Source organism: Maribellus mangrovi (assembly GCF_037646455.1).
Classification (GTDB): domain Bacteria; phylum Bacteroidota; class Bacteroidia; order Bacteroidales; family Prolixibacteraceae; genus Draconibacterium; species Draconibacterium mangrovi_A.
Genome location: NZ_JBBIXN010000001.1, coordinates 1,411,382 through 1,642,067, shown reverse-complemented (window position 1 = coordinate 1,642,067; position 230,686 = coordinate 1,411,382). Strand labels below are relative to the sequence as shown.

Below are 230,686 nucleotides of genomic sequence, written 5' to 3'. Positions count from 1 at the left end.
AGCCGGTCTGTGACAAATTTTCCAGTGGATTTTCGTTGAATTGATCCGGCAGTAAAATAGGCCGAAATCATAAAAAACATCCCCATAAAAAAGGCCTGGTTGGTTATATTGAACATGGCCTGAAAAAGTAGTGCCGGCATTTCAGCACTCGATTCGTTATAGTACCAGTCACCCGGGGCACCGTAGGTAATATTCAAATGAAGTAAAACCACTAAACTTATCAGGAAAATACGGAGATTGTCGATGTAATACAGGCGTGCCTTAGTCATGGCAAAGCTTTAAGAATGAGTGTTAAAGGTAGCAAAAAAGGTCAATTGATATATCACAACTTACTTATACTCTAACTTAGTTTGAGTTAATCTTTTCAAGTTCATTGTTAATCTGTTGCAACAAGGGGATCAGGCGATCATTTACACGGTTCATTCTTCGGTTAAGCGAGTAAGCATAAGTCAACTCCTGGTTGGCAAGACTCAGAAATTCGTCTGAATTTATTTTTTGAAGGGCGCGTTCATAGTCTTTTTTATCGGGTTGATAATACTCTTGTGGATTATAGGGGATCAATGAATTTACAAAAGTAGCGTATTCGCTTCTGAGGTTATTCATGTATGTAATCGAAGTACTGATCGAGGTGTAATACTGTATGATGTGCAGTTGCAAGTCTTTATTTCGGATGAGTTTAAGATTTCCCGTGCTGATGATGTCCTGGTAGGTACTCGATTCTTCAAAAACGGCTGCGCGACTCAACTTTCCGCCTTTTCCTATATCGACAAAAAAAGCTGCAGTGTCCTGTATTTCTTTGCCATACTTGATGTATTCTCTTGCCAGTTCCAGACCGGCAACTTTATCCGGGTAATCGCGTGTCCAGTAGACATTAAGAAACACAGAATCGCGTTTCATTTCTTCCAGAAAATTTTCGAGGTATTCCCGCTCTTTATTTTGATCGATACGGTTGGAGTTCCAATTGTTGATTTGCAGCGCAATCAGTATCCCGATCACCACCAACAGAATTTCGCCAACGGCATAGCGCAGGTACTTCGCCACCCGGTTTTCGGCAGCCAGTTTGTAGCGCATTTTTGAGAAGAAACGAAGCATATTCTACCTGTTTCGGTAATGCTCGAACCAACTTAAAATGGAAGCCACTTTATACGCCATACCACTTGGTTTGCTGGTAATACCATGCGAAGCGCCCGGAATACGAACCATAGCCGTTTCCACTTCCTGCAGCTTCAGGGCCATATAATATTGCTCCGATTCGGGCATCGGTGTACGGTGATCTTCTTCGCCGGTAAGCACCATGGTTGGCGTTTTTACGTTTCCCACCAGCGACAGCGGCGAAAGTCGGAAATACTCATCGGGAATTTCCCAGGGTTTGCCGCCGAAAACATACTTGGTCGCCCAAATGGCCAGGTCGGCATACAAAGCTTCACTTGCCCAATTGATAACGGGTTTGGCCGAAACCGCAGCCCTAAAACGATCGGTTTTACCAACAATCCAGGCGGTAAGAACTCCACCGCCGCTACCTCCGGTTACAAAGAGGTTATCGGTATCGATGTAACCACGGTTAATCACGGTATCAACTCCCGACATCAAATCGTCGTAATCGTTGCCCGGATAATTGTGATGAATGGCATTGCCAAACGCTTCACCATACCCGGTGCTTCCGCGCGGATTGGAATATAGCACTACATAACCGTCGGCAGCGAACAATTGTATTTCGGCAGTAAAAGAGCTGCCATACATCGCCCATGGGCCACCGTGAATTTCGAGAATCAGCGGGTATTTTTTATTTGGATCGAAATCGGGAGGGGTTACAATCCAGCCCTGAATTTTCTGACCATCGAACGACGATTCCCACCAGATCTCTTCCACGTTGCCAATTTCGCGGAAGGCAAAAAGGTCGTCATTCAAACGGGTTAAGCGCTGTGTCTTCCCGTTTGCATAAACACCCAGATCAGCTGGATGATTTACCGAACCGATTGTGTACGCAAAACTTCCGTTGTTTGAAACGCTGAAATTACCAGCATTATAAGGGCGTCCCAGCGAAAGTCCGCCGATGCCCTCCACGAATGTTTCAACTTTACCGGAAAGACTTACAGACGACATCTTGTTATCGCCCTGATCGCCATAAAGAAAATACAAACCTTTGCTATCGCTTTTCCAGATCACATTGCTGACGTCGCGATCGAGATAGGCAGTAAGGAGTTTTGGATCCGAACCATCTGTATTCATTACATAAAGTGCCCGAACCTGGTAGCCTTGGAAACGATCATCAAATCCGGTGTAAGCAATTTTTTCCCCATCGGGAGAAACGGCCGATAAATCATCGGGCCCAAAACGATCGGTGAGTGCAGTAATTTCGCCGGTTTCGAGGCTAAGGCTGTATACTTCTGAATTGTATGGAACCAACTCGTGATCGTCGTGAAGGTTGGCTGTAAAATACAATTTTTTCCCGTCGGCCGCCCAAGCCGGAGAGCTATGATCGTGTGCCGAAGTTGTCCACTGGCGCGGAGTACCACCGTCCATTCCAATGGTGAAAATCTGGCGGTTGCCGGGTTTCAAAAAACCGCGGCCATCGGCTTTGTAATTCATTTCGTCGATGTACACCGGTGGCTCGGCCCATTTGGCGCCTTCAGGCTTAGCCGGAAGATCGAGCAAGGATTTCTTTTTCGAAGGCACAAACATGGTAAATGCCAGTTGACTATCGTCGTGCGACCACTCAAATTGCCCCGGTGTTTGACTGGTGTTGGTGAGTGCCACCATTTGTCGCGTATCGAGGTACATTACATACAGTTTCATTTTATCGTCTTGCCGGTTGGAGAGGAAAGCTACTTTGCTTCCATCGTGCGACCACTGCGGACTGACATCATTTTGGTTTCCCTGTGTTAGAGGGCGCGGATTACTACCGTCGGAATTCACGATCCAAAGGTTGGCGTATTTCCTGTCGGTCATAATGTCCATAAACACACGTTGGTAAATGATCTTGCTACCGTCGGGTGAAATTTGCGCGTCGGCAACCATTTCCATATCGAAAATGTCGTTGATCTGCAGCGGGCTTTTCAAGTTGTTTTGTGCTTGTGCTGCGGTGAATACAGCAACAAAAAGCAGGGCAAAAACAAAAAACAATGTAGATTTTTTCATGTGGTGATATTTTATAAATTTTGTTCTGAATAACTATTCTTTTATTTCTAAGTAAAGATCGATGGAGTAAATCAACTGAGATGATTCTTCAAACATCGCTTCTGCCCAGTTTGTTTTCGGTGGCCAGTTTGTAGCGCATTTTTGAGAAGAATTCGGAACATAGGCTATGGTAATATTTCGTTTGTATTTTCAGTTATTCATTGATGTAATTTTCCAATGATTTTTTCATTTTCTCTGACTCGTTTATTATAAATTCAATACGATATCGAGCACTTTTGTAGGTATTTGAGTACAACTTAATGCCATTAAGAAAGTCTTGATTATGAAAGGGATCTTTGATTTCTACCCATTTAATAATCGACGCTTCTCCGTTTGGATTCACCTCAACACCGGTAAGCCAAAATTTATCCAGAAGTTTTTTAGCTTCATTACTTGGTTGCTTGTATTCACTTTCAATCATCAGATTTATTCTCGGATACAGAAAATCATATAATCGTGCAAGACCTTCGCGAACAGAATCATCTGTTATCTTATCCAGTCCTACAGATTTTAAGGACTCGTACACACCGGAATCATAGCCAAATCTTATTCCCATAGAAAGGTAGGGCAGGTATTTCTGAAGCGAATCCGCAGAACTCTCATTTTTGCCCATTAAACGATGCAGGTTTGAAACTCCGAATTCCATCGAATCAAGGCGACCTAATAACATGTGATATATTCCCAGGTCGTTATCGATGGTACGTACCAGATCAGTTAATATTTTTTGTTCATAAACCTGAATTTTTCGTCTTTCATTCCAATTGTTTATTTGCAAAGCAATCAGAATTCCGATTACCACCAGCAAAATTTCACCAATAGCATAACGAAGATATTTTCCCACCCGGTTTTCGGCAGCTAGTTTGTAACGCATTTTTGAGAAAAAACGGAGCATAATATGGAGTTAAGTTTCATTAGTAACCTATGCAAGCACTTTATTGTTCAGTAATGATCTAAATACCAGCGAGTAGAATAAATATCCCAACAAATGTTTCAACCATACAGGTTTTATATTGTGTTTTAATTCCTCTATTCTTCAAGTAACAAAAATCCGTTTCTTACAGGGAAATAGACCTTTTCGCAATTGTCTCCCAATTGAACATATTCCTTGTCATCGATAGAGATTATCCTTCGAGATTCAGGATTTAGGCCTATTCTTAAATTCTCATTATTCTCTCTGTTGATTTTATGCAATATTACTTCTCTGGACGATGGGTTATAAACAATAAATATGTTCCTGAAACCGATGAAATCAGGATCAACCTGATTTACTATATCACAATTATATTCCTTAAACGGGATCAATCCTCTGTCTATAAGAAAGGTACCAAAATCAACTTTGCTTTTCCCTTTTTGCTTTAGGTTCCATAATAGCACAAGAGATACATTTCTGATCGTTGAAGCACCATAGAAATTTTCATTCAACTGAAAGTTTAAATAGTGAATGACCTTATTTCTGAAAATTTGATTGTTTTGAATATAGTCTTCTCTTTTTGCATTTGAGATGCTATCGGAATCATAAAACCAGGGTAATTCATCCGAAAATTCTTTAAATCGTTGAAGACTCAGCTCTGTAGCTTTTGTCTCCCACGCCTGTCTCTGTACAATGTTCCTTTTTAGGTTTTTAGCAATAATAAGAGTGGATTTATCTTCTGGCAGTAGTCTCTTTTCTAGAGCTATAAACGCGTTTAAGTTCTCTGTCTGCAGATCTTGTACATAGGTGTCAAAAATTCCAAAATTACCATAGAAAGAACCAAAACCGTACTTTAGATCTCTCAATGTCTTTTGGGTTTCAAGTTCATTCAATACATCGCTTAATTCATAGCCTACATTTAATAAATAATTGGTTGATGAGATATTGTTTTCCAGCTCCAGTTCCAGTGCTCTCTTGGTGTCAGTAATGTCTTGTTGTATTTTCCTTCGTTCATTCCAGTTATTTACCTGCAACGCTATCAAAATTCCAAATACCACCAGCAAAATTTCGCCAATGGCATAACGCATGTATTTGACAACTTTGTTTTTGGCGGCCAGTTTGTAGCGCATTTTTGAGAAGAAACGTAGCATAAATTATTTTTTAATCGTGAATGAAAATTCAGGCAATGAGCATTAATAAAAACTGATTACACATATTTGGTTTCAATTTCCTCCATATCTTTTTTGTGCTTTTCAAAATTCATAAAACGCATCGTAACCAAAACAACAGCCATAAATAACAGATAGGTCATAAAAACAATTTGCCAGCTGAAATAGGTTTTTAATAGCCCCATTATGTAAGGACCAACTGAAAGACCGACATTGGCAATGGCCATGTAAAGCGTAAACTGGGTGGCTGCAATTCTTTTCCAGCTTAATTGCATAGCTATGGCGAATATGGAAATGGTTATAAACACGTCGAGGACATAAAAGGCGACAAAAAATCCGATCACAAAATAATTGTTGGTCCAGAATTGAGAAAGAAACGTCATCCCCAACAATAATGCGATTAGTGACGCGGCATAAATGGTCATCATACGTATTTTCCCAAATATGTCGATCATTGCCCCGCCAACAAACATACCCAGTACTCCTGCTACAAGCGCCGAAGAAGCAAAAACCCGGGAATAAAATGCATCCGTCCATCCCAGTTCCTGCACGGTAAACACCGGCAATATGGCATCAATAAGACCTCTTCCGACTGCCTGGCTAAATGCAGCAACTCCCATAATCAGGCTCATTGGTAATATAAAAGCCCTGAACAGGCTTTTAAAAATCACTCTCCAGCTGTGAAGTTGCATTTCCTGTGTTTTCGGAGAAGCTTTTCCCTGCGACCAGGGAAGACGTTTTTCACCCGGCCGTTCTTTCAGTAGTAACGGTAAGAGCATAATAGCCATCACAATTACGGCAAAGGCCATCATAGACAGGAGGTATCCGTAATGATTAATCAACCAGCTGGTAATGGCAACCGTTGCTGATGTTCCCAAAACTTTAGATCCCCACATTAAACCATTGGCCCGGGCTTGTTGGTCGACAGGAAGAATATCGATGGCCAGGCTGTCAACAGAAATGTCCTGAAAGATACTGGCAAGACTACTCATAAAACCCAAAAACATAAGGATGGAAAGGTGGCTCAATGGATCTTTGACGATGGCAAGTGTAATAAAATTGACCACCAGTCCTAACTGACCAAACAATATCCAGGGTTTACGCCGTCCCATGGGCAAAAAGGTAAACCGATCCATAAACGGTGCAACAACGATTTTGAAACTCCATGGAATAGCTATTATCGCCACAAAACTTCCAATCTCTGCAGGTGTTTTACCGTTCATGGCCATCCATGCCGGTAAGGCATACCACAATAATCCGTTTGGAATTCCCTGGGCAAAATACAGCGCTGAGAAAGTGAGGTAACGCAACAATGCATTTTCTGAAAGTGCCGGTACCTTCTCTTTTTTTGTTATTTCCATTCCCACGAAATTCATAGGCAAAAATTGTAGTTGTTATTTTGCTTCAGATTTTACGGTGATTTTCCCAATTCCTTATCGATCAACCGGAGGCAGTTTTCCATGCTTACCATAACTTCCTGAATCCGGTATTGTGCACCGCCAACATAAGTTGCTGTCTGAATCAGAAGTGGTTCATATTCCTCTCTGAGCCAGAACTCCTTATATTTTTCGGTTTTGTTTATTTTGATGTTATCCCCTTCTTTATGCGCTATCGGTGTAAAAAGCAGATTAAAATATTCCCGCTGTTTATCCCAGGTTTTATTGGGAATTTCCAAGGCAGAAGTAGTCCAGGGAAGATAAAAATCATAAAGCTGTACCAAAGCATTGCGTATTGAATCATTCGAGATCTTATCCATACCTGACGATTTTATGGCTTCATAAGGGCCGGAATTATAGTAGAATAAATACCCCCGGTCAAGGATGTTCATTTTACTGATTAAAGAATCGGGAACCGGTAAATTTTTCAGGTGTAAATCAAGTAAGACCGTGTTGAGCGAATCTGTTCTTGCTAATCGCTCGTTCACCAGGTAATCAAAAAAGTCCAGATCGTGAATCAATGCATTTCTGCTTTCGCTTAGCATTTTAATTTCGTACCGGTGTGCTTTCTGGTTTTCGTTCCAGTTGTTAATTTGCAGTGCTATTACTATTCCAATCACCACCAGTAAAATTTCGCCAATGGCGTAACGCAGATATTTTGCTGCCCGGTTTTCGGCAGCTAATTTGTAACGCATTTTTGAGAAGAATCGGAGCATAATATTTGAATTATTCAATTAAAAGATAACCGTCAATAACTGTTTGGTAGAATTGAGAATCCTGATTTTCATAAACCACTTCAACCAAATCTCCGCCGTTTGTTATGGGGGTATAAAAATCTCCCGGGTTCAATGTCCTGGGGTAATTCCGCCTAAAATCAATAATTCTGAAAACCGTTATAGTTTGATTTGTTGCATTATAGATTAGACTTCCGGTTCTGAACTGAACCTGCTGATCTGTCGTGAATCCGGTAGTATCACTTATATGATTGTAAGGTTTTAATCTTAACTGGTCAAATAAAGCATTTATGTCGGATTCCTTTTCACTTTTTTCAATTTGTTCCAGTTTTGCTAAAATACCTGCCGAAAGGCTTCGAAGAATAGTGACATTCCAAATGGTGTTGTTCAAATAATTATTCCTGAAAAAGGATAATTTATTCAAATAAACAGGGTCATTCAATAGATAATCAATATTGCTTTCAACGGCCAGAGAATCATTCCTGCTATACCAGGAAAAACGATCTGTTAACCAATCATTATAATTTATAACCGTTTCAAAGGATATACTGTAAGAATCTTGCCATCGGTCAAATTGGGCGCTCAAAAGTTTTAACTGAGGAACAATCGACATATATCTATTTGGAATGTGATTCTCGAAACTTAGTGCTGCCGACAGGTTGTCCTGAACCGGGTAAAAATAACGAGAATTGATAGCATTCCTGAAATCCGGGTTTTCCCGGTACATATCGCGCGTTATCTTGTTATTCAACGCCATCGTTATAATTGAATCTTTGTTGTACGCATCAATAATATCCGAATTGGCGAGATATATATTATAATTGAGGTCTTGTCTCAGGGCTTCCAGTGTCCTTTTAAATGCAACATGTTGTTTGCGCTCCTCGTTCCAGTTGTTTACCTGCAGCGCAATCAAAATCCCGATTACCACCAGCAAAATTTCACCAATGGCATAACTAAGGTACTTACCTACTCTATTTTCGGCAGCGAATTTGTAACGCATTTTTGAGAAGAAACGGAGCATAATTAATAATGGATTTTTAATCAGAATTCATTTGCATCAATTCGTGCAAGTGTTTTTGTTTTAGCGGTTCGCGGTATTTTTGAGCAAAAAGTGTATGGTAGCTGTGATTTTGCAGAAATTTTATCTGGAGACTGTTCCATTCAGTTCGTGTATTTAGCTTTCCGAGTGCTTTGAGTTCTTCAAACAGTCGTTCTCCCACCGGATAAAATTTATCTGTTCCCAGGTAATCAAGGTCAGAATCGGCAATAATGTTTTCGAGTTCATTAAGCGGGCGCTGAGGTATTTTGGTAGCCCGGATTATTGCCGAAATCCTGTCAATTTCCTGTGCTGTGTAATTCCATTTAGGCAGGATATTTTTTGCAAACTTTATGCTTCGTTCTTCGTGCTCTTCGTAGCCAAACATAAACCCGGTATCGTGTAAAAGCGCAGCGGTTCGCAACAGATAAGCATCGTAAGGAGTTATTTTCAGTCGTCGAATGTATTTATTGCAATTGTCTAAAACAGCGAGTGTATGCTGAACATTGTGGTAGCTGAGGTCGTCAGACAACTGCGAGCCGAGTTCTGAGACAATAAATTTCTTTAGTTTGGCTATGTTCATTTCGTCTTTTTTAAACGGTATCTTTGTGGTGTTTTAAATAACTTCCTTTTACTTCCTTTATACTCTGAACGAAGAAGAAAGCATGCGGATCCAATTTTGAGATACGCTGCTTAATTCGGTGAATTTCGAGCCTGGTTACTACGGTAACAACAATGTCGCAATCGTACTTAATATCAAAGGTTCCGGGAAGAAATCCCCGCTCTCCCTTGTAAACAGTTATTGCTTTGCCAAAATCATTTACAATGATCGATTTTACCTCCTGGTCGAGTTTTGATATTATGGTCAACGAGGTAAATTCTTCAATTCCGTCAACCACATAATCCGAGGTCTTCATGGCTATGTAGTATACCAGGATGGAGTACATGGCTGCCTCGCGGCCAAATTCGATAGCAGCCCCTAAAATCACCAGCGAGTTGAACAGCATGATGATCTCGCTGGTAGTGAACCCGACTTTCTTTTTGGTATAGTGGGCAATAATTTCAAGGCCGTCAACTACTCCGCCACCACGTATTACCAGGCCAACACCGAGCCCCATCAGGAATCCTCCAAATGACGCCATCAACAACTTATCCTCGGTAATAACTGGTACGCGAACAATCAACATCAGCCCGGCAGTAATCAGGATGGCAATCATCGATTGCACAGCGAAGGTCTTTCCAACAAGGCGGTAACCAATGTAAACAAAGGGAATATTGATTACGATCAGCCAGATACTGATATGAATGAGAAAAGCTTTTTCGAAGATTATGGATACGGCGGTTACACCTCCGTCAACAAATCCGTTAGGGATCAAAAAACCATCAAGAGCGATAACCGAGATGAGACTACCGAGTAAGGTGTATAAAATATATTGGAATGAAAAGATGGATCTCCAGTTGATTCGTTTTGAATTTTTCATATTGCGCTTCCTTCTTTTAGCAAATTCTATTCAATTACTTCATAGGTTATCATTGGCTTGGACTTGTTTTTCAGAAAGATCTCGCCGATTTTCCGGCACTTAAAAAACTCGTTGATTTTATTGTACGAAGTTTCGCTGATAACCACCTGCCCGGGCTCGGCGGCAGCTTGCAGGCGCTGAGCGGTGTTTACCACATCGCCGATAACGGTATAATCGAGACGACGCAAACTCGACGAACCGATGTTTCCCGATATCATTTCGCCACTGTTAATTCCGATGGACACATGAGGTTTGAAGGTGATTCTTTCGGATACTTCGGGCAATTCTGCAATTTTGGTTCGCGCTGCCAAACAGGCATCAATGGCCCTGTCGAGATGGTATTCGCCTTTAAAAACGGCCAGTATAGCATCGCCAATAAATTTATCGATCAATCCGCCCTGCTCGATAATGGCAGGCACCATCACATCGAAGTAGTTGTTCAGCAATTCTACCACGGTATCAGGTTTCTCGTTTTCGCTGATGGCCGTAAATCCGCAAATATCGATAAATGCTACCGTGGCCTCCACGGTTTCATTGGCAGTGAGGGAAACTTCAAACTCTCGCGAATCCATAAAATTCAGCACTGTTTCATCGACATACATTTTCAGGATGTTGTTTTCTTTTACTGCCCGAATGGTATCCCGCATCTGATTGACGTGCTTAATTGTTTTTTCGAGGGTGAGTTCCAGGTCTTTAAAATCGACGGGTTTGGTAATAAAATCGTAAGCTCCGCGGTTCATAGCAGTGCGTATGTTTTCCATGTCGCCGTAAGCCGAAATGATCACCGATTTCAGGATAGAATGTTGTTCGGTGAGTTTGGAAAGTAAAGTTAGGCCATCCATTTCTGGCATGTTAATATCACTCAATACCACATCAACATCGGTGTGTTCCTGCAGCCGTTCGAGGGCCTGAATCCCGTTTATGGCAAAAACAAACTCGTATTCCTGTGCCCTGATTTTCTTTCTGAATTTTTGTTTGACGAGAATCTCCAGGTCTGCTTCATCGTCAACTACCAGTATCTTAGTCATATTCGAGTGTTTTAATTTTTTCTTTAAGCTCCGTGAAATTGACGGGTTTGGTTAAGAAATCGTCGGCTCCGAGTTCCAGTGCCCGGTTGTAGTTTTCTTTGTCGCCATAAGCAGTAATCATCATAACAACCGGTGGTGGATTATGGTTTTTTTCTTTGATCTGTTCCAGCAGTTCCAGCCCGCTCATTCCGGGCATATTTATATCAGAGAGAATGAGTACCGCTCCGTGCATATATTTCTTCATGTATTCCAGTGCTTCTTCTCCTGAATAGGCGAATTCAAAGTCAATTTCACCTTTTTTTATCTCCCTTCTGAAACGTTGTTCGAACAAGGGGCGAATGTCTTTTTCGTCGTCAACTACTAAAATCTTCATGATGTTATGGGTATTTCAATTATAAATGTCGTTCCGTGGCCTTCTTTCGACTCCACTTTTAATGTGCCGTTGTGGCCTTTTGTAATAATATCATAGCTCATGCTCAATCCCAGCCCGGTACCCTGACCCGTGGGCTTGGTCGTAAAAAATGGCTGAAAAATCTTTTCTTTTATTTTGATGGGTATGCCACTTCCGTTGTCCTTTACCCTGATTTCTACCTCGTTTTTGATCTTTTTGGTACTAACACTTACCAGCGGCTTGAAATCTTTCGGCTGTTGTTTTTGTTGGTCAAGCACCGCATAAAAAGCATTGTTGATGAGGTTGAGCAATACCCGCCCGATGTCCTGTGGAACGACTTTTACATTCGGGAGCGACTCCTCTTTATCGAGTATGAAATCGGCATTAAACGATTTGTCCTTTGCACGGAATCCGTGATACGACAACCGCAAATATTCATCGGCCAGTGCGTTGATGTCGGTCGCTTCTTTCTGTCCGCTGTTTCCGCGGCTATGCAGCAGCATTCCTTTTACAATTGAATCGGCGCGTTTGCCGTGGTAGTTTATTTTACTTTCGTTCATGGCAATGTCGGCGGTCAGTTCGTTTATTTCCTCGGTATTGCCGTTTTTTATTTCCTCTTTTAATTCTTCAATCAGTTCACTATTCACTTCCGAGAAGTTATTGATGAAGTTTAGCGGATTCTGTATTTCATGTGCAATACCTGCGGTAAGCTCACCTAAACTTGCCATTTTTTCGGACTGGATAAGTTGTTTTTGCGTAGACTTTAATTGCTCAAGTGTAGATTGAATCTCGTTCTTTTGTTTACTTAATAATTTGTTTGCTTTTTGTTTATTTTTATTGTTGCGGTACAATACCAATGCTAGAAACAGAACGGAGAGGAGAGCGCCGGTAATACTGAAAATCCATAAGCGTTGGACTTTCGTCTGTTGTTCTTTTAAAGTACGCTCCTGTTCCAGTTGATCAATTTCTTGCTGGGTTTTATCAAGCGCTGAACTCATTAACGTTTCAAATACCCCCTGGCTCGATTCATTACTTTCCTCTTTATCAATCACCTCCTGGTATTTCTTCAGGTAATTATAGGCTGAGGTCATGTCTCCAATGGCTTCGTAAATTTTGGAGGTCGTAAGATTTATTTCCTTTCTGTAGTTATTATCCAAATTTACAAATTCTGAATAGGACATCGATTTTATTGCAAAACTTAGTGCCGTTTTATATTCACCCAAGTTATAATAACAAAGCGCCAGTTTCTGGTTAACCCATAACATTCCCCAGGTATTGTTGTAAGGGACATAAATGCTTAATGCCTTTTTGAATTTTGGGATGGCTCCCTCATAATTTTGTAAATCCATTGCGATGTTTGCCTCAAGCTCGTTTTTTTGGGCGAGCCGAACGAGGTAGGTGATACCGGTTGAATCCTGCAAAGCACTGTTAATATAACTAAGTGCTTTATCGTACTGTTTCACTGAATGTAAAGCCCAGATTGTACTCGCTTTTGCATCAATTGCTTCATCAAATCTTTTTAGCCGGGTTAATAAATCAATCAGTTTATCATTGTTTTCTACTTGTTTGGCATACAACTCCATGTTGCTGTATAAATTCCCCATTTCCCAATAAACATTTACCATCATATTCGAATCTTTAATTGACTCAAAATAGTTTAAGGAACTGAGGTAATGTTTTAGTGCCAGTTCATACTGTCCATTCACTCGGTAAGAATTTGCCATTTGAAAATTTAGGGGACCGATAGCACTTGTATTTTTAATACTGCTGATATAGTCCAACATATCATGGAGTATATTCGATTTCTCATTGTCATCGATAACGAGAAAGTTCAAAAAGTTATAATGTAAAATTACAAGGTAGGGATCACCCAGCTTTTTAAACAAAATCACACATTTGTTAAGCGGTTCTATGGCTTCGGCCATTCTTCCTGTTGCATAGTAACTATAAGCAAGCATGGCTGTGATACTTGCAAATATTTCTTTCTCTCCTGTGTCTTTGTATTTACTGCTAAGCGCTAAAAGTTTATTTGTAAGTACAGTATCCCAACGTGATATATATTCCTGGGGGGGTACTGGTTCTTCGTATGATTTATTGTTTCCAGGCGATGACATTAATTGTTTCGCTTTTTCGATATGATAGTTATACATATCACCGTTTCTGAAAAATGCTGCCAGGGTATAATGATAAAGAATTTCGCCTCCCTTAAAATTGAGTTGTCGGGCCAGATCGCGAGCTTCAATAGTTGCGTTAAAGCCTTCCGAGTAGTTCTGGTTGTAAAAATTAAGTCGGGCATATTCGTTTAGCCACCTAACTTTTTCCTCACTGTTATCGCTTTGGTCGATAAGTGTTCGAAGACTGTCAATTTTAGATGCTTCAATAAGCAGTGCTGCACCGGTCAGCTTATAACGATTAGCTATAACTTGTTCAGGGAGATAGCTCAGTGCCGATTTTTCAATGGTTGCAGCATCCAGAATTCCTTCATAAATATTAAAGGCATCTATCGCGCCCAGCCATGTTTGATCGGCACGATAACCACTTTTGGCCAGGTAGGCAACCTGTTCTCCAATATTTTCCAGACGATTCACCGGATACTGTTCATTGGTTTGTAAACCGACAAGCATTCCGTCTACGTAAAACCGGAGTTCTTTATCATTAAAAGTTGTTACAAGATAGTGGGGTAGTCCGTCGTTTAGAGGATTACAATTAACCGTGGTTTCAGTGTTCCAGGCAAAGGTGTCGTTTTTGCATGAGATAGCTGATCTTGACCTGGGATTTGCGCCATTTTGAACAGATTGAAAAATGTAATCACTCCCGAGTATTTCCTGTTCATTTCCAAAATAAGACACCATGGTGTTTTCACCATTATCCTTTCCGGCGACAATAAAAGCCTCCAAAGTTAGAGAATTGTAGCTGCTTAATTGGATTAATCCGGCCGGCAATTTTATGAACTGACCTTCTTCTGTGGTAACAAACTTTCCGTCTTCAATCTTCCCCCCTGTTATTATCCCATCAGCATTGCCAACAAGGTCTTTAGCTGTACCATCTTCAAAGGTGTACGAGTGTGTTAAAACCGGCAGTTGCGCTTGTAAATAGTTTGTTGTGAAGCAACAAAGTAATAGGGTAAAAACAAGAGTTCTGATGCGGAAGTCGGTAATCATAATTATTCTTTGTTAAGTGTTATAATGAAAGTTGTTCCGGTGGCCGGATCTGAAATTAATTTCAGTTCACCTCCGTGCGCTTTCACAATATCATAACTCAAACTCAATCCGAGTCCGGTTCCCTGTCCGGTTGGCTTTGTAGTATAAAAAGGTTGAAAAATCTTCTCTCTGACACTGTCGGGAATTCCGGGGCCGTTGTCGTTAACCCTGATTTCAATTCCATTTAAGGTCTTCGCTGTTTGTACAACAACTAAAGGTTTATAAGAGTTTTCGCTATGCTTAACTTTTTCATTCACAGCGAAAAATGCATTGTTTATCAGGTTAAGCAGAACTCGTCCGATATCCTGTGGCACAACTTCTATTTTCGGAAGATTTTCATCAGCTTCGAGTTTGAAATCGGCATTAAACGATTTGTCTTTTGCCCGGAATCCGTGGTACGACAAGCGTAAATATTCATCAGCAAGTGCGTTTATGTTGGTAAGTTCCTTTTGGCCTGTACTGCCACGGCTGTGAAGTAACATCCCTTTTACGATTGATTCGGCGCGTTTGCCGTGATGATTGATCTTCTCCAGGTTTTGCTTGATGTCGTTTGAAATTGTTTTTGCTTCTTCCACATCACCTTTGTCCAGTTCTTCGTTCATTTCATCAACAAGCTCATTGCTCACTTCCGAAAAATTATTTACAAAATTGAGCGGGTTCTGAATTTCGTGGGCGATTCCGGCTGTGAGTTCACCCAGTGAGGCCATTTTTTCGGATTGGATGAGTTGTTTCTGGGTGGCTTTCAGGTTTTTGTGGACAATTTCAAGGTTTTCGTACGCCGATTTCAGTTCGGCGGCCTTTTTTAATTCTACTTCTTTCCGGGCATTTTCTACTTTAAGTTCGCCTTCTCGTTTTTCCTGCTCGATGGCTTTGTCTGATAATTTCTGAACCTCAACTATCCGGTTCTCAAGATCGACTTTTGTTTTTGCCCTTTCACGAGCCAGATATATTAACATGGTTACTGGCAGACTAAAAATACCTGAAAAGATAATAATGATGCCAAAGAATTCTGAAATACTGGTGGAGAATATTGCTGTATAAGCAAATAGCATTATTGCTGAAGAGAAAATGGCTACACCGGTGCCGATAACCAAGGCATTTCGTTTTTTTTGAACGATCGCCCTTATAATCACTCTGAAACCTTCTATTATGAGAAGTAAAATAAAAGGAACAAGTAAATAGGCAAAATTAAATTTCGATCGCAATGGTGTTATACTAATTAAAGAAATTAATGTGCCAACAACTACAATTAGCCAATATTGCCGGGGCATTTTTTTGTAAAAAACCGTGTAAAGGAAAAAAACATAGCTTGCCATTAAAAGTGGGACAATCATAATAACAACAAGCTGCATCAAATAGGAAATAGTTGAAATTTGATGGCTAATGTTACCGTAAGCAAGAAATCCGAATATCAGTGTGGCTGAACCGGTATACAAGGCAAAGTAAAAATTCTCTTTCCCTTTAGAATAAAAGAAAAACATAAGCAGGTTTAGCAAGGTGAATGCCAAAAAGAAAACAGTGAAAGCTGTAAACAAAGACGTGTTTGAAATATTTTCTTCAATAGATGAATTAATAAGCTTATCCGTTTTACCAACCCTTAAGGTGAATCCGATAAATTTTGCAGCGTTGCCATATCTTTTGTAATCCTGCAGCGCTTTTTGATTGGAATAGCGAATGGCAATAACCTGGATGGATGAAGTGTCAAATTCAGCAATAAAAGGATTGCCATTTGGATTATAGAGTTTTTCATTTATTGAATCGGAACCGATTTGTCCAAAGCTTTGGATGAGTTTGCCATTCAGGTAAATTTGCGAAGCGGCTGTTTGCCTTATTGCTATAGCCACGGCTTTGTTATAAAGCGTAGAATCGATTCGAATTTTTTTGCGGAACCAACCGATTCCCTCCCATGATTTTCCGTTTATATTATCTACATTAAAATTGCTATTCACAAATGTCCAGGAGCTGTCATCGAAGTCTTTTGTCCTGCGATCCACGTCATCACCCGAATGATATTTCCAATCGTTAACCAACACAACTCCTAAATTCAGAGTGTCAAGTCTTGTTTGATTAAACCAACTATGTATTGAAATCAGGTCAGTTAACTGATTGCGAACAGCTATAACCTTTGCAGGAAGATAAGCTTGCGCTGATTTTTCAATGTTTGCTGCATCCAGTATTCCTTCATAAATATTAAAGGCATCGATAGCTCCAAGCCAGGTTTGATCGTTTTTATAACCGCTTTTGGCCAGGTAAGCCACCTGGTCTCCAATATTTGCCAGGAGGTTGTCTGGAAATTCCTCATTTGTTTGTGAGTCGACCAGAAGCCCATCCACATAAAGATTCAGCACTTTGTTGTCAAACGTTGTCACAATATGGTGTGGAAGTCCGTCATCTAATGGGTTGCATCTGGTGGAAGTTAATGTAGTCCAGGGTGTCGAAGGATTTTTACAGGAAATATCCGACCGGGTAAATCCTGTATTTATTGCGGATTGAAAAATATAATCAGTACCAAAACGTCCTTTCACGTTTCCAAAATAGGACAACACCGTGTTGTAAGCATTGCCCTTTCCTGCCTCGATATAGGCTTCCAACGAAAGGGAGGTGTATGAATTAATTTTTATCAGTTTGGCCGGAAGCTCAATGTATTGGCTGTCTTTTGTCGTGATATATTTGCCTTCCTCTATCTTTCCTCCTTTCAAAACTCCATCAGCATTCCCGACGACATCGTCAGGCGTGTTATCATCGAACGTGTAGGAATGTTTTAATACGGCTTTTTGGGCAAAGGTTGCCGGAGGAAGAATGCTACAAAGTAAAACAAAAAACAACAGGGTTTTAAAGTGTGAATAGGTGTGCATGATCATGTTGTTTTAAGAGTTATTATAAAATTGGTTCCGCTGTTTTCATTCGATTCAACGGATATGGTTCCTCCGTGTGCTTTCACAATATCATAGCTCAAACTCAATCCCAGCCCGGTACCTTGCCCTGTTGGTTTTGTGGTGAAAAAGGGCTGGAATATTTTTTCCTTTATATCTTCAGGGATACCGGGACCATTATCGGTCACTCGTATTTCTATCTTGTCTACTAATTTTTTTGTACTTATTGTAACCTCCGGCTTATAGTCTTTACTTCCCGCGTCGGGCTTCCTGTTTCGAGCTTCTGAAACCGCCTGAAATGCATTGTTGATCAGGTTAAGTAATACCCGGCCAATATCCTGAGGAACCACTTCAATTTTTGGAAGCGACTCATCAAGTTCCAGCTTATAATCGGAATTAAAAGATTTGTCTTTGGCCCGATAACCATGAAACGACAATCGTAAATACTCATCGGCCAACGCGTTAATATCCGTGATCTCTTTTTCGCCGCTACTTCCACGGCTGTGTTGAAGCATACTTTTTACAATCCCTTCGGCCCGTTTCCCGTGATGCAGGATCTTTTCGAGGTTCTGAATGACATCACCAATAATCTCATTTATTTCCTCGTTGTTGCCGTTTTCAATTTCCTCTTTCAATTCATCGAGCAATTCGGTACTTACTTCCGAAAAGTTGTTAACGAAGTTGAGCGGATTTTGAATCTCGTGGGCGATTCCGGCGGTCAACTCTCCGAGCGATGCCATTTTTTCGGACTGGACCAATTGCGATTGTGCTGCCTTTAATTCGCTTAAAGTGTTCTCGATTTTGTTTTTGGCTTCTTCCAGGTATTTAAAATCTTCGTATCTGGCAAAGGCAATGGAGAATACTTGAGCAAGCGTTTTAACCAGTTCAATATTATCATCGGATAGAGGAGAACCATCACCTACGTATAACATGCCCTGTTTGAAAGGAACAAAATGGAGATTTAAAGATTCAGGTGCATCCGAAGCGCCCTGGTATCTTTCGGCACTTTGTACCTGCCCGATATCCATCATCGATTTTGTCCATTCGATGAAGGCCTGACGGTTCCAGTGGGTATGAAAAATTCGTTTTTTTCGCCAGTGCTCAAGGGTGTTTTGGGTGAGCTCGTTGGCATCAAACGAAAGGTTTAAGGCAGCGAGAGCCTTGCCTTCAGGTGTCGATAAATACACTTTTACTTTCTGATCTTTCTCGTCGACAATAAAAACGCCACAACGGATAAACGGAACTTCAAGTGCCTGCAGTTCGCGCCAGATTACCGGGGTAATGCGGTTCAGGTCTTCAGAGGTACGCATACTTGCAATTTCACCACGAACACGATCCAATGATGCTTGTTTCTTCGATTCACGAGCCTGTAATTCTGCTTTTTGTAAATCAAGAAAACGGGTGTAAGCTTGTTCGAATACTTTTGCAACCCGAATTAAAATATCATTTTCTTCGTGACTTAATTTTTGACCATAATAGTTGTTGGTTGAAATGCTGGAATACTTATTTATAGCTGACGAACGATAATAATTTGGCCCATCAAGAATATATTTTTTTCGCTTTTCAGGGATGTCTTGCAAATCGGAATATTTAAAAGCATGTTTAAAATAGCTGTGCTTTTCTTCAAAAGTGAAGGAATCTGAAATGAAGGGAATCCCTTTCTCATACGCTTTCAATATTGAATCATTTACCGGATGTTGAAAATATGGAATGTGTATTAACCGGGTGTACGATTCATTTGCAATCCACAGTGAAACGACTTTTTTGTTTTTGATGTCAGTATGAATGTAGGTCGTGTCAGCATTTATATTCAGCAATTTTAACTGTTGGAATACCAGGCTCACTACTTTTGTCAGTTCATCGCTTTTGTGCATGGCCATACTTCGAGCTCTTACTCTTTCCAGCGCAGCTTCAATTTGTGCTTCGCGGGCTTGTTTTTCTGCTTTTTGCAAATCCTGGTACCTTCGGAAAGTGAGGGAAAATACTTTGGTAAAGCGAAGAAAAATATTCAGTTCTTCTTCCGTTAAAGGTTCTACAGAATAAGCAAACAACAGGCCTTCGTTAAAATTGAAGGTATTGAGAATCGAACAGTCGGGGTAGTTCTCTACCAAGGGAAAACGATAATCCGGAGCTTTTTTCAGAACTTCATAATATTTGGGCACTTCATCGCCTTTTAAAGCATAGGAATAATAATCCTTCTTGTTCTTCCAGCTTTCGAGTGCTCCTGCTAACATGGGATGAATTTCAAAATTCAGTTTCCCGCTGAGCACTTCTATTACCTGTTTGTTTTCGGGTGATAGAGGTGTTGACCATAATTCTCCTTCCGGAGGATTGTTAAAAATACAAATGCCGCATCTTTCCATAAGAATACCAAGCCGCGCAAGTTCATTAAATACAATAGCAACAGCATCTGAAATATCCTGGCTGCTTCGCATAGCCATGGCTTTGGCACGAATACGTTCCAGCGACATTTCGATTTCAGCTTCGCGGGCCTGTTTTTCGGCTTTTACAATATCGACATAGCGCCGGTAGGTATGAGAGAAAACATTTGTAAAGCGATAAAATATTTCCTTTTCTTCTTTAGTCAAATGTTTTTTTGTGAAAACGAAGATCTGACCTTCCTTGAAAAGAAAACCGTTAGCAACCTGAAAATCCGGATATTTCTCGATCGTGGGGAAACGGTAGTCCTTTTGTTTCTTTAGTAATTCATAGTATTTCTGCACCTCATTGCCGACCAATTCATAGTAAAAATATTCTTTCCCTGATTTCCACTGATCATATACTCCCTGCAATAAGGGATGGATTCTTGAATCTAATAATCCGGCAACGATCTGAACATCTTCCTGATCCTGCGCATCCAACGGAGTAGACCAGACTTCCATCAGAGGAGTTTCCTCGGAAATGAGCACAATTCCGTTTCTTTCCATTTCAATTCCCAATCGGCTTAGTTCCTTAAACACAATAGCAACCGCACCCGGAATATCGCTACTGTTCCGCATAGCCATGGCTTTGGCACGTACCCTTTCCAAAGACATTTCAATTTCTGCTTCGCGGGCTTGTTTTTCTGCTTTCTTCAGGTCCTGGAAACGAGTGTATGCCTGACCAAAAATTTTGGCAAACCTTCTTAGCAATGCATCTTCCTCATCAGTAAACGGAGTGCTAATGTTTTTGATAATTGATACCCATGAATCTTTTAAAAACACTGCCGACCAGGCATGACCCGGTTTGTCCAGCAAATACTTTTTCATTTCCTGTGGCGAGTCGACAAATTTGGGTTGCGTATAAGAATATTCTATCCAAGCATCCTTTTCTTTTTTTGTGAATATTTCCTTGTTAAGATTGGAACCTCCGTTTTTGTAGATATCAATTGCTGCTTCTATGCGATGAAAAAAAGGATGGTCAGTATGCGGAAAAGTAACTGAATCTAAAAAAGAATCTCCATCGAGATTCATATAAAACCACAAGTTCCAATCATCTCCCGGCTGCGGTAACCCATCACTGAAATTGGCAATTTCCAGGGGAATCCCAAGTTTTACCAACTGATCTGCCAATAATTTGAGGACGCCAAGCAAATCATCGTATTTTTGCATGGTAATTGTCCGGGCGCGAACTCGTTCGAGCGCTGCTTCTATTTCTGCTTCTCTTGCCTGTTCTTCTGCTTTTTGGAGATCGAGGATACGGGTGTAAGCCTGTTCAAATACTTTTGAGAAGCGCTTGAGGATATCGATTTCCTGATCGCTTAGTGTTTTGGCATGATGTATATGAATGCCTATCATCGAGTTTTTTTGAATGGCAAAAGCTTGGGTCAGATGAGTTTGTGCCAGTATCCATTCTTTGCGGTCCTGCGGAACGATTTTCAAATTAGTGTGTTTAAAGGCGTATTCGAACCAAATGTTTTTTTCTTTCCCGTATATATTTGAAACGAAATCCTTTTTATTATCCCAGGCATCATAGAAATCGTTGATTGACGGAGCGTCATAGTAAGGTAATCTGAATCGCGCTGGCTGTGTTGTTTTATCTTCCATCCAGAAGTCAAAACCCTTGAATTCTTTTATCCTTGTTGCAATAAAAGCAGCTCCGTCCATAGCAAAATCAAGTGCCTGTAATTGTTCGAATACAACGGAAACAACTTCATTTAACTCTTCACTTTTGCGCATGGCCATACTTCTCGACCGCACTCTTTCCCTGGCAGCTTCTATCTGCGCTTCGCGTGCTTGCGCTTCAGCCTTGCGCAGATCGAGGAAGCGGGTATAGGATTGCTCAAAAACTTTTCCGAATCGCCTTAAAATATCATTTTCTTCTTCTGAGAACTTTCTTCCATGATGGTTAATGATAAATATTGTGGTGTGATTTGAAACAATAGAGGATCGGGTGTAACCTCCCTGCCTCGATAGAATTTCCTTTTTGCGTTCAGGAGGAGCCTCAGTATAAGGTGGATGTTTGAAAAGGTGTTCGAAAAATTTCATCTTCTCTTCATACGGGAATTCCTCTGTAAAAAATCCCGGGCCCTTTTTTATTCCTTCTATAAGCCCTGAATAAATGGGCGGGGCATAAAAAGGGATGTGAACACGTTCAACATACTCTGCTGTGCCACCGGCTCCCCAGCAGTTAAGATCTGCTTTATTTTCTTTGTTGATGGCAATAAATGCGCCCCCGGTGATGGCAATATTCAAGCTTTTTAATTGCTGATGAACCGTATTAATCACGTCCTGCAATTCGGAAGTATGGTGCATGGCTAATGAGCGACTTCTAACCTTTTCCAGGGCGGCCTCAATTTCCAGTTCACGGTTTTGTTGTTCAATAGCATTTCTCTTTTTCTCCAGTTCTTCGATGGTTTCTTCAAGCAAAATGGCGGTGGTCCGTTTTACTTTTTCTGTTCGGTCAAGCTTAAACGAAGTGATTTCAAATTCTTTTTCAGCTGCTTTAACTGATTTTAAAAGAACATTCTTTTGGTCCTCCGATAAGCGATTATCCTGCTGAATTATTTCACGAATATTTTCAAGGTTATGGTTCATCTATTTTTCTTTTAACACTACACAGCACGCTGTTAAATTGTGCAAATCATTATTGCCATCGGTGGCCCTGGCAATTTCACCATTGCTAAAGAATCCGGCCATTGGAGCGTTCCAGACCTCGTAGATTCCTTTTATTTCATCATCTATCATGGGGCCAAGTGACATCTGACGCCCCGCGCAACTAAAAACGATCACAGCATCCGCCTCCGGGATTTCATTCTCCTTTAGTTCTTTCAGTCCGTCAACTACTTTTTCTATAACATCAAAATCCGGAGGAAGTGAGAACCTTACCTGAGAACCTTGTGGTACTTTTCCCCCACAATAGAAAGAGCCATCTTGCCAGTCGATTCTTAACCCTGGTCGCATTACCGGAGCGCCTTTTTCGCGCTGAAGCTGAAGTGGGAAATTTGCCGCAATAGCTGCCAACTCCTCTACTGAACCGGCACTACCAACTTTTAATTCGTCTAAACCGCCATATTTTCTTGTCAGGTCGAGTACCGGAATATCATCAACCATATAAACATGGTTTCCCTCGCTCTTTGTTACCGTTTTTGGTGTACCGACAGCTTTCCAGCCATGAGTTGCACGTCCTTTTATTTGAATTTTGTTCTCGTCGAGAACAAGAGTAAGTATCCCGTTATTGCTTGATCGCTTATTTGTGAAAACAAATTGATCGGTAAAGGAATAATTATCGCCTGCCATGCCGCCAAAAATGTTTGCCTCTTTACCTAACACATTTTCAAGTCCCGAAATAATTTCTTCGGCGTCGGTATTAAAATTACTTCCGGCTACCAGGAATGCCGGATTTTGAAACTTTTCGAGTGATTTATTTGCTATTGACTCCGCGACTTCACTATAATTTCCATGTTGAAATTCATCAAAAAACAGGGTAAAATATTGCGGATTGATATCCAACAAAATAATTGCAGTTGAGTCAGCGTCTCGCTCATCGTTTATAAACTCGCCATTTGTTGTTGCTCCAAATATTGAAATTCCATTAGCGTCCAGTAGTTCACAAATACTTTCCCTGTCCTGACTGATCGATGGGAAAACAATTGCCAGAGTTGGCTGAAAGTCATCTTTCGTACAATTCAGTAGTTCAACTTTAATCTCTTCCGATGATTTTCCTTTTATCGCTTTAGCTTTCATGATATTATATCTTTAAAAGACCAGTTCCATTTTGAAGGAAATAGTTATCATAATTTATTGGATTGTATTTTTCGGTCAACTACTATTTCTGTTAGTACTGTTGTCAGGTTTCATTTGCGTTTCAGCAATTTGTAATAAGTTAAGAAAAAAAGATATGTAAATCCGAATAATTAGCTGGCAGACACCAATCTCATCGGCATTTTCACTTTGGAGAAATCACGTAAAACTTAGTCAGGTATGTTCGCTGATTAGAATAACATACTAGTTGTCAAATAGTTTACCGGATGTGCGCATTTGTTTGAAATGGGGTACTCCTGTTCCATATTAATTTCGCAAGGTAAAATTTGGCGATAAAGACGAATGAATTTTTACCGGTTTTTAAAGTAGGATCTCGGTTCTACTTAATTTTTATGGTTAAATTTCAGGTAATGTTCTTTAAGGATATCCTCTCCAAAATCATTTCCTTTTTCCCTCCAGATAGAATGGATGTGGTTACCAACACCCTGAAATCCGATGTTATCGTACTCGATTAAAAACACCGGGCTGTTAATGACATAGTAGTGTGGTTTTTGGGCTACATAACTTCCTATCCATGCAAAGTAGATACTGTCTAAACTTGTATCATAAAATTTGTCGAGGTATTCATGTGCTTTTTTGTGCTCCAGGTTATGTACATACTCTTCGATAATGTATTTCAAGAACGTCTGCTGTTCAAGGTTCAGTTCACTGGCTTTTATTCCTTCGTAGGAGCTTAATCGTTGTGAACTGTTTGGGTTTGTAATGATGTCTCCGGGTACTTCCTTACTTAAAGTGGCAATCTCCTGTTGATGTTTTGTCAAGGAATTGATCAACAGGAAACCGTAATCTTCTTCTTTGCTAAGAACACGTAGCCCGGCATATTTGGTGGTGTGTACTTCGGCAGGGTCAGTACCGAGAAAAAATGGAGTAAGTGAAAAATTATCGCCAACCGCGGATAAATTAATGGAAATATGATGGCCTGCAAATTTAAATCCCCAGGGTTCTGTGTCAGCCGGATCGCCCCAAACAGCGATGTAATAATTGCCATAACCCCAGTTCAAGGCCCTGAGTTCATCAATCAGGTCATCACTTATTTCTTTCTTCTCATATGCAGTTTCGTACACCTCATTTAGGATATCATCCAGTTTCATGATGCTGGTTGTTTTTAAATAGCCCTGCGAGCTAAATAGCGTCGTTAGTAGCTGATGAAACTGAACCATACTTTCTTCCGAAAGATCACCGTACCGTATTCCCGGGCGTTTGGCCATACCGACCGGAAGGTTTGTCCATTTTGTTCGTAGCGAATCATCAAAACTGTAATTCACCTGTTTTTGCTGATTCGGACTTAAGGAGGCCATAAACGTTGTTACCTGTTCCGAAATTTTTGTGGCTGTTTGGCTCATTCCTTCCTGAACGACAAGCAGGAGAATCATCAAAAATAGTATTCTCATTTTTTCACAGTTATGTATTTTGTTCACTGCCCATATCCGGCATGTTTGGTTATAGCGGTATAGTATCAAATCAAGCAGGTCAATATAAAAAAGACCATATTATCTTCTTTATAACCTGATTGACACGATAAATGTTTAATAGGCTGAATTATAATCGGTTTCGGTGATGGGGAATCCGGGATATTTCTGAAATCAGAAATCCATTCAAATAAACCAATGGCTTAGTCTGTAACAACCATTTTTCCTCGAAATGTTTGTCCGTTGTTTGCTTGAAGTTTTAAAAAGTAAATACCGGATTTTAACTGGTCGCGATAAAAGAAGAAGGAATTATCACCGGCAGGGAAGAAGCCTTTAGGTTGTTTGGTCAATTGTTTCCCGCTAACGTCAAACACCGACAGTTCAAATTCCGAACTTTTGTTGCTGAAAAAATTTATTCGGGTGGAAAAAGAGACCGGATTAGGATAAATATCCAGCTGTTCATTTTGCAGAAAATGGCTTTCGGCAAGTGAATTCAGGGGCGAAAGGATAAGTTGAACCGTGGAGAGCGATTGTGGCGGTATATGAAAACTGGTGTCGTTCAGAAAAGCCGTAGTGCTAAAACTTTCTTCTTCCGAGGTAGTAAAAACATGGCTTTCATACACTGTTGTACCGGGCAACGAGAGTTGTACTTCCATTGATTCTGTCTCTGAACGGTTTATTAGTATAACCGTTGCTGAATCTTTAGCCGGACTTATGAATGCAGTGGATTTTAAAAAATAGCCGGTTCCGGAAGTCCCTATCCTTGTCCAGCCCGGATGAATATATGCTGAATAGTGTTTAAATACATAAAAATCTTTGTTTCGGTTGTAGCCTTTATCGTTCGTCCATTGCGACGGATCCCAGGGGAAATGCAGGTTAACAAGCCCGCTGCCGCTCCAGATCAGATCCCAGTACAGGAAGGCACTCACGCTTTCGGTGGCCAGCGACTGGAATATCATGCCCGCCAGCGGAAACCAGTCGGCACGAGAATATTCGGTTTGGAAATGAGGCACTTCAGGATGGAATTTCCCAAGCTTGGTGTAGGCGTCGGATGTAAACGGATCGTCAGCGACATTTCCGCCTTCGGCCCCGTGATACAGGTGGTGTGAAATGGCATGCAGTTTCGATAAGTCGAGAGCATTAATGTAGTTTTCTACCGCATTGTAACCAATACCGATACACTCGGGGCCAATAAATTTTGGTGCATTTTCGCGCACAGAAACACTGTCGTAAAACGCATCGAGCGCTTTATTGTAACCGGCAATTTTCTGGCTGTTGTTTTGCGTGGGTTGCAACAGGCAGCTTTCCCATGTTGCAGAAAAGTCGGGTTCGTTTTGAATACTGATGTAGCTGGGGAAAATACCTTTTGCATTGTAATCATCCAGCGATTTGTTCCACCAGCTGGCAAATCCTTCATAATCGAAACTAATACTGCTGCCGCTTCCGGTGTATTTCAGGGTTCCACCGTTGCTTCTGTCGTTATTACTTTTCAGGTAGGCAGGTGGTCCCCACGAGGTAACCAGCAGTTGAATGGGGTGCCCCAGCGAAACGTTTGCGGCATCAACAAATTCTTTTACCCGATCCACCATTCCGGCATCGTAGTCGTAGGCATTGCGCACCCTGAGAATATCGAGGCTCAATTCCTTAAAAATAACATCGTAAATTTCGGCTTTGTTGGGATGAGCTGTCAACCAGTTTTCGTAAAAAGAAAGCGAGGCTCCAAAACCGGTGATCTGCTGGTATTCCTCATCCGTATTTAATTGAATAAGCTGGCTATTGCTTTGTGCTTTCGATTGATAAACTGTGGCGAGTAAAACAAACAGGTTCAATAAAATGCTTTTGTAACGGTTCCTTTGGCTCATGGTCTGTTCTTATGGTTGATCCTTTAACTTTTGGTTTTCCTTTTATCGGAGTTATTTTCTTTTCAATTCAACAGTGTAGGTAATACTTCCATCGTCGCTGAACGGCAATCCTTTCATCACCAGTATTTGTTCCGAAAGTTCAATCTGAACATCTACCAGCGTTGGTTCATCTTTCCCGGGAACATCAAACTCGAGGTATAAAATGGTTTCAGCATCATTCAGGCTCCATTTTCCGGTTTCGTTAATTGGGGAGCAGCCTGTTGGTGTAAGAATCACTTCTCCATTTACAATCTCGATGTCGTAGGTAGCTTCGTAGGAAGTTATGGTAAAATTGCCGCGTGCAGTATAAGAAGCTTCCATTGAAACACAATCCATTTCTTCAGAAAGATCGGAATGTGCTGTTCCATCCATGTTTTCGTCAACCGGTTCGGAGGTAATAAAACTCAATGCTTCCCAATCACCCACCAACAGAGTTTCAGATTCCTCTTTCGAGCAGGATACTAAAATCACCAGCGTGGAGAAGAGCAACAGACGTAAAACTTTTTTCAGAATTGAAACATCCATAGTTTGTATTTGAAAGCTATAAATGTATAGAAATTCTATTTTATGGCAATGTTTATGGTGTTGCGGTTGCCAGTACATTAGAGATAATATTATTAGCCGTGCAAACGTTAAAATAACAGAATCTGCCTGACAGAAGACAGAGTTATAAAGTTTTGATTTTTCTGTTGTAAATTACACCATCTAAAAAACCTGAATAGAATGAAAACAAGAAATGTGAATTCGCTCAAAAAAATTACGCTACTTCTGGTTCTCTTTCTTATACTTGGTTTCGGAAGATCTTTGGCTCAGAAAGTGTATCCTATCACAAGCGGTGAAATGATCTTTTCGAATGGTACTGTGGAGTTTAGCGACGAATACCTGCAACAATTTCCCGGAGCAGAGGTTTCCGGAGTTCCTTTACGTTTTACCATGGCTGTTCATATTTCGCAGTACTGGCACGTTGATTTTAATGAAAACGTGGGTTTTTACACGGGATTGGGAGTGAAGAACGTGGGTTTGATTTCCGATGAGGTACTCCACAACGGGGCCATCAATGACTATCAAAACTATAAAATCATACGCCGTGTTTACACCGGAGGTATTCCGCTTGCCCTTAAACTGGGTGCTTTCGATAAAAACCTCTATATTTTTGGAGGTGGCGAAGTGGAATTTCCCATTCATTTTAAAGAGAAATACTGGGGCAGTCACGACCGCGAAGGTTCGAAAACCAAAACCAATAAATGGTTTGGCAGTCAAACGGAATCGATAATGCCTTCGGTGATTGCCGGAGTCCAGTTTCCCCGAGGAATCAATTTGAAATTTAAATATTACCTCAACGACTTTTTAAATCACGATTATTCCGACAACAATTTTGTTTCTGATTTACGTCGTTACAAATCTTCGCAGGTTTGGTACTTGTCGCTTTCGTGGCAGTTTAATACAGCCTATATTTTTAAGGGAGAAAATGCTGAAGTGTATTAATTACTCCGATTAAAAACGAATAAATATTGATTAGTCCTTTAAACGGGCCAGTTCAAAACTAGCCACGTAAAAATCCTTGTCTACCTCCACGCTGGTGATCTTTTTGTCCAGTTCAAGTTCTTTCCAGCGGCGCGAAGGCTCCAACCAGTGTATTTCGTTGTTGATGTGCACTTTTGTTTTCATTTTGAAATCGGGCACCACATTTCCCCAGCGGTAACGCATCTTACTATCAATCAGTGCGTATTCAAAAATCGGTATCCGGACATCGTACAGGTATTGCCTGAAAAAGCCATCCAAAGGGAGACCGGTGTGTTCGATCAGGTATTCCTCGATCTCTTTGGTTTTTACGGTTTGATGGTAGAAATCCCTGTTTAATCCACGAAGGATCGAACGCCATTTTTCATCGTCATCGACCATTTGCCGGAGGGTGTGCAGCATATTGGCTCCTTTGGGGTACATATCACCCGATCCGGAATAATTTACGCCATGGACGCCAACAATTGGTCGATCGTTGTTAATACTCAGCCGACTTCCGCGAATGTATTCACCACCGGCTTTTTTACCCCAGAAATACTCGACAAAGAGATTCTCGGAGTAATTGGTAAAGCTTTCGTGTATCCACATATCGGCCCCATCGAAGTAAGTGATGTTATTGGCGAACCACTCGTGCCCGGATTCGTGAATGATGATAAAATCGAATTTTTCACCCCATCCCGAATTGCTGATATCGCGACCGGTAAATCCGTTGCGGAAACCGTTGCCGTAAGTCACCGAGCTTTGGTGTTCCATTCCCGGATAAGGCACTTCCACCAGTTTGTAACCGTCTTCGTAGAAAGGATAAGGACCAAACCAGTATTCAAAAGCTTCCAGCATCATGGTTGCTTGTTTAAAATGTTCTTTGGCTTTTTCGAGGTTGTAGTCAATCACCCAGAAGTCGCAATCGAGGTCGCCTTTTTCTCCTTTAAAGGTTTCGTGCCAGTGTGCGTATTTCCCAATGTTAAAGTTCACTCCGTAATTATTGATCGGATTGGCCACAAACCAGTTGACAGTTTTAGTTCCATCGTTGTTTTTTTCTATGCTGCGCAGCCGGCCGTTGGAAACATCCATCAGATCATCGGGAAAAGTAACGCTGATAAGCATGCTGTCGGGTTCGTCGTATGGATGATCTTTGCAGGGCCACCATAAACTTGCGCCGGCGCCCTGGTTGGCATTCGCGATAAAAGGATTTCCTTTTGCATCTGTTTTCCAGGCAACACCCCCATCCCATGGCGGACGACGACTTACCTTGGGCTGCCCCGAAAATTCGACCAGTAGTTCGTTGGTATCACCTGGGTTTTGTTCTTGTTTCAGGGAGAGGTACCAAACATTACCATCGCGCCTGAAGTCGATCTCCTCACCGTTTTGGGTAACCTTACTAATTTTCATGGGAGTTTGAAGATCGATCTGCATCAATTGCTTTGGCGTGAGCACCTCGTAGCGGATGAGGTTGGTTCCCGAAACACTGCTGTCTTGCGGATCCACCTTCACGCTTAAATGATAATAGCTCAGGTCCCACCATTCCCGTTCGGGAGTAATGCTACCCCGCAAAGTATCCTGGCGTGTAAATGATGTTCTTTGAGCGATTGCACCTAATGCGAACAGCGTTAATAATAAAATTATCAGTTGGCTTTTTATCCGGACAGTTTTATACATAATATTACAGACGTATGGTAAGTCAACAAATTTAGCTTTTTTCTTTTAGGAAGGAATTGGTTTTAGAGGTTTTCAGACGATAGGCACAAATCTTAAAAACAAAATTGTTTAGAATCCGTTTAAATAATCCAATGGCTTTTCACTGAAGGAAACCATCTCTAATAATTTATTTATGCAAGCAGCCACAACCGAATCAGTTTCGGTACCCGATAAAAATCAATTTGAGCATATCCCGTTTTCTCAATTTGCAGACAACCTGAAAGAAAAGATGAAACAGGTTTTTCATGTACGGGCAGATATCGATCAACTCAGTTTAAAGCGGGGATTACCACCCTTTGTACTGCGTGAGATCATGTCGGTAAATCCGCTATCGGTAGGTATTCCAAAAGAATATGGTGGCCGCGGTGGCGTAATGAAAGAGAATATTGGACTGTTGGCAACGGCATCGTATGAATCGCTTGCACTTTCTTTAACCTTTGGCATTAATTCAGCACTGTTCTTGCAGCCCTTTGGCAAGTTTGGTCAGGACGAGGTAAAAGCCGGGGTTTTCAATCGTTTTTTAAACGAAAAAGCCATGGGCGGACTGATGATCACCGAACCGGATTATGGCAGCGATGCGCTGAACATGCAAACTTATTATACCGAAAAGGGATCGAAAATTCATTTACAAGGTAAAAAGCATTGGGCCGGATTAACTGGTTGGGCCGACTTTTGGTTACTTTCGGGAAGGCAAAAATCCAACTCGGATAAATTGATGCGCGATATCGATTTTTTTCTGTGCGATGTAAATGCACCCGGGCAAAATATTGTGGTAGAAGAGTTTTTTGAAAACCTCGGACTGTACGCTATTCCTTATGGCAGAAACCGAATTGATGTACAATTGCCTTTGGCTCATAAGTTGGTACCCCATACAACCGGCGTTAAAATGATGCTCGATTTGCTTCATCGCAGCCGGATGCAATTCCCGGGAATGGGTATGGGATTTATTCAGCGCATGCTGGATGAAGCATTGAACCACAGTAAAGAAAGAATGGTTGGAGGTAAAAGTCTTTTTCATTACGACCAGGTACAACACCGTTTGACGGATCTGCAGGCCTCGTACACAATATGCTCGGCCATGTGTGCCAACAGCAGCGAAAAAGCCGGCCTCGATGTGGATCTGTCTTCGGAAGGAATGGAGGCCAACGCAGTAAAAAGTGTCGTTACCGATTTAATGCAGGAAGCTGCACAATCGGCGGTTCAGTTGGTAGGCGCAAAAGCTTATAAACTCAACCACATTGCAGGGCGCGGTATAGCCGACAGCCGACCGTTTCAGATTTTTGAAGGATCAAACGACATCCTCTATGCACAAATTTCGGAGGCGCTCGTAAAGATGATGAAACGTGCCAAAGAACGTAACCTTTTTCAGTTTCTGAAAAGCTTTGACCTGACTGACAAGGCTGTTCACTTTGTAAAGAAACAGGTCGATTTTAACCTCGATCTTCAAATCCCGCAACGGAAACTTGTTGATATGGGTAAGATCATCGGTCGAGTAATTTCATTGAACCAGGTGCTTGATTTGGGAGACAAAGGATTTAAGAAAGAACTTATCGATGGCAGCGTCACATTTCTCCAGCAGGAGATTACGAAGCTAATGTCGTCCTTTACGTTTAAAAACAGTGAGAAGGTGGTTGATGATTATGAAGAGAACACTTCGTGGATGAATTTTGTTGCGGGGTAAAATCATAACAGATTATTACGTTTTTTAAATGTTTCATCCCTCCGGGACTAACATGTAATTTCTGATTTAAGATAATTAATCCCAAACAGGCAGCGCTATATTGCAATCCGTGCAACAATTCTGTAAACATTTTTACATTTGCGGCCTTTATATAACTTATGCGAATTTTTAAAGATTTAAGTCCACAGGAAAGCCTGACCTTAAAACTGCATTTGTTTTACAGCGGTATTGAAGGGATTGCTGCCGGAGCCCTGGTGCTCACGGAGTTTATTTTTATTAAGTCGCTAAAAGGAAGCAATGTACAGCTAGCCTTTCTGTTTCAGTTTAACATGGTAGTGTTTTTATTTGCGATGGTGGCCAACGAAATCCTGCGCCGCTATACCAACCGCAAAGTTTTGTTGCGCAGCATTGCCGTAGTTTCCAAACTGCCACTTGTAGGCCTGGCCTTTTTCCCCGATGTGAGCCACAATAAAGGACTTCCGCCTATTTACCACACATTTTTCCTGGGCATATTCCTGCTTTATTTTATGTCGAGGATTGTGGCTATTCCCTCGGTTAATCAATATTTAAAAGGAAATTACAGGCACGAAAATTTTGGAAGACTGTTTGGTTATTCGGTGACCCTGCAAAAAGTAACCATGTTGCTGTCCACTTTCATAGCTGGGTTATTGCTCGACTGGAATCCCAATTCTTACAAGATATTTTATCCCATTGTTGGGATTCTGGCCATTCTTTCCATTTTTCAGCTCACCAAAATAAAATTTGTTCAGAAAGAAGAAGTCATCGACACGCCATTGTGGAAAGCCCTGCAGCAGTCATTCCTTCGGATTTTCAACATTCTTAAACACAACAGGGCCTTCCGGCACCTCGAAATGGGTTTTATGCTGTATGGTTTTGCCTGGATGAGCACACACGCTGTGATCACCATTTTTTACGAGCGCGCTCTGCACCTGAATTATTCGAGTTTGGCCTTTTATAAAAATGCTTTTAATCTGGTTGCCATTGCCTTTTTGCCATTCTTCGGGCGCTTTATTGGCCAGCGCGATCCGCGTCGCTTTGCCATCATTACTTTTGGTTCGCTGATGCTGTTTATCCTGTTTACAGCATTAACCGAATACTACAATGGCTACACCGAAGTGTATGGTATAAAAATTTATCACATGCTGATGGTGGCCGTTTTCTTTAACGGTTTGTTTATGGGAAGTATGCCCATTTTGTGGGGCATTGGCAGCAGTTACTTTTGCCAGCCCGATGAAGCCGCCGATTACCAGAGTGTGCACCTGTTTTTAACCGGCTTGCGTGCCTTGATGGCTCCGGTTATTGGGATTAAGTTGTACGAATGGTCGGGTTTTAGCATCACCTATTCTACCGGAATCGTACTGTTGCTGTTTGCCATTTCGCTGATGATCTATTCCGAACGAAGGTTTCCGAAACCGACATAAGGTTATATGAACAATTTTGCCGAAATTCAGAAGTCCAGGGAGTTGAAGGATTAGTAAGCTTGCAACCTGATTTTCTTTCTGACCGATTAGTAGTAACTTTAAAGCAAACAAGCGACCCAATGAATAAATCATCTTTAAAATATAATCGAACGGTAAGCAGCATCGTTTTTTTGCTGGCAATAGTGGTTTCAGCATTTTGGGTATTTGGACGTTACTACGATTTTTACATGAGCGATTTTACAGGGGCGATTTTCGAATTGCTTTGGCTTCCCATGCTTGGCATGGTGTTTTTTATTCCCATATTTTCTGCCTTTTTTTGGGTGAAAGCAAAGTTCAGTTTAAAATCGCTTTACTTTTATACTTTGCTGCTTTGTCTTGCAACTATTGTATATATGTTTATGAGCGACCAGTCGGGCAATGCGATGTAAGCGGGAAGATCCGGAATCGCAGCTTATCATCTACTCAAAATTATCCTGATAAATTTTTGTGCATCTGTATTTTAAAAAACATGACATTTATGTTTTGAATATTCATTGTTCAGCTGTATGTTTATGTGCTGTTCTAATTATTAAATCTCGAAATTAAGTTGCGATGAAGAATCAAAAATCTGCCTTATCGGTCATTGTTGTCATTATGACCCTCGTTACCTCTGTTCAAACGTCAGCCCAGCAATGGATAAAAAGTATGCCCGGATATGAGCAATACCAGGAAAAAGCTCCACAAATCCGAAATTCGGTAGTCCCCGGTCGCATTTCTGCCGATTGGGCCGAGGATGGAAAATCCTTCACCTATAACCAGGATGGAAAACAATACCAATTCGATTTAAAAAAGAAAGTAGCAGAGGAGCTTGGCGATGCTCCGGAAGAAGAATCGATGATGGCACGTTACCGAAGGATGTATGCCGGTCGTCCGCAGCGGGGCCGTCAATATGCCGAAGAAACTTCGCCCGACAAATCATTAAAAGCCGTTTACCGAAGCGGGAATGTTTACATCAGCAAGGCCGACGGAAGCGACGAATACGCCGTTACCAAAGAAGGACCGATTGAGAAGCGTTTTACTTTTGGTACGGCTACCTGGGTTTACGGCGAGGAGCTCGATCAACTGCACGCCATGTGGTGGTCGCCCGACAACAGCAAGCTGGCTTTTTATCATTTCGACATGAGCAAGGTGCGCAATTATTACTTGCAGTACGAACAAACCGAGCTTTACGACTCGATGAATATTGAAGCCTATACCAAAGTTGGGGCGGTTAATCCGGTGGTCGATCTGATGATCTATGATCTCGCGACAAAGAAAACAATAACTGTTGATGTACGCGACGGACAGCCATTTGAAGATAATGTAGTTGGTCATTATGTGTATGGGATCGAGTGGGCCCCCGATGGAACCGAGCTTTTATTCCACCGCACCAACCGGAAGCAGGATATTATGGAATGGACAGCTGCTGATGCCGAAACCGGTAAATGCCGCGTGGTGGTTCGTGAAGAATGGCCGGCAAGTTTTACTGAGAATCACCCGTACATGCAGTACCTCGAAGATCAGCGGCGCTTTATCTGGGAAAGCGAACGAAACGGATTCAAGAACTATTATTTATACGATCTGAAAGCAGGTTTGGTCAATCCCATTACTTCACATGAGTTTGAAGTGGCCGGCGTGATTAAAATCGATGAGGCAAATAATCAGCTTTATTACTTGGCGCGCAGTGGCGATAACCATATGAAACTTCAGTTACATCGTGTTAAACTGGATGGTAAAGGTGATGTTCGCCTGACTGATCCGGCGTTTACACACAGTGTTTCGGTATCGCCCGATGGAAAGTACATTGTCGATATAGCGGAAACACACAACACACCGCCGTTTACTCAGTTGCTGAATGCTAAAGGCAAAGTTTTGGCTCAGCTGGCCGACAGCGACATAAGCAAATTTGAAGAGCTTAGCCTGAAAAAAACGGAGATCTACACCTTTACTTCTGCCGATGGCGAAACTGAACTGCACGGCATGATCCATTTCCCAAGCAATTTCGATCCGAATAAAAAATATCCGGTTATTCTGTCGAATTATGGCGGTCCGGCCACCAATGCTGTACGTGAGAATTTTGCTACTCCCAATTCACTTTGCGAATACGGTTTCCTGGTGGTGAATATCGACGGACGTAATGCCGGTTGGAAAGGCAAAAGAATGCTCGATAAACTGTATGGTCATTTAAGCATTGTTGAACAGGATGATTTTGCTGAAGGAATTAAAGCCCTTTACGATCGTCCCTATGTGAATAAGGATCGGGTAGGCGTGTTTGGCACTTCGTACGGAGGAACCACTGCAGCGGCCTGTATTTTGCGTCACCCTGAAGTTTTCCATGCAGCAGTGGCCAATTCAGGAGTTATGGATTGGCGTAACTACGATAACATTTACACCGAACGTTACATGAATTTGCTGGAGAATAATACGGAGGGTTACGAGGCGGCCAACCTCCGTAATTATGCCGAGAACCTTGAAGGCTTCCTGATGATCTACTACGGAACTACCGATAACAATGTGCATCCGTCGAACTCGCTGCAGCTGATACAGGCGCTGCAGAAAGCCGGTAAAAGCTTCGAGGTGCAGGTAGGTCCCGATCGTGGTCACACGGCTGTTAATCGCGACCGAATGATGGAGTTCTTTATTCAACATTTGGTGTTGGAGTAGCCATTACTCCGTTTTTAGGATTGGGTAAAAGTTAGTTTATTTGTTCTCACCAATAAAGACCTTCGGGGTATCTGAAACCTCGAAGGTCTGATACATAATTTTAAATAAGCATTAAGATGAGAAGCACATTCAAACTATTTCGGATTTCCCTCATATTGATCTTGTTTGCATTTAGTGCCTGTAATATCTTTTCTGACAAGGAAAGTACCACTTGCGACGACACAAAAATGGATGCGGAAGAACCAACGATATATTTAAAAGCCATTATCCCATTTACTCCTGCACTTTTGCAGAATTCTCCCGAAAAAGTTGTTATAACAGGTGATATCAGCAAAATTTTCTGCAGCGGTCAAGGAGGTGATGAGTACTCATATGATCCATATTTTATGGTCGACAGCACATCATTCGATCAAAACAAGGGAACTTTTGTTTTGCCACAGCCTTATCAGTTCGAATTTGAAAATACGCGCGACAGGCTTGTGATTAAGTTTCAGGCGGAGCTATATCTTGAAAATGGTGCACTTTATGAATCGGAAGAATTTACCGCTTACTATTTCTATGAAGATCTTATGTACAATGAAGACGACCAGCAATATTACCTGATCATTGAACCTAATTCGTTGAAGTGGTTCGAGGTAAACTGATCCTGGGTTTAAAAGTTAACCTTAAAACCTAAACTGATCGGTAGCGAATATTTTTATTACACTTTATCGTTTGTCTTTGCTCTGAATAACATTGATTCGAACACTGTTTTCATAATTCAGATCCCGTTTATTTCTTCTGCACGAATTCCGTATCAAATTGTTCATTCAGATATACCGGCTTTTCTCTTTTGCGGGCGCATTATCTTTCATAAGGGTTTAAAATTTTGTAACTTGATTAGTACTTATTACCCGGTTAAGCTGCATTTAGCCAGTTTATTGTTTCACCAAAAATTATTACCATGAAGAAATTTTCCTTACTACTCGTATTGTGCCTGGTAGTGGGTGCATTTTATGTAAATAACTTACAAGCGCAGGAAGCAGAAGATCCCGGTCTCATTTTTTTGATGGAAGAGTTTGTGGCTCCGGCCGATTTGGCTCAGTTCTGGGAAGTACAGCAGGAAGCCATTGATCTTTTTAATGAATTGGATCTTAATATGACGGTATGGGCTTATCAAACCAGCGAGAATTCGTTTTACTGGGCCATGCCAATTAAGAACTTTGCAGGCATCGACGAACTTTATGCCTCCATGATGAATGTGAGTCAGAAGATGAAAGAAAACGGATTCGACGGGGATGCCAAATTCCGCGATCTCTCTAACATCAGCCAGTCAGTAGTGATGTGGAACAAGGAATTGTCGTTCCATCCCGATGGCGACGGGCAGGATGAGGAAGGAAAAGGTTTCCACGAATGGAGCTTTATTTACCTTAAATCGGGACATGAAAAAGAAGCTGCTGAAGCCGCTAAAAAATACATCGAGTTTTACAAAAGCATTGGCACCGATTATTCCTGGGACATTTACCAGGTGGTTTTTGGCGAGCATACTCCTTGCTGGATACTCGAAGTTCAGGACGTTAGCGAGGCCGCTTTACGAGAGACGGAAGATGCAATGATGAAAGAATACCGGGATGATTTCAGAAAGCTGTGGCAGAATATGGTACAACATGTCCGAACCATCGAAACCAAAAAAGGCTGGTTCCTTCCGGGCTGGTCGATGCAAGCCGAATAGCTAACTTTCACGATCTATCAGCTGAAGGATTGTCTTTTCTTCGAGGAGTTTTAATTAATAGAGACATTAAGTCTTCACATCGGCCTTGGGAACTTTTTTTGGGGCGCGTTGTTGTTTTTGTATTGGTCAGATTGTCAGTGATATTGCTGCATGAATATCTGTCCGAACTTTCAGCAACGCCGAAACTAAAGCTAAGCTTATGCCTATTTACATGGATCGCCACGATGTTTCTGCCGAGGTAACTGCCGAAAATGTGGCGGAATTACATCAGCAGGATTTAAAAGTTCAACACAAATTTAATTGCCGGGGACTTACTTATTGGTTCGACGATGAACGAAAAACGGCGTTTTGTTTGATCGAAGCACCCAATGAGGAGAAGTTAAAGGAGATGCACGATCATGCGCATGGCGAAATTCCCCACCGGATCATCGAAGTGGACCCATCGATTGTTGAATCGTTTCTGGGCAGAATAGAGGATCCGGTAACAGCAAAAAATACCCGTTTGAATATCATCAACGATCCTGCATTCCGGATCATTATGGCCGTAGAGCCGGCTATACATTCATATAACGAATACAATAAACAGTCGCTTCAACAACACAACAATAACTACAAAAAGACTGTAAATAATATGGTTCAGCACTTTGGTGGAAGGGTGGTAAGCAACAGGGAGAATCGGTTCCTGGTATCGTTTACCTCAGTTACAAAGGCCGTGAAGTGTGCCAATCAGCTTCAGTCGGAAGTTGATGAAAAAGCAACGGGCGAACTGCCCGGGCTAAAAATCGGATTAAGTGCCGGAGTTCCTGTAACCGAAAAAAACTCGTTGTTTGAGGATACTGTAAAGCTGGCGGAAAGGATGTGTTTTCTGAGTTCCGGGATCAGCATCTCGGAAGAAGTGAACGATCTGTACCGAAGCGAGAATGTGCATCATACTTCTTTTGGCAACCGGATTTTTGTATTGTCCGAGGCTGATCAGCAGTTTTTAAGCCGCCTGGTGGAATTTACTGAAAACGCTTGGACGGATTCTGGCCTGAACGTTGAAGGTTTTGAGAGGCATTTGGCGTTAAGCAAATCAAAATTGTACCGGAAAATGACAGCGCTTATCGGGACTTCCCCAAATGGCTTTCTGATGCGCTATCGTATAAAACGTATCAGACAACAACTGCACAAGAAAAACAGTAACATTGCCGAAGTAGCCTATAACGGAGGATTTAACAGCCCTTCTTATTTTGCTAAATGTTTTAGTAAAGTCTATGGACTGACTCCTTCAGCCTATAAAAGTTTAATGGTGTAAAAGCACCTTTGATCCGGTTTGAACCAAATGTGGTATCCTTTGAACCAAAAGTGGGACTTGTTTCAAATGGAGTGCCGTAATTTTGAATAAAGCGCTGGTTTTATTGGTTTTGTCTTCATCGAATAAAAGGCCAAGATACCTGCATCAAACTGATATTCTTCAAATTAAAATACTGTAAAATGGAAACAACAAAAGAAGTTGAAAAAGCCACATTATTTGAACGTCTGGGCGGAACCATTGGAATAACTACCATTGTCGATGACGTTGTTCAAACGCACATGGAAAATCCTGCTATCAATGCACGTTTTATTCCTTATGGCGATGAACCTGAACGCCTGGCTGTGATCAAAAAACATACCGTTGATTTTTTTAGTGCCGGCAGCGGAGGAAATGTAGAGTACACAGGCAGGTCGATGGAAGAGACTCACACAGGGATGAACATCAGCCGCGAGGAGTACACGCATGTGGTCGACGATATTCTGCTGGTGCTCGATAAGCACGGAATGACCGAGGAAACCAAAAAGGATGTGCTGTTCATCCTTTGGTCGCTGCGAGATATGATCATTGCGAGGTAAGGACTTCCTGCTACAGCAAAAATTTTACTTTAATCCCGGAACTATTATAGACCTTCAAGGTTTCCAAAACCTTGAAGGTCTATCTCCAATTTTAAGGATTAAATCCTCAGTATATATGATCTAACCACCCGTGTCTACGGCCAAACCCTCCTTCCCGAGGAAGGAAACTTCGAGCTGCGATATTTCCTGTGTTGCGTAATATGGATTTATTAGCTAATTTTAATCGTATGAATGAGGTGGTTACAGTTCAGCGGGAAATATTTCAGGAAATAAAATCGAAATTACCGCCCAATGTATCCCTGGTATTCGAGATCACAGAAGTTCTTGGCCTTAGTCAGGATAGTGCCTATCGAAGAATACGGGGAGAAAAACCTTTATCCCTGGAGGAACTGTTCAAACTAAAAGATCATTTTAATATCTCCCTCGACCAGTTTGGTGTAGAAAATTCGGGTAGCGTAAATTTTAATTGTTCGGCTATCGGAGCCCAAACATTTAAGGTAGCCAACTGGCTGGAAAAAGTTTATGCCGATCTTGTTCTTATCAATACAATGGGGAAGAGTGAGATTTTATATGCCGCAAAAGATCCTCCCTTATTTCATTATTTTCAGTTGCCCGAAATCGCTGCTTTTAAAGTTTTTTTCTGGGAGAAAACACTGTTTCAGTTTCCTGAATACGAGGAAAAAATGTTCTCGTTTAATGAGATCTCTGATGACACCTTTCAAAAGGGCAGGAAGACACTTGCCATGGCGGCAAAAATACCTACCATCGAAATCTGGAATGAACAGACCTTTAAAATATTGCTGAGCCAGATCGAGTTTTACTGGGTGTCGGGCTTTTTTTCAAATAAGGATGATTTCTACAATTTACTGGATAAAACAGAAAAATGGATTCATCACATTCAAAAAGAAACCGAGTACGGTTTTAAGTACTTATACGGCACTGCGCCCGAGGGCGTAGAAAACAACTTTATATTGTATGTGAACGAGGTGGTGCTAAACGACAACACCATTCTTGTTCGAACCGACCGGGGATACAGTGCTTACCTCACTTTTAACGTACTCAGTTTGCTGCATACTACCAACCAGACTTTTTGCATGGAACTCGACAAGTATTTTAAAGGGATCCTGCGAAAATCGAACCGGATAAGTGTATCGGGGGCCAAAGAGCGTAACCGCTTTTTTAGCGAACAACTGCATGCCGTGCAAAAACTGCAACGACAGGTGGTTTGAATGCCGTATTTCACTTTACTTCAATAATTATTTTTATTGTTTTTGCACCGTACTTTAGTGCGGTGGCTTAAATCATTAACTATTCAATGATTTTCCGGAAATTTTGTATCCTACAAATTACAAGATTTCCGGAAAATCAAAATTCATAAGGATTATTCATTCATTGCCGCACTTAAGTACGGCGCAAAAACATTTCAATTTAGTAATTGTGTTCTTTAGTATAGCCGGACTCCTTTAGCTGGCCATGGTTGTGGCCACATTCAAGGCGCGAACAGGTGTTTCTTCGTTCGACAGGTATTCAATTTTATTCAATTGAGACAGCGATTCAAGAGCTATTCCTTTTACAAAACGGATTCCCATTTCAATAACGGTTTTGGTTTGTTCAATGTGAAACAAATGATCGGCTTTTTTAACAGTAGTAAAAATGGCTTTTTTGAAATAACCAGCCACCTCACGGCAATATTCAGGTTTTGTAAAATGGTCGTATTCACCGGTATAAACAAGGGTAGGTACACCTGCAGCTTTTTTCAGATCCAGTGCACCGTGGTGCAAGATCCGGCGGGTGTTTTCAGCCATATTTTTGGTGTCCGATTTTGAGATCCTTGACAGCGAGCATTCCATTACTCTTTTCACAAGCGATGATCTTTTTACATTTTTACATTCGTCGCAATTCAACAGCAGTTTTGTTGTTTCGCGGGCAAAAGCTTTCAGATCTCCTTTTTGTTCGTATTGATAAATCCGCTCCACATCTTTTACACGCTCTTCGGGCATTTCTTTCATTACACCGCCCATAATTAAGTGAGCCACCTTTTCGGGATATTTTGCGGCAAAATTAAATGCCGTTGGCGTGCCATAAGAAGCTGCAATAATATTGGCTTTTTGAATGCCAAGATGATTGAACATGTTGTTAATAGCTTCCACCAGGAAGTCGCCTCCAAACTGATAGGGAAGGAAATCTGATTTTCCACTACCCGGAAGATCGATCAGAACCACTGAAAAATCTTTCGACAATACTTTGGTAAAATTTTTCCACGAATCCATATTTTGGAAGGCGCCGCTCAGCAAAACCATCGGATCGTACTGCGAACCAGGATTTTCAATATATCTGCAGAAGTACTTAAATCCTTTTAATCTGAGTTTGATGTCTGAATTTTTCATGATTTCTAATTTTTATTTGTTACAGGTTTCATTGAATTTTCATTACAAAGTTAGGCCGTAAACAAGTCTCAAGACAACCAGTCTTTGCAAACCAAAGGCCTGTAATTATGGATATTGGCAAGGATATTATTCGATGATTTCGGGAATTATTGATTTCTGCAAAAAACGAGGATGTGTGTTCCTCCTGAAGTATTTTTTACTAATTATTCATTTTGGAATTGTACTGATTGGTGGGTTTTATCTACAAAAAAACTTTGAGGTTTTAACAAGCTCGAAATTCTCTTCTTTATTACAGAATCAGGGGGAAGTGGTTGATTTCCTTAATAACTCTTGTTGAGGAAGGATAAGTCTTTGATATTATAAAAAACCTTCGAGGCTAATATTAGCCTCGAAGGTTTCTTTCATTTTTATGCTACCATTTGTTTGTAGCGGAGCGTAATAAGAATATTCGTTAATATTTTTCAGGGGTAAACTTTTCTGATCCGGTATTCCAGAGTGCAAAGCTGAGAATATCTGCCAGTTCCTCAAAATTCCGGCTTTTGGTGTTATCAATACCGTGCCCGGCTTCATAATTCACCCTGAATATAACCGGATTATTGTCCTGGTTGATCTTTTGTAAACGCGCGGCAAATTTCGCCGGATTCCATACCGAAACCCGTGGATCGTTCATGCCGGCCGTAATTAAAGTTGGCGGGTAGTTCACACCTTCCTCCAAATGATGGTAAGCATCCATTTCAAGTAAGGCAAAAAACTCAGCAGAATCTTTCACGGTACCAAATTCAGGAATATTGGCAGGGCCACCTGGTTCCAGTTCAGTTCGTACAGCATTCATAACGCCAACTGCCGGAATTGCAGCAGCAAACAAGTCAGGGCGCTCCGTCATTGCACGGCCAATTAGTATACCTCCGGCACTACCTCCGTAAATTGCAATTTTTCCCGGAGTAGTGTATCCATTGTCGGCCATGTATTCGGCACAGGCTATAAAATCTTTCCAGGTGTTTGGCTTTGTGGCTTTAAAACCGGCTTTGTGCCATTTTTCGCCCAGTTCGCCACCACCACGAACGTGGGCCACCGCATAAATACCACCTTCGAGGCACCATAAATATCGGTTGGCACTAAAATATGGATTCATTGAAATGCCATAAGCACCATATCCAAACAATAGTAAACGGTTGCTTCCATCTTTCTTTATCCCTTCCTTGTAGACAATGGATAAAGGCACCTCCACGCCATCGTGCGATTTCACCATTACTTCTTCGACAACCAGGTCGTCGTATTCCGGAAATTCCGGTATATCAGATAAGGTTTCAAAAACAAACTCATCACCGGCCAGATCGTATTTGAATCGTTGACTGTTTCGGGACCATCCGGAAAGCGTTACCCAAACATCGCTGAATTCAACGCCTTTACTTGAGAGGCCAATAGTTCCTGCCACGAAGGGCAGCTTAAGTTCGCGACTTTGCCCCTTAAAAGATTTGAAGTACAACTTCTCCTGTACCCCGTTAAGTTTCTTTGTATAGTAAACACCGTCTTTTGTTAAGGTAAAACCCGATAAGGTCTGCTCCGGATCTTCCGGAATAAATGTTTCAGCCTTATCAATTTGCAGATCATTGAGCGGCATCCTCAACAGCTTGAAGTTTGGAGCACCTTTGGGTGTATACAGGTAAACATCGGTTTTGTTGGCAGCAAAGTTATACACTTCATCTTCGCGGTTGAGCAAGGGTTTCCAGTCGATCTTACCGGCAGTCACCTGTTTGCCGGGTGCATAGAACAGTTTCATCCGGTTGTCGACATTGGCCGCTACGGCATAAAGGAGCTTGCAATCCCGGTCGAAAGCGGCAATCGGAATATCCATCTGGCCAAGGCCTAAGTCCGGGTACAGTTCTTTCGAAAAGAAATCTTTATCTGTTGAAGCGTCGGTGTTCAGTTTGTGCTTACAGGTTTTTGCTTTTAGGTAGAAATTAAAATCCTGAACGTTTTCCGAACCTGTGCGAATGTACAGGAATTCCTGTTTCCCGGGCAGCCACGAGGTAAAGCCCAGCACCTGTTCCACACGGTCGGGTAAAATCTCTTTGTTTTGGATTTTCATGATCAACAAAGTGGCCATTTCTTTCCCGTTGGGTGTAATACCAAAAGCGAGGTATTCGCCGTCGAAAGTCGGGCTGATGTTGTTGATCACATATTTTACTGTAGAGTCGTTGCCAAAGGTTTCCGGATCGAAAAGCAAGGTCTCTTCGCCCTTTAAACCGTCGCGGAAAAACAGCTTGCCTGTATCGTCTTCAGGAGTTGTTTTTAGGTAAAAATACTTGTTATTGTCGGTAATTCTGAGACCGCCTACACTTACCGATCTTCTGCTGTCGAAATCATACATTTTGTCCAGCAACTCCTGCCGGGCATCGATACTACCCAGCACTGTTTTGGCATAGTCGCTTTGTGCTTTTAACCAATTCAGAACCGTGGAATCTTTCGTGTTCTCCATATACCGGTAGTCATCGGTCACCTGGGTGCCAAAGTAGGTATCGCTTACCGGTTTTTCAGGTGCCAGCGGTGGTTTTTCCACCGTTTGTTGTGGGGTGCATTGAAGAAGTAGTGCGGAGATTACCGCCAGGATTAAAAGTCGTGTCTTCATACTGTGAAATTTAGTTTGTTTTTAGTAAGGATATTCAATTTACGGAAAACGCCGGTCAAAGACAAGTTGCTTATTCCCGCAGTATTCTCGTTGCCAGGATCTTCTGTTTTTCACAAGGATTAACAGATCCTCAAGGTTTCATAAACCTCGAAGGTCTCTGTTTAAAAGGATATACGGGAATTCCAGACTTTCTCAATCACTGCCACCCAAAATTTATTCCTTAAATTTGAAGAATCAACAAAGGAGGCAATCCATGGAAGAAGAGAAAAAGAAGCCGGCAGAAAAGGAAAACACACCCAAAAAGAAGAAACAGGGCGACTGGCTCGATAAGGCTGAAGCAAAGATCGACGAAACCGCCGACAAGATTCACAAAAGCGAAGCCTACCGCAAAGCCGATAAAAAACTGGAGGAGGCCACCAAAAAGCTCTTCCGTAAAGCCGGGCGCTGGTGGGGTAAATTGTAATGAGGAAAACGCTACACTAGTGCATAAGCCTAAATAAGATTGCTTCGTCGTACCTCCTCGCAGTGACATCGCCATTTAAATTTATCCCGCCGAGGACCATAAGCAATTATGCCCGGATTGTCTTTGTCGTGGTCCGCGGCTAAACTTAACCAATATTCCTGGTCATTGCGAGTGTAGCGAAGCAATCCATTCTTAACCACGCGACGCATTCGCGCGGTAGCCAAGTCAGATGACGGAAGGTAAAGCAATCTTACCTTTTCTTTTCAGCATGTATATCAAACGAATTACTGCGAAGTTCTTAATGCCTCAATTTTTTGCATAACGACTTCTGCTTCGGCATATTTCTGATCCGACAGACGACGGTTGGTACGTGACAATACAAAAGCTTCTTCTGTCAATTTATCGTGCTTTTTGAGTAGCTTCTTTAGCGGGTCTTTTTTAAATAATCCAAACATATCTTAATTGTTTATATGGTTTTCTGTTCATGCTACCTTCCAGCTTTGGCTTTCCGGCAGGTAGTTATCAATTACGATCCCATCAGCTTTTAACATGTGCATCAGGTTGTAGAGGCCGAAAAAGGTCCGGTTCATATAAATAAAATGGCGCGATCCGCGGTTTCCATTCATATTCCGCAGTTCGGTATTTTTGCTGTAGGCCGTTCCCAGTTCACTGAGGCGCTTAAAAAATCCGGCATCGGAGAAATCAAAAGTTTCCGACTGAAAAGGACGGGTAAACAGATCGAGCAGGCGCTTAAACATATTGGTAAAAAACACCAGTTCCTCTTTACTGTCTTCGTTTCGAAGAATTTCCAGCTCGTAAAGTTTCGCAGTGAATATCTCCGGGTTATTCCGGTTTTCGGGAACTGCCAGTTCAAAATAAGGAGTGTAAAACGAATCGGGGATACTTTTTACACAGCCAAAGTCAAGTGCCACCAGTTCGTTGTTTTCCGACACCAGGAAATTTCCGGGGTGCGGATCGGCGTGGAATTTCCTTAACCTGTGGATCTGGAACATATAAAAGTCCCACAGCGCCTGCCCCAGTTTATTGGCCAGTGCTTTATCGGAATTCTGTGCAGCAAACTCCGAGAGGTGTTGCCCGTCGATCCAGTCCATGGTAATAAAGCGTTCCGACGACAGGTGCGGGTAATAATTCGGGAAACGTAAATTAGGAATATGACTGCATTGCCTTATGGTTTCAAGGCTTTGCTCCACCTCAAGCAGGTAGTTCGTTTCGTCGAGCAGCTTCTCTTCCACCTCTTTAAAATACACCTCCGAGCCTTTTCCGCGAATGTTAAACAGTTTCATCGCCATGGGTTTTACCATAGCCAGATCGCTGCTGATACTTTCCGAAACACCGGGGTACTGGATTTTAACCGCCAGGTCTTTCCCGTCTTTTCGGGCTTTGTGCACCTGCCCTATACTGGCACCATGCACGGCATTGGGATTAAAATCATCAAAAAGTTCGCCGGGCGTTTTGCCAAAATATTTTCGGAATGTTTTTACCACTAACGCAGCCGAAAGCGGCGGTACCGAGAACTGCGACAAAGAAAACTTTTCGATGTAGGCCTCGGGCATAATGTTTTTTTCCATGCTCAGCATCTGAGCTACTTTTAGTGCACTCCCCTTAAGATCTTTCAGTCCGTCGTATATATCCGAGGCATTCGACTGGTTGAGTTTCTCGCGTGCCGTTTCTTCGGTCGAACTCAGTTTATCGCCGTAATACTTCAGGTAGTTCATCCCCACTTTGGCGCCCGTTTGCACAATTTTCGTGGCCCGTTCAATTTTCGTAGTCGGTATATGATCGATGGTCTTCATCAGTTGCTCATTATTTTTTCGTGATACAGAAATTTACCCAAATCGAATACTGAGTTAAGCGTTGTTGCATCAAGCAGGGCAAAAGCCGTATTCACCGATTTCTCGATAAACACATCGGTTTTCTCCAGGTCGGGCGAAGTGTCTTCTATCCAAAACCGGAGCGTAAAAAGCAGTTGTGCCCAGGCCGATTCCTTCAGGCTGCGCGCTTTGAATTTTTCAATTTTTTCGTGCGGCAACTTTGGTGTTTCAATCTCCAGCCCGTCGATGTAGGCTGTAAAGGCCTTTTTAAGTTCCGACAACGAAGCCAACACTTTTAGCTTGTCTTTTTGGTCGTTAAGCGCCAAAAGCACATAGCTGCGGTTGGCTTTCAGCACCTCGAAAAAGGTATAGTAAAATGCAATTACCTTGTTCTTAGCGTCAAAGTCGTGGTACGCTTTGTTTTTGTCCAGCAGCTGCATGCTCTGGTCGAAGAAGGCTTTAAATACCGCTTTCTCCAGTGCTTCAAACGAGCCGAAATGCTTGTAGAATTCGGCCTCTTCCATTTCCAGTTCTTTAGCAAAGGCATAAACACTTGCCGGTCGCGATCCTGCTTTCAGCAAATGGTTCATGTATGCCGAAAGAATTTCTTCTGATGTTTTTTTGTTTTCCATACTGAAAAAACAACTTTTTTGTCTTTTTGTTTAACTATTGTCTGGTTATTCCTAAACAAAAGGACGCAATCCCTCATTGATCCATGCGAGGGGATTAGCACGGTAGCGTCGTTTGATGTGGCATTCAAAATAAAATTCAAACAATTATCCATCCTGACAGTTGGAATTAATAGAAACCAAAATTTTATTTATGAACTATTCAGTTAAAATCAAAGATGTTAAAACAACTAATGAACTGGAAGGAGTCTGGAGCAACGAAGATTTTAAAGAGTTGCTGGCACGATTTGAATACCCCGATGCAGCGCAGTTAAAAACCGCGGAATTGAAAGAATATCTTTTTCTGGCCATTTCCGACTTTGAACCCCATGAGGCAGCTGCCATTCTTCTCGATTACAAATGCTCCGACAAGTTAGCCGACGGACAGATCGATAATCTTTCGCACGAAATGCTGCGGACAAAAGTCTTTGAAAATTATTCCGAAATCGATCTTCACCACGATTTTTTCAACATTAACCAGTTGCTTTACAGTGCCTACAACGGAAAGTTTCCACAGGGTATGGTAAACCTTGTAGAACTGGAAATAAAGGGTGAAAACAACGCGGAGGAGATGACCAAAGAAACTGCACTGAAAGCACTGAGTTAAGGGCTTTCTGAAAACAATTTGATCAACCGCCTGCTTAGCGATCAAATTGAAGGACGCAAAGCTTTTCCCGAAGCTGAAGGAATAGTGTGGGAGTTACAGCACAAAGGAAACGATGTTTGTTCGTTAGCGATCTCAGAAAAATGGCTCACCAAAAACGAGTTTGAAAAACCGGAATACGAATGCACGATTCAGGTGTATCAAGAGCAGGAGGAAGGAGAGTAAAAACGTATTCCCTCTCTTATTGACGATAACACCTCTTATTGCGATCCGTCAACTTACGGAGAAGCAAGCTATTTCCCACCGTCGGAACCTCCCGAAATCAATGAGGAGGCGCAAGCACAGAACAACAGATTGCTTCGGTCGCACACTCCCTCGCAATGACAAAGTCACATAAGAACATAACGCCGCGGACCTAAAACACTTATGCCCGGATGGACTTTTTGCTGGTCCGCGGCTGAACCTGCCCAATACTTCAGGTCATTGCGAGTGTAACGAAGCAATCTAAAACCCATTACAATTAATCGGAAGCTGGAACATGAAATCCAAAATTCAATCGAAATAAAAACAAACCTTTTAACGTTCTCCACGTTCCAATATAAAAGAGCTTAAAACATTAATAATATGGAATTTACTGAAAAGATAAAGACAGAATTAGAAGGAAAAATTAAAAATCTGGAAAACCTTATTGCTGAAAAAGGAGTCGGTTCGAAACAGCTTAAAAAAGCAAGAAGAACGCAACGTAATATAAATTTGGCCATTGTTGTTGGAAGTTTAATTACCATTGCAGGAATTACCGCCTGGGCCGTGAGCAGCAGCTACCACGAAGATTAAGGATAAACTCTTGCTTCCCTTCCGCTGCCGCGCGAATCCCTTCGCGTGATTTTCTCGAAGTTGTGATGCCTGCAAATGCATGATTTAGAATGACCAGAATAACATTGTTTAGTACATCTTAGCTCCAATACTTAAACCTTCCTGGATTTAATTCGTTAAAAGGGTAACTATTAAATCATTCTAAAACAACATTTTGTGAACACCAAACTGACTATAAAAATGGTTCTGTTGTTTCTGTTCATTACGCTCAGCAGCAACAGTATTCTCTCGCAGGAGATGGGTACCGAATCGCAGGCAGCTATTCAGGTAAGCGAAAATGTTTCCATCGCATTTATGATTAGTGTGCTGGTGATGAAAATTACGGCTTTTATAATCGGGTACCTGGTTGTAAAACTGGGGCACGACACGCTTGTTAAAGGAATCACCGGGGAATTCGATTTTGGATTCGAAGGATCCGGAATTTCTACCAAACTTAAATCGGCCAGCCCCGGAACCTTTTTTGTGTTAATGGGAACTGCCATTATTATCTGGAGTATGGTGGCAGAAAAGCCTTTACGAATTAATACTACCCCGGCAACCGTGCAGGAAATTACCCAAACCGATACAACCACGGTAGAGGAGGTAAAGGATGATATTCCGGATTAAACATGAATGAACCAACCTAAAAAATACAGAAATGAAGTCGATATTAATCCTAACAATTCTGCTGCTTACACTAGGCAGTATGGCCCAAACAAGCGACCAGGAAAAAGCAGAAGAGCTGTACGCGCAGTATAAAACCATTTACCGAAACGACAATTCCACAAAATCGGAAATAAAGGAGGCTTTGCCCCTGTTGATCTCAGCGACCGAACTGATGCCCGGTATCTATAAATATTCCTATGCGCTGGCAGCCGGCTACAAGTATATAGGCGATTACACAAATGCCAGGGACTGGTATGCAAAGTCGAAAAGCAAAACCACCGATGCCGGACAAATAAAGCAACTCGACAATATGATCAGTTACTGCGATACAAAGATCAACGAGCAGAAATTGCAGGAAAGAATCAGACAGGGTGCCGGAATAAACATTGCGATGATTCTAAAAGAAGGCACCAACGAACTGGATGAAGAACTGGTCAATAACCTTCCGAAAGTACTTCCCCAGGTCAATATAAATAACCCGGCTGACGAATTAAGCACCTATATTTCAGGAAAAATCTCGGTGGAAGATTTCTACTCAGACGAAGAATTTTTAGTGGTTAGTTTAAGTACGCAACGGGGGGCCGAAGAACACTATCAAAAAGGAGTTAAACCCTTTGCCGGCTACTTTAAAAACAAATTCAACTTTGCCAAGCCACAACAATACCTTACTATTCTGTTAACCGAAAATCCGTTTGATTTAATTGAAGCTACCAACTCGCTTTACCCAACGGCGCATTTAAAAGCCTACGCTCCGTTTCTGGGGTATTACAACGAAAAAGACAACCTGATTGCGGCTACCGGCGGCAGACAGGGTTATGGTACGGTCCTGCACGAACTGATTCATGCCTACCTGCATTCCGATTATCCCGATTGCCCCATTTGGCTGAACGAAGGTCTGGCAACCCTGTACGAACGAACAGAGTGGAGAAACCATGAATTGAAAAGCATTCCCAACTGGCGTTTCGACCGTATGGACGCCGAAGATTTTGTGACCTTGAATCAACTGGTATCCGACATTAACGAACACAGGTATCATCTGGCACAAATCAGGATGCTTTTGCTGTATTTCGACAACCGGTCGGATATAAGTGAGTTCTACAGCTTTGCAAAATCATCGGGCGGATTTTTTACCTACGACGATCTGCTTGCCCGTTTTGATATTTCGGAAGAAAAATGGCAGGAGTTTATCAAAACTACCATCGATGAATACAAAACCGAATTGTATGCTGCCCGGGGAACACTCGGAAACCCATCGGAAGTTAAATACATTCAACAGGCGCTGAATGCATTGCTTCAGTCGGGCCTCGAGGTGGATGGGATCTGGGGACCGGGTTCTTCAGATGCACTGGTCGAATTTCAAAAAAAATACGGACTTGATCCCGATGGTGTTTATGGTCCCGGTACAAAAAAGGCGCTCGAAAAAGAATACGCGAAACTGAGTATGAATTAGTCCTTTGCCTTCCGGAAATTACAACCCTGTCCGCGTCCGTCAACTGACTGATTAGTAATCTAAATCTAAATAAATTCTAACTACAAAAGAGGAATGACAAGATTGCTTCGGTCGAAAACTTCCTCGCAATGACATTGCCATTTGAATTTAGCCCGTCGCGGACCGTAAACAGTTTATGACCGGATCGACTTTGTTATGGTCCGCGGCTAAACTTTACCAATAGCGGGTCATTGCGAGCGAAGTAAAGCAATCTATTTTCCACCGTCCGAACTTCTCGAGATTTATGAGGAGGCGCAAGCACAGAACAACAGATTGATTCGGTCTCCGTCAACTGACGGAGAAGCAATCCTTTCTTGACCCACACGAAGGGATTCCCGCGTTAGTGCGGGCGTAGTGAAGCAACCTCCGCCAACCCGGGAATAATATCCATCCGGCCGGCAAAGTTGCAAAATACGGTTCGTCGGGTAATTATATCAGTTCAAACTTAAAATGGTATCATTCAACGAATTTCATGTAACACGACTGAAAAACTTGTGTCAGTTTTAATACAGTGTAAGCGGGAAAAGGTCGATTAGCCACCGGCCCTTCCCGGAATGAAAACAGAAAACAATATTAACAGGAAGCAAAATGCGTCAGTGTTAGCTTCAAAAAACAAAAGTCATGAAAGCAAAATCAATTACCATGCTGTTATTAGCGCTTGTAATTACAGCCGGTGTTTATGCCACCGAAGTGTCAAAAATGAACGTGGTGGTGCTTAAACAAGCAACAATTTATGTCACAGCAGAAACCAGTGCACAAAGTCCCACAGAGATCACCTTGCGCGACACGCGGGGTGAAACCGTTTACTTCAGCAAAACGAAAGCTGCTCCTCAGTTCCGGTCGGTATTAAATTTACAGGACCTGGAAGACGGAACATATACCATCAGCTTACGAAGCGGAAAGGTAGTTACGAAACGCGAAATTACCGTTGCCAACGGTGCGGTAACGGTTAAACAACCGGTGGACGGTTTGGCGCCGTATTTTTCGTACAAAAACGACAAGGTGATTTTATCGTACCTGAATTCGAATCTTAGCGATGTTGCCTTACTGATCTACAACGGCAACAAACTGGTGTTTGATTCAAAACTGGGCAGCGATCTTACTATTCAGCGTAGTTTCGATCTGTCGAAATTAGTAAAGAACGATTTCGAATTTGTGCTTTACGCAGACAACCAGCGCTATAATTACCGGTGTTCACGGTAAATAAGCAATACGGTAACAACAGGCCTCTGCAGTTATGCAGGGGCTTTTTTGTTTATGACTTTCCTCTCGTTTCCTACGCTTAGTAATTATTAGGATTGCTTCGGTCGCACACTCCCTCGCAATGACAAACTCACATAGGAACATTATGCCGCGGACCGTAAACACTTTCGCCTGTATGGACTTTTTAGTGGTCCGCGGCTAATCCTCGTCTAATAGTCCGGGTCATTGCGATCCGGCAGTTGCCGTAGAAGCAATCTATTTCGCACCGTCGCGAACTTAACGACATCAATGAGGAGGCGCAAGCTCAAAACAACAGATTGTTTCGGTCGCACACTCCCTCGCAATGACTCAGCCACGTAATACGTTCAGCCGCGGACGACCGACTTATTCATCCCGGCATGATTCACTCCCGTCCGCGGCACTTTATTCATGAAAATACCTGTCATTGCGAGTGTAGCGAAGCAATCTCTGCCATGCATTTACACTAATACCTGCCATTACGATCCGTCAACTGACGGAAGGAGGAAGCAATCTCTCCCTGCTCCACAACATCTTGACTGCTGGTTCTATTTTCCATAATTTGCAAGGAATTAATAACCAAAAACACCGATTAGCCCATAAAGAACCTCATTCCAATTCAAGTTTAATAAAGACCCTAATTGCTCACATGTGCCCCCGGTGCATGTACACGCCTACCGAAACCTTTGGCGTGCATACAAAAAAAGGCCGCCCGCGCCGTAGGAAGCATAGCAGGCGACCCGTCAACAATCAAACTTTCATTTAACCATTAACATGTTAAAGTTATGAGTTTAACCGAATCTAAAAAAAGAGATTTTGTTTCTCAGTTAATTGTGATTTTAGAGCAAAACAGCCAGTTGCTCACCGACAAGGGATTCGATCCTGCTGCAAAGATCACACAGTTACAAACCGAACTCGAAGCAGCCGACGATGCCGAGGGTAAACAACTCGAGGCGATGGCCGCTGCCAAAGACGCGACTCAACTGGCCAACGACACGCTCGACACCGCGTACACCGATGGGTCGGCCACGGTCGACCTGATCGCCGGTTTGCTGGGAAAGAAGGACAACCTGGTTCTCGAGATTAAAAAGCTTCGGAAAACCGGGAAATCAAAATCGAGCCCTTCACCGGAAGAGCCGTAGCACAAAAAGATCCGCTTCAGCAACGAGGCGGATTTTTTTATTAGTGAGAATCAGCTTTCAACAGGTTGCGCATTGAAAGGTGTAAATCGAACTAATCCCGATCGTGTACGCATCGGGATGAATGAGTTTAATACATCCCGATACTTAAAAAGGTGCTGTTTGTTATTCGACACTTTGATAGCTGCCTGCAACTTACCTCACTTCCATTTCCGGCCTGTATCATTTTCCTGATCCGACGAATTGTGTATATTTTCTCTGGAACCGTTCTTATTCTTCCCGGAATTATCGTGCAGCAGCGTGGAATCATAGATATTCCAAAAGGAAGCAAAGTCATTCCATCGAGAATATCTATTATTCCAAAGGGAATCATCCTTCAGCAACGTGGAATTATCTTGCGGCAACGCAGAATCATAGAGATTCTCTTTGGAAGCAACATAATTCCATAGAGAATTACTATGATTCCTTAAGGAATTTCCTCTCGGCACGATGGAATTACGTCTATTCCCGGAGTTTGAAAAGTGCTGAAATCCTCTTGGGGTGGGGGATTGGAGATAAACTAAACTGAAAATCCAAATTTTGAACGATGTTCCCGAAGGTGTTTTTCCGATGGATGAAATTTACTGTTAGACGGGAGAAAGACATCTTTGTTTTCAAATTGTTTAATCCCTGTTTCCGGATTAAAGTCTTTTAATTTAGGATGAACTAAAATTTTGTACTTATCGGAAATGGCAATTAGACCACGGTCGAATGCGCGGTGAAATGTGGGCGAGAGGGCTAAACCATTTCTTATTGAATCGTTATAACTTTCGGCAAAAGGTGTAATGTGACAGGCATCCACAAGTGAACGGTTTTGGGCATCGGCTACCTTTAATCCTGTAACAGCACATTGATTATCGTATACCTCCAGAATGGCTTTTCGAAATACAGAACTTCTCATTACAACAAATTCATCCCGAATATCTTTGGGTTGATCATCAATAGTTTGTTTAACTGTTCGTGTGTAGTTTTGTTCGGGATCGTAAAGAATCTGTTTCTTAATTTTTGCAGAATAAGCTTCTTGTGTTGGGTATTGTGCTTGCAAACTAATGCCAAAATACATCTTAAGTATAGCAGCTTTTAACTCCTCTCTTTGTATCGGATCGGACAAGGCTATGTATAATTCACTTGAAAGCGTAGCTGCACATACTGTTTCAGTTAATGCCCTGTAACTTTTTATTGAATTACTATTTGTCGTTGGAATTTCTCTCCCGGGATAAGTAATTAGCTTCCAAAACTGACCTTTTTCGTTTTTAAGGTGAAAAAAAGGTAGTGCAAAAGTGGCCACATGAGGTGTTTTCACCAGCGCATCCCAATTGTCGAGAAAGTGCTGAACTAAATCGTCAGTAATCTCAATCCAATTTTCAAAAATCTCTCCTTCCTCGAACGAATCGATCACCGCCAATAAAAGAATTGGTTTATGGGGCGCTTTACCGTATGGTGTAACACCTTGCTTTAAGGTTAGGATATGTTGGAGATTGTCACTCATAAAACCTTAATTCCAATAGATTTCAGATACTCAAAAGTATCATTGTAAAACTCAGGAAGTCGAGTATGATCTTCTTCATCGCCTTCAGGTACAACAATTACCATTCCTTGACGAGCTCGTGTAAGTAATACCCGATAAGCATTTTTTAAATATAACTTCCGATCAGCTTTATTTATATTTTGCCACTTACTTCCTTTAAAGGATTTAAAATCCCAACCCTCCTCTGTATATCGAAAATCTCCATCCCACGCTACACAGGCCCAATCAAGTTCAAGCCCTTGCACATGGAACTCGGTTGCAACATCTTCTAAATAATAGGAAGACCTTATATCATCCTTCTCATCCAAAAACCAATGCACCGGATCAATCGGCGATTTTACATCTATACAATATGGTTTTAAACGTTGGGCTTGAGACGAAACTACAATTCCGTAGCGCTCTGAACCTCGCGCTTTATCTTTTAGCCATTGTTTCGCCTTTTTAAAGTTTCGTGTTAAAACAATTGGGTATTTTTTGTTTACCTCAGATAAGGTAGCTTGCGCCGCTCTTCTATCCAAATCCAAAATTTGCTTAACTAATAACGAAACATTCTCGGCGCGAAACGACCGCATAGAAACGGCTAGATGCAACGAATCAGAATGTGTTACGTTTGTTCGATGCTTAATCTGCTGAAGGATTTGTTCTGCGTTGTACTCACTGTCCGTCAATTTAGTTGACATGTAGATTTTCCAATCAGGGAATGAACGCTCTAAAGCTTCTATCCACTCAGAAATACCAGCTTCGCCTGTATTTATTTCTTGTCCGCCACCAACTAAACATACCACAACTCCCCAATCCGGATGTCGGTCGAGGCACGAGATAAGAAACTCGGGCTCAGATTTATTAAAATCTGGAACACCTTTCTTTTGTCTCATAAAGTTGGTGGTTTGCTCCAAAGTCCATGCACGCTGTGCTTCGTCGAACAAGGTAACGTGTTCAATTGGAGGATTACTGTCGCGTAATCCGTCATCTCTAAAATGATGTACATTTTGAATAAATGCTTGCACTTCGCTGTGAGCAACTTTTTTGGTCAGCTTCTCACCATTTGCTTTTGCTCTTTTTACTTTATCACGCGCTAAGGCTTCTTGAAGAATTTTAACCAGCGGTCCATTACCAGAAAGAAAAACACTATACAATTCGCTGTCTTTATCGAAATGAGTTGTTGCAATATTGAGCCCGACCAAAGTTTTTCCTGCACCGGGCACTCCGGTAACAAAACAAATTGCCTTTTCTGAATTGTCCCTCGACTTTTTTATAATCGCAGCAACTTCATCCGAAGTTTGACTCAAATTAATTGCACTGGCATCACTCCTTGAAATATCTTCAACTGAATGATTTGCGTATAGCGAAGTTGCAGCCTCAATAATTGTTGGCGTTGGTTGATAACGCCCTTGCTCCCAATCCTCAGTATTAAATTGTGCGTGCCCATCTAAAAACTGCAAAGCATGAGCGATGATACTGCCCAAACTTTCAGTATTTGACTTAACTGGATCAAAAAGATTATCATCTTGTTTTGATGTTGTCAAAACAAAATCAGAGTGCTTGGCTTTAGTTGCCAACAAAACTGGAATTATAACTTTATCATGACTTGTCTCGTGGAAGTTTTTCAAATCCAAAGCATAATCCCAAACTTGATCAATGGCGTGTAACGGATATTCTTTTTCACCAACTTTAAATTCTACAACAAATAGAATCGACTTGATAATCAGAAGGACATCAATACGTTTACCCATCCTTGGTATGGCATACTCAAAATAAATTGAGCCTGATTGCCCAACTAATAATTCTTGCAAATAGTCGAGTTGAAATTTCCATGCCTCCTTTTGGGGTTGTTCCGTAGCGAATTCATTATTATCTGCTAACTCACCCAATATCTGAGTATAGGATTTCTGCAAAAACGCTGTTATAGAATCTGAATAATATGCTCGGTTCATTAGATTATGTTGAAATCTCAACCATAAAGCTAATAGAAATGAACATAAAAATTAGCATTTGTAATGCAAAACTTTTTCTAAACAACATTTCAATTTTACGCCTTTCCCCTTAATGCGGCCAATATGCGTTGGGGTGTCATGGGTAAGGTATGCACCCGGGCGCCAAGCGCATCGAAAATGGCATTGGCCAGCGCAGCCCCCACGGTTGTTATGGCCGGCTCTCCGCAACCCTGGGGCGGGAGTTCAGGATTGTCGATTAGCACCGTTTCAATTTTTGGCACATCCGAAAACCGGGTGATCCGGTAAGCATCAAAGTTTTGGGTATGTATCGCTCCACCATTGAATTCGATCTCTTCCGACAGCGCAGCGCTGAGTCCCATCGTAATGCCACCTTCAATCTGTAATTTTGCCCCCTGCGGATTAATAATTTCACCCATGTCCTGCGCACACACCACACGTTGAACTTTTACCTTTCCGGTGGATTTATCTACCGCTACCTGTGCCATGGTGGCCACGTACGAATTCAGGTAATTGGTGCACGCTATTCCGTATCCCCTGCCGCTGGGACCCTTCTTAAATTCATGTCCGAATTTATCGCGTGCCGCCCGGAGCACACGAATCATACGCTGGTCGCTGAGGTTATTCAAACGAAAGTTCAGCGGATCGGTTCCTGCAGCCACTGCAAGCATATCGGTGAACGACTCCATGGCAAAAACGTTGGTGTTGCTTCCCGGCCCGCGCCATGCACCCGTTGCAAAGGGATGCACTCCGCCCGCACTGGCCGTTTTAACCCGGTAATGCGGGATGTTGTATATGGGTTCCGAACTTCGCGATCCGGTAAACAGGATATCGCATTCCCAAAAGGTAATACGGCCTTTGGCATTTAAACCCGATTTTAGCTGAACCACCGCCGCCGGACGAAAAGCATCGTAAAAAAACTCTTCTTTTCTGGTCCATGCCAGCTGTACGGGATGCCCCGAGATCTTCGATAATTTTACTGCCTCGGTGATTTGCCGGCCCGATTTTTTGCCGCCAAAACCACCGCCCACAAAAGGTGTGATCACCCGAACCTTCTCTTCCGGAATATCTATAGCTGCTGCTGCTGTTTGCCGCACACGAAAAGGTGCCTGTGTCGATGCCCAAACCGTAGTCAGCTCATCCTGAACATGCGCAAGCACGGTATAGGGTTCCATGGGTGCATGGGCAACATAGTGGTTATAAAATTCCGATTCGAGCTGCTGTTTTGCTGCCGACCTCCCATCGGAGAGCTTTCCGTCTTCCACATAAATGCGGCCATCGGGAGCTGCATTTTTCAAGGTATCGAAAATGGACCGGTTATCGACTTTTGGCTCGGGAAGTTCCCACTTCGCATCTACCAGGGCAATTGCTTTTTCTGCCAGCTCCGGATCGTTATGCAAAACAGCGATCAGTTCTTCTTCCTGGATCACCATTGCCCCGGCAATATCCTCGGCTTTGGAAACATCGGCAGAAACCAGTGTTGCATCGTGTACGGGTGGTCGAAGGACTTTTGCGTAGAGCATGTCGGGAAGTACAATGTCGCCGGCAAATTTTGCTTCACCTTTTACTTTGGGCCGGGCATCCATGCGCATCATCGGCTGACCGGAAACGGTATGCTCAGCGATGGGTTTTATGGGTACGTCGGGAATGAGCCGGTCGATCTGCTTTCCTTTTACCAGCCCGGCATAAGTGACTTTACGGGCCGGATTGGTTTTATCGCTTATGGTACCGTTCTTCACAACAAGACGGTCGGGAGAAAGATCGAACTTTTCTGCAGCCATTTGCAGCAATATGGCTCTTGCTTCGGCGCCTGCCCTCCGAAGGGGAGGACCATAATTTTTTGTACTGCGCGAACCGGTGGTACCACTGTCCCAGGGACAAAACAGGGTATCTCCCATCACCATGTCGATAGAATCCAATGCAACATCAAGCTCTTCGGCCAGCATTTGCGCCATAGAGGTAATGATCCCTTGTCCCATTTCAATTTTACTGCAATACACAGCCACCCGTCCGTTATCACCAATCTTCAGATAGGCATTAAAGTCAGAGGGGTAAGCTCTGCCGCGTTGCGGTACGGCTGTCATGGCCATTGCTCCTGTGGTATAGAACACAAAAAGGCCACTACCTGAGATCTTCAGAAAGTCGCGCCGCGAAAATTGCGTTCGCTGCGAAAGATTATCATCATCATCGATTCCGTGTAAGAATTGTTCTTTGCTCATAACTCAATCCCGGTTAGTTAGATAGCATTAAAGATACAAATATTTTGAGCTTGCTATTTTCACTTTATGGCCGATCGATTTGCAGAATCGGGGTGTTTTATTGTTTAAATCAGCATTGGAGGAAAGGGAAAGGTTTCAAGGCAAAAGTAAAAAGTTAAAAGGCAAAAGTTGGAGACTGTCATTGGTTATTTGTAAAAGGGGAGCCAAGGAGCAGGATTCAGTTTAAAGTCGAAAGTCGAAAGTTTAAAGTGTCAAGGCTGCGTCTGCTTCGCACAAAAAACTACGGATCGACTGCTAAAATCTTTTCAACTCACCCGACGCTGCCGGTCGTGCTCAGACAACAAAGATTTTTTACGCTGTCTTCTCTTGTTTTATGGCTCACCAGCCGAGGCCAGTCGGGCGCTCGTTCTCTCGCCCCTTCGTTGTTAATTTACCTTTAATCGGTTGGCATGCAACTAACACTGTCGCTTCTGCGTAAGTCTATGTGTTTAACCAAAAACTACTTACCATGAGAAAAAATATTTTGTTTATTGGTGTATGTATCCTTTTTACAGGATTGGTTGCCCTTACCGCAGGGGCACAGGAAGAACCCGCAATGCCCGAAAATTTCGTGGTGTTCGAAGAAATGGTTAGCCCGGCCGATATGCCGGCTTTCTATGAGGCCCAGGCAAAAGTAGTTGAACTCTGGAAAAAGCATGGAATGGATATTCCGGTGTACTGTTATTACACCGACGAAAGTGCCTACTACTGGGTGGTACCAATTAAAAACTTTGCCGCCATCGATGAACTCTTTAAGAAGTCGGGCGAGGTTTCGGCAAAGATGAAGGAGGATGGCTTTGACGGCACCAAGGCTTTTCGTGACCTGTCTACCGTGAATACGTCGGTTATTAATTGGAAGAAAGACCTTTCGTATCATCCCGAGGGACAAACCGGTGAGCAGACATTTAAGGGTTATGATGAATGGACCTTTATGTACCTGAGGCAAGGGCATGAGGAAGAACTTACCGAAGCGTTTAAAAAAATGATCGACTTCTACGACAGCATACCCGAAAGCCATGATTGGGATGTATATTCTATGACTTTTGGCTACGATACTCCCTGCTGGATTATTATGAGACAAGGCGAAAGCAGAGCCGCCATGCGCAAATTTGACGAAGAGTTAAACAAAAAATACCGCGAAAAATTAAATGAGATCTGGGCTGAAATTGGACCACACCTGAGGAAAATGAAAAAGATAAATGGCTGGTACTGGCGGGGTTGGTCTCAGCCCTGGGAAGCAGGGGAATAGAGTAGTAGCTGAAAAAGTCATTGGTCATTGGTCATTGGTCATCGGGGGATCTCGGTTTCACTTTGGTGTGTGGTATTCCCATGAAGCAATAATATCCTTTGAATGTTTGACAAGCTTGAAGCTTGCGGCTCGCAGCTTTCTCTGGTTTAAAGTTTAAAGTGTCAAGGAATAGTGCTTTGCTGAAAAAAATGGAGTACAAAACAAATCCCAACTTCCCGGCAGGCTAGTGGCTATCAGCTCGCGGCTCGCTGCTATAAAGCACCGGCATTTTCCCTTTCCATTGCTTCCAGGTGCTGTTATCGCAAATGAGCTCGGCCATAAAACGGGCAACGTTTATGCGGCTTACTTTTCCGGGATTAAAGAGTGCACTTCGGATGGGCGAAGGATGAATCTCGTAAGGGCTTACGCTGTCCTCATTGATGAGGCTGTCGGGGCGTACTGCTGTCCATTCAATAAGCGGGTTATTTTGCCCGATTTTGGTTCGAAGGAATTCGGCCGCAGCGATATTATCGGTATAGGGTGGCAGCAGCACACTTAAGAGTGCAACCACTATTTTTTCACCCGGGGCTATGCGTTCATTAAGATCGCGGTTCCTCATACCCGAGGTATTCATCAGCACATATTTCACGGGCTTTTTGGGCTGGTTGGTTTCAATGGCTGTACAAAGTCGGCGGGCAGCATCGGCTACCAGGCGGCGTGGTTTCCCGAACATGCCTTTGAAGGTCATGTTATGACCCAGGCACGAAGCCACGGCATCGCAGCCCTGAACGAGTTCGGCCATCTGTTTATCACTAAGGTCGAGCAAAGCTGCCTGAACTACCGTCAGGTTTTTATTATTGAGCAATTCACTGAGCTTTTCTGTCGATCGCACAACCACTGTTACTTTTTCTCCCCGATCGAGGAGGTCTTTTACCAGCAGCCGTCCCGTTGCGCCGGTGGCTCCCACAACTAAAATTTTCATGTATTTCTTGTTTAGCTGAAAAGATAAGACATTTTGGTGCTTGTGTGCAAATAAAAGTGGGCGTGAGAAGAAGATTGCTTCGTCGTTCCTCTTCGCAATGACAATCAATAATTCATGTAAGGCAGCGGACAATGATCATGTTCATCCCGCGTGGTTGTCTATTGTCCGCTGCCCCTCCTACTATACGATGTATGTCATTGCGAGCGTAGCGAAGCAATCTAATGGTAGCAGACATTGCTCGTTTCAAAACAGATTGCTTCAGTCATTCCATTCCTTCGCAATGACAATCGTTAATTAAAAGAATGCAGCGGACAAGCAGCATACTCATCCCTGCGTGATTTGCATCTGTCCGCTGACGGAGAAGCAATCTATTTTTTAATCATTAAATCTATCCATTCAGGATTTTGTCTATTTATAAGATCAATTTTTTTCTGACGAGAACCGGCCTTTAACTGTTTTTCACGCGCTATGGCATCATTGATATCCTGAAATAATTCGTAATAAACCAATTTGCTTACTTTATTTCGAAGTAAATGCATTTTTAAATACTCCATTTTTATGTTGTTGGATTCGCTCGGTGAGGTCACTCGTGACACCGATATAAAGAACAGTGTTTCCGGTGTTTGTCAAAATGTATATATAAGCTTCTCTTTTCATGATCGGGGAATTTCCGTTAAAGATATAAGAAGATTGCTTCGGTCGCAAACTCCCTCGCAATGACAGAATAAGAGGTAGTCGAATGGCAGCGGACAACAACAAAGTTAGTCCCCGCATGATTCATTCCTGTCCGCTGCCCGGTACACCCCAATGCCGCAGTCATTGCGAGCGTAGCGAAGCAATCTAATGGTAGCAGACATTGCTCGTTTCAAAACAGATTGCTTCAGTCATTCCATTCCTTCGCAATGACAATCATTAATTAAAAGAATGCAGCGGACAACAACAAAGTTAGTCCCCGCATGATTCATTCCTGTCCGCTGCCCGGTACACCCCAATGCCGCAGTCATTGCGAGCGTAGCGAAGCAATCTAATGGTAGCAGACATTGCTCGTTTCAAAACAGATTGCTTCAGTCATTCCATTCCTTCGCAATGACAATCATTAATTAAAAGAATGCAGCGGACAAGCAGCATACTCATTTGGCATGATTTACATCTGTCCGCTGCCCTTGATATCTATATAGTGTGTCATTGCGATCCGTCAACTGACGGGGAAGCAATCTCGGCATTACTTGTTCATCAACTACCCCACATTAATATTCTGCCGGCTCAGTCGTTTCCTTTTTAATAAATAAGCCAGGTTCATGACCATTGACAGGCCAAAGAGAATTCCAGTAATGAAAGCTACTGTAGCATTTACTCCAAGGGAAAAGTAATTGTATAAAAAACCGGCAAAAGCCAGTGCTAATGTTAGCTGTCCCGTTATTAAAATCTGGTTCTTATTCATTTTATGCTTCTTTTTCGGATGATCAGAAAGAGTATAATAACATTGACCAGACAGATTACAAGAAAGGCGTAACCCACATAATTTTTCCAGGTTCCTATATCTTCCGGTCGTATAAAGACGGTATTGAATAAACCTACTACAAGCGTAGTAGCAACAATGATAATCTGATTCGACAGGCGGTTCTTTTTCATCGCTTTAGTTGTTTGTAAATAGGTATGAAATATGTGATTTCATTACGAGGCGGGGGAGAAAGTTTTTAAAAGCTTGCTACGACTGCTTCCTGTAATGCCATAATATTCCGCGGTCGAAAGGTGTCCAAAGACATGCTAAGAGTCCGGCGCTTTTTAAACAGCTGTTGGTCCAGGTATTGCATGTATAAAACAGGTGGTAGTTTCCCCGCGCCTCGTAAAAGCGATCTGTAGGATTGTAATGCAGGTCATCGACCGGGATGAGGTGGTTCAGGCTGTCGCGCTGAAAAGCCGCATCGACAAAATCGACCATCTCAAGGTATTGCTCGCGGCTGATCAGCAGCTGTTTGCACAGCCGGCCTTCCGGTACTGAGGCATAAAAATCGATATGCATCAACGATGGACTTTTTAGCATCAGCGCCTTAAATGTGGTGGCAAATGTCAGATCCGACCATTCGGGCGTATGGTAATAAAAGTTTTTATCACCCCAGCCAAAACTGATGTATCGTACCCTGCCGGCGATGCGCTTGTCGATAGTGATCTCTTCCGACCAGTCTTTAATGGGATTTTCTACGGGCAGAACTACCTGGAGGTGCACTCCGTTGGAGCGGATATAAATTTCAATCCCCTCGCTGACTTGCGGCTTCTGGTTCACGGGAATAAGTGAAAGCATTACGGCAACAACCAGGTAAGTCATTACCGCTGACAAAAGTAATACCAGTGCCCGGATCAGAAAACGTAAAACTGCTTTCATTTTGCCTGCTTTTTTGGTGCATACGGGGATTTTGGGGAAAAGATTGGTGGAGAGTTGATTGGTTTTGGTTTGTGAATCCACCACCCCACGGCTCAAGCCGGACCCCTCCACGGGATGGAGGGGAAACTTTGTGCTGGGATTTTATCTTTTACGTCATAAAGTATATTGAAAAAAGAATTTCTCCTCCTGATCAGGAGTACGCTGATGCAGCTGTGCGGAATCGGTGGGAGGTGGTTGAAATTATTTATTATCCGTACAGCGAAGCTAAGCTATCCTTGAAACCCTATGACACTTGTTTCAGTAAAAAATAAAACAGTATTTACCCCGTCTCCAGGCACCTGATTAACCATCCCTGGCACAGAAAGAAGTTTTAAAAACAAAAAAGATCAGCCATGGAACTACTAAAAAACAACGTAAAAAAACGAATAGATTTCCTGGGAGAGGAGATCTCGGTACTGCTTAAAGACCATCCGGATTGCAGCATTGGCGAAATAAAACTCAAACAGGTACTTGGCGGTATGCGGGGACTGACAGCCCTGGTTTGCAACACCTCGTTTGTTGATCCTTACCAGGGACTGTTCATCAGCAATTATGCCATTCCGGAATTTGAGGACAAGTTGCCCGAAGAGATATTTTACCTGCTTTGTGCGGGTAAGTTCCCTGATGAATATGAACTTACAGAATTGAGGGAGGAACTTAGTGAACGTGCGGAATTGCCGGAATACATGTGGGCCTTTATCCGCAACCTGCCTTCCGGAATGCATCCCATGACCATGTTCAGCATGTGCATACTGGCCATGGAAGGGCTTTCGGTATTTAAACAGAAGTACGCAGCAGGAGAACTGGCAAAATCGGAATTCTGGGAATATATGCTTGAAGACGCGCTTAACCTGCTGGCCAAACTGCCAACAATAGCTGCGGCAATTTATCGCATTCATCTTCTGCATGAGGAGGCCATTGATTATAATCCCTCACTCGACCTTGGCGGTAACCTGGCGAATATGCTGGGTGTGAATCCCCGGATTTCGTGTGCCGAACTCATGCGCTTGTACCTGGTGCTGCACTGCGACCATGAAGGCGGAAATGTAAGTGCTTTTACTTCGAGGGTGGTGAATTCGGCGCTGTCGAACCTATACTATGCCACTTCGGCCGGACTGAATGGATTGGCGGGCCCCCTCCACGGACTGGCCAACCAGGTGTGTCTGAAGTTTATCCGTCGTATTCATGAATATTTTGGGGAGTCGCCTTCCACCAGTCAACTCAAGGAATTTGTTGAAGAGGAGCTAAGTGCCGGGCGTGTAATTCCGGGTTATGGGCATGCGGTGCTGCGTGTTACCGATCCGCGATTTACGGCTTTTATGGAATTTGGCAACAGGTATTGTCCGAATTCGCCCTACCTGCAAACCGTAAAAAAACTTTACTATGTAGTGCCTGACATTCTGAAAAGCTATAAAGGCGGAAAGGTTGCTAATCCTTATCCCAATGTGGATGCCATTTCGGGAACGCTGCTTTACCAGTACGGGCTTACGCATTTTGATTTCTATACGGTGATGTTTGGGATCTCGCGCACTTTCGGGTTCAGTGCACAAAGCATCATTGCGATGGGATTGAATCAACCCATAATCCGTCCCAAAAGCGTAACCAATAAGTGGTTGAAGGATCTTTTGGAAAAAGCGGATTCGTAATAAGAGGATTGCTTCGTTCCCGAGAAGTCGGGAAGGGCTGTTCCTTCTCGCAATTACGAGCGCAGCGAAGTAATCTAATTGGTTAACCACTGCTCGTTACGCAAATTAAGGAGAGAAGTGCGTCCTTACATAATTTGTTTTACTCCGGGGAACTGTTTTATCAGCCAGGCGTTAAAAAAACAAATAAATAAGACCAATGGAGCAAGTGCAAGGAATTTAGTCAATCCGGGAGCGTGCCAGTTCAAAAATATAAAGCTGATAAAGACTAGTAAAGGAGGATGTATGACGTAAACACCATAGGCAGCAGCGGATACTTTTTTTGCCAGGGATCCCTGTTTGTTAAGGTAAGTTTTAAAGATTCCGAGCAAAGCATAAATCATCGAAACAGCAACCAGCTGTTCCCAAATACAATAGGCGAAATTCTGCCAGTAAAATCCACCTAAAAACCTGGCTTCACCCATTTTAATTCCACCGCCGGCGATATACAACAAAGGAAAGCCAATGAGTATCAAAACCTGTGCAAAAGCAAACCACCGCCAGCTTATTTTGATTTTAATGTTTTCGAACCAATGATTTTGGTAAGCGATCATGCCAATTATAAACAGTGCGATGTACTGGATAAAAAAGGTGATGCGAAAATTAGTATAGGGTATGGTCCATCGCGCCGGAAGCCATATTCGCATGATAAACTGTAATAGCGCAATGATAAGCGCAAAAAGAAGAATTTTGCCTGTTCCGGGAAATTTTAGCTTTACGTTTATAATCAACTTTCGAACAAGAAAAAATAAAAAAGTAAAGATCAACAACGCTTCAACAAACCACATGGGGCCAAAATACCAGATCTCAGGGTTATAAGTATAGGCTAGCAGACGGGCATCCATTCCATAAATATATTTGTCACGTATAAAGCAAGTTAGAGGTCCCAGTAAAAAGTAAAAAGCGATAAGAGGAATTCCCAAACGAAGCAATCGTTGTTGAATGAAAAGCTTTGTGCCCTTTCTTGATAATGATGGAAGCAAGAAAAACGATGAGACCATAAAGAACATTCCCATAAAAAAAGTTTGGTTAGTGGCAATAAATATTGACATCGGAATAATTACAAAGGACTCTGGTGCAGATTCAACATAGTACCATTTCCCGGGAGCTCCATAGGTAGAAATAAGATGAAAAAGCACCACCAGGGCGGTAAGAAATACACGGATGTTATCGATATAATATATGCGGGCGGAGGGCATATTTAGGTTTTTCGTTGATGTACGTAAAGAGGGAATAAAAGTTTGATATGCTTGTTTCGAAGGGAGGTGTGATTTACTTCAGTTCGCTGCTTTTGATGTCCACTGCGCTTGTCAATTGCGATCCGTCAGCTGATGGAGAAGCAAACTGTTCGTTATTAGCTACTATGAATATAGAAAAGGTTAATTAACTCTTCCTCTAATCTTTTTTAATAATGCGTTTTGTAATTACCTGTTGATCTCCAATGTTTACTTTCATCAGGTAAACTCCCGGATTCATGGATGAGGGCAGATCGATGTGGGTATGATTTTTACCGCTGAACAGTACGCCGGCATCGACCTGGTGAACGGTTTGCCCCAGGTTGTTACATATCGTAAGTGATACTTCCTCACTGCTGCTGAGTGTAAGATCCACGTTCAAAAAGCTGGTGGCCGGGTTGGGATACATCAACAGCTTGGTTTCGTTATGAATGTCTTCTACCACCACATACACCGAAACTTTGGCCATTTCACCGTCGATCCAGTCCCAGCGTTGTTCGAGGTATTCTTTCATGCTGTTGACCTGCTTGTCGTACGTGTCGAGTAGTTCGTAACCGGGCAGCTCGCGCCAGATCCATTTCCCCAGGTTGGGCCATTTCTGAAAATTCCGGTTTACCGCTTCACTAAGGTTCGCAGCTATCGAATCGATGTAATGAAACATATTTTCGGTGCTCCACTCGTTTTGGCGCAGAGACTCCCAGCGTTTTTTCATCTGGTACTGAAAATAGGGCTCATGTATCATCATTTGATAAAAAGGAGGATCGGGATACTGGTCATAATCAATAATCCATCCCCACCAGCGTTCGCCGTCGCGGTAGGTAGAATTATGCATCGACTGGTCGAAATCCCAAACAGGACCGGCTTTTAGCACATCGTTTTTGTCTTTGTGGAAATAGCAGCTCCAGCCATAGCCATCGGGATTGCGTGCAGCTTCGACTACCAGCATATAATCCACAAAACTTTGTACATCGATCCATTTGCTGTACAATTCTCCGGGGTTATCGGTCGTAAATTGTTGCATGGCAGCACGAAAATCATCGTCGTATTTTTTGATGTAGGCCAGTTGTTCGGGCATGACATCGTCCATATCGGGATAACGCAGACGGCGTGCCAGCCCAAAATCATTATGTTGTCCGGCAATTTCATAAATGTATCCCCCGGTTAGTTCTTCTCCCGAAATGTCCTCGGGTTTTAACTTGGCAATATCGAGCCGGTTTTTAGTACGTTTGATTTTTTCAAGCAGAATATAAATGCCCTGGTATTCGCCATTCAGCACCACTTCTACATGTTTGGTGCCGCTTGACCAGTTGCCCGCCAGACGCGACATTTTGAGCGCCACCGGATCGCGCAAAAAGGTATGGTCGATGTACGAAGCACGCAGGATCCAGTCGTTCTCTTCGGGGAAACCAAGCAGTGCGACATCGTTGTTATCGCCGTTTTCTAGGCGTGTTTCAAATGTATAGGGCTTTTTCGGATACCCCATCGTTGAATTTCCTCTCAATTCGATACCAATGGTTCCGTAGTAGTGGTTAAAGAGATCGGTCGTGTAATTTCTCTTTCCCGGGCCATTATAGATGACGCCCAGTTGTACATTTCTTTTGGGTTCGTCGACAATGGTCTGCCCTTTGGTATCAATCACAAAAATGGGCAGGTTTGAACTGTAAAAAGGTATGGCTGTTTTCTGTTGGTCGGAAGATGAATTCCGAATCGATCCGGATGATTTGGTCGAATCATTAGTTTCCGGGATGATCTGATCGTTTCCTGTATAGCCATCGGGTAATGCCATGACAGGTGATACTATCAGAAAGCCCAGAAAGAGCAGCAGGCTATATCCTTGATTAAATCTCATTGGTCCGTTTTATACGGTGCAAATCTACTACTTTTCCGGAATTGTGCGAATCAAGATCTTTTTGAAATGATCAGAAGCTATTCCTCCATCAAAAAGGCCTTCAGGGCTTTCGTAGGTTTTCCATCGTCGCCCCAGGCGCTAAGCGGATAACGGCTCCAGCTGCGGGCGCCTTCCGGTTCCCAGTAAAAGACTCCTTTCCCCATTTCGTCCGGTACTTCTCTGACCTTTTTTTGAACGGCTACCAGCATGTTGTAAGTCTTTTGTACCATGCTATCGAATCCACCAACTTCAACGACCATTACTTCCTTTCCGTAACGCGATGCCATGTCTATGAGGTTGGCCCCCAAATCGTCGATGGATTCGGTGTAGTCGGGGCGTCCTTCGAGCCAGAAGGGATAATACGAAAGTCCGATCATATCATATTTTGCCCCGTTGGCTTTGGCAGCATCGAACCACCAGCGAAAGCGTTCGTTGTTGTTCCCCTGGTCGACGTGCAATATTACTTTCGACTCCGGACTCACCGCTTTTATGGCTTCGTAGCCTTTGTTGATGAGCTGTGCCAGTTGCGGCCAGTTGTCAGTGCTTCCTTCGGGATAGATCATTCCCCCGGGGATCTCATTGCCCACCTGCACCCATTCGGGGCTTACTCCGGCTTTCTTCAGTGCCGACATCACATCGTAAGTGTAATCGTAAAGATCAGTCAGCAGGGTAGGGAAATCGTGTCCAACCCAGGCTTTGGGTTTACGTTGTTTCCCGGGATCGGCCCAGCTGTCGCTGTAATGAAAATCAATCATCACGCTCATTCCCCATTTTTGAGCGCGGAGGGCCATAGCCACAGTTTCGTCTTTGCTGCAGTGTCCGCTGAACGGATTATCAGAAGGATCGACAAAGGTCCGCAGGCGAATGGCATTAATTCCGTGATCTTTCAGGATCTGAAAACAGTCTTCCTCTTCGCTATTCTCGTTATAGAAAATGTAGCCACCGGCTTCCATTTGCGGCAGCCAGCTGATATCGGCTCCCTTTGCAAAAGTAGTTTCATTATCGGAGGAAGCGTCTGGCTTACATCCTGCAAAAAGTAAGATTACTATCGAGATAAATAGCAGTGTGATTTTATTCATGGTTTTTAGTTTTTCAGACGACTTTAAAGATATAAAAAGATAGCTAGTTAAAGTACCAGCCCCTTGTTTTGATATAGCGACAAAATGCCGTAACTTTTAAATACCATTAAATCAAAAAATACTTCCAATGAAAAATCAGATTGAACAACACCTGTTCTTTTCACGTAATGATGTGGAAATAACTGAAACAGAGCTTGGATTGCAAATCAAGCTCCGAAGCTGCAAATCGTTAAACAAACCCGGAATGCCCGATTTTCCGGGAAAGATCATCAGGGTAGCTCTGCCTGAGAAAACAGAAGCCATTGCTGTTCACGAAGAAGTTCAACGCACCTCGAAAATAACGCAGGAATTCCAGGTGATGAGCAGTGTACAGGAAAAACATTTTGTGTATCTCGATGAAAACAACGAACCTGTTACAAGCGATAACAAATACAACATTCCCGACCGGGAATCGTATATTGAATTTCTTGAAAACGAACAACCAGTTGTGGAATTGGTATCCACCGAATGGATTGATGAGGTTCCTATGGCGGTGCTTCGTGTGGTGCCGGTTCGTTATGTAAAAAACGGCACTATGGACCTGATCGAGATCGTTAAAGTAAACATTGAGGTGAAGGCTGTAAAACATCCCAACCCGGTGCCGCTCAAGATCAGGAAAAAGCGTTTTCAGAATTTTAATAAAGTGCACCGGATGATCGCCAATCCTGACAAAATAGAAGGAGCAAAAGTAGAGTATGTAGCCGGCGACTTCCCTGAAGTGGAGCTGAAGTCAGGTGCCATTTCCGTTCCTGACGACGTGGATTACCTGATTGTAACCGACAATAAAAAGTGGAACGAAAACATTACCCCGGGAGCAGCTACCGGCGATATGGTAGCCGAGTTTCAGCGCGTGGCGACCTGGAAACAACAACGGGGACTGCGCACACATATTGCACTTATTCAGGATATCGTTGACGGGAAATACGGTAATTTCTCAGGCGGAGCACGTGATTTGCAGGAAGTGATCAGAAACTTTCTGAAATCTTTTTGTGCCGCCAAAGGTGTTGAGTGGTTGCTTATTGGTGGTGATGTGGGAGTGGTTCCGGTGCGCATTGCCTGCGGATCGGCACATGGTCGCATTTACAAAGGGAAAGCCGAAGATACCGAATCCGGCTCAACCGACGATGGTGTACTAAGTGGCGATAATACCATTGCCTGGAAAGGAAGCTTTTTGGGTATGCGGGTAAAACTCGATGACGGAGGTGTACCTGTTTACGGAAGAAACGGGCATATCCTTACCAATTTTGAAACCGGTCTGAAGATTCCTTTTGATTCAACCGGTGCATCGAGTTCGGGCTCCCTGGGATGGTACTTTACCACCGACGATAGCTTTGCCACCCACACGGCCACTAAAACCCAATGGATTCGTGTTAATGGTCCAAACAGCCAGATCAACAATACTATGGTTTGGTATACCCCCGACAATATGATCCCGACCGATCTCTACTACTCGAGCCTTTACAGCTCGCATTATGTATCGGGGAAAAAAGACTGGGATCACCTGAACAACGGCTTGTATGCCCAGCACAGTTACGACAAACCAAACATGGACGGTACTGATTTTGTGGCCGACATTGGACTCGGTCGAGCTCCGGTGCAAACGCAGGATGAAGCCCGAATATTTGTTGACAAGGTGATCGAATACGAACAATGGGATCTGCAACCGGATGTCAACTCCATCGATCGCTTTAAAAAGATGTTGTATGTTTCGGCCAACTGGGGGAAATACACGCGGATAAAACCGAATGCCGCGAATGCCAATCCACCGGCAAACTACGAATATTACTCCAATCCGGCCGGTGGTTATTCGTTGTTGAATGTCGTAAAAACACCACCCGATGTAGGATCAAAACTTATTTGTCACTACAACGATTCCTCCAGAATCGTGCTGAGTTTAAGTATTGATGCGGATGCATCTCACCCGGGATGGTATTATGCCAAATCCGATACCGATCTGTCGCCCAGTTTTACACAGATTCTCTGGATAAAAATCCCGGTCCCGACAACCTGGATCGTTGTTTACGGGGCAAATAATGCACAACTGACACCCATGTATTACGCGCTGGATAAAGCCGGACAAGACTCGTCGATGACCGAGCAGGAAACACTACGAAAATGGATGGAAAGCCATTTTTATCGCATTGATCAGATCCAGCGCTTGTATACCGATGAAACGGATCTTACACCGGCTGATTATGTAGCTGCATCGATACGTCATTTAACTTCTGAAAATCTGGAGACAGCGTTGAACATGGGACCACATTTTGTGAGCCTGTCGGGTCATGGAAACCGGGACTGGGTGGCTTATTTGAATACGGCGCTTATCAATTCAACGACGAACGGAAATAAGACTTCAATTATGATCGCGGATTCGTGTCTTACCAATAAATACGATTATGAGGATTCGGTGGGAGAGAATGCCTTAAAACACGAGAACGGCGGGGCAGTGGCTTATATTGGTAATTCCAGATACAGCTGGGTCGGATTGGGTGATGAATTCAGACTGGAGTTTTTTAAAACGATGCAAATGTCGCGACACCTGGCCGATTTGAATGATTCGAGGTGCAACTTTGCCAACCACAATGATATTTATAAACTCTGGGTGATCCTGGCACAAAACATGAACGGTGATCCGGAGATGCCGGTGTTCAGGGATTATGCCGATGCCATCCCTCGATATGTAGGAAATACCCGAACGCTGGAACTGCACCGAAAAACCTGTCAGTGGGTGGAAAAAATGGCCTATTCGAACATGGTGTATTTCGACAGTGTTGAAAACGGCTTGAGTGCAGGTCACGAGGGTTGTTATTATTGTTTACGCGAACATCACATCAGGTAAAAAGATGTCTTTTTTAATAGTTAGTTTGAGCAGAGAGTCTGAGGTATTTTGTACGCGGCTCTCTGCTTTTTTATAAGATTTTGATTTGTTAACGATGAGAACGAATTGGATTTATAAGTTCTATTTTGTAGGGTCACTCAATGAATAAATATCTCTTCGTCTGGCCAGTTTGAGTTGGTAAAATTAAGGAAAGTAGATTTAGTACAACCCCTTCAGCGAATTCTGGTTTGGTGTTTTAGGATAATATAATGGGCGCTGCCACCCCACCTCAGCGAGAAGGGGAATTGTTCGTAGTACTGTTTTATTCTTTATTCAAAAATATGTTGTGGAAAAAGAATTTTCTCCTCCTTGTCAACAGGAGCACGCCCCGAGTCTTCGGGGTGGGAGGTGGTGGCTCCGATAAATTACTCAGTTTTCTTTAACAATAATTTCTTCTATTTTCCCGGCAACGTCGAGGGTGGTGTTGAGGCCGGTGTCGTTAAAAAGAATGCTGCCGCTGCGTTTATCGCCTCGGGTGATGGCCAGTTCCGAAGTCATACTTTCGCTGATCCGTTAGAGGTCGCAGTCTCTTGTCGTGCACTTTTCAATTTAGCAGTTCAGCAATTTAGCGTTTTTTAGTTTTCAGTAACTCAGGTTGATCCGTAAGCCGGCCAGGAAGTGTTCGGAATCTTCGCCCTGCCAGGTTTTTATCCACTGCAAATGGGGCGAGATAAACACCCATTTATTAAGTTGGGTATTAAAATAAAATTCAACAAGTTGTTCGGGATGTTCATACGCGGTGCCTTGTGTTTCGGCGTAGGCCACTCCGACATTTAACTCGCGTTTAAATATGGTTTGCCGGAATCCAATACCCCCACTCCAGGCGTCTTTTATCCCCAGCCACTGTTTAAGTTCCTCGTCGTTAGCTCCGTAACGCCCGAAAATGGTAAAATGGTTGGCAATGAGTTGATCGAAGGAAATACCAAAACCCTGTCCGTTGCTGGCCAGTGGTTGTTCGAAGCCATAAATTCTGAGATTGGCTTCCCAACCCGTTTCGGGGAAAAGCCGGAGCCCGGTTTCAAGCAGCTTGAGGTGGTTTTTCATCAGGTTCTCTTCCTGCAGATCGGCCATAAACAGTCCGTACTGAATATAAAAACGCTTTACAAAAGTGGTTCGGAAACGGATACCCGGACTGTTGACTCCCACCGGTAAAACGGGGTTGTTGACAAAAACCCCACTGATAAACTGCGAAGTTTCGTCGTTGGCATGCAGGTTATTGTCGAAATAGTTGGTGGGATCCATTTTCCCAAAGGTAACAGTGAAGATATCCTGGAGTATTTTAAATTCCGTCCAGGCTTCCAGTACGGTAAGGTTTTTACCTTCACCATCGCCGCCACCTGCATCAGCATTTAAAACCGAAATGTTAGGGATCAGTGCATCGGGGCCTTTACCGCCTCCTGCTTCGAGGTCGAAAAACAGGAGGGTGGACTTTCCAAAACTCACAAAGGCAAAAATATCAAAGGACCCCACGCCTTTCCATATCGGATCGTTTTCGAGTGGAGCCTGCAGAGATGCTGTGGCTACTCCGCTGAACTGCAGTTTGCCGGGTTCTTCCAAAATGGCTTTTAGCAAATCATCCACCTGCTGGCGCCGTGAGCGTTTGGTTTCTGGGATCTGATCGAGTTCGCTTTCCTGGAAAAGCCCCAAAAAGTGGTCGACCAGGGTCGTATCTGAATCCGTGGTATCGCGCTGGAAGGTCGTTCCGGCGATTATTGTCGTCGATGCGAAAAATAGCAGAATAAAAAACAGCACGAAGAAATACGGGCGCATAGGCGGAATATTTTCTGATCAATAATTTAAGAAAATATTGCCGCAGTGCAAAACGAGAATATTTTCCCGTAAACGTTCGGTTTATAATTTTTGTATTATTTGATTACAAGCTAATAGTTTTGGTTATCAGATGATAAAGGAGGAGTTCGTTTTCAAATGCACTTAGCGAAACTGTTTCAGGAATCGAATGGTGTTGCCGATAAAAAAGCGTTGTACGATTTCTTCAGGAGTGATCTTACGATTTTCGGGAAGGACAAGCACCCGGTTATTCTTCAGGTAATTTCCGGCGATTTGCAGCAGGGGCTTTTGGAGTAAGGGGTAATATTCGGCTGTCCAGATACCGGGTAACGGATCGATCGTGCCATCGTAATCGCTCCCAATGGCGGCAATGTTCCACGCTGGCAGCTCATTTCTGTCAAGGAGTTCAGCCATGTGTTGTATTTGATGCCAGATGAGTTGCGCTGAGCGTTCAACATCGGTCGTTTTATTCAGCGAACGTAACTTTTTCTTCACCAGTTTTTTTTGAGCTATGCGGCGTGTATCGAACTGTATAGCAAACAATCCTCCTGAACGAGCAATATCCAAAACTTCTTCGTCAAAAAAGTTAATGTCGGAAGAATAATATGTCTTGGGGAATCGTGCTGTTTTGTCGCCTTTGAAATTCATTCCATTCAGGGCTCCATGACTAACCAGCGTGGGTATTTCACGCTTTTGATAGTCAGATTTTAACAGGTTGAAATATTCTTTTCGGCTTTTAATACTCATGTGTTTGATATCGATGTATACCGGTTTACCGTTTTGATCGGATAGCAAATGATCAAGCACTTTCTTGCCAAGCGAAGTAAATCCCTGGTTCAATCCGTTTTGTTGGTCAACAAATGCTTTTATGGGTTCAAGGCTACTGGCATGTCCACAAAGTTCATTGTTAAAATTGTGTGCAAATGTGATAAATACCGGAGGGTATTTCCATTGTTTTACCGTTTTAATATTTTGAACAATCTCTTCTGCATTAGCTGTTATTCCATATTCTTCAAGACCGGAATTAAAAACGTGAGCACCTTCAATACTTAAAAGAACGGCAGTTTTATTCTTTTCCTCGATTATTTTTTCAGTTGTAGCCCAATCGGATGCCAGTTGCCAGGTGTGTTGTTTTTCCCCAAAGGTATGTTCTTGCTGACTTTGAGTAAAGAAAGCATATTCCTTTTCGAGGTCTTCAAAATAATTGGTATGCTTTTGTAAATGTCGGATCCGTTGGTAGCCAATATCTGTAATAAGGTTCGAAAGAAATGCAGAGATAGATCCTTTGCCCGCACCGTTTATAAAGAATCCTTTTTCAAAAGGATAAAGTGATGCAAATACAATCCCGGCACCCCCTTTCCTGAGCGTTGTGAAATCGGCCTGAGAAAAGCGGGTGATCCCGGCCACAATGTTTAATAATTTGGTGAATGTCCCCGGTGGATTGTAGTACCACACATTGCATTTTTTATTTGGCTCGCACGAATCGTACGAATGACCGTAAGTTTTAAGATTGGGGTGACAATGAATATCGGCAAATAGTAGGTTGTTTTTCATGGTTCCATTTCAATTTCTTCGATAACATTTACCGTGTTATTCTGAATCAGCCGGTAGTGTTTAACAAGTGCTTCCTTTAATTGTAATGAGCGATAAGGGAGCTTATGGTCTCGCGCGAAGTTTTTGATAACCTCGGTAACTTCCGGAGCATAAACACTACTGATTCCCGGGAAAAGATGATGACAGACATGAAAATTAAAATTTCCCATCACCTGCCGGGTCAACCAGTTGTTCAAGCTTATATCGTTGGTACTTAAAAACTGATGACGAAACCAGCTGTTTTCCATGGTTCCTGACGAACCGGGAGTTGCAAATTCATTGTCGATATTAATATGCGGGGTGAGTAGTATGATCATCCCCAGTAAGCTTCCGCAAACGGTAAGCCAGAGAAAAGAGACCAATGCAAACGCAAAACTTACTCGTCCTATAAATACGGGGAGTCCGATCATTATTGTAAGGTAAAGAACTTTAAAAATGATCATTTTGGGGTATTCGATCAGCGGGATCTTCAACAGCTTTCTTACCACTCTTTTTTTGAAAAAGAAATCGCGGAAATCACGTACAAAGATCCAGTTTAGCAAAAACAAGGGATAAAGTAAAAAGACGTAATATTTCTGGTAACGTTGATATTTTTGGATCTTCTGGTGAGGGAAAACATTCACCGGCCCACTCTGTTCTACATCAGCATCCCAATCCATAATATTAGGATATTTGTGGTGAAAGAGCAGGTGTCTTTTTTGCCAGATGTAACTGTTGGCTCCAAGCAGATCGAAAATGTGATACACCAACCGGTTATGCTTCTTCCGGGTAAATAAATTGCCATGTGCGGCTTCATGAATTACATTCGAGAACAATAACACGGCAGTGATCCCCATAATTCCATACAACAAGAAAAATAATAGAGCTGAAGCTGAGAAAAATACAGCTATTATGTATAGGGATAAATAAAAGCCAAGGAGGATAAAGAGCTTTATTTTTAGCTGATTTATTCTGTTGTTGGGTAAGGACTGAAGTTTTGTGTTAACAAGCCGGTATAATTCCATCATGAGGAGTGTATCCTCTTTTTTCAATGCATAGTTTGGTGCTGACATATTGAAGTTCTAAAAATTGATAACCACAATAGTCATGGCGTGCATAAATATACTTGATTTTGTTTAATTTGGTTTCAGTTGGTCTTTCCGTTCAGCTTTAACTGCATAAATCCGGGCATATGAAAACAGCCACCTTTAACACACCGGAAGTTATCCCGGAGTAGGCAAAAGGTGGCCGTTACAGATCTATTCAGGATCAGCTTTAATCGTCGTCATCGTCGTCATCGTCATCGCCGTGTTTTTTCTTATTGTACCAATTCTTGTACCAGTCGTCCCAGTGTTTGTATTCAGCGCGACAGTCGCGTTTCAGGTTGCCAAAGATGGTGTAGTAAACCGAGCGGTTCACTTCCGATGAGATCAGGATCACACCGTCGGTAAGTTGGGCATTGTCGAGATCTTCCGAATCGACATCCAGCATCAATTCATCGAGGTAAAGCTGTATCTCCGAAACCACATCAACACCTTCTTCGGTAATTTCCACATCTTCTTTTTCGGTTTTAAAGCTCAGATCGTCCCAGACTTCAACTGCAATGGGCCAGTTCCCGGTGCCATTGCTGTAGGTTCCGGCCAGGTAAAATACGGGCTGATCGTGGGCATCATCTTTATCGCCGCTAACTTTTAGCTCAATCTCGTCGTAAATCCCGGGCGCAAGTACAAAGTTGCCAAGCGTGAGGTTGGTATCGAGCAAGTTCACCACTTCGGGACCGTACCATTTGTACTCCACTTCAATGGAATCACGACCGGTGGTCAGGCTTTTTAACTTGGCTTCGAATTTAATGCTCGACACGATCATTTGTGTCGTGTCCCACGTAATGGAGTCCATTGAAACTGCTGCCGATTTGGTTTTGCTCACCGGTAGTGTAAAGCTGGTGTTCAGTGCCTGAAGTTTTACCCCCAGTTCGGAGCTTTCATTGTTCTTGTCGTTTAAATCATCTTTCTGACAGGCCGTAAAAACGACAGCCAACGCTACAATAGCTAATGTCAGTAATTTTTTTCTTTTCATCATTCTCTCTATTTAATGGTTGTTAAAAAAATCTTCAACACGTTTCACGCAAAATTCTTTTTCGCGCTTAGAGAGATGCGTAAATGGCCTAATGTATAACAACATTAGATGAGGTGGCTTTGAAATTGAGGTTTTAAAGTATGCGGGTTACTTCGTAATAAACGTTAGTACAAAGATATTATTTTCTTTTGTTTAAGATTTGATCCAGCGAGAATTTCCCGCTTCCCGTGATCAGTAATACTACATATAGAACCAAGTACAGCAGTGCCATTTCTTTACGTCCGAAAGGATCGCCGCCGTGAGCAATAAAGGCAGCTACCGACATGGTAACAATAAGCGGAATTGCTGCCAGGCGGGTGCCGAGCCCCAATACAATTAAAATGGCACAAACAAATTCGGCAAATACAGCTAGCACCAGCGAAACTTCAGGACCAAGTCCCAGTGGATCGCCAAAACGCATTTCGCCCGAAAGTAAACGCTGCAGTTTTGGATAGCCGTGGGTGAGCATGAATCCACCCGCACTTAATCGAAGCAGCAGCAATCCGAAATGTGTTCCTGAAACAGGAATTTTTGTTTGAAATAATTTTCTCAAGGCAGACCAAATATACTTTTCATAATAACACAGAACTTTTCAATTTGTTAGTTTCTGTGAATTAAAAATGTACTCGCTAAAGGGAGTGAACAAATTATGTTTGCTACATAGTAGCTTCAACTAAAATTCATTTCCATTTAAAAATTATTAGTCCCGGCTCAACCGTTTGTCTCTGTGATTGTTGTATGTGTATATGAGTAAATAGTATTTTTCATTATTGGTATTTCCATGTGAAAGATAACAAACAAAAAATTTCAAAACCTAAAATGTATTAATATGAAAAAGAATATGGGAATAGCAGATCGCGCAGCAAGGATCGTAGTTGCTGTGGTTTTGGCCATACTTTATTTCACAGGTACGGTTAGCGGCACTTTGGGAATTGTTTTACTGGTTGTGGCAGCTGTATTTCTGCTGACCAGTATCTTCAGTTTTTGCCCGCTTTATCTTCCCCTGGGCTTAAAAACCACAGGCAAAAAATGATGGATTGATCAACTCCATTTAACCGCTTTTCTCATTCAGGTTGAACAGGTAAGCGCTGGGAACGTGTACTCTAAAATTTAAAATTATGAAGACAATTTTTACTTTTAAACGTGTTATTTTAATTGCGATCATGCTTTGGGCATTGAACGGTGTCAGGGAGGTACAGTCGCAAACAAAACACGTCGTCAATGTTTCCAACGATGTTTTTACGCCTCACGAACTAACGATTGAAGCCGGCGATATTGTGGAGTGGCAAAACACCCAGGGCTGGCACAATGTGAATGGGAATCAGCACACCTACCCGAATAATCCTGAATCGTTTGGTAATGAGCCGGGGAGTGGATGGACTTATTCCTTTGTTTTTAATACTGAAGGAACTTACAAATACCAGTGCGATCCGCATGTATCTCTAGGGATGGTCGGGCAGATTGTTGTTAATTCTGCAAATGGGAATACTCAACACGATCTTACGATCAGTTTCACAAATATGGAACCTCATAACGGACAAACACTTCGTTTATGGGTGAACGATCAATCCACCGGAAGCACATTGTTCAACACCGAAGTTACAGTTTCTCCTGAATTCGAGATAGTTGCCACAGAGCTTGAAGACGGAAAATCTTACAATATCGATTTTTATGCCGATCATAATTCAAACGGTATTTATGATCCACCGCCTGCCGATCATGCCTGGCGGCTGGAATTGAACAATGTAGTGAGTGATACGGTGCTTAATTTCGGGCACAATGTTGTTTTCACCGATATATTTGATGCCACAGATGTCGGAGCGATCAACGAACAGCAATTTTCGATCTATCCCAATCCGGCAACCACAAGTGTAAATTTGTTTTATCCCGGATTCTCCCGTGATGTTTCCATTCGCATATACGATCTTGCAGGGAAATTGCGCCAGGTGCGTTCAAAAACACGTAACGGAAGAATTGAACTCGATGTGTCAGAACTACCTCGGGGAATGTATTTTATTCAATTACAGGATGGTGAGGATGTGCAAACGCGCAAATTACTAAAAAGATAGTACGAAATGAAGAAAGCAATTTTGCTGATATTTTTTATGATGCTGTTTTCAGGAATACTGAAAGCACAGGAGGAAACAATAGAGAATGCCTTCCAGGGAACCAGGGTGGTGAACGGTCTGTCGACCAATCTGGCCAAAGATGGAGAATTGCATTTGTTAATTCAACACCGGTTTGGTGACATCAGTGGCGGTTTTTATGATCTATTCGGTCTCGATCTGGCTTCTATGCGTCTTGGATTTGAATACGGTTGGGGTAATAATTTTAATGTGGGAATTGGCCGCAGTACCTGGTTAAAAACTTACGATGCCTTTGCCAAATACAGTATTGTTCAGCAAAAAACCGATTTTCCTTTTTCGGCCGTATTTAGTGCCGGAGGATCACTGCCCATCATTCGCGACTATTTCCCCGAAGGCAATGATAAGTTTTCCGATAAATTTTCGTGGAATGCTCAACTTCACCTCTCTAAAACCATCGGAGTATTTGCACTGCATCTTTCACCAGGCTACCTGAAAACCGGTTACCTGAAAGATGTAGACGAGAACCTGTCGGTAGTTACTTTGGCATCGGCTGCCGCAGTTCGCATTTCAAAGAAAGTATCGGCCAACATCGAGTACCTGGTGCCTTTTAATGCTGACATTCCCGGCAATAATGCACTTTCGCTCGGCGTGGATATCGATACCGGGGGACACCTGTTTCAACTGGTATTGTCGAACAACAACCGCATGTTCGATCAGGCGGTGTACACCAACACCACCGGCAGCTGGGGCGATGGGCACCTGTATTTTGGCTTTAATCTGATTCGTAAATTTAAACTCAAATATGATCCATTATGGACCGAATAGATTTTTTAAGAAAACTTGCCGTAGGAGGTAGCTTTCTGCTGGCAGGACCGACTTTCATGGCTTCTTGTTCAAAAGACGGTGATACTACCGATCCTGATCCCGGGAATGGAAATGACATTACCATCGACCTCACCGATTCTTCATTCGATGACCTTGACACAGTAGGCGGTTATGTGTACTATGGCAGTATGATCATTTTCCGAACAGGTAACGATAGTTACAGGGCCTTGTCGAAAAAGTGTACACATCAGGGCTGCGATGTTACTTACGATCACTCCAGTGGAGATGTACCCTGTCCCTGTCATGGTTCGGTTTATAGCACATCTGGTGTTGTTACCAATGGCCCGGCAATGAGTAATCTGACAAGTTACTCGGTGGTAAAAAGTGGAAATACACTAACCATCAAATAGCGGGTATTTTTTGAAAATCAGAACGGGTAGTAAGCTACTTATTCATGCCAATGAGCATTCCACCAATGTAGGGAATTAGCCAGATCAGCCAAACCATCAGGCTGTATCGGTGAAATTTTTTACGGAGTTGCACTTTGTTTCGGCGTACAACATGGGTGGCCCAAATAGCATGTGCCAGCATCAACCAGAGTGCCAACTGGCCGGAGAGGGTATGCGAATCGAGCAGGCTAAAAGGATGTTTCGAAATAAAATGCATGGCAAGCGTACCGGTCACATCAAAAGTAAAACCGATCCAGAAGGTGAGGACGTGCCACGATTTCAGGTACGATGAAAGTCGTTCGGCCCAAACACCAAGCGTATAAAATACCAATGCGAGGGTGATGGTTACGGTTGAAAAAAGTAGCATTCCGGACATGATAAATTCATTTACGATCTGAAAATAATTACAACTTTTACAAAAATCAATTGTTGGAAATACTTAAACGCCGCAAAAATCCGATATCTGCAATATTTAAGCAGATTTCATTTCTTTGCGCAAAATTAAAACGATGCAGGAATTTACTAAGAACGATAAAATGGTGCATCTGGTACAGGCCAACCATAACCTGTTGCCGGTGATTCACCGCTTTGGTATACGACTGGGATTTGGGAATAGAACCGTTGAAGAACTTTGTTTGGCGTACGAAGTAAATTCCGATTTTTTTCTGGCCATTGTGAATACGTTTAACAACAAGAACTTTTTCCCAAAAGACCGTTTGCTTTCGTTTTCGCCCCTGCTTTTGGTGGATTACCTGAAAAAAACGCACCAGTATTACATCGATTATTCGTTGCCGAGAATAGAAAAACTCATCCACCGGCTTTTGTTAAGTACACCGAAACAGAACAGCGAAATGCAGATGATTGAGAAGTTCTATCTGTCGTATAAAAAGAAATTGATCGAGCATTTCGACGAAGAAGAGCAAGATGTTTTTCCGGTGGTTGAGAAACTGGTTCTGCATCCTGAAGAAGTAAAAAATACTAGCTTCGATTCCAATTTTGAAGAAGAGCATGAGCACGTTGATTTTGAGTTGGACGACCTTAAAAACATAATCCTGAAATATCTGGTTCCGGAATACGACGAATTGGTTTGCAACAAATTGATGGAAGAGATTTGCCACTTCGAGCGGGATATTCACGACCATTCCAGAATGGAAGATGCGATATTGATTCCGCAGGTAAAACAGCTCTTAAATGCCGTTGAATAATGGCTAAAGCTGTTGTAATAATTCATCCGTCGGAGATCGTTCGAAAAGGATTAGCGGCGATACTGGAAGATTTCCAGGGTATTCGCATTGCCTGTTTTTCGGATTTCTCGAAGCTGAATTTACAGGATTTTAAGGCCGTGAAGCAACTTATACTGTTTGTTCCTGCAAGTTGTAAATATGCACATGAGTTGCTTGGTGTCCGAACGACGGTAGGCAATCATGTACTGGTTGGAATTCTTGCCAACGAGAAAGTACAATACATTAAAAACACTTTCGATCATTTGGTTCCGCTTGATGTTCCTGCCCGGCAAATTCTTAAAATTGCGGAAGATCTTTTTGAAGGCGGAGAAAGTACGGACATTGAAGAACTCACGGTTCGCGAAAAAGAAGTGCTTCGCCTGATCGCGCTTGGAAATACCAACAAAGCCATTGCCGATGTGCTTTACATCAGTACGCACACTGTTATTTCTCATCGCAAGAACATCACCGAAAAGCTGGGCATTAAATCCATCCCGGGCCTTACAGTTTATGCCATTATTCAGAAAATCGTGGCCACTTCCGATATATCTCCCGATCAACTTTCCTGATTTTCTTTTCACAGTCGTTTTAAATATCCCAACATGTTGGGATAAATCTCATCTGTTTACAAAATAGCTTTGTCCCCTGAATTAATTACTGAAATCACTCAAAATGAAAAGATCAATTTTAATGTTGGTACTGTTATTTCTAAGTGCCCAAATATTTTCCCAAAATCAGCAAGATGAAACCGGCTCGATGAATGCCGCCGAAACATTGCTGAATTCTGATTCAAAATTATCGATAGGTGGCTATGCACAAATCGATTTTAACCAGCCAGTTGTCGATGGTCAGCGGCAAAATGCCAATCTCGATGTTCATCGACTGGTGTTACTTTTCGCCTATCGGTTTAGCGAGAAGACGAATTTTGTAACCGAAATCGAGCTGGAACATGTAAAGGAAGTTTATGTGGAGCAGGCATTTCTGAATCACGAATTTCTTCCGTGGCTAAATTTTCGCGGCGGTTTAATGCTGGTGCCCATGGGAATTATAAACGAATATCACGAGCCACCAACATTCAACGGTGTGGAGCGCCCCAACCTCGATAGTAAAATCGTTCCAACAACATGGCGCGAGATTGGTCTGGGATTTTCCGGGAGGTTTGACAAAGCTTCGCTTAAATACCAGGTTTATGTAATGAATGGTTTTAATGGCTACAATGGCGGAGGCACGTTTCGTGGGAGTGATGGTTTTAGAAAAGGCCGCCAGAAAGGAGCCGAGTCGTTTATGAGTTCACCAACACTGGCCACGAAATTCGACTATTACGGTATCCCGGGATTAAAATTGGGATTAAGCACTTATAACGGAAAATCGCAATCGAGCTTTTACGATGGATTGGAAGACAGCGATGATGCCGGTTTGGCGATTGCCGATTCATCGGTGGTAGGAATTTCAATGCTGGGGTTGGATGCCCGCTACCGTAACGGTGGATTTGAAGCCCGCGGACAGTTAAACTGGGCCGGAATTTCGAATACAGAAGAATATAATGGGCTAAGCGGCAGCGATTTGGGGAGTCAAATGCTGGGCTGGTACCTCGAAGCCGGATATAATGTGCTTCACGGTTCGCAAACTTCACAGCGGCTGGTACCATTTGTACGTTACGAGCAGTACAATACACATGCAAAAACATCAGGAAATCTCGCTGTAAACGATGCATACAACAGAACCGACGTAACTGTGGGGGCAGGTTGGTGGCTGGCAACCGGCGCCGTGCTGAAAGCCGACTATCAGTTCTTTTCGAATGCCGCCGACAACAACAGCGGACAATTTAACCTGGGAATAGGTATTTGGTTTTAAAGATCGATTATGGCAAGGATACTACTTTTAATCACATTGCTGTCAGTTTCGGAATTCACGCATTCTGTTCCGGATTTTTATGCTGAAAACAAAGCACTAAAGTTCCTCGAGAAAACGCTAAAAGTAAAGGAACTGGAACTCGGCGAACGTATTGATTTTACCGATCAACTGGATGAAGGACGAAAGGTAGTGGCTTATCCCTTTTCGTATCCCGGAAAGCCCGAAAAATATTTTGCGGTGTTTACCGAATCGAAAGGCCGATATGATATGTTTGATTACCTGCTGATCACTGATAAGGAAGGCGAGATTCAACAGGTTAAAGTATTGAGATATCGCTCGGAACATGGCGGGGAGATCGCTTCCAAAAAGTGGTTGTCGCAGTTTGAACACTACAAAGGCGGCGATCTGTATTACGAAGAAGAAATTTCGGCCATCTCAGGAGCAACTATTTCAGCCATGTCCATCACGCGTGATATTCCAAAGGTGGTCTATATAATTCAGGCTTATGCCGAAAATTAGAATTATTAGTTTTTACGGACGGTTGTAAAGTCCGACATAACGTTTTAGCATATACCGAAAAACCATGCCCGATATTGGAGCATGGTTTTTCTTTTTTAGGAGATGCATATTATGCTTTTCATAGTTTGATGAACTTTTTTGAGTCGGATATTCGATAAATTTTGTCCGACCGCTCCACAATTTTTGTGCACAATTTCCACATAAATCTGTGGAAATAAATTCCACTCAAAAAAATACGAGTGTCGTAGTATGCAGGAAAAGAGTGTGTTATGAATTTTTGTTGCCCGAAAACTCTTATGGCATATTATTCGAGTATTACATGATAAAACGTCGGATATTATGAAAGCACATGATTTAAAAGCGGAGATTAACAAGAGATTGAATGTGATTAACGGTAAAATTATCCGTTTGAAGAAACAGCTTGAGAATGAAGAGCAAAATACAGATCTGGAAGAAACAGTTGCCGATCTGGAAGTCATTCGCGACGATATCATTCATCAGTACAATGTGATCAACACACTGAAATTGAGTGCCGATGAGAAGCTGAAGGAGATGGAGAAAAAGATCTTTGCTTCCATTCAGTCGTTTGATAAAGCATTTAATGAAGCTGGTGGTTTGTTCAAATCCTCACGCCTGAAAGAACGACATCATTCAATCGATTTTAATAATCCGGGAAGAACGGAATGAGTGATGTAAGGTACCCTGGCACACATTTTTTAATTTTAAAACAGAGGAAACAGATATGAAACGGAGTTTGAATGAATTAATTGGCTATTCGATAAAAGCCAAAAACGGAGAAAAAGGGAAAGTTAAGAACTTTTTATTTGACGATAGAAGCTGGTCGGTTCGCTACCTGGAAGCTGAACTCGGAAACATCTTTTTTGGAAGAAGGGTGTTGATCCCACGTATTTTTCTGGGAGAACCCGATTGGGATAACAAGCATTTTCAGATACAACTTACGGTAGAGTCGATTAAAGAATCGCCGGACCTAAGTTTTGATTTACCTGTATCGAAAGAGTACGAAAAGCGCCTGGTCGACCACTACGAAATTCATCCTTATTGGATGGTGAACGCGGCGGCCTATGCCGGACAGGACTCAGTATTTTATCCCGGTCCTTTATTTCGTGCACCAAAAAAAGTAATCAAAGAAGAAGATATTGATACCAACCTGCGCAGCTTAACTGAGGTGCTGGGTTATAAAATCGATGCAGTCGACGATACCTTTGGTCAGGTTAGCGACTTAATTATTGATGATGAAGACTGGCAGATACTTCACGTGGTGATCGACACCAAAAACTGGGTGCCGTGGAGCCGAAAAGTAATGCTGCCCATTGAAATGATCGATGAAATTAGTTTTGTTGATCGGAAGGTAACCGTTGAGTTACCAAAAGAATCGATTAAAGATTCGCCGGAATTCGATGATGAAGAACCGGTGAATGCTGAATTCGAACATGTGCTGTACGACTATTACGGAAGAAAACAATAGACTTTGACCAATCGTTACAACAAAAAACGGAGCTAAATGCTCCGTTTTTTTTAGCTTATTTTTCCGTGGATTTGTTCACATTCCTGTTTAGTAAACTCTACTCCTGCGGAATAAGCTATTTTTCTTTTTTATGGCGTATTATTATCCAACAATCAGTCGCCCTTTCATACCGGCCTGATAGTGTGCCCTGAACGTACAGATATATTCGTAGGTTCCTTTCGTTTCCGGAACCGTTATGACAATGGAATCGGTTTCGCCGCCTCCCAACATATCGGTGTGTGCAATTATCTTACTTTCCAGGCTCGGATCGATATAATCGTTTTTGGCATGTTGCAAGCCTTTGGTCACAAAATTCAGGGCATCGGTACCTTGTTTCAGCAATACCCAGTTGTGTGCCATTTGACTCTTATCCATGTTACTCACCGTTTTTAAAGTGATCTTCAATTTTTCGCCCGGCGAAGCTTTAATGGTTTCAACTGTAAACCGAAGATTATCGTGACCTTCGATTTTAATTTCGCGTTGTGCCCATATGCTGATAGAAACCAGCATAAAAAGGAGGGTTAATCCAAATGCTTTAAATCGTTTCATGAGGTAATATTTTTAAGAAGTTTTACCAAAACCGGCAGATGGTTTTATGCCACCGTGATTTTGCTGATTACATCTTTCACACCTTTGGTGTGCAGTGCCTGTTCTTCAATCTCTTTTCGGATGGGATCGTTGGCAACACAGCCCGATAGGTAAACGTTTCCTTTGTCTACTTCGGCATCAATTTTTTGTGCATCAATCAGCGGGCTTTTTTCAAAAGCCGCCAGCAGTTCCTGCTCAATCGATTCATCCTTTGTTTCCAGCTCGGACCTTACCTGCAAGCGGTTGTCTACTTCGGTTACTCCTTTAGCCGAGCTTACTATTTTCTCGGCAGCAATACTTTCGCTCAGGTTCGAAACATGCCCCGACAGAATAACCTCTCCGTTATTTACATTTACCTGCACATTTAACGGATTGATGCTCTTTTGCCATTTGAAATACTGTTGAATATTTTCATTGATTTCCTGATCGGAAACAACAGGTTGATTGGGCTGAAAGTGTACCTGAAGTTCGTTAATAACAGTAAAATCCCTGGCAGTTTCTGTGGCATCGCGAAATGCTTCCACTTTTCCGCTGTAGGTCTGCACATGCCCCTGAAGCAGTACTTCATTTCCTTCTACATGTACATGAATGTTATTGATATTTACGGCATCGTTATTCGCAAGCCGGTCAATGATATTTTTCTTTACAATTTCTTCTGGTAATGGTTTCATAACTTTTCTATTTTTTGATTTAGTATTAACTGCTGCCATATTCATACCAAGCCCATTCATCTGAATGATAAATTTGGAGGCTTTTTCAAGTAATAGTAAATCAGTGTGTTATAAGGATAGGCTAATCGGACAAGTAGATAATTAGTTCAAAAATGTAGAAAGCATTCCGGTGAGTGTGGCATGTTTCTACACCGGTAGATTTGTACCCCGGATTTTACATGTTCCGGACATCGAGGAAGGAACCGCTATCGTAATTTTTTGCCTTTTCAATAGCCCGGACATTGGTTTCCGCCGCTTCATCGATGCCAGGCATTTTTCCCGATGCGCGTACTTCCTTTAATCGTGCTATGGTCGGATAATCTTTTTCTTTGGGCAGCGCCGCAACATATTCCTGCATGGCCGAATTGATCAATCCTGGAGCAAGCGCACAAAAATGCGTATTGGATTGCTCGTTTGCATACAGTTTAATCAACATGTTCAAAGTGGCTTTCGAGAGCGAGTAGGCGTTCCAGCCCTGCGATCCGCTAATGGAAGCTCCTGACGAAATAGCAACTACCTGCCCGATGTGCCGCAGTTCGGAGAAAAGTATGTCGATGATGATCTTATTCGACCATACATTTACATCCATTACTTTTTTTATCTCGTCGATTCCGGTGTCTTTCATTTCTTTTATTTCGTTCAGCATTCCGGCATTCAAAATCACCAGATCAATTGTTCCGACTTCCGAAAGAAATGCCGGCAGGTTTTTTCCAAGACTATTAAAATCAGAAATATCCTGTTGAAGAAATGAAAACCCGGCATTACGATTCAATTCATCGTTCGAACGTCGACTCAGGCCATATACATTATGGCCTTCTTTTAAATAATACTTTGCCAGACCATAACCAAGGCCTGAACTGGTACCTGTAATAAAAATGTTCATGTTTTTCTGTTTTGTGAAGCTGCAATTTAATTTTTTCGTTTCTAATTCGGAAAATATACCAGTGCCGGACTATGAATGGTTTTCAGGAACATGATTGTATCTGTTACTGCTTTTTTACTGTCGTTGTTATCGTTCACCATTATTAAAAGATCATGATTATTACGGTGAAAGTAGTTGTTAACTGTTGTAATAAAATCTTTGCCTTCGAGAATATTTGTTTTTACTGTAGAGTGTGGCAACACATATTCTTTGGCAACATCGCGCCAGGCAATGGCTTTTAGCTCCAACTCGGTATAATCATTCTGCGAAGCTACGCCTACAGCGTTAACCGTCATTCTAAAATGATCGAACAAGAACCTCAGTTTCTTCATGGAAATGTAATTGTTCCTGTCAATATTTAACGGCATCAGTGCATTTCCGATATCTGTAAACTTTTCACCGGGCGGCACAACAATTACAGGAACGCCGGCTTTTTTGATCAGACGCACAATTTCGGACGTATTCTCAAACATGTCTTCATCGGCTTCGGCATTAACAACCACCAAACAATCGGGATTAAGAGCGAAGCGATGTTCCAGTTCTTCTTCGAGACTGTTCTCTACGATCAACCGGTTAATTTTTAGTGGATAATTCAGGCGCGATCCTTCACTGCTAAGCAGCTTATCCATTTCGTTACTTACGCGATGCTTCTCGAGCTTTATGGTTTCGGCCTGTGTCAAAGTTTCTCCAGGGCTGATACTCTGAGAATCAGATACCGAGCTGTAAGTTCCCTGGTGGGTTCGAGGATCGATTACATGCAGTACATCTGCTTCCGATTCCAGTGCTACAGCTAATCTTAATCCGTAAGGAATAATGGTTTCTTTTGAATTGCTAATGTCGCTTAAAATTATTGTTTTCATGATGATTTGTTTTAACGTATTTGATAATAATCTAAAAGTATGGGGCAAGAGTTGTTCCATCATCACGAGTTGTACTTTAAAAAAGACTTGAATCATCTGTAATACTTAACTGACGCTGTTTCCAACGATTCTGAAAGAACGATTATTCCTTTTAATCGTGTAGAAATGGCAGGAAAAATTGAGAAAAGAATTCCACAAAAACAGTGCTTAATTCAAGAAATGATATTACATATCGAAGTAGGAGCAGGCTGATATTTAAAAAGGAATTTACTACGACTGATGGTAATTGTCGGTTTCAAGTGTGGAAATACAAATACTTTGTGAAGATATTCTACATTAATAGGTTTTAATCCTCAGGTATAAAATATTGTACTCGAATTAGTTGTGTTTTAATTTATTTCTGTCACTTAATTTTGATCTTATCAAATACATGCGAATAATTCCTGGTCTTCAAAAGAAGACATAAAGGTCTGAATATAAGATGAAGACAAGGATATTTATTTAACCGTAAAGGTTTTTATAAGGTGATCTTAAATCAACCACTTCTTGTGAGTTAATTCATTGATAATCCGTCAGTTCATTGTAAGAAAAATGATGCTGGCACGGTATTTTCATAGTATTTGGTACGAATTATTTTTGAATTTAGAACATAGAAAAGGAGAAGAAAATTATTATGAGATTTATTAGAAACAAAAATTTATTTAAATCATTTTTAATCACTTGTGCCCTTGTATTATCGGGAGCAGTATTTACTGTAAGTGCCCAGGACGAGACGTACATAAAAACGGGTAACGATATCGATAATATGATGGAACAGCATATGGATTACTATGAACAAATAAACGACATCATAGAGACATATCCTGCCTTTACCTACAATTATGGTATTAAGGATGGAAAAGTCACCGATGTTATTGTGAATGGTATTGATAACGAAATTGACCGAAAGCGACTTGAAGTTGTGTTGTTTGATTTGAACAGTAAACATAATATGCTAGATGCCAAATCCGATCGTATCGGAGTATTTTACTCGGTCGATGATTATCCTGAATATGCTGAAGGTGAACAAGCACTTGAGCAAGAGATATTAAGTCACCTTGAGTATCCGGAAGATGCTAAAAACTGGGGCGTTGAAGGAACGATTTATGTAAAAATTATTGTAAATGACGAAGGTAAAATTCCATTTGTAACCACTTCAACCAACATTGAAACTTCTGTTGACAGGTATTTGGATGACCTGAGGGAACAAGCCGTTTCGGCTGTGAAAGAAACTTCGGGCAACTGGGAACCTGCCGAAGTTGAAGGTGTTGAAGTAGCCTCACTGGCCGTTATTCCGGTTACTTTTGAACTTGAGACATACCCATATATCAACTAATGTGATAAATAGGATAAAATGATAATGAAACACCTGCTAAATATTTAGCAGGTGTTTTTTATGTTATTTGGTGATGGTGTTGCACATGGCTGACAGCCCGATGTAATTATTTTATAATGTTTATATCGTACTGCTTAATTTTATTGTACAGGGTTTTGCGATCGATATTTAAAAGTTTTGCTGCCTTCGATTTGTTGTAATTCGCTTCAATCAAGGCGTTAGAGATTACTTCTTTCTCCGTTCTCACTGTAGCTGCTTTCAGTTCAGTAGGATTTTCCTCTTCAAAGGCGTCATTACTTTCGTGGTCGATCGTGTTTGAGCGAACTATTTCCGGAAGACTTTCCCGTTCAATAAATTCAGATTTGCTTAATAACACCGCCCGGTTGATCACGTTCTGTAATTCGCGAATATTACCGGGCCAGCTGTATTTATTAATAAGTGTTTTTGCCCTTTCATCGAATCCTTTTACTTTTTTGTTGAAAGCCAGGTTGGCCCTTCGGATAAAAAAGTCGGCAAATTCCAACAGGTCTTCACCGCGCTCGCGAAGTGGTGGAAGGATGATCTTAAATCCGTTAAGCCGGTGATAAAGATCTTCGCGAAACTCATTTGCTTCCACTTGCTTAATCAAAGCTTCGTTTGATGCAGTTATGATGCGAACATCCACTTTTATCTTTTTATTATCGCCCACTTTCTGAATGTATCGCTCCTGTATGGCCCGTAACAGTTTCACCTGGTTGCTGTGCGAGAGGTTACCTACCTCGTCGAGAAAGAGTGTACCGCCGTTGGCCTGTACAAAATATCCGTCTTTGTCTTTTATCGCACCGGTAAAAGCCCCTTTTATATGGCCAAACAGTTCGCTGTTGGCCAGGTCTTTTGGTATGGCTCCGCAATCGACGGCTACAAAAGGTTTTTTGGCACGTTCGCTTGCAAAATGCAGTGCTTTGGCAATGTATTCCTTGCCGGTACCGGTTTCTCCTTCAATAAGAACAGTAACATTTGTGGGAGCCACTACGCTTACATAATTCATAACCTCTTCAATCGCCTCACATTTCCCGGTAACAAAATTTTTACGAAACGACTCTACATCTTCAGTACCACTTCTTGGAGTAAGCGCCCGTTTAATCGCTCCAACCAGTTCTTCCATGTGTACCGGTTTGGCAATGTAATCGGATGCACCCGATTTGATCATTTTTACTGCCTGCCGCACTTCGGCATATGCCGTAATGATTATGACGGGCATAAGTGGTTTTATCGATTTTATTTTTTGCAGAAATTCCAGCCCGTTGGTTCCTGGAATACGATATGTGGTAACGATAAGATCGAAACGTTCTGTTTCGATCAATTTGAGTCCTGATTTACCGGAGTTGGTTCCCTGCGCATCAAAATCAAAACTTTTCAGTTTTTCAACAATCTTTTCGCAGGTAAATGTATCAGGGTCTATCACAAGTATTTTTTTCATATACGGCCTTGGTTATTTTTTTAAAAGCAGCTTTAATAAAGCTTTTGCTGTCGTTCTATAAATTTACTACTATTTATATAAACAACAGCTCTTGTTTTAGTTCATTTATTTTATGTTGGAGAATAACTTCGGTCCGACAACAAATAAGTATATGATATCTAATAAAATGATATCCTGGTTATTAGAGATTTTGTTAACCACAATTGCGACTTTAATCCAATCAAACTTCGGATAAAGTGTTAGGACTGAATTTCCTATAGTAAATTGGCTTTTTAACGGAATAAAGAATTATATGCTTTCATCATTTTCATTCTACTCAAAACATGGGGTATTTAAATAAAACAAAGGCACATCGATTATGCCGTAATCGCTAATACTTGTGATAACATTCTAAAAACGAACTGTTTTTGATAAAAAAGTCTTAGGTAAATCTTCTGATCTTAATATACAGTCAACTCATCCTTCCCGGGCAATTCAGGAAATGTCGAATGCGGCTCAGCCTGGTACCAGAACACAACCGATGAAAGGTCTTCTCCCTGTAAAGGCAAGTACCTGCCATCTTCGCGCCAGCCCAGTGCCTGTATCGTGACTTTAAGGTTCTTTTCAAAACGGATCGGATCGGTAACATGCCATCGATAGAGCCCAAAACGCATTTGCGAATTCCACAGCTTGTCGGGAGTCAATGCATAAAAACCGGTGTAGGGTGTCGAAAAGTCCGTGTATTCATTGTCTTCCACAAAGCAGTACGCGCCACAAAAATAATCTTCGGTACCGGTGCCACAGATGGTTGGGAATTGCTCATCGTCGTCGATAAAGAATTTAATCTCGCCTTCACCCCACCAGCCGCTGTTGTTGGTGCCCCAATTCAGGTATGCTCCGACATACTGACCACGACCGTTAATGTTATCGATCATCACAAAATCTTCTTTGTAGGGGTGAGGATTGCTCCTGCGGAACTGAGAGTGAAAATAAGCTGCATCATCTTCTACATCCGTCAGGCAGTAGTCTATTTGAAAGAACAAGGTTACATCTTTTGGGCTTAGGTTCTCAACCGTTACTTTATAGCCTTTTCTGAAGGGCATTGTCCAATAAGAGTTAAAGCCGTTGTGCGGATTTACACAAACTGCCAGCGATGAGATCTGTTTCGATTTTCCCCAGCCTGAACAGAAGAAATCGCCCAGTGGAACTTCCACTGAAGGCTCATCTTCACCGTCCCAATACATACGAAGGATAAGGTTGCGCCAGTTTCCGGTTGGTGTCATCCAAATGTGCTGAATGGCTCCCTGACCTTGCACATCGGCAAGGGTAAAAGTCGATTCAGCTTTAATGCTTATTGCCGGACTTACTTTCCAGCCTTGCCCCAGATCGCGTGCCGCAGACTGATGTGTTCCTTCGGTGGCCATCCCGCCTTTTCCTTTTTCACCCGTAAAATTCTCGGCACTTATCGAGCGCGTTTTAGCTTTCGACATGCGATAAAGATTATTCATATTATTGCCGATACCGTCGTGCGATTGAGCCTGAGTTAACAGGGAAAAGCAAGCCAGAAGAATAACTGCAAAGACAGCGGTAAGATTTTTTTTCATCGTATTAGGTTTTATCGTTTATTGAATTATATCTTTTACACAGCGGAAACCGACCGTGGCATTTCGTTCAAAACCTTGTGAAACCCGCAATAACTTTTGCCGGTAAGTTAATAGTTGCGGTCCTCCCTGGACATACCACCAGCTGTCTTTGGCTTTAAAATAACTTCCGCCTTTCAGCATAATAAAAGTGTAGCTGCCGTTATCATAAACATCGTTGGTGAGTTGCCAAACCGATCCAACAAGATCCTGCAATCCCCAAGGATTGACTCCTTTCGGGTACTGGCCAACAGCTTCGTATTTTCCATTTCCCGGATTGCAGAATATGCTGTCCAATCCCTGCAGGTTTTCCACCGTGAGCGTGTTGGTTACAAATACCGATTCTTTCTGAATGGCGGTATCCTGTCCCCATGGCCATTCGCGGTCGGGATCAGCAGCCTGTGCAGCATACTGCCATTCCGTTTCTGTAGGTAGACGTTTTCCTGCCCAACGGGTGTAGGCCTGTGCATCTTCGTAGCTTATATAAATCACTGGTTTGTTTTCATCACCTTCCTTTATGTTTCCGTTTTTCCAGTGTTTCAGGAAATTCTCTGTATCGGCTGGTTTATAATTTGTTTCATCTAAAAAGGTTTTGAACTGAACGTTAGTCACCGGATAGATGTCCATCAAAAATGCATTTACCTGAAACGAATCATGATGCAATTTTTCAGGATATGGTATAAATGAATCACCGAGTTTTTCTTTCACGATGAAATTACCGGCCGGTATTTTTACCATGCCTTGAGGAATTGATCCCGTCTTTTCGGTTGGTTGAACAGCGCTGATCATTCGTGCAGAGGCTGCTGGAAACTCGATCACATTTTCATCGATCAGTTGGTCGTCATTGTCGAATAGCTGAATTACAAATTTCCCTTCCGAACGGCCAAATTCGTTTAATAAGCGAATGGTTTGTTGTTGTGTTGAATATTCTTTGAAAGTTCCCTGATATGAAGGTATGCCAGCCCAAATGCGAATAAATTTACCGGAGCCGGCACTAAAACGGAGTTCATCGGCAGGCAGGTTGAATGAAGTTTCCAGTTGCTTTTTAAAGCGGGCGACAACACCTACGGTTCCCTCATTGTTGGTTCCCAGCCATTTCTTTGAAAAGGCATCGAGGTCGGCTTTGATATAGTTTTTGCCCTCTACTTCCGTCAGAACGGCCTCTTGATGGTTCCAGAGATCTACAAAGTGAAAATCATCTTCCTGATTGACTTCAAAAAGCGGTTCGAAAACTCCTTCCGGTCGCAGATTATAAATTGTATAAATGGTTTTATCGTTGTGTGGCCATTTATTCACATAAACATTATCGGCTAAAGTTGACACCAATGGTGTGTAGTCAAATTCAGTAAAATTGAAAGCATTTTCTCTTTGGATCATCAGGATTCGGGCAAGGTATTCCCATTGTTCCTCCAACCAGTATGGACGACCCGGAGAATAAAGGTTGTTTTCGGTTCCGTATCCGTTAAACAGCGAAAGATTGTATTCCCGTTTTATGCGTTCTTTCCCAACTTCCACCACGCGAAATATGGCAAAATCGGGTTTGATCAGTTTATTCAGGTTGAGCATCGGGCAGTAATAAAGCGCATTATGTACACGCCCGCTGACTATGCCCTGCATATCTTTCGGAACGGCCATGCCTTCGCTATACATCACTACACCTTTTTTCCCCTTGTCGGCAGCATTTCGCAGTTGTTCGCTCGAGGCTCCTGAGCAATCCAGTACAACACCATCGGCATCAATTTCCTTTACCATCTGACTCATGCCTTCGTAAGGATCTTCATTTCGTGTTGAAGTATCCCACGGATTAAACGCGATGAAAAAATGTGAGTTGTTTTGGTGAGTTAGTGTGGCCAGACTCTTGAGTTTTTCGATTCCTCCTGGCATGGTGCGAAAAAGGTCCCACTGATTTCGCTGATCAAGACCCAGAGTTGGCCAGGTGGGCCACAGTCCAAAAATTTCAGCACCACCCAGTATTGTGTTATTCATCTCGATAAAATCAGGTAGCGTGTATTTTTCGGCTTCGGAATCGTAAAAATTATGATCCCAGGCCATCATCGCCTGATTGAGGTACGAATGTCTTATCCAGGCCAGGTCATTGCGTTCAAAAAGTGTGTTGTTAAAAGTTCCCGGTTCAACATCGTAAAGCATTCTGTCCTGAAACATCAGCCGAAGACCTTCCTGCCAGTCTCCTTCATACAGATCGGCATAAAAACTATAATCGACGCTGCCGTTCGGAAACAGAACGGTTTCAAACCTTCGCCTGCTGCCTTTCTCAATGCTTTCCCGGTCTCTTCGTGATAGGGCACATATTTTTCTGCCATCCTCCAGTACTCTTTCATTGTAGCCCAGTTCCCATGCATTGTCGGGGATGATCACATTTACCGGTTCATAGCCGGGTCGGAACAAATATGTTCGCGAAAGTCCGTGGTCGCCCTTTCCTGTAATGAACACCGACTTTTCATTCGGCCCAAACGGCAGAACATTGGTCAGCCACAGAGTGTCCTTACTGGTGTTTTGAAAAGTGATCGTTCCTATTACCCCGTACTCGTAATCAAGAAAATCTATTTGTGCAGCTACAGGAGAATCATCGGTTTGATTGTCTGCAAAATACAGATGTTTTTGGTCGAGTTGCCCCGGAAAACAGACTTCGTATGAAAAAATTGAGGTAGCTTCCTTTAAATAGATCGTGTTTCCATTCGAATCCGTAACTTGAATTAGTTGTTCGTTTTTATCGGTTTCAAAATTCAGTTTTTGCAGTTGCTGAGCATGTGTGAAATAGGGACTAAAAAGAATGAAAAATACAATTAGTGCAGAAATGAATTTGCTCACCTTGTTTAGTTTAAGTCAGTTTATATCAAAATCCGGAAAGAATCAGTTTTCACGATTCTTTATACTGTTAGCTGATAATATTTCTTAAAGCTAATTCTTCCTCTTTGTATTTTAAAATTATTTGACGGAATTATTGTTTCGAATGATCTTTTCTTCGGCTTGTTTTCTCAGTTTGCTAAAATCATGTTTTACAATCTTCTGACGAAAGTTTTGGGGAATGGCCAAGTTCCACTAAATTTATTGGATTCGAAGTCGTTCAAACAAAATCAACAGCCTGATAACCGTTATGAAATCAAAAATCTGTTTGCTACTTGCATTTATTATTTCCGGACTTGCTTCACCGGCCAAAGATTATAAAGCATCATTTTTTGGCATTGAATCCAACGGGACAACGCTGAATACGCGATCCATTCAAAAGGCCATTGACTACATTCACGATAACGGTGGGGGCCGGCTTGTCTTTTATGTCGGCAGGTACCTTACCGGAACCATTTATCTGAAATCGGATGTTACAATCCAACTGGAAGAAGGGGCCATTCTTGTCGGATCAACCAATCCATTTGATTACGATCGGCATGGCTACTGGACTTCACTGATCTTTGCTTTTGATGAACAAAATATTGGAATTACCGGAAAAGGAGTTATCGACGGGCAAGGATACAAAGTGGCCAACAAGATTCTGTCGATGGTACACCGCGGTGTTATCAAAGATCCCAACGATTTATTGTATGATCGTCCGAGAGAAGGAATACGCCCGCAGAACATCTATTTCAAAGGTTGCCGGAATGTGACGATCAGTGGGATTTTATTAAAAGATCCGGCCAGTTGGAACCAGCAGTACGATCAGTGTAAAAACGTTTTGATTGAAAACATTACAGTCGACAGCAAATCGTACTGGAACAACGACGGTGTTGATATCGTGGATTGCGACAGTGTTATTGTCCGAAATTCTTATTTCGATGCTGCCGATGACGGTATCTGCCTGAAGTCGCACAGTGCCGATCATGTTTGCCAAAATGTTTTTATTCACAATAATACTGTCAGGACTAGTGCCAACGGGATTAAGTTTGGCACCGCATCGAATGGCGGATTTAAAAATATCCGCATCATTAACAACACCGTTTTCGACACCTATCGTTCGGCAATTACTTTTGCAGCTGTCGACGGTGGTTTTGTTGAAAATATTGAAGTTGACAGTCTGAAATCGCTGCATACCGGAAATGTGATCTTTCTGCGCATTGGCGAACGAAAACCGGGGAAAAAGGGAAGGATGGAGAACATTAGTATTAAAAATGTATACGCCGAAGTTCCGGCCACCAAACCCGATGCAGGTTACAATTACGAAGGGCCGGTTGAAGACCTTCCCAGAAATATATCGCCGGCTGCGATCGTTGGAATGCCTGATGACGCGATCAAAAATGTACGACTGGAAAACATAGAAATTCATTATCCGGGCGGAGGAAATCCTTTGTATGCGAAAGTGGGCCTGGATGAACTGGATCAGGTTCCTGAACTGCCCGAAAAATATCCGGAGTTTTCGATGTTTAAAGAGTTACCGGCCTGGGGATTTTATATCCGACATGCAGAAGATATTAAATTCAAAAACGTTAAACTGATCTGCGAAAAAGAAGATTACAGAACTGCGATTGTGCTGGATGATGTGCAGGGTGCATTTTTTAAATCGCTGGATGTTGAGGAGCCGGGTACTGGAAAGCAAAAAGTCTTTTCATACAAATCGGGAAATGTTGTATTGGATGAGTAAGGATACTTAGTTACGGAATGGGCAATATGCTGTTAATCAGTTGAAATATTCCTGTTTTCAGACGGTATGTTATCTAAAAAGCAACATCGATAATAATTACTTGTTTTTATCTAATGCTGATTTTTCAATCCAGTGAGCCTGGTTCATTAAAGGATGGCGTAGTTCGATAGCTCCTTCTGCCGGGCATACCACCACGCAATTGCCACAGTACCAGCACTCGCCGGGATACAATACAAATGGTGCTTTTTTATCCTTTTCCATGCTGGGGATAAAAACGTCCACCTGGCAAATTTCAACGCATTTGTTACAGCCAATGCATTTTTCTTCATTAAAAATTATGGGCTTCGATGAAGGCATCCCGGGCAATATATTCAACTTATTATCGGCCATAACTTTATGATTTAATGTATTCTGAGTTTAATTTTTCGTAGTTCGCTTTTAAATCGCCGTAAAAATCAACAGGCAGTTCGCGGGTAACAATTTTGTTATCCTGCTGTTTCAAAACAATAAGTTTCCTGTCGGTTTCGGTTTCATTCTGATCACTGTCTCCGCGTTGAAAGCAGAACGGTTTAGAATTGGTTTTCCGGGCCAGGGAAGCCTGTAAAATTAAGCGGGCATTGGTTAAAATATCAAACACCTCAAGCAGCCGAACCAACTCATGCGGATTATAGGCAAAGGTTTGAGGTACTACTTTCTCTTCATATTCCTGGAGTCTTAACAAACCTGTTTTCAGTAAGTCGTCGTATTTTACTTCGCCGCAGTAATTCTGCATGGTTTTGGCAATTCCTTCATTCAGTTCTTTCCAGCCAATGGCAGTTTCAGGATCGTTGTGGATAGGAGCATACACCCGCTTTTTTTCGCCCTCAATCTGATTGCTATCAATTTCAACAAAAACATTATCCGAGGCAAAATCAGCTGCATGGCGGCCGGCATAAGAACCGGTGGCTGCAGCATGTCCGTAACAATTTGAAGCATAAAGTGCATCGCCGGCAACATACAAACCTTTGAGATTAGTCGATAGTTTCCAGTCGTTTAAAAATCCACCGGGCAAACCGAATAATTGCCTTTCCTGGGACAGAAAACTGGCAGAGGTCCAGCCAGTGCCGTAGCATTGCAGCACATGTTTTTCCGGATCGAACCCTGCTTTTTTATAGTTTTCGTAGATCGGGACTTTTGTCTTTCCTTCTTCGCCAACCATCATTCCCCAGATTACTTTTCGTTCCATTTCAGGCAGGTTCGACAAGTCGGCATAAAATGGTAGTTTATAACCTTCTTTTAAGAGCTGTGAAAAGGGGATGGTTTCCGGTCCGTCGATTTCATATTTCGGATAGTCGACCGAACCGCCTTTCAGGAAAAACTGCTGATTTTTTGCCGGAAGAAAACGTTCATCCACTGTTTTCAGCACTTCGCCATCGCGGTTGACATAGGGCACTTCTTTTCCGGTTGAATCGATCAGTGAAGCCCCATACCAGGTGTTGTGGTTATTACCTGCCCCGTACGGCGGATAACTCCGGCCAGCTGCAGAAAACTCGGCACCCACCGATTTTTCCATCATGGTAAATTCGGCTCCGGCGCGCCAACCCATGGCATGTCCGTCGCCAATACATTGTGTAGGGCGGAACTCGCATAAACCCGTATGCGCCGATGAAAAAAGCCAGATTCGTGCCGGCCGCGACATGCACATGATGCTTGCCTTTCCCTGAAAAATGTAAAACTTTCCGGTGCGCGTATGAATGCCTGTTGCGCCAATACACCGGCCTCCCTGTTTTCCGTTTTCTGTAAGTAAAGAAGTAACCATAACCCGGTCGATGATCTTCACACCAAGTTTTTTCAATTCGCGGTACATGGCAGGTTTAAAAGTAGTTCCCCAAACGCGCAGGGTAATTTTACTGCGGTAATCGTAGGCAAACATCAGCTTGGTTTCCTCGTCGCGAAAAGCAGCTCCCTTAAATTCATCATGGGTATCGCGGATTTTGCCCCCCATCTTTTCGATGTCGAGCAAGCGGTCGTAACCTTCCCTGCATTCGATATAATGCGAAATTCCGTTGTTGTAGCCTTCGTTGTCGTCGAGCATGGCCTGTGTAAGTTGCTCGGGTGTTACCTTTGAACATGGATTTGTAGCCGCAGATTCCCAATGGTCGCAACCCGATCCGCCGGCTCCGCTCATTTTTGTGGCCCCTTTTTCAACCAGCACCACTTTTTGTCCTTTTCGGGCAGCAGCAATGGCAGCCATGCAACCGGCAATTCCTCCGCCAAGAACCAGTACGTCAGCCCTTACAGTTTCTTCCTGATCGTATGCCAGAGGATATGGCCAAGTGAAATTTTGCATCGTTAATTATGTTTATCGGTTTTGCTCACTAAAATTAAAACAATTAGTGACGCTGAATATGCGAAAAATAATCCAAGGTCGGCATTCACCCAGTTCTGAAACGGCCCCGGAATTCCTGCAAGGAAGGAACCAACTCCGATAATGCCGCCGGTAAACATTGCAGCCACAGCACCTTTCCTTGTTGCGCCCTTCCAAAGAACTCCCGCAAGCAAAGGAATGAGGAGGCTGCCCATGTACGGATAGTTAAAAATGATAATGGCATCGAGAATATCGGTCACTTTAAACGAAAGTAGAACCCCGACAATTACACTTAATCCCACAGCCGCGCGTGAAATAATTTTTGATTTTGGCAGGTCGTCGAGGTTTTTATCGGGATGAAGAAAACGGTTGTACAAATCGCGCGAGAAAGTTGCGCCCATCGCCACCAGTAATCCCGAAGCACTCGACATGGCAGCACCCAGCATCGCGGCAATTACAACTCCTGCAAAAACCGGATTTAGTGATTTTATTACCATGACGGAGAAAACGCCTTCACCTGCCTCGGGTGCAAGGTAATGCCCGATTGCTCCTACTGACGAAGCCAAAGTTCCGATAATAATTACCACAATCCCGGCAATTATGCACCCCCATTTTGCGGTATGCGCGTCTTTTGCCGACTGGTAACGGATATACGCATCGTATGAAACAGAAATGGCGATTAAAAAAGGGACGACGAGATAAATAAATTTCTTTAATAATCCGGCAGGAATAAAAGGAGTTCCGTAAACAGTTTCAATGGAGATGCCCTGATTTTTTAACAGCAACGCTGAAGCAACAGCTAATACTGGAATACTGACAATGATCACAAAAGTATGAATGGAATCGGTGATGGCAACGCCCCACATTCCACCCAGGGTGCTGTAGATAAGAATTACTGCAGCGCAAATGATCACCCCGGTGTAAAAAGGTATTCCGAAACCTGAGAGGATACTTCCGCATGCCAGTAACTGCGCAATAAAAATTCCGAGCAGGCTTGGAACATTGCTTGCCCATGCCCAAATTCGAACCCATCGGTTAGGGCCATACCTCAGTTCATAAAAATCGAGGGGAACATAGCTGTCTTTTTTGCGGAGTTTGGCTGCAATAAACAGTCCGGCAATGATCAAACCACCACCACAACCCAGGGCGTACCACATACCCGGCCAGATTCCCATCGACTCACCGTTGGCTGAACCACCGAGAATAACGCCCGCTCCAATCTGAACTGCCGATAAAGTAGCTACCGTGAACAGAAGGTTGAGTTTCCGTCCGGCCACCAGAAAATCTGAGGCTTTTTTATTTTTTACGGAAGAATAGATTCCGACAGCTATCAGCACAAGGAAATAAATGCAGCAGATTATAATTACGGTTGTTGATTTATCCATGAGTGATAACTCTATTCAGAATCAGATGGATTTTATTGCTGAATTGTTAATGGTTGTACCCGACAGTTTTATCTGATAAGGCCACTGTTCCTCGGGTGATTTTTCTGCATCGCGTCTCCTGCGGAAAACAATCGGCCAGTGTTCGGTTGGTGCACCACTTACAACGAGCCACAGATATTCGGTATTTTCAGGTACTTTAAAAGAAGCCGTTCCTTCGGCATTATGGTAAACATCGCCATAAACGCGGCTGCCATCGTTTAAAGAAGCCAGAAATCCATACCTCCATCCGGCATTATCGGTTTTTACGGCACTGTAACCGTCTGATCCTGCAATTCCTTTAAAATTTAAAACAAGCTCAGTTCCCGGGGCAGGCACATTTAATCTTATACCGTTGTAGCCATAATTCTGCGGGCACTTTGTCGAATCAATCTGATACCAACCATCATTGGCAGCAACCATGGTTGTGGTGTGTTGGTTCGCGTATTGATGTGCTTCCTTTTCAACACGTTTTAAATCCCAGGTGATGAACCTCCGTGCCGCATCGAATATTTCATCGTTAAACTGTTCCTGACTTAGTGAATTAAGTCGTTTGTAGGTTGCAACCGGGTCTTCACCTTCCTGAGTAGAGCGGCTCAATTCTCCAAAGAATGTCTTCCCGTGTTTTTCCGACCAGTATTCCAGCACATAGGGTGAATGGTACATGTTTACAGGATGTAAAAACGCATAATGTGTCTGTTTCAAATAGTCAACGAGGTGGTAATTTTCGAAGGTCATCCACTCGGGATAAACCTGCCAAAGCATGTATTGTGCCGACATTTCCATAATGGGTCCCCTTGGGCCGACTCCACAATCGTTACGGCTCACGTACTGAAAACTGTGGGCCATCTCATGGGCCAGCGCACCGTAAGGTTGCTTATTAATCCTGACTGCCGGAGTCCACAGAATGCCAACTTTTTCTTCTGCGCCGCCACCAAATGCTGTGGCATTGTCGCCGCCAAAAACAAATATAAGCATCTTAAAACTGTCGATTAATGAGTTCCCTTTCTGCACCAGTTTTAATTCATCAACATAGTAATCATAAAAACGTTCGCATTCGATTAAAGCTGTTTCAGGGTCGAAACGCCGTGTTGTATCAGGATTAGCCATGGGATCATCGCCATATTCTTTGTGCCAGAATAAAGCCATATTATCCGATTGAATCATCCTCTGAAAACAAAACTCGCTTTCCGGATTATTGTAATCGTTGCTATCGGGTACCATTGACACCTCAGCAGGGAGGTACAGTTCCTTTTCTTTCAGATCTGCATTCTTTTTGCTAGTGCAGGACAAAAATAAAACAGAAATCAATAATACCGAGAATACAATCTTGTACTGTTTTTTCATAAAGACTTTTGGTTTTAGTATTTGTTTAAGCTACAGAATTTTTGGCTCATACAAATATGCCTGAAAAAAATGAAGAAGGAAATTAAATTTCGAGTAATATAGTTATGCCAACTAAATTATTGTATTTCCAAACTGTGTTCAATGGTTTGAATTTGTTGATGAGGTTTAGGCAGAATAGCGGTAGTAATAAAACTAAAATAATCAACAAATATCGGCTTGTTCTTCAAGTACACTTGAATTTTTCACTAATTAGATATTTCAGCGTTCGTATTTTGCCACACGGCACACTTTTTCGAACGACTTTTTGCTGTTTGTCACATTTTTTCGAAGGACTTTTGGTGCTGGTGAAAATAAAAAACCTGATACTCTTATCGAATATCAGGCTTTTGTTGTACCCGGGGCGGGAATCGAACCCGCACTCTGTTGCCAGAACTGGATTTTGAATCCAGCGCGTCTACCAATTCCGCCACCCGGGCAAAAACTAAAGGTTTTACGCGTCTACTCCCGAGTACTCGGGACCACCTCGCGCTTTTCCCTTTGCGAAAAATTGGTGTGCAAAACTAATTATTTAGCCCGAATCAGCAAAATATTATATCGAAATTTGTTTTTTACTGTCGATGTGTTTTACCACTTTACCATAAATAATAAGAGAAATGGCTGATACGGAGGCAATTCCTACAAAGTAGAACCAGATATAATGTGCATTTACCGAAGCAGCTTCCCATTCCGCACGCGTGTCGAACAAAATCGGATCGGGACAATATTTGGTAAGCAGCCAACCCGATAAGCCAAATCCAAGGATAGAGGAAAGAAAAGAGTGCAAATGGCTAAATCCGAGGTACAAGCCTTCTTCGCCTTGTGGTGCCTGTAATGAAAAGTACTCTAGGTAACGCGGAGAAATAAATGTTTCGGCCAATCCCTGGAAAACGATACCCACAATCATCATAAACGCTACAGGATGCAGTCCTAAAATAGGTTCGTTGCCCATTAAATGCCCCGAAGCCATACATAATGCTGAAACGGGCATAATAAACATACCAACGGTCATGGATAACAGCGATGTTTTATTGCGCATAAGTCTTGTTACAAAACCAACAGTAAGAAAAACCACCAGCGGATTTACATTGGCAAACCACGAAATGGCACTACCTTCGCCCGCAAGCCGCAAAACATATTTTGGCATAGTGGCGTACAATTGGTGCTGAACCATCCAAAAGCCGGTAATGATGATGATAAGAATAATTAAACGCGCATTGGATAAAACCTTGATGAGTGCATCAAATATCTGCGAGAAACTTTTTGATTCTTCCTGTGAACGACTTGCTTTATAAAATAAGGCCACTAAAATAACGGCCAAAAATGTAATTCCTGCGGCAAAATAGTTAAGCGTTACAAGCCCCTCGTTGCCCATCGCATCACGAAGCGGCTTTACTATTGTTTTCCCTGAGAAAGCACCAATGTTTACCATCATATAGAAAATGGAATAACCCTGGGCACGTGTTGCTTTTGTGGTTTCGCGGGCCACGGTCCCGGTAATACACGACTTGATAAACGATCCGCCAATCATAATCACAATCATAATCGGAACGATGATCCACTTCAGGTTGCTTTCGCGAAGCCCGCTAAACTGGGTTGTTTTGGTGTATTCCACCAGGCCTGACGATTCAAGCATCGTAGGCAACACACCCATCGACAGGTAGCCAATTGAAAGCAAAGAAAAAGCAATTAGCAAGGATTTTTTAAACCCAATTTTATCGGCAACTGCTCCGGCAAATGTTGGCAGAAAATATAGCCCTGCAGAAAACGATCCAGCCAGGATTGCTGCCTGAAAATCGTTAAATCCTAAAATACGCGACAAATACAGGGTGATTACAATAAATACTCCGTAATAAGCAGCGCGTTCCAACAATTCCACAGCATTGGCTACCCAAAATGCCTTTGGAAATTTTATTTTTTCTTTCTTGCTCATGGTTGATGAATGATATTAAAGAGCGCAAAAATAGCATCTTATGCATTTCCACAAAATGACTTTACAACACCAAACTTTTACATCGAAATTCTTTTTCCTAAATTAGTCATCGAGGAATGAACCGGTAGGAATGAACCAATTATCCGAAAAAGAACTTTTCAACCAATTTAAGAATGGAGACAATAATGCTTTTGAGCAACTGTTTCGTTATTACTACGAACCGCTTTGTATTTATGCCTCAAGGATACTTCAGGATAATGTGACTGCAGAAGAAGTGGTTCAGGACTTTTTTGTGAAATTTTGGGAACGACGTAATTCGCTTGTTGTAGAATCGTCGTTAAAAAACTACTTGTTTCGTTCGGTAAAAAACCGTTGTTTGAATCGTATCGAACATGAAAAAATAAAGATGCAGCATGCAAAGTATGTTATTGCCGAAGCCGAAACTCACGATTACAACGATCAGTTTTTGGAGGTCGATTTGAAAAAGGACATTGAAGAAAGCATTGCTTCTTTGCCCGAAAAACGCCGCGAGATTTTTCGACTGAGCCGCGAAGAAGGATTAAAATACCGCGAAATTGCAGAAAAATTAAATCTTTCGATAAAAACCGTTGAGGCTCAAATGGGGCTGGCAATCAAAACATTACGAGATAAATTAAAAAAATATAATTCCTTTCTTTTCTTTTTATTCTGCTTTCGTGTAAAAAAGCATTAGGGGTAAATTTTTTGTGCATTGTCATATTAACAGATGGGTAAAATGGAGAACATAGAGAATTCGAAGTGGGAATTGGTGGCCAAATCGCTGGCCGGCGAAACCAATGACCTCGAAAACAGCGATCTTAAAGTCTGGTTGGCTGAATCGGATGAAAATCAAAAAGCATTTGAGGAAAGCAAAAATACGCTGAATAAAACAGATGCTTATTACCGTTCGAAACAATTCAGTACCAATAAGGCCTGGGAAAAAGTACATGCACAAACAGCCCCGTCGCAAGACAAAATCGTTCAGTTTAAAAAGAAAAGAAAGGAGGCAATTTCACAGTTTTACAAATATGCTGCGATTATTGTTCTGGCAATTTTACTGGGGTCTGTTGGTTATTATATCGGTTTTATCAACCGGGGAACGGCAATTTACAGCGAGATTATTTCAGCAGAAAAGCAGGTGGTGCAGGAATATGTTCTGCCCGATGGTTCGGTGGTTGCACTTAACAGCAACTCAAAGCTTACATTTCCTAAAAAATTCAGGGGCGATGTACGCGAAGTGAGCATCGAGGGAGAAGCATTTTTTGATGTAGTACCCAATGCTGAAAAGCCATTTGTAATTAATGCCGGCGATGCACAGGTAAAAGTTTTAGGTACCTCTTTTAGCGTAAGTGCATATCCCGAAAACGAAACCGTTGAAGTAATTGTGAAAACCGGAAAAGTGCAGGTTGTCAGCAAAATCACGAATGAGAAAGCAAACAACAGGGAGGTATTTTTAACTCCCGGGGAAAAAGGAACATTGTTTACTGCAAATCAAATCCTTGAGAAGTCGGTGAACACGGATCCGAATTTCCTATCGTGGAAGACCCATGACCTCGTTTTTGACAAAGTCCCGCTTGGGGACGTGGTCCGGTGCCTCGAGAAAACGTATCACATCGAGATCCAATTGTCAGAACCAGAGCTAAGTGATCTACTTTACGATGGTCATTTCGACCAGAAACCCGCAGCCTTTGTATTGGATGTTATACGGCTTACATTCGATCTTGATCTGACGGGCGATAATGAACATTTTGTATTGGCGAGCCGTAAAAAACAGACAGTAAAACAATAAAGTTATGAAGACAACATGGATTAAAATAAAAAGCCTTGCCTGGCTCATGATTCTGGTACTTTTTCTTATCCCGGGAATGACCAGGGCACAGGACGAGAAGAGCCAGTCGCTCGATCAGAATATCAGTATTTATGCTGAAGATGAACCACTTTCGAGTGTTATTGAAAAGATTTGTAAATACCTCGATATCAATTACGAATACAATTCGCAGGAGCTTGCTGAAAAGAAAATCAGTTTGAATGTTTCGAACAAGCCCATTAAATATGTGCTTGATAAACTGATGAAAGATTTCTACCTGCTTTTCGAGATTGAAGATAACCTGCTTGTGGTGCGTGATTATGTGCCGCTCGATAAAAGTATGGAGCTCGACAGGAACACACAACAATTCTACTCGAACAACCGTGGTTTTATGTTCGACGATCCGCGCGATAAGCGACTCACCATCAAATTTAAGTCGGCGAGTAATCTGATCATTATCCCGGTGAACATTAATGATTCCGATACTTTGAATTTTATTCTTGATACCGGAGTGAGGTTCCCGATCATTACCGAGCTGCCTTTTGTTAACAAGCTGAATTTGAATTACATGATGCCCATAAAAGTAAAAGGGCTCGACGAGGGAGAAGGACTTACTGCCTACCGGTCGGGAAATAATATCTTGCATATTGATGGCATTACAGCCCGTAACCAGGAAGTGCAGATGATCATTGATGAAGATTTTCAAATCTCGCACATGCTTGGTATTCCGGTTCACGGCCTCATCGGGTTTAATCTTTTCAAGGATTACGTGGTTGAAATTGATTACGGCAGCGAAAAACTGACATTGTACAAACCTGAATATTACAAGTACCGCGATCGTAAAAACGACATTATAATGCCGCTGCATTTCGATGGCACAAAACCTTTTGTTCGCACATCAATTGTTACCGATTCGTTGCAGGAAGTACATGTAAAACTATTGGTTGATACCGGTGCCAGCGATCCGTTGTGGTTGTCTGAGAATTCGGATGAAAACATAAAAATTCCTGAAAAGCATGTTGAGACATTTCTGGGAAGAGGACTTAGCGGCGATTTGTACGGTGCCAAAGCACGAATTGATGCCATTTATGTAGGACCACTGTTGCTTACCCGGCCCATCGTGTCGTTTCCCGAATCGGAGTTGATCGACAGCCTGATTCGGTCGCACGACCGTAACGGTACAATCGGGGCAGAAATTTTACGCAGGTTTCATGTTACAGTCGATTACAGAAACAGCCGTTTGACTTTAAGGCCTACCCACCGTATAAAAGAAGATTTTAATTACAACATGAGTGGAATGGAAGTGATAAATCCGGTCCCAGGCCTGCCGGTGTTTACTATTACTGATATTACAAAAGATTCGCCCGCTTATTATGCCGGACTTCAGAAAGACGATCAGATACTATCAATCAACTGGAACAGCCATAAAAGTCTGGAATTGAATGATATCAACTTACTGCTTCAAAGCAAAGAAAACAAGAAAATCAGATTAAAAGTGTTGCGCGACGGCGAAGAAATAAAAACATCATTCGAGCTGAAAAAGATGTTTTAATGCATCGATATAAATTGTTCATATCAGTAACCATCCTGTTGTTATCTTTCATTGCGAAAGGCCAGCAACAGGATGGTTCTGTTTTTGAACGACGTGTAACCATCAAACAACACGACCAGGTATTGGAGTATATCCTGGAACAGATCAGCTGGCAGGCCGAAGTGTATTTTTCCTACGATGCCAAAGCGGTAAATACCGCCCGGAAAGTGTCAGTTGATGTGGTTAATAAGTCGCTTTACCACGTGCTTAACGAGCTTTTCGATGCGAAGGATTATATGCTTCGTGAGCGCGAAAATCAGATCATTATTCTGAAAAAACAGGATCGGAATGTTGTGCCTGTTGTTGTGAATGATACCGTTCCGGTAAAATATTTTTTCCTGAAAGGGAAGCTAATCGAAGGCCGGCGAGAACGACCAGTTCCCTACGCATCGGTGTCGTTATTTAATAAGCCCGTTGGCACCATATCGAATACCGATGGCGAATTTTTGCTTAAACTACATCCCGACAATATCCGCGACACAGTGGTGATTTCCTGCATGGGTTATGCACAAATTCTTGTTCCGGCTTATAAATTACTTGACGAGGATATTTTCGTTCTCGAACCCATCTCCATCCGCATAAAAGAAGTTCGCGTTACATCTATCACTCCCGATGATTTGCTAAAGAAGGTACGCCAAAACTTTGAAACAAATTACAGTGCCCAAAGCAAGTTAATGAAAGCATTTTACCGGGAGACTGTTCAGCAGGATGGTGCGTATATCAGTGTATCAGAGGCTGTGATTGACGTACTGAAATCGCCTTACTCCAATACCCTTCGCAACGATTTAGTGCGTCTGGTAAAAGGAAGGAAAAGCCCCGATGTACAACCTTTTCGCTGGTTGAATTTTAAAATGCAGGGCGGGCCTTTCACCATCGTAAAACTCGATGTGGTGAAAACCAATGAAAGCTTTATAAAAGAAAGTTTTCAAAACCAATACAAATACAGTATTGTAAGAGTTATCTGGTACAATGAGGAGCCTGTTTATGTGGTGCATTTCGAACCCATTTCTTCGCAGGTGTTTCCCGGTTTTATTGGTGAAATGTATGTGCATCGCGAAACTTTTGCCATTGTGCATGCCAATTTCCGTTTTAACCGGAGCAGCCTGAATGAAGCCACCAGCATCATGATTAAGAAAAAACCACGAGGCGTAAAAGCCCGGCCCACTTATGTTGAGTACACCGTAAATTATCAGCAATACCAGGGAAAGTGGCATTTGTCGACGGCCCAGGCAGCGGTAAGTTTTAAAGTAAGGAGCAAACGCGATAAACTGAATTCCGATTTCTACAGCGTTTCCGATCTGCTGATCACCGATATTCAACCAACAGCACTTAAACGCTTCCCCAACGAAGAACGCTTTAATCAGAATGATGTTTTTGTAGAACGAATTGGCAACTTCGACGAAAAGTTCTGGGAAAACTACAACATTATTAAACCTGATGAAGACCTGAGTAAAGCCTTCAAAAAATAATATCCTGAGTTTATTGGATTTATTTAAAATCAGGATGCCCTGAAAATTGCTTCTCAGAAAAAGAGTTGCTAATTTTAGCTTCTATTCTAAATCAACTAAAAATTCTAATATGAACAGGAAACTTCGAATGGGCATGGTAGGTGGTGGAACCGATGCATTTATTGGTGCTATACATCGACTGGCTGCCTTAATGGATAATCAGATTGAACTTGTTTGTGGATGTTTCAGCGTAAATCCTAAAATTTCAAAAGAATCAGGAAAACTTTATTTCCTTCCTGAGGAGCGGGTTTATGCTACGTACCAGGAAATGTTTGAAAAAGAGGCACAGCTTCCGGAAGGTGAGCGGATGGATTTTGTTTCCATTGTTACGCCAAACTTTGTACACTTCGATCCGGCGGTTATGGCTCTGGATCATGGATTTAATGTGGTCCTTGACAAACCCATCACTTTCACGCTTGATGAAGCGCTGAAGTTGAAAGAGAAGATCGACGAAACAGGATTAACATTTGCTCTGACGCATACCTATTCGGGATACCCGGCTGTAAAACAAGCGAAGCAAATGATCGCCGAAGGCCGTTTTGGAAAAATCAGAAAAATATTTGTGGAATATCCGCAGGGTTGGCTTTCTTCCAAACTCGAAGATACGGGGAATCCACAGGCGAGTTGGCGAACCGATCCCAAAAAATCGGGGAAAGCCGGATGCATGGGCGACATTGGTACACATGCGCATCATTTGACAGAATACATGACCGGATTAAAAGTAACAGAGATCTGTGCCACTCTGAATATTTTCGTACCAAATCGCTTACTTGACGATGATGGTGCTGCATTTATGCGTTTTGATAATGGTGCACAGGGTGTACTTATGGCTACTCAAATTGCGGCAGGAGAAGAAAATGCCATTCGTATTCGTGTTTACGGTGATAAAGGTGGCCTCGGCTGGGAACAGATGGAGCCTAATTCTTTAAAAATCAAATGGACCGACAAGCCCATGCAAGTTATGCGTGTGGGCACAAGTATGGACACAGCTATTGCGGCACACAATACACGCACTCCGGGTGGTCATCCCGAAGGTTATCTGGAAGCCTTTGCCAATATTTACCGGAATTTTTCACTTACCGTTCGGGCTAAAGCAAACGGCGAAGTACCTACTGATGAAATGCTCGATTTTCCCGGAGTAGAAGACGGAATACGCGGGATGCAGTTTATTGATACCGTTGTTAGTGCCGGATATAACGATGAGGTTAAATGGGTGAAATTCGGTGAAATTATCTAAACCAATAAAATTACTACTATGGCAAGACCAGTAACACTTTTTACCGGGCAGTGGGCCGATTTGCCGATCGAAACCATGTGCCAAAAAGCCAAAGAATTTGGTTACGAAGGGTTGGAACTCTGCACCTGGGGCGATCATATGGAAGTGACAAAAGCCGATCAGGACTATTGCGACAACCGAAAAGCTTTGCTAGATAAATACGGATTACAACTGCACACCATTTCCACACATTTAGACGGACAATGTGTTTGCGATCCCATCGATAAACGGCATAAAAGCATTGCCAGCCCACATGTTTGGGGCGACGGCGATCCTGAAGGTGTACGACTGCGCGCTGCCGAAGAAATGGTAAAAACGGCTGAAGTGGCCAAGCGACTGGGAGTAAATACCGTGGCCGGATTTACCGGAAGTCCGATCTGGCACCTCTTGTATTCATTCCCGCCGATAAGTGCCGAAATGATTGAAGAAGGCTATGCTGAATTTGCCCGTAGTTGGAAGCCAATTCTCGATGAATATCAGAGCCTGGGAATAAAGTTTGCCCTGGAGGCGCATCCAACTGAAATCGCTTTTGATATTCATACTGCGCACCTGGCTTTAAAAGCACTCGATCATCATCCGGCTTTTGGATTTAATTACGATCCCAGTCACTTTGGTTACCAGCATGTTGATTATGTGCGATTTATATACGAGTTTGCCGACCGGATTTTTCATGTGCACATGAAAGATGCTTACTGGAGTGATGTCCCGACCAGTGTTGGGGTATTTGGTGGTCATATGGAATTTGGTGATAACCGCCGATATTGGAATTTCAGAAGCCTTGGGCGCGGAAACATTAATTTTGAAAATATCATCCGTGCACTGAACGACATTGGTTACGGAGGTCCGCTTTCGGTGGAATGGGAAGACAGTGGAATGGATCGTGAACATGGAGCTACAGAAGCTTGTGCCTTTGTAAAAAAAGTCGATTTCGCACCTTCTGATTTTGCGTTCGACGATGCGATGCAGAAAGAGTAAATAAAATATAAACGTTTAGCGATCATAACCGATCGTCAACTCAATTAAAATGACAGATAGAAGAGAATTTATTAAAACAACAGCTATGGCCACTGCCGGAGTAACTATGGCTGCCGGAATGCCCATGGCCATGAATTCGTGCGCAGGCGCAAACGAAAAACTGGTGTGTGGTGTAATAGGCGTAAACGGAATGGGATTTGCCGATCTGAAAGCATTTTTAGGTCGGAAGAATACCGAATGTGCCGCACTGTGCGACGTGGATGAAAATGTATTAAACAAACGCATTGCCGACGTCGAGAAAATTCAGGGAACAAAACCTAAAGGCTTTAAGGATTTCAGGAAAATGCTGGAAGAGCCCGGAATTGATGTGATCATTATTGGAACACCCGATCACTGGCACACCATTCCTTTTGTTTATGCAGCACAAGAAGGCAAACACATTTATTGCGAGAAGCCGCTGGGTAACACCATCGAAGAAATAAATATTATGGAGCGCGCACAGCAGCGTTATGGAAATATTGTACAGGTAGGTCAGTGGCAACGCAGCGACAAACACTGGCTCGATGCAGTGGATTTTGTGTATTCGGGCAAACTCGGTCAAATACGTGCCGTTCGTACCTGGTCGTACCAGGGTTGGATGAAGTCGATTCCTGTAAAACCTGATGGACCTGTTCCCGAAGGAGTGGATTACGATTTTTGGTTGGGGCCGGCAAAAGCCAGACCTTTTAATCCCAATCGTTTTCACTTTAATTTTCGCTGGTTTTGGGATTATGCCGGCGGCCTGATGACCGACTGGGGCGTGCACATCATCGATTTTGGATTGTTTGGGATGAAGGCCAAAGCGCCTAAATCAGTGATGTCGATGGGTGGGAAATACGGTTACCCTGACGATGCTGCGGAAACGCCGGATACCATGCAGGCTTTGTTTGAATTTGATAATTATACAATGCTCTGGGACCACGCCACCGGAATTGACGGAGGATACTATGGCAGAAGTCACGGTGTTGGCTTTGTGGGCAATAACGGAACCTTGGTTGTGGATAGAGCTGGCTGGGAGGTCATTCCTGAAGGTGGTAACAATCCTAAAATGGATCGGGTTGAATTAAAGACCGGCGACGGACAGGGACTTAACAACCACATGGAAAACTTTGTGGATTGTATAAGGGACGGAAATACAAATACCAACTGCCATATTGGTATTGCTGCCAATACAGCCCGTGTGGCTCATCTTGGAAACATTGCGGTTAAAACCGGCGAACGTTTGTACTGGGATTCCGATAACAGTCGATTTATCGATAATGATAAAGCAAATGCTTTGCTTGTTCCAAGCTACCGTGCACCCTGGGAATTACCCAAAGTGTAGTTCACTTAAGGTTCAAAATATTGAAAGCAAGTTCGATCAAGAACCTGCTTTTTTGTTGAAATATTACAATCGAGAATATCTACTATTTAAATAGTAAAAATGCTTTTTACACTTATGAATAAAACCTTCAGTTTTTCTTATAAAATTGAAAACAAAGTAAAGTAATTTTTGAAGTTTCGGGTGAAAACTTAGACATTATTATATTTAACTACTAGTATTTATTATTCAGAATATGAATTAAATATAGCTACTATATAAATAGTATTGTTTTAGGTTTAACTTTCTGGATGAATCCTAAAATGAAACTTAACCAGCCACACTGTAAAGTGGTAAATTAAATTCAAATCGAGTTCCCTGATTCAGCTTGCTATACACATTGATGGTGGACTTATGCAGATCCAGAATTTTTTTCACGATTGCCAGTCCAAGTCCGGTGCTGTTTGCACCTTTGGTTTTTTTCCCTTTGTAGTAGCGGGTAAAAATATAAGGAAGGTCGTCTTCGGCAATTCCTTTTCCCGTATCGGCAATTTTAACCAGCACGGCTTCTTTTTGCAATTCCAGTTCAATCGTCACCACATCTCCCGGGTTGCAATATTTGATGGCATTGTCCAGAATGTTCTGGAAAACGCGGTCGGTCATTTGAATATCGGCGTAAACCAGCGGTAAACTTTTCGAATAAATGGTATTGATACTGATGTTTTTTTCGCGGGCAATGATCTGGAATTTGTCGGCAACATCCTGCACCAATTCTGCTACCTGAACCGGTTCAGGTTGGATCATTTGCGGATTGGTTTCCAGTTTCGACAGTTCAAAAAGGTCATTCACCAACTTGCTAAGGTTCACCGAATTCTGAAGAATGATCTCGAGGTATTTTATGCGCTCGGCTTCCGAAAGGTCTTTTTCTTTCAATAAAATGGTTTCGGCAAAACCCTGGATGGAAGCGACAGGACTTCTCAAATCGTGCGAAACGTTGGCGATCAGTTCTTTTCGCAATTCTTCCACGCTTTTTAACTGAATAATATTTTGTTGGATGGTTTCGGCCATGCTGTTAAATGTATCGGCAACATTCGCAAGTTCACCACCAGTTTTCATATTGATTCTGACGGAATGATCGCCACCCTTAAATCGCTGAAAGGCCGTAATGATCTTGTTCAGGTTTCGCGTGATCACATAAATGGCCAACAAACCTAATATTGAGGTAAGTAAAACTGCAATCAAAATGGTGCGTACCCCAATTTTCAGGATAAAACTGTTTTCGAGTGCCGCCATGGTTGATGTGTACTGATTACTGGCCAGAATGATGTACATGTAACCTTTCATTTGTTCATCTTCAACTATCTCGGCTGCTGAGAATATTTTTGGAGAGTCTGGATTTCTGGGATCATCTCCTTTAATGGCCTTATCGTTGCTTCGGTTAAGGAACCTTTTAATGGGCTCAAGCGTAACGGATTCGGTTTTAACATCCTGTTCAGGCACCACAAATTTCAGGATTTTTCCGGCGGGATCGAGCAGGTACACTTCTATGCTGGGGTGCACCGCCATCATGGAATGCATCAGAACCGAAATGGCCTCTTCATTCACCTGGCCGTCAATGAAGATTGGCGACACCTCTTTTATGGCACCGGCTGCAATTTCTCCGTTTATTTTTTGCTGTGCCTCGTCGTTGTAATCAGCTGAAAATATTACAGATATGTAAATGAAAATGATGGTAAGAACCACCGTGAATGCCAGGAATATTCCCGACACTTTCCAGTATAAACTGCTGAATATCTTATTCTTTCTCATAATTCGTCATTGAATTTATAACCTACTCCCCAGCTTGTTAAAATGTATTTGGGGTGATTGATGTCCGGTTCAATCTTCGAGCGCAACCGATTGATGTGTGAATTTACCGTGTGCTCGTAACCATTAAAATTATAGCCCCACACCTTGCTTAAAAGGTCGTTACGACTGTAAACTCTTCCCGGTTTTTGCGCCAAAAGGGCCAACAATTCAAATTCTTTCGGCGTAAGATCGAGTTTGTTGTTCTTCAGTGTAACTTTCCGTTTTACCATATCAATGTTCAGATCTTCGATCACTACCTGATCTCCGTTGTTGCTATCATCTTCTGTGCTTAATGAATTCAGCCTGCGTAGGATGGCTTTAACGCGGGCAATAAATTCGCGTACACTAAACGGTTTAGTAAGGTAATCGTCAGCGCCGGTTTCCAGTCCTAGCACTTTATCAATTTCCTCCGATTTGGCGGTTAACATCAAAATGTGCGTTTTCACTTTGTCGGCCCTCAGCAAACGACACACTTCCAGTCCGTCCATTCCGGGCAACATCAGGTCCAGAATGATCAAGCTGTAAACACCGCTACTTGCTTTTTGGTAGCCGTCGCGACCGTCTTCCGATACGTCAACATCCAGATTCAGGTCTTTCAGGTGGATGCTCACCAACTCTCTTATGTGTGGATCATCTTCGATCAACAAAACCTTATCCATTGAATATGAATTAATTATTATACAACAGTAACAACAAAGTATCACAAAAAGGTCACGAAGTGATTATTTTTCTGTAAAACAGGATTTATCTGCCGGAGGAAATCAAACAGAATATTTAGAAGAAATTGAAAGTAATGATCATAATTTTTAGCTAAAATCGGTGGAAAGTCGTTAATTTTATAAAACAATTAAACAGAAAATTGCAAAACCATGAATTCCCGAATTTTAATATTTTTCCTTGCGGCTCTTCTATTTTCATGTCAGAGAAAAGAAAGAGATACAATGCCGCTTCCCGAACATCCGCGCCCCAATTTTGAACGTTCTGTTTGGCAGAATTTGAATGGGATCTGGAATTTTATGCCCGATTCGGCCAATGTTGGTTTAAAGGAAAACTGGCAAACTGCTCCCGAAAGTTTCACCGACGAAATACTAGTTCCCTTTTCATGGGCGAGTTCAGCCAGCGGAATGCGCATGCCCGGCATAGATTATGGCTGGTATTCAAGAAAATTTAGTTTGAAAGATCCGGAGAAGTGGCAGGGAAAAGATATTTTCCTGAATTTTTGCGCCAGCGACTTTCATACCACAGTTTGGATAAACGGACAAAAAGTCGGCGATCATAAAGGAGGATATACGCCATTCGACTTTAACATTTCCAACTATTTGAGGGAGGGCGAAAATGAACTGGTGGTTCGGGTTGAAGATGAGGAGTTGGATAACCGCCCGTCGGGGAAACAATACTATGGAAATGCGAAAGGAATATGGCAAACGGTATATCTCGAGGCGCGCACAGAAACACACATCGAAGCCTTGTATTTCACTCCTGATATTGATGCGGAGGAAGTAGGTGTAAAAGTAGTATTGAATAGGGAACTGACGCAAAATACGGAGTTTTTCTTAACAGGTTCCGGTATTAATTTTCAGGCTGATTTGCCGGCCGGAAGCAAGGAAGCAGCATTTACAATTCCGATTGATAACATGAAGTTGTGGGACCTCGATCATCCTTTTTTGTACGAAGTGAAAGTAACATTAATGAATGGAACTCAGATTGATGAAGTAGCGTCATATTTTGGAATGCGGAAAATTTCGGCCATTAAAATTCCCGGTCAGGATTTTACCTATGTGGCTCTGAACAATAAACCCGTTTACCTACGTTTAACGCTCGATCAAAGTTATCATCCTGAAGGATTTTACACTTTCCCATCCGACGCGTTTATGAAGGAGGAAATTCAGCGGGCAAAAGATCTGGGATTGAACGGGATCCGCATTCATATAAAAGCAGAAATGCCACGAAAATTATATTGGGCCGATAAATTGGGATTGCTGGTGCAGGAAGATATTCCGAATTTCTGGGGTGAGCCCGACAGCACGGCAAAGGCAAACTGGCAGCAGGTGGCCAGCGAAGAAATAGCCCGCGATTACAACTCACCCTCCATTTTTTCATGGGTGTTGTTCAACGAAACCTGGGGTTTGTTTAGTAAGAATGAGGATGGCGATCGTGTTTATACTCCGGAAACGCAGGATTGGGTTCGTAGTTGGTATCACAAAGCCAAAGCTTTCGATCCTACGCGTTTGGTAGAAGACAATTCACCCTGTAATTGGGATCATGTGATCACCGACATCAATACCTGGCACCGTTATTCCCCGGCGCGTCACTGGGCAGGTTTTCTTGATAGGATTTGCGAAAATACTTATCCCGGTTCCGGTTTTAATTTTATTGGAGATAATGTTCAGGGGAATCAACCGATGTTTAATTCCGAATGTGGTGCGGTGTGGGGATATTCTGGAAGTACAGGCGATATCGATATTACCTGGGAATACCACATTATGATGAACGAATTCAGAAAACGCCCAAAAATTGCCGGATTTCTGTTTACTGAATTCCACGATGTGATTAACGAATGGAATGGTTATTATCGCTTCGATCGCAGCAAAAAAGAATTTGGGCTCGATAAACTTTGTCCGGGTATGTCGATGAAAGATTTTCACACTGATTTGTATGTGGTTCCGGGAAAGGATTTTTATCAAATTTATAAAGGAGGAGGTTCTGTTGAAATTCCACTGGGAATCGGGGCTGTTAGTTCGGATATTCCTGAGCAGTTAAAAATCAGGTACAAGTTTTATGGCTGGGATGCTTTAGGCGAAAAACGGGAAATTGTAAGCGGAGAAGTGGAGGCAAGTGCACGACCTTTTGAATTCGTAGAACTGGAACCTGTGAAGATCGATTTGCCGGACCTGGCACTGACCGGAATTTTTGCAACAGAGCTTCTTGATAATAATGGAAATGTACTTCAGCACAATTTTGTACCGTTTAAAGTTGAAGGCGAAAAACCCGGGCATGTGATTCTTTTAACAAAAGCTGCGAATGAGTTTAGCGATGCTTTGTGGTCGGTGAAATACATGGCTCGCCAAAACGATGCAAAAGTGTGGGGAATGGGCTCAGGGTTTTTTGAATACATTTTTGAGTTACCGGGAGATCTATCGGCAGAAGAGATAGCATCAATTGAATTGAGGGCTGAATTGGCTTCTCGTTATCCGCAGGAAAAATACCTGGAAGAAGGCGAGGGAGAGCGCATAGGTATGGAGATCGTTTCGGAAAAAGGAACAATTCCGGGATACGGCAAAAATAGTTATCCACAAACCGATCAGAAAATGCACGGATCGTTGGTAAAAATAGTGGCCAACGAACAGAAAATTGCTGAGGTTGAATTGTCCGACGATCCTGCCGATCATCGTGGCATTCTATCGTGGATGAACCAGGAACCCGGATGGGAATGGGGAAGCGATGACCACAGCAAACCTTGGTTACTCGACGAAGCCGGTTCGTATGGGTATGTTGTGGTAGCGAAATTCGACGAACCCCTAAAAGAACAGGTGCTGAATTCGGGTCAGGTTGTTATTCAATTTCATGTTGATGAGCAAACTCAAAACCGCGGTGGACTGTCGGTTTATGGTGCCGATTCGGGGCAATATCCAATGGATGTGAGTCTTATAATACGAAAAAAGGAACAGTATTAAATTGCTTTTTTCTGCACAATATTTTTACGATACTGACCAGGAGTAACTCCTTTGTATTCTTTAAATGCACGTGCAAACGAATTGCCGGTTCCAAAGCCAACTTCTTCGGCAATGTAATCGAGTGTGTACGATTTGTTCTCGGCCGAAGACAACAGTTTTTCGGCTTCACGTACCCGGTAATGATTAACAAATTCGTTGAAGTTCACCCCAAATTCAGCATTTATCAGCCGCGAAATATAGGTGCGGTTCGTTTGAAGTAAATCGCAAAGTATTGTAATCCGTAGATCAGAATGGGTATAAATTTTCTCCGTTTCGAATAGGTTCAGCAATTTCGTTTTTAATTTAACATCCTGGACACCATCAGTAGTCACGATATCACTTTCTTTCTCCTCCGTAGTTTCATCGAGGTTTTCGGTAACCACGTGTTGCTGGTTAGCATGAAATCCGATTAGAAAATAAATGGTGCTAAAAAGCAATGACGGAACAAGTAATGATACCGGTTTATGCGTGAAATAGCTGCGTCCTATCAATGAAAAAACAATACCGGCCATGGAAACAACCAGAATGATAATACTGATATTGCGCACCCAATTCATTTTTTTCCCTTCAGTATTTGAGAAAAATTCGTTGATACGTTTATTATGTTTGTTGGCCATGCGAATTCCTAAAAGCAGGTAAATAAATGCATGGGCGATAAAAATTATTCGGGCCAAGAGAAAAATTGCACCCTTAATTCCTACTACCGAGAATAAATCCAATTCCTTCAAATTCCGTGCTATCAATATTTCTTTAACGTAAATCACACGTTGGTCGGGGCTCATTACAAAGTTTAAAATCAAAGAAACAGAACCAATAATTGCTGCCGGCAGAAAATTCAACAAATACTTTTTGCGGTTGAACTCCTGTGTTGAAAGCACTAAAATATAGGCGAAAAAGAGTGGATACAATGTGAGAAGGCAATACAGGTACAGGCTGTCGACGAATGAATAGAGGTGGTAAAACTGATGAAAGTAAATGGCATGCGAGCAGTATAGGATGGATGCTGTAAGCATAAAATATCCCAATACTTTATTGGCAGGAATTGGTGAATTTCGTTTAAATAAAAATACCAGCGCCCACATTAATGTCACATAAATTGGTAACAATAAGGCTATTGACTTTACCATTATTTTAGAGTTGTTAGCGCCTTAAAATTACAAATTTTACTTTTGGTTGTTTCTGTTGCCGTTGTTTCCGAGCGGTTTTTTAACGTATGTTAGGAATGGACAAGGTAGAAATGTTGGTGGCTTTGTCGGTTGCCTTCTTGAATTGAGCGGCCGTTAATGCCTCAACAGAAACTGAAATGGATGCATTTTTCCCATGTGCACCAAACTGCAAAATTACATTGTAAGTGTCCTCTCCATTCTTTTCTTCGTGGAAAACTGCATTAAAATTTTCGCTTTTAATTCTTGACAAGCCGCTGAATTTAATGGCAAAATAACCTTCGTTGCCCTGGTAGTAGTAAGTTTTCTTTTTGGCATTGTAGCTGGCTTTGCTCAGGGTGCGGTGTTTGGGTTTGTCTTTTATGTATTTACCTTCCTGTTGCGGGAAAAGCACGGAGATCTTATAATTGCCTTCGTCGAGGTACTCGAAACTTACTTTCCCTTTGTCACCCGTAAGTTGATAAGCGATTAACTGCGATCCTTTCTCCAGGTAAATGCCGGTATTCTTGGCCGGTTTCCCACCAAAAAGCAAGATCAGCCCTGCAAGAAGAAAAAATAATAATCGCATGTTAATAAATTTGCTTAAAAAAAATGGCATCCCACTGAGATGCCATTCTTCCATTATCGTTTAAAATGCATCATCCAGCGTTCGGATCGTCAGCACTTCATTTAGCTTGTCTTCCGAAATACCTGTTTTCAGGTTTATAGTAATCTTTTCGTTGGGCAGTAAATCGAAATAATTGTCGGAGAAAAATCCTTCTTCATCGCCAATTTGCAGGTATACGTTCTTGGCCAGTTTATCGGTGCTCAAAGTAATGTCGAAGCCATTATTGCTTTTTGCAATGCTGTGCTCAACCATTGGCGTTTTTATTCTCAGATCTTTGAATGGAAGGAAATAGTAGTAGTTGTTTGAAATTACTTTTCCGTTTTCAACCAGTTCGGTTTTAAATACAGCATCGTTGATTTGGCGTCGGTATTTATAGCGGAATTCCCACTTGTTTACTTCATAGTAATCGTCGCTCGAGTTGGCGGGTATTTCTACCAGCGAAGCTTCTTCCCAAATCACATTTCCATCGAAATCTATAAGGCTAAGGCGCAAGTCTGCATTAATCGGCTCCAGACGGTCGTTAACAATGCCTACCTTAAATTTTAGATCATCTTCGTAAGGGCTGACCAAAACCGTGCTAAATCCTTTTTTAACGTAATACTGGAGCGCTTTCCATTTTTGGTAGTAATCGGTCGAACTCCACGATGCCACCGGCCAAACATCGTTGATTTGCCAGTATAAACTTCCCATGCAAAAAGGCATGGCACGGCGGTGTCCTTCCAGCCCGAATTTAATTCCGTCGGCCTGAAGTACGTGGTTAACATACAGGAAGGACTCAAAATCTTTCGGGTGGTTGTACTCTTTCAACATGTAATATTCGATGGTTTCGTTACCGATCGATGAACGTTGGTGCGATTTCATCACCTCCGAATAAATATCATAATCTTCGGGTTCGGCATATTGGCGAACGGTCGATATATCAGGGAAACTCTGGAATCCGTATTCGCTCATGAAACGCGCCAGGTGAGTGGCATAAGTACTAAAAGGTTCTTTGCCCCACCAAACACCCCAATAGTGTTCGTCGCCATTTATCAGGTCGGCTTGAACGCCAAGTCCCGACGAAGGGCTTGAGCCCCAGTAACTGCGTGAAGGATCGTATTCATCCACCACTTCGGGTAAGGTTTTATGGAAAATATCGACGTAAGCCTGCCAAACTTTTTCGGGTACATCATCGCCTTCTTGTTCTGCCAGTCCTTTCCAGCCCCAGGTGTTCCAGGCCGTAAGAATTTCATTGTTACCACACCACAATGCAATGCTTGGATGATTGCGCAAACGCTTTACATTATCAATGGCTTCGTGTCTGATGTTATCGAGGAACTCGGGATTATTGGGGAACATGGCGCAGGCAAACATAAAGTCCTGCCAAACCAGTATTCCGTTTTCATCGCACAAGTCGTAAAAAATGTCGTTTTCGTATATGCCACCGCCCCAAACACGAAGCATGTTGTTGTTCGAGTTCCTGGCCGTTTCAATCACCGTGCGGTAATTTTCATTGGTAACACGTGGCAGAAACATATCGTTAGGGATGTAGTTGGCTCCCTTCATAAACACCGGATGTCCGTTGAGTTTGAAATAGAACGAAGTGCCTTCGTCATCTTTATCGCGTACCAGTTCCAGCGTTCGAATTCCAATGCGGGTTTCTTCGGTCACTTTTCGCCCTTTTACATCAAGCACACCTGAAAGGTTATATAAATGGGCTTCTCCCAATCCGTTCGTCCACCACAATTGAGGATTGGCGATTTCGAAATCTACCGAATATTTGTTTACTCCGGGAGTAAGATTTACGGCGCTGGTTGCCAGTGTTTCTCCGTCGTTGTCGATTGAAATCGTGGCTTTTGTTTTTTTCACTGCATCTATTTCAAAAACGGCAGTAAATGTTACTTTATCATCCGAAACTTCGTGTTGAACAATCTGCAGGTTTTCGATGTTGGCTTCTTCCCATGCTTTTAGGATCACCGGTTTCCAAACACCGCTGGTTACGAGGCGCGGGCCCCAGTCCCAGCCATAATGATAACCCGCTTTCCGGGTATAAATACTAACTCGTTTGTTGCCCTCAACCTGTCCGCGTTCGGCCTGGTCGTTTTCGGCACCCGGGTAAACAAAACCATTGGCATCGTATTTTTTTAGTCCTTCTTTAATGGGTGAAAGGAATGTTATGTGAAGTTCGTTTTCTCCTGCTTTTAGCTTTTCTTTTACATCCACTTTCCATTCGCGGAACATGTTGTCGGACGACAGGATTGATACTCCATTTAATATTACATCGGCATAAGTGTCGAGGCCCTTAAAATCAAGGATTACGCGATCTTTATTTAAAAGTGATTTGTCTACTATGAATATAGTTTTATATTCCCAGTCTACCTTGTCGATCCATTGCTGATCCAGTTCATTCAGCCGATAAAAGGGATCTTCAATTTTACCGTTGGCCAGCAGATCGGTGTGAACGGTACCGGGTACGGTTGCAGGCATCCAATCCTCCTTGTCGGATTGTTTGAATGTCCAGTTCTCGTTTAATTTTATTTGTGTCATCAGGTTTGGGTCCTTGGGGCTTTGGTTACAGGCCGAAAAGAGGAGCATACCAATCAGGGCCATAAATGTAGTTCTCAACATCGAGTTCATGATTACTTTAAATTTAAGCGCGGATAAAGTTGAGAAATTCAACAGGATTTACCTAAAAATCCTGCTAAATTATGATACACAAAACATGCCGGCTGTTACAAAACAGTGGCATGTGTGCTGTTTTTCAACAAGAATTAACTGTCCTTTTTATTTGTGGTAGATATACTAAAAGGAACATAAAGCGGACAGAATTTAAACAAACCGGTGGCCAACGGAACAATACCGATCAGTCCCCACCAACTGTCGAAGATTACACCAAGAATGGCTATGATCAAACCTACAATTATTCGAAGCAAACGATCTACGGAACCTACATTGTATTTCATACTCTTAGAATTGTTTTATGTTATTAACTCTTGATTTCGTTTAAAGTTCATCAGCAAAAATGTCGCAGGCCGTTTTTACGAAAGCCGGGCACTTTTTATGAAAAACATCTTCTGCTGTTGCTCCTGCATGTCCTTCGGGTGTTGAAATATCGTAGCCTGTTAGCTCTTTGCAGATCAGTGATTGGTGTGCTGCCTTAAATTTTTCGTTGAACAGCTGTATTTTTTGTTTGGTTGCGGCTTTGGCTTCGGGATCGGCAGTGTCGTGTCCGTATTTTAATCCAATAACCATGTACGAACCTGTAACTGCTCCGCAAGTTTCGGCACAGGCCATGCCGCCACCAAAACCACTGGCTATGCGCAGGGCAGTTTTTTTATCAATTCCAAGTTCTTCTGCATGCAAACTGACAACGGTTTGTGCACAGTTGTATTGAGCCGGAAAATGATCGTCGACCAATATACTTTTGCTGTTCATTTTTCTTTTAAAGTTACCAATTTTAGCATAAAAAACCCGGCTATCAGATGATAAACCGGGCTCAATTAATTATTTTACGACATCTTGTTCATTTTCTGAAAGTAACGCGAATAAGCCGATCGAACTGACTCGCCAGAATAAAAATCACAATGATTTCGAAAACCAAAAGCACAATTCTTGAGTTGTTGCTACCTAAGAATTCAAACTCGAAAGAGGCAAACAAAGTTGTGGCAATCAATCCCAGCGCCAGTCCAACCAGAAAAAAGAACCACGACCAGCGAATGTTTTTCCATACCGATTTTTCGCTGGCTTGCTTTTCATGAATTGCATCAATTACATTTTCTTCAAAATCCGGAAGTTTGATCTCCAGTTTCGAATGCTGCATCCATTCTTTTAACTCTTTTTCTTCCATTTTAAATCAATGTTTTAGCTTCACCTTTTAACTTTTTTGTCAATTGCTTTTCCATGTTTTTTCGTGCCCTGTGCAGCGTAACTTTTACTTTCGATTCCGACCATCCCGTTATTTCGCAAATTTCGGCAATACTGTTCTCATTTAAATAAAACAGACGAAGAACCAGTGATTCGCCGGCAGCTAACCTGGTCAGGATTTCGTTAATGTGATATTCCCGCTCAAGTTCTTTCATTTGATCGATGGCCGATGGTTCGCTTACCGGATGTATGTGGTGCGAGTTGTCCAGATCCATACTTTGCTCCCCTTTTTTTCGGATCACCTTGATCGACTCATTAACAACAATGCGGTAAAACCAGGTGCTGAATTTTGAATTTCCTTTAAATTTTTTCAGGTTTTGAAAAGTTTTCATAAAGGCCTCCTGCACCACATCGGTGGCCACAAACTCGTTCTTTACCACCGACATCGACAAGGTAAACGCCATGTCCTTGTACTGACTGACAAAATACCTGAAAGCCTCAGTATCACCGTCTAATACCTTTTTAATATAAAGGTCGTCCATTAATTGCTATTTGTTTTTTGGCCGGTCTACAAGATAAGCTACAATTATGGAAATAGCAGTAAAAAGAAAAATAACTCCAAAAATTAATGGCTCTTCCTGTATTTCGCGTTTATCCAAACCAAACTCAACGGCACCAAATGCAATGAGCCATCCTAGCGCAAATCCGGTAAAAATGATTCCCAGTTTTAGCCAGGGGAAATAAAAACGGATTTCGCGCTTAGGCCGGACATAAATTTGCGATACGTCTTTATCGCGTTCAATCAAAGCCATTCGTTCCTTGTTTCTGGCTTTTAAGTAAAAGTACCAGCCTAAAAAGATTGCGGCAAAGAAAGCCGTCCACACAATCGTTAACATTACATCTTCCATATCGATTTATTTTTTAAAATTTCTCCTTTGATAGGGTAGACCAAAAAAAGGTTACAAATATTTTAGCAGAAAGCTATAAGTTCTGAGCTACGCCCCACGGGCATCAAGAATCCAGTATCAAATATCAAGTATCCAGAATCGAGCATCAGTAAAAAATAAACCCGATCTATCAGTCAGTTGACGGACAAACCGGGTTGTATCTATTCTATTTCGGTTGATCGCAGTTTTAGCTGCTTCAGTGGTGTTTATTCACCACGAACGGCAGCAACACCTGGAAGTGTTTTTCCTTCGAGGTATTCGAGCAGTGCACCACCGGCAGTTGAAATGTATGAAACCCCGGGAGCGATGCCAAACTGATTAACAGCTGCTACTGAGTCGCCACCACCTACCAGCGAGAAGGCACCTTTTTTAGTGGCTTCAACAATGGCTGCACCAATTGCTTTGGTTCCTTCGGCAAAAGTTGGCATTTCGAAAACACCAACAGGTCCGTTCCAAAGAATAGTACCCGAGTTCTCAATTACCTCCTTCATTTTGGTAATACTTTCAGGACCGGCGTCCAAACCTTGCCATCCGTCTTCGATTTCATTGGCCGCACAAATTTTTGTGTTGGCGTCGTTGCTGAAGTCGTCGGCAGCCAGTACATCGGTTGCAATGATCAGGTTAACACCCTTTTCTTTGGCCACTTTTTCAATATTTTTAGCTGTTTCAAGGTAATCGTCTTCGCAAATTGAGCTACCCACTTTACCGCCGTTGGCTTTAACAAAAGTGTAAGTCATTCCACCGCCTAAAATCAGGTTATCCACCTTGCTCAGGAGGTTTTCAATAATCGTGATCTTCGAGCTTACTTTGGCTCCACCCATAATGGCAGTCAGCGGGCGTTTTGGTTCTTTTACAACTTTATCAAGGCTTTCTACTTCACTTTCGATCAGGTAACCAAACATTTTATCGTTCGGGAAAAATTTAGCGATAACAGCGGTTGAGGCGTGTGCACGGTGAGCCGTACCAAAAGCATCGTTCACCCAACAGTCGCCGTTTTCGGCCAGTTTCTTAGCAAACTCTTCATCGCCGGCAGTTTCTTCTTTGTAAAAACGAAGGTTTTCAAGAATCAACACTTCGCCGGGTTTAATGTCGTCGGCCATGGCTTTTACTTCGTCGCCAATGCAATCAGGAGCAATTTTTACGGTTGCTCCACCCAGCAATTCCGACAAGTGGTTTACCAATGGTTTCAGCGAGAATTTTTCTTCCGGACCATTTTTCGGACGTCCAAGGTGCGACATGATGATCGGCGAACCTCCGCCTTCTATAATTTTTTTAATGGTTGGAAGCGCGGCGCGCATGCGGGTATCATCGGTAATCTCGAAATTTTCGTTCAAAGGCACGTTAAAGTCAACACGGATAAGTGCTTTTTTGCCCTTAAAATCGTAGCTGCTAATTGTTTGCATGTTATTGTATTTTTTAGATTATCAGAAAATCATTCAAAGATAAGAATTAATGCAACGCCATAACAGGGCTCTTTTCAGGGCTTCATGAATTTAATGTTAGGGTAAAGTAGCATTGGATGGTTGAGGATTCGAATATCAGAAGGATTGAATTGTTGAACTGCTAAATTGTTGAAAACAGCCGTGAGCTGTGAGATACAAGCTGCGAGCTTTTCGTCCTCCATGTTTTAGTAGCAGTGGTTCATAACGACAGATTACTTCGCTTCGCGCGTAATTGTGAGGGAGTTTGCGACCGAAGCAATCTCTCAGAGTGACTAGTGCCTAATGCCCACTACCCTGCTCTTATTCATCAGGTGACTCCCAGTTTCAACACATAGTCATCAGATGAATGGTAAATGACCAGTGCCCAATGCACAATCTCCCTCAACAAAACAGATTTATCCATCCTTCCTCTTTCGGAACGACATAAAGTGCTATTTTTGGCTTTATGTTTTTCAAAGATGTAGTCGGACAAGCCGATATAAAGAAGCGCCTCATTCGCTCGGTGCAGGAACAACGTATCAGTCATGCGCAATTGTTTGCCGGACAGCCCGGAACAGGAAAACTGGCTATGGCACTGGCTTATGCACAGTATGTTTCGTGCCGTAATCGCAGCGAAGAAGATTCGTGTGGCGAATGTCCGTCGTGCCACAAGTATAAGAAACTGGCGCACCCCGACCTGCATTTTGTTTTTCCGGTGTTCAACGCTAAACATCTGAAAAATCCGGTAAGCGACGATTTCCTGCCGCAATGGCGCGAAAGAGTGCTCGAATCTCCGTATTTCGAACTCAGCGACTGGCTCAGTCACATCGATGCGGGCAATGCCCAGGGATTGATTTACGAACGCGAAAGCGAGACTATCTTACGAAAACTCAACCTAAAATCTTTTGAGTCGGAATTTAAGGTGATGATCATTTGGTTGCCCGAGAAAATGCACCTCGCTTGTTCGAATAAACTCCTTAAAATGATTGAGGAACCGCCAAGTAAAACACTATTTATACTGATCAGCGAAAACGAAGAAGGCGTGATCGGGACGATCCGTTCTCGGGCGCAACTGGTAAAATTCCCGTTTATCGACAATGCTTCGCTGAGTGCTGCTTTGGCTAAAATTGAAAGTATCGATCCCGAAATTATTCCTGACGCAGTGCATTTGGCAAACGGAAGTTACAACAGGGCAATGGAATACATTACTCCCGGCGACGATGAGCAGTTTTATTTTCAAAAATTCCAGGAAATGATGCGTTATGCCTATGCCCGGCAGGTACGCGAATTAATCGATTGGGCCGATGAAATGGCAAAAATCGGGCGCGATAAACAAAAAGCTTATTTTGCAGCGGCACTTCGACTGGTTCGCGAATATTTCATCTCGAACATGAAACGCAGCGAACTGGTGTACATGAACCGCGACGAAAAAGAATGGGGCAAAAAATTCGCTCCTTTTATTAACGAACGCAACATTGTGCCTTTTGCCAACGAGTTCGAGCTGGGCATCAAACACATCAGTATGAACGGTAATCCGCGAATTGTGTTTTTGGATACTGCACTAAGAATGGTAAGGTTGATTAAACGATAAAATGTTATTTTTAAACGGTTAGGAATTTTAAAATACAACTACGTTGATGGTCGCGCCAAAGGTGCTAAAGCAACAACACAGGGCACCGCCCTGTGTATATGAATGAACTAACTCATCGCTCTGAAAGAGCGAAAGCATTCAATCCCAAACATATCTTTCATCGTACTCAATCTTATACTTTTTTAAAAAGGCGCGAAATTCATCTTCAAATGTCTTCGCATTATGGTGTTCGGCTTGTTTAAGTATATATTCTTTGACAATATCGATCTCTGATGGATTAACAGAGAAAATACCGTAACCATTTTGCCAGTAAAAATTATGGTATTTATTATCAACGGTTTTAATCCATTTCGATGATTCCTTTTTTAACTTTTCGAGCAGAGTTGACTGTGTTGTACCCCGGGCCAGCGTACATAGTATATGCACATAATTTTTAAATCCTCCTACCTGGACCGGAGAACAATCAAGCCCTTTACAAATACCACCGAGATAATTAAAAAGACGTTGTTCAATTGCGGAATCGATGAGGTTCTGTCGGTTTTTGGTGCTGAATGTAATGTGGGTGTAAACTTTCGATAGTGATTGAGGCATAACTGTGTTTTTATGTGGTTATTCTTTTGCCCCTTCAGGGCGATGATCAATTCTACTTTTCTTTCACAGGGCGTTGCCCTTTGCTAATGCTTTTAGCCCCTTGGGCTATTTCTTACAATGATAGCCTCAATTTAGCAATTATTTTTGATGTGTGTTTTATGTACAAAAAAGTTGCGTTTGCAAGTCTTTGTTAGCAGGTATTTTAAAATCCAACTGCTAAAAAAAATCACCAACGGTGCGTAAGCAACAACACAGGGCACCGCCCTGTGTTTCTGGCAAAGTTCACTCATCGCTCTGAAAGAGCGAAAGCTAAAAAAGGTACTGATTACTAACCAGCATCAACGAGGGATTAGTTTTTTCTGCTTCTTAATACTCCTATCATTTGTCCAACGCCTATACCAAAATAGCTTCTATGTTTATTTAGCTGTACCATAGGCGAAATGCTTAACCCGTAAATAGTGGTAAAAGGAAATTCTAATTTCGGATTTATTATTAAGCTAAATGTATTTTGCCTTTCGTAATTCCAGGTATAATTCTCAGCTACAAATCCTGACTCTATTTTTTGCCAGTTTTCGGGTTCGTTTAGTACCGTGTAACCTAATCCGATTGACAAATTAACCCTTATCGTTCTACTTTCATTAAGGCTGTATATTTTCCCCAAAGCAAGTTGGTAATTTTCCATTTTATCGTGGGGATTGGTTGCTTCAAAAAGCAATGCATTGGCCAAACCTGAGGAATAGTCATCGGGTTGAGATTTTGGTTTTCTCGTATTGTAGATGTATCCAATTTTTACAGAATACTTTTCTTTGTATACATAGTTCAGATTAAAGTCGAGTCCAACATAGTTGCCTATATTCAACCCGTCGGAGTAGTATATAGCATGATCTTTTGAAAATTGAGCTTTAACAGTGTTAAAACTAAAAATCAATAGTACTATGAGTATTAAGCTTTTATTCATCAGTAATTATTGCGTCGCTTGAAAGTTCAGGGTTTACATCAAAATTAATGATTATACATCAAGTTTTAACTTTAAACCCAGGCCTATATAAACCCGTTCTAAACTGAAAATGGGATTTAAGCGAAGCTCCGGTTCAAATACTAATTTCTCCGATAGTTTAAGGTCTTTTCCCAACTTAAACATGACGCCTAAATTATAATCTGGATCAATATCATAGTCATCAATTTCTACTTCATCTGGGGATGATTTATCTTTCCACCCCAGAAAAACCTCAAAAGTTGGCCCGGCAGAAACATTTACAATTCGCGATGAGAATTTATAGAGGACGGGGATTGACAAATGGCTTTCGCGAATATCAGCATCAAAGTAATGGCCAGCCATACTAAAAGACAGAGATTGGATGTAAGTCCGGTAATAAGCCCCGGCTTCTATTCCACTATGTTTGCCAAAAGTTCTTGCGATATTAAGTCCAACTCCCGGACGTAAATGATCTCTGTCAGCAACTTCATTCACAAAGTCAATCCCTAAATAGGTTTTATTTTGGGCACTAATTGTACTTACTGATGTGAATAAAATAATAATGAGACCTACGATTCTAAAATGGTGATTTTTTAGGTTTTTCATGCTAATTGGGTTTTATGTTTTGTTCAATTGCTTTGCAATTACTATGCCATTATGATAAATTTAAAACCACGCTTCCGCAAGTACCTTACGCGTGGTTTTATTTTTTTATTAGCCTATTGTTAGCCACGCGATACAATCGCGCGGCATTTCTATTCATCGGCGAGTGCAGCCTCTATTACTAGCTCAAAATTTAAGTCAAAATTCATTGGTGCATTTCGGGTGGTTCCTTCTACGGTAACTGTAATTTGTTTTTCCTCCATCAATACATCTCCAAAAGCGGCATATCCGAATCCCAAATCCGGATTGGATGTTGAAGTAAAGTAAAGTGAATCAGGCGTATTAATGCCCACTGTACTTTCCCCTATTGAAATTGACAGATAATTTACCGTATCTCCTTCAGCAAAACCAGCTATTTTGGCCGAAGACCCTCTACTGAAGATATTTAAAATATCATCTAGTTGGTCTTTCAGGTCATCATTATCGCTAAGATAATAAGTTTCCGAAGCTGTAAATGCATAATCCGTTCTCCCCGACTCGTGCTCTGTTGCCGATGCTTCGCTTACTTCAATTGGTACCGTAAGCGGAAGACTGGTTTCAATTACAACGGGGTCGTCATTATCACACGAAAAAAGGAAAAGACTAAAGATTAAAAGTAAAATGGAATTCTGTTTCATGATTAAAATGTTTAAAGTTTTCGAAGACAATTATATGAACATTCGTATTAATAAAATATTGGATTTAGGTCAATTAACAATTTTTGATTCTACTTAACTTAATTAGTGTTAATTAATACAATGGTATTAATTCAAAGCCGTACCATGTACAATCGAACGGTGAGGGGAGCCGATTACAAATCGGCACCAGCGTGGGTATAAAAGACCTGCGATTAAGTACTGAAGTTTGTTTAAGTTATTCATGTTTTTGTATTTAAATTGAAGAACAACATAACTGGTCTTCTGTTAACAATTGATCTGTAAATTATTTATAGGCAAACCTAATAGTGATTAATCCAACTACCAAGCCATTTTAAGTTGTATAAAGGTTTTTTGGCAAGGGTGTTTTTGTTAAACACCAATATGCCAGTTAAATAACAAAATTGAAATAGAGCCTGCATAAAGGTTTTTTTTTACGAATGGATTTGGTTTAAGCTGAAGCCGTATGCGATTTTTGAAGCTACTGTAGTAGAAATTCGCGGATATTCCCGAATTGTTTTATCGCCAGTTTTTTTCGTATCGAACTTTTTTTGGCCTGAACGGTGCTTACGCTGTAGTTTAAAATAATAGCAATTTCGGTATTGCTAAAATCGACAAATATTAAACAGCAAACACGAAACTCGGAATCGTCAAGTTGCGGAAACCTGTTTTTTAGTTGCGCTAAAAATCCATTGCTTGTAGTATTTAGTGCATCGTAAATAATATTCCAGTCCAGTTCTTTTTGTCCGTAAACCACATCGTTAAATTTGCGCAGCAAGTTCTTTCCTGTTCGTTTTTCATCTTCTTTCAGATAGCCCTCCAGCAAGGCTGCTTTCTTTAAAATATCGAAATGCCGGATTAACACATTGCGGTACGAATTTTCTTTTTCGTTAAAACTCCGCGCCATTTCCTGCATCCGATAAATCTTTCGTTCGGCATCCTTTAGTTTTCGTTCTTTCAGCACCGATCGTCGTAACACAAGAAGAATAAGTAGTGCCAACACCAAAAGCAGGGTTAACGACAGCAACAAAATGCGTTGTTTGTCGATTAAAAGTTGCTTGTTCTGGTTTTCAATCAGTTGGAAATTGTATTTTGCTTCAATGTCGAGTACTGCACCACTTTTATTATCACTAATAATTTCTATAATATGGTCATTATAGAGTTTGTATTTATCAAGAGCCTCTTTGTAGTTTCCCCGGTTTTCTTCTATTGTGGACCACCTACTATAAATACTTGCCGCAGTATAATTATCTGGCTCCTTGGGTAAATAGTTTACTGCTTTTTGTAAATAAACAATAGCCGAATCGTTTTTTCCTTCTTGTTGGTAAATACTAGCAAAGTTAATAGCTAATTTTGCGCTATAAATAGAATCAGGAGAGGACTTTAGAGCTCTATTTAAATGTGTTTTTGATAGATCCCAGTTTTCTATTTCACGGTAGGCAACTCCCATGCTCATATTGATTGAAGCTTGTAGGTTTTCATATCCATATTTGTCCGTTAGTTTTAGTCCTGTATTGTAAAAATATAAAGCACTATCCACTTTCTCTTCGACCAGATAACAGTTTCCAAGCATGTTACACACGCTAATTTCATTCTTATAATTTTCTGCTTTATGAAAATAATCTTTAGCTTGTTTATAGTAAGGAATTGCTTTTTCTTTAAAAAATTGGTTTTTATAAATATATGCGATAGCACTTTGATTCAAACCTTTTAGATTAAAGTTATCGCTTTGTTCCAAAAACTGATTGGTATCGAAAAACTGTTCTAATGCTTTTTCATAATTCTTTTGCTCCTCGAATACTCTACCGGAATAGTAGGTTGCCAGTGCCGCTTTTTCAATGTTGTTTTTATCGGCATAATAATCGCGAATTTTAAAAACCAACGAATCGGCGGTAATATCCTGGTCGCTTTTGTATTTGGCCTGTATTTGCACCAGGAAATAGTGGTAATACAACGATTTTCGCAGCGATTGCGGATTGGCAATTTCGTTAAGTAGTACTAAGGCACTGTCGGGCTGAGTTTCTAACAAGGCTTCGGCACGTTCAAGAATCGGCTCTACCTTTTGCGCCTGAAACCGACAGGAAACACCAAGAAACAGAAAACCGGTAACTATTAAAATTAATGCTAGTCCTTTAGTCATGTGATTAAGGTTTTGCTCCAAATATAGAAAACACTTGGTTTTTGAGACAACAAAATTCGAATTTCCCGTTTTCTTTTTTTATATTATAATCCAAAATTGTGCAAAAATACACTTCGTAAATGTAAAATGGCAATGTGTGCGATAATTTGTTTTGAGTCTGTTTAATTTCCACACTTGTTAGATTGAGTCTAAAAAATGACACTTTCCCCGTTAAATTCCTATTATTCATTATTTTTGTCAGTTCAGGAGTACCCTGGATAGAACAAAATCAATAACTTCGAACAACTATGCCGGAAGTTAATACCATTGAAAGAGGAATCTGTAAATCGAACAAAACCTGTTGTGGAAAGCTGGAAGTAACCGACTGGCTGGCCGATATAAAATCGGCTGTTCCGCAGGACGATCTGGTCGAGATCAGGTTTAAAAATACGCGCAAAGATTATTTTAAAAACGTCAACAATTTGAGCTTGAAAGTTGGCGATCTGGTAGCTGTTGAAGGAAATCCGGGGCACGATATCGGGATTGTTTCGCTGATGGGCGAGCTGGTGCACGAGCAAATGAACCGTCACCGGGTTACTTTGAACAACAACGGCGAATACCGCAAAATTTACCGCCATGCCAAACCGGTAGATCTCGACAAATGGAAGGAAGCCATCTCGCTCGAGCATCAAACCATGATCCGGTCGCGGCAGATTGTAAAGGACCTGCAACTGGACATGAAAATTGGCGATGTGGAATACCAGGGCGATAAAACAAAGGCCATTTTCTATTACATTGCCGACGGGCGTGTCGATTTCCGTCAGTTGATAAAAGTGCTGGCCGAAAACTTCCGCATCCGTATCGAGATGAAACAGATCGGTGCGCGTCAGGAAGCAGGACGGATCGGAGGAATTGGTCCGTGTGGCCGGGAGTTGTGTTGCTCCACCTGGATGGCCAATTTTGTATCGGTAAGTACCAGTGCGGCACGTTGCCAGGAAATTTCGCTCAACCCTCAGAAACTGGCCGGGCAGTGCGGAAAACTAAAATGTTGCCTCAACTTCGAAGTGGATTCCTACCTTGATGCGCAAAGAGATTTTCCACCTACTAATATTCCGCTCGAGACAGAAAATGCCAGCTATTCGTACCTGAAAGCCGATATTTTTTCAGGAACCTATTGGTACGCTCAGCATGGAAATGGTCCTAGTAACCTTGTTCCGGTTCATGTTAAACGCGTGAAAGAAGTGCAGCGTTTGAACCGAAGAGGCAAAAAACCTGAAAAGCTGGTGGTAGAAAAATACGATACCGGGGTTAAAGAAGTGGATACTTTTCATAATGTGGTGGGGCAGGAAGATCTGACTCGTTTTGATCGGCCACAGCGGAATAAGCGCAAGAAAAGCCGAAATAAAAAACGGCATCCCAACCCCAATCAGCGGCAGGGACAAAATCGTTCTTCGGGTAACCGAAATCAAAGATCGCGCTCCAATAACCGAAATTCAGATAACAGATAGTTCAGCAACCATGAAAAAATTTCTGCAGTTAGCAATGTTGATCATCGTTGTGGGATTTACGCTGTCGTGCAGCCCAAACCTGGTTTTTGAGCAATACAAAACCATCGAGGATAAAAGCTGGAATAAAGATTCGACAATGGTATTTACTGTTCCTGTCAGCGATACCACTGCTAATCACAACTTTTACATCAACGTTCGTAACGACATTAAATACCAATACAGTAACCTGTGGTTGTTTATAACCATTGTACAACCCGACGGTGAAAGTATGGAAGACAAGTTTGAAATTGCCCTGGCCGATCCATCCGGGAAGTGGCTGGGCGAAGGACTGGGGGGACTAAAAACAAGAGAAGCCATTTACCGGCGAAATGTATTTTTCCCCATGTCGGGCGATTATAAAATAAAAATTCAGCAAGGGATGCGCAAGGATATCCTGAAAGGCATCAGCGATGTTGGAATCAGAATTGAAAGAGTAGAATAAAGTGGGCAAGGGAAAGCTGGAGAAATTCAACGAAATGAAGGGCTTCGATCATGTGATCCAGGCGCCTTATCATTCCATCGAAAAGGACGATTTTCATTTAAAAAATAAGTGGGTACAGGAGTTTTTCAAAAACGCCAATCCGCTGATATTGGAGCTGGGCTGCGGCAAAGGTGAATACACAGTGGAGCTTGCCGCAAAAAATCCGGATGTCAATTACATTGGTGTGGATATTAAAGGAGCACGTTTGTGGAAAGGTGCTAAACTGGCTTTGCAACGCGGCCTGAAAAATGTGGCGTTTCTACGCACTAACATCGAAATTATCGGGCAGTTTTTTGGCGAGAACGAAGTCAGCGAGATCTGGTTGACTTTTCCCGATCCGCAAATGAAAAAGACCCGTAAGCGACTCACTTCAACCGTTTTTTTGAACAAATACCGAAACTTTCTAAAGCCCGACGGTCTGATCCACCTGAAATGCGACAGTAATTTTCAATACACCTATACCCGGGCTTTGGCGCTTTTAAATCAGTTTGAAATTGTAGCCGATACCGATAATGTTTACGATTGGGAGCATTTAAACGACACACTCCGCATCCGCACGTTTTACGAAAAGCAATGGCTGGATCGCGGAATCACCATCAAATACATTGCCTTCAAACTCCATGATGGCGAGTATCAGGAGCCGAATATCGAAATCGAAAAAGATGAGTACCGCAGTTTTGGGCGAAGTGCACGAGAGTAAAGAGTACGGTATAAAATTCGAATATTCCTATATTCTAACATTCAAATAATCCAGAAGTGTCTGATTTCTTCAACAGAGTCTACGAAGTAGTAAAACAAATCCCGCAGGGGCGAGTAACATCCTATGGTGTCATTGCTAAATACCTGGGAACCGGTGGTTCGGCACGTATGGTAGGCTGGGCCATGAATGCCAGCCATTCACACCCCGATTTTATTCCGGCACATCGTGTGGTTAACCGCAACGGAATGCTTACGGGCAAACATCATTTCGACAGTCCCAACATTATGCAGGAGTTGCTTGAGGCCGAAGGACTGCAAATCGAGGAAGATAAAATTCTGAATTTCAGGGAAAGATTTTGGGATCCGGCGAAGGAGCTCGATTTGTGAAAAATGCATCCTGAAATCGTTTCTTAATTTTCTACCTTTGATCGCTAAATACGAATATGCCAAAAATATTATCCATCGAAGAACTGTTGCCGCTGACCGACTCCATCAAATTAATTGATGTAAGATCGCCTGCGGAATATGAACTGGCGCATATTCCGGGAGCAGTGAATATTCCTATTTTCGATAATGCTGAGCGCCGGGAAGTGGGGATTAAATACAAAGTTGGGGGGCGGGATAATGCCGTATTACTCGGATTAGATTTTGTTGGCCCTAAAATGTCGGATTTTGTTCGGCAGGCCCGGCAACTTGCGCGAAACAAACAGGTGATGGTTCATTGCTGGCGTGGAGGAATGCGTTCGGCGAGCATGGCTTGGTTATTCGAAACCGCCGGACTTGAAGTTTTTGTGCTGAAAGGAGGTTATAAAGCTTATCGGCAATACATCAGGAAACAGTTTTCGAGGCCGGCAGAAATCTTGGTTTTAGGCGGTTATACAGGCAGTGGAAAGACTGAGATCCTGCAGACTCTGAAAGCCAGTGGAGAACAGTTTTTGGATATCGAAGGAATTGCTCATCACCGCGGATCGGCTTTTGGTACGCTCGGACAAGAAGCACAACCCAGCAACGAACAATTCGAAAATAACCTGGCTGATGCATGGCGAAAATTCGATCATAACAAAAAAATCTGGGTGGAAGACGAAAGCCGCCAGCTTGGGAAGTGCGGAATTCCTGATCCCCTTTTTCAGCAAATGAGGCAGGCTCCACTTATAAAAATCAATATTCCAAAACCAATACGGGAGCAACGACTGGTAAAAGAATATGGTACTTTTGATAAAGCACTTTTGAAAGAACAGATCGAAAAAATTAAAAAACGACTTGGAGGTAAAAATACCAGTGAAGCACTTTCTGCAATTGACGAGGGAGATATTTTAAGAGCGGCATCGCTCTCACTCGCATACTACGACAAGGCGTATGATTTTGGAATGTCGAAACGCGATCAAAAGAAAGTGATCACCCTTGATCTGGAAAAGGACGATCCGGCTGAAAATGCAGAGAAAATAAAGGACTTTTTAATTAAAAACTAAACTGCTGTGGAACCCATTTATCTTGATTACAATGCTACCACTCCGGTTGCAAAGGAAGTGGCCGATGCCATGCGGCCGTACCTCGATACATTTTTTGGAAATCCATCGAGCGTTCATAGTTATGGTGTTAAAACAAAAATGGCGGTTGAAAAAGCTCGCGGGCAAATTTCGGATTTGATTGGCTGCGATCCGTCGGAAATTGTTTTTACAAGTGGCGGTACCGAATCGAATAACTACGCGCTTAAGGGTATTGCTTTTGTCAACAAACACCGCGGCAATCATATTATTACTTCGGCCATCGAACATCCGGCGGTTTTTGAAGTCTGTCGTTATCTTGAAAAAAACGGGTTTGAGATCACCACTGTTCCGGTGGATGAAAATGGCGTGATTCAACTTGAAGCGTTGAAAAATGCCATTCGGAGTGAAACCATTTTAATCACCGTGATGCATGCCAACAACGAGGTTGGAACGATTCAACCCATTCAAGAGATTGCCGAAATCGCTCACCGGAATCACTTGTTTTTTCATACCGATGCCGCACAGTCGATCGGAAAAGTGCCGGTAAATGTAAAAGAGCTGGATGTTGATTTATTGAGTATTGCGGGGCACAAATTGTATGCGCCAAAAGGAATCGGAGCACTTTACGTGCGCAGTGGAGTTCATCTCGAGAAACTGATCCATGGGGCTGATCACGAACAAAATCTGCGGGCCGGAACAGAAAATGTACTCGAAATTGTTGGCCTGGGAGCAGCGGCTCAACTGGCAAAAGAGAACCTGGAAGAGAATACAGATCACTATAAACAGACGCGGGATTATTTGGAGAGGCTGCTGAAGGAATCACTGCCAACGATCAAAGTAAACGGGCATCCGGAAAAACGTTTGCCCAATACGGCAAGCATTTCGTTTCCGAAAGTAGAAGCCAACACGCTTATCGACCGGCTTGATGGAGTAGCTGCTTCGGCCGGAGCTGCCTGCCATGCCGAAAGTGTTGATGTTTCGGCAGTCCTCGAAGCCATGCACATTCCGCTTGATATTGCGATGGGAACCATCCGATTTTCAACCGGACGGGAAACGACCATGCAGGATATTAAAAAGGCAGCCGATGAGATTGTGGCCACTGTAAGACAACTTTTGCCAAAAGACGGGGAGACAGGAGCTGCAGAAATAACTTCTAAAAAAGAGATTAAACTCACGCATTACACGCACGGATTGGGTTGTGCCTGTAAAATTCAGCCGGCTAAACTCGAGGCTGTTCTGAAGAAACTCACACCGATTGTAAACGAGAATGTTCTGGTTGGCACTGAAACTGCTGATGACGCTGCGGTATATTTACTCCGCGAGGATTTGGCGCTGGTGCAAACACTCGATTTTTTTACTCCAATTGTCGACGATCCCTACCAGTTTGGAGCAGTTGCGGCAGCAAATGCACTCAGCGATATTTATGCGATGGGCGCCGAACCCTTGTTTGCCTTGAATATTGTCGGTTTCCCGGAAGAAGCTTTGCCCATGGAAGTGCTGGAGCAAATTCTGAAAGGAGCCCAGGATAAAGCAGCTGAAGCCGGAATTCCGGTGTTGGGGGGCCATACAATTGAAGATCCGGAGCCCAAATTCGGGATGGTGGTGAGTGGCAGTGTTCATCCCCAAAAGATTATTAAAAATACAGGCGCTCTGCCCGCCGATCAACTGGTATTAACCAAACCACTTGGTACGGGAATCCTCTCCACGGCCATCAAACGTGGCATGGTGGATGATCAGTTACGTGATCGGGTTACACAACAAATGGCGCAGCTCAATAAAACGGCTGCCGAAGTAATGCAAAAATATAAGGTGAACGCCTGCACCGACGTTACAGGTTTTGGCTTAATTGGTCACCTGAAAGAAATGACAAGCAGCTCGGAATGTGATGCTATGATTGAATACCAGAAAATTCCGTTTTTGCCCGAAGTGAAAAACCTGGCAACTGCCGGCGTTATTCCGGGAGGATCGTATAACAACCTTGATTTTGTCAGTAATTTTGTTGATTTTGGCACCTTGCCACGCACCGATCAATTATTGTTGTGCGATGCCCAAACTTCGGGAGGATTGCTAATTGCCCTGCCTGCGAAAGAAGCTCAGAATTTGGTTAACGACCTGCACGAAGCCGGAATTAATGAAGCCCATATAATTGGAGAGATGACTTCGAAAGGGGAAGGAATGATACAAATCAAGTAATTCCTCCATATTGAACAAATGCTAATCAAATTTAAAGTTTAATACTAAAACGTCTGCTTTTTTATTCCTAAACAATTACCTTTGCCAACCGTTAGTTTAGCATGAATTTAAAACAGATAGCATTATGGCTGAAATACCAAGAAAATTAATAGTCCCCAAAAATATTACTGATGCACTTCGGACCGTGAAATACCCGGGTAGCAGCGAAGATGTTGTTTCGCTTGACATGCCGCAGGAGATTCGCATTGCAGGGCAGCGGATAAGTTTTTCGCTGGTTTTCCAGAAAAGCGACGATCCGAATATTGAAACGCTGGTTTTGGAGTGCGAGAAAGCCATTAAAAAATATGTTGGCGAAGAAGTGGAGATTGAAGACAACATTTCGGTGAAATACATTCACGATATGGAACGTCCTATTCTGCCCAATGTAAAGAACATTGTCGCCGTTGCATCGGGTAAAGGCGGTGTTGGTAAATCAACGGTTGCTGTAAATCTTGCCGTTGCACTGGCTAAATCGGGTGCCAAAGTAGGTTTGCTCGACGCTGATATTTTCGGCCCCTCCATCCCAAAAATGTTTGGAGCCGAAAACGAACGTCCTGTAGGAATTAAACTGGATGGCCGTGAGATGATTAATCCGCTGGAAAAATACGGAGTGAAGTTTCTGTCGGTTGGTTTTTTTGTGGATAGCGACAGTGCCATCATCTGGCGTGGCCCGATGGCATCGAATGCCTTGAAACAGCTGATTAGCGAAGGAAACTGGGGCGATCTGGATTACCTGTTAATCGACCTGCCTCCGGGTACCAGCGACATACATCTTACTTTGGTGCAATCGGTTCCGGTAACCGGTGCTGTAATTGTTTCAACACCACAGGATGTGGCACTGGCCGATGTTGTGCGTGGTGCCAGCATGTTCCAGAGTAAATCGATCGATGTGCCTGTACTCGGACTGGTTGAAAATATGGCCTGGTTTACCCCGGCCGAATTGCCCGATAATAAGTATTACATTTTTGGAAAAGACGGTGGTAAAAAGCTGTCCGAGAAACTGGGATTAAACTTCCTGGGCCAGATACCGATTGTTCAGAGCATTCGGGAAGGCGGAGATGAAGGAACTCCGGTGGCTCAGAATGCCGATTCCATTACCGGGCAGGCATTTGCCGAAATTGCTGAAAATGTAAAGCATCGTGTTCACATCAGAAACATTCAAAAAGCACCAACAAAAAAGGTAAAAATCGAACGAAAATAGGAGGACTTTTTTTACTCGTATCAGCCTATTTCCTGTGAATCCCCAACTCAGTGCGACAATGATGTATTGTCGCGTACAAATTTTCTTATTTTTGCAGCGTTTGTAATCAGAATAAATGTTTGTAAACAACAATATTCTGTGCATATCTGAGTTTATTCTTAGAGTAAATAAAATACCTGTTTGAAGAGACTTTTTCTACATACCACTATATTTATTTTTTTGGTTGCTGTTTTTGCGGGCTGTTCTACGGAAAAAAACACACGTGCATCGCGCACTTTTCATAACGTAACATCGAAATACAACATTTATTTCAATGCCAAAGAAAGTGTGAAAGCCGGTCTTGCCAGTGTTGATGAACGCATCGAAAACGATTATACGCACATTCTGCCCATTTATAAGGAAAGCGATCCGTCGGCGGTAAGGATGGTAAAATCGGATATGGATTACGCGGTGGCAAAATGTTCAAAGCTGATAGAGATCCACTCCATTACCAAAAAGCCCAAACGGAAAAAGCGACGTACCCGTAAATACCAGGAATTTGCCAGTCAGGAGGAATTTAATAAATGGATCGACGACAGCTACCTGTTGATGGGGAAAGCGTATTTCTATCAGCAAAATTACTATGCTGCCATCGACAATTTTTCCTATGTGGTGCGTAAATATCCACAGGAAGAAACAGCCAGCGAGGCACAGGTTTTTCTGATCCGTGCTTACACCGAACTTGAGCGATATATAGAGGCAAATGAGGTCATTCAGGCTGTTCAGACTTACGAAGATTTTCCGAAAAAATACGAGCGCGAACTGGCATTGGCAACAGCCAATTATTACATGAAACAGGAGGAGTATGGTAACGCTATTAAAATGCTTGATATTGCTATACAAAAAACCTTTTGGCGGAAAGACAAAGCACGCTATCAATATATTATCGCCCAGTTGTACAAGGAAATGGGAGAAAACGAAAAGGCACTGGAAGCCTTTAGAACTGTGGCACGAACAAGCCCGGATTATGCCATGGCGTTTAATGCCAAAATCAATTCGGCGGGCGTGTTTTCAGGTGAAGGAAATGCCGAAGATCTGCGTAAAGAGCTCAATAAAATGTTGCGCGACAAAAAGAACATCGACTTCAGGGACCAGATCTATTTTGCACTGGGTAACCTCGATTTAAGAGAAGGCGATCGCGAGGAAGCCAAGGAAGATTACAAAAAGTCGGTAGCAAGCAGTTTTAAAAACCAGTATCAACGTGCATTTTCAGCTATTACATTAGCCGATTTGTATTTTGAGGACCAGGAATACCGTGGCGCACAGAGTTACTACGACAGCGCCATGATCATTATTGACGATACCTATCCCGATTATAAAAATGTTGAGGCGCGATATACCAACCTTACACATTTGGTAGATAATCTCCTGATCGTTGAGCGTGAAGACAGTTTGCAGAAAGTGGCCCAAATGCCTGAAAAAGAACGTGAAGAACTGATTGCACGATTGATGCAGGAGGAACAGGAACGCCAGCGGAACATGGAAAACCTGGCCATGCAGGGAGCACGAAGTCAGGGTTATTACCGCTCGAACCGTTACCGCATGGGAATGGGATCTTCAGGCGGTGGAGGCTGGTATTTTTACAATCCGCAAACGGTGTCATACGGTAAGGTTTCGTTCCAGCAGCAATGGGGGCGGCGACAACTGGAAGACGATTGGCGACGATCGAATAAAAATACTGTTACCGAGTATAACGAAGAGGAACTGGTTCAAAACGAGGAGGAGGAACAACGCGTTGAAGACCCCTTGAAAAAGGAATTCTACACGCAGGATCTTCCGCTCACCGACTCTTTGATGGCGGTTTCGCACGAAAAGATACGGGATGCGCTGTACAACGCCGGCAAAATATTTAAATCGGAATTTGAAGATTACCAGCGATCGGCAGAATGTTTTGAGGACCTGAATAAACGCTATCCAAAAAATATTTACCTGCTGTCGGCTTACTTCGATCTTTACGATTTGTATGAACTGATGGGAGACAAGGAAAAAGCAAATTATTACCGAGACCTGCTCATTTCCGATTTCCCCGACAGTAAGTATGCACAATACCTGCTAAACCCGAATTTCTTTGTTGAAATGGAAGCTCGTTTGGATAGTTTGAACCGGCTATATCAGGAAACATTTGCCAGTTATAAGCATGGTCAGTACCGGAATGTGCTAAGCCTGGTTGATGAAATGAAAGCCATGAAACCGGATTCGGTAATTATTCCGAAAATCGATTTTATGCAGGCCATAGCACAGGGAACACAAACGGATGTTCATCAGTTTGAAGCCTTGTTAAAAGGCTACCTGCAGATTTATCCCGATAAGGAACCTTCGCCATTAGCCACTGAAATCCTAACTTTGATTGAGGACAGTACGCTGGCGGATTACCAGAAACTGGTGGAGATGGGTTATATCAACGAAGAGATCCAGAATGAAGAGCTGTTGGAAAGAAATGCCATCGACGATGAATTTGGCGGTAAGTTTACCTACGAAGAAGATCTGCTGCATTATTTTGTGATTGCCTATCCGCGCAAAGACGAGAAAAAAATTGATCTCAACCGTTTGAAGTTCGACATAGCCAATTATAACATCGACCACTACACCAAAGTGGATTACGACATCGAAACCGAAAACCTGAACGAAGAAATGGCTTTTGTTGTGGTCCGCTCTATGTCGAACAAGGAAAACGCACTGATTTACCACGGTTCAATTATTCGCCGTGCACCCGTATTTCAGGCGCTTAAAGATGTTCAATATTTAAATTTTGTAATCTCTTCAACCAATTATCGAACTGTAAAAACAGATGAATCGATAACCGATTACCTCAAGTTTTTTATAAAGAATTACAGCCGCTTTATCCGTTCGAACTTTACCGACGAAGGACCCGATATTTCACCTGAAGAATTGATGGCGCGTGCCGAAGCCGAGAACAATGCTTTAAAGGAAAAAGGAACTTTTGTTACTGTAACTACGGCTCAGCCAGGTACTTTTAATACGCAGGTGGATACCACACAAAATTTTGTGCTCGCTGTTCAAGATAAAGGCATGTCGTTGCGCCAGTTGCTGCGCGAGTTCGCCGATTTTAACCGCGACAATTTCAGGGCCTGGAACCTTGCACTTCAGTTAAAGCAGTCAGAAGAATACCAGCTGATGGTGGTTCAGGGAATTCCGGCACTGAACGAGTCGATGTCCTACTTCCGTCGCGTGGTAACTACACGTAGTTTGTTCGAATCGCTGGGGCAGGCCACTTATCGTAACTTTCTGATCACCGATGAGAACTTGCAAACATTGATCGATGAAGATAAGGTGGACGAATACATTACTTTCTTCCGGAAAAATTACATACAACGACCAACAAGCTCCAGCACAGGCACTTCGTCGGGAGCCATACAAACAAATACAACATCGACCACAGCGACTGCCGCAGGAACTCAAACTACTGCGGAGCCCGAAGAGTATAAGGGGCCTTATAATGAAAACATTGAAGGTGAACACAAAGTAGTGTTTGTTGTGCCAAAACAGGGCATCGTAAAAGCCGCTTTTATAAGTGGACTGGAAGCTTTCAATGAAGAGAACTTCCCGGGATCCGGATTCAATGTACGGGAGCAATCACTCGACGATTTCAGGAACCTGATCATCATTGAAGGAATTGCCGACCAGGAAACAGCACGTCAATACTTCAGCAATGTGGTTCGTAAGCGCGAGCTGTTCGATCCGCTGGGGACAGCTGAGTACAGGAATTTCCTCATTTCAAACGAGAACTTCAACATTTTCTATCAGCAAAAGAACATTGTTGAGTACATGGATTTCTATAAGAAAGTGTATTTAGGGAACTAGTCTCAGGCGATAAGCCGTGTGCTTTAAGCCGGCGGTTTGCAGCTTCATCTGGTTAAACTTTGTTAAACACACACTATTACGGCAGTATTTTTGTTTCTATCTTTGTTAGAAGGAACAAAACAGTTACAATGTAAACTTCCGAATAAATTGGAAGAAATCAGAAAACAAGAAAGACAAGCGAATGAACAAACCAGGTATACTTTGGGTAGATGACGAGATAGATCTGTTGCGTGCTCACATTATTTTTCTGCAAGAAAAAGGCTACAATGTGGAGACCGCCAATAATGGGGTGGATGCCGTTGAAAAGGTAGGCGAGAATTATTACGATATTATTTTTCTGGATGAAAATATGCCCGGTATCACGGGATTGGAAACACTGACCCGGATAAAAGCCATTTCACCCAACGTTCCGGTGGTGATGATTACCAAAAGCGAGGAAGAGAACATCATGGATGAGGCGGTTGGTGCAAAAATCGCCGATTACCTTATTAAACCGGTCAATCCGAAGCAGATTCTACTGACGCTGAAAAAGAACATCGATCAGAAACGATTGGTCACCGAACAAACCACTTCGAAATACCAGATGCAATTTGCACAAATAGGCTTGCAAATTAACGACCGGCTGAATTTCGACGAGTGGAAGGAAATCTATAAGAAATTGGTTTATTGGGAGTTGGAGTTGAGTGAATCGGAAGACTCAGCCATGGACCAGATTTTGGCCATGCAGAAAGAAGAAGCCAATAAAACCTTCTTCCGCTATGTGAAAGAGAATTACATCGACTGGTTTACCCGGGATAAAGAAGAGCGGCCAGTCCTGTCCACTGATATTTTTAAGCAGGTCGTTTTCCCGCAACTCGACCGCAAACAAAAAACGATGGTACTGGTCATCGATAACCTGCGTTACGACCAGTGGAGGATTTTTAGTCCGGTGATCAACGAATATTTCAGGACGCTGACTGAAGATATGTATTGCAGCATTTTGCCAACGGCTACCATGTATGCGCGTAACGCTATGTTTTCGGGATTAATGCCTTCGGAAATTGAGAAACTTTACCCCGGACTTTGGGAACACGACGATGGAGAAGGACATAAAAACCGTCACGAGGAGGAGTTGCTACAGAAACAGTTAGGGCGATATGGCCGAAAGGAAAGTCTTTATTTCGAGAAGGCAGCCGGTATCCGTAAAGAGCGCTGGGTGACTGATAACCTGAAAAGCATTTTGGATAACGATCTTTCGGTAATGGTGGTAAATTTTGTCGACATGATATCGCATGCCCGTACCGAAATGGATATGATCCGCGAGCTTGCCAATAACGAAAAAGCCTATCGTTCGCTTACTTTGAGTTGGTTTCGTAATTCGGCACTGCTGGAGCTACTGCGTTCGCTTTCAGAAAACGATGTGCATGTAATCGTAACTACCGACCACGGTGCTATTCGCGTAGATAACCCGGTAAAGGTGATCGGCGATCGCGAAACCAATACCAACCTACGCTACAAGTTGGGAAGGAACCTGAATTTTAAATCGAAAAATGTTTTTGAGATCCGTGACCCGCGAAAAGCTTACCTGCCTTCGCGAAACGTGAGTACCAGCTATATTTTTGCTCAAAGTACCGACTTCTTTGCCTATCCAAACAATTACAACTATTACGCGAATTACTACAAGGACACTTTCCAGCATGGCGGGATTTCTATGGAAGAAATGATGGTTCCGGTGGTGATCCTGGTTCCGAAAAAGTAAAATTTTAGATATGCGCTTTGTGGGTTAAAAGCAATGGAAGATCTTGATTGAAAAATATTGTTTATTGGCAATTGAGAAAACTTATTACCCCCTCTTCATCTGTGCATACAACTTATTGGCAAAAATAAAGTCTTCCAGTTTTTGACTGCCCGAGTTCAGGATGTCGTGTTTGGTGCCGGTCCATTCTTTTTCGCCTTTCGAAATAAACAGCACCGATTCGCCGATCTCGATCACCGAATTCATGTCGTGTGTATTGATAAGGGTGGTCATCTGGAATTCCTTCGTGAGGCTTTGTATCAGTTTATCGATAACTGTGGCGGTTTCAGGATCGAGGCCCGAGTTTGGTTCGTCGCAAAACAGGTATTTCGGATTCAACGCAATGGCGCGGGCAATGGCCACACGTTTTTGCATTCCTCCACTAATTTCGCTGGGCGAGAGTTTGAAAGCCTGCTTTTCGATGTTGACGTGTTCGAGGCAAAATTCCACTCGTTTTTGTTTTTCGGCATTGCTCATGTGTGTAAACATATCAAGCGGAAAACGTACATTTCCTTCCACATTAATGCTGTCGAACAGTGCCCCCCCCTGAAATACCATTCCCAGTTCACGGCGCAATGCTTTTCGTTCTTTATCGCTCATGGTTACCAGGTTACGGTCGTTAAACCAGATCTCACCTTCATCCACTTCAAAAAGTCCCAGTATCGATTTTAGCAAAACGGTTTTCCCCGAGCCGCTTCGCCCGATGATCAGGTTGGTTTTACCCTGTTCGAAGGTGATGGAAATGTCCTTTAGCACCGTATTCCCATCGAAGCTTTTGGTTAAATTCTTTACCGTGATCATGTCAGCAATAATCGGGTTAATATTAAATCGAAAAACAGGATGAGAATATTGGTGTTAACCACGGCTTTTGTACTGGCTTTACCTACTTCGAGGGCGCCACCCTGAACGTAGTAGCCAAAATAAGCTGGCACAGAAGACACCAGGAAACCAAAAACCAGGCACTTGATGATGGAGAAAGTTATGTAATACGGGACAAACAGCCACTGGATACCGTCAATGTATTCAGGAATGGTGATTACCCCCACTAGCGGACCGGTAACCAAACCTCCCAGCAAACCAAAGAATACGCTGATCATATAAAGGAACGGGAAAATAAAAACCACGGCCACTATTTTGGGTAGAATGAGGTAGCCGGCTGAATTTACCCCCATAATTTCGAGCGAGTCGATTTGTTCGGTAACACGCATGGTTCCGATTTCAGAGGTAATGTTTGATCCCACTTTACCGGCCATAATAAGTGCCAGCATGGTTGATGAAAATTCCAGGATAAGCGTATCGCGTGTACCCAAGCCAACCAGTTCGCTGGGGTAAAGCGGATTCTCCATGGCGTGTGCAAACTGAATGGTCATAATACCGCCAATAAAAATGGAGATTATCAGCACGATCCAAACAGAATTAACACCCAGGTTGTCAATTTCAAGGAACAACTGCCGAAAATACATCTTGTGTCTTTCGGGACGGGCAAACACTCTTTTGAGCATTGCAAAATACCTTCCAATGTGAAAAAAGAATCCCATTTTACTGACATTAAATTTGAACCTTCCGGCTAAAATTACAACTTAAAAAATGGATACAAAACTTTTAACTCCCCGATTCCGTTACTAAAGAACCAAATTTAATCGCCAGGATTGCTGATTCTCTTTTAATTTGGATATTTTTATAGGTAAACAAAAACAAGAAGGATATAAACGGAGGAAATCGAATATCACATTTCGGACAACACATTAATCCTTTAAAACAAACAGCTAACAATGAGCACTAATTTCTGTGTAATTATGGCAGGCGGCGTAGGAAGCCGGTTTTGGCCACTTAGTAGAACTGCCAAGCCCAAACAATTTTTAGATATCCTGGGAACAGGTAAAACATTTCTTCAGCAAACTTACGAGCGATTTTTAAAAGTAGTTCCGAACGAAAATTTCCTTGTGGTTACCAATGTTCGTTACAAGGACCTGGTGTTGGAACAACTTCCTGAATTGAAAGAACAACAGGTATTGCTCGAACCGCTTCGGAGAAACACGGCGCCCTGCCTGGCCTACGCACTTCATAAGATTAAAAAGAAAGAACAGAATTCAAAAGTGATCGTTACGCCTTCCGACCATTTGATTCTTGAACAGGAAAATTTTGTGCAACAGCTGAAAAATGGCTTATCATTCCTTGACAGTAACGAGTCGTTGCTTACGCTGGGAATAAAACCTGTACGGCCGGAAACCATGTACGGATACATCCAGGTAAACAGTAAAAAAGAGTTCAAAGATCTGGAGAACCTGTACCAGGTAAAAACATTTACCGAGAAACCGGATGTGGAAATGGCAAAAATTTTTATCGAAACCGGAGAATTTTACTGGAACTCCGGGATTTTCATTTCTACCTTGTCGTGTTTTATCGATGCCTTTGAAAAGCATTTACCCGATATGTTGCAAACTTTCAGTAAAGGTGAAAAGCTGCTCGATACCGACGATGAGGAAGCATTTATTAAAAAAGCGTACTCAGAATGCCAGGCAATATCGATTGATTATGGTATTATGGAAAAAGCAAAGAATGTTTGTGTGCTGACCGCTGAATTTGGTTGGTCCGACCTTGGAAGTTGGAATTCGCTTTACGAAAACAGGGAAAAAGATAAGAACGGAAATATTGTTGGTGGAGGACACGCCTTTATTTACGATTCGCAGAATTGCATTGTAGACATTTCGAAGGGTAAAGTTGCAGTAGTTCAGGGTTTGGATGGTTATATCGTGGCTGAATCAAACGATGTGTTAATGATCTGTCGCCGCGAGGATGAAGATCAGATCAAAAAATATGTGACCGATGTGAGAATTAAAAAAGGCGATTCACTGCTCTAAATTGCCAAATTGTGATGACAGAAAAATTATAAAATGAAAGGCAGCCCAAGCTGGCTGCCTTTCATTTTATTGTCAGAATACATGTATTATTCTTCTCTTTTCGCGGGAACTTCAGGCAGGTTGCCCGTCCACTTTTTAATCGTGTAATTAATCCGAATGGTGATCATGTACATCACCGGAGAAATCACCAGAGTGAGTACCGTTGCAAATGTCAGTCCGAATACTACGGTCCACGACATCGGTCCCCAGAAAGCTACACTTTCACCTCCAATTGTAATCTTTGGATCGAAATGCGTGTACAAAGAAAAGAAATCGAAGTTCAGCCCAATAGCCAGCGGCAATAAACCAAGCACCGTTGTAACCGCGGTTAAAAGTACAGGACGTAAACGAGTGCGACCGGCTTCAACCAAAGCATCGCGCTGTACATCTTTTGGCAGGAAGGCATTTTTGGGCAGTCCCAGTTGTTCGCGTTTGCGTTTCCTTGTGAGATCGATGTAGTCGATCAGAACGATACCATTGTTCACCACAATTCCAGCCAGTGAAATAATTCCAATACCCGTCATAATGATCACAAACTCCATTTTAAAAATACCCAGGCCGAGGAACACACCAATGGTACTGAATATTACCGTGGCAATAATAATGGCCGGTCGGATAAAGGAGTTAAACTGCGTTACCATTATGATCATAATGAGCGCAATGGCAATAAACAAGGCATAAACCAGGAATTCCATACTATCGGCCTGTTCCTGCTGCTCGCCGGTAAATTCATACGAGTATCCATAAGGCATATCGTATTCTTCAAGTAACTGGGCAATGCGGGAATTTATTTCGTTGGCATTAAATCCTTCGGTTACTTCCGAAGAGATCGTGATTGATCGTTTAAAATCGATACGGCTGATCTTGTCGTAAGTGGTGGCGTATTTAAAGCTGGCCACGGCTGAAATCGGAATGCTGTTATCATTCACTATAATCTTCTGGTTCATTAAGGTAGAAACGTCGTTTCGGTATTCTTCCGCCAGGCGTACAAAAATGTCGTATTCGTCTTCGCCGTCTTTAAATTTGCTGGCTTCGTAACCATAAAGTGCGTTTCTGAACGCCATTGCAATTTGCTGGGTCGACAGTTCGTACAAGCGGGCTTTTTCGCGATCCACCTCAATAAGCATTTCGGGCTGGTTAACGTTAATGTTCAGTTTCAGTTCATCTATACCCGGAATGTGATCGGCCTCGATTATTCGGATAAAATCGTCAGTAATTTTTATCAACTGATCGAATTCATCTCCCGAAACATCAATATTTATCGGAGCTCCGGTTGGAGGTCCTTGGTCGTCTTTGTCGACATAAATCTTTGCGCCCACAAAACCATCCAAGTTTTTCGTAATTTCCTGCATGATCCTGGAGGTGTTTATACCCTCGCGTTTTTTATACTCAACAAACGAAACCGAAGTGAGCGATTTATTCGGAGAAGTTTCGTTCTCAAACATTCCACCTTTTCCAACACCTACGTTGGTAGTTACCGATTTTACGATGTGTTTTACGGGTTCGATGGTCTCCTTAATGATCGATTCCACATCACGCGAAACTTCGTCGGTTCGTTCAATCGACGTTCCCAACGGCAATTCCATCGTCACATAGATGGTAGTTGGATCGGTCTCAGGAAAGAAAACCATTTTTGGATTTCCGCCAAAGTAGAAACCCATGGAGAATATCATTAACAGCACCGTGCCGATAAAATACACATAAGGCCAACGGCCGGTTAACGCATGGCGTAACTGGCGGGTGTACATATTTTCGAGCCACACCAGGAATTTGGTTTGGAACCAGCGTGCGAGCGGTCGAAGTGCGATTAAGTTCAGCACCATTACAATAGCTACGGTGGCCAGCAAGTTACCCAGTAAATATATTTTTAACAGGTAAAACGGTACGGCAAGCACCGCGAAAATTCCGGCATTTTTGAGTACTCGTTTTGACTTTATCCTCGTGTTGATATCGTCGATCTTCATGAATTTGGCAATAAAAGGGGGATTGAGCACCAAGGCCACAAACAGTGACGACGCCAAAACCACGATCAAAGTACGCGGAAGAATGGCCATAAATTCACCAACAACACCCTCCCAGGCCAGCAGTGGAAAAAAGGCTGCAAGTGTTGTTAATGTGGATGAAATAATGGGGAAAGCAATTTCGCTTACTCCGCGCTTTGTGGCCGACATTAATGAATATCCGTGACTGTAGAGCCGATATACATTTTCTACCACCACAATGGCATTATCAACCAACATACCAAGTGCCAGGATTAATCCGTAAAGTACCATCGAGTTCAGTGTAATTCCACTTTGCTGAAGGATAACAAAGGAAAGGAACATCGACAGAGGAATGGCCAGGCCGGCAAATAATGCGTTTCGGAAACCAAGGAAAAGGAACAGTACAAAAGTTACCAGGATCATCCCAAGAATGATACTGTTTTCGAGGTTTGAGATAGTATCCTCGATGTAGGTGGTCATGTCGTCCGTAACAATTACTTCCAGGTTTTTCGGAATCTGTCCGTTCTCCTTCATTTTTTCAATTCCCTTGAATACATTTTCGGAAGCAGATAGTATGTTTTCGCCCGATTTTTTAGTGACCGATAATGTAACTACCGGTTTGTCGTCGAGTCGGGCAATGGTTTGCTGCTCTTCGTATCCGTCGGTTACGGTTGCAATGTCGCGTATATAAACCGGTTTACCTTCATTTACCTTTATGATGGTATTGCGAATCTGGTCCATGGTCTTGTAATTCGCCTCAGTACGGATGGTACGGCGAATCTGGTCGGCCGTGAATTGTCCGGCCCCCATAGTAATGTTTTCCAGTTGAATCGCCAATGCCACATCTTCAAAGCTCAGATCAACAGCATCGAGTTTATAGGGATCTACATCGATCTGAATTTCGCGCTCCTCAACTCCGCGGATATTGGCTTCGGAAATCTCGCGATAACTCTCAAACTCATCCTGAAGATCCTCGGCAAACTTTTTAAGTTCGCGCATGCTGTATTCTCCCGAGATGTTTACGTTCATGATCGGGAATTCCGACAGATCGAAATCGGTGACATACGGATCATTCGGAAGATCGGTGGGCAATTCCGACTTTGCCTTGTCAACGCGGTCTTTGGTATCTTGCAGTGCCTGTTTTATAGAAACGTTGGTGTTGAATTCCACAAAAATGGTACTCACATCCTGATACGAAGCCGACGATACCTGCTTGACGCCTTTAAGTCCTTTTAATTCTTTTTCAATCGGACGCGTACACAGGTTCTCAATATCAATGGGCGAGTTACCCGGGTATAGTGTCTGAACAAAAATATACGGTACCACAATTTCAGGCATGGCTTCGCGCGGCATCTGGTTGTACGAGAAGATCCCGAAAAACACCACGAGCGCCGTGAAGATGTAGACCGTAGTTTTATTTTTTATAGCGAGATACGTAGGTTTGAATTTCCGCGTAATCTCCTTGTTATGTTTTTGTTTCTCTTGCTCCATTATTGAAACATTTTGGGAGTGATTAATTCAATTCAACAACAGTTCCGTTGCTCACCTGGTTATATCCTTCTGAAATCACCTGCACTCCGGCACTCAGTCCATCTACTACTTCGGTGAGGTTGTTGTTGTTAACCCCCGGCGTTACATAAACTTTCTTGGCTACTTTATTCCCATCCACATTGTCAACAATGTATGTGTAGTGTCCGGTAAAGTCTTCTTTGATGAAAAGGGTAGGCACCACAATAGCATTTTCGTTCACATAGTCGCGCAACTTAAGAATAGCAACCAGGTTGGGCTTGATGGTTTTATTCGGATTATCAAGGTTAATACGTACCCTGAAAGTACGGTTTCCAGGATCGATTATATTACCGATCTGGTCGATTTTAGCATCTACCTCTTCATTGATGGCCGGGAAGCGAACCTTAACTGCATCACCGGCATGGATATCCATGAGGTACGATTCCGATACATCGCCATAAATTTTAAGCTTGCTGATGTTGATGACCTTGGCAAAAGGAATTTGTGGACTTCCGATCTGCCCTTTTTCCTGGTAAAGGATGTCAACTACGCCATCGGCCGGCGATTTTATCTCGGCCAGTTCAATTTGAGTCTTTAAACTCTGAATCCTTTTTTCAAGGCTTTCTTTGTTGTTTTTAGCCTGAAGGTATTCCATCTCCGAACCGATATTCTGGTCCCAGAGGTTTTTCTGACGCTCGTAGTTGGTTTTGGCCAGTGTCAACTGTACTTCCAACTCGTCAACCGAGCGCTCTAACACATCGGTGTTCAGGCGGGCCATAAGCTGACCTTTTGATACCCGTTGACCTTCTGTAATCAGTACTTCTTTGATGATTCCCGAGGTTTCGGGGCTGACATCAACATCCTGATCGGCTTCCACTTTTGCAGTTACCTCGATAAAATGTTCGAATTTCTGAAAGCTGAGATCCTTCGCTTTAATTTCAACCACTTCGGTCGCCTGCGAAGCTTCCAGCTCTTTTTCAATAGTACTGATCTGCTGTTCGAGGGTGTGAACCTGCTGCTTCAGGTCCTGTAATTTCTGTCTTTTGGCATTATCGTCTTCCACCGTTGTATTGCTGCACGCCGATAAAAGAACTGCCGTTGTTAGTATGAATAAAATGCGTTTCATTGTATGTATTTTTTATTGTTTTCTGTTTTTAAAGGGCACCTGCTGCTTTTTTCAAATTCAGGTCGGCTTGCAGCAATTGCAGGGTAGAAGTTACCATGGCCTGAAAATTGGTGATGTACTGGCTTTCCTGTTGCGAAAGCTCGGCACTGCTGATCATTCCGTTATTAAATTTTATCTGTGATTTATCCAGAATGCTTCGTGCCAGATCGCGGTTTTCGCGGTCATTGAGGAAGCGTTCGCGTGCGGTTTCCAGTTCGGCTTTGGCTGTTAAATAATCTTTTTGAAGGGTAAGTTCAGTAAGTTTCTGTTCAGTTGCAGCTTTATCCATCTCAAGTTCAGCCTGTTGTACCCTCGAACGTTTCGTCCCCGAATTAAAAATGGGAATTGAAGCCTGGAATCCAACCAGTGAAGAGGGGAACCACTTTTCTTTGAATAGGTTGGCATTGTTGCCGTACGAAGTTTTTGTATAGCTGTAAAAACCATTCAAACTGGGTAAGTATGCTACTTTTTCAAGCTTCAGCAATTTCTCCGAAACCTCAAAATTAGAAGCTGCCAAACGATAATCGATGTGATTTAATAGATCGAGTTGAAGATTATTTTGCTCCTGGATTAGTGGTAAAACAAATGTCTCGATTTTGTCCTTAAGAATGATCTCTTCATTCATTTCGTAGCCCATCGTATATTTCAATACAATTCTTGCAATGGCCAGTTCGCGATCGGAACGGAGCATTTCGTTTTCAGCGTTTTTCAGCAAAATGCGCAACTGATCCACATCCTGCGATTCACGTAAGCCATTATCGAAATAAATTTTGGTTTCCTTGTACAACTTCTCTGTGTTGTCGTAATTCTCCTGCATCACTTCTTTGTAACGCTGGCTGATAAGTACTGCATAGTAGGCTTGAGAAACCGCATTCCGAATATCGATTTCTGTTTTTTCGTGAGCCTGTTTGGCCAAATTAACATACAGTTCGGCCGAAGTCACCCCAACAATCCACGATCCATCGAAGATTTGTTGCGAAACACTAAGCCCGAAATCGGAATTAAAATCCTGTCCAAATTTTACCGGAATATAGGTTCCGGGTTCTCCACCAAAAAATTCACCGGGGATCAAAGAAACCGGCAAGTTCAGGAACCAGTTGTAATTGGCCGATCCCGAGACCTGGGGTAATCCCGTTGAAATGGTTTCCCAAACCTGTTTTTGCGCGATGGTTATGTCTTGCCTCGTGTTGTGCAAAACGTATGAATTCTCCATTGCGTAGTTAATGGCTTCATCCAGGTTGAACGATGTTTGCTCTTCCTGTGCCTGTACGACGGCAGAAACCAAAAATACCGAAGCGATCAGTAATAAATATCTATTCAATTTTGCTTTCATGCTGAATTCAGTTTATCCGTTTTTTATAATATTCTATTCCTTGTGCTGTGCAAATGGCATGCATGTGATAATCGAGAATGACATCGAAAAATGCAAGAGAATTGATTTCGTAGTCCTCAAAAATACCGTAGTCCGGATTCAGCGTATAAAGTGTACGTCCCACTAAAAGTTTAGCAACTACCGTTGGTTCCAGATCGCTGCGATACAATCCTTCATTTATTCCCTTTTTCAGGTTTTCAAAAGTATTCTCGTAAATGCGTTTAAATTTGGTTTCACGCACTTTCTGGTAAAGGATCGGATAAGTTCTTTTCAACTCCATTTCAATGTTGTTGTTGTACATTTTCATAATGTAAGCCACCTTGTGGCGTATGTGGAACATATCGTCGATCGCATTTCCGGGATTTGGATTGTGGACGTTTAACTCCGGATCTTCCATAAAATAAGCAATCACCTGCGAAACCAGGTCTTGTTTATCGTTGAAGTATTGATAAAGCGTTTTCTTGGACACACCAAATTCAGTAGCAACGTCATCCATGGTTACATTTCTGATTCCGTGTTTGAGGTACATCAGCCCAACTTGCTTAATGATGTGTAGCTTCTTTTCTTCCATGGCCGCAAATGTAGCAAATAATACTCAGGAAACTTTATTCGTTTTAAAAGTTTACCTAATATTAACATATTGTTTCTTTTGTGTTTTCAGTATTTCTGATACACAATAATTGCAGCATAAAACTACGAGAACGAAAAAAGTTTCCGAGGTTATTATCGGTGAATGGAGAAATACTGTCTACGAATGCGTCGAATACGGAAGTGGAACACGACTTAACGATGCTCATAAATTGTTAAACTTACAATTTGCCGGCAAAAATGGCACTGGCATAAACAAGGTCTTCAGGAAAGGTGATCTTTATATTTTCGCGGTTTCCGGGTACATTATTAATTTTAAATCCCAGGTTTTCGAGTAAAGATGCATCGTCGGTGAACCATTCTGAGTAGGGCTGTTTATAGGCCTCCTTTATGTCTGAAACCTTGAAAGTCTGAGGTGTTTGTACCAAAACATATTTTGAACGGTCGACCGCCTTATTTTCTGTTTCGTCGGTGTAACGCACCGATTCGGAAACAGGAACAACAGGTAATGCATTGCCTTTATCCAAAGTTCCGTTAAGGCAGTTCTGCAAGGTTTTCTCCGATACCAGCGGGCGCACGCCATCGTGAATAAATACAATGCCATCTCCCAAAATCCGGTCCAATCCGTTTTTTACCGAATCGAAACGAACACTACCTCCATTAGCCAGTTTAAAAGGAATGGTGAAATTATGAGTTGTACAAAGTTTTTTCCAGTATTCAAACTGATTTTCGGGAAGAACAAGTATGAATTCGATGGAAGGATCGAAACGCACGAACGCTTCAAAAGTGTGCATCAAAATTGGCTTTCCGGCAATTTCGATAAACTGCTTGGGAAGTGTATTTTTCATTCGGTTTCCGCTTCCTCCGGCCACTATAAGAGCAAACTTTTTAAGCATGTCTGTGTTTATTTTGTAATTTCCGATCAGTAAAAATAGCTCAAAATATTTCGGATATGGATAAGGTGCTCGAATTTTTAAAAGAACTGGCGGCAAACAATAACCGCGAATGGTTTCAGGATAATAAAAAATGGTACAACGAAAGTCGTGAAAAAATGATTTTCTTGACTGATGTTCTCATTAACGAAATTGGAAAATTCGATCCTGCGGTGCGGGGAGTGTTGGCAAAAGATAGTATGTTCCGCATTTTTCGCGATGTCCGTTTTTCGAAGGATAAACGCCCGTATAAAACCAATTTTGGAAGCTTTATTTGCAAAGGTGGGCGAAAAAGCATGAATCCCGGCTATTATTTTCACCTCGAGCCCGGCGGTTGTTTTATTGGAGGCGGCATTTATATGCCACCGGCAGAATCTTTGCGTGCGATCCGGAATTTTATGGCGGAGCATGCTGACGAATATCGCAAGATAATCGAGGATCCCGAATTCAAAAAGGAGTTTCCGGAGATGTATGACGATAAACTCAAAACGGCTCCAAAAGGATTTCCAAAAGATCATGAGCATATTGATTTGCTGCGGTATAAATCGTTCATTTTTTCTAAAACCTTCAACGACAGTGTAGTAACGAGCGATAACTATGTGCAGGAAATGGTTTCGGCATTTCATCGTTTATATCCGGTTAACCGTTTTTTATACCAGGCAATGGACGCGTAATTCATTTAAAAAGAATATAAATTGAATATTTTGGGGGTTACTTTTATAGCTCCCGGCGAATCTATTTATATAGACCCTTATTTTTATCTTCCCGATTTCAATGAAATGCCCCGGAAGTCCTTTCCGGGGTTTTTATTTGGCAAAATTTGGGTGATGCAGACAAAACCGGAGCAATCATAGTTGATTGAAATGTTTCTTATGTTTTAAAGCACGCATATTCAGAAACATTCTACTTTTTTAGTTCGACAGATTAGTTCAATAAAAGATTATTTTAGCAGCGTTAAAACTTATTATATTGTTTAAATATTTTGGAATAAGCTTTTTGAGGCCTCATATGAGCTTTATTATTAGCGAGTTTCATTTTAAACCATTGCATTTAAATTTTAGAAAGATGAAAAGAATTCTACTACTGTTTTCATTTGTGACGCTTATAACTTCTTTAAGTGCACAAAACATTCAACTGCATTACGATTTAGGTGAAGGCCGCAAGTTTTTTACCTCAACCGTGGAAATGTTCCGCCCCGACAAATACGGATCTACTTTCTTTTTTATTGATATGGATTACAGTTCCGACGAGAGAAATGTAGATAATGGTATTTCGCTGGGCTACTGGGAAATTGCCCGTGCTTTTAAGTGGAACGAAACCCAGATGATTATGCCACGTGTGGAATACAATGGCGGAGTTTTTAAATTAGATGGTGATTTACCCTGGGTACCGATTGAGAACTGTTGGTTAGCAGGAGTTGAACATAGCTGGGCATCGGCCGATTTTTCGAAAATATTTACGCTGCAGGGTAACTACAAATACATCAAAGACAAGGAAGATGCTTCGTTTCAGATAACTGCAGTGTGGACCATTCAAATGCTGGAAAACAAACTGACCTTTACCGGTTTTGCCGATTTCTGGAAAGAAGAGATGAACTGGGGAACAAGTACTACCGACTTTCGTCTTTTAACCGAGCCTCAGCTTTGGTACAACTTTAATTCTCATTTTGCTGTGGGTAGCGAGGTTGAAATCGGAAGTAATTTTGTGGGTGATAAAGTAAATGTTTGCCCAACACTGGCTATAAAAGCAACATTTTAACCAAATAACCTAATGCTATGCTCGACAAGTATTTTGGAATTACCACACGAGGATCATCGTATCGGAAAGAGATAATTGGCGGTGCCACTACTTTTCTTACGATGGCTTACATCATTTTTGTAAACCCGAACATTCTGGGTGATGCAGGAATGAATAAAGATGCACTGATAACGGTTACTATTTTGGCTTCAGTAATCGGTACTGTTTTGGCCGGTGTTTGGGCCCGGGTACCTTATGCCATGGCTCCCGGAATGGGACTGAATGCCTTTTTTACATACACCCTTGTGTTAGGTGCCGGAGTCGACTGGCAGACGGCACTTGGAGTGGTGTTTATTTCAGGTGTTATATTTGTGATCCTTACTGTTACCGGTATCCGAACAAAAATTATTCATACAATTCCCTTAGCACTTCGTTTAGCTACCGGGGCCGGTATTGGTTTATTCATTTCGTTTATCGGATTTAAAGAAATGGGACTTGTGGTGGCTAATCCGGCGACGTTTGTTGGTTTGGGCACCTTTACACCAACTTTGCTGATCGGATTAGGAGGTTTGGTAATAACTGCTATTCTCGAGGTTAAAAAAGTAAAAGGAGGTATTTTTTACGGGATCATAATCACTACCATTATCGCCATTATTTTCGGGCAGGTAAAAGCGCCTCAAGTGTTGTTTTCAATGCCCCCGTCAATAAGTCCGCTGGCCTTTAAACTCGACATTATGTCGGCGCTGAGCTTTGGCTTGATCGGTGCGGTTTTCTCATTTATGTTTGTCGACTTGTTCGACTCGGTGGGAACCATTGTAGCCTGTTCGTACGAAGCCGGTTTTGTGGATAAAAACGGTAAAGTAGAACATGTCGACCGTATTCTGGAAGCTGACGCTGTGGCAACAGTTGCAGGTTCGTTGCTTGGAACCAGTACTACAACCACTTATATTGAATCGGCTTCGGGTATTGCTAACGGTGCAAAAACCGGATTTGCTTCAGTAATTACAGCTCTATTGTTTTTGCTTACCCTGTTCTTTGCTCCGGTAATCGGAATTGTCCCTGCTTATGCAACTGCCCCGGCTTTGGTTATTGTTGGAGTTTATATGTTCAAAAATATCGCACAGATAAAATTTACCGATTTTACCGAATCTATTCCGGCATTTCTTACTATTATTCTGATGCCGCTAACATACAGTATTTCAAACGGTTTGTCGTTTGGATTTATTGCCTTCGTTCTACTTAAAGCAGTTGCGGGTAAATTCGATGAAATCTCGTGGCTGATGTGGATCATCGCCGCATTGTCGGTACTAAATCTTTGGATAGGTGTCTAAGAAAATGAAGTTTGGGATACGATAGAGAAGAGGTACATTGTTGTACCTCTTTTTTTATTATTTTTGCCTGCAGAATGAGGCATTAGCTCAGTTGGTTTAGAGCATTACCTTGACAGGGTAGGGGTCACTGGTTCGAATCCAGTATGCCTCACAAAAAAGGGGGAGAACAGATTTAGTTTGTTCTCCCCTTTTAACTACCGCATGTAATTTATTACTCAAAATGGTTGGTGCTGTAATAAGCCATTTCCTGAACAATCTTTCCATCATCGTTGAAAGAATGTGACAGCATTAATGGCATTACTACTTTTTCCCCACTTTCTTCCCTGGTAAAGGAATATTCCCACCAGGAATAAACCACAAAACCGTTGTTGAGTTCGTAGAAAATGCAGTCGGGATAACCGATTTGTTTGAAATGAATGTCCTTCGCATTAGCAAAGTTGTCCTTCACATAACCCATTCTGGTTACAAGGTCTATCGATTCGTCCCAGCCATGGTCAAGGGCACTAAATTGGGCGCTCTCGTCATAGAACGATTTCATTTTTTCGAGGTCTTCGGCGGCGTATGCATTCACTAGTTTTCTCACCGTAGCAATATAGGGGTGGTTGATGTATACTTTCCCATTCTCGCGCGTGGTCTTAGCATCTCTAATGTCTTCAAAAACATTATTGTTAAAATACTGTATGATAAGTCCAATTTTACCTTCTTCATTAAAAGCATAAAGGTTGTGAATATGCAAGTCGAGATTAATTCCGGTTTCTTCATTAATACCGGTAAGCATCAACCAGTCTTGTACCCAAATATTCCCGTCACCATATTCTATGGCATCGGCATAAGCACCGGGAGCATCCTCAACCTTAAGGTTGACAAAGTTTGCTTTCCACCAACCCGAATTGTTTCCAAAATTCTCAGCGGTCGTTTGCCAGTCGTTACCATTTCTAACAACTGTAATAGAATCGGCGAAAAAGGTTTTTACCTTTTCTTTGTCACCATTTTTCACAGCTTCCCATAAAGCTTTTGTTTGGTCAATGGTTTCGTGCTCGCTGTACACCGTACCATTTTTCTTTTGAGCGAAAGATGTGATTACAAACAGGCATAAGAATAACAAAACAGCAAAATTTTTCATAATGAGATTTTTTAATTAATAATTCAGAAAAATTCCGGTTTTATCTCTTTCCTTAAACGGGTACTTCGATACAATTTACAAAATGCAAAAACAATATAAAAATTATCGATGATTATTTGTCTCTGAAAATCAATGTGATAGCTGAAGGGTAGGAGATTATTGATGTTTTATGTTGTCATAAAAGCTTGATTAGCAATTCAAAAAAAGATAAAAAGGTCGTAAAGGGTGATTACTCATAAAGATTCAATTTTTTTAAGTAAAGCGTTCATATGCTCAATTCTAAGGGGATAAATAGTAAGGTTGTTAGCTGTACGTTTTAAATTCCGACATTTTCAGTTAAATTTAAAACAGAAATAAATCGACTAAAACTATGTTACAGAAATCTCGAAGAAACTTTATCAGAACTACTGCTTTGGCAGGTACTGGTATGCTTTTGGCTCCGGACGGTATTGCAGCGGTAAGTTTGCAGAACCAAAACAGTTTAAAAGGAAAAAAAGTACTGTATGTTTATGGAGGTTGGGACGGGCACGAACCGAAACAATCGCTTGATGTTTTTGTACCGTGGCTAAAAGCAGAAGGTGCCGAAGTTACCGTTTCGGATACATTGGACAGCTACCTGGATGAAGACCTTATGAATTCATTGGATCTGGTGATTCAGATCTGGACGATGGGACAAATTACTAACGAGCAGGAAAAAGGCTTGCTGAAAGCGATTAAAAACGGGGTAGGTCTGGCAGGCTGGCACGGTGGAATTGGCGATTCGTTTCGGAATAACGTGGAATTCCAGTTTATGGTTGGCGGACAATGGGTGGCACATCCGGGAGGCGTGATTGATTACTCCGTTCAAATTACTGATAAAAAAGATCCGATAACAAAAGGATTGAACGACTTTAAGATGCACTCGGAACAGTACTACATGCACGTGGACCCGAACGTAAAAGTGCTGGCTACTACTAAGTTTTCTTCGGAACACGCTTCGTGGATCGACGAGTGTGTTATCCCGGTAGTTTGGAAAAAATACTATGGCAAAGGGCGTGTATTTTACTCATCACTCGGGCATGTGATGAAAGATTTTGAAGGCCCCGAAGTGCTGGAGATCATGCAACGGGGAATTGGCTGGGCAGCTGAAAGTAAATATGCCCCAAAAGAAAAGTGGGTAAGTCCGGTTTACGGTTAGGTTAAAAGCAAAAAGAACCGTTCCTTAAAACAGAACAGTTCTTTTTCAATATTAACAAATTAAATTTTATCCTTTTAACGCCTCGGCACCACCTACAATTTCAAGAATTTCGCCGGTAATCGCTGCCTGACGAGCCTTATTGTATTGCAAGGTAAGATCGCCGATTAACGATGTAGCATTATCGGTTGCCTGGTGCATTGCTGTCATTCGGGCGCCATGCTCGGCTGCGTTCGAATCGAGCAGTGCCTTGTAAAACTGAATTTTTAACGAACGTGGAATCAATTCCTTAATAATGTACTCTTTCGAAGGCTCGTAAATGAAGTCGAAGTTGGTGGCATCATCATCCTGTTCTTCCATTTCAACCGGCAAAAATTGCTCGGCAGTTTGAACCTGAACGGCTGCATTTTTAAACTGGTTGTAAACCAGTTCTATCCGGTCGTAATCTTTTGCCTCAAAGGCTTTCATGGTCCCTTCTGCAACTTTCGCCACATTATCGAAGGTCAATTCATCGAACAGCGAATTTTCGTTGGCTACTACTTTGTAACCTCGGTGTTTCAGGTAGCGCTCTCCTTGTTTCCCAACGCAAAGAAATTCGAGATTTCCGGTGCGTAATTGCTGTTCGTATTTTGTGTTGATCAACTCAATGGCTTTTTTTGAAATGTTGGCATTGAAGCCACCACACAAACCACGGTTCGAAGTTACCAGAATTACCAAAACCTTTTCGGGTGCCCGATTCTGTGTGTATACCGAGTCTTCCACATTTTCGAGGCTGGCACTCAGCGAAATCAGGATTTCGTGTAACTTTTCGGCATAAGGCCTGATCTGCAAAATAGCATCCTGCGCTTTTTTCAGCTTGGCCGCCGACACCATTTTCATGGCACTAGTAACCTGCCGTGTGGTTTTTACCGATGCAATTCGTGTTCGTATTTCCTTTAATCCAGCCATTTTTCCAGTGAATGTGTTATTGAGTAGTTTAGTAAATGAGGAATTCTCAATCACTCAGTTACTCATTCGCTCAACTACTTTTTGTATTTCTCAGCTGTTTCCGCTGCTACTTTTCGAATGGTATCTTCAATTTCCTGTGTCATTTTTCCTTCCCGAATTTCGTCGAGTACCGAACGGTGCGACATCTCCATGGTTTCAAGGAAATCCACCTCAAATTCTTTTACTTTTTCAATCGGAACCTGGCGCAGCAATTCTTTGGTACCGCAGTAAATAATGGCTACCTGTTGTTCAATTTTCATGGGCGAATACTGGCCCTGTTTCAGGATCTCAACGTTTTTACGTCCCTTGTCGAGAACACGCATTGTTGCAGCATCAAGATCGGAACCAAATTTCGAGAAAGCTTCCAGTTCGCGGAACTGAGCCTGGTCGAGTTTTAATGTACCCGCAATTTTTTTCATCGATTTGATCTGGGCACTACCCCCAACACGCGAAACCGAAATACCTACGTTAATTGCAGGACGGATACCCGAGTTGAACAGGTTCGACTCGAGGAAGATCTGTCCGTCTGTAATCGAAATTACGTTGGTAGGAATGTACGCAGAAACGTCTCCTGCCTGAGTTTCAATGATTGGAAGTGCAGTAAGTGAACCACCACCTTTTACTTTGTCTTTTAAACAGTCGGGAAGGTCGTTCATGTCTTTTGCAATTTCATCCGATTCGATGATTTTAGCCGCACGTTCCAACAAGCGCGAGTGCAGGTAGAACACGTCACCCGGATATGCTTCACGGCCCGGAGGACGACGCAGCAGCAGTGAAACTTCACGATACGAAACCGCTTGTTTCGAAAGGTCGTCGTAAATGATCAGTGCATCTCTACCGGTATCGCGGAAATATTCGCCAATGGCGGCACCTGCATAAGGTGCATAAAATTGCAATGCAGCCGGATCGGAAGCCGTTGCAGAAACGATAACCGTATAATCCATGGCACCGGCTTTTTCAAGAGTCGATGCAATGTTGGCCACTGTAGAACCTTTTTGTCCGACGGCGACATAAATACAGTATACCGGATTACCTTTTTCAAATCCTTCGCGCTGGTTGATAATGGTGTCGATCGCAACAGCCGTTTTTCCGGTCTGGCGGTCACCGATGATCAACTCACGCTGTCCTTTTCCAATCGGGATCATCGCGTCGATGGCTTTCAAACCTGTTTGCAGCGGCTGTTTTACCGGCTGACGGTAAATTACACCCGGCGCTTTACGTTCGAGTGGCATCTCAAACAATTCACCTTCGATGGTTCCTTTGCCATCAATCGACTCGCCAATAGTGTTGATAACCCGTCCGAGCAAATTTTCGCCTACGTTAATTGATGCAATGCGGCGTAAACGTTTTACAGTGTCGCCTTCCTTGATTTCTTCGGTAGGACCTAAAAGAACTGCTCCAACATTGTCTTCTTCGAGATTCAGAACAATACCTTTAATTCCGTTTTCGAATTCGATCATTTCATTGGCCTCAACATTCGAAAGACCGTAAATCCGAGCAATACCGTCACCAACTTGCAGTACGGTACCTACTTCTTCCAGTTCGGCTACCGACTTAAATCCTTCCAGTTGTTGCTTAAGAATTTCGGATACTTCAGCAGGTTTTATATTCGCCATGTTCTATCTTGTTTTAGCTTATTGAATACTTTTTAATTCGGTTTCTAACAGGCTTTGCTTCACTTTTTTCAATTGAGTGGCCACACTGGCATCGTATTGATTGTCGTCGAGGCGCAAAACCAGGCCTCCCAGAATCTCGGGTTTTATCTGTGCTGAAAGCTCTACTTCTGCTTTAAGCTCTTTGCCGAGCAATTCTTTGATTTTTTGTATGGTTGATTCGCTGATTTCTGATGCAGTGGTCAAAACGGCTGACTTGATGTTCTGATCTTTTCGCGTAAGATCGAGGAAATTTCTGCAGATTCCCGGAATGTACTCTTCGCGTTTATTTTGAACGATCAACACCAGGAAATTCAAGGTAGGCTTATCTATATTACCTTTGAAAATTTCTTTGATGAGTGCCGCTTTTTTCGATGTTTTTACAATCGGACTTTCCAGCAGTAAAATAAAATCACCGGAGGTTTTACAAACTTCCAAAACTGCCCCAATGTCTTTTTTTAAGTTATCGAGCAGCTTTTTTTCTTTTGCGGTTGAAAAGAACGCTTTGGCGTAACGAACACTTATTGCACTTTGATCCATACCGTTAATTCAGCTTAATATCGTCGATTAATCCATCCACCATTTTTTCCTGCTCTCCTTTTCCGGCCAGCTGTTTTTTGATCACTTTTTCGGCGATCATTACCGAAAGCTCGGCTACCTGTTTTTTTATGTCGTTGATGGCAGCTGTCTTTTCAGCTTCGATTTGCTGACGTGCCTGATCGATGGTTTTTTGTGCTTCCTGGCCTGCCTTTTCTTTGGCCTCAGAAACAATTTTCTCTTTCAGCTCTTTTGCATCCTTAAGAATCGCATCTTTTTCGAGGCGGGCTTCAGCGATAATTTTCTCGTTATCGGCTTTTAATCCGGCCACTTCTTTTTTTGCTTCTTCTGCTGAATTTAAGGCACTGGCAATCGATTCTTCACGTTCTTTTAAAGCGTTTAGAATAGGTTTCCAAGCGAACTTTTTCAGGATAAAAAGTACGATTGCAAAAATTATAAGCATCCAGAAAATCGTTCCCGGATTCGGCATTACTAATCCCATAGTTTCAAAATTTTAAAGACAACGGCGTCCCGGGCAATCCCCGGGACGGTTGCCAAAGTTTTTTGCTATACAAAAACGATTAGGATACAAACAATAACGGCAAAGAAGGCTACACCTTCAATCAAAGCTGCCGATACGATCATGTTTGATCTGATGTCACCGCTGGCTTCTGGCTGACGGGCGATAGCTTCCATGGCACTGGCACCGATTTTACCGATACCCATACCAGCTCCAATTGCTGCTAAACCTGCACCAATTGCTGCTCCCATTTTACCAACCGTAGCTCCGGCGGCCGCTTGTAGCAATACTGTTAAAATAGCTGATAACATAGCTGTTAATTTTAAATATTAATGATGATCTGAAGTCGCCATTCCAAAATAGAGTGCCGACAACAGGGTAAAAACATATGCTTGTATAAACGATACCAAAACATCGAGCAGCAAAATAAACACCGAAAATACGATGGATATCGGGCTGGCTCCCAGTCCAACAGCGGGCCCAAATAAAGTGCCGAAAACAAATACCAAACTGATAAATACCATTACGATGAGGTGACCTGCAAGCATGTTGGCAAAGAGTCGGACCATCAGTACAAATGGTTTGGTGATCACTCCTGATAATTCAACAATAGGCATCAGCGGAATTGGGAATTTCAGCCACCACGGTACATCCGGATTGTAAATTTCTTTCCAGTAATGCTTGTTCCCGTTGATGGTGGTGATGAAAAAGGTAAACAGTGCCAATACCATAGTTACCGCGATATTTCCGGTAACATTCGCTCCGAAAGGCGGAATGGGAATAAGTCCCATAAAGTTGTTGATCAGAATAAAAAAGAAAAGCGTCAGCAGGAAGGGCATAAACTTTTCGTATTTGTCTTCACCAATTGCGGGTTTCGCTACTTCATCGCGAATGAAAAGAATAATTGGTTCGAACAGGTTCTGTATGCCTGATGGAGCTTTGCCTTTGTTTTTTACTGCCGAACCGGCAACTGTAAATATCAGCCAAAACAAAATAATCACCGAAGCAATAACTCCGGCAATGGTTTTGGTGATGGATATGTCGATGGGTTTCCCAATTTCGTGACCGCCGGCATCAAGCTCAACGATTTTCCCTTTGAATTCTTCGCTATGCGAAATTTTAAATCCTTTGTAGGCATCGTGTCCGTGATGGAATTTCGAAGACATAAACACATGAAAAGCTTTCCCTTCGTGCCACTCGGGATAATTGCTGTAAAGAATTATCGGCAAAGGAATACTGATATGAGTTTCACCAAATGAAGTGATGTGCCAGTCGTAGGAATCAGAAACGTGTTCGATTACAAATTCTCCGGCATTAAATCCTTCTTCTTCGTGGTGTTCATCGCTTGCTGATGCATGTTCGGTCGAATGAGAATTTTCCTCTTCTTGACCGTGCTGTGCCTGCAGCGGACCCAAACTTAACATCGAAAAAACAAGAATTAAAAAAAATCCTTTGGTAAGCTTAAGCATGGTTTATTTTGATTAATGCTTTTGTTCTTTATTTATACTTAGGTAACAAACCAATTTCGGGCATAATTGTTCTTCGATTTGTTATCTTTTTTGATGATTTTGCATCACTCACAAATTTAAAAGAAATTTTCAACCGAAAATGGTAAAATCCATTTTTCAGGGAATTAATAATGTAGTTTTACCAACTGTTGTTCAACATTAAAACCACAAGAATTACTAGAAGATGGGATTATTTCTTTTTTGAATCCTTTTTTGAGATACGCGTCAGATTGCTCACTTCGAAAAATGTATAAACCAGGTACAGCGTCATCAGAACCACTACAAAGGGTACTGCATTTTCACGGTCGATGAGGATGTATACCACCGCAATTATGGAATACACCATTAATTTGATAAATGTGATGAGCATGTTGCTGCGGGCAAATTTCCCGATGTCTTTTTTGGCTACGCTTAATTGGTAGGCATGAATACCGGTGGTAGCAGCATAAAAGAATGCGAGCAGGAACGGAAAAACGGGTAAATAATATTCGGGTAAAAACATTGAAAACACCAGCCACCCGATCAGGGCGAGGGCAAGTGTCAATGCAGTTAATCTGGCAATAAAACTTTTCATTTTATCTGGCTTCGAGCTCCAAGCTTCAAGCTTCGAGCTTTTTTAAAATTTATTTCTTTTTAAGTAAACTTCGTGTTCCGTAAATTATAGCTGCGATCACGGAAAAAATGGCAAAACCAAGTGTAAATCCTTTGAAATCGTTTTTCATCCACTGGTCTATTTTGTAACCCAAAAAGGTAAATCCTCCTATTATGGCCATCATTTCGAAGCCAAGGCTGGAGTAACGAACAAAGTCATCGAACTTGTTTTTCGGTTTATTTTTTTGTTTCCGTTTCATGAACGGGTTTTGGTGCTCCCATGCTGCATGTTCCTGTAAATACTGCGCCCGGTTCAACAGCCAGTTTTCCGGCAACAATATCACCTTCAATTTTTGCTGTTGCTTTCATGTTTAGCAATTCGGCGGCAGTAACTTTACCATTTATAAATCCTGAAACCTCGATGCTGCTGGCCTGTACTTCGCCCTGAATTTTGCCACTGTTGCCAACCACGAGTTTTCCCTTGGTAGCCAGGTTTCCAACCATTTCGCCATCAATTCGAATGTCACCATTTGAAATGATATCGCCTTTAACTTTTGTCCCGTTGCCCAGAATGTTAATGTGCTGCGATGCGTCATCGCCATTAAATCTTGCTGTTTGTTTTGCCATGCCGTTGTGAATTAATCCAGTTTTATCCCAATTATCGTTTCCTCAAAACGCGTTTGAAGATACAATATTTTGGCACTCGTTCAAAAATTTAATGTACAAACCGGGGGAACAATTTATTTGACAACTATTTAGGATCGTAGGCCCATTTCAGGTAAGTGCTACCCCAGGTGAATCCGGCACCAAATGCTGCCAGAATAATGTTATCGCCTTTTTTTAGTTGCTTTTCGTAATCGTACAAACATAACGGGATGGTTGCAGCAGTTGTATTTCCGTAGTATTTGATGTTCACCATTACCTTGTCTTTACTCAGGTTCATGCGCTTTGCGGTGGCATCGATAATACGCAAATTCGCCTGATGAGGAACCAGCCACGAAATGTCATCGGCAGTTAGCTGGTTTTTTCCCATGATCTCGGCAGCTACATCGGCCATGCTCGAGACCGCTGCTTTAAACACTGCCTGACCTTCCTGGTAAAGAAAATGTTCTTTGTTGGCCACTGTTTCTTCGGTAGCAGGTTTTAACGAGCCACCGGCTTTTATGTGCAGGTGGTAACGCCCAAGTCCGTCGACACGATTGATATAGTCGATAACGCCAAGATCCTCGGTTGTGGGTTCAATCATAACTGCGGCAGCACCATCACCAAATAACGGACATGTAGTGCGGTCTTCGTAATTAATTATCGACGACATTTTTTCGGTAGCCACAATAACCACTTTTTTATAGCGGCCCGATTCAATGAACTGGGTAGCTGTAGAAAGTGCAAAAATAAAACCCGAGCAAGCAGCATTCAGGTCGAAGCTCCAGGCATTGTGGATGTTGGCTTTATGTGCAATAATATTGGCCGTGGCCGGTAAAACCATATCGGGGGTAATGGTGGCGCAAATCAGCATGTCGACCTCGTCGGGACTTGTTCCGGTCTTTTGCAACAGGTCCTGAACGGCCCAGGTTCCCATGTCGCTGCTCGCCTTTCCTTCTTCTTTTAAAATCCTGCGTTCTTTAATGCCAATGCGCTGCATGATCCACTCATCCGAGGTATCAACCATTGTACTTAATTCATCGTTTGTAAGTCGGTAATCGGGGAGATAGGCACCAACGCCGGTAATTGCTGCTCTTATATTTGCCATTGCATGCTAAAATCTACTTGTGTTTTTGTAAAATTCTGATTTTTTTAAAACGGTTGAATTTAGAAGCAATAAAAACGACGGACAAACTATTAAAGACTTTATTGGGTTTATATAAACAATATTTCAGGCTGAATGGTGAACAATTAATAAAGATGTTCGAAAAGTCTGATTTTAGAGTGGGGATTAACAGGCAAAAAAAATTCCATCTCCGAATTTTCGAAGATGGAATTTCGATCCGCCTGTTGCAGTCGGTTAAAGTGCATTAAATGTCTTATACGGCAATTTCTTTTTCAATTACCTGTTTTCCTCTGTAATAGCCACATTCAGGACATACTGTGTGGTATTTTACAGTGGTTCCGCAGTTTGAACAAGTTGCCAGAGTGGGAGCGACCGCTTTGTAGTGCGTACGTCTTTTATCCCTTCTCGATTTCGATGTTTTATGCTTTGGATGTGCCATTTTTATGTATTTTTTTAATTATTATTCTTTAAGTTTTTTAATGCCGCCCAGCGAGGATCAATATCATCTTCATTATCTGTTTCTTCTTCCTCGCCGTGGTGCGTATATTCATTTAATTTTTTAAGCATCTCCGGATCGCAGCTGTTTTCTTCGCTTTCATTCAGATGGACATGCCTGATCGGAATGCTTAACATGGTATATTCATAAATTACCTGCGCCAGGTTGATTGCATGCTCTTCGGGTAAAACCCAAATTACATTGTCACCTTCTTCAAACTCAGATTCTTCGCCAAACTTTACAAATTGCTCAGTTTCCAAATCAATAGCTTGTTGATAGGCTTCTAAACAGTTGTCGCAGGTAAGTTCTACCCAACCGGTAAAATGAAGAATCAGTTTTAAGAATGAACTTCGTTTTTCCAGTTGTACCTTAACGTTCACTGCACCAACTTCAACCAGACTTTCTTTATAATGTTCAAAGAACTTATCGTCTATTTCAAAATTGTAATCGTGAAGGCCTTCTTTAAGCCCTTTAAACTCAATGTTATATTTCGTTTTCCAGCCCACGACTCCAAAAAAGTGGATGCAAAAGTATAAATTTTTTATTAACACCTAAAAAAATCAAACAATTATTTTGATTTATAGGCCTGTGGATTAATATACTGCCAGCGCTGAAAAAGGTCTTTTTTCATTTTACTTTAAAGTTGGCATTTCATCGAGGGTAATTACTGCCTCGTTCGCCATTGCATTTTTCCACCAGTCGATGTTGGCATGTTGATGGTTTGTTTCTCCAAAAGCTGCTGACTCAGGATCGTTGGTCCTGTCGTAATCGTACCAGGGCATAAAATACGACCACTTCGCACCGGCTGTCCATTGTGCTGAAATAGTAGCCACACTGCCCATCTCGCTCAAGGTAACCATTTTGGTGGGATATTCCTGCTGGATGGATGTGAACTGATCGGCAATTGAAGCGGCATCAGTGTTGTTGTAAATGTCTCTTCCAACTATGTCAACATACCCATCGCCCGGATAAAAATCATCGTCCTTGGTTTGTGTTGTCCACACCCAAATCAGGTTGCTCAGCTCTCTTTCTTTGAAATAGTCGAAAGTATATCTCCATAATTTCTTAAAGGCTTCTGCTCCACTATTTCCCCACCAAAACCAGGCCGTTCCGTTCTGATATTCATAAATATTTCCTGCAGCCTCATGCAAGGGGCGCCAGATAACCGGAATATTTTTATCCTGAAGCAGTTTTAGGTAATCGGCCATTTCTTCCAGATCGGCTTTTACCACCTCGTTTTCCCAAGTGCCTTCAACAGTGGCGTTGGCTGCATTAAAGCTGGTCTCCGTGGTGTAAAAAGCGTATTCGCTTGATCCTTCCGTTTTCGGTACATTCCAGTGCCAGCTTGATGAAACCAATCCGTTATTGTTCCACCAGTCTTTTACAACTTTGGTAGAGGTGTAATCGATCCAGTTGGCCGGCGAATAATTTAAAAAGATGTAATCGAAAGTTGCCATTGCCGGATAATTTCCCGTGTGTTGTTTTACCCATTCCGCTTCATTGGTGTTCCAGCTTACATTTGCCATTGCCGAGGATACGATCTTCTCGCCGTAATTGTCGAGAAGAAAATTGTACACATTTTTAGCTTCTTTCGACGGATTTTCAGTAACCAATTCAGTGCTGATCTCAATCTTCGGAATAATCCGTGTTGAAAAACTGAGCGTAAATTCTTCGGCATAGTTTTGTGCCTCATCAAGCACCGACTTTTCGGATATGTTCACTACATAATCCGTTTGTTCCTTTAATTCAGTGTCGATCAGTAACTGATTGTCGGAAATGCTGGCCGATACTGTTTTATTATTTACTGTAATGTCAGCCCAATTTCCAAGTTTAAAGGGTTCGCTGTAATTAATCCTGATTTCGGTATCCAGAGGTACTTCGCTTGCTCCTTGTGCAGGTTGAACACTAATTATTGTTGGTGGAGTATGGTCTTCAATTTCAGGTTCTGAATTACTTGTGTTGCATGCCAAAAGTGCAATAACGATAAGAAGACTAAACATTGTTTTCATGTTTTGTTTATTCATATTCGAATGACCTGCCTTAAGGCGAGCGCAAGGAGAAAATAAAGGCTGTTTCAAAGAAAATGAAACAGCCTTTTAATTTCATTCGGAATTTATCAGTTAATAATAGTTATTTTGGTAATAATCCAGTCCTGCCCCTGAATAATAAGGCCATCATCCCATGGGGCATTATTCCGGATATTGTCTAAAACCGCTGAAGTGAGTACTAATTCTTGCTCGGTTACTGATTTGTCGTCGTAGGTGTTGGTTGTTATATAACCATCGCCACCGAGTTCGTCAAATGGAATTACAGCCCAGTTCCCGTTATTAATCTGGGCCTGTCCCCAATTCTCCGTTTGTTCAAAATAGATTTTCAAAATCGCTCCAGGATTTACTCCGTCGAAAGCAGAAATTGGAGCAATAGCGGCATCTCCCCAGTTAATGGCTTTGGGGCCTTCAAAAATAACGGTTTCACTGGCCGTTGTTGTAATTATGCTCACTTTCGCAATAATCCAGTCCTGGCCCTGTATAATAAGTCCGTCACCCCACGGAGAATTATTCAGGATATTATCCAGTACATCCTGCGTCAATACCAATTCCTGTTCTGTTACCGACTTATCGTTATAGGTATTGGTTGTGATGTACCCATCACCACCGAGTTCATCGAAAGGAATGACTGCCCAGTTACCGTTATTAAGTTGGGCTTGTCCCCAATTTTCGGTTTGTGAGAAGTAGATCTTCAATATCGAACCAACCGGTACATCCTGGAAAGCTGTAATGGGCACAATGGCCGGATCACCCCATCCGATCGCTTTCGGACCTTCATAAACAATCGTTTCTACAATTCCGCCGCCAAGAACATCTAATTCATAAGTGATTTCACCATTTGATGACATAAGTGTTAAATCAGTTGCCCCGGAAGAATTCTCAGGTATAAGTATATAACAGGTTGTCCCGTTCAGAATATATTGAACCGAAGCTCCGTTCACCATGATATCGGTTAATTTATCTTCGTTGGCGAGTTCTACTGAAAGTAATTCGCCCGCTTTAATGGTATCGTTCTCGCCCGGAAGAATGGGGATATAACAGAACAGCGGTTTGTCGACGATTAGCGAAGATACAACAGTTTCGCCATTAACCATGGTAAGAGTCAAATCTCCGGATTCGGCATCAACCGGTACTTCTAATGTAATACTTGTTTCCGACTCAGGAGATACATCTACGGTAACGTCGCCTGCAAAGGTTACAGAAACTACCAGATCAAGATCGGTACCTGTAATTGTAATCTCATTTCCTGCCGACACCGGATTTGGCGTTATTTCGGTTATAGTAGGTTTAATTATTGTAATCTCGCCACCTGAAACCGATTTATCGGCAGCAGTAGAAAATACAAGATCGCCGCTCACAGCCGCATCTGGAACCAGTACTTTCATTTCAGTTTCGGTGAGGTCGGTTATTGTACCACCGGCTCCACCGGCAAAGGTTACAGCGGTAACCAAATCAAGATCGGTACCTGTAACGGTAATTTCGCCGCCATTTTTAATGGTTGTTGGCGAAACATTTACTGTTGGAACCACCATAACCACATCTTCCGATGACTCAATGGCTACCATTGAAGCCGGGTAAACGGTCACTTTACCATCTTTTGTATCTGCAGGTACAGTTAGGGTAATACTGGTTTCCGACTGGCTGGCAAATTCGTTAATGATCTTGCCTCCTCCCAGATCTATTCTTTTAACCAGGTCAAGATCGGTTCCTGTAATTGTGAGGGTTGTACCTGCTTTAACCGGACTTGGAGAAACAGCTGTAAGTGTTGGTGTTACAACCGCGAGCTCGGTTTCGGAATAAACAACGATTGGGTCTTCAGCACCGTTTGAAACGGCAATTGTTCCGGTTTGAGCTTCCTCGGGTACGATCAGCTTAATTTCTTTACGGCTTTGTGCTGTAAAGCTGCTGTCGCCGACTGAAACCCGTTCGGTGAAAATTACCTCTTTTATGAGGTTCAGGTATTCACCTGTAATTGTTATCTCCTGTCCGGGTTTGATGGTACCCGGCGATAAATTATCAATGGATATGGGTTCAGAATAGGTAATCTGGGTTTTGGTTGTTATATCACCATCATCGGTTTTCAGTACAACCAATCCCGGTTCGGCGTTTTGCGGAACAATGAGTTTAATGCCTGTTTCGGTATGCTCTGTAAATTCCGAAGCAGGAATATCAATACCTTCTGGTAAAACTATTGAATTCACCTTCATTAAATTCTCCCCGATAAAACGGAGTTCTGCCCCGCGGGCGATGGGCATTGGTCCATAACTCATTAACGCAACTTCCGAAGTCATTTCATCGTCATCATCATTGCACGAGACGAACACTATCCCCGACATGCTACCGTACAGTAACGCCAGCAGAATAGCCAGATATCTAATATTTATTCTATTTTTTTTCATATCGTTGATTGCTTAGAATTTATTTGGGACAATTCTGAAATTGTCGAATGCGATATCACAATCCAGGTCACCGTTACCAAAGATTAAAACCCGGGTCCAGTAACCATTTGGATTAACTTGCATCGTTACACCTAAATCTTCGTACGATTTTACGATTTCAGCATAAGGGATGGAAACGGTTCTCCATTCTCCACCTGTATCATAAGGCGGATTCCAGAGGTAAGCATCGTTCACTTCTCCTTCGGAAAGTCCGAAATTCAGTCGGATTACATTATTGTTGTAAGGCTTGAGTGTATTGATCTCGAATTTCAGATTATAAAGATCGGGATGCAGAATGGCCTCGTCAGGTATGTTTTTGCTGATGTCGCCCATTGCACTGGCCGGTCCACCCGCAACTTCCGTCCATGCCCAACTGCTCACTACTTTTTGTACCCGAATGTAATTCCCGTTTATTTTTTCAGGATCGCCTTCTCCGGGATTTGTTATCACATACGATTCATTCCACCAGCCGGTAAATGGATCGCTGCTGATAACGATGTTACGGTTATCGCGGAACATAAATGTGGATTGTCCGCTTCCGAAATTTGATTTCACGGTAATTCGTCCGGGGGATGTTCCTTCCGGTACAATCACCTTAATGGCTTCGTCCTCAACCGAAACGACTTCTCCTTCCATATCTCCTGGGAAAATAACCTGCAGCGGCTCGTAGAAATAATTTCCGTGAATTTCGGCTATACCACCGGCATTTACATACTCGCAAGCCATTGAGGTAACACTTGGCTTATTAATCGACACCGAAAAGTCGTGTGTCAAACTACTTCCATTTTTGAAGAAAACAACCATTTGGTTGGTCACCTCTTCAGGAACTTCCGACGGAACGCGAACCAAAATAGAAGTATTGGTTACGTATGGAATTGTTATCGTGGCCGGCAGGTTGTTAAATTCAATTGCAACAGCTTCTTCCAGGTTTTCACCAATTACAGCAATTAACTGGCCTTGGCCGGCACTGACCAGCAGAGAATCGGAAGCTTCCGGATCTGTAATCCGGATATAGTCGATTCTGGGTGTTCCTGATGTTTCATCATCACTATCATTACAAGCACTGTACACCACAGTTAACGAAAATGCTACCAGTGCAATATATATGTATCGAAATTTAGTTTTCATCATTCTCAATTTAAATTTCAGTTACTACTGTAGTAATCAACAGGATCTTCGGATAAGCTCGGCATCCCGCCCAAATCAGCGGTTGGAATAGGCAGGTAAAAGTTACCTTCTGTCGCATTTATCGAGCGCTCGGTATGCCATGATGTTTTTACGAAAGTCCAGGAATTTGGATCCGGGAAAACATCAGGATAAATCGCAAACAAGCCACGGTCCTGATTATTCAGGATGCTTAATGCACGGGCTTTGTCGTAGTAGAAAATATTACTCAAATCGTACATGAACATGCTTTCCATAGCAAATTCAAGTGTTCTTTCTTTGAAGATGTCATCTGCAGTGAAGTAGGACCGATCACCGGTGCCTGCATCGTTTGCAAGATTATTCAAACCTGCTCTGCGACGGATGGTGTTTACATAATCCAGTGCGGTCGCATCAGATGACTGTTCATTATTTCCAAGCGTTGCTTCAGCATAAATCAGGTACAATTCTGCCAGACGCAGCATGTAGGTATTATTCGGGTAATGCTGCGAAGAAGCTTCACCACCAACATCAACTGCTTTTCCAACGATGTACTTCTTGGTACAGGCAAAACTGGCATCGCTCGTATTGTTCGGATAAATGCATTCCCGCTGTCCAACAGTTCCGTCGTCGGTAGTATAATCCTGTGTAATTTCAGGATAATGTGCACCGGGCAACATAAAAGTATTGTACAAACGGGTATCGAGAGTAGCTCCTTTTATGGTATCTCCTGTTGTTCCTATCGGATTAATACCCTCGTACTGAGAAATGACGTACCAGGATGCACCGTAAGCACCGCCCCAACCGTCTCCGTTACCAATGTCGGAACTGTAGGCCAGGTAAGCCGGAGCTGAGTTGCTCGGGCCCCATGCATTTGAATATACCCACTGCAGTTCGAACAGCGATTCATTATTATTGTCGTAAGGAAATAAGAATAATGATCTGTAATCTTCCATCAAGGATTTGCCGCTGTTCTCGATAACATGCTGCGCGTAATATTTGGCACTATCGAGGTACATTTGATTTCGTTCACCTCCAACGGCTTCGGCGCCGGCTCGCGATAGGTAAAAACGAGCCAGCATACCTTCGGCAGAATACCGGGTAATACGTCCGGTGGCATAAGGTTGATCAGGGAGGTCTTCTGCAATTGAACGCATTTCACTGGTCAGAAATCTCCAGATACTTGTTGCTGTATTTCGCCTGATATCCGTAGAGTTCATGATTTCGATGTTATCGGTAATAATTGGAACCGGACCCCACGCCAGAACCAGATTTCGATAGGCACAGGCTCTCATAAAACGAGCCTCTGCTATGGCCATTTTCTTAATGTCATCAGAAACGGCTTCTGTGGCGTAAGTATTAATGTTGCGAATGGCCAGGTTCGACTGCTGAACCACGGTAAAGAAAGCATTCCATCCTGCAATTACTTCAGAGTTATCGCCGTTGGCATTAAAGGCACCAAATTCACGACTATTCCAGGGGGCCATCATTATGCCGCTTCTTAAATCTCCAATGCTGTATGATGCTTTATCGTTATAGTCGAACCACATGCGACTGTATAATGGAGCAGTTGCTGCAAGCACTTCCTCGTTTGTCTTGTAAAAATCGACATCGGTAAGTGCATCTTCCGGAGGTCTCACCAAGTTATCTTCAGAACAATTGGTAAGCATAAACAGTCCGATGAGACCTATTATTAACCAGTTGTATTTATATATTTTCATAATTCTGTTTTATCAAAAGTTAACCATTAAATTGAACGTATAGGTAGGCGTTAAAGGATAACGGCCTGTATCGATACCTATGGCCTGATTGGCACTTGAGGCATTACTGCCAACATAAGATCCAACCTCCGGGTCGTAACCGGTGTAATTGGTTAAAGTGTAGAGATTCTGAGCGCTTACTGCCACTCGCAGGTTCTTCACATAGTTTATTTTGTTTAACAAAGTTTTTGGTACCGTATATCCCAGCGTGATGTTTTTAACTTTCAGGTACGAGCCATCTTCAACCCACCTGCTCGAAAAGCGTGTCCAGTTGTTGTTAGGTCCGTATGAGATACGCGGTAAATCGGTTTCAGCATTGCTTATATAAGCTGCACCATTTTCGTCGGTAACCAGTTTTGCGTAGTCGATGGCGTCCGTCATGAGGTTACGGCCAACATTTATCTGCGACGGATTGGAGTTGATCATACGCACATAATTGTAAATATCGTTCCCGTAATTGAATGTGAGTAAAATACTCAAATCAAATCCTTTGTAGGTGAAGTTGTTGGTAAAACCACCAAAGAACTTTGGCCAGGGATTACCGATGTATGTACGGTCGTTTACATCGATAACACCTTCGGCACCGCTGTCACCTTCAACATTCTGATATTTGACGTCACCAACCCAAACCCCATCTTCACCAACGGGTAATCTGCCGCCGTTGGCATCGGTTGGGATGGCGCTGTTGTTGATCTCATCTTCAGACTGGAAGATCCCGTCGTACAGGTAACCCATAAACATCCAGGGAGCTTCGCCAACGGCAGTGCGCTGTGTCCAGTTGTTCATCCACCACGAGGTACGATCGAAGAATCCGAGTTCGCTATTCAGTTCTTCAACCTCTGTATTCACACCCGAGATATTAAAGTTCATATCCCACCTGAAATTGTTTTTCTGAATGTTGGTCGAGTTCACGCTTACGGCCCAACCTTTATTGCTGATCTTGCCTGAGTTAACGGTAGGTGAACCGGCGCCGCCATTGCCCGAGCTACCCATAAATCCGGGTAAGCTGGCATCGAAGATCAGGTTGTTGGTTGTTTTTTCGTAAACATCAGCTTCAATCTGAATGCGGTTATCGAATAAGTGGATGTTGATACCAATGTTATTGGTTAAGGTTTCTTCCCATTGCAAATCGGGGTTGGCAATTTTACCCGGTGAAAAACCGGTTCCCCACTCGGTAGCTGTTGTTTGCAGCGGAGAATATATGCCGGCGCCCCATCCTGAATTACCGGTTAAACCGGTTTCGAAACGCAGTTTTAGCTCATTCATAAAGGAAACATCAAACCAGCTTTCGTTGCTGATTCTCCAGGCTGCCGAACCGGCAGGGAACACACCCCAGCGGTTGTTGGCTCCAAAGTTGGAAGAACCGTCAGCACGAACAGATCCCTGAACAAGATACCTTTCGTTGTAATTGTAGTTGATTCTGAAAAGGTAGGATTCCATGGCCCACGAACTACTTCCGCCACTGGCAACCGAGGTACTCTCATCACCGGCATTCAGGTCGAGGATGTCGTTGGTAAGAAAGCCTTCACGGTAACCGGTGTTTTGTTTCCAGGTACCTTCTTTGTATTCGTGCAATGCTGTGGCATCGATATAATGTTCTCCAAAATTATTATTGTATGACAGTTGTTGATCCCAGCTGTAAAAGGTGCTAACGCTGGTCATATCAGTAAAGCTTGCACGATCTCTTACATACCATCCAATTTGCATTTTTGGATTAAAATAGATGGCATTACGGGTATTGTAGCTGCCGTTCATCGAGGTGCGAAAAACAAGCCCGTCAACAATGTCAGCCTCAAGGTTAAACCCACCGTTTAGTTCGCGGCGAACATTTTCGTTTGTTCTTAAACTGGCAATCGCAACCGGGTTGATCGGAGCATACTGGTTCGATCCTTCCTTGGTTTCGAAACCGCCCCAGGTTCCGTCGATATTTTTAACGGGTACCTGCGGTGTATTTTGTAAGGCATTGCTAATAACGCCCTCCGAAGAAGTGGTCAAAATTTCGTTGATTTGCCTGAAGTTGACATTTTCACGGATGCGTAACCACGGCAGTGGTTCCTGCGAAGTGTTACTCCTCAAACTGTAACGTTTAAATTCAGATCCAATGGCCACACCTTCCTGGTTTAAAATTTCAGCCGAAATGTAGTAGGTTGACGATTGGCCACCACCACTAAAACTAAGTTGGTGTTTTTGCATAGGAGCTTCTTTAAATAATTCGCCCTGCCAGTTTGTGCCTTCACCCAAAATCGAAGGATCGAGGAATTCTTCGGGAGTGGTTCCGCCAGCAATGTCATGAAATTCTTTCACCATTTGAGCGTATTCTCTCAGGTTCATCACATCTAAATGTTGGGGTGTTGTTTGAACGGAATACGAGAAATTATAAGCGATATCGGCATCGCCACGTTTCCCTCTTTTTGTAGTGATCAGTACAACTCCGTTGGTTGCTCTCGATCCGTAAATAGCAGTAGCAGAAGGTCCCTGAAGAATCTGAACATCTTCGATATCAGAAGGGTTGATACCTGCCAAAGCATTGGAAGAACTTGAATTCCCGTATTCAACAGAAGAGCCCGCTACCTGCAGGCCATCAATTACATACAAAGGTTCGGTTGAGCCGTTAATGGTACTTACCCCCCGAATGATCATTGACATGCCTCCACCGGGTTGACCTGAGTTCTGAGTGATAAATACACCAGCTGCACGACCCTGAAGCGCTTGCTCCATAGTCGTGTTCACTGTTTTTTCGATTTGATCGTTGGAAACACCAACCTGCGCAGTAGTAAGGTTGGTTTTTTTAGCCGATCCATAACCTACAACCACAACCTCGTCAAGTCCGGTTGTTTCAACTTCCAGCGGTACTTCAATACTCGACTGAGTACCTATTGTTATTTCCTGTGCAGTAAATCCAATAAAAGAGATTCGAATAACATCTCCCTGGCTTACTTCCAACGAAAATTCACCATCAGCGTTGGTTGCGGTTCCCCTGGTAGTTCCCACAATGGTAACAGTGGCACCTACAATAGGTGAGCTATCTTCTGCAGAAACAACTTTACCGGTAATTGTCTTCGTTTGTTGGGCGTCGTCTGTTTCGGCGCGCGAATACAGGCTGGAAGACAATAAAATCACGCTTAGCACTATGACCAGTGTGATTCTAAATTCAGAAAATGTCCTGTGGAAATTTCTGTTTAATAGTTTTTTCCTCATAGATTAATAGTTTGATTATTAGATTAGATAGAGAAATACTGATGAAGCGGATCGGATAATCCACGCTATGCATCAGGTAGAAGTAAAGATAAGGAATGATCGTTTCATAGTTTTAGATATTAATTAGCTTATTGTTTAATTTACAAGTTGTTCTTCAAGATAATTTATTTTTTAGAATAAATCAACTATGACAAAGGGAAAAATATTATATAGAATGATTTAAAAAATGGATTCGATTCAGAAATTCAGCTCGGGAGAGCATCTGCTTGAAGCAAAGTCCGGATGATTAAATCCAGATATTCATCATAGGCAGAGCGCACAGTTGGCGTTAATGAGTGGTGTTGAAAGTGCGCTTGTCGGTTTTTGATCCTTTTGCTGTCTTTTCGATTTGCTGCGGCGAAACCGGCATTGGTTTGATTGCCAGTTCGGGCAAATTAAAGGAAAACAGAAATGATTTGTGAAAGTCGGGATCTTTCTGAGGTAAAAGGAACGGCGAATCGAATTTTCCGTTTTCATCAACGTGTGAAAAATATGAATTCATAAATAGTCCATCCATTTGGCGGCTGCTAAACACAAGCCATTTCCCGTTCGACGACCATGAGTGATAACTTTCTACCTGCTTGCTGTTAACGGCATCGAGCGCTTCAATCGTCGAATCAGCAATGTTGTACAAGTACAGATCGGCTTCTTCGTTATAAGCCGGGAAATTACCGTAATCGGAAAACGTAAGAACAATGTGTTTCCCGTTGGGTGAAATGCGGGGCATAGTCAGGCTTTTGCCGGTCATTTCAGGAGTGATGAGCGTGTCCACTTTTTCGCCCAGTGTGGCTGTTTCCGGATCGAAATCGATGCGGCATAAGCTGTACTGAATATTGCGAATTTCGCTTGGCATGGGCGCTGCAGGAGCCGTAATGAAATACAGACTGCGTCCGTCGGGCGAAAAGCAGGGGAACGATTCAAAAGCATCTTCGGCATACAAAAGCGGCGAGGTGAAATATTCCTCTTTATCCACATCGTAAATTACCATGTCCGATCCCATGTCGAAGGCATGTGCACGTTCAGTTCCTTCGGTTGGAAAAACCTGGCGCACTTTATTAATCGAAAAAGCAATGTATTTGGCCGAAGGATGCCAGTATGGGAAAGAAACACTTTTAAAAGGTGTTTCCTTTTTCGATACCAGTTTTTTGACCTTCCCGTCCTTAATGATGAAAGTTCCAGAATTATTTTCACGGATGTGAAAAACCATGTTGTCGGGATTATTAGCTGCCAGTGTGTGACAATTCATGCATGAGTGCGGCATGATTGTATTATCGAGAATAGTAGTTTCCTCGAAACTGCTAAGCTGTCGCTGGTATAACCCCATTTTGTTCCAGGTTTGATAGCCGGGCGTGATCAGTCGGTAAAACATGTAATTATCGATCGGGTCGGGCGACACAAAATAGGAGAATGACTGGAACTGTTTCCAGGAATTATTTTCTGAGGTAAAAACCGTAAAACTTATGCTGTCGCCTTTGTTTTTATCTAGAAAGGCAGCCCATTCTTTTACTGGCCAGTTGGTTTTATTATTGCTGAATGTTTTTTTAAGCACAGTGTTTTTTCCTTGAATTGAAACATAAATCCGGTTGGCGTTTTCATCTACCCGGAAATTGATCGGTGCGATGTTGAAGGGGATCGTTGTCTTGTAATTTTGAGGAAAAATTGCAGGCAATTTATCGGTTTCAACGGCATTCTCCGGAACCGGCTGCGAGCAACTCCACAAAACGATTGATAATATGGCGAATAATAATAGTCTACTCATTTTCAAAATCAGTAAAATGTACATAGTACCAGTAAGTAGTACCAAACAACCTTTTCATTTCTTCGGGCTGATTGCTGCCGCCTTGCTGAAACGACTGCGCATAACGCTTGAGTTGCTGCTGCACTGCGGCCGAAACCGGGAATTGTTTTAATCCTTCTGGAACTTCTTCGTAAAGCGTAGCAATGTAAGCCAGTGCTTCCTGAAAAACTCTTGGAATTTCCTTGTAATCAAATGTATTAACCAACGGCAGGTATTTCAGGAATTCATCAAAATCCTTTCGCAAAAGGTACCAGCTCATCAGGTATTCGTAGGCCATTTTGTTTTGCTGATCGCTTCGAAGAAGAGAAACGAGCGCCAGATCATTTCGCTTGTACTGAAAATAAAAATCGTCGTGAACACGCTGCTTTCGCAGTTTCCCCCATTCGGGATGGGTGTTCACTTTCTCGTCGTTGTAAAGGTATTGTTTTGCATTTGCTGCCCATTTGCGGTAGAACAAAGTACGCTCGAGGTACCAAAGGTATCGTTCAGCAAGCTTATATTGACCGTCAATAATATAATTCTCAACTACGCGTTTTACTGCTCTCACCGGCATACTTTTATCGGGTGTCGACTCCATGGTTTCTATGCACAACATCTTCGAATAATTCACCAGGCCCAGGTAGTAATACGGTTCGTTGGCAATAAGCGGTGCCATTCCGCGAATGTTAAAAGGAATAAAAAAGTCGTTGGGTTCAGGATTAAAATGAAACAACAGCGTGCTCATTTGTCCGGTTTTTGCCAGTGCCAGGGAAATTGCCAGTTTCGCCTGTTCCCCAGTTGGGGGATCGGTTTCAGCCAGATCAATTATTTTCTCCCAATTCCGTTCGCGAACCAGGTTGTCGAAATGCATTTCCTTTTCTTCGGTAAAATTGGGAAGCTTTACCGATATCAGAAATAAAGTGGCAAACAGCAAAACACCCCATCCTGCATAAAACGAATTCACCCACTTCTCAGGAAGCCATCCGTAAATCAGCAGAAGTAACGGAAGCGAGATCAATATCAAAACGACAGGAGTTGGCATTAAAAAACTAAACTGGTAAAAAACTCTTGAAAAATAAGCACTCAGCAAATGATCGATAACAATAAAATGTTGAACATAGATCGGTATCAATACTGCGGGCACTATATAAACTAGCAGTACAGTAAGCAGCGAACGACTAGCCTGATATTTTTGTTCCGGTTTAAATTTCAACTGAAATTCGATCAGGACCGCAGAAAGTGCAAAAAGGATGAATGCGCCGCCCAAAAACCAGTAATTCAAAATCATGAGGATAAAACCCAATGCTGTTCTCCAATTTGCTTTTTTTACCTGCAGAAACAATACCAGCGACCAAACGCTCAAGGTAACAGCAACAAGGCCCGCCAGTTTGTAGTACCGATCGAAAAGCATAAAATGATATCCGATGGCCGGTAAAAACGAAAGCATATAAATTTCTTTTCCTGAGACCGCTTTCAATACCTTTTGAATACCAAAAACAAACAGGGTGAGCAAAGCCGAAACAATTCCACTGGCCAGCCATTTATTCAGAAAAAACTGGGTGATGAACTCACCTAAATAAATGGCAAGTCCTCCCTGAACAGCAAGGTGCTCTTTCAGATAATCGGCCGTAATCAGGAAAAGCTGCATTTGTTCTTTCTGCAGAAGATGATTGATGTAATAGAAACGCCAGAATACCAGCAAAACAAGGAAGAACAGCCCGTTCCAAATTCGGATAATATTTTTGTCTTTCAGCCTCGGCATTGATTACTCGCGTTGTTTTACATTGGTTCCTTTGGTGTTGGCCAGGTGTTCAACTGTGCGAACATCCAGTTCCACTTTTTTATTGATAAACTCAGGAATGTTGTACGAATAGAGTAACTCGTCGTAATAATTTGGATTTTTTTGTGGAAGCAAAAATGGTTTTCCACAATTGCCGTTTTCGTCGAGATGTGCAATAAAAGGCCGCGTGTACAAGCCGTTAATCCGGCGGCTGCTAAACACAAACCAGCGCGAGTTCGACGACCACGAATGATAGCTTTCAGTGTCGTTGCTGTTAGCCTCATCCAGCGGGTGGGTTTCGCCTCTTGCAACATCGTACAAATACAAATCGGCTTCAGGATGCCAAATCGAAAAGTTGCCGTAATCGACCAGGGTGAACATGATGTATTTTCCATCGGGTGAAGGACGCGGGAAAGTGATGCTTTTTTCGATGGCTGCTGCATTGAAAAGCGTGTCGATTTTATCGCCAAAAGTTCCTGTTTCCGAATCGAAAGCAATACTGCACAGGTTATAACGAACGTCCTTGTATTGCATGGGCATTTGTTTGGCTGCTGCCGAGCAAAAATACAAAGTCTTGCCATCGGGCGAGAACGACGGAAAAGTTTCAAAATGATCGTCGGTCATTATCTTATCGCTGTACAAGGTTTCATTATTTTTTACATCATAAACGATGATGTCCGATTTCGAATCGATCACTTCAACACGCTTATCTTTTGTTTCGTGAAATACCTGCCGTATATTATTTACCGAATAGGCAACGTAATCTCCACGGGGATGCCAGAACGGATAAACAAAATTCGAAATGGTTTTTGGTGTTTTGGTATTCAGGATCTTTACATCGCCGTCGGTCGCCAAAATAGTGCCGCCTTTTTTCCCGCGGATGTGCAAACTCATATCATCCGGATCGGTAAGCCGAAACGAGTGACAATTCACGCAACTCCCTGTTATCAGAGTATTTTCGATTATTGCATCCTGATCGTAAGAAGCCAGCTGGCGTTGATAAATACCCATTTTACTCCAAACTTCGTAACCCGGTGCAATAAGACGGTAGGCCAGTCCGTAATCGATCGGATCGGCACTGATATGGATTTTAAACGGAGCGTATTCTACCCATTTGTCATTGACTTTTGCCGTAACCGTTACAGTCAGTTCCTGTCCTGTGTTTTCGGTTAAAAGATCCGACCATTTCCCGGCCGGAAATTCGGCATGCGTTTTACCTTTTACATGGATTTCTCCGCCTGCCGTACCTTTTATTGAAACCGCAATTCCATCAGCCTGCTCTTTCATGCGAAAGTTCAGTGGCGCAATGTTTGCCGGTACCGTAACTTCGCGGTAATCGGGAAAAATCTCCGGTTGTTCATCGGCTTTCATATCCGGTTTTACCTGCTTCGAGCATGAGGTAAAAACAACAGTTAATGCGAGGACAAATATGTAGATGAATCGGTACATGTTTTATTTTTTTGGAGTTCTGAAATTGAGGTAGTACCAATACGTATCACCAAAGTCTTTTTGAATAAGAGAAGCGTTTCCTGTTTGCGCATAGCTCTTTTTAAAACTGACAAACCGGGCTCTTACCGTGTTACTTATCGGGTAGGAGATTTGTTTTGTCGGATCGTTGTTGGTGGCCTCCCAAATGTACAGCAAGGCTTCCTGGAAATGCTTTGGAATCACTTTATAATTCAACGATTGCGTTAGCGGGAAAAAGGTGATAAAATGTTGCAGGTCTTTTTTGAGCAGGTTGCTTGCCAGTAGGTATTCCAGTGCCATGCGGTTATTTTGGTTGCTTGAAAAAAGCAAGCCCAGCATATTCTCTTTTTCCTGTTCGCTAAACAGAAAATCGCCTTTTATCCGGGCTTCCCTCAGCCAGCCCCATTCAACGTGTTGTTCTACTTTTTTTTCGTCTTTTATAATTTCGAGTGCCTGTGTTGCCCATGCGCGGTAGTAAAATGTTTTTTGAAGAAGGTACAGGTACTTTTTAGCCACTTCGTAATTGCCGTTAATGATGTTAGTTTCGGCCAGTCGTTTTACTGAACGAACACTTTTTTGATAGTTGGGCAGTGCTTCCATGGCCTCAAAAGCAAAGCGCTGAGCGGTATTCACCAAACCCAGGTGATAATATACTTCGCCGGCAATGGTTGGAATGGTAAAATCGCGGGTGAAATCAGGGATCAATCCGCCCATACCATTCTGATAATAAGAAAACATGCGTTCGCCCAACAGATCCTGTTTGGCCAATGCCAGGTTTAAACACGTGACCGAAAGCGGACTGTTTGGTGCCTTCTTGTCGGCCAGTGCAATCGCACGATCCCATTTACGCATTCTGATGTGGAAATCGTATTCCATGACCTCTTCTTTCGAAAAATCGGCAGAATTACGAATGAATGAAAATCCGAAAAGTGAGAAAATGACTACCTGGCTCAAAAAGATGAAAAATGTTCTTTTCCAGCTTACCAACTGCGATAACAGGAGCAGCAGAAAAGGAAGGGCAAAAATTAATAATCCGATGACTCCTGTTGAAACGGGAATGTTAACCGGATAACGAAAGAAGGTTGTACCTACCCACAGTTTTTCCATGGGATATTGAAGCACCAGGGCTTTGGCAAAATAAGGCAAAGCAAGGGTGATTGCTGCTGTGCTTATCACTGCGATCAGTGCTTGTTTTTCGTTTCTGTTCTTTTCGAAAATTTTAGTGCCAATTACAAACAAGGCAAAAAAGATAAAGACTCCGCCTGCAAACCAATAAAGAGCAATTAGTAAGAGGATTCCACCGATGATCTGCCATTTCCCGGGTTTGAATAGCAGGTAAATATTTATAAATAATGCCAGCAGAAACATGGCTTTCAGACCGCCCAGCAGGTAATTTTCGTCGCACAGTAAATTCCAGTACAAAATCGACGGAATAAATGTAAACGGCATCCAGTGCGCCGCCGCACCTAATTTTAAAGAAGCCGACCAAACCAGGCGTTGCAAAACGGAAAGCAACAGTGCCAAAATTACTGCACCAATTTTTGAGTAAAAGTAAAATTGCGTGAAGAAGTTACCCAGGTAATCAGCCAGTCCTCCCGGGCGACTCATAAAATCGAAAAAATAGGCAGGTGTATACAAAAACAGCTGAAACTGTTCCTGGTAATTGAGGTGATATGGATAGTAATAGCCGAAGAAAACAAAAACCACAGTGCCAAAAATCAGCGTCAGCAGATCGTTCGGGCTAATTCTGTATTTCCATATATTTGGTTTCATCTTTCTTAGTTTTGCTTTTTTCGGTTAATGCACCACTTCAGCTTCTTGTTCAAAATATAGTTTTTCAATGTCCATGGCATCAAATGGTACGGGGCCTTTGGCGAGTTCCGGAATGTTAAATGATTTTAGCATGAAATCGTAAGTTGCCGGATCTTTCTGTGGCAAAACAAAAGGTTCGTGCACCTTTCCTTCGGCGTCAACATAGGCGAAATAAGGTTTTCCGTAAATGCCGTTATCACGTTTGCTTGCAAATACAAACCAGCGGCTGTTCGACGACCAGCTGTGATAGGTATCGGAATTTGGTCCGTTTACGGCTTCTAATTTATCAACATTTCCGTTTTTCAGATTTATCATTTGTAATTCAGCTTCGCGATGCCAAATCGGAAAAGTCCCGTAATCGGCAACGGTGTATAGTAAGTATTTACCGTCGGGCGAAGTTTTTAAATGACTCACCGAGCCTTTGTGTTTTTCTGCATCCCAAATGGTGTCGGGTTTCGTCCCCAGTTCACCGGTTTTGGGATAGAACGCAATTCGGTGAATGCTATAGCGCATCGATCGGATACTGTCGGGCACAGGTTTGTATGGAGCCGAACAGTAAAATATGGATTTTCCATCGGCCGAAAAAACCGGGAAAGTTTCAAAAGTTGTAGTGTCGCTCAGAAAAGGTCGTGTGCTTACTTTATTGTTGTCGAAATCGACTACGATCAGATCGGATGCACGGTCGTAAACTTCAAGTCGTTCGCTTTTGTAAGTATGAAATTCAGGGATGACCACATTCGATGAAAAAACGCCGTAACGCCCCGAAGGATGAAGATTCCCGTATGTAGCATTGGCGATCATTTCTTTGTTTCTGGTGTTTATTTTTCGTAGTTCACCGTTTCGGTTCAGTACCGTTCCACCCTTTGCTCCGCGAAGGTGAAACATCGAAAGATTGGGATCCTGATTGCCGTAAATGTGACAGTTCATGCAACTGTTCTCGGTCAGATTATTGTCGGCCAGAATGCGTTCGTCGAAACTTTCAATATTCCGTTCGGCCAACTGAATTTTATTCCACACTTCGTAGCCGGGTTCAATCAGGCGGTAACTCAGGTAACCATCAATCGATTCGTTCTTTACTTCCCAGGTGAACGTTTTGTAACGAGTCCAACGTCCATTGTGGTTTGCTGTCACCGAAATCTCCAGGGTTTGTTCTCCTTTCAACAGCAAATCCTTCCATTTTTTCTCGGGGATCCGGATTTTTTGTTTTCCTTTCACAAGCAGCATTTCCGAAACACTTTTTATTTCTGCCACCACATTTTCAACCGAATCGCGCAACATAAAATTCAGCGGTGCGATATTCATGGGAATGGTCACATTAATATAATCGGGATAAATATTTGGATAATTATCGCTTTGCTCTACATTTTCCGGTTCCCGGTTACACGAAACCAGAACTGCCAGTATTATGCTGCAATATGTAAAATATGTAAGTAGTTTGTTTTTCATTCTTCCTCCTCCATCATGGTCGCGTAATGAAAATAAAACCAATAGCTTGTTCCCCAGTTTTTTTTCATCGCGTCCAAATCGTCGCTAAAGTCCTCAAATCTACTTGTATATTTTATAAAATCACTGATTTGCTGCGATTGAATTTTATATTCCTGTAAGGTTTCTTCACTTGCATTTTCCTTGAAAAGGATGATCAACAAGGCTTCTCCGTATACCTTGGGTGCAACACTGAATTGCATTTTAGCATAACGATCGTAAGCTGTTTTAAATGCCGTCAAATCTTTATTCAGCAGGTGGTAACACAGCAGATAATCGAGCGCGATTCTGTTCTGTGGATTTTGTTCAACCAAAAATTCCAAAGCACTTAAATAATCTGTTCCATTTCTAATGGTATCGTTTTTAGCAATTTGCTGGCGTTTTGTTTCAAGCCACTTAGCTTTCGATCCGGGATGATTTTCTTTTAAATGTTTTTCGGCCCAATTTTTATGAAAAAGCGTTTTATCGAGCATGCGAAGAAACTTTTCAGCGCCCTCGTAATCGCCGTTTACCATATTGATCTCGGCCAATCGTTTCATCATGCGCGAACTACGGTAATAGGGCGAAAATGTATTTCCCAGCATGGCTGAATGTTGTGCCAGGTTCATATCGCCGATCAGGTAAAAAAGTTCGTTGCTGAACAGTATGGTTTGCCAGTATTCTTTTTGCGAAACGGGTAGAATCAATCCGTAAAACGAAGGCTGGTAAAATTCCAGCAGACGTTCGGACAGCTCATTTTTTTGGGCAAGTGCCATGTTTGTGTAATAGGTTGCCACCCGGGTTTTTAGCTCATATTTTTCAGCCAGTTCGATCACTTTGTCAGTATATCTAAAGTATGTTTCACTATCAAGCGCAAGTATTTTTTCGAGGTTGAAATTGGCATTTACAAGAAATCCGGTAATGGCAATAGCCATTGAAATCGAGACAGCCAGAGCACCAATGGCACTTTGGAAGATTCTCATAGGAGCAAGCATTTTGGCGATGAGGAGCGTGCCTGCAAAAGTTGCCGGAAGTAATAACCCTTTCCAATAGATGAGGGGAAACAAATAGGTTGTTGTTAAGGGCAGCAAATAATTCGGTCGCAGAAAATACGGAATCGCAGTAATAACAAGAAATGAAATTATTGCCGTTAACACATGTTGGTAAAAGCGCTTATTGAAAAGAACCAAAAACGGAAGGACAAATGCCGAGCTTCCAAAAAAGGGATGAGCAAAAACAGCCAGGAGTAAAAAGATAAGGCTGGCTAATACTTTGTTTTTTATGCGTTCAGTAAGCAAAAAGATCGACAATAAAAGAATTAATCCCACCGAAGCTCCCAACGGATAGGACAGCGCGAGGTGCGAGGTAATATCGGCTACGACAGGTAACAAAGCCCACCATCCGGCAGTTTGTAACGACAAAGTACGTTTTAATACCGCTCTAATTAACATCCATTCCATGGCAAAAACCAGGGCCAGTACCAGAGGTCCGCCACCACGCAGAAAGAAAAACTGTGTCAGGAAATCGCCAAACAGAAGTGAAACAGAAGCCGGTTTATTAAAGTAGGAGGCCAAATAATCGGGTGTAAAAAGGAAGAGTTGAATCTGCTCTTTAAAAAACAGGTGATAGGGATATACAAAGTGATAAAACAATAAGCTTCCGATCGCAATCGCGAGTGGGGCAATCAGAAGATGTTTAGTTTTAGTTTGTTTCATGCATTAATCAACTCCAAGTTCTTTTCGCTGTTCGGGGGTGAATGCGCCTTTCATAAAACGAATAACCAATTCGCCCACCACATTGTCCTTGTTGTTTTTGGCAAATTGAAAATTGTAGTTCGCCCGTTTGGTGCGCAGTTGGCTTATTTTATCTTCTACAAGTTCTTTTTCCTTTTCACCTGCCTGTTTTTGGCTTTTGTACAGAAGGAACAGTTGGTTATCTAAAATTTGTTTTTGTTCTTTCCATTGTTGAAGGCTATCGTTTAATGCGGTACCTGCGACCGAGCTGTTTTTGCCAATGTAAACCTGTAATTTGCCGGGTTCTTTTACCACCAGCAATTCCTGAAGAGAAATACGAAGCAGAGGTTTTGCGCGGATAACGTATATTTCGGGCAGGTCAACTTTTCCTGAAAAGCTGAATTTTCCATCCCGGATCGTTGTCGAATCTACCCGTTCAACCGGTGCATTTACCATAGGTACCAGATAGATCCATTCTCCGTCGAAACTTTTATCGGGTAATTGTCCTGTAATTTCAAATTCTTTGTTGCTGTTACAGGACATGAATCCCAGAGCCAGGATCAGCAACTGCAAAACGATTTTTCTCATACTCTTCACTTTTCCTCTTTTCGCTATCGTTTTCGATCAATAAAAATAAAAAAGAGGGCGAAAAACACGCCCTCTTTTCGCAATTATCTGAAATTAATGCTATTGCTTTTTAAACATCCAGAACCATGCAGTTCCCCATGCACCTTGTCCCGGTTCGGGCCAGCCCAGGTACATTTTTTCGTCATCCAGCTGAAGAATGTCGTACTCATAAACCGGGGCACCGCCGCCATTAGGCTGGAATCCTGCAAGAACGGTAACGTTTTTGGTATTAAGTTTACCTTTTCCCCAAAGATTACCATTTCCGTCGTCAGTAGTTTTGCTCATATTGAATGAGAAAGAACCTACTTCCTGGTTTGAACCACTGGCATTTGATTTGGTAAGTGAAGCGCCGTTCAGCGAGAAGATCATTTTACCATCGCCGCCGTAATCCGGATCCTGTCCGTCCATATCGGCTTTTGCAACGAGCCACCAGCAAGGAGCATAACATCCGAGGTAACCACCGTTACCCCAAACTGCTTGTCCGTCGGTATCGTCCCAAACCCAGGTTTTTTCACCGCTTCCGCAAAGGTATCCCCATTCCGGAGCTACCGGGAAAGACAGTTCTTCTACGTTCACATCAATTTCTTTCGAAACGTATGAGCCATCAGGATTAAGACCTGTAAACTTGATGGTAGTTGTACCTACAACCACAAGTGTTACTGTATCTTCCGATTTTGTTGTTTTACCAACTCCATAATCCCATTCCGAAAGTACCGGGCTGTGGTTGCTCACAACCACCTTGTTCGAATTCTTTCCGTTAATTACCACAGGAGTGGCCGAAACGTCAAGTTCATCGGCAGAGATTGGCATATCGTTGCTGTCTCTGTCCTCTATCGGGCTGCAGGCATAAAACACCGCAAGCGCCAAAATTGATAGATATATAATCGATTTCTTCATCTCAATTCGTTTTTAAATTATTCCTCTCAATTATTTCCAACCGGTATATTCGGCTGCGGGTGTTCCCCAACCTTCGTTCTGTTCCAGAACTCCGTCGGAAAGTAAAATTTGCGCATCAGGAATCGGGAAGAAGCCTTTTGTTGCATTGTAACGTGCAGCATAACCACCTCCAAATCCTTTATTCAGATCATCGGTTCCTTTGGTGTAAACTGGTTGTCCTTCCTGTTGGTCCAGAACATCGGCTGCTATACCCCAACGGCGAATGTCGTTCCAGCGAACACCTTCGAACGCCAACTCCCATCTACGTTCATTTCTAATGTTCTCGATAGAATATGGCTTTTCTCCCAATCCGGCACGAGCGCGTACCTGGTTCATGTACGTATTGGTCTCCGTCAATTCCGAGTGCATAAGCAATACATCAGCATAACGAATCAAAATCAGATCCTGAGTATTATCGAGCTGGAAGTTTTCGGTTGTTCCATACATTAAAACACTGTAAGAAGAAGCCAGTGTTCCATCTTCGGGATTACGAGCACTAACAGGAACCACTTTTTTGTTCCAGAAGTCGGTTTCCTGAATAAAATCGGCCCATCCGCCTTTTGCGTAATTTGGCAATTCATTATTAAAATTAATGATTGAAGCTTCACGACGTGGATCATCAGGTTCGGCTTGTTCCCATGAGTTCCAAAGTTGCGGGTTAACCGGACCGGCACCCCAACCCTGACCAAACGGGAAGGTATTTTCCAGGTCTTGTCCGCCACGTAATCCAAAGTGTAGTGCATATTGGTTTGAATATCCAATTGTGGTTCCCCAATCAGGGAAGTTTGAATATTTGATGGCAAACATGGTTTCAGGATTCACAGCATTGTCATTTTCAACCCATTCCAAGCCTTGCTCTTTTGTAAGTTCGTACTCTTCAACAGTAAAGCGATTGGTGTAAGGCCACAATTCACGGTAATCGTTAGCTAATGTGTGACCACTGTTGTTAATACAGTCTTCGAGCCAGCTAACAACTTCTGATTTACTTACAGAACCTGAAATCGATCCATCTTCGCCAAGCAAAGGAAGAGCATCTTTACTATAGAATCCGGTATAGAAAAGGTATACGCGAGCCATTAAAGCTTCGGCAGCCCATTTTGTTGCGTGCCCGGCTTCAACACTCGAATAAGGAGTTGACGGCATCAGTTCGATCGCCATTTTAAGGTCGGTGGCAATTTGCGCATAGATCTCTTCAGGCGAAGCTTTTGGCAGGTTGACTGCCTCGGTAGTTACAACAAGAGGTACTTGACCGTAGAATGAAGCCATTTCGTGATAAAAGAAGGCGCGCATAAAATAGGCTTCACCTTTCATTTGGTTCTTTTGTGCTTCACTGTCATAACCTTCGCAGTTATCAAGGGTTTCAATGGCCATATTGGCACGGAAGATACCTGTGTAGCGTACTTTCCAGAATTCCTCGAGCATGCTCGATCCGTTGTTCATCAGCAGGTCGAGTGCTTGCATCAATTTGTCGTTTTCGCCACCGCCACCAAAACGATCGTCAGAAGCCAGTTCGGCTGCGTAATAGTACGATGTATGTGGTGAAGCAGAACTGTAGCTCAGATTCGAGTATATACCCGTAATAACCTGCTTGGCATCGGTAACGGTCTCAGGATAATTTGATGTATCCTTTTTTGTATAGTTGGTTGTGTCCAGAAAATCTTCACAACTCACAAGTAATAGCGAGGCTGCAATTACCAGTATAAATAATAAATTCTTCATAGTCATTCGTCATTAAAATTTCAGATTTACACCTACCAGATAAGTTCTCGGACTTGGGTAGAATCCAAGGTCGATCCCACTAACCCAGCTTTGACTACCTCCGTAACCAATTTCAGGATCCTGTCCTGAATATTTGGTAAACGTATAAAGATTCTGTGCAGTTACATATAATCTTGCCTGACCAAACGGTATGTTGGTCAGCAATTTTTTGAAATCGTATCCCAACGTGATGTTCTGTATTTTTACAAAATCAGCGTCTTCGATATAGATGTCAGAGATTTCCTGCCAGTTGGCATGGCTACCACTGTTCATACGTGGCAGTCGGTTTGATGTTCCTTCTCCGTGCCAACGTGAAAAGAAATCAGTCGTATAATTTTGCAATTTCGAGTCGGCAAACGAACGGTACGATTTTGCAATTTGGTGGCCAAATGCACCATTAGCAGTTACTCCAAGGTCGAATCCTTTGTAACCGAAGTTAAGACCGAATCCCATTGTAAAGTCGGGATGTGGATTACCAATTTCAACTTTGTCGTCGGTGGTAATTGCACCATCACCATTTGCGTCGACAAAAATCAGATCGCCCGGTTGTGGGTTTTCCTGAAGGATGGCGTCGGTATTATCAATATCGGCCTGGTTTTGGAATACACCGGCTGTTTTATAGCCCCAGAAATAACCGATAGGAAAACCTTCTTCAGCACGGTACATTTCGGTTGTACCCTGGCTCAGTAAATTCGATTCGCCATGAATGATTCCTTCTCCATTGGCAATTTTGAGCACTTCGTTTTTGTTATGCGACAGATTCAGATTAATGCCATAGGTGAAGTCACCCATTCTGTCGTTCCAGTTTAATGCTACTTCAAAACCTTTGTTTTCTACATCACCGCCGTTAATAGCAGGTGCACCTGTACCATACGATGCCAAAGTTGGTGCTGTAACCAGCCAGTCTTTGGTTGTTTTTTGGTACCAGTCGAAAGCGATTCCCAATTTTGAGTCAATCACACGGGCATCCAATCCAATGTTTAACTGTTCTGAAGTTTCCCATGCAATGTCCTCGTTTGGAAGGATATCGGCATAACCACCTGTTGATTGCGAATCTTTTGCATTTCCGAATGAATAAGCATTTGAATCGTCGAATGCAACGGTTGCAAGGTACTGGAAGTTCGCAATTGATGAGTTACCATTTTGACCCCAGCTGGCGCGAAGTTTTAAGAAATCGATTACACCTGTGGCGCCCTCGAAGAAGTTTTCGTTACTCATTACCCAGCCTGCAGAAACTGAAGGGAAATAACCCCAGCGGTTACCTTTTGCAAAGTTTGAAGAACCATCAGCACGCATAATCAACGACAACATATAAGTTTCATTGTAGTCGTAGTTTACACGTCCAAAGAATGAAGCAAGTCCGCCTTCTCCCCAGGGGCTTCCACCCCATCTGGTTGATCCGGCTACGTAATTTGGTGTATTGTCGAGCCAGGCATGTTCAAAGTCCGAGAACAATGAATTACTGTTGCTGCCACTAACGCCTTCACCCATTCCCCATTTTTCGAGCGACTGACCAACCAATGCATTGATCGAGTGCAGATCGATGTTGAAAGAGTACGCGATGGTATTTTCCCAGGTCCAGCTATAACCAACCGAAGCCGATTGATTAACGTCATCGTCAGCATTGATCGAGCTGTTTGACAAATGGTATTCCGGAGTATAAGAACGATAAGATCCTGCACTCATACGGTAACCAAAACTACTTTTCAGGATCAGGTTTTTGATCGGCTGAACCTGCAGATATGCATTCATGTTCAATGCATGGTTTTTCGAAATGTTCTGTCCGCGGTTGTAATCCATGGAAGCAATCGGGTTAGTCATTCCCGGATCGATCTGTGCCAAACCTGATGATGTCAGATCATCATTGGCAAAGTATTCTCCATCGGCATTATAAACCGGCATGAGTGGATTACCAATAAGCATATTGTGAATATCGTTCCAGTAGATATTTCCAATACCAATACCCATTTTATTGCTGTAGCTGTAGTTCATGTTTTCGCCAAACTTAATTACTTCCAAATCGCCTACTTTATAAATGGTGTGATCGGAATTCATGCGAACAGTATAACGACTGTAATTTGGCTCAACCGGTTTACCGTAAATACCTTCCTGATCGGCATAAGAGAAACCCATAGAAAAACGTGACATTTCACTACCACCCGTAATGTTAATAGCGTGGTTTTGAGTAGGAGCGTTTGAATTCTCGATTTCTTTAAGCCAGTTGGTTCCTTCCCAGCCATTCTGTACTTGCTGGTATAGATCAGGAATTAAGGATGCCCAATCGTAAGGAGCCAAACCTTCATTGAAGTTTACCTCGTTCAGAATAGTCATATACTGTGCAGCAGTCATTAACGGTGGAATTTTGTATGGATTTTGAATTCCATAGTAACCATCATAAGTGACCTGAAGTTTACCTTTCTGACCACGTTTGGTCGTTACCAGAATTACACCGTTTGCTGCACGAGCACCATAAATGGCTGAAGATGCGGCATCTTTCAATACATCGATCGATTCTATATCGGCAGGATTTAAACCATTAATGTCGCCACCGGCAACACCGTCGATAACGTATAAGGGGCTTGAATTGCCGGTAGTACCAATACCACGAATGGTAACTTTAAATCCTTCACCCGGCTGACCTGAATTTTGGGTAATGTTAACACCGGGAGATTGACTTTGCATTGCGCCGAGCGGGCTTACTGTATTCATTTTTTGTAAGTCTTCGCCGCTTACCTGAACTGTTGCACCGGTAACCAGTTTTTTCTTCTGAACACCGTAACCTACTACAACAACTTCTTCCAGGTCAGTTATATCTTCTTCCAGGCTAATGCTGAATGAAGATTGATCACCCACCTCAATTCGTTGTGTTTTGTAACCAATAAATGAAATAATGATTACTTCAGAAGGTTCAACATCCAGACTAAACTCACCGTCGATATTGGTAACTGTACCTCTTGTGGTACCATCAACCGTAACAGTTGCTCCAATAATAGGTGAATTGTCGCTTGCTGCTACAACCTTCCCGGTTATTGTCTTGGTTTGTAATCCGACGGCCAAAGCGGCTCGCGAATACAAGCTTGAAGACAATAACATCACGCTGAGCACCAAAGCCAGCATGATCCTAAATTCAGAAAATTTCCCATGGAAATTCCTGTTAAATAGCACTTTCTTCATAGATTAATTGTTTGATTATTAGATGATTTGTTTATTTCTTGATAAGTTGATTGATTAAGATGAAATGGTGAAAATCCCATTTTCAGTCGTCATGAAGAAGTAAAATGATGGAATAATGGTTTTATCATACACTTAGTTTTGATTTAGTTTAGTAGCTTATTGTTATTTCTACAATTTAGAATACAATTATATAAATTATTCCTGAAAAAAATTAGGACATCTCCAAAAAAAAGAATAGAACAGAATGATTTTAAGTAAGAAAGGCTTTAGTTATTTCTTGTAACTTTAAGAACAACAATAAGTTGTGTGCGAAGATGTTTTTAAACCTATTTTTGAAGAATGATTCTGAAGGTGGTGCCTTTACCAATTTCCGACCATTTAATAAAAATTTTGCCGTTATGATAGATTTCGACAATGCGTTTAGCCAGTGATAATCCAAGTCCCCAGCCACGTTTCTTGGTGGAGAATCCGGGTTGAAAAATGGTTTTATGATTTGATTTTGCAACGCCACATCCCGAATCGGTAATGTCGATTGTAACGTGTTCGTTTTTTTCCTCAACGTTAATGGTAATGGTGCCGGAGTTGGTCATGGCATCGATGGCATTTTTGCAAATGTTCTCGATCACCCATGAAAACAGGGCCGCATTGAGTGGCGTTTCAACATAGGCATTTTTATCGTAATTGGTTACGAACTTTACTTTTTCCGATGAGCGGCTCTTCAGGTAACTCACGGCCGAATTTAGTACCTCGATCAGGTTGATTCGTAATAATTCGGGTTTCGAACCGATTTTTGAGAAACGTTCTGTGATCCTTTCCAGTCGTGAAGTATCGCGTTCGAGCTCTTTGATCAGATTCTCATCTACATCTTTAAGTTTAAGCAGTTCGATCCAGGCCATCAACGACGAAATAGGCGTGCCCAGCTGGTGGGCTGTTTCCTTAGACATGCCCACCCAAACCTGGTTTTGTTCGGCTTTGTTGGTAGCCAGAAAAGCAAAATAAGCTACAACAATGAATATTATAATAACTACAAGCTGAATAATGGGATACCAGCGAAGGTTGCGTAAAATTGTGGATTCGCGGTGATAGAGTAAAAGCGTATTGTCGTCGCCCAGGTTTATGGGAATGGGTTCGGCATAAGCTTTCATTTTTTTCAGTTCCTTGGTTAAAACTTCCTCCCGGCGTTCTTCGCGGTAGCTGATGTTATGGTCAAGGTTAAAGCTGCCATCCTGATTAATAATGAGAATTGGAATGGTGGTATTCCGCTCATTCACCATATTCAGAAAATTCAGGTAGCGGGTTTCCAGCATCGCCATTTCCTGCGAAGGTGAAGACGTATCAATGGAAACATCTATAAGACCTTTGATTGCTTCGGCCCATATTTCAACTTTTTTGCGCTCTTCCTGTGCCATTTTGTTGGTTAGCCAGTTGGTGTATAGCAGCGATGCCACTCCGATTACTACTGCCACGATCAGCAGTAAAATCTTCCCCCGTCTTCTTTTCAGATAAATGTCCAATGCTAGTGTTTTTAGTACAATGAAGCAAACGGAAGAAAGATACAAATATTATATTGAATATATGCGTTCCTTAAAATGGTTGAAAATCGGCTCAGGAGTTAGTTTGCCGGGTGAATAATGTTATAGGATTTTAGTGCGGTGGTTTTCCATAATGTGAACCGCGGCTTTTGCAATTCCTTTTTCATCTATACCACATTCTTCATAGAGATCTTCAGGTGTGCCGTGTTCGATAAATCGATCGGGAACTCCTATGATTTTGATCTTTTTAGCATAGCCTTCCTCTATCATAAATTCAAGAACTGCACTTCCGAATCCACCTTTAACGGTGCCGTCTTCTACCGTTATTATGTTATCGAAATTTTCGAAAACTTCCGTCAGTAACTCTTCGTCGAGTGGTTTAACATATCGAAGGTCGTAATGGGCTGCTGAAATGCCTTTTTTCGCAAGATCTTTCACGGCAGATTGTGCAAAAATACCTGATTTGCCAATTGTCAGAATGGCCACATCGGTCCCATCGGTCAATTTTCGGCCTTTACCTACTTCCAGCTTTTCGAAAGGTTTTTTCCAGTCGGGAATTACGCCGCAACCACGCGGATAACGAATCGACCATGGCGCAGCATTTTCTTTCAGTTGCGAAGTGTACATCAGGTTTCGTAAATCGATTTCATCCATTGGTGCTGCCACAATCATGTTGGGAACGCAACGCATGTAAGATATATCGAACGTACCGTGATGAGTCGGGCCGTCTTCACCAACCAGTCCTCCCCGGTCGAGGCAAAAAACAACATGCAGGTTTTGTATGGCCACATCGTGGATCACCTGGTCGTAGGCCCGTTGCATAAATGTGGAATAAATGTTACAAAACGGAATCAATCCCTGTGTGGCAAGACCTGCTGAAAAAGTAACGGCATGTTGCTCGGCAATCCCAACATCGAAAGCCCGCTCCGGCATTTTTTCGATCATCAGGTTCATGGAACAACCGCTTGGCATGGCAGGTGTTATTCCAACAATGGCCTCGTTTTTCTCGGCCAGTTCCAACAGCGTCTCTCCAAATACATTCTGAAATTTTGGCGCCTGGTCAATAGTGCACCCGCACGAAAATATTTCCCCGGTTTTTTTATCAAAAATTCCGGGAGCGTGGTACTTTGTCTGATGCTTTTCAGCAAGTTCAAATCCTTTACCCTTTTGCGTGATAACGTGTAGCAATTTTGGGCCGGGAATATCTTTCAGGTCACTTAGCAACTTTGTCAGGTACTCAACATCGTGGCCGTCAACCGGACCAAAGTACCTGAAATTGAAGGCTTCGAAAAGTGTATTTTCTTTGAATATGATGTTCTTAAGTGCGTGCTGGTTCTTCTGAATAAACTTACGGGTTTTTTTACCCAGTCCGTCGAGTTTACCCAGACCTTCCCACACATCGTGTTTAAAGCGGTTGTAAGTATTTGAGGTACTGATGTTCAGCAGGTATTTGTTCAGGCCGCCAACACTCGGGTCGATGGCCATGTTGTTATCGTTTAAAACAACCAGAATATCAGCATTTTCCCCTCCTGCATTGTTTAAGGCTTCAAAGGCCATACCACCGGTCATTGCTCCATCGCCAATTACGGCCACTACTTTTCGGTCTTCTTCTTTTTTAAGTTTCGATGCAATGGCCATACCCAACGCTGCCGATATGGAAGTGGACGAATGACCTACACCAAAACTGTCGTACTCGCTTTCTTTGCGCTTTGGGAATCCGCTTATCCCTTTGTATTTTCGGTTGGTATCAAAATTATCTCGTCTTCCTGTAAGAATTTTGTGTCCGTAAGCCTGGTGACCAACGTCCCAAACCAACTGATCGTAAGGTGTATTGTATACATAATGAAGAGCGACTGTTAATTCCACTACACCCAGACTGGCACCAAAATGCCCCGGATTCGATGACACAACATCAATAATGTATTGGCGCAACTCTCCGCAAACTTCCTCTAACTGGTCAATCGACAGCTTTTTTAAATCTGCCGGACTATGTATGTTTTCCAGTATTTTCCCCTGTTCGTATTCCATCAACTCAACTCAAAATGACTGCAAAGATAACATTTCCGTGACTACACTTCAAACATCAAAAAAGCGTAGTTGTTCGGAAGGAATGTAAATAAAGTAATTTTGACCCAAATAAAAAATGAGAAATCATCGATTACAGAACATCTTACCTGTCAATTAATCCGGCAATGTGAACCAATCCCTTCAACGTTAACATGGTGTCGGTATGCTGAATGTTTTTTGTTAGCGGCGCGATTACAGCGCTTAATCCTCCGGTGGCAACCACATTAAATTTATGTTTTAGTTCCTGTTCGGTGCGTTCAATCACCGAATCAACCAACCCCGTATAGCCATAAACAATACCGCTTTGAATGGCGTGAACTGTATTTGTTCCCAATACGGATGGAGGCGGGATCAAATGAATTTGCGGGAGTTGTGCAGTTTTTCCGGCAAGGGCACCTACTGCAGTTTCGAGACCGGGAGCAATGGCAACGCCGGCAATCTCGTTGTCGGTTCCAATGGTTGTAAAAGTGAGTGCCGTTCCAAAATCGATGACCATGGTCAGTGCGCCAAATCGCTGGTGAGCTGCAACTGCGTTGGCAACCAGATCTGTCCCGATTTCGTAAGGATTTAAAACTTTTACAGGAAGTTTATCATACACTTCCGGATTTAAAGTATGAAGCTGAGCCGATTCGAAAAGTTGAGCAAGCATCTCGTTAAACGGGCGCACAAGCGATGGCACAACACTGCTCAGGATGATCTTTTCAACATCCGAGCGGCATATTTTTCCGGCAGTTAACAAGGAGCGAAAAATAACCTCGTACTCATCGGCGGTTTTTAAATGATCGGTTTGAATGCGCCAGTGATTTAACCAGTTGTTTTCGCGATACACCCCAAAAACAATGTTCGTATTCCCTATATCGATAACCAGTAACATGCTGCTAAGTTAAGACACCTTCGTCGAAGAAAGATAATTTTTTTATTGTCAAACCCCAAAATTAAATGCTTTATTCGCCTGCGCTTTTTAATATGATTGTTTTCTTATCAAAAAAGTATTAATTTTAGAGCAAATGCAAACTAGCAATTCAACTCGGAAATTATGCAAAAAACAAAAAATCCGCGCATTTTTATTATTGAAGACAGCGTTGTTTACAAGGATCTTATTGTTAATTTTCTTAAAGCCAACAAATTCTCGGATATCAAACTGTATAAAAGCGGGGATGAATGTCTGAAGGATATACATCTGAAACCCGATATAATTGTTCTTGATTATGTTTCTACCGGGATGAACGGACTTGAACTGATGCTAAAAGTTCAGAAAGAACATCCGGAGGTGGATTTTATCTTTCTGAGTGGTCAAAATGATGTGGAAGTGGCTGTTCAGATTATGAAATTAGGAGCAGCCGACTATATTGTTAAAAACGATAAAGCGCCTAAAAGCCTTGTAAAATCCATTAATAACCTGATTTCAACAACAAAACGAGAAAAACAGAGTAAGGGATTTAGGATTGGCGTAGTGGGATTCTTTGTATTGCTCTTCCTGGTAATAATGATCATTATTGTAATGTCGATGTTTCTTGATCTCGATTTTTAAGCATTTTAAAAATATTTCATTTAAAACACCTGTTAATTTTGACGGGTGTTTTTTATTGAATGAGATTAGTTTGATTCGATGATAATCATCATCTCATAATTATCCATTTTTAGTACCTTGTGCGCTTCATAAAAAATTTTGGTCATGGGATTTACTGCAGTCATAAAAAAGTACAATCGTAGTTTCTGGATAGCTAACACCATTGAATTGTTCGAACGCTGGGCGTGGTACGGATTTTTCATGCTGTTTGCCAATTACCTCACCGGATCGGCAGATATGGGCGGATTGGAATTCTCCCAGGAACAAAAAGGATTGATAATGGGTATCGGAACAGGTATCCTTTATTTTTTGCCGGTAATTACCGGATCAATTGCAGATAAATACGGTTATAAAAGGGTGTTATTTATAGCCTTTATGGTCTATACTTCTGCGTTTATTTTGTTGCCGCACTTTAACACCTTTACAGGAGTATTTGCCATGTATCTTTATCTGGCCCTGGGTGCAGCACTTTTTAAGCCCATTATCTCAGCTACAATTGCCAAAACAACAGATGACGAAACAGCATCCATTGGCTTCGGTATTTTTTATATGATGGTGAACATCGGAGCTTTCTTTGGCCCGCTGGTTACCTTGTTATTTAAAGGACAATCGGAGTTGGTGTTTTACATTTCTGCCGGTATCGTGGCATTGAATTTTATCCTGTTGATATTTTACAAAGAGCCTGATCGAACCGTTAACACCGATTCTATCTGGGTGTCGATCGGAAAGGTTTTTACTAATATAGGAATGGTAGTCAAAGATTTTAAGTTTGTACTGTTCTTGGTTATAGTGGCCGGTTTCTGGACCATGTATAACCAGCTTTTCTTTACACTGCCTGTTTTTATTGCACAGTGGGTTGATACGAGCGCTGTTTACAATTTCTTCCATCAGTACCTGCCCTTCTTTAGCGAGAATTACGGGATTGCCGAAAGCGGACAAATGGAGGCCGAGTTTATTACCAATTTCGACGCGATGTTCATTATCATCTTCCAGATCATTGTATCTACCGTTGTGATGAAATGGCGTCCTTTGCGTTCTATGATGTCGGGTTTCCTGGTGTGTGCCATTGGTATGGCACTGACCCTTTCAACACAAAATGTCCTGTTCACCCTTGTGGCCATCTATATTTTTGCCATTGGTGAAATGGCGGGATCGCCAAAGATCACTGAATACATCGGGCGCATTGCACCAAGCGATAAAAAGGCGCTTTACATGGGCTACTCGTTTATTCCTGTTTTCTTAGGTAACGTATTTGCGGGAATTATTTCAGGGAATGTGTATGGTGCCATGTCGGATAAAAACGTATTTGTGAGACAGGAAGTGGCTGAAAAAGGAATACAAATGGCCGACGGGCTCACCCAAAACGAATACTTTAATGCAGCCGCACAAAAGTTGGGGATGACGCCGACCGAGTTAACCAACCAGCTTTGGGATAAATACAATCCGTCGCAAATATGGATGGTGATCCTGATTATCGGACTGGCGGCCGTTGTGGCGCTATTCCTTTACGATAAGTTTGTGATGAAAGGGAAGCGCCATTAAGAAGACATGTAGTCAACAATTTAGAGTTTTAGTATAGTTTGGGAATTATACATTGTTTATTTCTCCGGATATTATTTGTTAGAAACTTTAAATATCCAATAACCAATATTCAATGTAGAATATCCAATAGTACTTCGATTTTGGATATTGGGTAATCTTTTTCATAACGTGATAGCTAAAAATCCTTAGATATGCAAAAAAGAAAATATGATCTTGAAGAGCGATTGATCGATTTTGTTTTGTTGGTGGATGCGATTATTGAAAAACTTCCACAAACCAGATTAGCCAATCATTTATCAAGACAAATGATCAGAAGTAGTACTTCTCCTGCACTTAATTATGGAGAAGCTCAGGCTGCAGAATCTCAAAAAGATTTTGTGCACAAAATGCAAATTATTTTATAGGAACTTCGTGAAACAAATGTCTGTCTTCTGATTATTAAAAGAAAGCAATATATTGAAGATATTGAAATTTTACCGGTATTAAAAGAAAACAATGAGCTACTTGCTATTTTTGCGAAAATTGTAAAAACAGCGAAGTCGAGGCTCTAGCTAATCCTTTCAATATCGTTGGAAATTGTATATTGGTTATTCTACATTGAATGTTTTGAATTTTGTTGATTTGGATTTAATATTCAATTTCCAATCCTCAATATAGAATATCCAATGGGAATTGGATAATGCTGATTTTACATTGGTTATTCTTTTATTACAAACCGCCAGGGTTTACTAATCCAGGGCTCACCGGCAAAGTCAATTCCTATGCGTGGCGTCGTGATATAGTCCGGTTTTAATTTTGAATCTTCAGTCCACAGCCTTTCTGACGTTGAGAGATCTTCACCATAAAATGATTTATCCAGTTGAAGAACCTTGCCAACTCGTCCCGGGCCGCTGATATCATTCATCCCACGGATCAAAACTGCTGAAGCATCACCCTCTTTGCCTGTCACAATGTTTAGCATCCAGTACATCCCGTAAATAAGGTAAACATATACCACTCCGCCTGCATGAAACATTATTTCTGTGCGGGCCGTTCTTCCTTTGCTGGCATGGCAGGCCAAATCTTCCACTCCCCGATAAGCTTCCACCTCGGTAATGATGTATTTTCCGATAGTCCCATCATCGAATTTTCTAACAATGCTTTTTCCGAGTAGATTTGGAGCGACATCGAGTACATCGTTGCTGAAGAAAGAAATTGGAAGTTTTTGTTTTCTGCCCATTATTTCAAAATGATGGTTTTCGTGTTTCAAAATGCAAAATAAAATCTGAATGTCTGCCCGCTGAATACTAATTTTATATTTTTAAAGTTTAATTGGTAGAATTTCAGCCGGCTTATGCAAACCATCCATATGTCAGATTTATACGGGCAGTACCTTACCATGAAGGAGGAGATTGATACTGCAATTCAGGAAGTGATCCGTTCAGCAAGGTTTGTAAAAAGCGGAAAAGTAAATGATTTTGAAGCCAGTCTTGCTGACTATTTGAAAACCAATGTTGTAAGTTGTGGAAATGGTACCGATGCTTTGCAGATCGCCCTTATGGCACTCGATCTTCAACCTGGCGATGAAGTTATCACAACACCTTTCACTTTTGTTTCTACCGTTGAAGCTGCAGTTTTAATGGGATTAAAGCCGGTCTTTGTCGATGTCGATCCCGAAACTTTTAATATGGATGTCAGCAGGGTGAAGCAGGTAGTCACTCCAAAAACGAAAGTTATATTACCGGTTCATTTATTTGGGCAATGCGCCAATATGGAGGAAGTGACAGGTCTTGCAAAAGAACACAATTTGTTTGTAATCGAAGATGCCTGTCAGGCGCTGGGGACTGATTATTTTTTTCAGGATGGATCTTTAAAAAAAGCCGGAACGATCGGTAATATCGGTTGCAATTCTTTTTTCCCATCAAAAACCCTCGGAGCTTTTGGTGATGGGGGAGCAGTTTTTACAGATAATAAGGAGCTGGCAGCCAAAGTGCGGTCCATTGCCAATCACGGGATGAAGGCTAAATATGAATATGAGCGTATCGGCGTAAATTCCCGTCTCGACAGCATTCAGGCGGCTATTTTGAAGGTGAAACTAAAATACCTTGATAAACACATCGAGGCCAGACAAAATGCAGCGGCCTATTATGATGCGCATTTAAAGGGAATTGGTGACCTTAAAATACCGGCAAGGGTAAATTACAGTACGCATACTTTTCACCAGTATACCGTTCAAACTGAGAAGCGCGATGAATTGCAGGAATTTCTGAAAAGCAAAGACATTCCTTCAGTGGTTTATTACCCGAAATCGCTGCACTTGCAGGAAGCCTATCAGCATTTGGGCTACCGGGAAGGAGATTTTCCTGTTTCAGAAAAATTATCACAAACGGTGCTGTCGCTTCCTATGCATACCGAGTTGGAAGAGGAGCAGTTGGAGTATATAGTAAGGAATATTAAGGAGTTTTTTATTTCTCGCAAAGGCGCTAAGACGCAAGGTTAAATTAAAAGCTATGACGGAAAACGATGTAGCAAAAATAATTGTTAATACCTGCTATGATATTCATGTAGCTTTGGGGCCCGGTTTACTGGAATCGGTTTACGAGGAAATTCTATTTTTTGAATTAACCAAAAAGGGACTTGATGTAGAACGGCAAAAAGCGATTCCTTTGATTTGGGGAGAAACGAAAATGGAAATTGGATTCAGAGCTGATCTGATTGTGGAAGGCAAGGTAATAGTTGAACTAAAGTCTGTGGAAGCTATCGCTCCGGTTCATCCGAAACAACTTTTAACATATTTGAAAATTACGGGCTTGAAATTGGGATTATTGATAAATTTTAATGAAAGACTTATAAAGGACGGAATTACACGAATTGTAAATAATCTGTAAAAATTACTTAGCGTCTTGGCGCCTTGGTGAGAAAAACTCTCGCAAAGTCGCCAGGTCGCAGAGAACAAGAAATAATGAAAAATAAATATTTCGCACACGAAACAGCAATTATTGATGAAGGTGCCATAATCGGTGTTGGTACAAAAATCTGGCATTTTTCGCATATTATGGGCTCAGCTGAGATCGGGGATAATTGCATTCTCGGGCAGAATGTTTTTATCGGGAATAAGGTGAAGCTTGGGAACAATGTAAAGGTACAAAACAACGTTTCGGTGTACGAAGGAGTAGTGTGCGAAGATGATGTTTTCCTGGGGCCATCTATGGTATTTACCAATGTTATTAATCCGCGTAGCGCTATAGAACGGAAAAGTGATTTCAAGCATACATTGGTAAAACGAGGAGCCACAATTGGAGCAAACGCTACAATTATTTGCGGACTTACTTTAGGTGAATATTGCATGGTAGGTGCCGGAGCCGTTGTAGCAAAAAATGTTAAGCCGTTTGCATTGGTAACAGGCGTTCCTGCCCAACAAACAGGCTGGGTAAGCCGCGCGGGAAATGTATTGGGAGATGATTTTGTTTGCCCTGAAACCGGAGAAAGATATAGCCTTGTTGATGGAAATCTGAAATTGAGTTTGAATGAATAACAAAGAAATTATATGCGAAAAAATTGACGAGCGGCAGATCCAAATCGGAGTCATCGGTCTGGGGTATGTCGGCTTGCCGTTGGCAGTGAACTTTGCTGAGAGTGGAATAAAAGTGACAGGTTTTGATACCATGGAACAACGAGTGTCGGATCTGAATAAGGGAGTCAATTATATATCTGATGTTGACAATGAATCAGTAGTCAGCATGGTTGAAGGAGGGCGACTTTCGGCGAGTACTGATTTTTCAGGATTAAAAGACTGCGATGCCATCTTTATTTGCGTACCTACTCCGCTTGATGAATTCCGGAAACCGGATATGACTTACATAAAAGAGGCTTGCAAAGCGATCGGAGAAAACATGATTCCCGGTACTTTTATCAGCCTCGAAAGTACAACCTATCCAACAACCACTGAAGATTTTGTACTTCCTGTTCTTGAAGAAAAGTCGGGATTGACGGCAGGGAAGGATTTTTGGCTGGCTTATTCACCCGAACGTGTCGATCCCGGGAATAAGGAATTTAATACTAAAAATACGCCAAAAGTTATAGGGGCACTCCATCCCGACGGACTGGAAATTGGTGAAGCCATTTATAAACTGGCCGTTGATGAGGTTTACCCTGTAAGTTCACCGCGTGTGGCCGAAATGGTAAAAATTCTTGAAAACACTTATCGCCTTGTTAACATCAGCCTAATTAACGAAATGGCATTACTGGCAGGTAAAATGGACATTAACATTTGGGAAGTTATTGAAGCTGCCAAAACCAAACCTTTCGGATTTCAGGCCTTTTATCCGGGGCCCGGAATTGGTGGCCACTGTATACCGCTCGATCCTTTTTACCTCGAAAGCATTGCCCGAAAATTCAATTTCGAATTGTCGATGATCCACACCGCCGGGCATATCGATTTGCTGATGGCACACCGAATGACGCTGAAAATAACCTCTGCTTTAAACCGGCAGAAAAAAGCAATTAATGGCAGTAAGATTTTATTTCTTGGGGTAGCTTATAAACCCAATATTGCTGACGACCGCGAATCGCCGGCACTGAAAATAATGGAAGAAGTTGCGAAAAAGGGAGGTGAGATTCTGTACCACGATCCGTTTATTGCAAAAGTTGAATTGGAGGCCGGTAAAGGTTATGAGTCAGTTGAACTCTCGGAAGAAAAACTTAGATCAGCTGATTGTGTCGTAATAACCACCAATCATTCTATCTTTGATCCTGATTTTATTGAAAAGAATTCGAATTTGATTGTCGACCTGAGAAACGTGATATCGAAGGCTTCAAATAAGGTGTATAAGCTTTAGAGACCTTAACCGCAGAGACGCAAAGTCGCGAAAAACTATGCTTATTTGCGACTTAATAACAACCAAACAATGAATAGAGACAGATACAACCAACTTTAAAAGAAATTCTGGATGCTGCAATGAGTGTACATAAAGAAATGGGGCCTGGCTTACTTGAATCAGTGTATGAATATTGTCTGATGAAGGAATTTGAGCTGAGGGGAATTTTTGCAGAGAACCAGGTGCCCGTTCAGCTTCAGTATAAAGGTTTCATGCTGGGAAAGGATTATCGCATTGATATTTTGGTTGAAAGGGAGATTGTTATTGAGTTGAAGGCTGTAGAAATTGTCTTACCCGTTCACGAGGCGCAGATTATTTCACATTTAAAACTCACCGATAAACGACTGGGATTTTTAATTAATTTTAATGTTCCTTTGTTGAAAGAAGGCTTCAGAAGATTTGTGAACAAATTTTAATGGAAGAGCTAACCGCAAAGACGGGAAGACACAAAGAAATAGACATAGCGTCTTAGCGCCTCAGCGGTAAAAAAAGGATTTAGATGAAACGATTTGCACTGATAGGAGCAGCAGGTTTTGTAGCTGAGCGGCACATACGAGCCATTAAAGAAACCGGAAATGAATTGGTTTGTGCTATGGATGTTTTTGATGTGATGGGACGAATGGATGCCTATTTCCCGGAAGCCGAATTTTTTACTTCAGAAGCGGAGTTGGTCCGGTTTCTTCAAAAGTGCAAAAAAGAAGGCAACCCTGTTAATTTTGTTAGCATTTGTTCACCCAATTATCTGCACTTTAAACACATTGAACTGAGCTTAAAAAACGGGTGTGATGTAATTTGCGAAAAACCGCTGGTTCTGGATACGGCCGACCTGAAAAAAATAGAAAAGCTGGAAGCCGAAAGCGGTAAAAAAGTATACACTGTACTTCAGTTGCGTTACCATCCGGCGATCATAAAATTAAAGCAAGAAATTGAAAAATCAGACAAGGATTTCTTCCAGGTTGATTTGAAATACATTACTTCCCGCGGTAAATGGTACTGGAAAAGCTGGAAAGGCGATTCGCAAAAATCGGGAGGTATTGCCGCCAACATTGGAATTCATTTTTTCGATATGCTGACCTGGATCTTTGGCGGAGTAATTAGTAATACAGTTGAAAAACACGGACAAAAAATGTCCGGGATCCTTGAGCTTGAAAAAGCAAAAGTCAGCTGGTTCCTCAGTCTCGATGTCAATGATCTCCCAGAATTGGTCACCAATGAAGGTAAAAGAACTTTCCGCTCCATAAAAATTGATGGAAATGAGCTGGAATTCAGCGAAGGTTTTACCGATCTGCACACCGAAACCTACCGTCAAATACTGGTCGGCAATGGATTTGGAATTGATGATGCGCGGGAAAGTATTGAATTGACCGATCAAATTCGATAGGCATAGAAGAGATGGCTTCGATCTCTTTGTGCTCTCGCCATGACAGATCTTACTGGCGTAAATAGGGCAGCGGACAGCAGCTATATAGTTCGAAGATAGATCTCCTTGTCCGCTGCCAGTCAATACATGTTAAGCATGTCATTGCGAGCCGGAGGCGAAGCAATCTATTCCCCCTGCTCCATAACATCTTGACATCCAGCTTTGTTTTTCATAATTTGCAGCTAAGTTAAAACCAAAACATTCAGCAGGCCCTTAAACGTCTGTTTACACGGTTTAAATTTTAACACGCTCTGTTCACATACCACAGGGATGGTATGTACACCGGCTTTATGAAATGGCCGGCGATAAAGAGGCCGCCCTCGGTCTGGAAACTTCAGGCGGCCCAACATTTATAGTTTTCACCATAAACTTTTTGCAATATGGCAAAAATGACTGAATCGGGAAAGCGCGATTTCGTTTCGCAGATGATCACTATTCTGCAACAGAACACTACGCTGCTTACCGATAGTGGTTTCGATCCAACGGCAAAAATAACTCAGCTGCAAAGCGAGTTAGCTGCTGCCGACGAGGCCGAAGGTCGTCAAACCGATGCCAAAGCTGCTGCAAAAGCCGCCACACAAGAGGCCATACAAACGCTTAAAACGGCATACGACGATGGATCGGCCAGTGTAGAGATCATTGCCGGTTTTCTGGGCAAGGATCATCCTTTGGTCCAGGAGCTTCGAAAACTGCGCAAAGTCAAAAGCAAAGCGGAGACTGTCTCCGACGAGGCTTAGACACGAACTTTTAAAGCGGCCATCCTGTTTTTCGGGATGGCTTCTTTGTGGCAGCCTGTTTAAAAATCAGTGTGAATGACCCCCTAAATCCCCCAAAGGGGGCCTATTTGATTCTTTTATCTTTGCCGGTGATTTCCGCGAATTCTGATTTTCTTATTTGTAGTTACAACGAAACAACTTTTCTTTAAATTGAATTGTTCTTTTGAACCAATCCCCCGTATTTTTGCTTTGCGCCCCGGGATACTTGCTTTGTGCCCCATGGGGACCGAACCGTGAAAACAGGGGATGAATCCACGCCCTCAGGGGATTGTTTGGCGAAAACAGGGGATCATTTTCAGCCCTAAAGGGCTCGATTCCGGTACTTTGTTACTCGCTTTGCGCCCCAGGGGGATGGAAGCGCGCCCCAAGGGGATAATTCTGAGTAGACCGGGGATAGGGCCCTGCCCCTGGGAGAAGATTCCGTGCCCCAATGCAAAAAGTTTATGAAGGTCCCATTGGGTAAGGGATTGGGAGGTTTGGCATAATTTCTGAATAACTTTAATTAGGATTCTGATTCCATACTTTTCTTCAGCAGAATATTCCAAATTCTTTTATTTCTTTTTGTTGCAAAAATGTTTCGGAAGAATGGTTACTTTTGAAAAGTAACGAAGCATTTATTTTTTTGAAAATTAATTAAGTTTTGGGTTTTAAAATAAAGAGAAAGAAAGCAAATATCTTAGTAACAGGTTCTCATCGATCAGGTTCTACGTGGGTCGGAAGTGTGATTCGGAGATCAAAACAAGTATACCATGTTCACGAACCTTTTAACATTAGCACTCATAAAGAATCACCTTTCCCTTTTAAATATTGGTTTGAGTATGTTTCGGGTGAATCTTCAGAAGATTATCAGAGGAGAGTGATTAAATATATAAGAAGCTACTCTCAGTTTAAATTTCAGGATATTTTTGTCAGGATTTTTCGAATAAAATCGCGTAAAACACTAAAAAAATATCTTTTAAGAATAACAGGAATTAGTCATAGGCGAAGAAAATTATACAAAGATCCCATTGCACTAATGTCTGCAGAGTGGTTATCGCAGGAATTACCTGCCCAGGTCGTTGTTTTAATTAGGCATCCAGCAGCATTTGTTGCCAGCATTAAAGTTAAAGACTGGAAGTTTGATTTTACCCACTTTCTTAATCAGGAACATCTTATGAAACGCTACTTGCCTAATTTTGAAATTGATTTGCAGGAGTATTCTCAGAATGAAAAAGATATTATTGATCAGGGCATTTTGATGTGGAATATTTTTCATTCTGTAATTATTCGTTATATGAATGAGTACGAGGATCAATGGTATTTTGTTCGTCATGAGGATTTGAGTCTTGATCCAAAGCATGAATATGAAAAAATGTTTGAATATCTTAATTTAAGAATGACAAGAAAAGTGCAAAAATATATTATCAAATCGACGACTTCGAAAAAGAAAAGTTTGCTAAAAAGAGATTCTAAAAAAAATATTAAATCATGGAAACAGCGTTTGACAGAAGATGAAATAAACCGAATTAAAGATGGTACAAAACTGATTAGTTCCATGTTTTATTCTGCGGTTGATTGGTAGGCTTCTCAATAAAACTTTCATTAGATAGTATTTTAACATTTGTGGTGAAAGAGTTGTTTTTTAAAGGATACCGCTTTAATATAACTATGGATATATCTTGTGCACGAGGGCTATTATATTGGTCTGTTCAACGATAAAGTTGTATGACAAGCAAAAAACATTTACTGCTTTTTTAATTTGTCGATATGGTAGCATTGTTCACTAGAAAAGTTAATTTTGGACATAGACAATAAAATCTTAACCAAGATTTGTAGACATAGAATAGCTTATCATTTGCATCAGCTAACTTAAAAGGTATGAGACGTAGCGTAACAATCATAAATCTACCTAAAATAGAGGATAATAGAGGCAACCTAACTTTTATCGAAGAGCTGAATCACATTCCCTTCGATATTAAAAGAGCTTACTGGATTTATGATGTTCCCGGAGGACAAAAGCGAGGTGGACATGCTTTTAAGGAACAAGAGGAATTTATTGTAGCGTTATCAGGTAGTTTTGATGTTGTAATTCAAGACGGAGAAGGAGAAGTAAAATATTCCTTGAACAGGTCTTATTATGGTTTGTATGTGCCTAACGGTTTGTGGAGGGAAATGAATAATTTCTCGACTAACTCGCTTGCTTTAGTATTGAGCTCTACTTTTTTTGATGAATCAGATTATATTCGCGACTTTGAAAAATATCTAAAATGGATAAACGGTTAGAAACGAGAATCAAAGATTGCGAGGTCCTGCAGTTACCCAAAATTCACAACAGAGCAGGAAATATCACGGCGCTTGAGAATGAGCATTCAATCCCTTTTCCAATAAAGCGAGTTTATTATTTGTACGATATTCCAGGAGGAGAGGAAAGAGGTGGACATGCACATAAAAATCTGGAGCAAATTATAATTGCTGCTAGTGGTGCTTTTGATGTCCTGCTTGATGATGGAAATCAAAGAAAAATAGTTCATTTAGACAGACCTTATGTTGGATTACACATTGTCCCCGGTATTTGGCGTGAATTATTGAATTTTTCTTCAGGTGCCGTTTGTTTAGTCTTAGCTTCACTGAAATATGATGAAGCTGATTATTGGAGAGATTATAATTCATTTTTGAAATTCAAGTAATGAGATGAACTTAATACATCCCAACACCGACGTAAAAGCGAAAAATATTGGAGAAGGAACTCGGATTTGGCAATATTGCGTAATTCTCGAGAATGCTGTTGTCGGGAAGAATTGTAATATTAATTGTCATGTTTTTATCGAGAACGACGTGGTGATAGGCGACAACGTTACAATAAAGTCAGGTGTTCAACTTTGGGATGGGATCAGGGTGGAAGACAATGTATTTATAGGACCCAATGTTACATTTACCAATGATAAATATCCCCGCTCGAAAAATTATTTAAATGAGTTACAAAAGACTATTATTAAGAAAGGTGCTTCTATTGGAGCTGGATCAGTTATTCTGGGTGGTATAACGATTGGGAAGAATTCAATGATTGGTGCAGGAAGTGTGGTGACGAAATCAGTTCCTGATAACGAGCTTTGGTTTGGTAATCCTGCACAATTTGTCAAAAAAATATATAAATAAAAAGATAGAAGTAAGTACTTTTGATACTCCACCTAACCAGAATTAAAACAATTTGTACAATGAGGTTAAAAGATTATTTTTCAGAGAAACAGATCATTCGGGATGCAATTATAAAAAATACCTATTATACAACTTCATCATTACCTCAATCGGTAACGTTCGCTTTGGATTTGAAGAATATCGATTTGGCTAATAATAATCCCAATGTAACAGCAATCATTACAAATAATGAATCGTCACATCTTGTTAGTATCGATAAAGGATTGGTTATTAGCAAAAGCCCTAAAAAAGACTTTTTTTTACTGCATAACTTTCTAATCGAAAAGCAGGTAATGGAGCTTAAATATGATTGGGGGATTGACAAGTCTGCGCAAATACATGAAACAGCTATTATTGGAGAAGAAGTTTTTATCGGAAAGAATGTAATTATTGATAAGAATGTCATTGTTGAAAATTATTCAATAATTGGAGATGGCACTTATATTGGACCCAATGCTGTGATCGGCGCACGTGGTATGCATAATACTTTTGTCGACGGTGAATTAATTTATGTTGAAGATGCAGGTGGTGTAAAAATCGGTAAAGGATGCGAAATTCTGGCAAATGCAATTGTTCAGAAGAACTATTTTTGCAATTACACAGAAATTGGCGATTATAATAAAATTAGTGTGAATACAAGTATTGCACATGCTACCACTATTGGAAATAGAAATCTAATTGCAGGAGGTTCTACAATTAGCGGATATTGTTCCATTGGAGACAATAACTGGATAGGACCCTCTACGGTAATTGCTCATAATATAAAGATTGGTAATGGTAGTAGTATTAAAATAGGAAGCGTAGTTGTTTCGAATGTGGAAGATGGAAAGGAGATTTCTGGAAATTTTGCAGTAAAACATAAATCTACGCTCAGAATGTTTGTAAAAAATCAATAACAATGGAGTACAAGGAATCGATTGAAGTCAGTTTTAAAGGACAAAGGAATTATGTCCAAGGTCCGGACATTTTTAATAAGGTTACGGATATTTTAGCCCAAAAAAAGATTCATTTCTTGTCAATTAGCATGACCTTCAATAAAATGGCAAGAACGAACATAGATCTTTATTTAAGTGATCAGAAAGATTCATTGAATAAGGAACATAATGCTTATTTTGAAGTTATTAAGGATGAAAATGTTTCTTTATTTGGATCAATCGTTGAAAATGGAGATCCAATCACCTCGAGAAATGAATATCCTGAAGAAGAAATATTTTCTTTGGCAAAAATTAACAAAGATTCGCAAACGATATCACTTCTAGAAACAGTAGAATATTCAAATACAGAGATAATAGTATCATTAAATAAGAGATTGTTACAGCAGCTATATCCTGATAAAAAAGGAAAGTGGCTTTTTACCAGATTTGAGGTAAGTGGTGATATAACGAATAGTTATAAGGATATGGTTCTTATATTAAAAAAGAATATGAATTTTAAACTGACAAAAACCGAGATATTGTTGGATGGTGAGTCAGTTGGATTTATATATTTCTCAATGATAAATCAAAATTAGGATGGTTGGAATAAAATCGATAGCTTATTATATCCCGGAAAGAAAACGATCAAATTACAACTTAAAAGAAAAATTTCAGATTGATGATTCATTTATTGAATCAAGGATTGGAATAAAAGAAGTTGCATTAAAAGAAGAAAATGAAGAGGCTTCCGATTTATGTGTTAAGGCTTATGAGGAGCTAACCGGCAATACAGGCATCAACATTGATAATATAGATTGTATTGTAGTTGTTACTCAAAATCCGGATTATAACATTCCTCACACATCTGCAATTGTACATGGTAAATTGGGTGCAAAGGAGACTTGTGCCTGTTTTGATGTTTCATTGGGTTGCTCAGGTTATGTTTATGGCCTTTCTGTCATTAAAAGTTTTATGGAAGGTAATGGATTTAGTAATGGATTGTTATTTACAGGGGATCCATACTCCAAGAATATTAATCCGGAAGATAAAAATACTTATTTACTTTTTGGTGATGCTGCTTCGGTAACCTGGATGGCAGAGGATTTTACATACGAGATTGCCAAGACAGATTTTGGAACGATGGGTAAAGACCATGCTGAACTGATATGTGATGGGAAAATATCGATGAACGGAAGGGCAATTTTTAACTTTGCAGCCAGAAAAGTACCGGGGAGCGTAAAAAAGGCGCTAAAAATAAATGATACAGAAATTACAAATATTGATTTTGTTATTTTTCATCAAGGCAGTAAATATATTGTCGATACTTTATCTGGTTTTTTAAAATTAAATGAAGATAAGGCCCCATTTGATATTGCAGATTATGGTAACACTGTATCTTCTTCAATTCCGATAATATTAGCTAAAAATTTTGAAAACAATAAGAAGAATATTTTAATAACAGGTTTTGGTGTAGGTCTTTCATGGGCCACCACAATTCTTAAGCATAAAAATTAAATAATGGAGATTAAAGAAAAAGTAATTGAATTATTAAAAGGAGATAAAAACGTAGGTTTAGACTTTAATAAGTTAAAAACAGATTATTCTTTAAACGACCAGGGAATGGATTCGCTAGGAAAAATGACCCTGTTTTTTGGAATTGAAGAAGAATTTAACATTGAAGTTCCGGATGAAGAGGTAGACAGTGTGGATACTATAGATGAAATTGTCAAATTGGTAGAAAGTAAATTATAAGGATAATACTTTTGGAAGTATTGATAGGATGATTAAATTTCTTGATTTAAAAGCAATTAACGATAGTTTTGAGCCTGAACTTAGCCAGGCAATCAAACGTGTTATGGATTCAGGATGGTACCTGCTTGGCGAAGAGGTAAAAGCTTTTGAAAAGGAGTATGCCGAGTTTATTGGTACAAAGTATTGTGTTGGAGCAGCAAATGGATTGGATGCTTTGCGATTAATTTTCAGGTCCTATATCGAGATGGGATATATGAAAGAAGGTGACGAGGTTATTGTTCCGGCCAATACGTTTATTGCATCCTTGTTGGCTATTTCTGATAATAAACTCAAACCGGTTTTAGTTGAGCCGAGCCTTGAAACATACAACATCGATCCTGGAGAAATAGAAAATAAAATAACTAGACGAACAAAGGCGATTCTTATTGTCCATCTGTATGGTCAGAATGCTATGTGTCCTGAAATTGAAAAAATAGTTCAAAAATATGACCTGAAGCTGGTTGAGGATAATGCACAGGCAATTGGAGCATATTTTGGAAAAACAAGGACAGGGTCGATTGGAGACGCAGCTGGTCATAGTTTTTATCCCGGAAAGAATTTAGGTGCATTAGGAGATGGAGGTGCTGTTACAACAGATGATAAGGAATTGGCTGGAATCATACGAGCATTAGCGAATTATGGATCTAAAAAAAAGTACGTTCACGATTTTAAGGGACTAAACTCACGATTGGATGAAATTCAGGCGGCAGTTCTTAGGGAAAAACTTAAAAGACTTGATGCAGATAATCAACGAAGAAATGAGATTGCCCAATATTACTGTGAGAACATTAATCATCCTGACGTAATTCTGCCAAAGGCAGCGGACTATTTTAGATCAAAATCGTCTTACTTAGAACATGTTTGGCACCTTTTTGTAATTCGTTATTCCGAAAGGGAAAGATTACAGCAAATTCTGGTCGGGAATGGAATTCAAACTCAAATTCATTATCCGGTGGCTCCTCATAAGCAAAGCGCATATAGTGAATTGCATTCAATATCATATCCTATAACAGAAGCGATACAGGAATCTGTATTAAGTTTACCCATGAGTCAGGTTATGGATGATAAAAGCGTTGAGCAGGTTTGTAAGACCATAAATAAATTTTAGCACAGAATGTCTAAGATTATTGTTCACATAGGATTGCCAAAAACAGCCACAACAACATTACAAAAAGAATTTTTCCCTAATCTGGATTCCGAAGAAATTTTATATGCCGGGATATATCAACCCCGTTCAGTTAATCAAAGAAATTTATACAAAGAGCTATATAAGACAATAATAACCGGAGTTGGAATCAAGAAGGTTCAGGGATTAATTGAAAAAGTATTTAAGGAGGGAAGAGACGTACTAATATCTGAAGAAAGCATAGTGGTTTCGGAAAAGGCCGCTAATTGGAGAGAAAAAATTTCAAACCTGTATAAAATCCTCCAACCTTTTGAACATCAATTATTAGTTTCAGTAAGAGAGCCGGTAAGTGCTTCGTTTTCCTATTATGTCGAATTATATCATAATTTCAGAAAGTTAAATAAGAACTTTGTTGATTTAGTTTTACAAGAAGAAAGTATGGAGATTTTCCATTACAAAACTTTTTTTACTTATCTCTTTCAATATTTTAATGAGCAAGACATCACGGTATTGAAATTTGAAGATATTATTACAAATTCAACAATTGAAGCCATCGATATTGATAACTTTGACTACTCGATAGCAAGAAATGTGAAAATCAAAAAACACAATGCAAAAAAAGCTGGCAGCGGAGTTGTATATCAGGAGCATTCCAGTAAAATACCCCTTCTAAAAAATTTTAAGAATGTATTTCAAAAATTAGGATTGTTTGAATTAATTGAAGGATCATTCTTTGAAAAAACCCTTAAGAAATTCTACAATAAATTCTATTCAGTTGAGGTAAACAGACAGTTCAAAGTAGAAAAGCCAGATGAAGACAAATTCATTGTATTGAGGAATGCGCTGAAAGAAGAGACTCAATATCTTAAGAGGAACTTTAATATTGTATATTAGCATGGCTTTAGATTCTTAATCTAGTAACTTAATAATTCAAGGATTACTTTATTGACGGAAAATTCACTTAAACATACAACCACCAAAGGTATCATATGGAGTGCCATTGATAAGTTTTCAGTAAGGGGGGTTGAATTTTTAATAGGAATAATTTTAGCACGCTTGCTTACACCTTCCGACTTTGGATTGATAGGTATGCTGGCGATTTTTATCGCTATTTCTCAAACATTCATTGATAGTGGAATGGGATCCGGTCTCATTCAAAGTCAGGAAAGAACAAGTGAAGATTATTCCACCGTGTTTGTATTTAATCTGGTTGTAAGTTCAATCTTTTATCTTATTTTATTCGTTACTGCCCCTCTAATCGCTAAATTTTATAAAACAACTGAACTGATTGATATTCTGAGGGTAATAGGATTAAGTTTGGTTATTCGATCCTTATCTATTGTACAATACTCAAGACTAACCATAGCAATGGATTTTAAAACACTGGCTAAAGCAAATATAATTTCTGTTGTTTTAAGTGGTGCGATTGCTATCTATTTCGCCTATAAAGGAATTGGAGTATGGGCATTAGTACTTAGGCAAATATTAGGTTCATTATTCACAGTAATCGCGTTATGGTATTTTAGCAGGTGGAGGCCTTCATTAAAGTTCTCCAGAGAATCTTTTAAAAAATTGTTTGGATACGGATCTAAACTACTAATGGCCGGGATATATGCAAAAATCTTTCAAAACCTGAATGAAATTATTATTGGTAGGGCTTATGACGCAGGAAGTCTTGGATTTTATACCCAGGCGAAGAAATTCTCAAATTTAGCTGCCATTACTGTATCTAACATTTTTCAACAAGTATCATTTCCTGTGCTATCTTCTCTGCAGAGCAACCGTGAAAAGATGATTTCGGTATACAGACAGCTAATTAAAATGTCGGGATATGTCATGTTTTTTTTAATGGCCACTTTTGCGGTTTTAGCCGAACCATTTATCGATTTCTTTTTGGGGGAAAAATGGGCAGCCACTGTACCATTACTTCAATGGTTATGTATGTCGTATCTTTTTTATCCAATAAGTGCCTTAAATTTGAACATTCTAAATGCAAACGGAAGATCAGATTTATTTATGAAAATAGATATGATTAAATCGCCACTGACCATTATTGCTTTGATTATAACAGTTCCTATTAGTGTGGAAGCTATCGTGATTGGCCGAGTTATAGTAACTCTAATAAATTTCTTCATAAATGCATACATGCCCGGAAAACTTTATGGTTATGGAGCTTTGGCACAATTTAAAGATTTATGGAAAATGGTGTTTGCGACCGGCCTGACTGCGTTAATTACTGTATTTGCCATAACCTTAGTTGACAGCTCCATACTTAAATTAATGTTTGGAATATTTACTTCACTAATGATTTATTGGGGTTTCAGCGTATTGTTTAAATTTAAAGAATTGAGCGAGTTTAAAGAATTAATTCGCAAAATGATTAGGAAATAAAATGCATATGCCTGAGAAAATAAAACCACTGGTATCTGTTACGGTAATTACTTATAATTCTTCGAAGTATATTCTGGAAACTTTAGACAGCATAAAAGCTCAAACCTATAAAAATATTGAGCTTATAATCAGTGATGATTGTTCTACAGACACTACGGTAAACTTGTGCGAAAGTTGGTTAAATAAGAACAAGACCAGGTTTGTGAACGCATACATGGTTACTACAAATGTTAATACGGGGATAGTTGGAAATAAAAATCGAGCCTTGGAAAAATGCAGTGGAGAATGGATCAAAGGAATTGCCGGAGATGATATATTATTAGCCTCTGGTATTTCAGATAATGTAACATTTGCTCTTCAACATGAGTTCAAGCTAATTTTTTCAAAGTTTGAATACTTATTTGATGATAAATATCCGTTAGCTTCGAAAAATAAGTATAATGCCGAAAAGAATTTTTCTCGATTTTCAAGTGAGAATCAATTCTGTGAATTATTAAAATATAATTTTGTTCCGGCGGCAACCGGATTTGTACAATTCGATTTCTTAAAAAATATCGGTGGTTACAATCCTAAATATCCTATGCTTGAGGATTATCCATTGTGGCTAAAAGCGACAAAGAACGGTTACAGACTTGGATTTATGGATAAGGTTACAGTAAACTATCGAATTCATGATCTTTCGGTATCAGGGAATAGCAATTTGCCTAAAGTAAAAAACCAAAAAATTATAAATTCCCGATATTATAAATCGTTACGATTATTTATGAAATCAGAACTGATTCCTGAACAGATAAAAAATAAATTTTATATGCAAGCATACATAAAAATTCTTTTCATCATGAAATCTGACCTTATTTTAAGGTTGGGAAATAAACAGAATATGCCAACGACTTTGGTTTCATATTTGTTTAAGTTGATAAATCCCAATACCTATTTTAAATGATAATTTACAGAAACTAGGGCTTTCCCAAAAAATGTACAAATTCTTTAAAGTTTTTTTCTGCCTGGAAATTTGTCTCCCATTTTTTTATTGCATATATGTCTTTCTTTCGCAATTTCTTTTCATCCAGTTCACGTTTGAGAAATTGAGTCAGTTGTTCGCCACTGACATCTTTATCGATTAACAATCCACATGTATTATCCACCAATTCACCTGTTCCTCCAACATTAGTAGCAATTGCAGGGACACCATATGACATCGCTTCCATAATGCTCACGGGTATTCCTTCTGATTCGCTAACGTTAATGAAAAGACTTATTTTATTTTGTGCATAATACCTATGGAGCTCAGCATTTTTGACATTACCTCTGAACGTATAACTAATATTAGGTTTATCACTTAACAGTTCCTTTGCTAGTGATTCCATTTTTTCTTTTAAAACGCCGCCGCCAAAGTGAATCCACTCAATTCTTTTATTCGGGATTTTAGACAATGCATTTATAATTAAATCAATTCTTTTTATTGAAATAATATTTGAACAGCTTACTATTCTGTATCCATTTAACTTATTTTTATTAGTTAGTTCCTGAACCTTTTTAGTTCCTAATCTGGCTAATGAATAATTAAGGTATTCTTTTCCTAACAAATTGGATTGATAATCTAATCCGTTTTTTGAAATAAAGAATATTCGATTCATGTTCTCAGAAATGAAACGACGAAAAGGCAAATAACTATACTTATTGCGGTAGAAGTATAGATCTCCTCCATGTGTTCTGCATATTGCTTTATATGCAGGAATTTCTTTTTTTATTAATGTTATAGATAGCGCTGTGTAATCCTGCCAATAGGCATAAAGCATTGAATTATTTTGTATGTGGGGAAGCGCGTTTTTCTTAAAGTACTGTTTAAGGTTAAAGGCTTTGAAAGCATTTTCAATAATTGGAATAAAGTGTAAATATTTACGTCCAAAATCCAGATGCTTATTTGTTCTTAATATCTCTTCACGCGCCTTTATTTCGTGAACAATAAGTTGAAAGAATGATTTTAGATGAGCTAAAATATAGAATGCTGTTTGAATTTTTTCCTTAAAACTCAGAGTTTTTGGTTTGCGTATTTGCGTAACATCTGATGGGATTTTTCGGGTCTGATTTTCCTGATCAGTGATGGTGAGAATTACAATTTTTTGGAAAGCGTCGTATAAAAATGGAAATTCAGCTTCCAAAAAGGCTTCCCCAAAGCCATAGGGGAACTTATTGCAAACTAATAACAAATCTTTTTTTTGCTGGCCCATTTAATACATATTTTTATTGCTCAATCTTCTTAATAAAGCGAATTGGGTTGTCTGTCCTCTCCATCAATCTAAAGTATATTTCTCACAAAAATCCCGTCAGCCTGCAGTAACTGGCCGGTATTTGGATTTGAGAAACCACTTTCGAGCGAATATAAATGAAATCCTTTACTGCTGAGGTAATGAATCATATCGAGGTATAGCATTTCATTTTCATAAAGAGGCACCAATGACATTTCCAGTTGTAAAACTTCAACATCCTTTAATGAATTTTCAGCACCTTCAAGCACATGCTTTTCAAAGCCCTGCGTGTCAATCTTCATCATGATCCTGGATTCCTTTTTGTAAAAACTTTTAAAAACGGAATCAAAGGTTTTTAATTGAATTTCTTCTTTGGCCACATAACGCGAATTAGGAGCGCTTTCAACATGAGTTGGCATGATATTCAGGATAGAACTGCTATACGAATTATTTGAAATATTTATTTCTGTTTCCGTATTTTCATTTCCCAGGCCATAATGGTTAATAATCCAGTTCTTATCGTTTTTAGAATTGTTTTTTAGCTGTTCAAAAGCTGCAGACATTGGTTCGAACGAAATGATCTTGCCACTGTAACCGGCTTTTCGCATTATTAAAGCGTATCGTCCAACATTCGCGCCAATATCAAACAATGTATCAATTTGATAAGTATTTAATATTTTAATGCGACGTTTGAGGTCGGCATTAAAGTATTTTTCCATTTGAACACCAACCTTTTTTACAAATTTCATGATGGTATAAGATTTTGATTTTTGAATCTCGAATTAAATAAATCTATCGTAAAAACCGAAAGTTTTTTCTGCATTCGTTTTTGCATCGAAGTTATCCTTCGCAAAAGCGTATCCTTTTTCACCCAATTTTGTTCTTTTCTCTTCGGATTTTAATTGTAACATGCGGTTTTCAAAATCAGTTTGCGAAGAAATGTTGATTAGATAACCCGTTTCTTCATGGATTATTAGTTCATCAACTCCTCCAATCCGGTTCCCGATAGTTGGTTTACCCATTGCGGAGGCTTCAATAATTCCACGGGCAAAATGCGGTTCGGTGAACGGGCAGAATACAATATCAGATGAAGCAATCACCTCGGGAACATCTTTTCGGAAAGGTAAAATAAAGATATTCGGATTATTGCTGGCTTCCTTAATACATTTTTTTTCGTATTTATTGTTGAGCTTTTTCCCAACTATGATAAGTTTATAATCTTGGAACCTATCGTCAAGTTCATTAAAACGCTGTATTAATTCCAATGTTCCATTTGTTGAGGCAATTCTTGCAAGACAAAGGCATACAATGGATGTGTTGGCAAGTTTCAACTCGTCCCTTAATATTTTGGACTTAAGCGCTCTGTTATATGTTTTAAAATCTACAAAATTATATACTACTTCGGCAGGTTTTTGTTTTATTAGCAAATGGCTTTCATCATTTTTGCAAATTGAAATAAAGCCATCGACAAAACGGTAGTTAGCATATTTAAGAATTTTTCCAAAAATATTATCTAATAGCGGTTCACGTACATGCGTAATTACATTAACCTTGGGTTTTAAGGATTTTGCTGCAGCAGCGAACGCAAACAGACAAGTGGTATTGAGGTGAATTAAATCAGGATTGATTCTTTTTATTATTCTCCGGGCTCCCAGGAAAGTGGGAATCAAAAAGACATTATTCTGCAGAAAAAAATGCAAAGACATGCCGGATACTGTAGTTCCGTGGTAGGGAAATAAATACGGTTTTACAATAACCTGTGCTCCGGTACTTTTTAGCAACTCAACCGCAGGACCATTTTTAATGGTTAGAATAATTGGTTCGTACTTTTCCCGATCGATACGCTGAACCAATAAACTCAGACTTTTGGGTGCTCCTCCCAAACGGCCGCTGTGATGAATATATAGGATCTTCTTTTTCTGCATTTTCAGGTAACAAAGGTATTTTTTCGGAACAATGGTTTTAACCCGGCTTTTATGGCCAGGGATTCAATAAAGAACCCAATATGACTGATTATGGTTTGTGGCAGACCAAAATATTTCCGCATAATGTTGAAGCGTTCCTTTAGGCTGTTTTTTTGTTGTTTTCGCGAGACGCCTCCATTCAGAAAACGAGCCACAATGGTTTGGGTAAAAACCGTTTCCCGCGATTTTTTCAGCGCACGTATTACCCAATCAATATCGGCCGACAATTTGTATTCAGTGTTGTATTCTCCTGCAATATTTTTTCTGACTAAGCTTGACTGATGACAGGCGACCATCCCTTTTTTGTAATGCTTCCAGTCTAAATCGATGGGTAGTTTTTTACGTCTCAATCCGAGTTCTTCTCCGGTATTTTCGTCGATAATTACTGTTTCTCCATAAAAAATATCAGCATTTGGATGTTGTTCAAAAGGGATTTTGGAAAGGGTATTCTTTTCGTAAAATGCATCGCCGGCATTCATAAAAAGCACAAAATCGCCGGTGGCTTTTTTCAGCCCTTTGTTCATGGCGTCGTAAATTCCCTGGTCGGGCTCACTCACCCAAAATCCAATATTGTCTTCGTACTTTTTGATAAGGTCAACCGTTCCATCGGTTGATTTCCCATCGATGATCAGGTATTCAAAATTCGGATAATTTTGACCGATTACGCTTCTAATGGTAGATTCGATAAATTGAACTCCATTAAATACAACCGTTATAATACTGATTTTCGGTAATGAATTCATGCGTTTAATTCCGCTTGTAAATGTAAGGAATATCAGTCATATTGTTGAAAAGGTACTATTTCTTCTTACCGTAATAGCCTTTAACAAAACCTCTGGCTTCTTCTTTACCTAATATTTTTGTTTGCCACAGTGCTTTAATTAATCCAAATCCATAGGCAAACACCTGGATGTTTAATGTTATGGGGCTCAACAAGGCAGCAGCCAACGATTTATATTTCATGAAGGCCTCGAAAAATGCCCAAATCACTACAAGCGTATATCCAATGCCTGTAAGCGACCATAAAATTTTTGCTGTTGAAGGAACCAGCAAGGTAAATAACGCCAGCGCAATAATCCCCAGAACAACCATTGCCGGAAGCAAATGAACCGGTTTCAGCATCGACGGGTGTTTCTGCGCCAGGTTGATGCGTGCCACACCCCAGTTAAATATCTGGCGGTAAAATTTCGCTAAACTTGTCCGGCGTTTGTGATAAACAAAAGCATCGGGAATAAGGCCAACTTTGTATCCGGCATCATAAATACGTTGCGAGAAGTCCATGTCCTGGCCGTGACGTAGTTTATTCATGCCGCCAATATGCTCAAATATCCTGCGGTGGACGCCCATATTAAAGCTTCGCGGGTAGAATTTCCCTACCGACTTTTTGCTTCCCCTGGTGCCACCTGTTCCAATCAGCGAAGTCATGGAATAATTTATGGCTTTTAGAAGTGGTGAAAATGACGGGTGGAAAGTATCGGGTCCGCCAAAGGCATCGAAATTGTTTTTAACCACCTCTTTATCGATTTCCTTTAACCAGTGTGGAGGAAACATGCAATCGGAATCAACATAAATGAAATAATCGCCAAGGGCATTAAGCATTCCGTTATTACGAGCTTCTCCAGGGCCTTTATTTTCCTGGTAGATGGCCCGAATGTTTAAGCCGCTTTCCGATTTGTATTTTTCGATAAATTGCTGAAAGCCGTCTTTAGAACCATCATCAACAAACAAGAGCTCAAAATTTTTACGGTCGAACTCTAGTTTCTCGGCCGACTGAAGCAATTCCTGAACTTCATCTACCCGGTTATAAACAGCTACAATAACACTATACTTGATCATGAATTCGATTCGTTTTTTGTTTGAAACGATAAAACATAGTACATGGCTGTGGTAAAGAAATTCCTTAAATATGGAATCCGTGCGATAAGCCCTATTTGTTTTCTTGGTTTTAACGAGAATTTTGCTTCGTAGTTGGGATTGATCAGGTAGTAATGTCTTTTTTCAATCCTGTATTTTTCTTTCTTAACGATCCTTTCAAAACGTTCGATGGAAATACCCGTGTCTTTAATATCCATTCTGCTGCTGATCATTCCGTCCGACTCGCCAAATACACGCATTACAAAGCGGTATAAAAAGCGTGGCAACAAATGCGTATAAGGCACTTTTGATAAGAATTTATTTTTAAATACCTGCTGGTGTCCGCCAAAAGGCATTTGCCACGGGGGAAATCCAAAAAATACAACAGCACCAGGCAGCATAAATTGCTGCAGGAATCCCATGAATTTCTCCTGGTTGGGAATGTGTTCAATCACATCGCGCATGACAATAAAATCGAACTGAGGCAAGGATTTAATGTCGTAGATATTTTCGCAAATAAGCGTTAGATTTTTGTTGTTGGGATGTTCGGTAAAGAATGTTTTGGCGTTGTTGATTTGATTCTGATTCAAATCAATACCCCAGCATTTACATCCTAAATCAAGGAAAGGTTTTAGATTACCGCCTTCTCCACATCCGATTTCCAGTACTTTTGAATCGGGCGTTAATTTTTTAATCTCCTCAATAAACGGGATAACATATTTATTGGTGGTGTATCCCTGTTCCTGAAAGTATTGTAAACGGTTCCCGTGTCTTTTTTGCATGTCAGGCCAACTTAAACTGTGGTGATTCGTTTCCTGATATCCCATAAAACCGACAATCCGACAATCAGCAACATCAGATAGAAAGCGATTTGCGAAATGGTGTTCGATGTATAATAGTGTCCGGGATGGAACACAAATTCAATTTTATGATCACCCTGTGGAATTTCGACGCCCCTTAAAACATAGTTCACCTGGTAAATTTCAGCTTCATCGCCATCGATAAATGCTTTCCAGTCGGGATAATAGATTTCAGAGAAAACCGCTAACCCATCTTTGTCTGAAGCAGAACTATACACCATTTTATCCGGAGAATAATCTTCCAGTGCAATCGATCCGTTTGTTTGACCATCTACTGAAACGGGAGCCAGTTTGTCCTTGTTTTTTGTTCTGATAACAGCGGTTTTACTGACATCAATATCATTTAATGCCAGTATTTCGTCGTTCGCATTATCAACCCATTTTACTGAATCGACAAACCAGGCATTTCCCATTGCTGCTGGATTATTCTGGACACCTCCCTGTGTAATAAAATATTTGGCGTTTAGCATGTTTAAAACAGGCATGTGCATTTTCCCGATATGGTGTTCTATCATGTCTTGGTATCTTCTGAGTTTTACCGGATGATAACCTCCAATGGATTTATGCGCGTTGGAAGTTACGTTTTCCTGAAAAGGAGATCCCGCAATATTAAATACCCTGTAATTCGTGTACTTGTTAATTACATGGGTTAAAAGTGCTGCCTTCTCTTCTGCATTTGCAGGATTGAACCTGGCCGTGTATTCCGTTAATTTTTCCTGTATATCGGGATGAACATTCATTTCCTGCTGATAGATCTGACGATCATTGTCAGACAATGCATAAGTTTCTTTTACTAAACTGTTTTTGTGGAACTGATCTAAGCCGACATAACGACGGCCAACTCCCCAAAAATCAACCAGGGCGAGAAGGACAATAATTCCCCAGAATACTTGCTTTGATAACTTTTTACGGGCAAAGAAATAGAGTGTAACAGTTAGTAAGATCACAAAAATGAATGCTCTCCATAAGTCGGCACGAAAAACCCCGATACGAAAAGCAATCAGCTCGTTTATGATTTGATCGACCTGATTTCCGGCGTTGGCTTGACTTTGCCACTGGGCAATTTGATTTCGTTCAACATCGCTAATGTAGGAGTTGAATAAATTCGGGAATGCAATATTTATCAGCAAAAAGACAAGGAATCCGGCGGCAACAAGCATATAAACCGGTTGTTTACTTTTAATTCCCGGAACTTCAGTTTTTCGTGCCAATACATTTTCGTTGGTACTGATTTGATAGGTACTGTACAAGGCATAAAAGCTCAGTAAAATAGCTGTAATGGAGAGAATGGATACAGGGGCCCGAAATTTATTGTACATGGGGAAGTAGTCGATCCAGAGATCGGTAAAGAATGAAAAGTTACCTCCCATGGCAAGTAGCAGGAACAGAATGACCGGGATTAAAACAGCCAATTTTAAACGATCTTTTATCAGAAAAATCCCCAGAACAAATAAGAAGACAAACACAATTCCCAGGTAATTTGGTCCGCCGCTAAAAGGCTGATTTCCCCAATACTGATTAAAACTTCCGAGTGTTTGCCGGTATTGACGAGGTATTGAATTCAGCAGATCCCTGTCTTGTGCGATTGAAGCGGTTGAACCACCTTTTACATTCGGGACGATAACCATCATCGCTTCATCAACACCGCTGCTCCACATGTTTATATAGTCCTTATCCAGTCCCTTATTTGTCTTTACCTCCTCGTTACCAAT

Annotated in this window: 196 protein-coding genes, 2 tRNA genes and 1 pseudogene (2 of these 199 cut by a window edge); 80 read left to right on the top strand and 119 right to left on the bottom strand. The window is 41.8% G+C overall.

Features of this window, described 5'->3' with window-relative positions; all coding sequences use genetic code 11:
• From WFY05_RS06300 to WFY05_RS06210, 19 genes are all read right to left on the bottom strand, one after another.
• Positions 1–269, bottom strand: partial view of an acyltransferase family protein gene (locus tag WFY05_RS06300; protein WP_340111913.1) — the 5' end (the start) only. Its footprint begins 838 nt before the window's first position; 269 of the gene's 1,107 nt are visible here — the first part of the coding sequence; the start codon lies at positions 267–269; its stop codon lies off the left edge, out of view.
• Between the two features lie 76 nt (positions 270–345).
• Complete coding sequence (locus tag WFY05_RS06295; protein WP_340111912.1) at positions 346–1,092, bottom strand: DUF6090 family protein; 747 nt, start codon at positions 1,090–1,092, stop codon at positions 346–348.
• 3 nt (positions 1,093–1,095) lie between these two features.
• On the bottom strand, positions 1,096–3,138 hold the full coding sequence (locus WFY05_RS06290) for a S9 family peptidase (RefSeq protein ID WP_340111911.1): 2,043 nt from the start codon (positions 3,136–3,138) through the stop codon (positions 1,096–1,098).
• 193 nt (positions 3,139–3,331) lie between these two features.
• Positions 3,332–4,048: a DUF6090 family protein gene (locus WFY05_RS06285; RefSeq protein WP_340111910.1), complete on the bottom strand. Its 717-nt coding sequence runs from the start codon at positions 4,046–4,048 to the stop codon at positions 3,332–3,334.
• A 155-nt stretch (positions 4,049–4,203) separates the two neighbouring features.
• The gene (locus tag WFY05_RS06280) at positions 4,204–5,238 is read right to left on the bottom strand and encodes a DUF6090 family protein (protein WP_340111909.1); all 1,035 of its coding nucleotides are present in this window, start codon (positions 5,236–5,238) and stop codon (positions 4,204–4,206) included.
• 56 nt (positions 5,239–5,294) lie between these two features.
• On the bottom strand, positions 5,295–6,617 hold the full coding sequence (locus WFY05_RS06275; protein ID WP_340111908.1) for an MFS transporter: 1,323 nt from the start codon (positions 6,615–6,617) through the stop codon (positions 5,295–5,297).
• 50 nt (positions 6,618–6,667) lie between these two features.
• Positions 6,668–7,387 (bottom strand): DUF6090 family protein, encoded by a 720-nt coding sequence (locus tag WFY05_RS06270; RefSeq protein WP_340111907.1) that lies wholly within the window; start codon positions 7,385–7,387, stop codon positions 6,668–6,670.
• A 31-nt stretch (positions 7,388–7,418) separates the two neighbouring features.
• Positions 7,419–8,426, bottom strand: a complete 1,008-nt coding sequence (locus WFY05_RS06265) for a DUF6090 family protein (RefSeq protein WP_340111906.1) — start codon at positions 8,424–8,426, stop codon at positions 7,419–7,421.
• A 37-nt stretch (positions 8,427–8,463) separates the two neighbouring features.
• The gene (locus WFY05_RS06260) at positions 8,464–9,045 is read right to left on the bottom strand and encodes an HD domain-containing protein (RefSeq protein ID WP_340111905.1); all 582 of its coding nucleotides are present in this window, start codon (positions 9,043–9,045) and stop codon (positions 8,464–8,466) included.
• Positions 9,046–9,055: 10 nt separating this feature from the next.
• A complete protein-coding gene (locus WFY05_RS06255; protein ID WP_340111904.1) occupies positions 9,056–9,943 on the bottom strand; it encodes a YitT family protein in 888 nt (295 codons plus the stop codon).
• Positions 9,944–9,969: 26 nt separating this feature from the next.
• On the bottom strand, positions 9,970–11,010 hold the full coding sequence (locus WFY05_RS06250) for an adenylate/guanylate cyclase domain-containing protein (protein WP_340111903.1): 1,041 nt from the start codon (positions 11,008–11,010) through the stop codon (positions 9,970–9,972).
• Positions 11,003–11,383, bottom strand: coding sequence for a response regulator (locus WFY05_RS06245; protein ID WP_340111902.1), 381 nt, complete (start codon positions 11,381–11,383; stop codon positions 11,003–11,005). Before WFY05_RS06245 ends, WFY05_RS06250 begins: the two co-directional genes overlap by 8 nt.
• Entirely contained in the window at positions 11,380–14,562 is a 3,183-nt protein-coding gene (locus WFY05_RS06240; protein ID WP_340111900.1) for an ATP-binding protein, read from the bottom strand. Before WFY05_RS06240 ends, WFY05_RS06245 begins: the two co-directional genes overlap by 4 nt.
• A gap of 2 nt (positions 14,563–14,564) precedes the next feature.
• Complete coding sequence (locus WFY05_RS06235) at positions 14,565–17,456, bottom strand: ATP-binding protein (protein WP_340111899.1); 2,892 nt, start codon at positions 17,454–17,456, stop codon at positions 14,565–14,567.
• Positions 17,457–17,458: 2 nt separating this feature from the next.
• Complete coding sequence (locus tag WFY05_RS06230; RefSeq protein ID WP_340111898.1) at positions 17,459–22,489, bottom strand: sensor histidine kinase; 5,031 nt, start codon at positions 22,487–22,489, stop codon at positions 17,459–17,461.
• Complete coding sequence (locus WFY05_RS06225) at positions 22,490–23,638, bottom strand: FIST signal transduction protein (RefSeq protein WP_340111897.1); 1,149 nt, start codon at positions 23,636–23,638, stop codon at positions 22,490–22,492.
• A gap of 401 nt (positions 23,639–24,039) precedes the next feature.
• Complete coding sequence (locus WFY05_RS06220; RefSeq protein ID WP_340111896.1) at positions 24,040–25,107, bottom strand: DUF3500 domain-containing protein; 1,068 nt, start codon at positions 25,105–25,107, stop codon at positions 24,040–24,042.
• Between the two features lie 221 nt (positions 25,108–25,328).
• The gene (locus WFY05_RS06215; RefSeq protein WP_340111895.1) at positions 25,329–26,987 is read right to left on the bottom strand and encodes a T9SS type A sorting domain-containing protein; all 1,659 of its coding nucleotides are present in this window, start codon (positions 26,985–26,987) and stop codon (positions 25,329–25,331) included.
• 51 nt (positions 26,988–27,038) lie between these two features.
• Positions 27,039–27,551, bottom strand: coding sequence for a hypothetical protein (locus WFY05_RS06210; protein ID WP_340111894.1), 513 nt, complete (start codon positions 27,549–27,551; stop codon positions 27,039–27,041).
• A gap of 198 nt (positions 27,552–27,749) precedes the next feature.
• Between WFY05_RS06210 and WFY05_RS06205 the strand changes: the two genes are divergently transcribed.
• Positions 27,750–28,511 carry a hypothetical protein gene (locus WFY05_RS06205; protein WP_340111893.1) on the top strand — a complete coding sequence of 254 codons (762 nt, stop codon included), beginning with the start codon at positions 27,750–27,752 and terminating at the stop codon, positions 28,509–28,511.
• 30 nt (positions 28,512–28,541) lie between these two features.
• Here WFY05_RS06205 and WFY05_RS06200 read toward each other — a convergent pair whose 3' ends face one another.
• Positions 28,542–30,203 carry a M1 family metallopeptidase gene (locus WFY05_RS06200; protein WP_340111892.1) on the bottom strand — a complete coding sequence of 554 codons (1,662 nt, stop codon included), beginning with the start codon at positions 30,201–30,203 and terminating at the stop codon, positions 28,542–28,544.
• Between the two features lie 172 nt (positions 30,204–30,375).
• On the opposite strand from WFY05_RS06200, the gene WFY05_RS06195 reads away from it, so the two are divergent.
• The 9 genes from WFY05_RS06195 to WFY05_RS06155 all read left to right on the top strand — a co-directional run bounded on the left by WFY05_RS06195 (position 30,376) and on the right by WFY05_RS06155 (position 40,856).
• Complete coding sequence (locus WFY05_RS06195) at positions 30,376–31,923, top strand: acyl-CoA dehydrogenase family protein (RefSeq protein WP_340111891.1); 1,548 nt, start codon at positions 30,376–30,378, stop codon at positions 31,921–31,923.
• A 158-nt stretch (positions 31,924–32,081) separates the two neighbouring features.
• A complete protein-coding gene (locus tag WFY05_RS06190; RefSeq protein ID WP_340111890.1) occupies positions 32,082–33,365 on the top strand; it encodes an MFS transporter in 1,284 nt (427 codons plus the stop codon).
• 119 nt (positions 33,366–33,484) lie between these two features.
• A complete protein-coding gene (locus WFY05_RS06185) occupies positions 33,485–33,793 on the top strand; it encodes a hypothetical protein (protein WP_340111889.1) in 309 nt (102 codons plus the stop codon).
• A 163-nt stretch (positions 33,794–33,956) separates the two neighbouring features.
• Positions 33,957–36,047 carry a S9 family peptidase gene (locus WFY05_RS06180; RefSeq protein ID WP_340111888.1) on the top strand — a complete coding sequence of 697 codons (2,091 nt, stop codon included), beginning with the start codon at positions 33,957–33,959 and terminating at the stop codon, positions 36,045–36,047.
• Between the two features lie 116 nt (positions 36,048–36,163).
• The gene (locus WFY05_RS06175; protein WP_340111887.1) at positions 36,164–36,691 is read left to right on the top strand and encodes a hypothetical protein; all 528 of its coding nucleotides are present in this window, start codon (positions 36,164–36,166) and stop codon (positions 36,689–36,691) included.
• Between the two features lie 299 nt (positions 36,692–36,990).
• The gene (locus WFY05_RS06170; RefSeq protein WP_340111885.1) at positions 36,991–37,758 is read left to right on the top strand and encodes a hypothetical protein; all 768 of its coding nucleotides are present in this window, start codon (positions 36,991–36,993) and stop codon (positions 37,756–37,758) included.
• Between the two features lie 199 nt (positions 37,759–37,957).
• On the top strand, positions 37,958–39,052 hold the full coding sequence (locus tag WFY05_RS06165) for a nickel-binding protein (RefSeq protein WP_340111884.1): 1,095 nt from the start codon (positions 37,958–37,960) through the stop codon (positions 39,050–39,052).
• Between the two features lie 179 nt (positions 39,053–39,231).
• Complete coding sequence (locus tag WFY05_RS06160; RefSeq protein WP_340111883.1) at positions 39,232–39,627, top strand: group I truncated hemoglobin; 396 nt, start codon at positions 39,232–39,234, stop codon at positions 39,625–39,627.
• Between the two features lie 227 nt (positions 39,628–39,854).
• Entirely contained in the window at positions 39,855–40,856 is a 1,002-nt protein-coding gene (locus WFY05_RS06155) for a helix-turn-helix domain-containing protein (RefSeq protein ID WP_340111882.1), read from the top strand.
• 234 nt (positions 40,857–41,090) lie between these two features.
• Here WFY05_RS06155 and WFY05_RS06150 read toward each other — a convergent pair whose 3' ends face one another.
• Together WFY05_RS06150 and WFY05_RS06145 are read right to left on the bottom strand one after the other, a co-directional pair.
• Positions 41,091–42,014, bottom strand: coding sequence for an alpha/beta fold hydrolase (locus WFY05_RS06150; RefSeq protein WP_340111880.1), 924 nt, complete (start codon positions 42,012–42,014; stop codon positions 41,091–41,093).
• Between the two features lie 451 nt (positions 42,015–42,465).
• Positions 42,466–44,643, bottom strand: coding sequence for a prolyl oligopeptidase family serine peptidase (locus WFY05_RS06145; protein WP_340111879.1), 2,178 nt, complete (start codon positions 44,641–44,643; stop codon positions 42,466–42,468).
• 253 nt (positions 44,644–44,896) lie between these two features.
• On the opposite strand from WFY05_RS06145, the gene WFY05_RS06140 reads away from it, so the two are divergent.
• Entirely contained in the window at positions 44,897–45,106 is a 210-nt protein-coding gene (locus WFY05_RS06140; RefSeq protein WP_340111878.1) for a hypothetical protein, read from the top strand.
• A 284-nt stretch (positions 45,107–45,390) separates the two neighbouring features.
• Here WFY05_RS06140 and WFY05_RS06135 read toward each other — a convergent pair whose 3' ends face one another.
• From WFY05_RS06135 to WFY05_RS06125, 3 genes are read right to left on the bottom strand one after another with little or no spacing between them, the layout of a single operon-like run.
• The gene (locus WFY05_RS06135) at positions 45,391–45,561 is read right to left on the bottom strand and encodes a Lacal_2735 family protein (RefSeq protein ID WP_340111877.1); all 171 of its coding nucleotides are present in this window, start codon (positions 45,559–45,561) and stop codon (positions 45,391–45,393) included.
• 27 nt (positions 45,562–45,588) lie between these two features.
• Positions 45,589–46,920, bottom strand: a complete 1,332-nt coding sequence (locus WFY05_RS06130) for an ABC1 kinase family protein (protein ID WP_340111876.1) — start codon at positions 46,918–46,920, stop codon at positions 45,589–45,591.
• Complete coding sequence (locus tag WFY05_RS06125; protein ID WP_340111875.1) at positions 46,920–47,570, bottom strand: TetR/AcrR family transcriptional regulator; 651 nt, start codon at positions 47,568–47,570, stop codon at positions 46,920–46,922. The genes WFY05_RS06130 and WFY05_RS06125 overlap by 1 nt, the downstream gene beginning before the upstream one ends.
• Before the next feature lie 190 nt (positions 47,571–47,760).
• Here WFY05_RS06125 and WFY05_RS06120 point away from each other — a divergent pair, with 190 nt between their 5' ends.
• The 7 genes from WFY05_RS06120 to WFY05_RS06090 all read left to right on the top strand — a co-directional run bounded on the left by WFY05_RS06120 (position 47,761) and on the right by WFY05_RS06090 (position 53,580).
• Complete coding sequence (locus WFY05_RS06120; protein WP_340111873.1) at positions 47,761–48,213, top strand: hypothetical protein; 453 nt, start codon at positions 47,761–47,763, stop codon at positions 48,211–48,213.
• An 18-nt stretch (positions 48,214–48,231) separates the two neighbouring features.
• On the top strand, positions 48,232–48,435 hold the full coding sequence (locus WFY05_RS06115) for a hypothetical protein (protein WP_340111872.1): 204 nt from the start codon (positions 48,232–48,234) through the stop codon (positions 48,433–48,435).
• 399 nt (positions 48,436–48,834) lie between these two features.
• Positions 48,835–49,044 carry a hypothetical protein gene (locus WFY05_RS06110; protein ID WP_340111871.1) on the top strand — a complete coding sequence of 70 codons (210 nt, stop codon included), beginning with the start codon at positions 48,835–48,837 and terminating at the stop codon, positions 49,042–49,044.
• A gap of 195 nt (positions 49,045–49,239) precedes the next feature.
• Positions 49,240–49,689 (top strand): hypothetical protein, encoded by a 450-nt coding sequence (locus WFY05_RS06105; RefSeq protein ID WP_340111870.1) that lies wholly within the window; start codon positions 49,240–49,242, stop codon positions 49,687–49,689.
• Between the two features lie 31 nt (positions 49,690–49,720).
• Positions 49,721–51,178: a peptidoglycan-binding protein gene (locus tag WFY05_RS06100; protein WP_340111868.1), complete on the top strand. Its 1,458-nt coding sequence runs from the start codon at positions 49,721–49,723 to the stop codon at positions 51,176–51,178.
• Positions 51,179–51,838: 660 nt separating this feature from the next.
• Positions 51,839–52,420, top strand: a complete 582-nt coding sequence (locus WFY05_RS06095) for a T9SS type A sorting domain-containing protein (protein ID WP_340111866.1) — start codon at positions 51,839–51,841, stop codon at positions 52,418–52,420.
• An 803-nt stretch (positions 52,421–53,223) separates the two neighbouring features.
• A complete protein-coding gene (locus WFY05_RS06090; protein ID WP_340111864.1) occupies positions 53,224–53,580 on the top strand; it encodes a hypothetical protein in 357 nt (118 codons plus the stop codon).
• A gap of 556 nt (positions 53,581–54,136) precedes the next feature.
• Here WFY05_RS06090 and WFY05_RS06085 read toward each other — a convergent pair.
• The 3 genes from WFY05_RS06085 to WFY05_RS06075 form a co-directional block, all read right to left on the bottom strand.
• A complete protein-coding gene (locus WFY05_RS06085) occupies positions 54,137–55,105 on the bottom strand; it encodes an HNH endonuclease (RefSeq protein ID WP_340111863.1) in 969 nt (322 codons plus the stop codon).
• On the bottom strand, positions 55,102–57,078 hold the full coding sequence (locus tag WFY05_RS06080; protein ID WP_340111861.1) for a DUF2075 domain-containing protein: 1,977 nt from the start codon (positions 57,076–57,078) through the stop codon (positions 55,102–55,104). Before WFY05_RS06080 ends, WFY05_RS06085 begins: the two co-directional genes overlap by 4 nt.
• 95 nt (positions 57,079–57,173) lie before the next feature.
• Positions 57,174–59,315 (bottom strand): xanthine dehydrogenase family protein molybdopterin-binding subunit, encoded by a 2,142-nt coding sequence (locus WFY05_RS06075; RefSeq protein ID WP_340111859.1) that lies wholly within the window; start codon positions 59,313–59,315, stop codon positions 57,174–57,176.
• Positions 59,316–59,823: 508 nt separating this feature from the next.
• Here WFY05_RS06075 and WFY05_RS06070 point away from each other — a divergent pair.
• Positions 59,824–60,603 (top strand): hypothetical protein, encoded by a 780-nt coding sequence (locus WFY05_RS06070; RefSeq protein WP_340111857.1) that lies wholly within the window; start codon positions 59,824–59,826, stop codon positions 60,601–60,603.
• Between the two features lie 223 nt (positions 60,604–60,826).
• Here the strand turns inward: WFY05_RS06070 and WFY05_RS06065 are convergent, their stop codons facing one another.
• From WFY05_RS06065 to WFY05_RS06040, 6 genes are all read right to left on the bottom strand, one after another.
• A complete protein-coding gene (locus tag WFY05_RS06065; RefSeq protein ID WP_340111855.1) occupies positions 60,827–61,564 on the bottom strand; it encodes an NAD(P)-dependent oxidoreductase in 738 nt (245 codons plus the stop codon).
• A gap of 368 nt (positions 61,565–61,932) precedes the next feature.
• The gene (locus WFY05_RS06060; RefSeq protein WP_340111853.1) at positions 61,933–62,118 is read right to left on the bottom strand and encodes a GIY-YIG nuclease family protein; all 186 of its coding nucleotides are present in this window, start codon (positions 62,116–62,118) and stop codon (positions 61,933–61,935) included.
• Positions 62,084–62,221: a GIY-YIG nuclease family protein gene (locus tag WFY05_RS06055; RefSeq protein WP_340111851.1), complete on the bottom strand. Its 138-nt coding sequence runs from the start codon at positions 62,219–62,221 to the stop codon at positions 62,084–62,086. The genes WFY05_RS06060 and WFY05_RS06055 overlap by 35 nt, the downstream gene beginning before the upstream one ends.
• Positions 62,222–62,801: 580 nt before the next feature.
• A complete protein-coding gene (locus WFY05_RS06050; protein WP_340111850.1) occupies positions 62,802–63,005 on the bottom strand; it encodes a hypothetical protein in 204 nt (67 codons plus the stop codon).
• Complete coding sequence (locus WFY05_RS06045) at positions 63,002–63,196, bottom strand: hypothetical protein (protein WP_340111849.1); 195 nt, start codon at positions 63,194–63,196, stop codon at positions 63,002–63,004. The genes WFY05_RS06050 and WFY05_RS06045 overlap by 4 nt, the downstream gene beginning before the upstream one ends.
• 76 nt (positions 63,197–63,272) lie before the next feature.
• The gene (locus tag WFY05_RS06040) at positions 63,273–63,947 is read right to left on the bottom strand and encodes a TIGR02117 family protein (protein WP_340111848.1); all 675 of its coding nucleotides are present in this window, start codon (positions 63,945–63,947) and stop codon (positions 63,273–63,275) included.
• Positions 63,948–64,339: 392 nt separating this feature from the next.
• Here WFY05_RS06040 and WFY05_RS06035 point away from each other — a divergent pair, with 392 nt between their 5' ends.
• Positions 64,340–65,632, top strand: a complete 1,293-nt coding sequence (locus WFY05_RS06035) for a citrate (Si)-synthase (protein ID WP_340111846.1) — start codon at positions 64,340–64,342, stop codon at positions 65,630–65,632.
• A 125-nt stretch (positions 65,633–65,757) separates the two neighbouring features.
• On the opposite strand, the gene WFY05_RS06030 is transcribed toward WFY05_RS06035, so the two are convergent.
• The 3 genes from WFY05_RS06030 to WFY05_RS06020 all read right to left on the bottom strand — a co-directional run bounded on the left by WFY05_RS06030 (position 65,758) and on the right by WFY05_RS06020 (position 69,870).
• Positions 65,758–66,867: an acyltransferase family protein gene (locus WFY05_RS06030; protein ID WP_340111845.1), complete on the bottom strand. Its 1,110-nt coding sequence runs from the start codon at positions 66,865–66,867 to the stop codon at positions 65,758–65,760.
• 196 nt (positions 66,868–67,063) lie between these two features.
• A complete protein-coding gene (locus WFY05_RS06025; protein ID WP_340111843.1) occupies positions 67,064–68,752 on the bottom strand; it encodes a CotH family protein in 1,689 nt (562 codons plus the stop codon).
• A gap of 77 nt (positions 68,753–68,829) precedes the next feature.
• On the bottom strand, positions 68,830–69,870 hold the full coding sequence (locus WFY05_RS06020; protein WP_340111841.1) for a glycoside hydrolase family 53 protein: 1,041 nt from the start codon (positions 69,868–69,870) through the stop codon (positions 68,830–68,832).
• 127 nt (positions 69,871–69,997) lie between these two features.
• Here WFY05_RS06020 and WFY05_RS06015 point away from each other — a divergent pair, with 127 nt between their 5' ends.
• Complete coding sequence (locus WFY05_RS06015; protein WP_340111840.1) at positions 69,998–72,748, top strand: C25 family cysteine peptidase; 2,751 nt, start codon at positions 69,998–70,000, stop codon at positions 72,746–72,748.
• A gap of 408 nt (positions 72,749–73,156) precedes the next feature.
• Here WFY05_RS06015 and WFY05_RS06010 read toward each other — a convergent pair whose 3' ends face one another.
• The 6 genes from WFY05_RS06010 to WFY05_RS05985 form a co-directional block, all read right to left on the bottom strand.
• On the bottom strand, positions 73,157–73,285 hold the full coding sequence (locus WFY05_RS06010; protein ID WP_340111838.1) for a hypothetical protein: 129 nt from the start codon (positions 73,283–73,285) through the stop codon (positions 73,157–73,159).
• 84 nt (positions 73,286–73,369) lie between these two features.
• Positions 73,370–74,557, bottom strand: a complete 1,188-nt coding sequence (locus tag WFY05_RS06005; RefSeq protein WP_340111836.1) for a carbohydrate porin — start codon at positions 74,555–74,557, stop codon at positions 73,370–73,372.
• Positions 74,558–74,719: 162 nt separating this feature from the next.
• A complete protein-coding gene (locus WFY05_RS06000) occupies positions 74,720–76,129 on the bottom strand; it encodes a membrane dipeptidase (protein ID WP_340111834.1) in 1,410 nt (469 codons plus the stop codon).
• On the bottom strand, positions 76,126–77,172 hold the full coding sequence (locus tag WFY05_RS05995; RefSeq protein WP_340112267.1) for a fatty acid desaturase family protein: 1,047 nt from the start codon (positions 77,170–77,172) through the stop codon (positions 76,126–76,128). The genes WFY05_RS06000 and WFY05_RS05995 overlap by 4 nt, the downstream gene beginning before the upstream one ends.
• Positions 77,173–77,422: 250 nt before the next feature.
• The gene (locus tag WFY05_RS05990) at positions 77,423–78,226 is read right to left on the bottom strand and encodes a hypothetical protein (RefSeq protein ID WP_340111832.1); all 804 of its coding nucleotides are present in this window, start codon (positions 78,224–78,226) and stop codon (positions 77,423–77,425) included.
• A 175-nt stretch (positions 78,227–78,401) separates the two neighbouring features.
• Positions 78,402–78,815 carry a DoxX family protein gene (locus WFY05_RS05985; protein ID WP_340111831.1) on the bottom strand — a complete coding sequence of 138 codons (414 nt, stop codon included), beginning with the start codon at positions 78,813–78,815 and terminating at the stop codon, positions 78,402–78,404.
• A 276-nt stretch (positions 78,816–79,091) separates the two neighbouring features.
• Here WFY05_RS05985 and WFY05_RS05980 point away from each other — a divergent pair, with 276 nt between their 5' ends.
• The 4 genes from WFY05_RS05980 to WFY05_RS05965 all read left to right on the top strand — a co-directional run bounded on the left by WFY05_RS05980 (position 79,092) and on the right by WFY05_RS05965 (position 81,584).
• Entirely contained in the window at positions 79,092–79,295 is a 204-nt protein-coding gene (locus WFY05_RS05980) for a YgaP family membrane protein (protein ID WP_340111829.1), read from the top strand.
• 85 nt (positions 79,296–79,380) lie between these two features.
• Positions 79,381–80,331 (top strand): T9SS type A sorting domain-containing protein, encoded by a 951-nt coding sequence (locus WFY05_RS05975; protein WP_340111828.1) that lies wholly within the window; start codon positions 79,381–79,383, stop codon positions 80,329–80,331.
• A gap of 6 nt (positions 80,332–80,337) precedes the next feature.
• Positions 80,338–81,174 (top strand): DUF5777 family beta-barrel protein, encoded by an 837-nt coding sequence (locus tag WFY05_RS05970; RefSeq protein WP_340111827.1) that lies wholly within the window; start codon positions 80,338–80,340, stop codon positions 81,172–81,174.
• Positions 81,162–81,584: a QcrA and Rieske domain-containing protein gene (locus WFY05_RS05965; protein WP_340111826.1), complete on the top strand. Its 423-nt coding sequence runs from the start codon at positions 81,162–81,164 to the stop codon at positions 81,582–81,584. Before WFY05_RS05970 ends, WFY05_RS05965 begins: the two co-directional genes overlap by 13 nt.
• A 34-nt stretch (positions 81,585–81,618) precedes the next feature.
• Here WFY05_RS05965 and WFY05_RS05960 read toward each other — a convergent pair whose 3' ends face one another.
• Complete coding sequence (locus WFY05_RS05960) at positions 81,619–81,999, bottom strand: HsmA family protein (RefSeq protein ID WP_340111825.1); 381 nt, start codon at positions 81,997–81,999, stop codon at positions 81,619–81,621.
• A 133-nt stretch (positions 82,000–82,132) separates the two neighbouring features.
• On the opposite strand from WFY05_RS05960, the gene WFY05_RS05955 reads away from it, so the two are divergent.
• The 6 genes from WFY05_RS05955 to WFY05_RS05930 all read left to right on the top strand — a co-directional run bounded on the left by WFY05_RS05955 (position 82,133) and on the right by WFY05_RS05930 (position 86,705).
• Complete coding sequence (locus WFY05_RS05955) at positions 82,133–82,828, top strand: hypothetical protein (protein ID WP_340111824.1); 696 nt, start codon at positions 82,133–82,135, stop codon at positions 82,826–82,828.
• Positions 82,828–83,415, top strand: coding sequence for a helix-turn-helix domain-containing protein (locus WFY05_RS05950; RefSeq protein ID WP_340111823.1), 588 nt, complete (start codon positions 82,828–82,830; stop codon positions 83,413–83,415). Before WFY05_RS05955 ends, WFY05_RS05950 begins: the two co-directional genes overlap by 1 nt.
• Positions 83,416–83,518: 103 nt before the next feature.
• Positions 83,519–84,700, top strand: coding sequence for a putative porin (locus WFY05_RS05945; protein WP_340111822.1), 1,182 nt, complete (start codon positions 83,519–83,521; stop codon positions 84,698–84,700).
• A gap of 9 nt (positions 84,701–84,709) precedes the next feature.
• Positions 84,710–85,219 carry an FMN-binding protein gene (locus WFY05_RS05940; RefSeq protein ID WP_340111820.1) on the top strand — a complete coding sequence of 170 codons (510 nt, stop codon included), beginning with the start codon at positions 84,710–84,712 and terminating at the stop codon, positions 85,217–85,219.
• Between the two features lie 339 nt (positions 85,220–85,558).
• Positions 85,559–85,906, top strand: coding sequence for a hypothetical protein (locus tag WFY05_RS05935; protein WP_340111819.1), 348 nt, complete (start codon positions 85,559–85,561; stop codon positions 85,904–85,906).
• A gap of 55 nt (positions 85,907–85,961) precedes the next feature.
• Positions 85,962–86,705 (top strand): PRC-barrel domain-containing protein, encoded by a 744-nt coding sequence (locus tag WFY05_RS05930; RefSeq protein WP_340111818.1) that lies wholly within the window; start codon positions 85,962–85,964, stop codon positions 86,703–86,705.
• Between the two features lie 141 nt (positions 86,706–86,846).
• Here WFY05_RS05930 and WFY05_RS05925 read toward each other — a convergent pair whose 3' ends face one another.
• The 4 genes from WFY05_RS05925 to WFY05_RS05910 form a co-directional block, all read right to left on the bottom strand.
• A complete protein-coding gene (locus WFY05_RS05925) occupies positions 86,847–87,293 on the bottom strand; it encodes a plastocyanin/azurin family copper-binding protein (protein WP_340111817.1) in 447 nt (148 codons plus the stop codon).
• A gap of 44 nt (positions 87,294–87,337) precedes the next feature.
• Positions 87,338–88,003 carry a BON domain-containing protein gene (locus WFY05_RS05920; RefSeq protein ID WP_340111816.1) on the bottom strand — a complete coding sequence of 222 codons (666 nt, stop codon included), beginning with the start codon at positions 88,001–88,003 and terminating at the stop codon, positions 87,338–87,340.
• 214 nt (positions 88,004–88,217) lie between these two features.
• Positions 88,218–88,925, bottom strand: coding sequence for an SDR family NAD(P)-dependent oxidoreductase (locus WFY05_RS05915; protein WP_340111815.1), 708 nt, complete (start codon positions 88,923–88,925; stop codon positions 88,218–88,220).
• Between the two features lie 41 nt (positions 88,926–88,966).
• Positions 88,967–89,824, bottom strand: a complete 858-nt coding sequence (locus WFY05_RS05910; protein WP_340111814.1) for a hypothetical protein — start codon at positions 89,822–89,824, stop codon at positions 88,967–88,969.
• A 673-nt stretch (positions 89,825–90,497) separates the two neighbouring features.
• Between WFY05_RS05910 and WFY05_RS05905 the strand changes: the two genes are divergently transcribed.
• Positions 90,498–91,199: an energy transducer TonB gene (locus tag WFY05_RS05905; RefSeq protein WP_340111813.1), complete on the top strand. Its 702-nt coding sequence runs from the start codon at positions 90,498–90,500 to the stop codon at positions 91,197–91,199.
• A 106-nt stretch (positions 91,200–91,305) separates the two neighbouring features.
• Here the strand turns inward: WFY05_RS05905 and WFY05_RS05900 are convergent, their stop codons facing one another.
• From WFY05_RS05900 to WFY05_RS05890, 3 genes are all read right to left on the bottom strand, one after another.
• Positions 91,306–92,658, bottom strand: a complete 1,353-nt coding sequence (locus tag WFY05_RS05900) for a sigma-54-dependent transcriptional regulator (RefSeq protein ID WP_340111812.1) — start codon at positions 92,656–92,658, stop codon at positions 91,306–91,308.
• Between the two features lie 440 nt (positions 92,659–93,098).
• On the bottom strand, positions 93,099–94,241 hold the full coding sequence (locus WFY05_RS05895) for a glycoside hydrolase family 172 protein (RefSeq protein WP_340111811.1): 1,143 nt from the start codon (positions 94,239–94,241) through the stop codon (positions 93,099–93,101).
• Positions 94,242–94,259: 18 nt separating this feature from the next.
• Positions 94,260–97,106: a formylglycine-generating enzyme family protein gene (locus WFY05_RS05890; RefSeq protein WP_340111810.1), complete on the bottom strand. Its 2,847-nt coding sequence runs from the start codon at positions 97,104–97,106 to the stop codon at positions 94,260–94,262.
• A gap of 286 nt (positions 97,107–97,392) precedes the next feature.
• Here WFY05_RS05890 and WFY05_RS05885 point away from each other — a divergent pair, with 286 nt between their 5' ends.
• Positions 97,393–98,868 carry a glycoside hydrolase family 28 protein gene (locus tag WFY05_RS05885; RefSeq protein WP_340111809.1) on the top strand — a complete coding sequence of 492 codons (1,476 nt, stop codon included), beginning with the start codon at positions 97,393–97,395 and terminating at the stop codon, positions 98,866–98,868.
• Between the two features lie 96 nt (positions 98,869–98,964).
• Here WFY05_RS05885 and WFY05_RS05880 read toward each other — a convergent pair whose 3' ends face one another.
• From WFY05_RS05880 to WFY05_RS05855, 6 genes are all read right to left on the bottom strand, one after another.
• Positions 98,965–99,258 (bottom strand): 4Fe-4S dicluster domain-containing protein, encoded by a 294-nt coding sequence (locus WFY05_RS05880; RefSeq protein WP_340111808.1) that lies wholly within the window; start codon positions 99,256–99,258, stop codon positions 98,965–98,967.
• 4 nt (positions 99,259–99,262) lie between these two features.
• A complete protein-coding gene (locus tag WFY05_RS05875) occupies positions 99,263–101,197 on the bottom strand; it encodes an FAD-dependent oxidoreductase (protein WP_340111807.1) in 1,935 nt (644 codons plus the stop codon).
• Between the two features lie 2 nt (positions 101,198–101,199).
• A complete protein-coding gene (locus tag WFY05_RS05870; protein ID WP_340111806.1) occupies positions 101,200–102,600 on the bottom strand; it encodes a sodium:solute symporter family protein in 1,401 nt (466 codons plus the stop codon).
• A 21-nt stretch (positions 102,601–102,621) separates the two neighbouring features.
• The gene (locus WFY05_RS05865) at positions 102,622–103,983 is read right to left on the bottom strand and encodes a DUF6055 domain-containing protein (protein ID WP_340111805.1); all 1,362 of its coding nucleotides are present in this window, start codon (positions 103,981–103,983) and stop codon (positions 102,622–102,624) included.
• A gap of 392 nt (positions 103,984–104,375) precedes the next feature.
• Positions 104,376–104,459 (bottom strand) — tRNA-Leu (locus WFY05_RS05860).
• A 113-nt stretch (positions 104,460–104,572) separates the two neighbouring features.
• Complete coding sequence (locus tag WFY05_RS05855) at positions 104,573–105,952, bottom strand: MFS transporter (RefSeq protein WP_340111804.1); 1,380 nt, start codon at positions 105,950–105,952, stop codon at positions 104,573–104,575.
• Positions 105,953–106,082: 130 nt separating this feature from the next.
• Here WFY05_RS05855 and WFY05_RS05850 point away from each other — a divergent pair, with 130 nt between their 5' ends.
• From WFY05_RS05850 to WFY05_RS05820, 7 genes are all read left to right on the top strand, one after another.
• Positions 106,083–106,664, top strand: a complete 582-nt coding sequence (locus WFY05_RS05850; RefSeq protein WP_340111803.1) for an RNA polymerase sigma-70 factor — start codon at positions 106,083–106,085, stop codon at positions 106,662–106,664.
• Positions 106,665–106,706: 42 nt separating this feature from the next.
• On the top strand, positions 106,707–107,759 hold the full coding sequence (locus WFY05_RS05845; RefSeq protein ID WP_340111802.1) for a FecR family protein: 1,053 nt from the start codon (positions 106,707–106,709) through the stop codon (positions 107,757–107,759).
• Positions 107,760–107,763: 4 nt separating this feature from the next.
• The gene (locus WFY05_RS05840; RefSeq protein ID WP_340111801.1) at positions 107,764–109,329 is read left to right on the top strand and encodes a PDZ domain-containing protein; all 1,566 of its coding nucleotides are present in this window, start codon (positions 107,764–107,766) and stop codon (positions 109,327–109,329) included.
• Entirely contained in the window at positions 109,329–110,837 is a 1,509-nt protein-coding gene (locus WFY05_RS05835; protein ID WP_340111800.1) for an STN and carboxypeptidase regulatory-like domain-containing protein, read from the top strand. The genes WFY05_RS05840 and WFY05_RS05835 overlap by 1 nt, the downstream gene beginning before the upstream one ends.
• Before the next feature lie 109 nt (positions 110,838–110,946).
• Positions 110,947–112,113, top strand: a complete 1,167-nt coding sequence (locus WFY05_RS05830; protein ID WP_340111799.1) for a Gfo/Idh/MocA family protein — start codon at positions 110,947–110,949, stop codon at positions 112,111–112,113.
• Positions 112,114–112,131: 18 nt separating this feature from the next.
• Entirely contained in the window at positions 112,132–113,127 is a 996-nt protein-coding gene (locus WFY05_RS05825; protein ID WP_340111798.1) for a sugar phosphate isomerase/epimerase family protein, read from the top strand.
• 49 nt (positions 113,128–113,176) lie between these two features.
• On the top strand, positions 113,177–114,490 hold the full coding sequence (locus WFY05_RS05820) for a Gfo/Idh/MocA family protein (protein WP_340111797.1): 1,314 nt from the start codon (positions 113,177–113,179) through the stop codon (positions 114,488–114,490).
• Positions 114,491–114,796: 306 nt separating this feature from the next.
• On the opposite strand, the gene WFY05_RS05815 is transcribed toward WFY05_RS05820, so the two are convergent.
• Positions 114,797–116,275: a sensor histidine kinase gene (locus tag WFY05_RS05815; protein ID WP_340111796.1), complete on the bottom strand. Its 1,479-nt coding sequence runs from the start codon at positions 116,273–116,275 to the stop codon at positions 114,797–114,799.
• On the bottom strand, positions 116,272–116,973 hold the full coding sequence (locus tag WFY05_RS05810) for a response regulator transcription factor (protein WP_340111795.1): 702 nt from the start codon (positions 116,971–116,973) through the stop codon (positions 116,272–116,274). The genes WFY05_RS05815 and WFY05_RS05810 overlap by 4 nt, the downstream gene beginning before the upstream one ends.
• 282 nt (positions 116,974–117,255) lie before the next feature.
• On the opposite strand from WFY05_RS05810, the gene WFY05_RS05805 reads away from it, so the two are divergent.
• Positions 117,256–119,988, top strand: coding sequence for a glycoside hydrolase family 2 protein (locus tag WFY05_RS05805; protein ID WP_340111794.1), 2,733 nt, complete (start codon positions 117,256–117,258; stop codon positions 119,986–119,988).
• On the opposite strand, the gene WFY05_RS05800 is transcribed toward WFY05_RS05805, so the two are convergent.
• From WFY05_RS05800 to WFY05_RS05760, 9 genes are all read right to left on the bottom strand, one after another.
• Positions 119,985–121,154: a helix-turn-helix domain-containing protein gene (locus WFY05_RS05800; protein ID WP_340111793.1), complete on the bottom strand. Its 1,170-nt coding sequence runs from the start codon at positions 121,152–121,154 to the stop codon at positions 119,985–119,987. The two genes, WFY05_RS05805 and WFY05_RS05800, sit on opposite strands and share 4 nt — an antisense overlap.
• 79 nt (positions 121,155–121,233) lie before the next feature.
• Positions 121,234–121,758 (bottom strand): hypothetical protein, encoded by a 525-nt coding sequence (locus WFY05_RS05795; RefSeq protein WP_340111791.1) that lies wholly within the window; start codon positions 121,756–121,758, stop codon positions 121,234–121,236.
• A gap of 60 nt (positions 121,759–121,818) precedes the next feature.
• On the bottom strand, positions 121,819–124,413 hold the full coding sequence (locus WFY05_RS05790) for a beta-mannosidase (protein ID WP_340111790.1): 2,595 nt from the start codon (positions 124,411–124,413) through the stop codon (positions 121,819–121,821).
• Positions 124,414–124,547: 134 nt separating this feature from the next.
• On the bottom strand, positions 124,548–124,739 hold the full coding sequence (locus WFY05_RS05785; RefSeq protein WP_340111789.1) for a YgaP family membrane protein: 192 nt from the start codon (positions 124,737–124,739) through the stop codon (positions 124,548–124,550).
• 40 nt (positions 124,740–124,779) lie between these two features.
• Positions 124,780–125,211, bottom strand: coding sequence for a C-GCAxxG-C-C family protein (locus WFY05_RS05780; RefSeq protein ID WP_340111788.1), 432 nt, complete (start codon positions 125,209–125,211; stop codon positions 124,780–124,782).
• Between the two features lie 88 nt (positions 125,212–125,299).
• Entirely contained in the window at positions 125,300–125,623 is a 324-nt protein-coding gene (locus tag WFY05_RS05775) for a hypothetical protein (RefSeq protein WP_340111787.1), read from the bottom strand.
• Position 125,624: 1 nt separating this feature from the next.
• Positions 125,625–126,182, bottom strand: a complete 558-nt coding sequence (locus WFY05_RS05770) for an RNA polymerase sigma factor (protein ID WP_340111786.1) — start codon at positions 126,180–126,182, stop codon at positions 125,625–125,627.
• A gap of 6 nt (positions 126,183–126,188) precedes the next feature.
• Positions 126,189–126,548 (bottom strand): DUF6249 domain-containing protein, encoded by a 360-nt coding sequence (locus WFY05_RS05765; protein ID WP_340111785.1) that lies wholly within the window; start codon positions 126,546–126,548, stop codon positions 126,189–126,191.
• 245 nt (positions 126,549–126,793) lie between these two features.
• Positions 126,794–127,990 (bottom strand): phosphoglycerate kinase, encoded by a 1,197-nt coding sequence (locus tag WFY05_RS05760; protein ID WP_340111784.1) that lies wholly within the window; start codon positions 127,988–127,990, stop codon positions 126,794–126,796.
• A gap of 484 nt (positions 127,991–128,474) precedes the next feature.
• Between WFY05_RS05760 and WFY05_RS05755 the strand changes: the two genes are divergently transcribed.
• Positions 128,475–129,599 (top strand): DNA polymerase III subunit, encoded by a 1,125-nt coding sequence (locus WFY05_RS05755; RefSeq protein ID WP_340111783.1) that lies wholly within the window; start codon positions 128,475–128,477, stop codon positions 129,597–129,599.
• Between the two features lie 138 nt (positions 129,600–129,737).
• Here WFY05_RS05755 and WFY05_RS05750 read toward each other — a convergent pair whose 3' ends face one another.
• From WFY05_RS05750 to WFY05_RS05730, 5 genes are all read right to left on the bottom strand, one after another.
• A complete protein-coding gene (locus WFY05_RS05750) occupies positions 129,738–130,190 on the bottom strand; it encodes a transposase (RefSeq protein WP_340111782.1) in 453 nt (150 codons plus the stop codon).
• 349 nt (positions 130,191–130,539) lie between these two features.
• Positions 130,540–131,148, bottom strand: coding sequence for a hypothetical protein (locus WFY05_RS05745; RefSeq protein WP_340111781.1), 609 nt, complete (start codon positions 131,146–131,148; stop codon positions 130,540–130,542).
• A 51-nt stretch (positions 131,149–131,199) separates the two neighbouring features.
• Positions 131,200–131,772 carry a hypothetical protein gene (locus WFY05_RS05740; protein WP_340111780.1) on the bottom strand — a complete coding sequence of 191 codons (573 nt, stop codon included), beginning with the start codon at positions 131,770–131,772 and terminating at the stop codon, positions 131,200–131,202.
• Positions 131,773–131,921: 149 nt separating this feature from the next.
• A complete protein-coding gene (locus WFY05_RS05735; RefSeq protein ID WP_340111779.1) occupies positions 131,922–132,446 on the bottom strand; it encodes a hypothetical protein in 525 nt (174 codons plus the stop codon).
• A gap of 499 nt (positions 132,447–132,945) precedes the next feature.
• The gene (locus tag WFY05_RS05730) at positions 132,946–134,604 is read right to left on the bottom strand and encodes a tetratricopeptide repeat protein (protein ID WP_340111778.1); all 1,659 of its coding nucleotides are present in this window, start codon (positions 134,602–134,604) and stop codon (positions 132,946–132,948) included.
• A gap of 287 nt (positions 134,605–134,891) precedes the next feature.
• On the opposite strand from WFY05_RS05730, the gene WFY05_RS05725 reads away from it, so the two are divergent.
• The 10 genes and pseudogenes from WFY05_RS05725 to porX all read left to right on the top strand — a co-directional run bounded on the left by WFY05_RS05725 (position 134,892) and on the right by porX (position 147,829).
• The gene (locus WFY05_RS05725) at positions 134,892–136,091 is read left to right on the top strand and encodes a PSP1 domain-containing protein (protein ID WP_340111777.1); all 1,200 of its coding nucleotides are present in this window, start codon (positions 134,892–134,894) and stop codon (positions 136,089–136,091) included.
• A gap of 10 nt (positions 136,092–136,101) precedes the next feature.
• Complete coding sequence (locus WFY05_RS05720) at positions 136,102–136,572, top strand: gliding motility lipoprotein GldH (RefSeq protein WP_340111776.1); 471 nt, start codon at positions 136,102–136,104, stop codon at positions 136,570–136,572.
• 1 nt (position 136,573) lies between these two features.
• Positions 136,574–137,311 carry a tRNA (guanosine(46)-N7)-methyltransferase TrmB gene (trmB, locus tag WFY05_RS05715; protein WP_340111775.1) on the top strand — a complete coding sequence of 246 codons (738 nt, stop codon included), beginning with the start codon at positions 136,574–136,576 and terminating at the stop codon, positions 137,309–137,311.
• A gap of 56 nt (positions 137,312–137,367) precedes the next feature.
• Positions 137,368–137,697: an MGMT family protein gene (locus WFY05_RS05710; protein ID WP_340111774.1), complete on the top strand. Its 330-nt coding sequence runs from the start codon at positions 137,368–137,370 to the stop codon at positions 137,695–137,697.
• Between the two features lie 56 nt (positions 137,698–137,753).
• Positions 137,754–138,779 carry a tRNA 2-selenouridine(34) synthase MnmH gene (gene mnmH, locus WFY05_RS05705; protein ID WP_340111773.1) on the top strand — a complete coding sequence of 342 codons (1,026 nt, stop codon included), beginning with the start codon at positions 137,754–137,756 and terminating at the stop codon, positions 138,777–138,779.
• A gap of 6 nt (positions 138,780–138,785) precedes the next feature.
• Positions 138,786–139,880 (top strand): annotated as a pseudogene (locus tag WFY05_RS05700) (cysteine desulfurase family protein); the annotation flags it as partial.
• 81 nt (positions 139,881–139,961) lie between these two features.
• On the top strand, positions 139,962–140,990 hold the full coding sequence (gene selD, locus WFY05_RS05695; RefSeq protein WP_437127406.1) for a selenide, water dikinase SelD: 1,029 nt from the start codon (positions 139,962–139,964) through the stop codon (positions 140,988–140,990).
• Between the two features lie 124 nt (positions 140,991–141,114).
• Complete coding sequence (locus tag WFY05_RS05690; RefSeq protein ID WP_340111772.1) at positions 141,115–142,230, top strand: Mrp/NBP35 family ATP-binding protein; 1,116 nt, start codon at positions 141,115–141,117, stop codon at positions 142,228–142,230.
• 180 nt (positions 142,231–142,410) lie between these two features.
• A complete protein-coding gene (porW, locus tag WFY05_RS05685) occupies positions 142,411–146,091 on the top strand; it encodes a type IX secretion system periplasmic lipoprotein PorW/SprE (RefSeq protein WP_340111771.1) in 3,681 nt (1,226 codons plus the stop codon).
• Positions 146,092–146,272: 181 nt separating this feature from the next.
• Positions 146,273–147,829, top strand: coding sequence for a T9SS response regulator signal transducer PorX (gene porX / locus WFY05_RS05680; protein WP_340111770.1), 1,557 nt, complete (start codon positions 146,273–146,275; stop codon positions 147,827–147,829).
• An 84-nt stretch (positions 147,830–147,913) separates the two neighbouring features.
• On the opposite strand, the gene WFY05_RS05675 is transcribed toward porX, so the two are convergent.
• Both WFY05_RS05675 and WFY05_RS05670 read right to left on the bottom strand, forming a co-directional pair.
• Entirely contained in the window at positions 147,914–148,666 is a 753-nt protein-coding gene (locus tag WFY05_RS05675) for an ABC transporter ATP-binding protein (protein WP_340111769.1), read from the bottom strand.
• Positions 148,663–149,403 carry an MlaE family ABC transporter permease gene (locus WFY05_RS05670; RefSeq protein WP_340111768.1) on the bottom strand — a complete coding sequence of 247 codons (741 nt, stop codon included), beginning with the start codon at positions 149,401–149,403 and terminating at the stop codon, positions 148,663–148,665. Before WFY05_RS05670 ends, WFY05_RS05675 begins: the two co-directional genes overlap by 4 nt.
• 234 nt (positions 149,404–149,637) lie before the next feature.
• Between WFY05_RS05670 and WFY05_RS05665 the strand changes: the two genes are divergently transcribed.
• Positions 149,638–150,726 carry a mannose-1-phosphate guanylyltransferase gene (locus tag WFY05_RS05665; protein ID WP_340111767.1) on the top strand — a complete coding sequence of 363 codons (1,089 nt, stop codon included), beginning with the start codon at positions 149,638–149,640 and terminating at the stop codon, positions 150,724–150,726.
• An 86-nt stretch (positions 150,727–150,812) separates the two neighbouring features.
• Here WFY05_RS05665 and WFY05_RS05660 read toward each other — a convergent pair whose 3' ends face one another.
• The 5 genes from WFY05_RS05660 to WFY05_RS05640 form a co-directional block, all read right to left on the bottom strand.
• Positions 150,813–154,238: an efflux RND transporter permease subunit gene (locus WFY05_RS05660; RefSeq protein WP_340111766.1), complete on the bottom strand. Its 3,426-nt coding sequence runs from the start codon at positions 154,236–154,238 to the stop codon at positions 150,813–150,815.
• A 22-nt stretch (positions 154,239–154,260) separates the two neighbouring features.
• Complete coding sequence (locus WFY05_RS05655) at positions 154,261–155,382, bottom strand: efflux RND transporter periplasmic adaptor subunit (RefSeq protein WP_340111765.1); 1,122 nt, start codon at positions 155,380–155,382, stop codon at positions 154,261–154,263.
• A gap of 28 nt (positions 155,383–155,410) precedes the next feature.
• Positions 155,411–156,754, bottom strand: coding sequence for a TolC family protein (locus WFY05_RS05650; RefSeq protein WP_340111764.1), 1,344 nt, complete (start codon positions 156,752–156,754; stop codon positions 155,411–155,413).
• 7 nt (positions 156,755–156,761) lie between these two features.
• A complete protein-coding gene (locus tag WFY05_RS05645) occupies positions 156,762–157,364 on the bottom strand; it encodes a TetR/AcrR family transcriptional regulator (RefSeq protein WP_340111763.1) in 603 nt (200 codons plus the stop codon).
• A 238-nt stretch (positions 157,365–157,602) separates the two neighbouring features.
• The gene (locus WFY05_RS05640; protein ID WP_340111762.1) at positions 157,603–158,277 is read right to left on the bottom strand and encodes a 2-C-methyl-D-erythritol 4-phosphate cytidylyltransferase; all 675 of its coding nucleotides are present in this window, start codon (positions 158,275–158,277) and stop codon (positions 157,603–157,605) included.
• A 56-nt stretch (positions 158,278–158,333) separates the two neighbouring features.
• On the opposite strand from WFY05_RS05640, the gene WFY05_RS05635 reads away from it, so the two are divergent.
• The 4 genes from WFY05_RS05635 (at position 158,334) to WFY05_RS05620 (ending at position 161,532) form a co-directional block, all read left to right on the top strand.
• Positions 158,334–158,987 (top strand): DUF2461 domain-containing protein, encoded by a 654-nt coding sequence (locus tag WFY05_RS05635; RefSeq protein ID WP_340111761.1) that lies wholly within the window; start codon positions 158,334–158,336, stop codon positions 158,985–158,987.
• A gap of 391 nt (positions 158,988–159,378) precedes the next feature.
• Positions 159,379–160,071, top strand: a complete 693-nt coding sequence (locus WFY05_RS05630) for a DUF5020 family protein (RefSeq protein ID WP_340111760.1) — start codon at positions 159,379–159,381, stop codon at positions 160,069–160,071.
• 17 nt (positions 160,072–160,088) lie between these two features.
• A complete protein-coding gene (locus tag WFY05_RS05625; protein ID WP_340111759.1) occupies positions 160,089–161,381 on the top strand; it encodes an NCS2 family permease in 1,293 nt (430 codons plus the stop codon).
• A 76-nt stretch (positions 161,382–161,457) separates the two neighbouring features.
• A tRNA-Val gene (locus WFY05_RS05620) sits at positions 161,458–161,532 on the top strand.
• 60 nt (positions 161,533–161,592) lie between these two features.
• Here the strand turns inward: WFY05_RS05620 and WFY05_RS05615 are convergent.
• A complete protein-coding gene (locus WFY05_RS05615; RefSeq protein ID WP_340111758.1) occupies positions 161,593–162,504 on the bottom strand; it encodes a nuclear transport factor 2 family protein in 912 nt (303 codons plus the stop codon).
• Positions 162,505–162,874: 370 nt separating this feature from the next.
• On the opposite strand from WFY05_RS05615, the gene WFY05_RS05610 reads away from it, so the two are divergent.
• Positions 162,875–163,681, top strand: a complete 807-nt coding sequence (locus WFY05_RS05610) for a ThuA domain-containing protein (protein WP_340111757.1) — start codon at positions 162,875–162,877, stop codon at positions 163,679–163,681.
• 66 nt (positions 163,682–163,747) lie between these two features.
• Here the strand turns inward: WFY05_RS05610 and atpG are convergent, their stop codons facing one another.
• The 30 genes from atpG to WFY05_RS05460 form a co-directional block, all read right to left on the bottom strand.
• Positions 163,748–164,626: an ATP synthase F1 subunit gamma gene (atpG, locus tag WFY05_RS05605; RefSeq protein WP_340111756.1), complete on the bottom strand. Its 879-nt coding sequence runs from the start codon at positions 164,624–164,626 to the stop codon at positions 163,748–163,750.
• Positions 164,627–164,700: 74 nt separating this feature from the next.
• Complete coding sequence (gene atpA / locus WFY05_RS05600; RefSeq protein WP_340111755.1) at positions 164,701–166,281, bottom strand: F0F1 ATP synthase subunit alpha; 1,581 nt, start codon at positions 166,279–166,281, stop codon at positions 164,701–164,703.
• Positions 166,282–166,299: 18 nt separating this feature from the next.
• On the bottom strand, positions 166,300–166,857 hold the full coding sequence (gene atpH / locus WFY05_RS05595) for an ATP synthase F1 subunit delta (RefSeq protein ID WP_340111754.1): 558 nt from the start codon (positions 166,855–166,857) through the stop codon (positions 166,300–166,302).
• 4 nt (positions 166,858–166,861) lie between these two features.
• The gene (locus tag WFY05_RS05590) at positions 166,862–167,356 is read right to left on the bottom strand and encodes a F0F1 ATP synthase subunit B (protein WP_340111753.1); all 495 of its coding nucleotides are present in this window, start codon (positions 167,354–167,356) and stop codon (positions 166,862–166,864) included.
• Positions 167,357–167,421: 65 nt separating this feature from the next.
• Complete coding sequence (gene atpE / locus WFY05_RS05585) at positions 167,422–167,685, bottom strand: ATP synthase F0 subunit C (protein ID WP_247978567.1); 264 nt, start codon at positions 167,683–167,685, stop codon at positions 167,422–167,424.
• A gap of 18 nt (positions 167,686–167,703) precedes the next feature.
• Positions 167,704–168,843, bottom strand: coding sequence for a F0F1 ATP synthase subunit A (atpB, locus tag WFY05_RS05580; protein WP_340111752.1), 1,140 nt, complete (start codon positions 168,841–168,843; stop codon positions 167,704–167,706).
• Between the two features lie 229 nt (positions 168,844–169,072).
• Positions 169,073–169,456, bottom strand: a complete 384-nt coding sequence (locus WFY05_RS05575; RefSeq protein ID WP_340111750.1) for a hypothetical protein — start codon at positions 169,454–169,456, stop codon at positions 169,073–169,075.
• A gap of 49 nt (positions 169,457–169,505) precedes the next feature.
• The gene (locus tag WFY05_RS05570) at positions 169,506–169,733 is read right to left on the bottom strand and encodes an AtpZ/AtpI family protein (RefSeq protein WP_340111749.1); all 228 of its coding nucleotides are present in this window, start codon (positions 169,731–169,733) and stop codon (positions 169,506–169,508) included.
• Complete coding sequence (locus tag WFY05_RS05565; RefSeq protein ID WP_340111748.1) at positions 169,711–170,100, bottom strand: bactofilin family protein; 390 nt, start codon at positions 170,098–170,100, stop codon at positions 169,711–169,713. The genes WFY05_RS05570 and WFY05_RS05565 overlap by 23 nt, the downstream gene beginning before the upstream one ends.
• A 124-nt stretch (positions 170,101–170,224) precedes the next feature.
• Entirely contained in the window at positions 170,225–171,223 is a 999-nt protein-coding gene (locus WFY05_RS05560) for a beta-ketoacyl-ACP synthase III (protein ID WP_340111746.1), read from the bottom strand.
• Between the two features lie 271 nt (positions 171,224–171,494).
• A complete protein-coding gene (gene rpmF, locus WFY05_RS05555; RefSeq protein ID WP_167604623.1) occupies positions 171,495–171,680 on the bottom strand; it encodes a 50S ribosomal protein L32 in 186 nt (61 codons plus the stop codon).
• Between the two features lie 14 nt (positions 171,681–171,694).
• Entirely contained in the window at positions 171,695–172,243 is a 549-nt protein-coding gene (locus WFY05_RS05550) for a YceD family protein (RefSeq protein ID WP_340111745.1), read from the bottom strand.
• 126 nt (positions 172,244–172,369) lie between these two features.
• Positions 172,370–173,746 (bottom strand): glycosyl hydrolase, encoded by a 1,377-nt coding sequence (locus WFY05_RS05545; RefSeq protein WP_340111744.1) that lies wholly within the window; start codon positions 173,744–173,746, stop codon positions 172,370–172,372.
• Positions 173,747–173,853: 107 nt separating this feature from the next.
• Positions 173,854–176,184, bottom strand: a complete 2,331-nt coding sequence (locus WFY05_RS05540; protein ID WP_340111743.1) for an IPT/TIG domain-containing protein — start codon at positions 176,182–176,184, stop codon at positions 173,854–173,856.
• 12 nt (positions 176,185–176,196) lie between these two features.
• Positions 176,197–177,351: a glycan-binding surface protein gene (locus WFY05_RS05535; RefSeq protein WP_340111742.1), complete on the bottom strand. Its 1,155-nt coding sequence runs from the start codon at positions 177,349–177,351 to the stop codon at positions 176,197–176,199.
• Positions 177,352–177,368: 17 nt separating this feature from the next.
• Entirely contained in the window at positions 177,369–179,087 is a 1,719-nt protein-coding gene (locus tag WFY05_RS05530; protein WP_340111741.1) for a RagB/SusD family nutrient uptake outer membrane protein, read from the bottom strand.
• 12 nt (positions 179,088–179,099) lie between these two features.
• The gene (locus tag WFY05_RS05525) at positions 179,100–182,324 is read right to left on the bottom strand and encodes a SusC/RagA family TonB-linked outer membrane protein (RefSeq protein ID WP_340111740.1); all 3,225 of its coding nucleotides are present in this window, start codon (positions 182,322–182,324) and stop codon (positions 179,100–179,102) included.
• Positions 182,325–182,652: 328 nt separating this feature from the next.
• Complete coding sequence (locus WFY05_RS05520) at positions 182,653–184,122, bottom strand: TolB family protein (RefSeq protein WP_340111739.1); 1,470 nt, start codon at positions 184,120–184,122, stop codon at positions 182,653–182,655.
• Positions 184,115–185,902 carry a DUF6057 family protein gene (locus WFY05_RS05515; protein ID WP_340111738.1) on the bottom strand — a complete coding sequence of 596 codons (1,788 nt, stop codon included), beginning with the start codon at positions 185,900–185,902 and terminating at the stop codon, positions 184,115–184,117. Before WFY05_RS05515 ends, WFY05_RS05520 begins: the two co-directional genes overlap by 8 nt.
• Before the next feature lie 3 nt (positions 185,903–185,905).
• Positions 185,906–187,369, bottom strand: coding sequence for a TolB family protein (locus WFY05_RS05510; protein ID WP_340111737.1), 1,464 nt, complete (start codon positions 187,367–187,369; stop codon positions 185,906–185,908).
• Positions 187,370–187,372: 3 nt separating this feature from the next.
• Complete coding sequence (locus WFY05_RS05505) at positions 187,373–189,160, bottom strand: DUF6057 family protein (protein WP_340111736.1); 1,788 nt, start codon at positions 189,158–189,160, stop codon at positions 187,373–187,375.
• Between the two features lie 24 nt (positions 189,161–189,184).
• Entirely contained in the window at positions 189,185–190,645 is a 1,461-nt protein-coding gene (locus tag WFY05_RS05500) for a TolB family protein (protein ID WP_340111735.1), read from the bottom strand.
• A complete protein-coding gene (locus WFY05_RS05495) occupies positions 190,642–192,375 on the bottom strand; it encodes a DUF6057 family protein (RefSeq protein WP_340111734.1) in 1,734 nt (577 codons plus the stop codon). The genes WFY05_RS05500 and WFY05_RS05495 overlap by 4 nt, the downstream gene beginning before the upstream one ends.
• Positions 192,376–192,378: 3 nt before the next feature.
• Entirely contained in the window at positions 192,379–192,981 is a 603-nt protein-coding gene (locus WFY05_RS05490; protein WP_340111733.1) for a DUF4369 domain-containing protein, read from the bottom strand.
• 99 nt (positions 192,982–193,080) lie between these two features.
• Positions 193,081–193,917 (bottom strand): hypothetical protein, encoded by an 837-nt coding sequence (locus tag WFY05_RS05485; protein ID WP_340111732.1) that lies wholly within the window; start codon positions 193,915–193,917, stop codon positions 193,081–193,083.
• 30 nt (positions 193,918–193,947) lie between these two features.
• The gene (locus tag WFY05_RS05480; protein WP_340111731.1) at positions 193,948–195,675 is read right to left on the bottom strand and encodes a RagB/SusD family nutrient uptake outer membrane protein; all 1,728 of its coding nucleotides are present in this window, start codon (positions 195,673–195,675) and stop codon (positions 193,948–193,950) included.
• Between the two features lie 12 nt (positions 195,676–195,687).
• The gene (locus WFY05_RS05475; protein WP_340111730.1) at positions 195,688–198,888 is read right to left on the bottom strand and encodes a SusC/RagA family TonB-linked outer membrane protein; all 3,201 of its coding nucleotides are present in this window, start codon (positions 198,886–198,888) and stop codon (positions 195,688–195,690) included.
• Positions 198,889–199,214: 326 nt separating this feature from the next.
• The gene (locus WFY05_RS05470; RefSeq protein WP_340111729.1) at positions 199,215–200,402 is read right to left on the bottom strand and encodes a sensor histidine kinase; all 1,188 of its coding nucleotides are present in this window, start codon (positions 200,400–200,402) and stop codon (positions 199,215–199,217) included.
• Positions 200,403–200,522: 120 nt separating this feature from the next.
• Positions 200,523–202,448: a 1-deoxy-D-xylulose-5-phosphate synthase gene (gene dxs / locus WFY05_RS05465; protein WP_340111728.1), complete on the bottom strand. Its 1,926-nt coding sequence runs from the start codon at positions 202,446–202,448 to the stop codon at positions 200,523–200,525.
• 142 nt (positions 202,449–202,590) lie between these two features.
• The gene (locus WFY05_RS05460) at positions 202,591–203,361 is read right to left on the bottom strand and encodes a type III pantothenate kinase (protein WP_340111727.1); all 771 of its coding nucleotides are present in this window, start codon (positions 203,359–203,361) and stop codon (positions 202,591–202,593) included.
• Positions 203,362–203,523: 162 nt separating this feature from the next.
• Here WFY05_RS05460 and WFY05_RS05455 point away from each other — a divergent pair, with 162 nt between their 5' ends.
• From WFY05_RS05455 to WFY05_RS05445, 3 genes are all read left to right on the top strand, one after another.
• Entirely contained in the window at positions 203,524–204,018 is a 495-nt protein-coding gene (locus WFY05_RS05455) for a response regulator (protein WP_340111726.1), read from the top strand.
• 144 nt (positions 204,019–204,162) lie between these two features.
• A complete protein-coding gene (locus WFY05_RS05450; protein WP_340111725.1) occupies positions 204,163–205,599 on the top strand; it encodes an MFS transporter in 1,437 nt (478 codons plus the stop codon).
• A gap of 191 nt (positions 205,600–205,790) precedes the next feature.
• Positions 205,791–206,003, top strand: a complete 213-nt coding sequence (locus WFY05_RS05445; RefSeq protein WP_340111724.1) for a four helix bundle protein — start codon at positions 205,791–205,793, stop codon at positions 206,001–206,003.
• A 293-nt stretch (positions 206,004–206,296) separates the two neighbouring features.
• Here the strand turns inward: WFY05_RS05445 and WFY05_RS05440 are convergent, their stop codons facing one another.
• Complete coding sequence (locus tag WFY05_RS05440; protein WP_340111723.1) at positions 206,297–206,818, bottom strand: DNA-3-methyladenine glycosylase; 522 nt, start codon at positions 206,816–206,818, stop codon at positions 206,297–206,299.
• A gap of 129 nt (positions 206,819–206,947) precedes the next feature.
• Here WFY05_RS05440 and WFY05_RS05435 point away from each other — a divergent pair, with 129 nt between their 5' ends.
• The 19 genes from WFY05_RS05435 (at position 206,948) to WFY05_RS05345 (ending at position 222,990) form a co-directional block, all read left to right on the top strand.
• The gene (locus WFY05_RS05435) at positions 206,948–208,078 is read left to right on the top strand and encodes a DegT/DnrJ/EryC1/StrS family aminotransferase (protein ID WP_340111722.1); all 1,131 of its coding nucleotides are present in this window, start codon (positions 206,948–206,950) and stop codon (positions 208,076–208,078) included.
• Positions 208,079–208,088: 10 nt separating this feature from the next.
• Positions 208,089–208,466, top strand: coding sequence for a GxxExxY protein (locus WFY05_RS05430; protein WP_340111721.1), 378 nt, complete (start codon positions 208,089–208,091; stop codon positions 208,464–208,466).
• A gap of 74 nt (positions 208,467–208,540) precedes the next feature.
• On the top strand, positions 208,541–209,113 hold the full coding sequence (locus WFY05_RS05425) for an acyltransferase (RefSeq protein WP_340111720.1): 573 nt from the start codon (positions 208,541–208,543) through the stop codon (positions 209,111–209,113).
• Positions 209,106–210,416 carry a nucleotide sugar dehydrogenase gene (locus tag WFY05_RS05420; RefSeq protein WP_340111719.1) on the top strand — a complete coding sequence of 437 codons (1,311 nt, stop codon included), beginning with the start codon at positions 209,106–209,108 and terminating at the stop codon, positions 210,414–210,416. The genes WFY05_RS05425 and WFY05_RS05420 overlap by 8 nt, the downstream gene beginning before the upstream one ends.
• Before the next feature lie 119 nt (positions 210,417–210,535).
• Entirely contained in the window at positions 210,536–210,871 is a 336-nt protein-coding gene (locus tag WFY05_RS05415) for a GxxExxY protein (protein ID WP_437127404.1), read from the top strand.
• 83 nt (positions 210,872–210,954) lie between these two features.
• Positions 210,955–211,836, top strand: a complete 882-nt coding sequence (locus WFY05_RS05410) for a Gfo/Idh/MocA family protein (RefSeq protein WP_340111718.1) — start codon at positions 210,955–210,957, stop codon at positions 211,834–211,836.
• A 419-nt stretch (positions 211,837–212,255) separates the two neighbouring features.
• Entirely contained in the window at positions 212,256–212,612 is a 357-nt protein-coding gene (locus tag WFY05_RS05405) for a hypothetical protein (RefSeq protein ID WP_340111717.1), read from the top strand.
• A gap of 679 nt (positions 212,613–213,291) precedes the next feature.
• The gene (locus WFY05_RS05400) at positions 213,292–214,212 is read left to right on the top strand and encodes a sulfotransferase (RefSeq protein WP_340111716.1); all 921 of its coding nucleotides are present in this window, start codon (positions 213,292–213,294) and stop codon (positions 214,210–214,212) included.
• A gap of 296 nt (positions 214,213–214,508) precedes the next feature.
• A complete protein-coding gene (locus tag WFY05_RS05395; RefSeq protein WP_340111715.1) occupies positions 214,509–214,913 on the top strand; it encodes a sugar 3,4-ketoisomerase in 405 nt (134 codons plus the stop codon).
• Positions 214,898–215,317 carry a sugar 3,4-ketoisomerase gene (locus tag WFY05_RS05390; protein WP_340111714.1) on the top strand — a complete coding sequence of 140 codons (420 nt, stop codon included), beginning with the start codon at positions 214,898–214,900 and terminating at the stop codon, positions 215,315–215,317. The genes WFY05_RS05395 and WFY05_RS05390 overlap by 16 nt, the downstream gene beginning before the upstream one ends.
• A 4-nt stretch (positions 215,318–215,321) precedes the next feature.
• Positions 215,322–215,786: an acyltransferase gene (locus WFY05_RS05385; RefSeq protein ID WP_340111713.1), complete on the top strand. Its 465-nt coding sequence runs from the start codon at positions 215,322–215,324 to the stop codon at positions 215,784–215,786.
• Positions 215,787–215,845: 59 nt separating this feature from the next.
• Positions 215,846–216,721, top strand: a complete 876-nt coding sequence (locus WFY05_RS05380) for an LbetaH domain-containing protein (RefSeq protein ID WP_340111712.1) — start codon at positions 215,846–215,848, stop codon at positions 216,719–216,721.
• A gap of 2 nt (positions 216,722–216,723) precedes the next feature.
• Complete coding sequence (locus WFY05_RS05375; protein WP_340111711.1) at positions 216,724–217,335, top strand: hypothetical protein; 612 nt, start codon at positions 216,724–216,726, stop codon at positions 217,333–217,335.
• Position 217,336: 1 nt separating this feature from the next.
• A complete protein-coding gene (locus WFY05_RS05370; protein WP_340111710.1) occupies positions 217,337–218,254 on the top strand; it encodes a ketoacyl-ACP synthase III in 918 nt (305 codons plus the stop codon).
• Between the two features lie 3 nt (positions 218,255–218,257).
• Positions 218,258–218,491, top strand: a complete 234-nt coding sequence (locus tag WFY05_RS05365; protein ID WP_340111709.1) for an acyl carrier protein — start codon at positions 218,258–218,260, stop codon at positions 218,489–218,491.
• A gap of 28 nt (positions 218,492–218,519) precedes the next feature.
• Positions 218,520–219,638: a DegT/DnrJ/EryC1/StrS family aminotransferase gene (locus WFY05_RS05360; RefSeq protein WP_340111708.1), complete on the top strand. Its 1,119-nt coding sequence runs from the start codon at positions 218,520–218,522 to the stop codon at positions 219,636–219,638.
• Positions 219,639–219,644: 6 nt separating this feature from the next.
• Entirely contained in the window at positions 219,645–220,550 is a 906-nt protein-coding gene (locus WFY05_RS05355; protein WP_340111707.1) for a hypothetical protein, read from the top strand.
• Between the two features lie 51 nt (positions 220,551–220,601).
• Complete coding sequence (locus WFY05_RS05350) at positions 220,602–222,047, top strand: lipopolysaccharide biosynthesis protein (RefSeq protein ID WP_340111705.1); 1,446 nt, start codon at positions 220,602–220,604, stop codon at positions 222,045–222,047.
• A gap of 7 nt (positions 222,048–222,054) precedes the next feature.
• Positions 222,055–222,990 carry a glycosyltransferase family 2 protein gene (locus WFY05_RS05345; RefSeq protein WP_340111704.1) on the top strand — a complete coding sequence of 312 codons (936 nt, stop codon included), beginning with the start codon at positions 222,055–222,057 and terminating at the stop codon, positions 222,988–222,990.
• A gap of 13 nt (positions 222,991–223,003) precedes the next feature.
• On the opposite strand, the gene WFY05_RS05340 is transcribed toward WFY05_RS05345, so the two are convergent.
• The 7 genes from WFY05_RS05340 to WFY05_RS05310 form a co-directional block, all read right to left on the bottom strand.
• Entirely contained in the window at positions 223,004–224,278 is a 1,275-nt protein-coding gene (locus WFY05_RS05340) for a glycosyltransferase (protein ID WP_340111703.1), read from the bottom strand.
• 68 nt (positions 224,279–224,346) lie between these two features.
• The gene (locus WFY05_RS05335; protein WP_340111701.1) at positions 224,347–225,045 is read right to left on the bottom strand and encodes an FkbM family methyltransferase; all 699 of its coding nucleotides are present in this window, start codon (positions 225,043–225,045) and stop codon (positions 224,347–224,349) included.
• A 33-nt stretch (positions 225,046–225,078) separates the two neighbouring features.
• Complete coding sequence (locus WFY05_RS05330) at positions 225,079–226,221, bottom strand: glycosyltransferase family 4 protein (protein WP_340111700.1); 1,143 nt, start codon at positions 226,219–226,221, stop codon at positions 225,079–225,081.
• Positions 226,222–226,223: 2 nt separating this feature from the next.
• Entirely contained in the window at positions 226,224–227,003 is a 780-nt protein-coding gene (locus WFY05_RS05325) for a glycosyltransferase family 2 protein (RefSeq protein ID WP_340111699.1), read from the bottom strand.
• A gap of 55 nt (positions 227,004–227,058) precedes the next feature.
• Positions 227,059–228,096, bottom strand: a complete 1,038-nt coding sequence (locus WFY05_RS05320; RefSeq protein ID WP_340111698.1) for a glycosyltransferase family 2 protein — start codon at positions 228,094–228,096, stop codon at positions 227,059–227,061.
• Entirely contained in the window at positions 228,093–228,896 is an 804-nt protein-coding gene (locus WFY05_RS05315) for a class I SAM-dependent methyltransferase (protein ID WP_340111697.1), read from the bottom strand. Before WFY05_RS05315 ends, WFY05_RS05320 begins: the two co-directional genes overlap by 4 nt.
• An 11-nt stretch (positions 228,897–228,907) precedes the next feature.
• Positions 228,908–230,686, bottom strand: partial view of a YfhO family protein gene (locus WFY05_RS05310; protein WP_340111696.1) — the 3' portion only. Its footprint extends 789 nt past the window's final position; 1,779 of the gene's 2,568 nt are visible here — the last part of the coding sequence; its start codon lies off the right edge, out of view; its stop codon occupies positions 228,908–228,910.

What these genes read in the sequence shown, in the direction of transcription:
- WFY05_RS05730 (WP_340111778.1), bottom strand. Translation starts at nt 134,604, where the DNA reads ATGACTAAAGGACTAGCATTAATTTTAATAGTTACCGGTTTTCTGTTT.
- WFY05_RS05980 (WP_340111829.1), top strand. Translation starts at nt 79,092, where the DNA reads ATGAAAAAGAATATGGGAATAGCAGATCGCGCAGCAAGGATCGTAGTT.
- WFY05_RS05795 (WP_340111791.1), bottom strand. Translation starts at nt 121,758, where the DNA reads ATGCGATTATTATTTTTTCTTCTTGCAGGGCTGATCTTGCTTTTTGGT.
- WFY05_RS05440 (WP_340111723.1), bottom strand. Translation starts at nt 206,818, where the DNA reads ATGGGCAGAAAACAAAAACTTCCAATTTCTTTCTTCAGCAACGATGTA.
- WFY05_RS05990 (WP_340111832.1), bottom strand. Translation starts at nt 78,226, where the DNA reads ATGATGAAAAGAAAAAAATTACTGACATTAGCTATTGTAGCGTTGGCT.
- WFY05_RS05565 (WP_340111748.1), bottom strand. Translation starts at nt 170,100, where the DNA reads ATGGCAAAACAAACAGCAAGATTTAATGGCGATGACGCATCGCAGCAC.
- WFY05_RS05480 (WP_340111731.1), bottom strand. Translation starts at nt 195,675, where the DNA reads ATGAAGAATTTATTATTTATACTGGTAATTGCAGCCTCGCTATTACTT.
- WFY05_RS05570 (WP_340111749.1), bottom strand. Translation starts at nt 169,733, where the DNA reads ATGAAACGGAAACAAAAAAATAAACCGAAAAACAAGTTCGATGACTTT.
- WFY05_RS06045 (WP_340111849.1), bottom strand. Translation starts at nt 63,196, where the DNA reads ATGAAAAAGAACCGCCTGTCGAATCAGATTATCATTGTTGCTACTACG.
- WFY05_RS05415 (WP_437127404.1), top strand. Translation starts at nt 210,536, where the DNA reads ATGAGTGTACATAAAGAAATGGGGCCTGGCTTACTTGAATCAGTGTAT.
- WFY05_RS05825 (WP_340111798.1), top strand. Translation starts at nt 112,132, where the DNA reads ATGGCAAGACCAGTAACACTTTTTACCGGGCAGTGGGCCGATTTGCCG.
- WFY05_RS05545 (WP_340111744.1), bottom strand. Translation starts at nt 173,746, where the DNA reads ATGAAAACAATGTTTAGTCTTCTTATCGTTATTGCACTTTTGGCATGC.
- WFY05_RS05490 (WP_340111733.1), bottom strand. Translation starts at nt 192,981, where the DNA reads ATGAGAAAAATCGTTTTGCAGTTGCTGATCCTGGCTCTGGGATTCATG.
- WFY05_RS05965 (WP_340111826.1), top strand. Translation starts at nt 81,162, where the DNA reads ATGGACCGAATAGATTTTTTAAGAAAACTTGCCGTAGGAGGTAGCTTT.
- WFY05_RS06290 (WP_340111911.1), bottom strand. Translation starts at nt 3,138, where the DNA reads ATGAAAAAATCTACATTGTTTTTTGTTTTTGCCCTGCTTTTTGTTGCT.
- WFY05_RS06285 (WP_340111910.1), bottom strand. Translation starts at nt 4,048, where the DNA reads ATGCGTTACAAACTAGCTGCCGAAAACCGGGTGGGAAAATATCTTCGT.
- WFY05_RS05610 (WP_340111757.1), top strand. Translation starts at nt 162,875, where the DNA reads ATGTTACAGAAATCTCGAAGAAACTTTATCAGAACTACTGCTTTGGCA.
- WFY05_RS05630 (WP_340111760.1), top strand. Translation starts at nt 159,379, where the DNA reads ATGAAAAGAATTCTACTACTGTTTTCATTTGTGACGCTTATAACTTCT.
- WFY05_RS05660 (WP_340111766.1), bottom strand. Translation starts at nt 154,238, where the DNA reads ATGGAGCAAGAGAAACAAAAACATAACAAGGAGATTACGCGGAAATTC.
- WFY05_RS05870 (WP_340111806.1), bottom strand. Translation starts at nt 102,600, where the DNA reads ATGGATAAATCAACAACCGTAATTATAATCTGCTGCATTTATTTCCTT.
- atpB (WP_340111752.1), bottom strand. Translation starts at nt 168,843, where the DNA reads ATGCTTAAGCTTACCAAAGGATTTTTTTTAATTCTTGTTTTTTCGATG.
- WFY05_RS05690 (WP_340111772.1), top strand. Translation starts at nt 141,115, where the DNA reads ATGGCTGAAATACCAAGAAAATTAATAGTCCCCAAAAATATTACTGAT.
- WFY05_RS05770 (WP_340111786.1), bottom strand. Translation starts at nt 126,182, where the DNA reads ATGGACGACCTTTATATTAAAAAGGTATTAGACGGTGATACTGAGGCT.
- WFY05_RS06295 (WP_340111912.1), bottom strand. Translation starts at nt 1,092, where the DNA reads ATGCTTCGTTTCTTCTCAAAAATGCGCTACAAACTGGCTGCCGAAAAC.
- WFY05_RS05365 (WP_340111709.1), top strand. Translation starts at nt 218,258, where the DNA reads ATGGAGATTAAAGAAAAAGTAATTGAATTATTAAAAGGAGATAAAAAC.
- WFY05_RS05670 (WP_340111768.1), bottom strand. Translation starts at nt 149,403, where the DNA reads ATGGGATTCTTTTTTCACATTGGAAGGTATTTTGCAATGCTCAAAAGA.
- WFY05_RS05390 (WP_340111714.1), top strand. Translation starts at nt 214,898, where the DNA reads ATGGATAAACGGTTAGAAACGAGAATCAAAGATTGCGAGGTCCTGCAG.
- WFY05_RS06145 (WP_340111879.1), bottom strand. Translation starts at nt 44,643, where the DNA reads ATGAAGACACGACTTTTAATCCTGGCGGTAATCTCCGCACTACTTCTT.
- WFY05_RS06200 (WP_340111892.1), bottom strand. Translation starts at nt 30,203, where the DNA reads ATGTATAAAACTGTCCGGATAAAAAGCCAACTGATAATTTTATTATTA.
- WFY05_RS05835 (WP_340111800.1), top strand. Translation starts at nt 109,329, where the DNA reads ATGCATCGATATAAATTGTTCATATCAGTAACCATCCTGTTGTTATCT.
- WFY05_RS05425 (WP_340111720.1), top strand. Translation starts at nt 208,541, where the DNA reads ATGAAAAATAAATATTTCGCACACGAAACAGCAATTATTGATGAAGGT.
- WFY05_RS05485 (WP_340111732.1), bottom strand. Translation starts at nt 193,917, where the DNA reads ATGAAGAAATCGATTATATATCTATCAATTTTGGCGCTTGCGGTGTTT.
- WFY05_RS05790 (WP_340111790.1), bottom strand. Translation starts at nt 124,413, where the DNA reads ATGAACTCGATGTTGAGAACTACATTTATGGCCCTGATTGGTATGCTC.
- WFY05_RS06250 (WP_340111903.1), bottom strand. Translation starts at nt 11,010, where the DNA reads ATGACTAAGATACTGGTAGTTGACGATGAAGCAGACCTGGAGATTCTC.
- WFY05_RS05510 (WP_340111737.1), bottom strand. Translation starts at nt 187,369, where the DNA reads ATGTACCGATTCATCTACATATTTGTCCTCGCATTAACTGTTGTTTTT.
- WFY05_RS05920 (WP_340111816.1), bottom strand. Translation starts at nt 88,003, where the DNA reads ATGAAACCATTACCAGAAGAAATTGTAAAGAAAAATATCATTGACCGG.
- WFY05_RS06020 (WP_340111841.1), bottom strand. Translation starts at nt 69,870, where the DNA reads ATGAATAAAATCACACTGCTATTTATCTCGATAGTAATCTTACTTTTT.
- WFY05_RS05505 (WP_340111736.1), bottom strand. Translation starts at nt 189,160, where the DNA reads ATGAAACCAAATATATGGAAATACAGAATTAGCCCGAACGATCTGCTG.
- WFY05_RS05830 (WP_340111799.1), top strand. Translation starts at nt 110,947, where the DNA reads ATGAACAGGAAACTTCGAATGGGCATGGTAGGTGGTGGAACCGATGCA.
- WFY05_RS05445 (WP_340111724.1), top strand. Translation starts at nt 205,791, where the DNA reads ATGCAAAAAAGAAAATATGATCTTGAAGAGCGATTGATCGATTTTGTT.
- WFY05_RS05520 (WP_340111739.1), bottom strand. Translation starts at nt 184,122, where the DNA reads ATGAGTAGACTATTATTATTCGCCATATTATCAATCGTTTTGTGGAGT.
- WFY05_RS05940 (WP_340111820.1), top strand. Translation starts at nt 84,710, where the DNA reads ATGGCAAGGATACTACTTTTAATCACATTGCTGTCAGTTTCGGAATTC.
- WFY05_RS06150 (WP_340111880.1), bottom strand. Translation starts at nt 42,014, where the DNA reads ATGAAAAATTCAGACATCAAACTCAGATTAAAAGGATTTAAGTACTTC.
- WFY05_RS05945 (WP_340111822.1), top strand. Translation starts at nt 83,519, where the DNA reads ATGAAAAGATCAATTTTAATGTTGGTACTGTTATTTCTAAGTGCCCAA.
- WFY05_RS05525 (WP_340111740.1), bottom strand. Translation starts at nt 182,324, where the DNA reads ATGAGGAAAAAACTATTAAACAGAAATTTCCACAGGACATTTTCTGAA.
- WFY05_RS05325 (WP_340111699.1), bottom strand. Translation starts at nt 227,003, where the DNA reads ATGAATTCATTACCGAAAATCAGTATTATAACGGTTGTATTTAATGGA.
- WFY05_RS06220 (WP_340111896.1), bottom strand. Translation starts at nt 25,107, where the DNA reads ATGAGAATACTATTTTTGATGATTCTCCTGCTTGTCGTTCAGGAAGGA.
- WFY05_RS06065 (WP_340111855.1), bottom strand. Translation starts at nt 61,564, where the DNA reads ATGAAAATTTTAGTTGTGGGAGCCACCGGCGCAACGGGACGGCTGCTG.
- WFY05_RS05820 (WP_340111797.1), top strand. Translation starts at nt 113,177, where the DNA reads ATGACAGATAGAAGAGAATTTATTAAAACAACAGCTATGGCCACTGCC.
- WFY05_RS06040 (WP_340111848.1), bottom strand. Translation starts at nt 63,947, where the DNA reads ATGAAAGCAGTTTTACGTTTTCTGATCCGGGCACTGGTATTACTTTTG.
- WFY05_RS06110 (WP_340111871.1), top strand. Translation starts at nt 48,835, where the DNA reads ATGGAATTTACTGAAAAGATAAAGACAGAATTAGAAGGAAAAATTAAA.
- WFY05_RS06240 (WP_340111900.1), bottom strand. Translation starts at nt 14,562, where the DNA reads ATGATTACCGACTTCCGCATCAGAACTCTTGTTTTTACCCTATTACTT.
- WFY05_RS05495 (WP_340111734.1), bottom strand. Translation starts at nt 192,375, where the DNA reads ATGAAACAAACTAAAACTAAACATCTTCTGATTGCCCCACTCGCGATT.
- WFY05_RS05720 (WP_340111776.1), top strand. Translation starts at nt 136,102, where the DNA reads ATGAAAAAATTTCTGCAGTTAGCAATGTTGATCATCGTTGTGGGATTT.
- WFY05_RS06275 (WP_340111908.1), bottom strand. Translation starts at nt 6,617, where the DNA reads ATGGAAATAACAAAAAAAGAGAAGGTACCGGCACTTTCAGAAAATGCA.
- WFY05_RS06080 (WP_340111861.1), bottom strand. Translation starts at nt 57,078, where the DNA reads ATGAACCGAGCATATTATTCAGATTCTATAACAGCGTTTTTGCAGAAA.
- WFY05_RS05590 (WP_340111753.1), bottom strand. Translation starts at nt 167,356, where the DNA reads ATGGGATTAGTAATGCCGAATCCGGGAACGATTTTCTGGATGCTTATA.
- WFY05_RS06245 (WP_340111902.1), bottom strand. Translation starts at nt 11,383, where the DNA reads ATGAAGATTTTAGTAGTTGACGACGAAAAAGACATTCGCCCCTTGTTC.
- WFY05_RS06035 (WP_340111846.1), top strand. Translation starts at nt 64,340, where the DNA reads ATGGAACTACTAAAAAACAACGTAAAAAAACGAATAGATTTCCTGGGA.
- WFY05_RS06085 (WP_340111863.1), bottom strand. Translation starts at nt 55,105, where the DNA reads ATGAGTGACAATCTCCAACATATCCTAACCTTAAAGCAAGGTGTTACA.
- WFY05_RS05840 (WP_340111801.1), top strand. Translation starts at nt 107,764, where the DNA reads ATGAAGACAACATGGATTAAAATAAAAAGCCTTGCCTGGCTCATGATT.
- WFY05_RS06210 (WP_340111894.1), bottom strand. Translation starts at nt 27,551, where the DNA reads ATGGATGTTTCAATTCTGAAAAAAGTTTTACGTCTGTTGCTCTTCTCC.
- WFY05_RS05640 (WP_340111762.1), bottom strand. Translation starts at nt 158,277, where the DNA reads ATGCTTAAAAAGTTTGCTCTTATAGTGGCCGGAGGAAGCGGAAACCGA.
- WFY05_RS05370 (WP_340111710.1), top strand. Translation starts at nt 217,337, where the DNA reads ATGGTTGGAATAAAATCGATAGCTTATTATATCCCGGAAAGAAAACGA.
- WFY05_RS06025 (WP_340111843.1), bottom strand. Translation starts at nt 68,752, where the DNA reads ATGAGATTTAATCAAGGATATAGCCTGCTGCTCTTTCTGGGCTTTCTG.
- WFY05_RS05335 (WP_340111701.1), bottom strand. Translation starts at nt 225,045, where the DNA reads ATGAAATTTGTAAAAAAGGTTGGTGTTCAAATGGAAAAATACTTTAAT.
- WFY05_RS06265 (WP_340111906.1), bottom strand. Translation starts at nt 8,426, where the DNA reads ATGCGTTACAAATTCGCTGCCGAAAATAGAGTAGGTAAGTACCTTAGT.
- WFY05_RS06090 (WP_340111864.1), top strand. Translation starts at nt 53,224, where the DNA reads ATGAGTTTAACCGAATCTAAAAAAAGAGATTTTGTTTCTCAGTTAATT.
- WFY05_RS05540 (WP_340111743.1), bottom strand. Translation starts at nt 176,184, where the DNA reads ATGAAAAAAAATAGAATAAATATTAGATATCTGGCTATTCTGCTGGCG.
- WFY05_RS05475 (WP_340111730.1), bottom strand. Translation starts at nt 198,888, where the DNA reads ATGAAGAAAGTGCTATTTAACAGGAATTTCCATGGGAAATTTTCTGAA.
- atpH (WP_340111754.1), bottom strand. Translation starts at nt 166,857, where the DNA reads ATGGATCAAAGTGCAATAAGTGTTCGTTACGCCAAAGCGTTCTTTTCA.
- WFY05_RS05625 (WP_340111759.1), top strand. Translation starts at nt 160,089, where the DNA reads ATGCTCGACAAGTATTTTGGAATTACCACACGAGGATCATCGTATCGG.
- WFY05_RS05960 (WP_340111825.1), bottom strand. Translation starts at nt 81,999, where the DNA reads ATGTCCGGAATGCTACTTTTTTCAACCGTAACCATCACCCTCGCATTG.
- atpA (WP_340111755.1), bottom strand. Translation starts at nt 166,281, where the DNA reads ATGGCGAATATAAAACCTGCTGAAGTATCCGAAATTCTTAAGCAACAA.
- WFY05_RS05530 (WP_340111741.1), bottom strand. Translation starts at nt 179,087, where the DNA reads ATGAAAATATATAAATACAACTGGTTAATAATAGGTCTCATCGGACTG.
- WFY05_RS05395 (WP_340111715.1), top strand. Translation starts at nt 214,509, where the DNA reads ATGAGACGTAGCGTAACAATCATAAATCTACCTAAAATAGAGGATAAT.
- WFY05_RS05785 (WP_340111789.1), bottom strand. Translation starts at nt 124,739, where the DNA reads ATGAAATACAATGTAGGTTCCGTAGATCGTTTGCTTCGAATAATTGTA.
- WFY05_RS06000 (WP_340111834.1), bottom strand. Translation starts at nt 76,129, where the DNA reads ATGAAAAACAACCTACTATTTGCCGATATTCATTGTCACCCCAATCTT.
- WFY05_RS05865 (WP_340111805.1), bottom strand. Translation starts at nt 103,983, where the DNA reads ATGAAAAAACAGTACAAGATTGTATTCTCGGTATTATTGATTTCTGTT.
- WFY05_RS05535 (WP_340111742.1), bottom strand. Translation starts at nt 177,351, where the DNA reads ATGAAAACTAAATTTCGATACATATATATTGCACTGGTAGCATTTTCG.
- WFY05_RS05955 (WP_340111824.1), top strand. Translation starts at nt 82,133, where the DNA reads ATGCAGGAATTTACTAAGAACGATAAAATGGTGCATCTGGTACAGGCC.
- WFY05_RS06050 (WP_340111850.1), bottom strand. Translation starts at nt 63,005, where the DNA reads ATGAATAAGAACCAGATTTTAATAACGGGACAGCTAACATTAGCACTG.
- WFY05_RS05850 (WP_340111803.1), top strand. Translation starts at nt 106,083, where the DNA reads ATGAACCAATTATCCGAAAAAGAACTTTTCAACCAATTTAAGAATGGA.
- WFY05_RS05855 (WP_340111804.1), bottom strand. Translation starts at nt 105,952, where the DNA reads ATGAGCAAGAAAGAAAAAATAAAATTTCCAAAGGCATTTTGGGTAGCC.
- WFY05_RS05645 (WP_340111763.1), bottom strand. Translation starts at nt 157,364, where the DNA reads ATGGAAGAAAAGAAGCTACACATCATTAAGCAAGTTGGGCTGATGTAC.
- WFY05_RS05760 (WP_340111784.1), bottom strand. Translation starts at nt 127,990, where the DNA reads ATGCAAACAATTAGCAGCTACGATTTTAAGGGCAAAAAAGCACTTATC.
- WFY05_RS05925 (WP_340111817.1), bottom strand. Translation starts at nt 87,293, where the DNA reads ATGAAACGATTTAAAGCATTTGGATTAACCCTCCTTTTTATGCTGGTT.
- WFY05_RS06165 (WP_340111884.1), top strand. Translation starts at nt 37,958, where the DNA reads ATGCCTATTTACATGGATCGCCACGATGTTTCTGCCGAGGTAACTGCC.
- WFY05_RS05375 (WP_340111711.1), top strand. Translation starts at nt 216,724, where the DNA reads ATGGAGTACAAGGAATCGATTGAAGTCAGTTTTAAAGGACAAAGGAAT.
- WFY05_RS05765 (WP_340111785.1), bottom strand. Translation starts at nt 126,548, where the DNA reads ATGGAAGATGTAATGTTAACGATTGTGTGGACGGCTTTCTTTGCCGCA.
- WFY05_RS06010 (WP_340111838.1), bottom strand. Translation starts at nt 73,285, where the DNA reads ATGACTTCGGAACTGGCCATCACCCGAGGCGATAAACGCAGCGGCAGC.
- WFY05_RS06070 (WP_340111857.1), top strand. Translation starts at nt 59,824, where the DNA reads ATGAGAAAAAATATTTTGTTTATTGGTGTATGTATCCTTTTTACAGGA.
- WFY05_RS05500 (WP_340111735.1), bottom strand. Translation starts at nt 190,645, where the DNA reads ATGAAAAACAAACTACTTACATATTTTACATATTGCAGCATAATACTG.
- WFY05_RS06095 (WP_340111866.1), top strand. Translation starts at nt 51,839, where the DNA reads ATGAAAGCAAAATCAATTACCATGCTGTTATTAGCGCTTGTAATTACA.
- WFY05_RS05355 (WP_340111707.1), top strand. Translation starts at nt 219,645, where the DNA reads ATGTCTAAGATTATTGTTCACATAGGATTGCCAAAAACAGCCACAACA.
- WFY05_RS05950 (WP_340111823.1), top strand. Translation starts at nt 82,828, where the DNA reads ATGGCTAAAGCTGTTGTAATAATTCATCCGTCGGAGATCGTTCGAAAA.
- WFY05_RS06235 (WP_340111899.1), bottom strand. Translation starts at nt 17,456, where the DNA reads ATGCACACCTATTCACACTTTAAAACCCTGTTGTTTTTTGTTTTACTT.
- WFY05_RS06255 (WP_340111904.1), bottom strand. Translation starts at nt 9,943, where the DNA reads ATGAAAAATTCAAAACGAATCAACTGGAGATCCATCTTTTCATTCCAA.
- WFY05_RS05380 (WP_340111712.1), top strand. Translation starts at nt 215,846, where the DNA reads ATGAGGTTAAAAGATTATTTTTCAGAGAAACAGATCATTCGGGATGCA.
- WFY05_RS05815 (WP_340111796.1), bottom strand. Translation starts at nt 116,275, where the DNA reads ATGAGAAAGAATAAGATATTCAGCAGTTTATACTGGAAAGTGTCGGGA.
- atpG (WP_340111756.1), bottom strand. Translation starts at nt 164,626, where the DNA reads ATGGCTGGATTAAAGGAAATACGAACACGAATTGCATCGGTAAAAACC.
- WFY05_RS05725 (WP_340111777.1), top strand. Translation starts at nt 134,892, where the DNA reads ATGCCGGAAGTTAATACCATTGAAAGAGGAATCTGTAAATCGAACAAA.
- porX (WP_340111770.1), top strand. Translation starts at nt 146,273, where the DNA reads ATGAACAAACCAGGTATACTTTGGGTAGATGACGAGATAGATCTGTTG.
- mnmH (WP_340111773.1), top strand. Translation starts at nt 137,754, where the DNA reads ATGCCAAAAATATTATCCATCGAAGAACTGTTGCCGCTGACCGACTCC.
- WFY05_RS05330 (WP_340111700.1), bottom strand. Translation starts at nt 226,221, where the DNA reads ATGCAGAAAAAGAAGATCCTATATATTCATCACAGCGGCCGTTTGGGA.
- WFY05_RS05900 (WP_340111812.1), bottom strand. Translation starts at nt 92,658, where the DNA reads ATGAAAAAAATACTTGTGATAGACCCTGATACATTTACCTGCGAAAAG.
- WFY05_RS05930 (WP_340111818.1), top strand. Translation starts at nt 85,962, where the DNA reads ATGAAACGGAGTTTGAATGAATTAATTGGCTATTCGATAAAAGCCAAA.
- WFY05_RS06180 (WP_340111888.1), top strand. Translation starts at nt 33,957, where the DNA reads ATGAAGAATCAAAAATCTGCCTTATCGGTCATTGTTGTCATTATGACC.
- WFY05_RS05805 (WP_340111794.1), top strand. Translation starts at nt 117,256, where the DNA reads ATGCCGCTTCCCGAACATCCGCGCCCCAATTTTGAACGTTCTGTTTGG.
- WFY05_RS05405 (WP_340111717.1), top strand. Translation starts at nt 212,256, where the DNA reads ATGGCAAAAATGACTGAATCGGGAAAGCGCGATTTCGTTTCGCAGATG.
- WFY05_RS05615 (WP_340111758.1), bottom strand. Translation starts at nt 162,504, where the DNA reads ATGAAAAATTTTGCTGTTTTGTTATTCTTATGCCTGTTTGTAATCACA.
- WFY05_RS05915 (WP_340111815.1), bottom strand. Translation starts at nt 88,925, where the DNA reads ATGAACATTTTTATTACAGGTACCAGTTCAGGCCTTGGTTATGGTCTG.
- WFY05_RS06225 (WP_340111897.1), bottom strand. Translation starts at nt 23,638, where the DNA reads ATGAAAGCTAAAGCGATAAAAGGAAAATCATCGGAAGAGATTAAAGTT.
- WFY05_RS05420 (WP_340111719.1), top strand. Translation starts at nt 209,106, where the DNA reads ATGAATAACAAAGAAATTATATGCGAAAAAATTGACGAGCGGCAGATC.
- WFY05_RS05450 (WP_340111725.1), top strand. Translation starts at nt 204,163, where the DNA reads ATGGGATTTACTGCAGTCATAAAAAAGTACAATCGTAGTTTCTGGATA.
- WFY05_RS05650 (WP_340111764.1), bottom strand. Translation starts at nt 156,754, where the DNA reads ATGAAAGCAAAATTGAATAGATATTTATTACTGATCGCTTCGGTATTT.
- WFY05_RS05675 (WP_340111769.1), bottom strand. Translation starts at nt 148,666, where the DNA reads ATGATCACGGTAAAGAATTTAACCAAAAGCTTCGATGGGAATACGGTG.
- WFY05_RS05460 (WP_340111727.1), bottom strand. Translation starts at nt 203,361, where the DNA reads ATGTTACTGGTTATCGATATAGGGAATACGAACATTGTTTTTGGGGTG.
- WFY05_RS05880 (WP_340111808.1), bottom strand. Translation starts at nt 99,258, where the DNA reads ATGGCCGATAATAAGTTGAATATATTGCCCGGGATGCCTTCATCGAAG.
- WFY05_RS05410 (WP_340111718.1), top strand. Translation starts at nt 210,955, where the DNA reads ATGAAACGATTTGCACTGATAGGAGCAGCAGGTTTTGTAGCTGAGCGG.
- WFY05_RS05800 (WP_340111793.1), bottom strand. Translation starts at nt 121,154, where the DNA reads ATGGTAAAGTCAATAGCCTTATTGTTACCAATTTATGTGACATTAATG.
- WFY05_RS05385 (WP_340111713.1), top strand. Translation starts at nt 215,322, where the DNA reads ATGAACTTAATACATCCCAACACCGACGTAAAAGCGAAAAATATTGGA.
- WFY05_RS06260 (WP_340111905.1), bottom strand. Translation starts at nt 9,045, where the DNA reads ATGAACATAGCCAAACTAAAGAAATTTATTGTCTCAGAACTCGGCTCG.
- WFY05_RS06005 (WP_340111836.1), bottom strand. Translation starts at nt 74,557, where the DNA reads ATGCGCCCGTATTTCTTCGTGCTGTTTTTTATTCTGCTATTTTTCGCA.
- WFY05_RS06075 (WP_340111859.1), bottom strand. Translation starts at nt 59,315, where the DNA reads ATGAGCAAAGAACAATTCTTACACGGAATCGATGATGATGATAATCTT.
- WFY05_RS05970 (WP_340111827.1), top strand. Translation starts at nt 80,338, where the DNA reads ATGAAGAAAGCAATTTTGCTGATATTTTTTATGATGCTGTTTTCAGGA.
- WFY05_RS05665 (WP_340111767.1), top strand. Translation starts at nt 149,638, where the DNA reads ATGAGCACTAATTTCTGTGTAATTATGGCAGGCGGCGTAGGAAGCCGG.
- WFY05_RS06170 (WP_340111885.1), top strand. Translation starts at nt 36,991, where the DNA reads ATGAAGAAATTTTCCTTACTACTCGTATTGTGCCTGGTAGTGGGTGCA.
- WFY05_RS05780 (WP_340111788.1), bottom strand. Translation starts at nt 125,211, where the DNA reads ATGAACAGCAAAAGTATATTGGTCGACGATCATTTTCCGGCTCAATAC.
- WFY05_RS05845 (WP_340111802.1), top strand. Translation starts at nt 106,707, where the DNA reads ATGGAGAACATAGAGAATTCGAAGTGGGAATTGGTGGCCAAATCGCTG.
- WFY05_RS06160 (WP_340111883.1), top strand. Translation starts at nt 39,232, where the DNA reads ATGGAAACAACAAAAGAAGTTGAAAAAGCCACATTATTTGAACGTCTG.
- WFY05_RS06280 (WP_340111909.1), bottom strand. Translation starts at nt 5,238, where the DNA reads ATGCTACGTTTCTTCTCAAAAATGCGCTACAAACTGGCCGCCAAAAAC.
- WFY05_RS05360 (WP_340111708.1), top strand. Translation starts at nt 218,520, where the DNA reads ATGATTAAATTTCTTGATTTAAAAGCAATTAACGATAGTTTTGAGCCT.
- WFY05_RS06215 (WP_340111895.1), bottom strand. Translation starts at nt 26,987, where the DNA reads ATGAGCCAAAGGAACCGTTACAAAAGCATTTTATTGAACCTGTTTGTT.
- WFY05_RS06120 (WP_340111873.1), top strand. Translation starts at nt 47,761, where the DNA reads ATGAACTATTCAGTTAAAATCAAAGATGTTAAAACAACTAATGAACTG.
- WFY05_RS05775 (WP_340111787.1), bottom strand. Translation starts at nt 125,623, where the DNA reads ATGGAAGAAAAAGAGTTAAAAGAATGGATGCAGCATTCGAAACTGGAG.
- WFY05_RS05995 (WP_340112267.1), bottom strand. Translation starts at nt 77,172, where the DNA reads ATGGAATTATACCGGCTTGTTAACACAAAACTTCAGTCCTTACCCAAC.
- WFY05_RS05810 (WP_340111795.1), bottom strand. Translation starts at nt 116,973, where the DNA reads ATGGATAAGGTTTTGTTGATCGAAGATGATCCACACATAAGAGAGTTG.
- WFY05_RS05735 (WP_340111779.1), bottom strand. Translation starts at nt 132,446, where the DNA reads ATGAAACAGAATTCCATTTTACTTTTAATCTTTAGTCTTTTCCTTTTT.
- WFY05_RS05745 (WP_340111781.1), bottom strand. Translation starts at nt 131,148, where the DNA reads ATGAATAAAAGCTTAATACTCATAGTACTATTGATTTTTAGTTTTAAC.
- WFY05_RS06125 (WP_340111875.1), bottom strand. Translation starts at nt 47,570, where the DNA reads ATGGAAAACAAAAAAACATCAGAAGAAATTCTTTCGGCATACATGAAC.
- WFY05_RS06140 (WP_340111878.1), top strand. Translation starts at nt 44,897, where the DNA reads ATGGAAGAAGAGAAAAAGAAGCCGGCAGAAAAGGAAAACACACCCAAA.
- WFY05_RS06100 (WP_340111868.1), top strand. Translation starts at nt 49,721, where the DNA reads ATGAAGTCGATATTAATCCTAACAATTCTGCTGCTTACACTAGGCAGT.
- WFY05_RS06055 (WP_340111851.1), bottom strand. Translation starts at nt 62,221, where the DNA reads ATGAAAAGAGAAGCTTATATATACATTTTGACAAACACCGGAAACACT.
- rpmF (WP_167604623.1), bottom strand. Translation starts at nt 171,680, where the DNA reads ATGGCACATCCAAAGCATAAAACATCGAAATCGAGAAGGGATAAAAGA.
- WFY05_RS05875 (WP_340111807.1), bottom strand. Translation starts at nt 101,197, where the DNA reads ATGCAAAATTTCACTTGGCCATATCCTCTGGCATACGATCAGGAAGAA.
- WFY05_RS06015 (WP_340111840.1), top strand. Translation starts at nt 69,998, where the DNA reads ATGAAAAATCAGATTGAACAACACCTGTTCTTTTCACGTAATGATGTG.
- WFY05_RS06185 (WP_340111889.1), top strand. Translation starts at nt 33,485, where the DNA reads ATGAATAAATCATCTTTAAAATATAATCGAACGGTAAGCAGCATCGTT.
- WFY05_RS05435 (WP_340111722.1), top strand. Translation starts at nt 206,948, where the DNA reads ATGTCAGATTTATACGGGCAGTACCTTACCATGAAGGAGGAGATTGAT.
- WFY05_RS05515 (WP_340111738.1), bottom strand. Translation starts at nt 185,902, where the DNA reads ATGCCGAGGCTGAAAGACAAAAATATTATCCGAATTTGGAACGGGCTG.
- WFY05_RS06135 (WP_340111877.1), bottom strand. Translation starts at nt 45,561, where the DNA reads ATGTTTGGATTATTTAAAAAAGACCCGCTAAAGAAGCTACTCAAAAAG.
- WFY05_RS06030 (WP_340111845.1), bottom strand. Translation starts at nt 66,867, where the DNA reads ATGCCCTCCGCCCGCATATATTATATCGATAACATCCGTGTATTTCTT.
- WFY05_RS06270 (WP_340111907.1), bottom strand. Translation starts at nt 7,387, where the DNA reads ATGCGTTACAAATTAGCTGCCGAAAACCGGGCAGCAAAATATCTGCGT.
- WFY05_RS05320 (WP_340111698.1), bottom strand. Translation starts at nt 228,096, where the DNA reads ATGATCAAGTATAGTGTTATTGTAGCTGTTTATAACCGGGTAGATGAA.
- WFY05_RS05935 (WP_340111819.1), top strand. Translation starts at nt 85,559, where the DNA reads ATGAAAGCACATGATTTAAAAGCGGAGATTAACAAGAGATTGAATGTG.
- WFY05_RS06060 (WP_340111853.1), bottom strand. Translation starts at nt 62,118, where the DNA reads ATGGAGTATTTAAAAATGCATTTACTTCGAAATAAAGTAAGCAAATTG.
- WFY05_RS05655 (WP_340111765.1), bottom strand. Translation starts at nt 155,382, where the DNA reads ATGAAACGCATTTTATTCATACTAACAACGGCAGTTCTTTTATCGGCG.
- WFY05_RS05910 (WP_340111814.1), bottom strand. Translation starts at nt 89,824, where the DNA reads ATGAAAACAATAATTTTAAGCGACATTAGCAATTCAAAAGAAACCATT.
- WFY05_RS05315 (WP_340111697.1), bottom strand. Translation starts at nt 228,896, where the DNA reads ATGCAAAAAAGACACGGGAACCGTTTACAATACTTTCAGGAACAGGGA.
- WFY05_RS06155 (WP_340111882.1), top strand. Translation starts at nt 39,855, where the DNA reads ATGAATGAGGTGGTTACAGTTCAGCGGGAAATATTTCAGGAAATAAAA.
- WFY05_RS05975 (WP_340111828.1), top strand. Translation starts at nt 79,381, where the DNA reads ATGAAGACAATTTTTACTTTTAAACGTGTTATTTTAATTGCGATCATG.
- dxs (WP_340111728.1), bottom strand. Translation starts at nt 202,448, where the DNA reads ATGGAATACGAACAGGGGAAAATACTGGAAAACATACATAGTCCGGCA.
- WFY05_RS05635 (WP_340111761.1), top strand. Translation starts at nt 158,334, where the DNA reads ATGGATAAGGTGCTCGAATTTTTAAAAGAACTGGCGGCAAACAATAAC.
- WFY05_RS06205 (WP_340111893.1), top strand. Translation starts at nt 27,750, where the DNA reads ATGAAAACAAGAAATGTGAATTCGCTCAAAAAAATTACGCTACTTCTG.
- WFY05_RS05895 (WP_340111811.1), bottom strand. Translation starts at nt 94,241, where the DNA reads ATGAAAAAAAATCTTACCGCTGTCTTTGCAGTTATTCTTCTGGCTTGC.
- WFY05_RS06195 (WP_340111891.1), top strand. Translation starts at nt 30,376, where the DNA reads ATGCAAGCAGCCACAACCGAATCAGTTTCGGTACCCGATAAAAATCAA.
- WFY05_RS06230 (WP_340111898.1), bottom strand. Translation starts at nt 22,489, where the DNA reads ATGAACCATAACCTTGAAAATATTCGTGAAATAATTCAGCAGGATAAT.
- WFY05_RS06130 (WP_340111876.1), bottom strand. Translation starts at nt 46,920, where the DNA reads ATGAAGACCATCGATCATATACCGACTACGAAAATTGAACGGGCCACG.
- WFY05_RS05455 (WP_340111726.1), top strand. Translation starts at nt 203,524, where the DNA reads ATGCAAAAAACAAAAAATCCGCGCATTTTTATTATTGAAGACAGCGTT.
- atpE (WP_247978567.1), bottom strand. Translation starts at nt 167,685, where the DNA reads ATGTTATCAGCTATTTTAACAGTATTGCTACAAGCGGCCGCCGGAGCT.
- WFY05_RS05885 (WP_340111809.1), top strand. Translation starts at nt 97,393, where the DNA reads ATGAAATCAAAAATCTGTTTGCTACTTGCATTTATTATTTCCGGACTT.
- WFY05_RS06175 (WP_340111887.1), top strand. Translation starts at nt 36,164, where the DNA reads ATGAGAAGCACATTCAAACTATTTCGGATTTCCCTCATATTGATCTTG.
- WFY05_RS05750 (WP_340111782.1), bottom strand. Translation starts at nt 130,190, where the DNA reads ATGCCTCAATCACTATCGAAAGTTTACACCCACATTACATTCAGCACC.
- WFY05_RS05560 (WP_340111746.1), bottom strand. Translation starts at nt 171,223, where the DNA reads ATGGCAAATATAAGAGCAGCAATTACCGGCGTTGGTGCCTATCTCCCC.
- WFY05_RS06190 (WP_340111890.1), top strand. Translation starts at nt 32,082, where the DNA reads ATGCGAATTTTTAAAGATTTAAGTCCACAGGAAAGCCTGACCTTAAAA.
- WFY05_RS05430 (WP_340111721.1), top strand. Translation starts at nt 208,089, where the DNA reads ATGACGGAAAACGATGTAGCAAAAATAATTGTTAATACCTGCTATGAT.
- WFY05_RS05575 (WP_340111750.1), bottom strand. Translation starts at nt 169,456, where the DNA reads ATGAAAAGTTTTATTGCCAGATTAACTGCATTGACACTTGCCCTCGCC.
- WFY05_RS05755 (WP_340111783.1), top strand. Translation starts at nt 128,475, where the DNA reads ATGTTTTTCAAAGATGTAGTCGGACAAGCCGATATAAAGAAGCGCCTC.
- WFY05_RS05740 (WP_340111780.1), bottom strand. Translation starts at nt 131,772, where the DNA reads ATGAAAAACCTAAAAAATCACCATTTTAGAATCGTAGGTCTCATTATT.
- WFY05_RS05340 (WP_340111703.1), bottom strand. Translation starts at nt 224,278, where the DNA reads ATGGGCCAGCAAAAAAAAGATTTGTTATTAGTTTGCAATAAGTTCCCC.
- WFY05_RS05905 (WP_340111813.1), top strand. Translation starts at nt 90,498, where the DNA reads ATGAGATTTATTAGAAACAAAAATTTATTTAAATCATTTTTAATCACT.
- WFY05_RS05345 (WP_340111704.1), top strand. Translation starts at nt 222,055, where the DNA reads ATGCCTGAGAAAATAAAACCACTGGTATCTGTTACGGTAATTACTTAT.